This is a genomic window from Pseudomonas sp. AM4(2022) (genome assembly GCF_036346515.1).
Taxonomy (GTDB): domain Bacteria; phylum Pseudomonadota; class Gammaproteobacteria; order Pseudomonadales; family Pseudomonadaceae; genus Aquipseudomonas; species Aquipseudomonas paracarnis.
The window spans coordinates 112,310-310,881 of record NZ_JAOTNW010000006.1 but is presented as its reverse complement, the minus strand read 5'-3'; the positions used below and the strand labels follow the sequence as shown (position 1 = coordinate 310,881).

Below are 198,572 nucleotides of genomic sequence, written 5' to 3'. Positions count from 1 at the left end.
AACGATATTGCCGCCTTCACCCACGGTAGTCGTGGCGGTCAGAACCACATCGACTTTGTCGATGGTGTCGTTAATCGTAGTGGTTGCGCCATTGCCCGCAACTTCCAGTTTTTCGAAGTTGCCGCCAGAAACGTCAGTGATCTTGACGGTTTGGGTGCTCTTATCGATAAACACGTCATCGGTAGGCGCAGGCACGGTTACAGTGCCAACAGTGTCCCCAGCCTTGATGGTGATCGACGAGCCGTTATCCAACTTCAAGGTAACGTCAGTACCGGCCTTGTTGCTCAAAGTTGCGGTGTAGGTGATCTGGCCACCTTCGTTCACTGCGCTTGGTGCAGTCAGCGTGACAGTCGTAGTGTTATCGGTACCCGGTGTGTCAGTTACAGTTGTAGTGACTTTATCGGTCCCTGGAACCAAATTCTCGAAGTGCTCGCCGCCAGTCACACCTTGGATGGCGGTAGTGACGGTCTGGTCGCCTTTGTACACATCATCCGGTGCAAGAACCGACACGCTAGCGCTGGATTCGTTAACACCGATAGTGATGGTTTTGCCGTTATCCAATGTCACGGTGAGCGGGTTGGTGATGTTAGTCACCGGCGCACCGTTTTTATCCACAAGGCTGGCGGTGTAGACGATGTTGCCGCCTTCGCCAACGGTAGTAGTCGCCGTCAGGACCACATCAACCTTATCGATGGTGTCGTTGATGGTGGTGGTCGCACCGTTGCCTGCAACTTCCAACTTCTCGAAGTTGCCGCCAGTGGTTTCAGTGATCTTGACGGTCTGGGTGCTCTTATCGATGAACACGTCATCAGTAGGCGCAGGGACGGTCACGGTGCCTACGGTGTCGCCAGCTTTGATCGTGATCGAAGAGCCGTTATCCAACTTCAGGGTGACGTCAGTACCGGCCTTGTTGCTCAAGGTCGCGGTGTAGGTGATCTGGCCACCTTCGTTTGCTTCGGACGGAGCCGTTAGTGTAACGGTAGTAGTGTTATCGGTGCCCGGAGTGTCCGTCACAGTCGTGGTGACTTTATCGGTGCCAGGCACCAGGTTCTCAAAGTGCTCGCCACCGGTCACACCCTTGATAGCGGTGGTGACGGTCTGGTCGCCCTTGTAGACGTCATCCGGCGCTACCGTGGTAACGGTGCCACTCGACTGATTCACACCGATGGTGATGGTCTGACCGTTATCCAGCGTAACGGTGAGCGGGTTGGTGATGTTAGTCACCGGTGTACCGTTTTTATCCACAAGGCTGGCGGTGTAAACGATATTGCCGCCTTCACCCACGGTAGTCGTGGCGGTCAGGACCACATCGACCTTATCGATGGTGTCGTTGAACGTGGTAGTCGCACCGTTGCCCGCAACTTCCAGTTTTTCGAAGTTGCCACCTGTGGTTTCGGTGATCTGAACGGTCTGCGTGCTCTTGTCGATGAACACGTCATCAGTCGGTGCAGGCACGGTCACGGTGCCGACAGTGTCGCCAGCCTTGATGGTGATGCTTGAGCCGTTATCCAACTTCAACGTGACGTCAGTACCGGCCTTATTGCTCAAGGTCGCGGTATAGGTGATCTGGCCACCTTCATTTGCTTCAGAGGGGGCGGTCAGTGTCACAGTGGTGGTGTTATCGGTGCCCGGAGTGTCCGTTACAGTTGTAGTGACTTTATCGGTACCTGGAACCAGATTTTCAAAGTGCTCGCCACCGGTCACGCCGCTGATAGCAGTAGTGACGGTCTGGTCGCCTTTGTAGACATCATCCGGGGCGACGTTGGTAACGGTGCCACTCGACTGATTCACACCAATGGTGATGGTTTGACCGTTATCCAGCGTAACGGTGAGCGGGTTGGTGATGTTAGTCACCGGCGCACCATTTTTATCCACAAGGCTGGCGGTGTAAACGATAGTGCCGCCTTCGCCGACGGTGGTGGTGGCAGTCAGAACCACATCGACCTTATCGATAGTGTCGTTGATGGTGGTGGTCGCACCGTTGCCTGCAATTTCCAGCTTCTCGAAGTTGCCGCCAGTAGTCTCGGTGATCTTGACTGTCTGGGTGCTCTTGTCGATAAACACGTCATCAGTCGGCGCAGGCACGGTCACGGTGCCGACGGTGTCGCCTGCCTTGATCGTGATCGAAGAACCGTTATCCAGCTTCAACGTAACGTCGGTACCCGCCTTGTTGGAAAGCGTAGCGGTGTACGTAATTTGCCCGCCCTCATTCGCCTCGGTCGGCGCAGTCAACGTCACGGTGGTGGTGTCGATCGAATCGGTGATCGTGGTGACTGCCGGTGTGGTACTCGGCACCAGGCTTTCAAAATTGCCGCCAGTCGCGCTGGTAATGGTGGTGCTGACCGTGCTGCCGTTGACATAGACATCGTTGGGCGCCGTGTCTACGACCACGCTGCCGACGGACTCGCCGGCCTTGATAGTGATCACCGAGCCATTGCTCAAGGTGACGTTCACCGGGGTTTGTGCCGGGTTGGTCAGCGTGGCGGTGTAGGTGATCTGACCGCCTTCGGTCACGGTCGAACCTGCGGTCAGGGTGACCGTGGTGGCATCGATCGAATCAGTAATGGTGGTGACTGCCGGCGTGGTGCTCGGTACCAGGTTTTCGAAGTTGCCGCCGGTTGCACCGGTGATGGTGGTGCTGACGGTCGAACCGTTGTTGTAAACGTCGTTGGCCGGAGTATCGACCACAACGGTGCCTGTCGACTCGCCCGCCTTGATGGTGATCACCGAGCCATTGCTCAAGGTGACGTTCACCGGGGTTTGTGCCGGATTGGTGAGGGTGGCGGTGTAGGTGATCTGGCCGCCTTCGGTCACGTTGCCGTTGGCTGTGAGGGTAACGGTGGTGGTGTCGACCGAATCGGTAATGGTGGTGACCGCCGGCGTGGTGCTCGGTACCAGGTTTTCAAAGTTGCCGCCGGTTGCACCGGTGATGGTGGTGCTGACGGTCGAACCGTTGTTGTAAACGTCGTTGGCCGGAGTATCGACCACAACGGTGCCGGTCGACTCACCCGCCTTGATGGTGATCACCGAGCCATTGCTCAAGGTGACATTCACCGGGGTCTGCGCCGGGTTGGTCAGGGTGGCGGTGTAAGTGATCTGACCGCCTTCGGTCACGCTGCCGTTGGCTGTCAGGGTAACGGTGGTGGTGTCGACCGAATCGGTAATGGTGGTGACTGCCGGCGTGGTGCTCGGTACCAGGTTTTCAAAGTTGCCGCCGGTTGCACCGGTAATGGTGGTGCTGACGGTCGAACCGTTGTTATAGACGTCGTTAGCCGGAGTATCGACCACAACGGTACCTGTCGACTCGCCAGCCTTGATGGTGATCACCGAGCCATTGCTCAAGGTGACGTTCACCGGGGTTTGTGCCGGGTTGGTCAGCGTGGCGGTGTAGGTGATCTGGCCGCCTTCGGTGACGGTCGAGCCAGCGGTCAGAGTGACCGTGGTGGTGTCGATGGTATCGGTGATCTGCGTCACGGCCGGGTTAGGGTCGATGGTTAATACCAGGTTGCCGCCGCCGGTGGTACCGGTAACGCCGACGCTGATCTGGCCCGGGTCGATGTACGGGCTGTCATTAGGGGCCAGAGGTACATTCACGGTGCCGGTCAACTGGCCCGACGGGATGGTAATCACCGCGCCATTGGTCAAAGTGACGGTCAGATCGCTGGTGGAAGGCCGGGTCACGGTGGCGGTGTAGGTCAGCACGCCGCCCGCTTCGGTGATGGTTGGCGTCGCGCTCAGGGTCAAGGTCGAAGGCTGCAGCACTTGGTTGCCCGAGTCCGCCGAGCCTGGTGCTCCGCTCAGGGCGTTGAGTGCTGAAGTGCCTTGGCCGATAGGGGCGGTGGGGAAGCCGATGGTCGGGTCTACACGGCCGGCGGTCGCATCCAGCACCACAAAGCTGTGGCCACCTCCGGCGGCGCCGTTGCCGGCAGCGTTTGCGCCTGCGGCAGTGGCTTCCAGGTCGGTGGTCGGGTCGGCGCCGGCGGCGATGGCTTGTTGCAGCTCGGCCACCGATGGCGCGGCTTGCTCGCTGGCCGCTGCCAGGTCGGCGGTGGAGTCCGGCATATCGGCGCTCCACTGGGTGTCACGGCCCAGGTCCAGGATGCGACCGTCGGCCAGTTCCAGGCTCACGGCGCCCGACATACCGGTGTCAATCTGGTCGCCCGCGAATAGGCGATCACCTTCTACGAGGACGCGACGAGCACCTTCCGGAGAAATTACGAAAACTTGACCAACAATGCTTTTGACGGTGGCAACAACACTGCTCATTAAAATTTTCTCCGGCGATCCGTTTCGACAAATCCATTTCGCAGCACACTATTAGCGCTGCCAATCTGGGGGCGTAGTCTATAAATGCATTGACGTCAAATATTTGGCTTGATTTTTTAGCTATCTAGTTTGTGCCAAACTATTGACCTTATGGTCGCCATCCTAAACAATCGCCCTAGTAATGTCACATTGATATTTATGCGGCGAACCGTCCTACATGTGTGAAGCAGTTCCGCTTTTCGAACTTTCCGACGTACGGTCATTACGGTAGCCATTATCCGACGCAGCGGTGCTAATCGCTGTGATTTAAGACAAGAAGTCTTGGGGAAATTTTAAATGCGTCTGCACCTGTTCAAGGCAATACCGTTCGCTCTCGCCGCCAGTTTCGTACAAGCCCAGACACTGCCCCAAGCCATGCAACAGGCATTGGATGTACACCCGGAAATCCAGGCGGGTGTTAACAGCCGCATCGCCGCCGATTACCAATTGCGCGCCGCACAAGGTGGCTACCTGCCGCGTGTTGACCTGAACGCCGGTTACGGCCGCCAAGGAACCGACAACGCCACCACCCGCGCCAACAACCCTGGCGGCAATCACTGGGACACGCTCAATCGCGGCGAATCCAGCCTGCGTCTGCAGCAAATGATTTTTGACGGTTTCGCCACCTCCAGCGAAGTCGGGCGTCAACAAGCCAACGTTAATTCCCGCGCTTACTCTTTGCTCGGGACTTCCGAGCGCACCGCGCTCACCGTTGCCCAGGTTTACCTGGAAGTATTGACCCGTCGTGAGTTCGTACGCCTGGCCGAAGACAACCTGCGCAACCACGAGCGCATCTACGACCAGATCAAGTTGCGCACCGAGCGCGGCGTCGGCAACGGTGCCGACCAGGACCAGGCTGAAGCCCGCCTGGCCCAGGCCCGTAACAACTTGATCACCGAGCAAACCAACCTAGCCGACGCGCAGGTCAACTACCTCAGCGCCGTAGGCCAGATGCCAGACCAACTCGAGCGCCCAGCCCCGTTCATGGCCATGCTGCCGGCAGACCTGAATGAAGCCCGCCGCCAGATGCTCGATAACAGCCCGATCCTGCGCTCGGCCGAGTCGGATATCTCCGCCGCCGAGAAGCAGTACGAAGCCGCCAAGTCCACCTTCTACCCACGCTTTGACGCTGAACTGGGCACCAACGCTGACAACAACGTCTCCGGTGACCCCAACCACAGCAATGGCTGGGAAGCCATGGTGCGCATGCGCTTCAACCTGTTCGCCGGTGGCAGCAACAAGGCCGACCTGCAGTCGAAGTCCTACCAGGCCAACCAGGCGCTGGACATTCGCAACAACGCCTTGCGCCAACTCAATGAAGAGCTAGGCTTGGCTTGGAACGCCCTGAACAACGCCAACGCGCAATTGCCGGTTGCCCAGCAGTACGTGGATCACAGCACCCGCGTACGTACGTCCTACCAGCAACAGTTCAGCCTTGGTCAACGTACCCTGTTGGATTTGCTCGACAGCGAAAATGAATTGTTCACCGCTTCCCGCCGCCTGGAAGAAATCAAGAACATTCAGTTATTTACTCAGTACCGAATCAAGGCGACCATGGGCGAATTGCTCAAGAGCCAGGGAGTGGTTGCACCAATGGCCTCCGTCGTGCAGAACGACGTGAAACCTAAAGTCCAACTGCCTGGGATGAATTGAGCCACCCCAATAGCCCCATCTGTTAGTCGAGAGTGCCGCGCGTGGAACCTGAAGTCAGTCGAGTTCATCTCAGTCATGATCCACGCGCACTGCACGACGACCCGTTACTCGACGGGTTGTTGGCGCTCTGCGCCCTGCATCAAAAACCGGCCAGTGCGGCCATGCTCACCACCGGCCTGCCGTTGCCTTCGCAACGGTTGAGTGCCGAGTTGCTATCGCGTGCCGCTGCGCGTGCCGGGTTGCAAGGCCGGCTGCTGCAACGCAAGCTGGAACAGATCCCGACCATTGCACTGCCGGCGCTGCTGTTGCTCAAGGACGGTCGCAGTACCGTGCTGGTGGGCTGGGAGGGCGAAGATCAAGCGCGGATCCTGCTCAGCGAAAGCGACGGCGGTGAAGTGCTGATCAAGCGCGAAGCACTGGCCGACGACTACATCGGCAAAGTCTTCTTTGCACAGCCGCAGCACAAGTTCGACGTCAACCACGGCAGCCTGATTCCGCGGGCGCGCTCGTGGTTCCGTGACACCCTCATGCGTTCACGCTGGCTCTACACCGATGCCATCGCCGCCAGCTTCCTGATCAACATCATCGCCATGGCCGCGCCGCTGTTCGTGATGAACGTGTACGACCGCGTCGTGCCGAACCAGGCCACCGCCACGCTGTGGGTGTTGGCCGTGGGGATCTGTGGTGCCTACCTGTTCGACCTGATCCTCAAGAGCCTGCGCAGCCTGTGCCTGGACCTGGCCGGTAAAAAAACCGACCTGATCATCTCGGCCACGCTGTTCGAGCGCATCGTCGGCATGTCCATGAAATACCGCCCGGCGCGGGTCGGCAGCTTCGCGCAGAACATCCACGAGTTTCAAAGCCTGCGCGACTTCCTCGCGTCGCTGACCCTCACCAGCCTGATCGACCTGCCGTTTACGCTGCTGATCTTCCTGGTCATCGCCATCCTCGGCGGGCATCTGGTGTGGATCCCGGTGCTGGCGTTCCCGCTCGCCCTGGGCATCGGCTACGCCTTGCAGAAGCCCCTGGTCGCGACCATGGAGCGCACCATGGCGCTGGCCGCCGAGCGCCAGTCGAGCTTGATCGAAACCCTCGCCGGGCTCGATGCGGTCAAGGTCAACAATGCCGAGAGCGAGCGTCAGTACGGCTGGGAACAGACCATCGGCACCCTGAGTCGGCTTGAGCTGCGGGTGAAGTTGCTGTCGGGCCTGTCGATGAACATGACCCTGCTGATCCAGCAACTGGCTGGTGTAATCATGATCGTGTTCGGCGTGTACCAGATCATCGACGGCAACCTCAGCATGGGCGGCCTGATTGCCTGCTACATGCTCAGTGGCCGCGCCTTGAGCCCGCTGGCCTCGCTGTCGGGCCTGCTGACGCGCTATCAGCAAGCCAAGGTCACCATGACCTCGGTGGACCAGATGATGGAGCTGCCCCAGGAGCGCAACTTCGAAGAGCGCCCCATGAGCCGTCGCACCCTGCAAGGCGCCATCGAGTGCCGGGGCCTGAACTTCACCTACCCGAACCAGCAGAACCTGGCGCTGAAAAACATCAACCTGGTGATCAAGCCAGGGGAAAAAATCGGCATCATCGGCCGCAGCGGCTCGGGCAAAAGCTCCCTGGCCAAGCTGATCGTAGGCCTTTATCAGCCCGACTCCGGCTCCTTGCTGGTGGACGGCGTGGATGTGCGCCAGATCGACGTGAGCGAGCTGCGCCATAACATCGGCTATGTCGCCCAAGACATTCAATTGCTGGCCGGCACCCTGCGTGACAACCTGGTCAGCGGTGCGCGCTACGTCGAGGATGAAATGGTGTTGCAAGCCGCCGAACTCGCCGGCGTGCACGAATTTGCCCGTCTGCATCCCCAAGGCTACGAACTGCAAGTCGGCGAGCGTGGGCAGAACCTGTCCGGCGGCCAGCGCCAGAACGTTGCCCTGGCCCGTGCGCTGCTGCTCAACCCGCCCATGCTGCTGCTGGACGAACCCACCAGCGCCATGGACAACACCGGTGAAGAACGCTTGAAGCAACGCCTGCAAGCCGTGGTGCAAAACAAGACGGTTGTGCTGGTCACGCACCGAGCCTCACTGCTCTCCCTGGTCGACCGCCTGCTGGTGGTCGACCGTGGGCAGATTCTCGCGGACGGCCCCAAAGCCGTGGTCATGGAAGCGTTGAAGAAGGGGCAGATCAGTGTTGCTTAACTCCATCAAGAGTGCAGTCGGCCGTTACTTCAAAGGTTCCGACTCGCTGCAGGGCCAGCCGCTGCCCGAGGTCAACAAGGCGCTGATCGAAGATGCGCCACGGGTGATTCGTCTGACCATCTGGGCGATCATCGCGTTCTTTGTATTTCTTGTGGTGTGGGCCGGTTTTTCCCAGATCGACGAAGTGACCCGTGGCGACGGTAAGGCGATTCCGTCGTCCAAATTGCAGAAAATCCAGAACCTGGAAGGCGGTATCGTCGCCGAGTTGTACGTCAAGGAAGGCCAGATCGTAGAGGCCGGCGCGCCGTTGATTCGCCTCGACGACACGCGGTTTGTCTCCAACGCCGGGGAAACCGAAGCCCTGCGCCTGGCCATGCAACTGCGCGTCGAGCGTTTGAGCGCGCAGGTGGATGACCGCCCGCTGAACATCCCTGACGACGTGCTAAAGGCCGCGCCGAGCCAGGCCGCCAACGAGCGCTCCTTGTATGAAAGCCGCCGCCAGCAGTTGAAAGACGAAGTCGGCGGTTTGCAGGAGCAACTGGTACAGCGCCAACAGGAACTGCGCGAGTTCACCTCCAAGCAGGGCCAATACCGCAGCCAGTTGTCCCTGCAACGCCAGGAAATCAACATGTCCGAGCCGCTGGTGGCCCAGGGCGCGGTGTCGCCGGTAGAAGTGCTGCGCCTCAAGCGCGCCGAAATGGAAACCCGCGGGCAGTTGGACGCCACCACCCTGGCGATCCCGCGTGCTGAATCGGCGATCAAGGAAGTGCAACGCAAGATCGATGAAACCCGCGGCAAATTCCGCAGCGAAGCCCTGACCCAACTCAACGAAGCCCGTACTGAACTGAACAAGGCCGAGTCCACCGGCCGCGCGCTGGAAGACCGGGTCAGCCGCACCCTGGTTACCTCGCCAGTGCGCGGGATCGTCAAGCAGTTGCTGGTCAACACCGTTGGCGGCGTGATCCAGCCGGGCAGCGACATGGTCGAAATCGTGCCGCTGGACGACACCCTGCTGGTAGAAGCCAAGATCCGCCCGCAAGACATCGCCTTCCTGCACCCAGGGCAGGAAGCGGTGGTCAAGTTCACCGCTTACGACTACACCATCTACGGCGGCCTGAAGGCCAAGCTCGAACGCATCGGTGCCGACACCATCACTGATGAAGACAAGAAGACCACCTACTACATGATCACTCTGCGCACCGACCGCAGCCACTTGGGCACCGATGAGAAGCCGCTGCTGATCATCCCCGGCATGGTTGCTTCGGTGGATATCATCACCGGCAAGAAAAGCATCCTCAGCTACCTGCTCAAGCCGATCATCAAAGCGCGGGCCGAGGCGTTGCACGAGCGTTGATTTTTATCGCTGGTACTGACGCCTTCGCGAGCAAGCCCGCTCCCACCTTGGAATGCATTCCAAATGTGGGAGCGGGCTTGCTCGCGAAAGGGCCATCAACGTCACCGCGTATAAAATGCCTACCTCAAAACGCCATATCAATATGCTCTAACGGTATTTAAAGTCCTGTTGTTATACCTATAAATTCACTCCCCTGTCCGCCGGGAATGAATCCAATGTCTGCCACCACCGCCCCCCAAACCTTCGACATCCGCCCCTTCCCCGGCAGTGTCGGCGCCGAGATCATAGGCCTGGACTTATCCCGCCCAGTCAACGACCACGACTTCACCCGCATCCACCGCGCACACCTGGACCACCACGTCATCGTGTTCCGCGACCAACGCATCACCCCCGAACAACAGATCGCCTTCAGCCGCCGTTTCGGTGTGTTGCAGATCCATGTGCTCAAGCAGTTCCTGTTGGCCAACCACCCCGAAATCCTGATCGTCTCTAACATCATCGAGAACGGCCAATCCATCGGCCTGGGGGATGCGGGCAAGTTCTGGCATTCGGACCTGTCATACAAAGAACTGCCCAGCCTGGGTTCGATGCTGCATGCCCAGGAACTGCCCTCTGAAGGCGGCGATACCCTGTTCGCCGATATGCACAAAGCCTGGGAGCAGCTGCCAGGCCACCTGCGCAACGCCGTCGAAGGGCGCAGTGCCGCGCATTCCTACACGGCGCGCTACAGCGAAACCAAATTCGAAGGCAACTGGCGCCCAACCCTCACCCCGGAACAGCTCGCCCAGGTTGCCGAAGTGGTGCATCCGGTGGTGCGCACCCACCCGGAAAACGGCCGTAAGGCGCTGTTTGTCAGCGAGGGCTTCACCACCCGTATCGTCGGCCTGCCCGATGACGAAAGCCGCGACCTGCTGGCCCAGCTGTACGCCCACAGCGTGCTGCCGGAAAACATCTACCGCCACCAGTGGCAGCCCCACGACCTGGTGTTCTGGGACAACCGCTCGCTGATCCACCTGGCCGCTGGTTGCCCAAGCCACCTGCGGCGCAAATTGTTCCGTACCACTATTCAGGGGGATGCGCCTTTCTAACCCGATAAAGCCTGCTAGGATTGCGCCCAGTTCACTCCCAACGGACCACGAGTGCTTGGCATGCAACTACCGGACATGAACCTGCTGGTCGCCCTCGACGCGTTGCTCGACGAGGGCAGTGTGGTGGGCGCGGCGCGGCGGATGAACCTCAGCCCGGCCGCCATGAGCCGCACCCTCACGCGTATTCGTGAAGCGGTCGGTGACCCGATCCTGGTACGTGCCGGCCGTGGCCTGGTGCCGACGCCCAAGGCGCTTGAGCTGCAAGGCCAGGTGCGCAATGTGGTGGAGCAGGCTGCGTTGTTGTTCCGTTCGGCGGACCAAGTCGATTTGAGCACGTTGCGCCGTCGTTTCAGTGTACGCGCCAATGACTTTTTCATCGGCGTGTATGGCGGGCGACTGTTCGACACCATGGAGCGCGTGGCGCCGCTGTGCGAGCTGCGTTTCGTACCCGAGGGCGACACCGACGATGAAGCCCTGCGCGAAGGGCGGTTGGACTTGCGGGTGAGCAACACCATGCCGGCCAGCCCGGAAGTGAAGGTGCAGAACCTGTTCTCCACCACTTTTGTCGGCCTGGCACGGCAAGACCACCCGTTGTTCGACGAAGAAATCACGGCGGCACGCTTTGCCAGCTATTCCCACATCAGCATCTCGCGCCGCGGCATCGCCCGTGGGCCCATCGATACTGCGCTGAACGAGCAGGGCCTGGAGCGCCGCGTGGCGATGATCGCGCCCGGCTTCCACGGCGCCATGTTCATGTTGCCGGAATCCGACCTGATCATGCCGGTGCCCAAGGAAGCGCTCCTGAGCGCCAAGCGTCTGAACTTGCCATTGCGTGCATTCCCATTGCCGATCTCGTTGCCGACGCTGGTATTGGCCCAATCCTGGCACCCGCGCTTCGACAAAGACCCCGCGCACAAATGGCTGCGTGAAACCATGCGCGAGAGCTGTCATGCCACGTGGCTTGAAGCCCAGCCGGTATAAAGCCAACGCAATTAATGTGGGAGCTGGCTTGCCTGCGAAGGCGGCGTGTCAGTCACTGAATCTGTTACTGAGCTGGCGCTATCGCAGGCAAGCCAGCTCCCACAGGGTTCAGTGTTGATGTTCAAAGTTGCGTCTGACGCACTTATAACCTGCCAACAAGTAACTTTTTGTCATGAGAGTGCCCGATTAAACTGCTCAGGTATTTCTCATTCCGAGTTACCTGTTCATGACGTCCCTCGCTGCCCCCGTCCTCCAGGCCGCAGCCAAACCTACGGCCCTGAGCCCACCCGTATTCGGCCCACGCATCATCATCGGCTTGCTCGGCGTGTTGCTGGCGGTGCTGGTTTCCGGTCTCAACGAGATGGTCACCAAGGTTGCTCTCGCCGATATCCGTGGTGCGCTATACATCGGCTTTGATGAAGGCACCTGGCTGGTCGCCGCCTACACCGCCACTTCCGTGGCGGCCATGGCGTTTGCGCCGTGGTGTTCGGTGACGTTTTCCCTGCGTCGTTTCACGCTGTGCGCCATCGGCTTGTTCACCGTGCTGGGCATCCTCTGCCCGTTCGCGCCGAACTACGAAAGCCTGTTGCTGCTGCGTACCGTGCAAGGCCTGGCCGGTGGCGCGCTGCCGCCGATGCTGATGACCGTAGCGCTGCGTTTTTTGCCGGCCAACGTCAAGCTGTATGGCCTGGCCGGCTACGCCCTGACCGCCACCTTCGGCCCAAGCCTGGGCACCCCGCTGGCGGCGTTGTGGACCGAATACGTCGGTTGGCAGTGGGCGTTCTGGCAAATCGTCGGGCCCTGCCTGCTGGCGATGGGCGCCGTGGCCTATGGCATACCGCAGGACCCGCTGCGCCTGGAGCGTTTCAAACAGTTCAACTGGCGCGGCCTGCTGCTGGGCTTCCCGGCGATTTGCATGCTGGTGATCGGCTTGTTGCAGGGCAATCGCCTGGACTGGTTCGAATCGGGCCTGATTACCTTCCTGCTGTGTGGCGGCACAGTGTTGCTGGTGCTGTTCATGCTCAACGAATGGTCGCAGCCACTGCCTTTCTTCAACTTGCAGATGCTCGGTCTGCGCAACCTGGCCTTCGCCCTGATCGTGCTGGCCGGCGTGCTGATGGTGCTGACCTCGGTGATCATCATTCCGTCGAGTTTCCTCGCCCAGGTCCAGGGCTACCGGCCGCTGCAAACCGCGCCAGTGATGTTGTTGATGGCGCTGCCGCAGCTGATTGCGCTGCCGTTGGTGGCGGCGCTGTGTAACTTGCGCTGGGTCGATTGCCGCTGGGTGCTGGGCATTGGCCTGAGCATGTTGGTGCTGTGCTGCATCGGCAGTTCACACCTGACTTCGGCGTGGATTCGTGACGACTTTTATGGCTGGTACCTGCTGCAGATTTTCGGCCAGCCGATGGCCGTGTTGCCGCTGCTGATGCTGTCCACCGGCAGTATTCAACCCATCGAAGGGCCGTTTGCCTCGGCCTGGTTCAACACCGTCAAGGGCCTGGCCGCTGTGATCGCCACTGCGGTGCTGGATACATTGACCACCCAGCGCGGGCATTTTCATTCAACCATGTTGGTGGACCGCCTGGGCAATTCGCCCCTTGCCGACGCTGACGCGCCGGGCCTCGCCCACCGCGTGCACGAGCAGACCGTGGTGCTGACCTCTTCGGATCTTTACGTCGTCATGGCCGGTGTCGCGGTGGCGTTGATCCTGCTGATTTTCTGGATGCCCACGCGGATCTATCCGCCTCGCGCTCCGGCCTGACCACAAGGACTTTCCATGAAACGCAAAGACAAAATTGCCGTCTCCGTTATTGCTGTATTTGCCGTCGGCGTGCTGGTTTACCTGGTCGCCCCGGGCGTACTGGGCAGCAAGCACCAGAGCACCAACGACGCCTTCGTCGCGGCTGATTTCACCCTGGTCGCCCCCCGCGTTGCCGGTTTCATCAAGGAAGTGCTGGTGGAAGACAACCAGCGTGTCAAAGCCGGGCAACTGCTGGCGTTGATCGACGACCGCGATTTTCGCGCCGCCGCCCAGGCCGCCGATGCCGACACCCTGGTCGCCCAGGCCCAGCTGAAAAACGCCAGTGCGACCCTGGAGCGTCAAAGCTCGGTGATCGCCCAGGCCCAGGCCACCGTCGCAGCAGATCGCGCCGAAGTCGCCTTCGCCGAACATGAACTGAACCGCTACAACCACCTCGCCGGCGTCGGTGCCGGCACCGTGCAGAACGCCCAGCAAGCCAAGACTCGCATCGACCAGGCTACCGCGCGCCTGGCCAAATCCACCGCCGTGCTGGCCGCCGAACGCAAGCAGGTGGAGATCCTCACCGCCCAGCGTGACGCCGCCGAAGGTGGACTCAAGCGCGCCCAGGCCGCGCTGGAAATGGCCAGTTATCAGCTGTCTTACACGCGCATTGTCGCACCGGTGGACGGCATGGTCGGTGAACGTGCGGTGCGGGTCGGCGCCTATGTGACACCGGGCAGTAAAATCCTTGCGGTCGTGCCGCTGTCTGAAGCCTATGTGGTGGCCAATTTCCAAGAGACGCAACTGTCGCATATGCACGCGGGGCAAGCGGTGCAAGTCAGCGTCGACAGCCTTGACGGAGAACTGCTCAAAGGCCATCTGGAAAGCCTGGCGCCAGCCACGGGGGTGACCTTTGCCTCGGTCAAGCCCGACAACGCCACCGGCAATTTCACCAAGGTGGTGCAGCGTATTCCGGTGAAGATCGTGCTTGAGCCGAACCAGCCACTGACCGAGCGCCTGCGTGTTGGCATGTCGGTGGAAGCCAGCGTCGATACCCGGCCCGTCGCGCAACAACGTGAGGTGGCCCAGCAATGAGACACCTCGCCTGGCTCACCTTGAGCCTGATCAGTCTGAGTGCCTGCACCGTCGGCCCGGATTTCCAGAGGCCCCAGGGCCCGCAGATCAATCAGTGGAGCGAACCCCAGGGTCGCCAGGCCGCCAGCCGCGCCGTCAGCGACCCTTTGCAGGAGCGCTGGTGGGACGTGTTCCACGATGCGCAGCTCTCAGCCCTAACGCGTCGCGCCCTCAACGATAACCTTGACCTGAAACTAGCCAGCAGTCGCCTGCAACAAAGCCGCGCGATCCGCCAGGTGAGCACGGCCGAGCGCTACCCCAACATCGATGCCGGCGGTGCCTACCAACGCAAGCGCAACAGCGGCAAAGGCTTGAACGATCCTTCCGGCGAGAACGGCCGCTCGGCCTTCAACCAATGGGACATGGGCTTTTCGGCATCCTGGGAGCTGGACTTCTGGGGCCGGGTAAAGCGCGAGACCGAGGCCGCCGACGCCACGCTGGAAGTTGCCGAAAATGACCGTCGCGCCGTGTTGTTGTCGGTGCTGGCCGAGACTGCCCAGGACTATATCCAACTGCGCGGTGTCCAAAACACCCGCGCTGTCACCGAGCAAAACCTCGACGTTGCTCGCCACAGCCTCAAACTCTCGCAATTGAGGTTGGCCGACGGCGTGGCCACCGACCTGGATGTGGCCGAAGCCGCCGCTCAGGTCGCGGCAATTGAAGCGCGCCTGCCGGATCTGCAGCAGCGTCAGGACCAGTTGATCAACGCCCTGAGCCTGCTGATGGGCGAGCCACCCCAGGCGCTGTACGCGCAGCTGTCCAAAGACGCCCCTGTGCCGCAAACCCAGCGCCAGGTCGCGATCGGCCTACCCTCGGAACTCGCCGAACGCCGCCCCGACATCCGCCAGGCCGAAGCGCGCCTGCACGCCGCCACTGCCAGCATCGGCGTGGCCAAGGGCGACTTTTACCCGCGCATCACTCTGTCTGGCAGCCTGGGTTCCCAAGCCATGCAGCTCTCGGATTTCGGTTCCTGGGGTTCCCGCGCCTTTGCCTTCGGCCCGCAGTTGAGCCTGCCGCTGTTCAACGGCGGACGGCTGCAAGGGATGGTGGATTTACGGGAGGCCCAGCAACAGGAGGCGGCGCTGGCCTATCAGCAAACCGTGCTGCGTGCTTGGCATGAAATCGACGACCAGCTGACCCGCTACAACGCCAGCCAACTGCGCCGTGACAGCCTGGCTGAAGCCGTGCGCCAGAACCAGATCGCCCTCACCACCGCACAGCACCAGTATGTCGAAGGCGTGGCGGATTTCGTCAACGTACTCACCGTGCAGAGCGCGTTGCTGGCGACCCAGGAACAGTGGGTGGAGAGTTCCACCGGCGTGTCATTGGCCATGGTCGGGCTGTACAAAGCGCTGGGAGGAGGGTGGGAGTCGGTGTACCCGTTGCAGACCGCTGGGCGCTGAGCGACAAAGAGTTTTTGTCAGTCGCCAAATAAGATGTAATGATAATTGCTCTCAATAACACTTCTGAGCTTTTCATGGGCATCGCGACTGACGGCCAGCAACAGCTTCACATCCTGTACCGCGACCATCACGGCTGGCTGCAAGGCTGGTTACGAAAGCGTCTAGGCGACCGCGAACACGCCGCCGACGTAGCGCAGGACACCTTCCTGCGCCTGCTGGTTTCCGGTCGTTTCCCGGGCGACAAGGAAAGCCGCAGCTATTTGGCGCAGATCGCCCGCAACCTGGTGATCGACCAATGGCGCCGCCTGCGTATCGAGCGCGCTTACCTGGAAAGCATCGCGCACCTGCCCGAACCCGAGTCGCCGTCCCTGGAAACCCGTGCGCTCATTCTCGAAACCCTGATGCAGATCGACGCCATGCTCGACCGCATGCCCGACAAGGTGCGCCGTGCGTTTCTGCTGTCGCAGTTCGAAGGCTTGAGCTATGCGCAAATCGCCGAGCACCTGGGCGTCACCGTCAGCTCGGTGCAGAAGTACATGACCCGCGCCATCGTCGCCTGTTACCAGGTGGTCTACGAAGAATGACACACGACGCGCCCATCGCGCCGGCGATTGTCGAGCAAGCCAGTGAGTGGTTGATGCTGCAATGGGGCGGCGAACTGCAAGGGGAACAACGCCAGGCATTTGCCCAATGGCAGGCGGCCGACCCGGAACACCGCCGCGCCTGGCAGCGCTTGCAGCAACTGCAATATACCCTCGGCGGCGTACCCGCCGACAGCGCTCGCGCAGTATTGCGCGACTCTGCGGATACCCAGCGCCGTGCCGCGCTCAAACTGCTCGGCCTGCTGATGGTGGCCGGCGGCAGCGGCTACCTGGTGCAACGCAGCGAACCCTGGCAAGCGGCCTTCGCAGAACTGCGTACCGCCACGGGCGAAATTCGCCATATGACCTTGAGCGACGGCACGCAACTGGACCTCAACAGTGACAGTGCCGTAGACCTGCGCTTCAGTGCCTCCGAGCGGCGTATTCGGCTGATCCGTGGCGAAGTCCTGTTGACCAGCGGCCACGATGCCTCGCGCCCGTTGATCGTCGAAACGCCTGCCGGTGACGTGCAGGCGTTGGGCACACGTTTCGCGGTACGTGAACTGCCCGACGGCAGCCGTGTGGATTTGTACGAAGGTCGCCTGCGGGTCACGCCGTTGCAGGGCGCGTCTGTGCATATGCAGGCGGGGGACAGCCTGTGGTTCAACGCGCGCCAAAGCACCGCGTTGCCGACGGTGAGCACCAATGCCAGCAGTTGGACCGAGCATCGTCTGGTTGCCGAGCGCCAGCCGCTGGGTGAGTTCGTGGCGCAGCTGAGTCGCTACCGCCCGGGCCTGTTGCGCTGTGATCAAGCGGTGTCGAAGCTGCTGTTGACGGGCGTGTTCCCGCTGAACGATACCGATGCGATCCTGGCGGCCTTGGAGCGTTCATTGCCCGTGCAAGTGCAGGCGGTGACCCGTTACTGGGTAACGATCAAGGCGCGGGTCTGAAAATACTTTGTACAGGGCTTGTCGGTTTCTGCGACCCGTTCGGGATACCTCTTGAAAGCCAATCAAGAAGCGTTCTCACGGGGAGTCCTGCCATGTCGCACCACCCAATCCAACCTTTGGCCCGCGCGCTGCGTCGTGGCCTGTTTGCCGGCCTGCTGGCAACAGCTCCTGTACTGCCGAGCATGGTTCAAGCCGAAGAAAGCAGCGAAGCGCTGCGCAGCTATGACATCCCGGCGGGCAACCTCGACCAGGCGTTGAACCGTTTCGCCAGTGCCTCGGGCATCCTGCTGTCGGTTGACGCTACGCTCACCGAAGGCAAGCGTAGCGCCGGCTTGAAAGGGCGTTACGGCGTAGGTTCGGGGTTGCAGCGCTTGCTGGCGGGCAGCGATTTGGCGGCTGTGCAGTCCCAGGGCGGTTGGTCGTTGCAGGCCACTTCCGGCGACGGGGCATTGCAGTTGGGCGCGACCCAGATCAGCGGCCGGCAGGAGCAGGAAAGCGCCTGGGGCCCGGTGGACGGCATCGTCGCCAAGCGCAGCGCTTCGGGCAGTAAGACCGACTCGGCGCTGGTGGAAATCCCCCAGACCATCAACGTGATCACCGCCGCCGAGATCAAGGCACGTGGCGCCCAGAGTGTCACCCAGGCGTTGCTCTATACCCCCGGCATGAGCGCTGGTGGTTTTGCCGACCGAGTCAAATTGTTCGATGAGCCGACTTCACGCGGCTTCTCGCCCACGCCGCTGTACCTGGACGGCCTGCACCTGCCTTATGGTGGCGGCAGCACGGGCGGCGCGTTGCAGATCGAGCCGTATTCCCTGGAGCGCATCGAGGTGCTCAAGGGCCCGGCTTCAGTGCTTTACGGCCAGAACCAGCCGGGCGGTATCGTCAATATGGTCAGCAAGCGCCCCAGCGAAACGCCGATACACCAAGTGGTGCTGGAAGCCGGCACCTACGAACACAAAAGCGCCGCCATCGACCTGAGCGGCCCGCTGGATGAGGAGGGGCAGTTCCTCTACCGCCTGACCGGCCTGGCGAATGACGCGCAAGACGAAATCAATTACGTCGAAAACAAGCGCCAGTTCATCGCCCCCAGTTTCACCTGGCGTCCCAACGACGACACCAGCCTGACCCTGTTCGCCCAGTACCAGAAAGACAAAGGCGTGCCCGAAGCCCAAGGCCTGCCGGCGTCCGGCACGCTGTGGGACAACCCCAACGGCAAGATCAAGCGCGATGTGTTTATCGGCGAGCCGGGCGTCAACCAGTACAACCGCGAGCAATACGTGCTGGGCTACGAAGTTTCCCATCGCCTCAACGACATCTGGACGCTCAAGCAAAACGCCCGTTACGCCGAGGTCGACGACCGCTATACCGCGCCCTTGCACGGCTACCGCTTCGTCGCCAACCCAAACACCGGGGTGCAGGACCAACGCTATCTGCAGCGCTTCGGCGTGGACTGGTCGCAGACCAATAAAGTGTTCGGCGTGGACAGCATCGCCCAGGCTGAATTCGACACGGGCGCGTTGTCCCATACCTTCATCGCTGGCCTGGACTACTACCATTCCAACTCGCAGTTTCATGGCCTGTATGACCGCAATCCGCCGATCATCGACCTGTTCAAACCGGTGTACGGCCAGCGCTTGAACTTCGGTCAACCCTACCGCTGGGACCGCACCATTACCCAGACCGGTCTGTATCTGCAGGACCAGATCAAGCTGGATAAATGGGTGCTGGTACTCGGTGGCCGCTACGACTGGGCGAATGTGGTGAACAAGGAGCCAATACAGGACACCCGCTTTGCCAGCAAAGACCAAGCATTCACCGGCCGTGCGGGCCTGGTGTACCTGTTCGATAACGGCGTGTCGCCCTTCGTCAGCTATTCGGAATCCTTCCTGCCGCTGGCCGGCACCGATGCGAACCGAAAACCGTTTGAGCCGTCCACCGGCAAACAATACGAAGTCGGCGTGAAGTACCAGCCACCTGGCCAAAAGAGTTTTATCCAAGCCTCTGTTTACCAACTGGACCAGGACAATGTGCTGACCACCAACCCGGTAGACACCACCTTCAGTACCCAAAGTGGTGCGATGCGCTCGCGGGGTGTTGAACTGGAAGCCAAGGCCGTCTTGAGTGACGCCTGGGAAGTGGTTGCCTCAGCCGCACGCAATGACATCAAGTACACCAAGGACAACGACGGCCGCCAAGGTCGCCACCCGGCCGGCATTTCCCCACTCACCGCCTCGATGTGGGTCAACTACACCGTGTTGGGTGACACGCCGCTGGCCGGCCTGGGTGCGGGCCTCGGCGTGCGTTATGCCCGTCAAAGCCTGGGTGACTACTACGAAGGCGCCTTTAACGTGCCGTCCTACAGCGTCTACGATGCGAGCCTGAGTTACGACCTGGGTGCCTCGCCACTCAAGCTCAAGGGCGTGAAACTGGCGATGAACGTGCAGAACCTCACCAACAAGACCTACGTCTCGCAGTGCACCAGTGATTTGGATTGCTACTACGGGGAAGGACGCACGGTGGTATCGAGCCTGACGTACGATTGGTAACTAAGCGTTTACGTGACATTTGCCGCGGCGCGCACCCGTCAAGGGGGCGCTCTGTTGCCGCCCTACACGAGGTCGACTGCAAACCGGGTACACACATTGGAAAGCATGCGCACATCGGCACCGCTACAGCCTGCCGCTTCGAAAAAGCCGGAGGCTTCTCGCACGACGGCATACATATCCGTGACGATGGCCCTTGCTTCCTCCGCCCCCAACCCAAAACGTTCAGGCGTACTCAGCAAATTGCTGACAGACGATACCCTGCCTTCATTCCCGATGATCAACGCCTGCAAGCCTAGTTGCGTGGGGTGGGGCAGCACGTCAAATACTGGCGCAAGGGAATAGCCCGAGGCGCTGGTCAGCAGCAGTCCGGTTTGTTTCAGGTGGTCGTCGCTATTGCCGATCAGCACATTGAAGGCCATACGCTTGTAAAGCTCACGCATGTCAAAGGTGGCATCGTCGCAGACCTTCTTCAACACATCGGCGATTCTGGAATAGGAAACGGCACCGTCAGCCGCATCAACCCGCATTCTCGGCTTCTCAGTGCTTACCAAAGAGTTGCAGCTGACATAGTGCTCGCGACCAGCGCCTTCATGTCGGTCAAAACGCTCGACCATCAAAACCGGTTTGCCGGCGACCTCTACCAACTTGTGCCCGGCTGCGGGTAGACCTGCCGCATCCGCCATTTGAAGGCTGGCAAATTCAGCACGTGGTTGATCGAAAACATCGTCGCTACGGCCGAATTTAGCAATCCATTCCTTGCCTTCATGAGTCACGGTGACCTTCGGCCTGGCGCCGCCCATGGAGCTTCCAAACTCGAATAGCCGTGCGATTTCCACGGGCAGGTGGACGTCACCCTTCTCGACTCGATCAAGGCCCACCATGATTTTCTCAAGGTCTTCAAATTGCGGGGGTTGGTGCAGAGTCGGCAACAGGTTTCTTGACGCACTGAACAGCAGGCAGCCCACTCCCGCACCCCGCGAAGCAAGGAGCCATTCAACTTCGTTTTGTGGATGCTGTTTGTGGGTCGCCAGTAGAACACGCCGACCCCAATTGTCGGGCGTTGCGTCGTCGAGCACACCAAACATGCGTGTCGAGGAATACTGGTTAGGGGTCAGTGGCAGGCTAAGCGGGTCAATCGCAAATGCGTCGGGCCGCGCGAGCCAGCTGTTAGCGTAGCGAAAAACGAATCCATTCCCATGCATGGCCACTTCGCCCACTGGGACCGGGTCACCGACGCAGTGAGCTGAAAAGACAAAGGCATTACCAATCGGCTTCCAGGACATCGGATTCTCCTTCAGTGCGAATTCGCTCAGGCTCACGGGCAAGGCTCATGGTAATCCCAACCTGGTCAAGTTCTGGTGACGCAATGCTCGCCATACCTTCTTCCAGGTCCATCGCGCTAAGCACATTCATCAGCACGCCGAGGGATACGCCGGCCTCGCCCTGTCTCAGCCGCTGATACGTCTGCCGTGTAATGCCCGCCCGGTTGCATATGGTCGAGATTTTCAACCGGCGACGAATGCGGGCTATTTCGATACCGTTCCCGATACCTCTCATCAGTTCAGCGCTTCTCTCTGAGATATACCCTTTGTGGGGGTATGGCTTGCCTGTTTCATGCATGATATATCACCCCTTAAAGCAGTAAGGGCAACTTATATCATCCAAGTCGCTAAGACCACACGCAAGAAAACCGGTTTGATAGACGGTTTTTTCCATGTTTGGAAGATTCAAGGGTTCTGCAAAAACACCACATACCCCCGAAACCACTCATTCCCTTGCAAATACCCTGGCGCCTCCCACTCGCCGCCTTGAATCAAACCGATCTTGAACGGAACTCCCATTCGGTTCATCCGTGGCAGGTACGCCGCGTAATCCGGGATGCTGTGCCGTCCTTGATACGTCTGCACCACCACTTCGTCCACCACGCCTTTGAGCTGGGCGATGGCGGCCGGGTCGGCGTTGCTGCTCCAGTCCATCAGGCCGGTGATGCTTAACCGCAGGTCGGCAGGCAGGCGTCGGCGCAGGTCGCGCAGGAAGTCGGCGTATTCGTGCAGGTACTGGGTGCGGGCGTCAAAGTCGATCTGGATGCCGATCACAGGGTTACCCGCGTCGCGCCAGCGTTGCACCTGGCCGAGCAGTTGGGTGTAGACCTGTTCCGGCCAGTGCAAGGTGTGGGCGCGGTAGACCACCCAGATTTCGCCGTGGCTAATGCGTGGCACGCTGATGCCTTGGGCGATCAATTGCACGCCGCGCTGGGGCGCGCGACGGGTGGAGTTGATCTGGCCTTGCAGGATGTACAGGGTTTTTGCCTGCTTGATCACTGGCTGCGGCGTGACACCACTCCACAGCCAGAAAGCGTCATAGTCGCGGGCGTCGACGGCGCCGAAAGCCGGGCTTGCCAGCAACAACAAGCCCAGCCACAGCGACTTCACCAGTAGTACTGCAGCGATTTGCCCCACTGGGTATCGGCAAAACCGGTTTTGAGTTGGCGGAACCAGGCTTTGCGCACCGCTGGCGCAACATCTTCGCCGCCGCAGCTGTTGTAGCCGGCCGGCGCGTAGCAGTTGATGGCGCGGAACAACGCGTAGGCCTTGTCGGTTTTCGGCGCCTTGGCGTTGGCGATCACCTGTTTGTAGCCGTCCAGGCGCGAGAAGGTTTCACCCTTGAAGTCCGAGTCGGTACTGCCCAGGCTGCCGGCGGCGCGCGGTTGTTCCAACGGCATGCCGTCCAGGCCGTTGCGCAGGATGAATTCACCGAAGCAGTTCAGCGCGTGCGGGTTTTTGGCCTCGTTCTGCAAGGTCGTCGCGGTTTGCGCGATGCTTGGGCAGGCGTAGCCGGATTCGGCCTTGTCGCCGTTCCATTGGAACAGCTTCAAGGTTTGGCCGCTGGTATAGGTGTAGCCCAGGCTGGTGCCGAGTTTGTCGTCAGAGAGCGAGGCCTGCTTGAGGTCATCGGCGAAGGTGGCGTACTGGCCGAGCAGCAGGTCTTTGTAGAGGAGCACGAATTGCGCGCTCTGACGCTCGATCGGGTCGCTGGCGTTGGCGATCTGCTGGCGCAGTAGGTCGGGGCCGGCGACGTTGCGCAGCAGGATGTAGCGCACTTGCTTGGCGCTGATCGGCGAGTCGGCAGCGAACACCTTGGCCAATTGGCCGCTGCGCTCGTAGTTCATGGCCAGGGCCAGCTCCAGTTGGTCGCGTTGCAGCGGTTGCTTGGCCAGCGGTAGCAGTTGCAGCCACAGGGCTTCGGCGGCCTTCCAGTCCTGCTTGGCCTCCAGGGCGAGGGCGCGCAGGGTCTGTTGGCTGAAGGCGAAGTAATCCAGGCTCGATGGCACATCCGCCGGCAGGTGCTTCAAGGCCGCGTCGGGTTGGTGTTCGACGTACAGGGCATAGCTCGCTTGCAGGAAGTCAAACAGCGCCGGCTCAGTGACGAAGGTGCTCTTTTGCTTATCCAGGTCTTCGCGGCTCAACAGCGGCGGGGTGTGAGCGCGCATCGCCATCAGGTCGCTGACCACTTGCAGCATCGGGCTGTTCGCCGCTTGGTTGCCGACCATCAACAACTTGAGGTCAGCCTCTTCCACCAGTTCGTCCACGCTCACATTGCGCTGGGCGTCGGTGGCCTCGGTGAATTGCCAGGTGAAGTCTTCGGCAAGCTTGGCGTCGTCGTTCGCCAGCCAATGCACGCGGCGCAGCAGGCCACGGGCGGATGCAACGTAATCGCCCTGTGGATAATGTTTCAGGTAACTGAGAAAACCTTCTTCGGCATCGCTCAAGGCCGACTTATCCACATGCTCGCGTTGCGGCATGCCGTATTCGTCGAATGCTTCGGCCTGGGCCTGATTCAGCGACGTACGCGCAGTCATGTACAGTGCCGTTTCCTTCAGCCATGGCACATCGCTGGTGGCAGCAGCGGCGAACCCGCGCTCGGCATAATCGAAGCGCCCGCTATAGAAATCGCCGGCGGCCTGCAAATAGGTGCGGAACAACTGGGCGTTGGCCGACGGGGTCAGCTGCGCGTCCACTACCTGACGGCTCCAATCACAGGTGGTCAGCAACTGCAGGCGTGCTTTTACCAACACATCGCGCTCGGCGGGCGGCATCTGGGCCTTGATCACCTGGCTGATAAACGCCGTGGCGCTGTCATCGTCATTGCTGCGGCAGCGGCTGCCTTCGCCATTCAGGAAGGCTTCGCCTGCGGTCTTGTACTCCTCGCGCTTGATGCCCAGGGGCTGGAGCAGCGTGTCGAGTTCGGCTGTGCGTGAATCGTCAGCCTTGTTGTCAGGCTCCTCATTCGTGGCCGGAACCGGCACCAGGCGGTACACCGGAAACGGCACCGGGCCGAACCCTTGCGCCAAATCGTCTTCGCCTAAGGCATTGGGGGCCAGGGGCGCGGCTTTTTTGTCGGCCAGCAACAGGCGCAGGTTCACCCGGCTGTCGTTACCAGGGCTGAGAAACGGCTGGTTGCTGCACGGTTCGTAGCTGTCACGCGATACCCGCCAGTCGGGGTAGCACGAGTCGTCAGAACTGGCCTGGGCCGGTAGGGAAAAACCGGCCAACAGGGCCAGGGCCAGAGGTGACAGCAAACCGATGCGCATAACGTTTCCTTGATCCTGAGTCCTTGGAGAAGGGGCAATAATAGCCTGATCCGACGAGTGCTTCGCTGAAGGCCTACACAAATTGCTGATTTGTCCGATTCCAGCGGCGAGGCCAGGGCTTTTGGCCTAGAGTGGCGGTGTTTGCGCATAGGCAAGCAGGGTCATGCCGGGAGAATTTGAGGTGCGTCGGTCTGTGGTAGAGCAAAACGAAAAAGTTGGAGCATTACCGACCTTCCATCGCTTGACCTGGGAAGGTGCCGGCTGGCTCAGCCGTCTGTGGTGGGTACCGATCCTGGCGCTGGCCATGGCCCTGCGGTTTTACCACCTCACCTCGGCGGCGATCTGGGGCGACGAAGGCTCAAGCCTGTTACTCAGCGAATACGCCCTGGCCGACCTGTGGTTTCACGCGGCCCATGATGTGCACCCGCCGCTGTATTTCTTGCTGCTGCGCGGTTGGATCGAGGTGTTCGGCGATAGCATCGGCTCGATTCGCAGCCTGAGTGCAATCCCCGGTGTGGCCGTAGTGGGCCTGGGCATCTGGCTGACACGGCAACTGTCCACCCGACGCGCGGCCGTGCTGGCGGGCATCCTGCTGGCGCTGTTGCCGACGGCGGTGCGCTACAGCCAGGAAGTGCGCATGTATTCGCTGCTGGGCGTGTGGTTAATGGGCGCCACGCTGGCGCTGGTGTACTGGGTGAGGCAGCCTGAACGCGCGCGTTATTTGGCTGTGTATGTGCTGTTGATGAGCGCCGGGTTCTATACCCACTACTTCACCGCGCTGTGCGTGCTGGTGCATTGGGCGTATCTGGGATTGCAGGCGCCAGCTCAACGCTTGATTACGCGACCTGCCTGGTGGGCCGCCAACATAGCGATAGTGTTGTTGTATTTGCCCTGGCTGCCCAACCTGCTGGACCTGGTGCAGCACGTCGAACAGCTCAAAGTCGGCGGCGACATTGGTTGGGAAGAGCCGGTCAATCTGCTGTCGCTGCCGTCGATGGTCTGGCAGTTCCTGTTGCAGGATGACGGTCTTGGCCTGTGGTCGCCGCTGTTCTGGCTGTTCCCCCTGCTGCTGGCCGTGGTGGTTGTTCTGGAGGCCTGGCGCAACCGCGCGGCGCGCCTGCCGGCACTGTTTTGCCTGCTGCCGCTGCTGCTGGTCTATGGCGTGTCCTTTATCTCGCCAGTGTTTATCGAGCGCTACCTCACGGTGTATGCGTTAGGCCTGCCGATAGTCCTGGCACTTGCCATCGACCGTTTGCCGTCCCGTTTGTCCTGGCTGGGCGTGGCGTTGTTCGCACTGTTTGTTGGCGTAGAACTGTTGGGGTTAAAGAACAACTTCGAGGTAGATGAGCACGACCAATTCAACGTGCCGGTGGAGTTCGTCAATCGCAATTACCAGGAAGACGACCGCATCGTCCTCAGCGACATGATGTGGTACCTCAGCTACGTGTACTACGACGAAACTGACGCCCAGTTGCAGCTCCACACCCCGCCCAAACCCGACGGCACGTCGACCCGGCCAAATGCCTACGGCTTCGGCACCCTGGTAGATCAGGATGGCGGGCGCATCTATCTGGATTCTTTATCGGCATTACCGGCCAATACCCGGCGCGTATGGCTGATCAGCAGCAATGAAGCACCGGACGACTTCGCCCCGCTCCCCGAAGGTTGGCGCGAGCTCAGTCGCCAGGACGGCGGTGGCGCACGGGCGCGTCTGTTCGTGCTGTGCAAGGTGCCGGCGCCGCAACCTGAGGGTTGCCGCTAGACTCGATTAACCCTTCTCTATCAGGAGCTCATCATGGAATCGCCAGTGCATAGCTTGCCGTCGTTGTTCAAACAGCTTGGGTTGGAAGATGACCCGGTCAGCATTGATCAGTTTGTGGCCGCTCATTCGCCGCTCAAGCCGGAGTTGAAATTGGCGGAGGCGTTCTTCTGGACAGATAGCCAGAAGGCGTTTTTGCGTGAGGAAACTCTGGAGGATGCGGATTGGGCGGAGGTGGTGGATGAGTTGAACCTGATGTTGCGGGGTGGGCGAGGGGTGCAAAAAACTTAGCCGTTACGCTAAAACTTGAAAAAATCTGGGCTTTAATCGCTTCAGTGAGGTTTTTCTGAGGTTACGCGATGTGTTTGGTCGGTTATGCCCATCTCCATCAGTCCCTTGGGCTGAAAAATAGCCCGGGCATCCGACGCTGATCCAAATGTGGGAGGGGGCTTGCTCCCGATGAGGGCGTGTCAGTAAATGCATCTGTGGCTGGCCCATCGCAATCGGGAGCAAGCCCCCTCCCACATTCGTTCTGCAGTGTTGCTGCTGAATCGCTCCACCCATCGATAAATTGTTTCAAAACTTGACGGTTCTTCCTCCCTCCACCATATTAATAGTTAGCAAACTAACTGTATGCGAACTATCCAGTGTCTCAATCCCTCGAACAACTTCAGATGAACCTGAGCAGCAGCATGGTGGTGGGCGCCCGTAACTGGCGCAAGATCTGCCAGACCACGCTGGTCAGCTATGGCATCTCCGAAGCCTGCGCCGTGCCGTTGTTGATGATTGGCCGCCTGGGTGACGGTGTGCACCAGGTCAAAGTAGCCCAGGCCTCCGGCATGGAGAGCCCGTCACTGGTGCGCCTGCTCGATCGGCTGTGCGGCGACGGCTACGTATGCCGCACCGAAGACATCCACGACCGCCGCGCCAAGGCCCTGAGCCTCACCGAGCGCGGCCGTGAGCTGGTGCAGGCGGTAGAAGCCCAACTGGTTCGCCTGCGCAAGGAAGTCCTTGTGGATATCGCGCCCACCGACCTGGAAGCCGCACTGCGCGTGCTGCGCGCCTTCGAAGCGGCCGAGGCTGTGGCGCCTTGAACGGATTTTTTACCGGCTTCCCGCCCGCCCGCGACTGGTTCTACGGGGTCCGCACGTTCGCCGCGTCGATGATTGCGCTGTACATCGCCATGCTGATGCAAATGCCGCGTCCGTACTGGGCGATGGCTACCGTGTATATCGTCTCCAGCCCGTTTGTCGGGCCCACCAGTTCCAAGGCTTTGTACCGCGCCATTGGCACCTTTATGGGGGCAGCGGCGGCGGTGCTGTTTGTGCCGATGTTCGTGCAGTCGCCTTACCTGTTGGTGGTGGTGATCGCGTTATGGACGGGCACCTTGCTGTTCCTCTCCATGCACCTGCGCACGGCCAATAATTACGCCCTGATGCTGGCCGGCTATACCTTGCCGCTTATCGCCCTGCCAGTGGTGGATAACCCCCTGGCGGTGTGGGACGTGGCCGAAGCGCGTACCGAAGAAATCTTCCTTGGCATCGCGGTCGCAGCGGTGGTGGGCGCAATGTTCTGGCCACGGCGCCTGATGCCGGTGTTCGATGGCTCGGTGGCCAAGTGGTTCAGCGATGCTCAGGTCTATAGCCAACGCTTCCTCACCCGCCAGATTGACCCTGAAGCGGTCAGCAACCTGCGCGGCGGCATGGTTGCCACCTTCAACACCCTTGAGTTGATGATCGGCCAGTTGCCCCACGAAGGCGCGCGGCCGCAAACGGTGCGCAACACCAAAGAACTGCGCGGGCGCATGATTCATCTGCTGCCGGTAATCGACGCGCTGGATGACGCGGTGTACGCCATCGAGCATCGCGCACCGGAGTTTCTCGACCGGCTCAAACCGTTGCTGGAGGAAGCCAACGCCTGGCTGCAAAGCACCACTGAACAAGCGCCCCTGGAACGCTGGCGTGTGCTGCGTGACCAGATCGACGCCGCCCAACCCCAGGGCGAAGCGCTGGATGACCGCCACACGTTGCTGTTCTCCAACGCCCTGTACCGCCTCGGCGAATGGGTCGACTTGTGGCAAGACTGTCGCAGCCTGCAAGCCGCCATCCAGTGCGAGAGCCAGGACACCTGGCGCGCCGTCTACCGCCACTGGCGCCTGGGCCGGCTCACGCCATTTCTCGACCGTGGGCTGATGTTCTACTCGGCGTTCTCCACCGTGACCGCGATCATCGTCGCCTCAGTGCTGTGGATCCTGCTGGGCTGGACCGATGGCGGCAGCGCCGTGATCCTGGCCGCCGTCGCCTGCAGCTTCTTCGCTTCGATGGATGACCCGGCGCCGCAGATCTACCGGTTCTTTTTCTGGACCGCCATGTCGGTGCTGTTTGCCAGCCTGTATCTGTTCCTGGTGCTGCCCAACCTGCATGACTTCCCGATGCTGGTGCTGGCCTTCGCCGTGCCGTTTATTTGCATCGGCACCCTTACGGTTCAGCCACGCTTCTATCTGGGTATGTTGCTGACGTTGGTCAATACGTCGTCCTTCATCAGTATCCAGGGCGCCTATGACGCGGACTTTCTCAACTTCGCCAACGTCAACCTGGCCGGGCCCGTGGGGCTGCTGTTCGCGTTTGTGTGGACCTTGATCGCCCGCCCCTTCGGCGCTGAATTGGCGGCCAAGCGCCTCACCCGTTTCAGCTGGCGCGACATCGTCAGCCTCACCGAGCCTGCCACCCTGGCCGAGCACCGGCACATGGCTGCACAAATGCTCGACCGCCTGATGCAACACCTGCCGCGCCTGGCGCTCACCGGGCAGGACACTGGCATCGCTCTGCGCGACCTGCGCGTGGCGCTGAACCTGCTCGACTTGCTGGCCTACTCGCCACGCATCCTCGGTGTGCCACGGGTATTGCTCAACCAGGTGGTGGAGGGCGTGGGCGGTTACTTCAAGGCCTGCCTGAAGGCGGGTGAACGCTTGCCCGCGCCCAGCGGTCTGCTGATGACCCTGGACCGCACGCGCCGCGCCCTCAACGGCCAGGGCCTGCAAGACGAAGACGACACCCGCCTGCACCTGCTGCACGCCTTGGCCGGCCTGCGCCTGGCGCTGTTGCCTGGTGTGGAATTCATTGGCGGCACGGAAATGGAAGCGCCGCTACCCGATGGAGCGCCTTTATGATCGGTGATCTGGATATCAGCGGGGTGTTCCTGCCCACGCTGCTGGTGCTGATGGGCATTACCTATGTGTTGTTTCTGGTGGTGCACGGGCTGTTGACGCGCATGCACTTCTATCGCCTGGTCTGGCACCGGGCATTGTTCAATGTGGGGCTGTACGCGCTGTTGCTGGGCGCGGTGGACTCACTCAGTCGATATTTGATGACATGAAAAAACCTTTTTTGACTATCGGCCGTGTCGTCCTGACGTTGTTGATCGTGAGTTTCGCGGTCGTCGTTGTGTGGCGCATGGTCATGTACTACATGTTTGCGCCCTGGACCCGTGACGGCCACATCCGTGCCGACATCGTGCAGATCGCCCCGGACGTGTCCGGGCTGATCCAACGCGTGGACGTGCGCGACAACCAGTTGGTGACCAAGGGCCAGGTGCTCTTCGCCGTCGACCAGGACCGCTTCAAGTTGGCCCTGCGCCAAGCCCAGGCCGCCGTGGCCGACCGCCAGGAAACCCTGGCCCAGGCCCAGCGCGAGTACAAGCGTAACCGTGGCCTTGGCAACCTGGTGCCCAGCGAGCAACTGGAAGAGAGCCAGTCCCGCGTCGCCCGCGCCCAATCGGCCCTGGCCGAAGCGCAAGTGACGGTCGACTCCGCCCAACTCAACCTCGACCGCTCGGTGATTCGCAGCCCCGTGGACGGTTACGTCAACGACCGTGCGCCGCGTACCCAGGAGTTCGTCACCGCCGGGCGCCCGGTGCTGTCGGTGGTGGACAGCAATTCCTTCCACATCGACGGCTACTTCGAAGAGACCAAGCTCGACGGCATCCACGTCGGCATGGGCGTGGACATCCGTGTGATCGGCGACAACGCGCGCCTGCATGGCCACGTGCAGAGCATCGTCGCCGGTATCGAAGACCGCGACCGCAGCAGCGGCTCCAACCTGTTGCCCAACGTCAACCCGGCGTTCAGCTGGGTGCGCCTGGCCCAGCGGATCCCCGTGCGCATTGCCTTTGACGATGTGCCGGCGGACTTTCGCATGATCGCCGGGCGCACGGCGACGGTGTCGATCATCGACGACAAGGTCAAAGACGGGGACAAACCATGAAGCGGCTTCTGGCAACCGCTTCCCTGGGGTTGTTGCTGTCGGCCTGCCAAGTGGTGGGGCCCGATTACAAACTGCCGGAACAGGCCGCAGTCAACCGTGGCGACCTGCAAGGGCCGATCATGGGCGAGGGCAGCAATGTGGTCTCGGCGCCGGTGCCGGCCGATTGGTGGAAGCTGTACAAAGACGCGCGCCTGGACCAGCTGGTGCAACAGGCCATGGCCTCCAACACTGACCTGCGCGTGGCCGCCGCCAACTTGCAGCGTTCGCGTTACCAGGTGCAGCAAGCCGAATCCGCTGGCGGCTGGAGTGCCGGCGTCAAGGCCGAGGCCCAGCGTTTGCAAGAATCTGGCGAGGCCTTCTTGCTGCCGGACAAAGTCCCGGTGGGCAATATCGGTAGCGTCGGGATTACCACGTCCTATCAATTCGACCTGTTCGGCACCTTGCAGCGTGGCATCGAAAGCGCCCAGGCCAGCGCCGATGCCACTCAGGCCGCGGCGGATATCGCCCGCATTACTCTGGTGGCCGATGTGGTGCGTTCCTATACCCAGGTATGCGCGGCCAACGAAGAACTGGCGATTGCCAACGAGTCCCTCGACCTGCAAGCCCAGAGCACCAAACTGACCCAGCGCCTGCGAGATGCCGGGCGCGGCGATGAGACCCAGGTGACTCGCTCGCAAACCCAATACAAATCCCTGCGCGCCGACATACCGCGCTATGAAGCCTCGCGTCAGGCGGCGCTGTTCCGGCTGTCGATGTTGCTGGCCAAACCTGTCGACCAACTGCCAGCCGGCACGGGCACCTGCGCCGAGCTGCCGCATATCGCTCAACTGCTGCCGGTAGGCGACGGCGCCACGCTGCTCAAACGCCGGCCTGATGTGCGCCAGGCTGAGCGCCAGTTGGCTGCCGCGACCGCACGTATCGGCGTGGCCACCGGCGCGCTGTACCCGGATATCAGCATCGGCGCCACGATCGGCACCGTCGGCTTGCTGGAAAACCTCGGCACGCCTGCCACCAACCGCTGGGGCTTTGGCCCGATGATCAGCTGGACGGTACCGACCAACGGTGCCCGCGCCCGCGTGCATGAAGCTGAAGCCGCGACCCAGGGCGCCCTGGCCCACTTCGACGGCGTGGTACTCAACGCCATCCGCGAAACCCAGACCGGCCTGGCGCAATACACCGCGGTGTTGCAGCGCCGCGACGCCCTGGCCGAAGCCGAACAGTCGGCGAAAGAGGCGGCAGGCCAGACCCACCGCTTCTTCCAGGCCGGCCGCGAGTCGTTCCTGGCCGACCTGCAAGCCACGCGCACCTACACCGATATGCGCGCGCAATTGGCGGCGGCCAACACCCAGGTTGCCATGAGCCAGATCGATCTGTTCCTGGCCCTGGGCGGCGGCTGGGAAAGCGGACGAACGCAAGGGGTAAAACCCGGCAAACCGTGAGGTGATTGCTATGCTTTGTCAGGTGAGGCGCCGTGACGTCTCACCCGACAAAGCTCGCGTTTGCTCATGGGGATTCCAATAATGAAAAACCCTTATGCTCCCGCTTTCTGGTGCGTGCTCTTCGCACTGGTATTGTTATCGGCCGCGTATTTCTACGGTGTCATGCTCGCCCATCAACTCGACAAGGCCATGGTGTTCCTGGACAGCGCCTGCCTGGTGATCGGCACCTTGTCCATCGGCGTGGTGGCCTGGGCGTCGTATCAAAACCAGCGGGTGAAGAAAAAGCTCCTCGAGCAAGGCAAGACCCGCGTGGCGATCTGGGACACCAAGGTTGCCCTGCGCCGCGTCGAAACCGTATTCGACCGTTATTTCTGGGGCAGCTACTGGCAGCCGGGGCGCACGTTCCAGGAGGTCATGGGCGACCTCACCGGCACGCCGCTGGAAAAAAGCCTCGAAGTCCTGAAAAAACAGTGCGTACTGCTGGATCGACAGGTCGCAGACGGTAGGCACTGGCTGGATAACGCGCGGGAATTGTCCGATGTCGCCACGCAAATGGCCCGCGAGCGCTACCAGCTGGACTTTTGCGACCCCAAGGCCGACACCCCCGGCAATGCCGTGATACACCGCGAGTTCGAGGTGTTGGTGTACACCTGGACCGCACGCTTGAGGAGTTTTGATCACCAGTTGGATGAAGTCGAACAGGAGTACTCCTGAACTCCTGCTGAACTGATCCCTCTGAAAGGCTGGGCCGTTTACGCCCGCCAGTGCTAATCTTCCCCAGCCTTTGGCCACACGGGCCACGACTGTAGGGGCGAGCTTGCTCGCGAAAGACGCCAACGATAACGCGTGCATTTTGGATAAACGCGGTGCCTATGCGTTCTTCGCGAGCAAGCTCGCTGCTACAGGAACCCCTTCGGGGTTCAAGGAAGACAGCCCACTTCTCACAGGATTTGATCAGGTCACTTCATGAATAAGCCAGCCGTTGTTTTCTTGGGTTTTGTTGTCGCCGTCGGCGCCGTCAGTGCGGGCGGTGCCTGGTACACCGGTAAACAACTGGAGCCGGTCCTGCAAACCGCTATCCAGAGTGCCAATAAAGAACTGCAGACCTCCATGGCCGGCGTCGATGGCAGCGTGACCCTGGAGCTGGTGTCCCTGGACCGTGGCGTGTTCAGCAGCACCGCGCACTATCGCCTCAAAGGCCAAGGCAGCGTGTTCGGCGAAGACAACCCGAACCCCGAATTGCTGTTCGTCGACCATATCGAACACGGCCCGCTGCCGTTCTCGCGCCTGGTGACGCTCAAGTGGCTGCCGGTCATGGCCACCAGTCACTACGAACTGGAAAAGAACCCCACCACCGAAAAATGGTTCGCCGCCAGCAAAGACGTGTCGCCGCTCAAAGGCGTGGCGAATATCGGCTATAGCCGCTCGGTCAGTGGCAACGTCGAATTGCTGCCCCTGGAATTCAAGGACGCCACCTCCTCGGTGAGCTTCTCCGGCGCCAACCTGAACTTCGACAGCAGCGCCGAAGGCCAGAAGGTCAAGGCCGAAGGCTTTATGAACAGCCTCAAAGTTGCCGCAGTGGACGCCGAAGGCGCACCGTTCGAAGCGGAACTGGCCGGCCTGACCGTGGCCAGCAACCTGGAAAAAACCACCTTCGGTTTCTACACCGGCCAGAACACCGTGGAGCTGACCGACACCAAGGTCACCTTCGGCCCGCAGAAAGCCGTGCTGACCCTCAAGGGTTTCGAGCAGAAAGACTCCAGCGAAACCAAGGACAACAACCTGGCTGGCCGCGTCGACTACAAGATCGACGAGATCGGCTATCAGGGCAAAGCGGTAGGCTCGGCCGCCATGGCCGTGAGCATGAAGAACGTCGACATCCCGGCGATGCTGGTGCTGACCAAGCTCTACCAGGACAAGATGCAACCGGTGCAAGCCGCCGCCGCTGCCGGTCAACCGGTGCCGGAGCTGCAAATGACCGAAGCCGAGCAAGCCCTGGCCGAAGCCAACGTCAACCAGGTGCTGGCCGCCAAGCCGCAACTGGCCGTGGAAAACCTGTCGCTCAAAACCACCCGTGGCGAAAGCAAGTTCAACCTGGTGGTGGACCTGGCCAAGCCGACGTCCATGGAGCTGCCGCCGGTTGAACTGGGCAAGCAGATGATTGCGCTGCTGGATGCCAACCTGACCCTGTCCAAGCCGATGATCAGCGACGTGGCAGCCCTGCAAGCCCAGGTGGGCGGCGTGACCGACCCGCAAGCCATCGAACAGCAATCGCAGATGGCGGCCGAGATGGTCAGCAGCATGGCGGTCGGCACTCAACTGGCGACCCTGGTGGGCACCGACGTGGTTTCCAAACTGCACTACGCCAACAACGAAGTGACCTTCAACGGCCAGAAGATGACCGTCGAGCAGTTCCTCAGCTTTGTGATGTCCAAAGCCGGTGCGGTCAGCGGCGCCCAATAAGCGTTGTAAATGCGGTAAAAAAATGTGGGAGCTGGTTTGTGTGGGAGCTGGCTTGCCTGCGATAGCATCGCCCCGGTCTGGCTCAACGACCGCGGTGCCTGCATCGCGGGCAAGCCCGGCTCCCACACAAACCCGGCTCCCACATTTGTTTTTTGTGAGGGCAAAAAAACGCGATCGTACAATTCTGAACAATTGTTCGAAATTGTGCTTCCCCCTACTTCCCTAAGAGATAGTTCCTCCAGGAAAGCTAGGTCGGGTCCCGAGACGCCGACACCCTGATGCGTTTCGCTCAGGACCATCTATCGTTAGGGCTTTCCGTGTGTAAGGAAGCTCACGATATGCTGCGAAACCTCCCCTACAGTGCTTCAGGCCGGTTGCGTCTGCTTATCGGGGCCGCCCTGTGCAGCCAATTGCTGGCCCCTGGCCTTGCGTTTGCCGATCCCGCCTACGATGCCCTGATCATCCAGGCCCGCAACGGTCACTTCACACCGGCTCTGACCCAACTGCGCCAACTGTCTGCCGAACGCCAAACCCCAGGCCAGGTCAGTGACCACCTGGTGATTGCCGGTTGGGCCGGGCAAGACGACGAAGTGCTCAAGGTGTACGAAGCACAAGGCAAGCACCGCAACCTCACCACCCAGGCACTTGCCACGGTGGCGCGCACCTATCGCGATCAAAAACAATGGGCTCAGGCCGAAGCGGTCTATCGCCAGGCGCTTTTGCGTGAGCCGAATAATATCAACCTGCAATTAGGCCATGCCCTCACCCAGGCCGATGGCGGCAAAGCCAACGAGGCGGTGCAACGCTTGCGCACGATGGTGGCGGCGCAACCCAATGACCCGGACCGCCGCATGGCCCTGGGTTATGCGCTGACACGCGCCGGCTTGAATTACGACGCCTTGTTCGAGTTCGACCAAGCCTTTATCCGTGCCGGCGACAAGCCGGAAGTGGCCCGTGAATACATCGTCGCCCTGCAAAAGGCTCGCCTGCCGGAAGCCGCCCTGCGCTTGTCGGCCAGGCGCCCGGGCCTGGTGGATGCAGTCACCCAGCGCCGCCTCGAAGGCGACCTTGCCGCCGAGCGTGTGCGCATGGCCGAGTTCGCTACGCGTACCGAAAAAGAACGCTACGTCATCGCCGATCGCGCCCTGCAGGATTACGACAAGCTGATCAGCCGTTGGGCCCCGGACGCCACTGCTCACGACGACGTCGTGCGCTGGCGTATCGACCGGCTTGGGGCACTCAAGGCCCGGGCACGCACTGCTGAGGTGATTCGCGAATACGAAGTGCTCACCGCCCAAGGCGTGCAGTTGCCGACCTACGCCGTGCGCTGGGTCGCCGCATCCTACCTCGACCAGCGCCTGCCGGAAAAAGCCGCGCCGCTGTATCGCCAGGCGCTGACTGCAGCGGATGCCGACGTCGGTGATCATGTCAAGGACAGCACCGCCCTGTTCTACGCCTTGTTGGAAAACGATCAGGTGGATGAGGCGCGTGCGGTCGCCACGCAGCTGGCCAGCACCGAGAAACCTCGGGTTGAACTCAAGGGTTTGCCTATCGGCAACCCTAACGACGAATGGATGGACGCCCAGCAATTGGCGGCCCAGGCCGGTACCTATGGCGCCGACCTGAATGCCAGCGAACAAGCCCTGGAAAACCTGGGGAGCAAAGCCCCCGGCAGCATCGGTGTACGTTTGGCACAGGCAGAAATGTACCGTGCCCGTGAATGGCCGAGACGCGCTGAAGACTCGCTCAAGGAGACCGAAAACCAGAGCCCCCGTGACATTGGGGTGGAAATGTCCCAAGGCTTCACCGCGTTGGACCTGCAGGAATGGCGGCAACTGGACCTGCTTACCGATGACGTCGTTGCCCGCGCCCCGGACAACCGCCAGGTACAGCGCCTCAAACGCTTGCGCGACGTCCACGACATGGCCGAAGTGCGGGTGGAAGCCTACACCGGTAAAAGCTTCGGTGGCGGCAACAACCAAGAGGCCGGCGCGGTGTCGGGAAGTCGTGACTGGGGCATAGAAAGCGTGATCTACACCCCGCCCATCGACGAGGACTGGCGCCTGTTCGCCGGTGTCGGTTATGGCACTGCCGATTTCGCCGAAGGCACCGGCCATCACCGCTGGCAGCGTGTGGGCGTGGAGCGGCGCACCCGCGATATGACCATCGAAGCCGAAGTGTCCAACCACTCCTATGGCGATGGCGCCAAACAAGGCGCGAGCGTGTCGATCGCCCGCGACATCAACGACCACTGGCAGTACGGCGGCAGCCTTGGCTACCTGCTCAACACCACACCGTTGCGGGCGTTGAATGAAGGTGTCACGGCCAACGGCGGCAGTGGTTTTATCCGCTGGCGCGCCAACGAAAGCCGCGAGTGGAAACTGGCCGTCAGCCCGTCCCATTTCAGCGATGGCAACGACCGCGTCGAAGCCTTGCTCACCGGCCGCGAAGGCATCTACAGCTCGCCCAAAGTGCAAGTAGAGCTGGGCCTGGAAGTTGGAGCCAGCCGCAACAGCAAGGAAGACACGATCTACTTCAACCCCAAGTCCGACTTCAGCGTGTTGCCCACCGTCAACGTCAACCATGTGCTTTATCACCGCTACGAAACCCAGTGGAGTCAGCAGTTCCAGCTCGGTGCGGGTACCTATAGCCAAAAGGATTACTCCACCGGCGGCGTCGGCTTGATCGGGTACGGCCAACGCTTTCGCTGGAATGACGTGCTGGAAGCCGGCGCCAACCTGAGCCTGGTCAGCCGACCTTACGACGGCGAGCGCGAACGCGATTTGCGCCTGCTCCTGGACCTCACTTACCGTTTCTAGAAGAGCCTGACCATGACCCTCCTCAGCCGTTTTTTTCTGGTCCTGGGTGTAATGCTGGCCGCCGCATGCGCCCAGCAACCCGCGCCATTCGTTCCACCTGCCGAGCGGCCGACACTGGCCAGCGAAGCGCCGTGGCCGAAGAACCATTTCCTCGGCATTGCCTACCACGACGTCTCGGACAACGACCCTGACCAGGCCGTGGTGGCGGTGCGTACCGAGCGCTTGATCGAGCAATTGGCCTGGCTGCGCGAGAACGGTTACCAGGCGGTCAGCGTGGATCAAGTCCTTGCTGCGCGCCGGGGCGGGCCGACACTGCCGCCCAAGGCCGTGATGCTCAGCTTCGATGACGGCTATTCCAGCTTCTACACCCGCGTGATGCCGATCCTGCGGGCCTACAATTGGCCGGCCGTGCTGGCGCCGGTGGGCAGTTGGATCGACACGCCGCTGAACCAGCCGGTGGACTTCGCCGGTACGCCACGGGCACGGGGCGACTTCCTGACCTGGCAGCAGATTCGTGAAGTGTCCCGATCGGGCCTGGTGGAAATCGCCGCCCATACCGACGCCAATCACAAAGGCATACTCGCCAATCCCCAAGGCAACCTCGAACCAGCGGCCACCACGCGCCGCTATGATCCGGCGACCGGTCGCTATGAAACCGAGGCGCAGTTCCAGGCGCGGATGCGTACTGACGTAGCAGCCATCTCCAATAAAATTCGTACCGTCACTGGCAAGGCTCCACGGGTGTGGGTATGGCCGTATGGCGCGGCCGATGGCACCACCCTGGCCGTGGTGGGTGAACACGGCTATGAGATGGCGCTTACGCTGGACGACGGGTTGGATGATTCCAACAAGTTGATGAACAGCCCGCGCTTTTTGGTGGCCTCCGACCCGGATGGTGAACACTTCGCCAGCAGCATGGTTTCGGTTCAGGCCAAGGCACCGTTGCGCGTCTTGCATGTGGACCTGGATCACGTTTATGACCCCGACCCGGTCCAACAAGCGCACAACCTCGATGTGCTGGTGCAGCGCGTGGTGGACATGGGCGCCGTCACGGTGTTCCTGCAAGCCTACGCCGACCCCAAGGGTGATGGCCTGGTGCATTCGGTGTACTTCCCCAACCGCCACCTGCCGATGCGCGCCGACCTGTTCAACCGCGTTTCCTGGCAGTTGCATACCCGTGCCCACGCCAGCGTGTTTGCGTGGATGCCGGTGCTCAGTTTTGCCCTCGACGCCAAGCTGCCACGCGTGACCCGCTGGGACCCGCAGACCGGCAAGGTTGCTACCGATCCGGATCAATACAAGCGCCTGTCGCCCTTTGATCCGAAAGTGCGGCAGCTCATCGGCGAGATCTACGAAGACCTGGCGCGTACCAGCAACAGTGCTATCGACGGCGTGCTGTATCACGACGATGCGCTGCTGAGCGACTTTGAAGACGCCAGCCCCGCCGCACTCAAGGCCTATGCTGCCCAGGGCTTGCCGGACAATATCGCTGCGCTGCGTGCCGACCCTGCAGTGATGCAGCGTTGGACTCGCTTCAAGAGCCGCTACCTGATCGATTTCACCAACGAGTTGACCGGCAAGGTCCGCGCTATTCGCGGCCCGCAGATACTCACTGCTCGCAATATCTTCGCCGAGCCGATGCTCAATCCCGGCAGCGAAGCCTGGTTCGCGCAGAACCTCGATGACTTCCTTAAGACCTACGACTGGACGGCGCCCATGGCCATGCCGCTGATGGAAGGTGAGTCGTTGAAAAACTCCAATGCCTGGCTGGAAAAACTGGTGGCCACGGTCAAGGCACGCCCCGGCGCATTGGAAAAAACCGTCTTCGAATTGCAAGCCAAAGACTGGCGCACCCCAGCCGCGCCGGATATCAGCGCTGAACAACTGGCGCAATGGATGGGTGTACTCAAACGCCAGGGCGTTACCAGTTTCGGCTACTACCCGGACAACTTCCTGGAAAACTCCCCGGACTTGAAGACCATACGTCCGGCCCTTTCCAACCAGTGGAACCCTTGATCATGTTCGACAGAATCCTGGCTATATTCGTGTTGGCACTGGTACTGGGCTTGCCCCTGGGCCTGATCTTTCTGGTGACCGGGCAGTTCCTGATGGACTTCGTGTTCTTCTACCCGTTGTTCATGTCGGCGCTGTGGATCGCCGGTGGCCTGTATTTCTGGCTGCACTGGGAACGCCACTGGCCGTGGGAAGAAGACACGCCGGCGCCGACTCTGGCCGGCGAGCCGCTGATCTCGATCATCATCCCTTGCTACAACGAGGGCGATAACGTCGCCGACACCATTGATGCGGCCCTCGGCCAGTTGTACCCGAACATCGAAGTGATCGCGGTCAACGACGGCTCCAGCGACAACACCGCTGCGGTACTCGATGCCCTGGCACTGCAACACCCACGCCTGCGCGTGCTGCACCTGGCGCAGAACCAAGGCAAAGCCGTGGCCCTGCGCATGGGCGCGGTGGCCGCCCGCAGCGAATACCTGGTGTGCATCGACGGCGATGCTTTGCTCGACAAAAACGCGGCCGCCTACATGGTCGCGCCGATGCTCGACAACCCACGCTTGGGCGCCGTCACCGGTAACCCACGCATTCGTACCCGCTCGACCCTGATCGGCCGGGTGCAGGTGGGCGAGTTCTCCTCGATCATCGGTTTGATCAAGCGTACCCAGCGGGTGTTCGGCCGGATCTTCACGGTCTCCGGTGTGGTGGTGGCGTTTCGCAAGAAAGCCCTGGACCGCATCGACTACTGGAGCACCGACATGATCACCGAGGACATCGATGTCAGTTGGAAGCTGCAACTGGATCATTGGTCGATCTTCTACGAGCCGCGCGCCCTGTGCTGGATCCTCATGCCCGAGACCGTCGGCGGCCTGTGGAAACAGCGCCTGCGCTGGGCCCAGGGCGGCGCCGAAGTGCTGTTCAAGAATATTCGCGGCATCTGGCAATGGCGTCATCGCTACCTGTGGCCGCTGTTGTTCGAATACTGCCTGTCCACCGGTTGGGCCTTCACCTTCTTGCTGTCGGTGATCTTCTGGGCCGTGGGTAAATTCGTCACGCTGCCGGCGGCGATTACCGTGGACTCGTTGGTGCCACCCGCGTTTACCGGCCTGGTGCTGGCGATGGTGTGCCTGCTGCAGTTTGCGGTCAGCATCCTGATCGACCGGCGCTACGAAAAAGACCTGTGGAAAACCCTGTTCTGGACCGTGTGGTACCCGATGGTGTTCTGGCTGGTGAGCCTGTTCACCACCCTGGTCAGCTTTCCCAAGGTGTTGTTCAACCAGCATCAAAAACGCGCACGCTGGGTCAGCCCGGACCGTGGTATCAAACCTGCCCAAGAGGAGGCGTGAGCATGAAACTGGTCAGAACTCGCCAAAACACACTGATGTGGATCGTCGATGTGCTGCTGACCCTGCTGGCCTGGGGGGGGTTGATTTGGCTGCTGGCGCGAGGCATCAGCGCCATGCTTGAAACCCACGGGGGCCCACGCATTGAGGCGCCTATCTTTGCTGCGCTCAACACCTTGCAGGTTTACCTGTGGATTGCGCTGTTCAATGCGCTGATCCTGATCAGCTGGGCGCGCTATCAGCAGCATCGCGGGCGCAAATTCGCCCAGCGCCGTGCCGAGGCCAATGCGCTGAGCGACCAGCACCTGAGTGAAAGTTTCAACTTGGGTGATGGAGACCTCGAGCAACTGCGCCGCCCCGGCGTGCTGGTGATTCACAACGATGAAGAGGGCGGCGTCGAAGAAGTGAAATCCCACGTCTCCCGCGACGTCGAACGCCCCGGCTTGACCCTGGTACCCGACAAAGACAAGGGCATTGGCTAGAGTTAAGCGAATGCAATGCTCAAAGCAATGAAGATCCAATGTGGGAGCTGGCTTGCCTGCGAAAGCGGTAGTGCAGTAAGAGTTGCAGTGACTGACACACCGCCTTCGCGGGCAAGCCCGCTCTCACAGGTAGTATTTCCACCCATAGCCTGCAGTGGTTCACTCCTCTTGTTGGAATTCCGATAAATGGGATCCAATTCACAAAACTCCCGCGAACTTTTCCCCTTTCCTCGGTACTAACCTAACTCGACGAAACTTGATGGCTAAATAATGGCAATCAAAAACCCTTCGTCGAATTGCCATCAAAATCGCTGCCACTTGTCGGAATAATCACTTCCGGTGAATAGGCTTAGCCCTTTTGATGAAAATTTATCTTTATTAATCAATAGCTTGAAAACTATTTCAGCGAACGGCCCAACGTCGCCCGTTTCTAGGCGAGCTGGAAGTTCGATGTTAGTTTCGCGGCCCTTGATTTTCGATGGATCGAACATGTCTTCGTTATTGCCACGGACTCGGTTTCTTCTCTGCACGTTCCTGCTCACCTGCCTGAGCCTGAACAGTGCATCCGCCGCCCCCACGCCTGGCGATCAGGACTTGATCCGTGACCGGCAGAATCGCCTGCTCGAAGAGCAGCAGCGGCGCCTCCAGGAGCTTCAGGATTTGCCCGGCAAAGCGGACAAGCCCCAAGCCCCGGCAACCCCTGCCGACACCCGTTGCTTCCCGATCAAAACCATCGAACTCAAGGGCGCCGACAGCCTGCCGGTGCCCGACCGCGAGCGCTTGCTCAAGCCCTACATTGGCCAGTGCCTGGGCGTGTCCCAGCTTAACGACCTGCTCAAAACCATCACCGACTACTACCTCGGCAAAGGCCGGGTTACCAGCCGTGCCTACCTGCCGCAGCAAGACCTCTCCACCGGCCATCTGCAAGTGCTGGTGGTGGAAGGCAAGCTCGAAGCCCTGCGCAGCGCCGATGGCAGCACAGTGACCGACCGTGAGCTGGCCATGGCCTTTCCCGGCAAAGTCGGCGAAGCGCTGAACCTGCGTGAAATCGAGCAACTGGTGGACCAGCTCAACCGCCTGCCGTCCAAACAAGCGCAGATGGAGCTCACCCCCGGCAAGCAAATCGGCGGCAGCGACGTGGTGGTCAAGAACACTGCGCAAAAGCCCTGGCGCGCCAGCCTGTCGCGCAATAACGACGGGCAGAAAAGCACCGGTGAGCAGCAATGGGGCGCTGGCCTTGAGTGGGACAGCCCGCTGGGCCTGGGCGACCAACTGATGCTGCGCGGCGGCCACGATGCCATCAGCGACCACCAGAAAACCTCGAAAAACACCATGCTCTACTACAACGTGCCCTGGGGCTGGTGGAACTTCAGCTACACCTACAGCGAGAGCGACTACCGCACCTACGGCATCGCCGACGGCTTCAAATACAAGCAGGACGGCGACAACCAGAACCACCAACTGCGCGCCGAGCGGGTGATCCACCGTGATGACGTCAGCAAGACCTCGGTCAACGTCGGCCTGGCGCACCTGCGCACCAACAACTACATCCTCGACGTGCGCACCGCGCCCAGCAGCAACCGCCTCAGTGAACTGCAACTGGGCGTCAACCACGGGCGGCGCATCGGCAGTGCCTTCGTCAACCTGGACCTGGGCATGCAAAGCGGCATCGGCCTGCTCGACGCCCAGGCCCAAGACGAGCGTGACCCAGCAGGCCGTCGCCAGCCGAACTCGCGCTACCGCAAATACACCGCCACCGTCAGCTACCTGCAACCGTTCAGCCTGTGGGGCGAGTCGTTCAGCTTCAGCAGTTTGGCCACCGGGCAACGCAGTGAAGACCCGCTGTTTTCGCCGCAGCGCATGAGCCTTGGCGGCTCGGCCTCGGTGCGCGGTTTCAAGGACCAATTGCTGACCGGCGACAGCGGCGGCTACTGGCGCAACGAAGTGCGCTGGGCGCGCCCGGTGACCCTCGACTGGATGCGCCCGGCCTTCTTCGAATACGGCGCCAGCGTCGGTTACGACCAGGGCGTGATCCGCAACGACCGCTACAACGACAACGTTCATGGCCGGGTGTCCAGCAACTCCCTGGAGCTGTTCGCCCGTGGCAAACACGTCAGCACCAGCGTGACCTTTGCTCATTCGTTAGAAAGACCCGGTGTAGTCACCGAGCGCGAAGCGCCGATCTACTTCCGCATGGATTTCTTCCTGTAATTCAACGCCCCGCTGCATGAGAGCCTGACAATGGATGTTCGCCAATTCGCCTTCCTGGCCCGCCAACCTTCTGCCGCCCTGAAGCGCCGGGACGCGTTCTTCGGCCTGCCCAAGCGCGGGCTGGCGTTGATCCTCGCCAACGCATTGTTCTGGCAGCCGCTGCTGGCCCAGGCCGAGGGCATTGTGGTCAGTGCGCCGGGCACCACCGTAGGCGCGGCGGGCAATGGCGTGCCGGTGGTGAACATCGCCACCCCCAATGGCGCGGGCTTGTCCCATAACCAGTTCAAGGACTACAACGTCGGGCCCAACGGCGTGATCCTCAACAATGGCAACGGCGCCATGGTCAACACCCAACTGGGCGGGATCATTGTCGGCAACCCCAACCTCAAGGGCGGCGCGGCGAACGTCATCCTCAACGAAGTCAACGGCGGCAGCCCCAGCCAGTTGCGCGGCTATACCGAAGTGGCGGGGCAGTCGGCCAAGGTCATCGTGGCCAACCCGTACGGTGTGACGTGCAGCGGTTGCGGCTTTATCAACACCCCCAACGTCACCCTCACCACCGGCAAACCCGTACTCGACGCAAGCGGCCAGTTGCAGCGCTATGAAGTGGATGGCGGCGCCGTGACCATCGACGGCGAAGGCTTGAACGCCAGCAACGTCGAACGCTTCGACATCATCACCCGCTCCGCCAAGATCAACGCACAAATCAACGCCCGCGAACTCAACGTGATCGCCGGGCGCAACGACGTCGACGCGCAAAGCCTGAAAACCACCGCCCGTGCCGACGACGGCAGCGCCAAGCCCGAGCTGGCGATCGACTCCTCGGCCCTGGGCGGCATGTATGCCGGCGCGATCAAACTGGTGGGCACTGAAGCCGGTGTGGGCGTGAAGCTCGACGGCACCCTGGCCGCCAGTGGCGGCGATATTCAGCTCGACGCCAACGGGCGTCTGAGCATGGCGCAGGCGGCGGCCACCGGTAACGTCAAAGTCACCGCGCAAAACGTCGACCTCACCGACAAGGTCTACGCCAACGGCAATGTGCAGGTCACCAGCGCCCAAGCCTTAGTCAACCGTAAGAGCATCGCCGCCGGCCAGCGCATCGATATCAACGCGGCCAGCGTAAATAACCCCGGCATCATCGAAGCCGGCGTCGCCGCCGATAACAGCCGCAACACCACGGGCGATCTGGTGGTGAACGCGCAAACCGTCACCACCAGCGGCAACCTGCTGGCCAGCCGCGCACTGGCGATCACCGCCGCGCAAGCGCTGACCAACCAGGGCGCGATCATCCAGGCCAAGACCGTCGAGGTCAGCAGCGCCAAACTCACCAACCAGGGCGTCACTGCGCGCCTGTTCGGTGAGCAGAGCCTGGCGATCAACTCGCCGGCCATCGTCAACCTTGGCGGCCTGATCCGCTTCGGCGAAGGCCAGGCCGCCACGCTCAACAGCGCGTCCCTGGACAACCGCCAGGGCCGTATCGAAATGGCCGGTGGCAGCCTGGTGCTCACCAGTGCCGACCTGAACAACAGCGGCGGGCAAGTCATCGCCAACGACCTGACCGTCAACGCCGGCAGCCTGAACAACCAGAACGGCGTGTTGGTGGCCAAAACCGCGACCGTCACTGCCAGCAACCTCGACAACAGCCTCAAGGGCTTGATCCAGGCCGACGGTGGCGCGCTCAACCTCGCCGTTTCCAACACCTTCAACAACAACCAGGGTTTCGCCCAGGCTAGCACCGATCTGAACGTCACTGCCGGCACCCTCAGCAGCAACGCAGGCGGCGTACTGAGCGCCGACACCGGCAAGCTCACCCTCACCGCCGCGCAACAGCTCAACAACGCCCAGGGCCGCTTGCAGGCCGGGCAGGGCGATATCGAACTGCACGCCGCCCACCTGGATAACCAGAGCGGCACAATCGTCGGCAAGCAACTGCTGCTCGACGTGGCTGGCGGCGATATCGACAACCGCGCCGGGCGCGTGTTGGGCGACCACCTCGACGTACGCGCTTCCGGCCTCGACAACCGCAACGCCGGCCTGCTGGCCGGTGGTGCCCAGGGTGTAAGCCTGCTGCTCAAAGGCCCGGGCCAGTTGCTCAACGCCCAAGGCCGCATTCAGAGCGAGGGCCTGCTGCAACTGCAAGGCGAGCGCTTCGACAACAGCGCTGGCATCCTGCTGGGCCAGACCGTCGACGTCACCGCGCAGACCTTCAACAACAGCAACAAAGGCGCGCTGGTCAGCGATGGCGGTGACGTGGTGCTCAAGGTCAGCGACCTGCTCACCAACGTCGGCGGCCAGATCGACGCGGGCGAACGCAGCGTGCTGGTCAAGCAACTCACCACCCTCAACAACGACGGCGGCACCCTGCGCGGCAAGCGCCTGGACATCGCCGCCCAGCACCTGAACAACGACAACGGCCAACTGCTGGCCGGCGCCGAAGGCCTGAGCTACAGCGGCCAGGATGTGAGCAACCGCAAGGGCCTGATCCTCAGCGGCGGCGCGCTCACCGAGTTGAATGCCATCCGCCTGGATAACCAGGGCGGCACCGTGCAGGGCGACAGCCTGAGCGTCACCGCGAACAGCGTCGACAACGCCAGCGGCGGCCTGATGGCAAGCCTGGTCGGCAACCTGCAGCTCACTGTCGAAGCCCTGGCCAACCGTGGCGGCAAGCTGTTCGGCAAAGAACAAGTGACCGTCAGCGGCGCCACCCTCGACAACAGCGCGGGCCAGATCAGCGGCAATCAGATCAACCTGACCTCACGCGACACCCTCAGCAACCAGGGCGGTTTGGTCGAAGCCAACCAGGGCCTGACCCTCACCGGCGGCAACCTCGATAACAGCGCCAACGGCCAACTGCGCGCCCTGGGCGGCGCCAGCAGCCGCGTCAACCTCAGCGGTGCGTTGAACAACCAGAACGGCACCCTCGAATTCGGCAGCCAGGCCTTCAACCTTGACGCCGCCAGCCTCAACAACCAGAACGGCATGCTGCAACACGCCGGCACCGGCCTGTTCCACCTCAACACCGCCAGCCTCTCCGGCAGCCAGGGCAATATTCAGGGCATGGGCAGCGCCGACTGGGCCTTCGGCAAGGTCGATGGCCTGGGCCGCGTGCAACTCAACGACGTGCTCACCTACAAGAGCGACCAAGGGCTGGCCCTCAAGGCCGGCGACCGCTTGGCCAGCGCCAAGGGCTTGATCCTCAACGTGGCCAGCCTGGACAACGGCGGCGAACTGCTCAGCGACGGTGACATCAGCATCACCACCGGCGATATCACCAACAGCGGCCGCGTCTCGGCCCTGCAAACACTCACCGTCGCCGCCAACAACCTCAGCCAGAACGGCGGCCGCCTGGCGGCCACCAATACGCGCCTGACCCTGGGCGGCACCCTGGACAACCTCGGGTTCCTCACGGCCCGTCAGCAGCTGGATATCGCCGCCGCGCAAATCAACAACCGCGGCACCCTCGGTGCCCAGGGCGCAGTGAACCTCACGGCGATCAACGGCATCACCAATGCCGCCGACACGCTGCTGTTCAGCGGCGGTGACATGACCCTGCGCAGCAATGGCTTCAGCAACAGCTATGGCGATGTCTACAGCAAAGGCAACCTGAGCTTCGCCGCCCGCGATGGCGGGCGTGCCGTGCTGTTCAGCAACCGCTCCGGCACCGTGGAAAGCGAAGGCTCCATCGCTATCAATGCAGGCTTTATCGAAAACGCCAAAGACGAATTCGAACTCGGGCAAACGCTGACCACCGGCAGCTTGAGTTGGATCTGTGGCCAGCACTGCGGCGAAAGCGACAACTGGGAACGTGGCGAGATCACCATCTACGAGACGTACCTTGAGGCGGCGACCAAGGACTCGGTAGCGGCACGCCTGGTGGCGGGCAAAAACATGCTGCTGCAAGGCGACACTGTGCAGAACCGCTACAGCCTGATGGCCGCCAATGGCGACCTGAGCATCACTGCCGGTGACCTGCTCAACCAGGGCGCCGCCACGCGCACGGGCCAGCGCAAGCTTGTCATCGGCACGCCAGGTCACGTCTCCGACGATTTGTTTGAACGCATGCAATATGTCGACGTGCCCGCGTTCAATGCGGCCACGGCGGCTGGGAATTTCGACAAGGCGCGCTTCGAAGAACTCAAAAGCCGCTCACCCAATAGCCTGCCGTTCGCCTACGCAAGTGACGTCACCACCTGGACCAACAACAGCGGCCCCGGCTACGACGCCACCCTGCAAGCTGGCGGCACGGTCAACCTCAACGTCGCCCGCACCCTGCAAAACGGCACGCTGCACAACAACACCCTGGCGCAGTTGACCGGCACCCTCGGCGACGACCAGACCGGCATCCCCGTCGGCGGCATCAACATCAACTTGAGCAAACACGCCAACGACCCGAGCGCCCAGGCGCCCGGCAGCGTGCTGCCCGTCGTGGGCGTGGCCCCCGGTGGCGGCTTCGTGCCCGTGGACTACACCGGCACCGCGTTCGCGCCGGTCGACCCCACCAGTTCGCCGACCTTCCAACTGCCCAAGGGCGAGTACGGCCTGTTCGTCAAAAACGCCGACCCCACCAGCCACTACCTGATCGAGACCAACCCCGAATTCACCTCGGCGTCGGGCTTCTTCAGCTCCGACTACATGCTCGGCAAACTCGGTTTCAATTCCGACAATGCCTGGCGCCGCCTCGGTGACGGCCAGTACGAAACCCGCCTGATCCGCGACGCCGTCCTCGCGCAAACCGGCCAACGCTTCCTCGCCGGCGGCCTGTACAGCGACGCCGACCAGTTCCGCTACCTGATGGACAACGGCCTTGCCAGCAAAGACGCGCTGCGCCTGAGCCTGGGCGTGGCCCTCACCGAACAGCAAGTCGGCGCCCTGACCCACGACATCGTGTGGATGGAAAACCGCGTCATCGAAGGCCAGACCGTGCTCGTACCGGTGCTGTACTTGGCCCAGGCCGACTCGCGCAACGTGCGCGGCAACAGCCTCATCCAGGGCCGCGACCTCAACCTGGTCACCGGCGGCGACCTGATCAACGTCGGCACCCTGCGCGCCAGCAACAACCTCTCCGCCATCAGCAGCGGCAGTATCTACACCGGCGGCCTGGTCGAAGCCGGCAACAACCTCAACCTGCTGGCCCAAGACAGCATCCGCAACGCCATGGCCGGTGAAATTCGCGGCAAGCAAGTCAGCCTCACGGCGCTCAAAGGCGACATCACCAACGAAACCACCGCCATCCAGGTGCGTGACGGCGCCGGCATGCGCACCCTCACCGACACCAGCGCCGGCACCATCGTCGCCCGCGAAAACCTCGCCATCGACGCCGGCCGCGACCTCACCAATCGAGGCGCACTGGTAGCGGGCAACGACGCCAACCTCACCGCTGGCCGCGACCTCAACCTCATCGCTGCCAGCGACACCAGCGTCAAACACGAGACCCGCGACGGCGGCGAGAAATCCAGCATCACCACCGACGTCAAAAACCTCGCCGCCAGCGTCACGGCGGGCGGCAACCTCAACATGCAGGCCGGGCAAGACGTCAACATCATCGGCAGCACCGCCACCGCCGGCAAAGACCTCACCATCGCCGCCGGCCGCGACCTCAACGTCACCTCGGTCAGCGACATGCACAACGTCGAGGGCAAGGAAAAGGATGGCAAAAAACGCATCAAGACCTCGGACGACCAGACCAGTCAAGTGGCGAGCGTACTGACGGCGGGTGGGGATTTTGTCAGCCAGGCTGGGCGTGACACCACGATCGTGGCGAGCAGGATCAGCGCGGGGAATGAGGCTTATCTGTATAGCGGGGATAAGTTGAACCTGCTGGCGGCGCAGAACAGCACTTACAGCCTTTACGACATGAAGGAGAAGGGTGGCTGGGGCGCGAAGAAGACCAAGCGTGATGAGGTGACCCACGTCACGAATGTGGGGACTGAGATCAAGACTGGTGGTGATCTGGTACTCAAAAGTGGAGGCGACCAGACCTATCAACTTGCCAAGCTTCAGAGCGGCCGGGACATCACTTTGGATAGCGGTGGCGCGATTACCTTTGAGGCGGTCAAGGATCTACATCAAGAAAGCCATGAAAAAAGCAAGAACAGCCTGGTTTGGACCAGCGCCAAAGGCAAAGGAAATACTGACGAAACGTTGCGCCAGAGCCAGCTGATTGCGCAGGGACAAGTGGTTATTAAAGCCGTAGATGGCTTGAAGATTGACGTCACGCATGTTGATCAGCAAACGGTTAGTCAGGCCATTGATGCGATGGTGAAGGCAGATCCGCAGTTGGCTTGGCTGAAAGAGGCTGAGAAACGTGGGGACGTGGACTGGCGCAGGGTTCAGGAGGTTCACGATAGCTTTAAATACGATAACTCTGGCTTAGGTGGCGGCGCATCTTTAGTCATTGCAATTATTGTCACCTACTTTACGTGGGGCGCCGGTGCGGGTCTTGTCGGCGCAGCCTCCACTAGCGCAACGGGCATTGCCGCAAGCTCAGTAGTGTCCGCAGCTGCCGTAAATGCCACGACAAGCACCATCAATAATCGTGGCAATCTTGGCGCAGTGGCTAAAGATGTCACCTCCAGCGATAGCCTGAAAGGCTATGCGGTTGCCGGCATTAGCGGCGGCTTTATGCCTAGCAGCCTCGGTGCTCAGCTTGCCGTTCGATCAGCCCTGAACACGCTCACTAACGGTGGGAAGTTCAAGGATAACGTTGTGCAAGCCGCGATCAGCATGGCTGCAGACGGCCTAAGTGGCGCGATTTTCGACCGAGTGGGTGATTCACTATTGGGCAGTGGCCTTCCTAAGAAAATCGCTGTACATGCGATTGTGGGTGGGTTGATTGGCGAGGCCGCGGGGGGCGACTTCCGAACTGCGGCCTTAGCCGCCGGAGCTAACGAAGCGTTGATCAGCCTGGTCGGTGAAAAAATCTTTCCGGGTGAGGCGCACGAACGAGTTCTGGCAATGACCTCCCAGTTAGTCGGGATGACGGTTGCCGCAGCAGCAGGTGGAGATGCAAAGGCTCAGGAAAAAGCGGCATGGGTGGCTCAGCAAGCTACGGTCTATAACAATCTGAATCACGTTGAGGCTGAGAATCTACTTAAAGAAATTAAGGACTGCCGCGCAACCAAGACCTGCGGTGAAGCCAAAATAAAAGAAATATTGAATAAATATGAAGATATTTCTGCGGACAACTCCAGCCCCATCAAGGACTGCCCGACGCGAAAATGTGTCGACGATATCCTGAATAGTTCGGTTCGAATGGACAGTCCTGTTGCACAGGAACTGCTTAGCCTGCTGCGACAGACGACGTATGACACGCCTGGATTGCTTCAAGGGAACCCTAGTGACGTGGTTTCACAATCGCCTAACCCAAGTGGATGGGGCGATATGTTTGCTGCGGATAAGCAGGTGGCTTTTGCTAAGAATCTTCAAGAAGGCTGGTTGACCCCAGAAGAATCGGCTGATGTTGAACGCTGGAATGACTCTACAAGGTGGGTCGATCGTGCTGTAGGCCGGAAGCTGGAGGCCAAGGAAAAAGCATACATATTGACTGAGCTCGGGACCGCCGCTGCAATGGTCTTACTCGCTGGTCGTGCGGCCAGTGGTGCCTCAAGCAAAGGTGGAAGTACGACGCCTGCCGAAATTAGTCCTACGTATCGCGAGCTTCAGGGTATAAATAAAGGCTTCCAAGCTCACCACACGCTCCCTCAGTATCTAGGAAAGATGTTGGGGTACTCAAAAAATGACATGATGGATCACCCCGCAACATTGATCACTCAATACTCGCATACTGGTAAGCTGAACCCGGATGCCATGCATAAAGCTATAAGTAAATATCTGCCTCCAATGGTAGGGGGTAAAGCCGCTAGCTATACTCCAGATCAGATCAGTACTGGGTTGCAAAAAGCGTATGGAGATATTGGACGTCCTGAGCTTTTTAAATCGGTACAGCATTTAATCAAATAAGGAGGGTGAGTTATGTCGGACAAACAAGTATATGAGCTAACGATTGATGATCTTGATAGTTCTAGCGTTTGGTTCTTTCCTATGGACGACACTGTCGAGGATGAATTAACTGTACGCCCCCTCGCCGAACAGGAAACGTGCTCAGACTTTCAGGTTGTCGTTAGAGCTGATTTTTTTGGTGAAAGTGGCGCTGTGTATCGCGGTTATTTGTATTGGGACTCCAATGCCGCAATTGAATACTTAAAGCCTGTTGTATTGTCTGATAAGGGAGACGCTGTAAGTTTTTGGAGCGGCATAGTCACTCCAGCGTGGGATAGTTCGGAGTTTGCCGGTTCGATTAGATCCGAGCTGCCTATTTCTTATACCTCAGAACCGGTTTTCGGTCTTCCTTCCATTTGCGGAAAGCTGGAGGGACTTTATTATCTTTCTGATGATCAGGTGTGCTGCGTTAAATGACGCGAGAAAAGGGGGGTGATTTATTTAAATTTACGCTGGGAGCTATTAAATAAATCTGTCCCCTTTATTCGCATATGGATCAAGACCGATTCCACGAGGAACTCTCATATTCTGATTGGACATCCAAGTGTTCAGATTTTAGTATTTTTAATACCAGATGCTGAGAGATATTGGATGAAGAGCGGTGATCTCTGGAAGTTCCGCTATATCTAGTCGTGGTGTTGAGACGATTTATTCGTGAATCTGACGCAAAAATAGCCTTTCGTCGTGCTATAACTAAGGTGGGCATTAAGATTTGATGGGCGAAGTTGCGTTTGCTTAGGGGGTAAGTCTTTTGGGTTTAGTTTTAAGTTTGCCTAGCTTTCAAGAGTGTTATATATGAGAAAAATTTTCGTGATTTTTTGCACTTTATTTCTGCTGGGTGGTTGCGTAACACAAGACCTGAGCATTGAAAACCGCCATAAAATCACGACGGTCACTATTTTGCCTGCCCCGTTTTCGGAGCAGCAGTTCAAATACACGAGTATGGATCAAGCCTGGGGTGCCGGCTTAGGTGCCGGTGCCGGAGCGGCTGTGGGAATGGCATCGGACTCTTCCAAAGTCGCTACCAGTGCTATGGCTGGCGTGGGGGTGGTAGCGGGCGCGAAAGTAGCTGATGGTGGAGTTTTAAGTCCACGGCAGGCAATTTTGTTGAATTTGCAGCGCAACAAAATAGATCCAGGGAAGTTGTTTAAGCAGCAGCTGGAAGCGCGGATCAGTGCTGAGCATTTATTCAAAGTTGTACCGGAGGGCGGCCGGGCCGATGCGCATATAGAATTCGTCGTGTCCGAATGGGGCTTTGCCTTGAAAAACTACAGTGCAGAGCTTTATCCCACAGTGGGCATTGTAGCGACCATGAAGCTCGGCGACGCAGTAGTTTGGAGGAATTTCGAAACTGTAACAGCGTTCAGTGAGGGAAATGTCCAGGCGTATACACCTCAGGAGTACGCAACAAACCCTGAAGCTCTCCGTAGCGCTTTGCAGAATGCTTTCGAGTTAGTGATAGCTAAACTAATAGCTGATTTGAAACAATAGGTGCTATAAGGCGTATGGAAAAAAGGGTGCGAGAAAAGGGTACAGATTTATTTGAATAATAGAAAAGTAGAAAAGGGGGCAGATTTATTTTAATTAAAGTTTAAAGGCGCATTAAATAAATCTGTCCCCTTTTGTTCTCTATGTTGCTCCGCCGATTTCAATGGATGGGAAGGTCATCGTTGAGGGTAATCATCGCTACATTGCTGCTAAAATCTTAGGCCGGACTCCGGATGTGAATCCTGGAACATTACCGCCGAATAAAGCTGGCTTAACTAAGCCAATGTCTGAGGTGAAGGTGGATCCGGTGGATTGGGGAAATAAATGATTAATATTAATTTTGAGACGGGCGAGATATTAGCTTTACCTTTGGATAGTTTTGTCGGTGCAAGTTTGAAAGGGTTGCAGTTGCATCGCGCTATATTTGATGAGCTTAATATTGGAAGTGCCGACTTTTCTGGTTCGAATCTGAGAAATGCCTCATTTATTAACGCGTTTATAGATCGAGCTATATTTGATCGAGCAGCTCTGATGAATTCAATTTTTATGAATTCAGTTATGAGTAATACTTCTTTCGCAGGCGCAATGGCAGCATTTGCTGATTTTGCGGGTGCAAATCTTTCATGTGCAAGTTTTGAGGGTGCTGATATTGGTGGTGCGAGCTTTATTAGATCAAATTTATGTGGCGCTGATCTTTGTGCAAATAGAATCGAAGAGGCGGTTTTTTTGGGCGCTACGTATAATGATGCTACTGTCTGGCCAAGTGGGTTTCGACCAGAAAGTTATGGTGCGATTAAAGTGCTTAAATGAGAGTAGAAAAGGGGGGTTATTTATGTTAGAGTTGAAAAGCATATTAAATAAATCTGTCCCCTTTTGTTGTGCTTTCTACAATTTGGTGGTTGACCCGGGTAGGGTCGGATCAAGTCATATATTTAGACTTAAAAAATATTTGGGTGCGGTCATAGTAAGTGAAGAAGTGAAACGGCGACTTATGGCAGCTGGTGTTGTCGGCGTGCTGTTTGATTCTGTTAATGGTGATAAAGAAACCGTTGCCTAGTTAGTCAGGTAGTTGGGAGGAGGGCGGCGAATTTATTTAATTCGTGGTGGTAATACAAAGGCTATTGAGTAAGTCTGCCCCCTTTTGTTGTGTTTAATTACATGGGGGCGATTTGTGTCGTATAAACAAGTATATGAGCTAACGATTGATGATCTTGATAGCTATAGCATTTGGTTTTTTCCGATAGACGACACCGTGGAGGACGAATTAACTGTACGCCCCCTCGCCGAACAGGAAACGTGCTCAGATTTTCAGATTATCGTTAGAGCTGATTTTTTTGGTGAAAGTGGCGCCGTGTATCGCGGTTATTTGTATTGGGACTCCAATGCCGCAATTGAATACGTAAAGCCTGTTGTATTGTCTGATAAGGGAGACGCCGTAAATTTTTGGAGCGGTATAGTAACTCCCGCGTGGGAAAGTTCGGAGTTCGCCGGTTTGATTAGATCCGAGCTGCCTATTTCTTATGCCTCAGAACCGATTTTTGGCCTTCCTTCCATTTGCGGAACACTGGAGGGGCTTTATTATCTTTCTGATGATCAAGTTTGCTGCGTGAAATGACGAAAAAAGTGGACCGGTTTATTTGGTTGGATTGCTCACGCACAAAGCAGGCGACACAAAGGCCGCCCGATTTTCACTCAGGACGGATCGGCATTCAGCCTGCGACTGATGACATCCAGCAAATCACACCCGTCGCGCAGCGGAATGGCCAGCAAGTGGGCGAAGTCTGAAAGCACTACGGCATCGCTGCTGAGTTGTTCGCGGAAGGCCAGATTCTCCAGCAGTTGGGTGACGGCCCGAATGCGGTGCACGGCGGCGTCGTGAAGGACGTCGAGAGGTGCCTGGGTGTCGATGATCAGGGCTGGGATGGTGCAGTCGTGGCCAGTTAGAGGCATATATCGATTCATAGTTAACACTCTGTTTTGATGGTCGAGGCCACCACTCAATCGTCGCCAAACGAATGGGTGGCAGCTGTACGCAGGTTGGCGAACCGGCAACAGAGTAAACCGGCAGACCCGGAGGTCTCCCGCGCACAGCCGCCATAACGAGCACAGCTTTGCGGGTGCAAAAACACCTGCATGAAGCGGATTGCTTTTGCACTCTGTTGTCAGGTCGCCAAACCTGATCGCCGTATGGGCGACGGCCGGACTATAAGCCCCTCACCCAAAACCGCGCAAGGCATCACAGCAATGGCACAATGCTTCGGGCCATGCCATAAAAATGAGACCCCGCCATCATCGGCACTCTCAAAACCGCTCTACCGTTACCCACAAGGAAGAAATACATGATCAAGTTGTTCTGCAAAGCCGCTGTCGTTCTGTCCCTGGCCACGCTGTTTGGCTGTTCCTCGACGCCGTCGGTGGAGAAGATGCAGGCTGACGTGGCGAACTATTCGCTGCCCAAGGCCGCCGTGGCCGATAAAGGTTTGGTGTACGTCGTGCGCCCTAGCAATGTCGGGATGATGGTGCGGTTCAACGTGTTCCTGGATGACAAGGAAGCCGACTCGGAGATGGGTTACAACCGTGGTAACCAGTACATCTATTTTTTCGTGACGCCGGGCAAACACGTGATCAGCTCCAAGGCTGAAAACTGGGCGGATATGCCGATTGATGTAAAGGCGGGCGAGGTGGTTTACCTCAAGCAGGAGGTCGAAATGGGCTTCGCCGTGGCGCGTAACAGCCTCAAAGCGCTGAGCGAAGTCGAAGGCCGTTATCTGGTCAAGGATGCGTCCTTGGGCACCATTGCCAAAGAAAGCAAATGAGTTGAGCCAGTGTGTCGGCAGGGTCCAGGCCCTGCCGACTTCTCGTATTCACTGCAAGCATTAAAGGATTGATGTGAAAAACCTCCTTTTCATTCTCCTCACCACCCTCATCCTCGGCGGTTGCGTCAGCCACCCCCTCACTCCCGAAAACCGCGCGCAGATCAAGACCGTTAAAGTCCTGCCGGTGAAGTGGGAAAAGAACATGGTGTACTTCGGCCGTGAACAGGCCTGGGGCGCGGCCCTGGGGGCCGGGGTTGGTGCCGGTGTTGGCATGGCCAGCGGGGCGTCTAAATTGGGTACTGCGGCGTTGAGTGGCGCCGGGTTTGCCGGCGGCATGAAGCTTGGGCAGTTGGCCGAGATGCCGACGCCGGTGGCTATTCTGACGGTGATGGAGGCGGAAAAACTCGATGTAGGTGTGTTGCTCAAGCAGGGCTTTGTCGATGAGTTGGGCAAGACTTCGACGCTCAAGGTGGTCGGCGATGATGAGCCCGCCGATGCGCAGATCCAGCTGACCGTGTCCGAGTGGGGTTTTCGCCTGACCCAGGGTTTCAGCAGTGTGATTTACCCCACCCTTAACGTGATGGCGCAGATGGATCGCGGCGATGAAATGGTCTGGCGCACCTTTGAAGCGGTTACGCCGTTCAATGGCCAGAACGTCTACGGCTATACCCCGTTGACCTACCGCACTGACCCTGAAGCCTTGCGGCGGGCGTTGACAGGGATTACGCAGATTTCTGCGCAGTATCTGGTGAAGGAGCTCAAGTAGGTCTGTGCGAAGGCTGGCGGCTGTTGGTGGGCGGGCTTGGACTAATACCAGTCAGGGTTAAACGCAGTTCCCCTGTGGGAGCGGGCTTGCCCGCGAAGGCGGTGTGTCAGTCGCTGCATCTGTTGCTGCACTACCGCTTTCGCAGGCAAGCCAGCTCCCACATTGGATCTTCGTTGCTTTGAGTATTGCGGTCGGCAGTCATACGGCCGAAACAACTTGAGAACCGCTCTCAACCCCGTAAAATGCCGCAGCCGTTGCATCACCGTCTTTCAGGGAAGAACTCAGGCCAGCGCGCTTTAAGGCTGCCTTTCTCCTTGGAAAACCCGGCAACGCTGATTTCCTCACCCAAGGAGCACCCTGTGAAGACACTGTCCAAAATCCTGCTGTCGGGCCTCACCGCCGCGGCGCTGTTGACCGTGGCCGGTTGCGCCACCGAGAGCAACCGCGCGATGCCGGTGGAGCAAGTCGCCAGCGCCCACGTGGCCTATTCCGGCGTGCGTGTGCCGATTGCCGTGGGCAAGTTCGACAACCGCTCCAGCTACATGCGCGGCATCTTCTCCGATGGCGTCGACCGTCTCGGCGGCCAGGCCAAGACCATCCTCATCACCCACTTGCAGCAGACCAACCGCTTCAGCGTGCTGGACCGCGACAACATGGGCGAAATCTCCCAGGAAGCCAAAATCAAAGGCACCGTGCAGAAGCTCAAGGGCGCTGACTACGTAGTGACTGGCGATGTGACCGAGTTCGGCCGCAAAGAGACCGGCGACCGCCAGCTGTTCGGCATCCTCGGCCGTGGCAAGACCCAAGTGGCCTACGCCAAAGTTGCGTTGAATATCGTCAACATCAATACCTCCGAAGTGGTGTATTCCACCCAGGGCGCCGGTGAGTACGCGCTGTCCAACCGTGAAGTGATCGGCTTCGGCGGCACCGCCAGCTATGACTCCACCCTCAATGGCAAGGTGCTGGACCTGGCCATGCGCGAAGCGATCAACCGCTTGGTCGACGGCATCAACGCCGGCGCCTGGAACCCGCGTAACTGATCAGCCACACCACAAGGAGCAGTACACGGATGAGCAAGGCAGTGAAGTTAGCGCTGACGCTGGCAGCAATCGCGGCGGTCACCGGGTGCCAGACGGCGCCCCAGCCCCTGTATCAATGGGAGAGCTACCAGCCGCAGGTTTACGAGTACTTCAAGGGCGAGCCCAAGGAAGCGCAGGTGGAAGCACTGGAGCGCGACCTGCAGAAGATCAACGCCAGTGGCCGCAAGGCGCCGCCGGGTTACCACGCGCACCTTGGCATGCTGTACATGAACATGGGCAAGGATGACCAGATGGTGCAGGAGTTTCGCACCGAGAAGGCCCTGTTCCCTGAGTCTGCTGCGTACATGGACTTTCTGTTGAAAAACGCCAAAGCCGGAGTCGCCACCAAATGAGCCTGTTAAAACTCACCGGCGCCTTGCTGGCCCTGGCGTTGCTCGGCGGTTGCGCCGCGCCCAAGACGGTAGATTATTCGGCGTACAAACAGGCGCGGCCCAAGTCGATCCTGGTACTGCCGCCGATCAATGAATCGCCGGAAGTGCAGGCGTCATACAGCCTGGTGTCGCAAGTCACCTACCCGCTGGCCGAAGCCGGCTACTACGTGTTGCCGATTGCCCTGGTGGACGAGACCTTCCGCCAGAACGGCCTGACCACCGCCAACGATATCCAGGCCGTACAGCCGGCCAAGCTGCATGACATATTTGGTGCGGACGCGGCGCTGTACATCACCATCAGCGAGTACGGCACTCAGTACATGCTGATCTCCAGCGACACCTCGGTGACGGCCTCGGCCAAACTGGTGGACCTGCGCACCGGCACCACCCTGTGGACCGGTTCGGCGCGGGCGTCGAGCGAGGAGGGCAATAACAACGGTGGCGGCCTGGTGGGCATGTTGATCACGGCGGCGGTCAAGCAGGTGATCAATAGCTCTACCGATGCGGCGCACCCGATTGCCGGTATCACCAGTGCGCGGTTGCTGTCGGCAGGGCAACGCACCGGCATCTTGTACGGCCCGCGTAACCCGAAATACGGCACGGACTAAGAGAACACCGCCATACAAATGTGGGAGCTGGCTTGCCTGCGATAGCGGTGGGCCAGTGCTGGAAAGGCTGGCTGACACACCGCTATCGCAGGCAAGCCAGCTCCCACATTGATCGGGGTGAATTTCGAGGGTTTAACCCGAACCCAACCTACCTCGCGTCTGACCTTGTGAACGGCTCATTCATTCACGAGGTTCAGCCCCATGTCCCGCCCTCTGCTTTACCTGCGTCCCGCTGCCCAAGGCTTCACCGTTACCCTGCTGGTAGCGCTGGCCGGGTGTGGGCTGTCTTCCTCACCCGAGGTGGCCAAACCTGCACAACCCACCGCCGAGTTGTACAGCGCGCCAGTTGAGGGCGCGATGGCCAAACGCATGGCCATGCCGGCACCGATGGCGGTGCGTGAAATGGCGATGATGAATGACCGCAGCGAACCCCGCGAGCAATACGCCAACCTGCCCGACAACCCGGTGCACCGCGTCGCCGAAACCCCGGTCTCCACCTTCAGCGTGGATGTCGACACGGGCAGCTACGCCAACGTACGGCGCTTCCTCAACCAAGGCCGCCTGCCGCCCGAAGGCGCGGTGCGGTTGGAGGAAATGGTCAACTACTTCCCCTACAATTACGCACTGCCCACCGATGGCTCACCTTTTGGCGTCACCACCGAAGTCGCCGCCACGCCGTGGAACCCGCGCACAAAACTGCTGCGCATTGGCATCAAGGCTTCCGATAAAACCGTGGCAGAACTGGCACCCGCCAACCTGGTGTTCCTGGTGGACGTGTCCGGCTCCATGGACCGCCGAGAAGGCTTGCCGCTGGTCAAGAGCACGCTGAAGTTACTGGTGGATCAACTGCGTGATCAGGACCGTGTGTCACTGGTGGTCTACGCCGGTGAATCCCGCGTGGTGCTCAAACCCACCTCCGGGCATGACAAAGCCAAGATCCGCAACGCCATCGACCAACTCACCGCCGGCGGTTCCACCGCAGGCGCGTCCGGCATCGAACTGGCCTACCAGATGGCCCGCGAAGGGTTTATCGACCAAGGCATCAACCGCATCCTGCTGGCCACCGACGGCGACTTCAACGTGGGCATCAGCGACTTCGACAGCCTCAAGCAAATGGCTGCGGACCAGCGCAAAAGCGGCGTATCGCTGACCACCCTCGGCTTTGGCGTGGACAACTACAACGAACACCTGATGGAACAACTGGCCGACGCGGGCGACGGTAACTACGCCTACATCGACAACCTGCGCGAAGCGCGCAAAGTGCTGGTGGAGCAACTCAGTTCGACCCTGGCGGTGGTGGCGCGGGATGTGAAACTGCAGGTGGAATTCAACCCGGCGCAGGTCAGCGAATACCGCCTGCTGGGTTATGAAAACCGCGCCCTGAAGCGTGAGGATTTCAACAACGACAAGGTCGATGCCGGTGAGATCGGCGCAGGGCACACGGTGACCGCGCTGTATGAAATCGTGCCCAAGGGCGAGAAGGGCTGGTTGGAGCCTCTGCGTTACGCCGCCGCGCCTGCGACCGAAGGCCAATCCGATGAGCTGGCGATGCTACGGGTGCGCTACAAGCCCGCTGCGGCCGGTAACAGCCAGTTGATCGAACGCCCCATCGCCAACCAGGCTACCCCGGCCAGCGACGACCTACGCTTCGCGTCTGCCGTGGCCGCCTTCGCCCAACAGCTCAAGGGCGATGGCCGCTACACTGGCACCATGAGTTTGCAAGACACCGCCAAATTGGCACGCTCGGCCCGCGGCGATGACCCCTTCGGGCTGCGCAACGAATTCGTGCAACTGGTGGAGCTGGCCCAAAGCCTCAAACCCTGATCTCGCTCACAACCGAGATCAAATGTGGGAGAGGGCTTGCTGCTAAAGCTTTTTGTAGGAGCGAGCTTGCTCGCGAAAAACTCACAGGCACCGCGTTTATCCAGGAAGCACGCGTTATCGTTGACGTTCTTCGCGAGCAAGCTCGCTCCTACAGTAACCCTGCTTCGGCTGACCAAAAGGAGTTCGCCCACCCCATGGCCGTTCCAGATGACTCACCCAGCGACGAATCGCTGCTGGCCCGCTATCGAACCGGTGACACTGCCGCCTTCGAAGCCTTGTACACGCGCCACCGCCAGGGCCTGTACCGCTTCCTCGTGTCCCTGTGCAACAAAGCCGAACTGGCCGAAGAAATCTACCAGGACACCTGGCTCAGCCTGATCCGCAGCAGCACCCAGCCACAAGGCCGGGCGAGTTTTCGTACCTGGTTGTTCCAGATCGCCCGCAACCGCCTGATCGACCATTGGCGCAAGCACGGCATCCACAACCCCCTGCATGACAGCTACGATGAACAGCTGCACGCCCAGGTCGACGACAGTGACGGCCCCGAGCAGCAACTGACCCTCAGCCGCGACCAGGCGCGCCTCGACGCGGCCCTGCAAGCGTTGCCCGAAGACCAGCGCGAAGTGTTTCTGCTGCGCCTGCACGGCGACCTCGAAGTGCCGCAAATCGCCACCCTCACCGGCGCCCCGCTGGAAACCGTAAAAAGCCGCTTGCGCTACGCCCTGCAAAAATTGCGGCGCCTGCTGGCCGAGGAGGTACCCGTATGAACGACTCCAAACATGCTCCGGACACCGACGACGGGCTGATCCAGCACTTTCGTCAACACAGCAGCGGCGAGCCACCGGCGTCACTGGACGCGTTCATTTTGGCCACTGCCCACCGCGAGGCACCAAAACCTTCGCCCAACCTGTGGCAGCGCTGGTTGCGCGCGTGCCAGCAACCGCGTTGGCAAATGGCTTTCGCCAGCGTTGCCGGTGTGGCGTTGTTGGTGGGTGTGGTCACGCGCACCAGCGAGTTCGAGCATGCGCCGAACACGCGCCTGGCTGCCCCGGCTGCGTTTTCTGCGCCCGCACCTGCGCCTATGAGCGCGCCGCCACGCGTCGAATCGTTCAGTGCCGAAATGAGCAGCGATGCCTTGCCCCAAGCCAACATGGCCAAGCGCGCAGTGCCGGAACCGCTCGAGCAGGGTTTGCAGGACGTATTGCGCCTGCGCAAGGCAGGCGATGACGCGGCGGCGGCGGCAAAACTCGCCGAGTTGCAAAAACGCTTTCCTGCACAGAACCTCGAGGAACGGCTCAAGGCATTGCAGCCTCACTGACCCCATGGCGATGGTATCCAGCGATACCATCGCCGAACGCTTGAAATGCGTCATAAGCATATGAATTTATATTCAGTTGCTCGGGGAGTAATTGCTGCTAGTTTAATAGGCGAAAGACGTCATTGTTCCTGCTGGCCAACAGAGCGGGTCATGTTTCATTGGATGAAAAGTTGCATGCGGACTTCAAGGATTAAAGTCTTCTCAGCATTCGCTACATGGCCACTGGGAAATAGCTCTACCTGTTGGAAGTCCATTCAATTGGATTGATAAACGGTACCTGACATGACGGCTACGCTGAATTACTCATTGGCACAGGCAGTGCCTGAACTGCAACAACCCCTGGATATATTCGAGCTTAAAGAGTCCAACGTCCGCTCTTATTGCCGGGACTTTACCGACACGTTCCACACCGCTGAGGGTTCGACGCTGACCAGTGAGCAAGGTCAGCTGTTCATTGACTTTTTCAGCGGTGCCGGTGCCTTGAACTACGGGCATAACAACCCGGTTCTAAAGGCCGCGCTGCTCGACTACATTGCGCAAAATGGCATCACCCACGGCCTGGATTTCAAGACGACCGCCAAGAAAGCCTTCCTCACCGCGTTTGAAGAGCAGGTGCTGGCCCCACGCAACCTGCGTTACAAAGTGCAGTTCCCCGGCCCCACCGGCACCAATGCGGTAGAGGCGGCGATCAAGCTGGCGCGCAAGTACACCGGGCGCCAGAACATCGTAGCGTTTACCAATGCCTTCCATGGCATGTCCCTGGGCAGCCTGGCCCTGACCAGCAACCCGCGTAAGCGAGCCGGCGCCGGCGTGACCCTGGGCAATGTCACGTTCATGCCCTATGACGGCTACTTCGGCGACAGCGTGGACACTTCGCTGTACCTGGACAGGATGTTGCGCAGCGGCAGTGGCATCGACAAACCGGCGGCCATCGTGCTGGAAACCGTGCAGGGCGAGGGCGGTGTGAACAGTGCCTCGGCCGCCTGGGTACACGCCGTGCAGCGCATCGCCCAGGCCCATGACATCCTGCTGATCATCGATGATATCCAGGCCGGCTGCGGGCGTACGGGCGACTTCTTCAGTTTTGAAGCCCTGGGCGTCACGCCGGACATCGTGACGTTGTCCAAGTCGATCAGCGGCTACGGCTTGCCCATGTCGCTGGTCTTGCTAGCACCCCATCTGGATGTGTGGGAGCCGGGGGAGCACAACGGCACGTTTCGCGGCAACAACCTGGCGTTCGTCACCGGCAAGGCAGTGATAGACCACTATTGGAGCGACGCGGGTTTCACTCAGGCGCTCAAGGCCAAGGCGGGCGTGCTGCATGATGCGCTGCAGAGGCTATCCGCAAGTTTCGCCGCCAAAGCGCCCAACCGCCTGAAAGGGCGCGGGTTCTTCAAAGGCATCGAGTTCGAGGACGCGAGCCTGGCGCAGAAAGTTGCTGCGCGCGCCTATGCACATGGGCTGATCATTGAAACCTCCGGCATCGATAACCAGGTGCTGAAATTTCTTCCGGCCCTGACCATCACTGCGGCGCAGATCAACCAAGGCGTGCAGATTCTCGAGCAAGCGTTTGCCGAGGTGATCACATCATGAGCGATGCCATTATCACCCGGCACGCGTCCCTCGATGACGCCGCTGCCATTGCACCCTTGCTGGATAAATACCGCGAGTTCTACGGTGAAGCTTCCGACCTGGCCCGCTCTTTGGCATTTATTCAACAACGCTTCTTTTTAGGCGAGTCAATTATTATCGTCGCGCAAGTAAACAATGAAGTTATTGGGTTTACGCAACTCTTCCCGAGCTTTTCAAGCGTCACGCTAGAACGCCTGTGGATACTCAATGACTTATATGTTGAAGCCTCAAAGCGAAAAGCGGGAGTTGGCCTGGCGTTATTGAATGCCGCCAAGGCATTCGCACAAACAACCGGCGCCAAACAGTTATTCATTGAAGGCGCAGACGACAACCCCAAGGCACGCAATTTATACACGCGCTTTGGGTTTATCGAAAACACGGCATATCACTACTACCATCTTCCATTGAAGCCAATCCAGGGATAGGAGCTTTTCCATGTCAGACACTGTTTTCGATATCGTGGGTATTGGTTTTGGCCCCTCCAACCTGGCGTTGGCTATTGGCCTTGAAGAGTCCGCTTCTGCGCTGACCTATCGCTTCCTGGACGCCAAGCAAACGCCGGACTGGCAGGATGAAATGTTGCTCAGCGGTTCGGATATCCAGAACAACCCTTTGCGCGACCTGGTCACCCCGCGAAACCCGCGCAGCCACTATGGGTTCGTCAATTACCTGAAAGAAACCGGTCGCCTGTTCGACTACCTCAACCTGCCGCTGACGTATCCGCTGCGGCGTGAATATGCCGAGTACATCAAATGGGTCGCCGGGCATTTTCTGGGCAGTGTCGAATCCTCTGCGTTCGCGCAGCGGGTCGAGCCGGTGCTATTCAAAGGCGAGCAGGTGTGGAAGGTCACCTATAACGACCAGCGCGTCATTTACGGGCGCAGCCTGGTGCTCGGCACCGGACGCACGGCGAATATCCCGGCGGTGTTCGAAGGCCTGACTGGCCCTCAGGTGTTCCACCTCAATCACTACCTGGAGCGCCTCAATAAGCTGCCTCCCAGCGTGCAGCGCATCGGTGTGGTGGGCTCCAGCCAGAGCGCCGTGGAGATTGTGCTCGACCTGACCGCCAAGTTCCCAGACAAAGACATCTACTCGCTGCACCGCAGCTTCAGCTTCCGGCTCAAGGACACCAGCCCATTCAGCGACAAGGTGTATTTCCCGGAATTTATCGACTACTACTTCAACCTCCCGCCCGAGGCCAAGGCGCGGGTGGACAAGCAACTGCGCGGCACCAATTACAGCTCGGCCGATGAAGATGTGATCAACGCCCTCTACGTACGCATCCATGAGGAAAAGCTGCAGGGCAAACAGCGCATCCACATTCTTAACAACATCGCCATTGAGCAGGCGCAGATCAATGCATCGGGGCAGGTGGAGCTAGCGCTCAAGGAGGTCAACCAACTGACCCACTCGACCCTGGCGCTGGACGCACTGGTGCTCGCCACCGGCTTCAAGGACATTGCCGCCAAGGAAAATGGCGAACTGTATCCGCCACTGCTGGCGCCTTATCACGCACGGTTTCGAGCGGACGCCCACGGCGCGCTGGTGGTCAACCGCGATTACAGCCTGACGGCGCTGGAGGACTTGCCCGCGGTGTTTCTCAACGGCTTATGCGAAAGCTCCCACGGCCTGGGAGACGCCGGTTCATTCAGCCTGATTTCTCTGCGGGTCGAACACATCCTGGCGTCCCTGGAAGAAAAACTCGCACAGGCCGAAGCCCCGCTGCACGCATTGGCCTGACCCACCCTCGGTAGCAGCCTGCGCCGGCTGCTGCCTCCTACAAGGAGTTCCCATGTTTACAGCAGCATTGATCTACATCCTGGCGGTGATAAGCCCGGGGCCCAACTTCATCATCGTCAGCCGCTTTGCTTCGCTGGGGTCGGTCTCGACCGGTATCGGTGCGACCCTGGGCATCTGCACGGTCGGCGTATTTTTCTCAACCCTCTCATTGCTCGGCCTGGCGGCGTTGCTGCATCAATACCCGGCGTTTTCCAAAGTCGCCACCTTATGCGGCTCGGCGTACCTGCTGTACATCGCCTACAGCATCATCAAAAGCGTACTGGCCAAAAACACCGGCACCGCCGATACCACCGCCCCGGGCGCGACCAGCTTCGCCAAGGCCTATCGTGTGGGCGTCATCACCAACATCAGCAACATGAAAACCATCGCCTTCATGATCAGTATCTACGCCGGCTTTCTTTCATCGCCGCGCACGGATATCGAAAAAGTCCTGGTGGTGCTGCTGTGCTCGACGCTCGAAGTCATCTGGTACTCCGTAGTGGCCCTGCTCTTCGGCCAGGGCCCGATCAAAGCGCTGTTCCTCAAATACACCCGGCAGATCGACGTAGGGCTGGCCGTATTCCTCGTGGCGTTTTCACTGAACAACGCCATCCCTGTGCTGATCGCCAGTCGATGAGGCTTCGCCATGGAATGGAACGCGTTGCTCAAGGATGTGGGAGGGCGCTTCAAGCATCGCAGTTGGTTGTTGATTGACCTGGCGCCGGAGGCGTTGGTGCTGAGCGATTTGTCGGGGGAGTTGGTGAGGGATTATCTGGGGGTGACGTTGATTCTGGACTGTCATCTTGAGGGGGTTTTTCGGGTGATTGATGGGTTTGGGCCGGGTATCAGCTATGCGGCGTCGTTGCAGGCCGCTCGACGCAGGACTTACTCCGTGCCGGCAGGGGTGGCTTTTCAAGATTTCAAATGGGCGTGCTGAAGGCCCAAACAAAAAGCCCCAGGCCTGTCGACCTGGGGCTTTTTTATAACTCGCCGTGGGCCTTGTACCAGGCCACCGTGTCCGTGAGGGTCTGCTCCAACACACGAAAACTCAGCCCCAGTTCCTCTTCACTTTTGCGGTGGTCAAAGCGGGTACGGTGCTCCTCGCGTATCAACAGCCGCAACGTCGCCATGCTCAGCAAGATAGGCTTGCCGGTCAGGTAGGCGTAGGCCTCTTGCACCGCTGCCAACAGGTACAGCGCGGGCAGCGGCAGTTGGCGCGAGGGTACCTTGACCCCGGCAATACGCCCCAGCACCGGCATCAGCTGGCGCATGGTCAAGTTGCGGCCGGCCGCGAGATAACGCTCGCCCCGTCGCCCGCTCTGGGCGGCAGCAATGTGCGCCCAAGCCACATCGCGAGCATCGACCAGCGAAAAGGTGCCAGGAATCAGCCCCGGCAACTTGCCGTTGATAACGTCCCTGACCAACTGCCCCGAAGACGTCGGCCCACGGTCACCCGGCCCCCACATCCAACCGGGCAAGACCATGCAGGCGTGCATCTGCGGATGGCTTTCAAGAAACCTCAACACCTCACGCTCAGCCAGGATCTTGCTGCGATAGTAGTCGTCCGCATCGGCTTCGGCCCGCAGGCACGTCTCGTCGATCGGCGTACCGGGGGCACCGTCGAGCACGGCAATCGACGAGGTATGCACAAACCGTCGCACACCGGCGTCATACGCCTGTTGCAGCAGGGCCCGCGTACCGGCGACGTTGATCTTTTCCAGTTCCTCCCAATGGCTGCCGCCCTTGTAGTTATCCCGAAAAAACGCCGCGCAGTGAAACACCGTATCGCAGCCTTGCAACGCCGCCGCGAAGGCATCCACATCAGCCATGTCCCCCACCACCTGCTCCACACCCGGCACATCGCCGAACTGCTGCGCGCCCTTGGCCGCCGAGCGGACCAGCGCCTTCACCGCATAACCCCGTGCGACCAGCTCCCGTACCAGGTTATTGCCCAGCAAGCCGGTGGCACCGGTCACAAAGGTGCTGCGCAAGCGATTGGGGTTCGTGTTCATACAGGCCATTCCATTTGTTGAGAAGGCCAGTAGATATACCGCTGAGCCCGCGCCGTAAAAACAGCGCCTGCGGCATAATGGCTTTGCACATCTGCACACCAGGGAAGCGCGGAAATATGGCATTGCAGGCAAATTGGGATGATCTTCGACTGCTGCTGGCAGTCTCACGGCGCGGCAGCTTTTTACAGGCAGGCCAGTTACTCGGTATCGCGGCCTCTACCGTCTCCCGCCGCCTCACCCAACTGGAAATCGCCCTGGGCGAGCCGCTGGTGGAACGCGGCGTGGAAGGCTGCCGGCTCACCTCCCGGGGCCAAGCCCTGGTGGACGTCGCCCTGGCAGCCGAATCCGGCCTGCGACGCCAGGTCCCCGTCGACGGCACGCCTGCAACCCTCAGCGGCACCGTGTTGGTGAGTGCCGGCGAAGGGTTTTCAGCTAGCGTACTTGAGGCCGCCAGCCGCTTCACCTCGCAGCACCCAGGCTGCTCCGTAGAACTCCAGGTCACCACCGACTTCCACAAAATCGTACGAGGCGTGGCCGACATTGCCATACGCACCGCACACCTGGGCGAGCCCTCCCTGATCTACCGAGGGCTCGGCAAACTCGCTTACGGCGTGTTCGCAACCGCCGAATACCTGCAACGGTTTCCTGCGCTAACGCCAGCCACTGCCGCCAGTATTGCCTTGCTGCCACCGCTGGATCTGCTGCCGCAAATGCGCGCCGCGAAAGCTGCGGGGCTGGATTATGCGCCGATCAGGGTGAGTTCGTTTGCGGTGCAGCTTGAATCGGTGAAGCGGGGGATGGGGGTGGCGGTGCTGCCGCGTATTTTGGCGACGGGGTTGAGTGAGCTTTTTCAGGAGATAGAACTGCCGGCGATGGAGGTTTATTTGGTTACGCGGCCGCAGGCGTTGAAGCAGGTGCATATTCAAAGGTTTTTTGGGGTGTTGGAGGGGGTGTTGCGCGATGAAATCGGTAGCCTGGATACGTGGCGCTCCAGGAATTCATCGGGGGGAAGACAGGCGTGACCCATCCCACTGCCTGACTTCAGTGCCTGTGTTGCCTTTATCAAGCTACCCGTTGTCAGTCAGTCCGTTATTTGAGGTACGAGGTAATACGCGTACACGTCTTGCTGGTGACTTTCGGCAGCCGATGTGCCGCTGCAGGCCGTGCCGCTTGGATAATGCAGTGTTCCTTATGACCATCTCCGTAAACCATCACTGCCGAGGTGGTAGAGGTACCATCTTCGTTCAAATACGTTGTGACATTTTCACTGCTCTCTGGGCGTTTATCAGGGCCGCCATAGGGATCAGGGGTCACAGGGGACTCGGCCGCATAGGTAGCCTGGGCGAGCAATAGAAATGTGAATGTGCAGATGAATTTCACAGTAAGTCCTTCGAAAGGGTTGGCGGTTTAGTAAATACGATTTGGGGCTGCTATGCAGCTTAGACCGCGAAACCTCTTAGGAAATTTTCCCCACTTTTTCGGCTTGCCGCTTAGATACCTCATACGAACTCGGCCCGCAAAGGGCGGCTCACGGGAGCTTCTACTTCATAAGTGGAGGAAATAAGGGGACAGATTAATTTTCACGACAAAAAAGAAGACGGAAATCCCGCACAGCTCAAACCAAAGCCTGGGCGAGTAACTCCCAACACCAACCTCTACAACCCCAACGCAACTCAACACCTTCCCTCGCCACCGCCCAACCCCAAAAAACAAAAAAAGCTCCAGATCTCCCGACCTGAGGCTTTTTCATTTCATATCTGGTGCCCCGGCGTCGTTTGAACTGGACGGTAAGATGCCCGGTTTATAAGGGTTTTTGTGGTGGTGTCTCGGTTAGGCATACACATGGGCATACACGCCCCCCGGTGCTGGGTGTGCATCTGGCTTGGAATACGTCTGTATGCCCAGGTCTAGCACTGGTAACGGTCCTTGATCATCCTATCGAAATAAGTACCTTTCGAGCCGGCACCCATTAGGCCCTGATGGATGTCAGGTGGGACGCGGCAGTAGTCGTAAGTACGCCCTTGCTTGAACGTGATTTTCATCCTGCCTGTAGCTGGGTCATAGCCGACAGCTGTGATCGCCGTCGAGTTGACACGAACCATATCCATAGCGCTTTCCCTGCCCCTGATTGATGACGTTCTCTGTTCTGATACTAGTCGGTGTTTCGTTCGGCGGTGCCATTGCGTCCGTGCGAAAGGTGGGCGGGGCCGAAAAGCGGCTGGGGACCCTGAGGTTTTTCTTCCAGCACGGGGCATGAAACCCGCGGGATCGAGTTAGTGGGAGGCATTGGGAGTTACTGAAATTTCAATCGTTGAAATTGAAAGGATCTTGAAGAAAAAGGGCCATCGTTACAGCTTCGGTAAAGGTGGCTGTATCTGTTGCTGATAGTGAACACCTGCATAGCGTCAACCACGGTAATGGGTGTCAACCACGTCAACCTGTCAACCAACTTGAAAAATCCAGCCGCTAACACGAACGCGCGGGTTCTTTGCCCCGTGTCTTCCCGAAATGCCCAGGGTCCCCAGCGAGGTTCCGATTCATAGTGCAAGTGCACTGGTGAACAGCAGTTCACCCGGTTCACCTGTTCACTAAGCTGGGCACCTTTCCGCTGACAAGATCACGCGGGTTTCCTTCCCCGTGGCAAACCAACATGCGCAGGGACCCCCGCTATCTAACCAAAGTCATAAGCATTATCGATCTCCCTTCGCTGGAGGAGCAATACTAATGGGGCTGGGGGGATACCCTAGTAAAACTGTGTTACGGGTGTTACGCGTGTTACGAATTGACATAAGCATATGATTTTAAATGATTTATATGGCGTTACACGGATGTGCTTCGTTTGCCGATAGACGTGTTACATGGCAAATGGGTGTTACATCAATAACAGCTCTGCGAGGAGCGGTTTATGATAATTAAGGCGACTGTCATCGGACCAGAGCCCTTCGCTTAGAAGGGCCGCTACCGGCCCAGGCTGTGTAAAAACGCTTCGTCAACATTGAAGTTTGCGCGTCTATGCGAAATCTGAAAATTATCAGTTGCTCAACTGATCTGGATTTTGCGTAGAAACGCGATTTTCAGTCCAACACTGGGTTCCAGTCGAACTGAAAAACGTTTTCACACAGCCTCGGCCAAAAGCTGCCTTTCACATTAGCGCTGAATTGGTGTGTATGGTCGCGATCTCATAATCGTTGTCGTCCAAGGAAACCAATGAACCACTATACTTAACCGATTAAATCTCGAGGCTCTGTGGCGTTCTGCTGACGACTACCTAGCAAGGCCTCGGAAGGACCAAGAGGACGTTTATGAGTGGAGTGAAATCCAAATGGAAGAAATCTGCCGTGGCCTCAGAACAGGTCGCCCATGAACGTCACGACTTTCTCCTGTCGACCGTGCAACGCTTGCGGGATCGCGCGGGCAATGTCTGTTCGTTCCCTGAATGCCATGTGCATACACACGGTTCAGCGGTCACGGGTGATAAGGCTGTGGGAGTCGGGGTGGCCTGTCATATCAAGGCGGCTGCGCCAGGTGGGCCTCGCTACCATCACGAGCAGACCAAGGATGAGCGTCGTCACATCGACAATGGCATCTGGATGTGTCAGACGCATTCAAAGCTGGTCGACGCTGACGACTCGGCTTACAGCGTCGCAACTTTGCTCGAATGGAAGCAAAAGGCGGAGGCGCGATCCAATCGTCTCATTAACCAGAAGAGCTTCACTAAAGATGAGGTCAAAGCTGCTGTTGAAGAGGGCACTGTGTCGGTTTTGCAGCGTTGGGTGAACAAGTCCAACGACCCTTTCGATACTCCCTTAGCTGAGGTAATGCAGGGGTATGAGGCTGGATTAGAAGCGCTCGACCCGCGATTCAAAGTACAGGTCGACAAGGTAGGTGGTTACTTCAACCATATCATCAATGCTGCGCAGGATACGGTCAGCCTGCAGCTCATCCTCCAGGATCTGGATCAACTGGAGGGCTTCTTGGAGGCCGAAAGAGCGTTGTTTGAAGAAGGGCGGGAGTTACAGATTCCCGGAGCGCATTTTAAGTTTGAAGGCTCCAAGCTGTTCGATGCGATCCATCAACGGACTCATCGATCAGGCCAGGGCGTGCTTACGATGGGCGCGCCGAAGCGAGCGCTGATCGCCAATCTTTACGTCCGTAGCCCTCGAGGGCATGAGCGCGCAATCGATACGTTCACGTGCTACTACACCTCGGGTAGCGTGCGAACGGTTTTCACCGGGACGGCGTTGGGCGGCTTCTTTGCTGTCAATGCCTCATGCACCCATGATGGGCGGGATACCAAGTTCGATCTAACCTTCAACTTAGACGCTTGGCGTGGCAAGAACATCCTCGATTTGCCAGGTTTTGCCAGGCTGGCTAGGGCTACACAAAATCTTGGAAAGGGGCGTCTCGTAGTTGAGATTGAGGTCGGAAACAACGTCGCTTCCTTTGACACCAAATCCAGCCCACTCAATGAGGAATATCACGCTCAGTTGCGTTGGTTGATCGAGTATCTGGATTTTGCGCGCAAGGTGGCAGAGCACTGCAGTGAGCATCTCATCTTGAAGGCTATGGACTTTGACAGCGAGGTCTATACGGCGCTTCGAAAGTACGCCAGGTTGCTCAGTGGGCCGGTGGCAACTACCCGGAAACCCGGGTGGTTGTGCGGTGGTGCTTTCACCTATTACGATGGATGTGAACTTTCAAGTTTCAAGTTGACTGGTGTACCTCCTGTGATCAAGTTCGCTCAGAAGGACGCTATGACCTTTGAATTGTTCGGTCAGGCGATTACGGCCCCACGAATCGAGACGATTTGTACCGACGTAGAGTTCTCCTTGTTCAGTGATCTGGATGCCCGCGAAAAGCCTAAGATAGAGCTTTATACGACTGAAAAATCAACCATTACGACACAACTGCAGGCGGAGGATTCTTGGATAGTTCACACAGACCTAAGCGTGCTTGGTGAACCGCTTCCACCTAGCAATTGAGTGGAGCGAACCCGTTCTTCCGAATCCATACTCGTAGAAACATGCGAGCGGCCGCTTCTGGCCCAGGCTGTGTAAAAACGCTTAGTCAAAATTGAAGTTTGCGCGTCTATGCGAAATCTGAAAATTATCAGTTGCTCAACTGATCTGGATTTTACGTAGAAACGCGACTTTCAGTCCAACACTGGGCTCCAGTCGAACTGAAAAACGTTTTTACACAGCCTCGGCCGATTTCTGCCTGTAAGAAAAGGCAGTAGTCGACCCATAATAGCAGTCACTGCTCGTGGCTCTAGGAGGCAGGTACTTGGAGATCGGCAAAAAGGGGACAGATTTATTTTCAAGCCGTCGTGAAGCCGCGTAAGGAGGGAAACATCTCAGATGCTGGTGCGTCACAAGCGCTTTCCGAGCGAGGTCTCATCAGCGCGGTTTGAGGTGTTGCATAAGCACTAAATCACCACCCACAAAAAAGCCCCAGATTTCTCAACCTGAGGCTCTTCCATTCCAAATCTGGTGCACCCGGCGGGATTCGAACCCACGACCCCTGCCTTCGGAGGGCAGTACTCTATCCAGCTGAGCTACGGATGCTTGTGCGGGCGACATCATACCCATGTCGACCTGATGCGTCCATTCCGGCATTTCCCCCGCCCCCTGTCGTCCATTTCCGACAAAAAATGGCTAATCGCCACCCTCATTCACAACTCCCCGCGCCGCACGTCCCTTTGTTTGCTTTGCTCTTGTGGCTTTAACCCGCTTCCACGCCGCAATTCCTCAGGTGAACGCATGCATTCCAAAGGAACCGTGATGCTCGATCTCCCGCTCAGACAAACCCTGCTGGCTCGCTCCGATTTGTTTCGAGGTATGCCGGAGCATCTCTTGCGCTACGTGGCCACTCATATGGTGGAGCGCACGCTGGATGATCGTGAGCTGTTGTATTTCAAGGACGACACCCTCGAATTCATTGCGCTGGTGGTGGAGGGGCGGATTTATTCGGTGGTGCATGGGCCCGATGGTCGAGAGCAGATCATCGGCAGTACCGGGGCCGGGCAGGTGGTGGGGGAGACGGCGTTGATCAAGGATCATGGGCGCGAGTCTTCCACCTTTGCCAGCGGGCCCACGCGGTTGTTGCAGTTGGGTAGCCGGCATTTTGCTGTGTTGTTTGAGGAACCGGTGTTTCTGCGGCGTTTGTTGATGCTGATGATGCTGCGTTTGCTGCACGTCATCGAGTTGTTGGAGTTGGTGTGCCTGCATCGGCTGGAGTCGCGGTTGGCGCGGTTTTTGTTGGCCAACCTGGGCGAGATCGACCTGGCGTTGGCCTTGCCCAGTGTGTCGTTGCCCGCCAGCCAAGGGGTGTTGGCGTCGATGCTGAATACCAGCCGCCCCAAGCTTAATGTGCAGCTGCAAGTGTGGCGCCGCAGTGGCGTGATCAGCGGCAATCTGGAGCGCATGGTGATCAACGATCTTGAGCATTTGCGGCGCAAGGCGTTTGCCTTGAATTAGTTGCCGCAGTGTTCCCCAGGTAACAGCGTACCCCCGTCGAGCCCTCGCAGACTGGCCCTTCATCAAGGATGCACAGGAGTGCTGGCGATGGGGATGACTGTTCAGTTCAAGGATCAATGGGCCGCCGATGACCGTTTGTTCGAAGCGAGTTGGCGCGCCGTGCACGGCGAGCTCAGGCGCCGGGCGCTGCGACGGGCCAAGGGCAATCTGGATCAGGGCCAGGAGTGGTTGGCGGCCACGGCGATCAAGGCCCTGTTGTTTTTTCGGCGTTCGCCGGAGCGCATTCGTGACCCTGAGGGGTTTCTGTTTCTGGTGCTCGATCATGTGTTTCTCGACAGCGTGCGGCGCAGCAAGCGCGAGGGGCGGCTGTTCGATGATTCGGTGGACCTTGAGCACGATCACCTGGCCGCGCTCGCCGCGCCCTGCGCTTCGGTGCTGGAGCGGGTGGAATGTTATGAGCGCCTGGAGCAGATCGAGGCGCACGTCGCACGGTTACCGCTGTTGCAGCAGCGCTTGTTCGAGATGCGTTTTGTCGACGACCTGCCTTACCCGCAAATCGCCGCCGAGCTGCACGTGAAGCTGCCGCTGGTGCGCAAGCGTGTGCAACTGCTGCGCAGTGCCTTGCGCTGAAGGTGATTCACACATGTTGGCGTGGGGCGTTCTAGTGGTATGAGCGCAGCACGCCGCCGCTATCCACACCCAAACCTGGGTGAATGCCATCAAGGAGAGATGTATGACAGAGGTCAACAGCCAGATCACCGACGCGGTCACTCAAACCAACGTCAAGGTGGTGGCCGAGGCGCCGGCCCAGGCCATCGCGTCGCTGTACCAGGTGGCCAGCAGCGCGGCGGGCCTGTCGTTGCAGAACGCGGTCAACAGCCAGCAGGCGATGAATCAGATTTCCAACGCGGTGATCTCCAAGGCCGTGGCGCTGATCATGCAGATTGGCGAGAAGGGCTGAGCCCTCGGGAGATCGATTATGTCGTGGTTCAGCAGAAAGAAACCCGCCGCCTCCCAAGCAACGCCCGCCGCCGATCCACCTGCGCCGGCGCCCGCTGCACCGGCCTCGCGCTCGATCATGGCGCGCATGAACGAGCACCTGCTCAACCAGGTGAGCGCGCCGTCATCCGACAGCACTGCGGCGCTCAATAGCCAGATTGTGCAGGCGGTGCAGTTCACCAACGCGCAGAACTTTGCCTATGCGCCGGCGCAGATCGCGGTGCCGGCCGACATGATGATCAGCCAGGCGGCCGGGTTGGTGGCGCAGGCGGCGGCGGGGTACTTCGACGGGGTCAGCAAGATCGCCCTCGCGGCCCAGGCCGTGCTGCTCCAGCAAATGACCGAGAACATCGTCAAGGACAACCTGCCGGCCGCTGCCGAAGACGCCTTGGGCGCCTTGGCCACCGACCTGCTGGTGGGTGCCGCTGCCGCTGTGGCCGCCGCTGCCGGGGCGATGGAAGCCGAAGCCGCGAGCGTTGCCATCGACAAGATCGACCAGAGCATCGCCAAGTACGCGAGCACCCTGGCCAACCGGGCCGCGCCAGCGGCCTGAACCGAGCACAGCGTTCCAGCGTTCTGCTGGAGCGGTGCAACAGCAACTTGAAAGCAACTTTTCTTGAGTGAGGAGCGACATCATGCAGCCTGGAGATATTATTTTTTCTGTCAAACAAGATGATGACAGCGCAACGCGGGCGTTTATCAAAGCCGGTCAACTGGTCAAGGCCAAGGTGTTCTCGCAGGACACGACGTACCTGAATGTGGTTCACCCAGCGATTGCGGTGAGCGACACGATGGTGATCGAAAGTGTCGGCAGCGGCCTGGCCCTGACCGACCTGAGCCTGGAAAAACCGCCGCGCTCGGCGATGGTGTTTTCCTGCGTGGATACCGAGTTGGGCGAGGCGGCGACGGTGGCTGCCAAGCAGTTCTATTTCGACAAGATCGGCGGTGATATCCGGGGCCGTTACAGCGTGTGGAACGCGATGATCTCAGCCTTTCGGCGCTGGACTTCCGATACCAGCCTGGTGACGCGGATCAACGAGTCCATCGACATTGGCAGCGGGTCCTTTTGTTCGCAGTTCGCGGCCAACTGCTATGAAGTCGGCAACCTCTACAACGAGGCCAACCTGCTGCCGCCTCCGCCTGCCATTTTCCCCAACCAGCCCAGCGCCATAACGCCTGCGGAGTTGGCGACCTTCTGTGATTCCTCGCCGCACTTTTACTTTGCCGGTTTCTGGCAGGACAACGTTGAGGTGCGGCTTTAGCGGGCGTGTCGCCGCCAAGGCAGCCCCTAAGGAGGTCGATATGCAACCCTCGGTCCTGTCCACCGATGACCGCCAACGGCTCGAAGCGATGCTGCGCAACCCGCAGATTTTCGCCGGAACGCCCCAGGCCATCGTCGACGAAACCCTCAAGCGCGCCACCCAAGTGCTTGAGCAATCGAAGGCCAACGAACAAGCGCTCAAGACCGCTGCCCAGCAACGTGAAGCGGCCCTGCGCCAGGTGCTGGACGGCGCAGCGCCCGACCAAGATGCGCAACGCAAGGAAGTGCAGGCACTGATCCAAGGGTTGATCACCCAGATTGAAGCGGCGCTAGGCCCCACTGCAAAACCTTGACCCCGCGTTTCACAGCGCCTGTTTCGCAACGTTCATTGATGAACACGGAATGCACCGTGTACTAAATAAGGAAATTGATCATGCCATTAGTCAACGAGCAAATTACCGACGCGGTCACCCAGACCAACGTCAAAGTGGTGGCCGAATCGCCAGCGATGGCGATGAGCACTATTTATCAATCCATGGCGCAGGCCACGGCGATTCTGTTCCAGAACGCCGTGTCGGCCCAACAGCAGCAAAACACCCTGGCTCAGGCTGCCACCAACCAGGGCGTGATGCAGATCTACAGCGTCGATACCACCGCAGGTGCGGCGGCCACCGAGAAAGTCGCCCAAGGCGGCGTGTCGGATAACCTCACCAGCCTGTTGACCGTGCTCAAGTCGTTCCAGCCTTAAGCACTGAGCAATAACGGATGTTGTTCTTTCTCAACCCAGGAGTTTCAACCATGAGTACAGTCAGCCCGCAAATCACCGATGCCGTTACCCAGACCAACGTCAAGGTGGTTGCCGAATCACCCGCGATGGCCATGAGCACCATCTACCAATCCATGGGCCAGGCCACGGCGATCCTGTTCCAGAACTCGGTCTCGGCCCAGCAGCAACAAAACACCCTGGCTCAGGCGGCCACCAACCAGGGCGTGATGCAGATCTACAGTGTCGACACCACCGCTGGCGCCGCCGCCACCGAAAAAGTCGCCCAGGGCGGCGTGGCCGACAACTTGACCAGCCTGTTGGCCGTGCTCAAGTCGTTCCAACCTTAAGCTGCAAGGTCCCCAACAGCCCCGGCGCTCACAAGGCTCCGGGGCTGTTGTCGTGTGTGCGTTTGATCCGAAAGATGAACCAGATGCGCCATAATCGTTCTTTTTTTCGAACAGACTATTGCCCTGTACCCCCATTGATCCTAGGATTCGTTTGAGATTTCAAACGCTCTGTCTCCCGCGCGCTTTTCACCTATGCTGGCGTGCTGGACTGATTTCCCTGACGGCAGCCCCTGGCTGATGCCGTGTGGGAGCGAGCTTGCTCGCGAAAATCGTTAACGATGACGTCGCGTTTCTGGTTTTACGCGGCGCCTTTGAATTTTTCGCGAGCAAGCTCGCTCCTACAACGACATTGCCCACAAGGCGCCTTTCAACAACTCTAATTCGCTCCGCGTGCGCGCGGTGCTGTTAAGGAAAGCCGACATGCAGCTCAAAGATACCCAGTTGTTCCGCCAGCAAGCCTTCATTGATGGCGCTTGGGTCGATGCGGACAATGGTCAAACCATCAAGGTCAACAACCCGGCCACGGGCGAGATTCTCGGCACCGTGCCGAAGATGGGCGCCGCGGAAACCCGCCGCGCCATCGAAGCCGCCGACAAGGCCCTGCCGGCCTGGCGCGCACTCACTGCCAAGGAGCGCGCCAACAAGCTGCGCCGCTGGTTTGAGCTGCTGATCGAAAACCAGGACGACCTCGGCCGCCTGATGACCCTCGAACAAGGCAAGCCACTGGCCGAAGCCAAGGGTGAAATCGTCTACGCCGCCTCCTTTATCGAGTGGTTCGCTGAAGAAGCCAAGCGCATCTACGGTGACGTGATTCCCGGCCACCAGCCCGACAAGCGCCTGATCGTGATCAAGCAGCCTATCGGCGTGACCGCAGCCATCACCCCGTGGAACTTCCCTGCGGCGATGATCACCCGCAAAGCCGGCCCGGCCCTGGCCGCCGGTTGCACCATGGTGATCAAGCCGGCCTCGCAAACCCCGTTTTCGGCCCTGGCCCTGGTTGAGTTGGCGCACCGCGCCGGTATCCCCAAAGGCGTGCTCAGTGTGGTCACCGGCAGTGCTGGCGACATCGGCGGCGAGCTGACCAGCAACCCCATCGTGCGTAAATTGTCCTTCACCGGCTCGACCGAAATCGGTCGCCAGCTGATGGCCGAATGCGCCAAGGACATCAAGAAAGTCTCCCTGGAGTTGGGCGGTAACGCACCGTTCATCGTGTTCGACGACGCCGACCTGGATAAGGCCGTCGAAGGCGCGATCATCTCCAAGTACCGCAACAACGGCCAGACCTGCGTCTGCGCCAACCGCCTGTACATTCAGGATTCGGTGTATGACGCGTTCGCTGAAAAGCTCAAGGTGGCGGTGACCAAATTGAAGATCGGCAACGGCTTGGAAGACGGCACCACCACCGGCCCGCTGATCGACGAAAAAGCCGTGGCCAAGGTGCAGGAACATATCGCTGATGCCCTGAGCAAAGGCGCCAAGCTGTTGGCCGGTGGCAAGGTGATGGAAGGCAACTTCTTCGAACCGACCATCCTGGTCGACGTGCCGAAAAACGCCGCCGTGGCCAAGGAAGAAACCTTCGGCCCGCTGGCGCCGCTGTTCCGCTTCAAAGACGAAGCCGAAGTGATCGCCATGTCCAACGACACCGAGTTCGGCCTGGCCTCCTACTTCTACGCCCGCGACCTGGGCCGTGTGTTCCGTGTGGCCGAGGCCCTGGAATACGGTATGGTCGGCGTCAACACCGGGTTGATCTCCAACGAAGTGGCGCCGTTTGGCGGCATCAAGGCCTCGGGCCTGGGCCGTGAAGGCTCCAAGTACGGGATCGAGGACTACCTGGAAATCAAATACCTCTGCCTGGGTATCTAAGGCACGGGCTTGCAGTAAACGCAGAGGGCACGAGAGCGCTGCCCCTTTGCGTGTTTCACATGGTTATTCGCAGTGGCCGGGAAAGCTGTGGCAGTCGATCATCGCATGCTGCCGTAGTTGCCTCCCCGCCACCTATCCTTGAGCCACGCCGCCCGATGAGCGGCGAATGAGGACTTTATGAGCAAGACCAACGCATCCCTGATGAAACGCCGCGAAGCCGCTGTCCCGCGCGGTGTTGGCCAGATTCACCCGATCTTCGCCGACTCCGCGAAGAACGCCACCGTGACCGACGTTGAAGGTCGCGAGTTCATCGACTTCGCCGGCGGTATCGCTGTGCTGAACACCGGCCACGTGCACCCGAAAATCATCGCGGCCGTGACCGCGCAACTCAACAAGCTGACCCACACCTGCTTCCAGGTATTGGCCTACGAGCCCTACGTAGAAGTGTGCGAAAAAGTCGCCGCCAAGGTGCCAGGTGATTTCGCCAAGAAAACCCTGCTGGTCACCACCGGTTCCGAAGCGGTAGAAAACGCCGTGAAAATCGCCCGCGCCGCCACGGGCCGTGCCGGCGTGATCGCCTTCACCGGTGCTTACCACGGCCGCACCATGATGACCCTGGGCCTCACCGGTAAGGTCGTGCCTTACTCGGCCGGCATGGGCCTGATGCCGGGCGGCGTGTTCCGTGCGCTGTACCCCAACGACCTGCACGGTGTGAGCGTCGACGACTCCATCGCCAGCATCGAGCGCATTTTCAAGAACGATGCCGAGCCGCGTGATATTGCCGCCATCATCATCGAGCCGGTGCAGGGCGAGGGCGGTTTCTACGTCGCGCCGAAAGCCTTCATGAAGCGCCTGCGCGAACTGTGCGACAAGCACGGTATCCTGCTGATCGCCGACGAAGTGCAAACCGGTGCTGGCCGTACCGGTACCTTCTTTGCCATGGAGCAGATGGGCGTTGCCGCCGACCTGACCACCTTCGCCAAATCCATCGCGGGCGGCTTCCCGCTGGCCGGTGTGTGCGGCAAGGCCGAGTACATGGACGCCATCGCCCCAGGCGGCCTGGGCGGTACCTATGCCGGTAGCCCGATCGCCTGCGCCGCGGCCCTGGCCGTGATGGAAGTGTTCGAAGAAGAGCACCTGCTGGACCGCTGCAAGGCCGTGGGCGAGCGCCTGGTGACCGGCCTCAAGGCCATCCAGGCCAAGTACCCGGTGATCGGCGAAGTGCGTGCCCTGGGCGCGATGATCGCGGTCGAGCTGTTCGAAGACGGCGACACCCACAAGCCAAACGCTGCCGCCGTTGCCTCCGTGGTAGCCAAGGCGCGTGACAAGGGCCTGATCCTGTTGTCCTGCGGTACCTACGGCAACGTATTGCGCGTACTGGTGCCCCTGACCTCGCCGGACGAGCAGTTGGACAAGGGCCTGGCGATTATCGAAGAGTGCTTCTCCGAACTCTGACCAACCTTAGTCACTGTGGCGAGGGAGCTTGCTCCCGCTGGGGCGCGAAGCGGCCCCGCTCTTTGATTTGGGACTGCTGCGCAGTCCAGCGGGAGCAAGCTCCCTCGCCACAGGTTACAGCCCGTACAAAAAAACCGCTTCGGCGGTTTTTTTGTGTCTGCGTCATTGTACGCACGCGCCTGCATTGTCTAAGGTGCAAGCATTGCCGATGGAGCGTGCTGGATGACTGCTGTTGATTTACCCGCTGTACCCCGAGTGTTAATTGCCGAAGCAGACCCTTGGTCGCGGGACCTGCTCAAGCAAGTGCTGTTGAATGTGCGCTGTGACGCACGGCTGGATGTGTGCGCCGATGGGCAGCACGCCGCCACGCTGTTGGGCGAAAAAACCTATGACCTGATCCTGGCGGATTGGGAGCTGCCGGGCGTGGATGGCCTGAGCCTGCTGCGCAGCGTGCGCCAGAAGCGCCGTTCGCTGCCATTTATCTTGCTGAGCAGTCGCAACGACAGCGCCAGCGTGCGCGAAGCCTTGCCCCTGGCGCCCACCGCCTACCTGACTCGCCCGCTGAACATGGAAAGCCTGACCCAGCGCTTGCAAGACCTGCTGCTCAACGAAGGCGAAAGCGTGTACTGCGAAATCCCACCGCTGGCGCCGGGCATGACGTTGCCAGCCTTCCTTGAGCGGCGCCGCGAGGTCTGCGATGGCGCGCCCTTGCGCGTGGACGTGAAAGCCGCCGTGCAACGCAGCCTCGGCCCCGAAGGCCTGGACCTCAAGCAGTTGGAAGACCAGGTACACAGCGACCCGCAAATCACCGCCGTACTGATCGCCGCCGCCAACAGCGCCGGCTACCACGGCACACCGGTGCAGACCCTGCCAGAGGCCCTGCACAAGTTGGTGCCCGGCCAGAGCATGAACCTCATCCTGGGCCTGGCGCTCAAGCACAACGTGGTGTTGGGCGACCCTGGGCTGGTGGCCTACGCCGAGCGGCACTGGCAACTGTCCCAAGACAGCGCCGACTACGCCCGCCGCCTGGCGCGCATGCTGGAGCTCGATCACCAGCGCTGCTACAGCGCGTGCATCCTGCATCGCTTGGGCGACCTGGCCTTGTTGCGCTGCCTGGAGGACTGGCGCCAGGGCGGCGGCGCACTGGATGACGAAGCCATAGGCGAATCCCTCGACGCCTTTGGCGCTGCCTACGGTTCGGCGTTGCGCACGCGTTGGCGCTTGCCGCTGGAGTTGCGGCAGTTGATCGCAGGGATTTATTCACTTGAAGGCGGGGTGTATTCGCGCGAAGCCCTGGTGGTGAACCTCGCAGTGCAAATGGCGCGGCTGACTGAGCACGAAGGGCTGGAAGAACTTGCGGGCAGCAAGACCGCGCGGCTGCTCAAGGTCGGCTTGCCGGAACTGACCCGAGTGCGCAAAACCTGAAACACACACCGAACGCATGTAGGAGCGAGCTTGCTCGCGAAAAACGTCAACGATGACGCGGGCTTCCTGGATAAACGCGGCGCCTGTGAGTTTTTCGCGAGCAAGCTCGCTCCTACCAAAAGGCATAAATGCCAAGCGGTGTTAACCGGCGATAACGCGGTTCTTGCCTTGGCGTTTTGCCTCGTACATCGCCGCATCCGCTCGCGCAAACAAGCTGTCGAGGGTGGAGTCGTCTTCGCGCAGGCCGGCCAGGCCCTGGCTGACAGTCACATTGAATTCATGCCCCTCGTAGCTGAACACCAACGCCTGGATTTCCTTGCCCAACCGTTCGGCAACCTGCAGGGCCATCTCCGGTGGGCAACCCGGCAGCACAGCAGCAAATTCTTCGCCGCCAACGCGTCCGAACAGGTCGCCACGGCGCAATACCCCGCGACCGCTCTCAGCGATGCGCCGCAGCACCTGATCGCCCTCCAGGTGGCCGTAGGTGTCGTTGACGTCCTTGAAGTCATCGATGTCCAGCAACAGGAACGCCAGCGGGGTGCCCTGCACGCAGGCGTTGTCGAAGGCCTGGTTGGCGAGTTCGAAGAAGTGTCGGCGGTTGCTGCTTTGGGTCAGTACGTCGGTGGTGGCGAGGCGATGCAGTTCCAGCTCAAGTTGCTTCTTTTCGGTGATGTCTTCGGCGATGCCCACCACGATCAGCGCTTCACCGGGCACCACCTGCTGGTTGATGTAGCACTTGTCGCTCAACCAGCGGATCTGCCCGTCAGCGGTGATGATGCGGTACTCGCGGTCCTCCACGGCGCCCTGTTCCAGCACGCGGGCCAGGCTGTGTTCGGCGTAGTCGAGGTCTTCGGGGTGAACGCTGTTGCGCCATTCCCGGTGGTCGGCCAGCAGCAGGCCGGCAGAGCGGCCAAACAGGCGCTCGTAGGCCGGGCTCACATACAGCACGTGGCGTGTTTCCCAATCGATGGCCCAGAGCACGGCGTTCACGCTGACCAGCAGGGAACTGAGCAGTTGCTCACGCTCACTCAGCCGCTCGACTTCACCTTGAGCATGCATAAGCGCCAACAGGGTCGCCGCCGCGGCCGGGCGCGGCGGCTCTGCGGTGGGCACATCGGGCAGGCTGGGCTTTTCGTGAACCATCGGTACAACTCTCTCTGGGCGCGCCGCAGGGTACAAAAGCGGTCACTACAAGGGGTCACCATGATGGCGAAGTGTTCTTTGAGAGAGGGGAATTGCAGTGAAGTTCCGTGAACGGCGTGGATTGACGGTGCCCGGAAAATGACGCCAAAAAGCCAGTGTGTGGGAGGGCGAACCCTCCCAACGCACCCTCACACCGCTGTAGGACGCAACGAGTAAGTCTTCAACTGGTGGGCAAAATCGCGCAGGGATTGGATGCCACTGGCCTCGGCTTCATGCACCCATTCCTTGATCGCGGCCAGCATGTCGTGGCCGTTGGAACTGGTCTTGAGCCAGATCTGCTGCAGCGCCAGGCGCTTTTCGTAGATCACGGTCAGGGCATGGCTGTGTTCCAGCATGCTCTGGATGCGCAGGTGATGGCGGTCTTCCAGCAAGCTGGTTTCCCGCGACAGCAGGCGCTTGGCGCGGTGGAACTGGTGGCGCACCGAATGATCGACCTTCTCCAGCTCCTGCTTGACCAGTGGGCCAATCACCAACTTGCGGTATTGGGCCATGATCTGGAAGCGGTTGTTGAGGATCGCCATGGCGGTGTCCATGTCCAGGCTACCCTTGCCTTCGACGCGGTGGGCGATGGGCGCTACACGCTGCACCTTGGCCAGGCGCAGGAAGCTGAACACTTTGATCCAGGCCCAACCGAGGTCGAATTCCCACTTCTTCACCGACAGCTTGGCCGAGTTAGGGTAGGTGTGGTGGTTGTTGTGCAGCTCTTCGCCGCCGACGATGATGCCCCACGGCACCAGGTTGGTGGCGGCGTCACGGCATTCGAAGTTGCGATAGCCCACGGCATGCCCCAGGCCGTTGATCACGCCGGCGGCCCAGAACGGGATCCACATCATCTGGATCGCCCAGATGGTGATACCGATGGTGCCGAACAGCAGCAGGTCGATCACGCCCATAAGCGCCACGCCCAGCAGCGGGTAGCGCGTGTAGAGATTGCGCTCGATCCAGTCATCCGGGCAGTTCTTGCCGTAGATGCGCAGAGTCTCGGGGTTTTCCGCCTCGGCGCGGTACAGCTCGGCACCTTTGCGTAGCACGGTGGACAAGCCCTTGATCACCGGGCTGTGCGGGTCATCGATGGTTTCGCACTTGGCGTGGTGCTTGCGGTGGATGGCGGTCCATTCGCGGGTGTTCTGCGCCGTGGTCAGCCACAGCCAGAAGCGGAAGAAATGTTTAAGGCCGGCATTGAGCTCGAGCGAGCGATGGGCCGAATAACGGTGCAGATAGACAGTGACCCCAATAATGGTCACGTGGGTCATCAACAGCGTGACTGCCACCAGTTGCCAGGCGGACAGATCAAGAAAACCGTTGTACCACATAGGCTGTATGGCCCTCAGATAAAGAAAAAAACAGCACCCGCATTATCACTTCCTTTGCAGATAAAACCAGTCACCGTTTCAGATAAGACTTACAAAGTGTTTCCTCCTCTATAATCCTGATCCTTTGTAGGGCGATTCTGGTTATTTAGTAAGGATTACTAAGCATATGCTGTTTTCATACCGAGGTGCCCTACGTGCGGGGTTGGTGTACCTGCTGGTTTCTATCGTTTGGCTCCAGCTCAGCAATTACCTATTAATCAACTTTATCGATGAACCCATGGAGCTGGGGCACTGGCTGCAGGCGCGTGGGTACGTGGGGGTCAGCCTCAGCGCGTTGCTCATTTACTGGATAGGCCGGCGTTTTGCCCGCGCCCACGCGTTGCAACAACCCTTGAAAGAAAATCGCGAGCGCCTGCGCCAGGCCGCTGCGGTGTTCGATTGCACCCGCGAAGGGGTGCTGGTCACCGATACTCAGGGGCTGATCGTGCACGTCAACCGCGCGTTCATGGAGATCACCGGCTACCAGCGCCACGACGTGATGGGCCAGCGGCCAAGCCTGTTCAAGTCCGGGCGCCACTCGGCGCATTTCTACCAGCAAATGTTCCAGGCCCTGGAAAGCACCGGCGAATGGAGCGGCGAAATCTGGAACCGACGTAAAAGCGGCGAGGTTTACCCCCAGTGGCAAACCATCCGCGTGATTCACGACGACCAGGGCAAGGTCAGCCACTACGTCGCGGTGTTCTCGGACATCAGCGCCATGAAGAACTCTGAGCACGAATTGGCGCACCTGGCCCATCACGACCCGCTCACCGACCTGCCCAACCGCCTCTTGTTTACCGATCGCGCCGAGCAGGCCCTGGCCTCTGCGCAGGTGCATAAGCGTGGCTGCGCCCTGCTGTTGATGGACCTGGACCATTTCAAGATCATCAACGACAGCCTGGGCCATAACGTCGGCGATCAATTGCTCAAGCTGGTGGCCGAACGCCTGAGCGGCCTGTTTGGGCCGGGGGTGACCTTAGCGCGCCTGGGGGGCGACGAATTTGCCGTGCTGGCAGAAAGCTGCCCGCAGGTGGTGCAAGCGGCGGCCTTGGCGCAGCGCATGCTCAACGCCATGAAGGATCCGTTCATTTTTGACGGCAACCAGCTGTTTATCAGCGCCAGTATCGGTATCAGCCTGTTCCCCAGTGACGCCCTGAGCGCCGAACAATTGCTGCGCAACGCCGATTCCGCGTTGTTCAAGGCCAAGAGCGCCGGGCGCGAAGGCTACGCGTTGTATACCGAAGAGCTGACCGCCCACGCCCAGCACCGGGTGGAAATCGCTGGCGAGCTGCGCCGCGCCCTCGACCAACATGAGCTGCGCGTCTATTACCAGCCGGTGCACGACCTGCACGACAGCCGTTTGGTCGGCGTTGAAGCACTGGTGCGCTGGCAGCACCCGGAACGCGGCCTGGTACCCCCGGGCGAATTCATCCCCATCGCCGAGCGCACCGGGCTGATTGCCGACATCGATGCATGGGTGATGGACCAGGCCTGCCGCCAGATGTGCCAATGGCTGGCCGACGGCGCGCCGCTGAGCTTTATCGCAATCAATGTCTCCAGCCGCCTGTTTGCCCGGCGCGAGCTGTATGAGCAAGTGGCCCAAGTGCTGCACGCCACTGGGCTGGATCCGGCCTTCCTGGAGCTGGAAGTCACCGAGAGCGCAGTGATGGACGACCCGGAGGTCGCGTTGGAGCAACTGCACCGCCTGCGCGAACTGGGCCTGCGCCTGGCGATCGACGACTTTGGCACCGGCTATTCCTCGTTGCTGCGCCTCAAACGCCTGCCGGTGCAGAAGCTCAAGATCGACCAGGGCTTTGTGGCGGGCTTGCCGTGGGACGAAGACGACGCGGCGATTGTGCGCGTGGTGATCGCCCTGGCCAAAAGCATGGGCATGCAGGTGCATGCCGAAGGGATCGAGCAGGTGGAACAGGCGCGGTTCCTGCTGGATCAGGAATGCGACATGGGCCAGGGGTATTGGTTTGGACGGCCGATGCCGGCTGATGAAATCGACTGGACCCGAGCACCTCTGATCCGCCAGGACTGACGCGGTCAATGTGGGAGTCGGGCTTGCCCGCGAAGGCGGTGTGTCAGTTACTGCATCTGTAACTGCACCACCGCTTTCGCAGGCAAGCCAGCTCCCACAGGGTTCTGCGGCGCCTGGGCAGGAAAGTTTTTTCTGTGAAAACCCTTGCAACCCCATGCCCGGTCAGAAAATTCTTTCTGGTTATATAAACATTCTTAAATAGTATTTTTAAGAATATCCGCGCTTATCTACTATCGCTCTCACGCCGCAAGCAGTGCCGCCACTGCCAGGCACTTCTCATTTCAGGAGCGAGACCATGAGCGCATCTCTACGTAGCGTTGACGGCCAGGACGAAGCAGCCATTTTGCGTGAAATCCAGAGCGCCCTGCGCGACCTGCGGTTTGGCGCGGTGGAAATCACCGTACACAACGCCCAAGTGGTACAGATCGAACGCAAGGAAAAATTCCGTCTGCAGAACCCCGGTAACAAACCGAGCTGAGCAAGAACGGCGATAGACCCGCAATTACAAGAAAAGCCAACACTCAAGAATTTCAGGAGCTTCTATGTCGTCGATTCGCCGTTATGCCTTGGCCGCATTGGCCAGTGCCGTGTTTGCCGGTTCCGCCGTTGCCAAGGACTACGAGTTGCTCAACGTCTCGTACGACCCCACCCGTGAGCTGTACCAGGACTACAACGCTGAATTCACCAGCTTCTGGAAACAGTCCCACCCCGGCGACAACGTCAAGATCCAGCAGTCCCACGGTGGCTCGGGCAAACAAGGCCGGGCGGTGATCGATGGCCTGCGCGCCGACGTCGTCACCCTGGCCCTGGCCGGTGACATCGACGAAATCGCCAAGCTGGGCAAAACCCTGCCGGAGAACTGGCAGACCCGCCTGCCGGACGCCAGCACGCCGTACACTTCCACCATTGTGTTCCTGGTGCGCAAGGGCAACCCCAAGGGCATCAAGGACTGGGGCGACCTGATCAAGAAAGACGTGTCGGTGATCACGCCCAACCCGAAAACCTCCGGCGGTGCACGCTGGAACTTCCTCGCCGCCTGGGCCTACGGCCTCAAGGCCGGCGGCAGCGAAGCCAAGGCCCAGGAATACGTCAAAGAGCTGTTCAAGCACGTCCCGATACTGGACACCGGCGCGCGCGGTTCTACCATTACCTTCGTCAACAACGGCCAGGGTGATGTGCTGCTGGCATGGGAAAACGAGGCGTTCCTCGCCTTGAAGGAAGACGGCGGCGCCGACAAGTTCGACATCGTCGTGCCGTCCCTGTCGATCCTGGCGGAACCGCCTGTGGCCGTGGTCGACAAGAACGCCGAGAAAAAGGGCAACACCGAGATCGCCACGGCGTACCTCAACCACCTGTACAGCCCGGCGGGCCAGGAGATTGCGGCGAAGAACTTCTACCGTCCACGGGATGAAAAAGTCGCCGCCAAATACGCCCAGCAGTTCCCGAAACTGGACCTGGTGACTATCGACAAAGACTTCGGCGGCTGGAAAACTGCCCAACCGAAATTCTTCAATGACGGTGGCGTGTTCGACCAGATCTACACGGCGCAATAAGCCAAAGTACCTGTAGGAGCGAGCTTGCTCGCGAAGATCTTCAACGATAACGCGTACAGGCTGAATGAGCGCGGTGCCTTTGAGTTCTTCGCGAGCAAGCTCGCTCCTACAGTAGTGTTTACCCTTTAACCAAGGACTCTTATGTCGCGTCGTATCTCCCCCGTCATACCCGGCTTCGGGCTGACGCTGGGCTACACCGTGGTGTACCTCAGCCTGATCGTACTCATCCCCCTGGCGGCGATGTTTGTACACGCCGCTCAACTCACCTGGGATCAGTTCTGGAACATCATTTCCGCACCTCGCGTACTGGCGGCCTTGAAGCTGAGCTTCAGCACCGCGCTGTACGCCGCACTCATCAACGGCGTGATCGGCACGCTGCTGGCCTGGGTGCTGGTGCGCTACACCTTCCCCGGGCGCAAGGTCATCGACGCGATGATCGACCTGCCGTTCGCCCTGCCCACCGCCGTCGCCGGTATCGCGCTGACGGCGCTGTACGCGCCCAACGGCCTGGTTGGCCAGTTTGCCGCCGACCTGGGTTTCAAGATCGCCTACACCCCCCTGGGTATCACCCTGGCGCTGACGTTCGTTACGTTGCCCTTCGTGGTGCGCACGGTGCAGCCGGTACTGGCCGATATCCCCCGGGAAATCGAAGAGGCCGCCGCCTGCCTCGGTGCCAAGCCGTTGCAAGTGTTCCGCTACATCCTCGTGCCGGCATTGTTGCCCGCCTGGCTGACCGGTTTCGCCCTGGCGTTTGCCCGAGGCGTGGGTGAGTACGGTTCGGTGATCTTCATTGCCGGCAACATGCCGATGAAAACCGAAATCCTGCCATTGCTGATCATGGTCAAGCTCGACCAATACGACTACCGCGGCGCCACCTCCATTGGTGTGCTGATGCTGGTGGTGTCCTTTGTCTTGCTGCTGCTGATCAACCTGTTGCAGCGGCGCATCGAACGTCCATAAGGAGGCGCGGAACATGTCCCAATCGTCTATTTCCGCCGCGTCCTCGGCCAACGCCGCCCGCCGTGGCAGCGCGACCTCGCGACGTATCCTGATCGGCCTTGGCTGGCTGGTATTCGTGCTGTTCCTGCTGCTGCCGTTGCTGGTGGTGGTGTCCCAGGGCTTAAAGAACGGCCTCGGCACCTTCTTCACCGCAATCCTTGAACCAGACGCGCTGTCGGCGCTGAAACTCACGGTGATCGCCGTGCTGATTTCGGTGCCGCTCAACCTGGTGTTCGGCGTCAGCGCCGCCTGGTGCGTGAGCAAGTACTCGTTCCGTGGCAAGAGCATCCTGGTCACGCTGATCGACCTGCCGTTCTCGGTCTCGCCGGTGATCGCCGGCCTGGTGTACGTGTTGATGTTCGGCGCCCAGGGCTTCTTCGGGCCGTGGCTGCAAGAGCATGACATCCAGATCGTGTTCGCCCTGCCGGGCATCGTGCTGGCGACCATCTTCGTCACCGTGCCGTTCGTGGCCCGTGAGTTGATCCCGCTGATGCAGGAGCAGGGCACCCAGGAAGAAGAAGCCGCGCGCCTGCTGGGCGCCAATGGCTGGCAGATGTTCTGGCACGTCACCGTGCCGAACATCAAGTGGGGCCTGATCTACGGCGTGGTGCTGTGTACGGCACGGGCCATGGGTGAGTTCGGCGCGGTGTCGGTGGTGTCAGGTCACATTCGCGGCGTCACCAACACGCTGCCGCTGCATGTCGAGATTCTTTACAACGAATACAACCACGTTGCCGCGTTTGCGGTGGCCAGCCTGTTGCTGATCCTGGCGCTCTTCATCCTGCTGCTCAAGCAGTGGAGCGAGAACCGAATCAACCGCCTGCGCAACAGCGCGGGTGAGGAATAAGTCATGTCGATCGAAGTCCGTAATGTCAGCAAAAACTTCAACGCCTTCAAGGCCCTGGACAGCATCAACCTGGATATCCAGAGTGGCGAGCTGGTGGCGTTGCTGGGCCCGTCCGGCTGCGGCAAGACCACGCTGCTGCGCATCATTGCCGGCCTGGAAACCCCGGATGCTGGCAGCATCGTGTTCCATGGCGAAGACGTCTCCGGCCACGATGTGCGTGATCGCAACGTGGGCTTTGTGTTCCAGCACTACGCGTTGTTCCGTCACATGACCGTGTTCGACAACGTCGCTTTCGGCCTGCGCATGAAGCCGAAAAACCAGCGCCCCACCGAAAGCCAGATCGCGAGCAAGGTTCATGAGCTGCTGAACATGGTGCAGCTTGATTGGTTGTCCGACCGTTACCCGGAACAACTCTCCGGTGGCCAGCGCCAGCGTATCGCCCTGGCCCGCGCCCTGGCGGTGGAGCCCAAGGTGTTGCTGCTCGACGAACCCTTCGGCGCCCTCGACGCCAAGGTGCGTAAAGAACTGCGCCGCTGGCTGGCGCGCCTGCACGAAGACATTAACCTGACCTCGGTATTCGTGACCCACGACCAGGAAGAGGCCATGGAAGTTGCCGACCGTATCGTGGTGATGAACAAGGGCGTGATCGAGCAGATCGGTTCACCGGGCGACGTCTACGAAAACCCGGCCAGCGATTTTGTTTATCACTTCCTGGGTGACTCCAACCGCTTGCATTTGGGTGAAGACCAGCACGTGCTGTTCCGCCCTCACGAAGTGTCGTTGTCACGCCATGAACTGGAAGATCACCATGCGGCGCAAGTGCGGGATATTCGGCCGTTGGGCGCGACCACGCGGGTTACGCTCAAGGTTGAGGGCCAAAGTGAACTGATCGAGGCTGAAGTGGTGAAAGACCATGACAGCCTCACCGGCCTGGCGCGGGGCGAGACCCTGTTCTTCAAACCCAAAACCTAAGCCCAACACAAAACTCCTGTGGGAGCTGGCTTGCCTGCGAAAGCGGTAGTGCAGTAACAGATGCAGTGATTGACACACCGCATTCGCGAGCAAGCCCGCTCCCACATTTAGACCTCGCTTGGCTTAAGGTCGCGGCGAGTCATGGGCCCCGAACGCTCTTCAATCTGCCGCTTGAGGTCCTGCCGCAACCCCAGCAAAAACGCCAACTCCGCCACCACAAACAACGGCCCCACGATCAGCCCCGACACATCGTCCACAAACGCAGGCTTCCTGCCTTCGTAGTAATGCCCGACGAACTGAATCACCCAGCCCACCACAAACATCCCCACGCCGCTGCTCAGCCACACCGCCGTGCTTTGCGTCGCCAGCACATGCCCGGCCCACACCGACAAGCCCATCAGCACCGTCATCAGCACCCCCAGGGCCAGTTCCAGGCGCAGATAAAAACACGCCGAAAACAACGCCAGCAGCACCGCAGGTGATAGCCACAGCCCGCCCACTGACCATTCGGGGCGCGACAGCAGCACGGCCACCGCCACTACAATCAACGGAATACCGATGAAGTGGCTGGCGATGTTGCGTGGGTCGCGGTGGTACGCGGCGTATTGACTGAGGTGGTCGACGAGGCTTTTCATTGTTGTTCCTCCTGTAGGATGTTTGATCATGCCCTGTCAGTCGGTGCCTAACTGTCAACTGGGCGACAATCTTCGGAGTTCGCATGGACACAGCGACATGGCACGCGCAACTGGCTCGCGGTCATTGGTTCAGCCATTTGCCGCCTGACTTGCAGCGTAGCTTGCTGGAGGCGGCGCGGTTGCGTGTGCTGACCGCGGGGCAGTACCTGTTCAAGCGCGGTGACCCGCCGTGCGGCGTGTATGCGGTGCTGGAAGGCACGGTGCGCATCAGTGCGGTCAGTGCCCAAGGCAAGGAAGCGGTGTTGAGCCTGGTGGAAACGCCCTACTGGTTCGGCGAGATCTGCCTGTTCGACAATCTGCCGCGCACCCACGATGCCCTGGCCACCGGCCCATGCAGGCTGTTGCAGGTACCGCAGGCGGCGATGCTCGGCATTCTCGAACAGCATCCGCTGTTCTGGCGGGAGATGGCGCTGTTGATGAGCCATAAACTGCGGCTGTCGTTGATCAATATCGAACAGATAAGCCTGATGCCCGCCTCAAAGCGGCTGGCCCATCGGCTGTTGATGATCGCCCAAGGCTACGGCGAAGTGGAGCAGGCGCGCCGCGTGCTGCAACTGCCCCAGGAAGACCTGGCGGCGATGCTGGGCCTGTCGCGCCAGACTATCAACAGTCTGCTCAAAGCGCTGGAGCAACAGGGCATTATCGGCTTGAGTTACGGCGCCATCGAGATACGCGACCTCAATGGGCTGCGGCTGGCCGCGGGCCTATGAACCGCGATAGGTGGAGAAGCCGTAAGGGCTGAGCAGCAGCGGGATGTGGTAGTGCTGGTCGGCTTGCTTGACCTGGAAAATCACCGGCACCTCGGGGAAGAACGTCTCGCGGTTAGCCTTCTTGTAGTAATCGCCGGTCTTGAACACCACGCGGTACTCGCCCGGCTGCATGCTGCGGTTGGCCGGGAACAGCTCGGCGATGCGGCCTTGCTGGTTGGTCACACCTTCAGACAGCGACTGCCATTTATCGCCCACGTGCTGTTCCAGGGTCACGTTGACACCGGCGCTTGGCAGGCCGTTTTCCAGGTTGAGTACGTGCACGCTCAGCGGGTTGCCGTCGGCCAGGGCCAGGTTGCACAGGCCACTCAGGCTCAGTGCGGCGAGGGTCATGCTCAAGGTTTTCATCGCGAAGTCCTTTTAAGGGAAGTGGAATCAAGGGGTGATTTTCAAGCCCAGTTGCTCGGCGGCCTGCACGGTGCAGGCTTCATCCTGCGCGGCGCCACCGGCACCGGCGATGCCTAGCGCACCGACCAGTTCGGCGTCGGCAAACAGCGGCACGCCACCGCCGAGCAACAGCAGCTCGGGCAAGCTGTTGAGGTTGGCGGCCTCGGGGTTATTGCGCGCCCGTTCGGCAAACAGCCGGGTCGGGGTTTTTGTCGACAGCGCCGTGTACGCCTTGCGTTGGCTGGCGAGGCTGTTGTGCGGGCCGACACCATCAGCGCGCAGGCCCAGCAACAGGTTGCCACCGCGGTCGAGTATGGTCAGCGCTGCGGTGCAATGGGCCAGGCTGGCGTCGGCCAGTTGGCGAGCGGTGTGCAAATCCAGCTCGGCGTGGCGTGGCAATTGCGGCGTCGCCTGGGCGGCGGTGGCCACGGCGAGGCTCAGGAACAAGGCAGTGCGGTACATAGTGAGGGCTCCAGAAAGCAGGCCGTCACGGTAACCAGCGGACGCGGACAAAAGCCGCACAATTGGATGACAGGTTTGTAATCAAACTCAGGGAATTTTGGTGGTTGTACTGGCCTCATCGCAGGCAAGCCCCACATGATGTGAACCCATTCCCCTGTGGGAGCTGGCTTGCCTGCGATGAGGCCCTTCCTACTGCAACCCGTCGCGAAACTGCCCCGGCGTCATCCCCGTCCAGCGCTTGAACGCACGATTGAAACTGCTGGTATCGGCAAACCCCAGCAAATGGCTGATCTCGGCCAATGAGCACTGCGGGTCGCGCAGGTGCAATAACGCCAGGTTTTGCCGGCATTCATTGAGCAGGGCGTCAAACCGGCACCCTTCATCGGCCAGATGCCGCTGCAAGCTGCGCAGGCTCAAGTGCAGCGCTTGGGCGATGCGTTCGGCGCTTGGCTCGCCGTCCGGCAATTGCGCCTCGATGGCGGCGCGCACCTTGCGCTCCCAGGTCAGCGGTTGCAGTTGGGCGAGGGTGCGCTTGAGCACGGTTTCGTTGTGTTCGGCCAGCTCCGGGTTGGCGTCGTCCAGGTGGCTGTCGAAGTCGCTGGCGGCGAATTCCAGGCGGTCTTCGTCGGCGGCAAACCATACCGGCGCGCGAAATACCCTGTGCCACGGCTTGGGGTCGGCGGGCTCCTGGCGCCGCAGGTAAACGGCCAACGGCGCATAGTCGCGCCCGAGGCGGTTGCGGCAGGTGCGTACGTAGATCGCCGCAAACGCATCGATCGCTTCCGGCGCGGGCGCAGGGCTGCCTGGGGGTTGGAGCAGGCGAAAACGGTAGACGTCGTCGTGGCGGCTCAGCTCCAGGTCCAGGGCATCACTGACCACCTGGTGATAGCGCACGATGCGCTCGAACACCTCGCGCAAGCTGCCGCTGGCCACCAATGCGTAACCTAGCGCATGAAAGGTGGTGGGGCTGACAAACCGCGACACCCGCAACCCAATCGCCGGGTCGCCACTGGCCTGTACCGCCAGCGCCCATAAGCGCGTGGTGGCCGACAACCGGTAGCGGGCATTGGGGTCGTCCATCTGCTGCGGGTCGAGCCCGGCCTCGGCGCACAGCGCGGCGCTGTCGAGGCCCAAGGCGTCGAGCTGCTTGCGCAGGGCACGGGTCCAGCTGGCGAGGGAAGTGGGTTCGGTCATGGCAATTGGCGCTTGTGGTCAACAGATTGGCGTGCGCGGCTAGCGTCCTGCGCTAGGGTTAGGTGCAGGATTCAGGCATCACTTCACAAGAGAATGGAAGCATGGACGGTACTTCTGCAAGCCCCCAGCCGTTGAACGCACAACAGCGTTCGGCACATATCCGCGAGGTCGTGATGGCCGAAGGCGTGCGCTTGCGCCAGCGGCACCCCTGGTTGTTGCATCAGGACGCACTGGGCGCAGGCATCCTGGCCTTTGCCCTGCTGGGCATGTTCGGCTCGGCAGCGCTCTATATCAGCGGTCATATGGCCTGGTGGGTGTGTCTGCTGCTCAATGCCTTCTTCGCCTCGCTCACCCACGAGCTGGAACACGACCTGATCCACAGCATGTACTTTCGCAAACAGCGCGTGCCCCACAACCTGATGATGGGCCTGGTATGGCTGGCACGGCCAAGCACCATCAACCCATGGATACGCCGGCATTTGCACCTCAACCATCACAAGGTCTCGGGCACCGAGGCCGACATGGAAGAGCGCGCGATCACCAATGGCGAACCCTGGGGCATCGCGCGGTTGCTGATGGTGGGGGACAACATGATGTCGGCCTTGATCCGCCTGTTGCGCGCCAAGACCTGGCCGCACAGGTTCAGCATCCTCAAGCGCGTGCTGCTGGTGTACGCACCGCTGGCCTTGCTGCATTGGGGCGCGTGGTACGTCTTCCTGGGCTTTCATGCCGCCAATGGGATTGCCAGTTTGATGGGCGCGCCCATTCAGTGGTCAGCCGGTACCTTGCAGGTGATGCAGGTGATCGATATCGCTGCGGTGGTGATCATCGGCCCGAATGTGTTGCGCACCTTCTGCCTGCACTTTGTCAGCTCCAACATGCACTACTACGGCGATGTGGAGCTGGGCAATGTGATCCAGCAAACCCAAGTGCTGAACCCTTGGTGGCTGTGGCCGTTGCAGGCGTTCTGCTTCAACTTCGGCAGCACCCATGGCATCCATCACTTTGTGGTGAAAGAGCCGTTCTACATCCGCCAGATGACCACCAAGGTGGCGCATAAGGTGATGGCCGAGATGGGGGTGCGCTTCAATGATTTTGGCACCTTTGCCCGCGCCAACCGCTTCGAGCGACTCGAGCAGGCACACAGCGATTTAGCTCACCTCAGCAGGCAATAAACGCCAGGGGCAAATCGCGAATCTGTTCGCGCACGGGCGGTTGGTAGTGGTCATCGCTGATCAGTTCGTGCAGCAGTTCTTCGCGCAGTTGGTGGAATTCAAAACTGCTGCGCTGGCGCGGATGGGGCAGGGCGATGTCGACTATTTGCTTGATGCGCCCGGGCCTGGGCTCCATCACCACCACGCGGTCGGCGAGGAAAATCGCCTCTTCCACGTCATGGGTGACCAGCACCGTGGTGATCCTGGCGCGGGCGCGAATTGCCAACAGTTCATCCTGCATCTGCTGGCGGGTCAGCGCGTCGAGGGCGCCGAAGGGCTCGTCCAGCAACAGGATGCGCGGGCTGGCCACCAGGCCGCGGGCAATCGCCACCCGTTGCGCCATGCCGCCGGAGAGTTGGTGGGGGTAGGCGCGGGTGAAGTCGGTGAGGCCCACCAGCTCGATAAAATCACCGATGCGCCGCGTGCGCTCGGCCTCGCTCAGCGGCTCGTTGACCAGGCCCAGGCCGATGTTTTGCGCCACGGTCAGCCATGGGAACAGCCGGTGTTCCTGGAACACAATGCCGCGTTCGCCGCCGATCCCGCTGACGGCGTTGCCATCCACCCGGATCTCGCCGCGATACTGCGTATCGAGCCCCACCAACAGGCGCAGCAGGGTGGACTTGCCGCAACCGCTGGCGCCGACAATCGCGACAAATTCCCCTTCGGCCACCTCCAGGTTGAATTCGCGGATGGCTTCCAGTTCGAAGCCATCGACGTCGAAGGACTTGCCCACGTGGTTGAAGCTGACAATCGATGCGTTCATGCGTGTCTCCAGCGAGTGGCGCGGGTTTCGAGGCGTTGGCCGAGCAGGTTGAGGGTGGCGCCGGTGAGGCCGACCAGCAGCATGCCGCTCATGATCAGGTCCATGCGCAGCAGCTGTTGGGCACCGATCATCAGGCTGCCGATGCCGCCATTGGAGGGCATGAAATATTCGGCGCCGAGGGTGCCCATCCACGCGTAGATCAGGCTCAGGCGCAGGCCGGCGAAAATCCCCGACGCAGCGCCCGGCAGCACCAGGCGGCGCAGGCGTTGCCAGAGGTTCAGGCGCAGCACCTGCGCGGCTTCGCGCAGCTGGGGCGACAGGTTGAGCACGCTGCGCTGGGTGGCGATAAACAACGGGAAGAAGGCGGCGAGGGCGATAAACACCCACTTGGCCAGTTCACCCAGGCCGAACCAGGCGGTCAACAGCGGCACCCAGGCGAAAATCGCAATCTGACGCAGCGCGGACAAGGTTGGGCCGAGCAGTCGTTCACTGCGCCGCGACAACCCCAGCCATAAGCCCATGGCAAACCCCAGGCTGCCGCCGAGCAGCAAGCCGCCCAGGGCCCGGCCCAGGCTTTTGCCCAGGGCGGTAGTCAGGCTGCCATCCAGCCCGCCGGCCAGGGTGGTTTGCAGCACGGTCCAGGGGCTGACCAGAATGTTCGGGTCTACCCAGCCCTGTTGCGTCGCTGCCTGCCACAGCGCCAACAACAGCAAGGGTAACAACCAGGGCTGCAGGCGTTGCCAGCCTTCATAGTGTGGCCCGCGGCGGATCTGCGCAGTGGCGGGGTGAGGCCAGTGCACCCACTTGCGATCCAGCCAGCCGATGCCGCGGTCCATCACCACACCCAGCACGCCAATGACCACGATGCACACGAAGACGATATCGAGCATGAACAACTGGCGCGCCCACACCATCAGGTAGCCGATGCCTTCGCTGGAGGCCAGCAACTCCACGGCCAGCAGGGAGGTCCAGCCGGCGGCCAGGGCCAGACGCACGCCGGCCATGAACGCAGGCAGTGCGGCGGGCAGGACCAGGCGGCGGATCAGCAAGTGGCCAGGCAGGCGCAGTACACGGGCGGCTTCGCGCAGGTTGGGCTGGGCGTCGCGAACGCCCACCAGGGTATGCAGGGTCACGGGCACCACGATGGCCTTGACCAGCACCACCAGTTTGAGGGTTTCGCCAATGCCGAAAAACACCATGAACAGAGGAATCCAGGCCAGGGTCGGCACTTGCGCCAGCGCGCTGAAGGTCGGGAATACCAAGCGCTCGGCGCGCGCACTGAAGCCCAGGAACGCACCCAGTATCGCGCCGGCACTGATACCGGCCAGCAGGCCCCAGAACAGGCGCTGCAAGCTGATCGCCAGATGGCTCCATAACTCGCCGCCGGCCAGTTCCACCGCACTGCTCCACACCAGGGCGGGGGTGGGCAGAATCTGCTCGCTCATCCAATGATTGCGGCTGGCCAGCCACCATAAGGCAAACAGCGTGAGCGGCAGCAGCCACGGCAATAAACGCTCGCCCAGCTGCGGCCAGCGCGACGCGAAGCCTTTGGACGGGGCCGCCAGCGGCAGGCTCAGAAGTGAAATCCGGGCCATGGAGGACCTCCGAATGCGTTATGTGATTTCGATCTTATAAAAGTGTGATCAAGATGATTGCGTGATAAGAAAAGTCATTTAAAGCCTCACGCCCTCACGCATCCAATGCATTCGAAGAATATTTTCGATGCTGTTTGTGCATACCCCGCTGGAGCCTGCGTGTTTTCTTGCATAGTTCTAAAAGCTATTAAATTGTAAATTTATAGTATTTAAAGTTTTGTTCAGTCTGTGCCTACTTTTTGCTCCCCAGGCGACCGTCGCCCACCAGGAGCTGCGCTTATGAAACTGCCCTTTAAACGTCTGATCAGCCTGTTCGCCGGCACCGCCCTGGCCGGGTTGGTGCATGCTGCCGACCTCAAGGAAATCCGCATCGCAGTGCCCGACCTCAGTGCCGGCAGCCAGCACAGCGGCGGTGGCATCACCGACGTGTTGCGTGAACAGCAGATCTTTGAAAAAGCCTTTGCCGACCAAGGCATCCAGATCCAGTGGAATTACTTCAAGGGCGCCGGCCCGGTGATCAATGAAGCGTTCGCCAACGGCCAGGTGGACCTGGCCTATCTGGGCGACCTGGCAGCGATCATCGGCCGCTCCAATGGCCTGGATACGCGGCTGCTCAGCGCCTCTGCACGAGGAGTGAAACACTACCTCGGCGTGGTACCGGGCTCCGGCATCAAGACCTTGCAAGACCTCAAGGGCAAGCGCGTGGCGGTGTTCCGAGGCACGGCCAGCCAGCTGTCGTTCGACAGCGCATTGGCCAGCCAGGGCTTGAGCGAGAAGGACCTGAAGGTGATCAACCTGGATTTCAACGCGGCCGCTGCCGCCCTGGCCGCCAAGCAGATTGACGCCACCTGGGGCGGTTCCACCCTGACGGCGTTGCAGGCCAAAGGTTTGGCAGAGATACCGCTGACCACCAAGGACCTGGGCGATGCCGGCAGCATCCAGGCCGTGCTGGTGGGCAGCGCCAAATTCGTCGATGAACACCCAGACGCCGTGGCCACGTTGCTCAAGGCTCAGCAGCAAGCGGTGCAGTGGTTGACCGATGACAACAACAAACAGGCGTACATCGCGCTGGTGTCAGGGCTGGCCAGTTACCCGCCGGTGATCCTCACCAATGATTTGAAAGACCAGAAACTCAGCGAAGTTTTCCCCTCCACACTGGACCCGGTGTTCCTTGGCAAATTGCAGGATGCGGTGGACTTGGCGTCCAGGGAAAAGTTGATTCGCAAGTCGTTTCAGGTGAGTGATTGGGTGGCGCCTGGGTTGGTGGCGGCTGGGCTCTGAGCTTGTCGGTGCCTGGGCTATCGCTATCGCAGGCAAGCCAGCTCCCACACTTGAATGTGTACACCGCTCAAATGTGGGAGCTGGCTTGCCTGCGATGAGGCCCTTCAAACCGCCACACTTACCTGCTGGCTATCCACCTCCACCAACGTCTCGATCATCGCCTTCGCCGCCGGCGACAACCGCGACCCCGTGCGGCTGACAATGCCGCAGCGTGCACTCAGGGTGTCCATGTGCTGCGGCAAGTTGCGCCAGTGCAGCAGCACCAGCGCCCCCCTGGCAATGTCCTCGGCAAAGGCTTCTTCAGTGCCGACGCCGATGGCATTGGTTTGCAGCACGATGCTCACCAGTGCCGGGAAGTGCTCGGTCTGGATACTCGGGGAAAAATCCATACGCCCACTCAGGTTCGCCAGCAGTTTGCGAATGCCCTGGGAGATCAGCGGCGCCGCCAGCGGGTAGTCGAACATATCGTTGGTGGACAGGCTGTCCTTGGCCAGCAAGGGGTGGCCGGGGCGGCAGAAAAACACCCCGCGTTTGGGCGTGAGTGCGCGGGTCTGGAAGTTCGGGTCGGCCTCGAACTGGCGGATGTCGGCGATAAAGAATTCGATCTCTTCACGGCTCAAGCGGCGGCTAAGGGTTTCCCAGTTATCCACCTGAAACGTGGTGCGGATTTTCGGGTGGGCGCTGATAAACCGCGCCACCGCATCCGGCACCAGTTTCACGGCTGGCGCCGGGCCACAGCCGAAGCGCAGGTCGCCAGCGTCGAGCTTGGTCATGCGCGTCACTTCACTGCTCAGCAGCGCTGCGCCATGCACCAGGCTCAGGGCGTGCTGCAACACCACCTGGCCTTCCGGCGTGGGGCGCAAGTCCTTGTGGCCACGGTCTACCAACACGCAACCGAACTCCTGTTCCAGCCCCTGGATGCTGCGGCTGAACGCTGGTTGGGTGATGCCCATGGCGTCCGCGGCACGCACGAAACTGCGGTGTTCGTTGAGGGCGATGAAGTAGCGCAGTTGGCGAAGATCCATATGCTTTCCCGGCATTTTAAAAATAGGTCGAAGGCATTTGCGACCGAGCAAGCTGAGGTTTTAAATGCAAGCTCTTATTCCGTCAACGAAGCATTCATTCATTTGCTAGACCTAAATTGCATATGGATAGAGCGTTGCTGGAAGCGTCCCCCACCATTTCGCAGGCACATGAGGGTCATCACAATGAGCAACGCCGCATTAGCCGTTCAACCCGTCGCCCAACCACTCGATATTCACCCGGTAGCCGGGCGGATCGGCGCCGAAATCCGTGGCATCAAACTGTCCGGTGAGCTGGATGCCGCCACCGTCGAGGCCATCCAGCAGGCGCTGGTGCAATACAAGGTGATCTTCTTCCGCGAACAAACCCATCTCGACGACCAGAGCCAGGAAGCCTTTGCTCACCTGCTCGGCGAGCCGATTGCCCACCCGACGGTGCCGGTGCGGGATGGCACGCGGTTCCTGATGGAGTTGGATGGCACCCGTGGCCAGCGCGCCAATTCCTGGCACACCGACGTGACTTTCGTCGATGCCTACCCTAAGGCTTCGATCCTGCGTTCGGTGCTGGCGCCGGCTTCCGGCGGGGACACCGTATGGGCCAACACAGCCGCGGCCTACAACGACCTCAGCGTGGAGCTGCGCGCACTGGCTGACCACCTGTGGGCGGTGCACAGCAACGAATACGACTATGCCGCCCGCAAGCCGGATGTGGCGGTGGAGAAGCTGGAGGAATACCGCAAAGTGTTCACTTCCACGGTGTACGAAACCGAACACCCGGTGGTGCGCGTGCATCCGGTCAGCGGTGAGAAAACCCTGCTGTTGGGGCACTTCGTCAAACGCCTGAAAGGCTACTCACAGGCAGAGTCGGCGCAGTTGTTCAACCTGCTGCAAGGCCACGTCACCCGCCTGGAAAACACCGTGCGCTGGCGCTGGAACACCGGTGACGTGGCGATCTGGGATAACCGCGCCACCCAGCATTACGCGGTGGACGACTACGGCACCCAGGAGCGCATCGTGCGCCGGGTTACGCTCAAGGGGGATGTGCCGGTGGGGGTGCAGGGGCAATCAAGCAAAACCACTAAAGGTCTTTAAGCCGGGTGAGGATTAAAAATGTGGGAGCGGGCTTGCTCGCGAATGCATTGGGTCAGTTGATGAATACTTCGACTGATACCGCGCATTCGCGAGCAAGCCCGCTCCCACATTTGGATTCATGGTGTTTACCAGACTCCGATCTTCACCACTTTCTCTGCCTCTGGCTCACCATAACGAAACCACTGCCCGCGTACTTCAACCTCCGTGTGGCTGATGGTGGTGCGCCGCTTCAAACCGCGTAGCCAGTCGAACAGATAACCCAGGTGCGTCTCGCGCACCTCGGCATAGGCAGGATCGCTGCCCAGGTCGTGCAGTTCTTGCGGGTCGTTTTCCAGGTCGAACAGTTGCGGGCGAAAGCCGTCGTACGCCAGGTACTTCCAGCGCTCGCTGCGCACCATGGTCATGCGGCAACGGTCGATGGGTTGCTCCAGGCGCTCGCGAGCGGGGGCCTGGAAGGCGTAGTCATATTCGGCAATGGCATAGCGGCGCCAGGTGGGTTGTGCGCCCTGCAGCAATGGAATCAATGAGCGGCCTTCCAGGCGATGGTCGGCGGCGGGCAAGCCCAAGGCGTCGAGGAAGGTGGGCAGGGCGTCGATGGTTTCCACCAGGCGCTCGTCTACGGTGCCGCGGCTGATATCGGCGCTGGCACGCGGGTCGCGCACGATCAGCGGTACACCCACCGCAGGCTCCAGCAAGAATTCTTTTTCACCGAGGAAATGATCGCCGAGGAAGTCACCGTGGTCGCTGGTGAACACGATCAGCGTGTCGTCCCAGCGGCCAGTGCTTTGCAGAAAATCGAACAGCCGCCCGAGTTGATCGTCGATCTGTTTGATCAGGCCCATGTAGGTCGGAATCACCGTGAGGCGCACCTCGTCACGGGAAAAATTCTGGCTCTCCTGGTGTTGGCGAAATGCCTGGTACACCGGGTGATCGCTGGTGTGCTCAGGTTGAATCGGCGCCTGCACATGCTCGGTACCGTACAGGGCGTGATAAGGCGCCGGCGCGATGTAGGGCCAGTGCGGCTTGATATACGACAGGTGCAGGCACCAAGGCTGTTCGGCCTGCTCGCGGATAAAGTCGATGGCGCGGTCAGTGGTGTAGACGGTCTCCGAATGCTCCTCGGCCACCCGTGCAGGCTTGCCAGCGTTGCGCATGTGCCAGCCGCTGAGCACTTCGCCATGTTCACCTTCGGCGGCGTTGGCCCATTCATGCCAAGGGTTGCGGCCGCTGTAGCCGTGTTCACGCAAGTACTGGGTGTAGGGCGCGGACTCGCGCTTATCGTCAAACAGCGGGCTGTCGGGGTAGATGCCGTCGTGACGCAGATACGCGTCGAAACCGACCTCATTGAGCGGCTCGGCCTGGGCACTGTCGGGGTCTATCTGCAGGCGCTGCAAGGCCTCAAGGTTTGGCGTGGCGTGGGTCTTGCCCACCAGGGCGGTGCGGATGCCGTAGGGGCGCAGGTAGTCGCCGATCGTCAGCTCTTCGAGCGGCAGCGGCACCGCATTCCAGGCCACCTGATGGCTGCTGACATAGCGCCCGGTGTAGGCCGACATACGCGACGGGCCGCAGATGGTGCCCTGTGTATAGGCCCGACTGAAACGCACGCCAGCGGCGGCCAGGCGGTCGATATTCGGCGTGTGCAGATGGGCATGGCCGTAGCAGGACAGGTAGTCGCGGCGCAGTTGGTCGCACATGATGTAGAGCACGTTGCGCACGGGTTTGGGGTCAGACATAGGAATTTACCGAACGGAGGACAGGTGGGTTTTTTCGCCGTTCGAGGGGCGCTCTGGCAAGTGCATTTGGGGACTGGGTTCGATGCATTGAGTGCATGGGTGTGGCTGCTGACGTCATCGCAGGCAAGCCAGCTCCCACAGTTGAAATGCATTTCCCTGTGGGAGCTGGCTTGCCTGCGATGACGGCCTGACAGCAGATACATATCTACCTGGCACCCCGCGATCAAATGGTGGGAGCAGGCTTACCCGGCGAAGGACCTGATGTGAGCAGCCAGCTCTGCCAGCGCTTTATCATCTGCCCTGGCAGCGTCATGGGAGGAGACATAGCCTTCATAACGCTCAAAATATTTGTCCTGGGTCGAGCTGATTTTTTGAAGGCGCTATCTTCCCCGGTCCCGTGCATCGGGAATAATTTGGCAGGCCTGCGTTCACCGCTGACTCAGACCGCAATATTTTCCAACGCATAAGCATCCTCGTCCCTCTCATCTATCTCCTTGATCTGCTCAATCATCGCCTGCGCCAGCGGCGACAACCGATACCCTGCGCGGCTGACGATTCCGTAGCGGGTGTAGCGCTCCTCCAGGTTTTCGTCCAATCCCTCAATCTGCAAACACACCAGTTCGCCGCGAGCCATGTGCAGCACGTCGCTGTTGGCGCTGACGATGCCGATGGCGTCCGAGCGCAGCACCACGCCCATCAGGCTGTAACCGTTTTCGCATTCCACATTGGGCTGGTAATCCGGCCGGCCGCTGAGGTCGACGATGACTTTGCGCAGGTTCGGCGGGCGGATGGTCACTGCCAGCGGGTAGCTCATCAGTTCGGCGGCGCTGACGCTGTTGCGCGCGGCCAGGGGGTGCCCGGCGCGGCAGCAGAAGTGCCAACGGCGCGGGCGCAGGCGGTGGGTGTGGTAGTCGGGGTTGGCTTCGAAGTGGCGGGTGTCGGCGACGAAGAATTCGAACTCTTCGCTGAGCAGGCGCTTGCTAAGGCTTTGCCAGTCGTCCACCTGGAACTGCACACGGGCCTTGGGGTAGCGCCCGATAAAACTGCCGATGGCACGTGGGATTAACCCAGCTGCCGGCGCGGGGCCGCAACCGAAACGCAGTTCACCGGCTTCCAGGCCGTTGAACTGGCTGATTTCGTTGGCCAGTTGTTGTGCGCCACTGACCAGGCGCCGTGCATGTTCGAGCAGCACCTGGCCTTGCTTGGTGGGCGCCAGGTCTTTGCGGCCACGGTCCACCAGTTGGCAGCCGGCACTGTGTTCCAGGGCCTGGATGCTGCGGCTGAACGCCGACTGCGACAGGTTCACTGCCGTTGCTGCCGCGACGAAACTGCGCTGTTCGGCAAGGGCGATGAAGTGGCGAAGCTGGCGCAGGTCGATATGCATTTTTCACATCAAAAATATCCGGGAAATGCATTGGCTATGCATTACGTCGACTCCTTATAAAGGCTATCTCTTATGCAGTAAATGTTCGTAAAAACATAAATAAATAACCTTTTGGAATATAAGGCGACGAGTATTCCGGGGTTTTGGAGCCGCTTATGAGTCTGTTCAAATCCTTGCCCCTGGCTATGTTGGTGGCCGGCAGCACCAGTTGGTCGCCGGCCCAGGCCGCTGAAACCCCCGCGCCTGCCGGCAAGGGCGAAAGCGCCAGTGGCCAACTGGAAACTGTCACGGTCACTGCCCGGCGGCGTACCGAAAGTGCCCAGGCCGTGCCGACGCCCATGAGCGTGGTCGGCGGCCAGGCCCTGGAAACCCAGCGGGTGTATCGCATCCAGGATTTGCAGCAATTGGTGCCCAGCGTCAACGTCGCCTATATGCATGCGCGCCAGTCCAGCGTGTCGATCCGCGGCCTGGGCAACAACCCGGCCAGCGATGGCCTGGAAGGCAGCGTGGGGCTGTATATCGACAACGTCTACCTCGGGCGCCCGGGCATGGCGGTGTTCGACCTGATGGACATTGAGCAGCTTGAGGTTTTGCGCGGCCCCCAGGGCACGTTGTTCGGCAAGAACACCACCGCTGGCGTGATCAATATCAGCACCCGCGCGCCGAGTTTTACCCCGGAGCGCAGCATCGAAACCTCCCTGGGCGAGGACGGTTATTTTCAGACCAAGGGCACGATTTCCGGCCCTCTGACCGATGACCTGGCGGGGCGTTTCTCGGCCTATCGCACGCGTAGCGACGGCGACATCAAAAATGAACACGACGGCCATGATCTGAACGGCGGTTCACGCCAGGGCTTTCGCGGGCAACTGCTGTACAAGCCCAGCGAGGCCTTCAACCTGCGTTGGATCGGCGACTACAACGAAGAAGACTCCAGCGCCGGCACCCGCGTGCTGTACAGCACCGGGCCGACCATCAATGGCACCAACCTGTATCAATCCCGGGCCAACGCGGCGGGCGCAACCTTGGTGGACGGCACCCATCGCAAGGTCAACCTGGACAACGACCAGCACGTCACGGTGTTCCAGGGCGGTACGTCGCTGGAAGCCAATTGGACGCTGCCCAGCGACTTCACCCTGACCTCGGTGAGTGCTTACCGCTGGTGGAATTTCACCCCGCGCAACGATGACGGCCTCAACGTACCGGCGTCGTATAACGCCGGGGTTTCGGTGGAAGATAAGCAGTGGTCTCAGGAATTCCGACTGGCGTCGCCCAGCGGTGGTTTCTTCGATTACGTGCTCGGCGCCTACTACTTCGGCTCCGACCTGGATAACAAATCCTTTGCCTACTACGGGCCCAAGGCCGATATCTGGAACGGCACGCCTGCCGGTGCGCTGAGCAACGTGAGCAGTGTGGGCAACGGGCATATCCGCACCGACAGCTTCGCGCTGTTCGCCCAAGGCACCTGGCACCTGACCGAGCGCCTGGATTTCACTGCCGGTGTGCGCGGCACCTACGAAGAGAAAAGCGCCTGGGTCACGCGCAATGCGCCAGTCGGTGGCGCGGCGGTCAGCGGGGCCGCCGCCACGGCGCGGCGTGGGCGTACCGGGGCCTATGACTCGGGTAACCTGTCGCAATACAGCGCGACGCCGTCGGGGCTGCTCAACCTCAGTTATCACTTCACTGAAAACCTGCTGGGCTACGCGACGCTGTCCCATGGCGAGAAGTCCGGCGGTGTGAACTTGGCGGTGGGTTCTGCGCCGACAGCCGGAGCCGACTCGTTGCTGATCGGCACCGAGCGTGCCAACAACGCCGAGCTGGGCTTCAAGAGCACGTTGTGGGACCGCCGCCTGCAGCTCAATGCCAACCTGTTCTGGACTCAGGTCAACGGCTACCAGACCAACGCCTACGACCAGGACAACCGCGTGCAGTACCTGACCAACGCCGGCTCGGTGCGCTCGCGGGGCGTGGAAGTGGAAAGCACCCTCGTGCCGATCAAGGGCCTGACCCTGAACATCAACGGCTCCTTCAATGACGTGACGTACCTGTCTTACAAGGATGCGCCATGCCCGCCGGAAACCAGCCTACGTCCCGGTGCGCCGGCGTCCTGCGACTTGAGCGGTCATCAGGTGGTGGGTGCGTCCAAGTGGATCGCCAACGCCAACGGCGAGTACAAGTGGAACCTGGCGAACGGCTTCGAACCCTACGTCACCGCCAGCTACGCGTTCCGTTCCAAGGCGGTGGGCACGGTGGAAGATTCCGACTACGGGCAGATCCCGGCGTATGCGGTGGTCAACCTGTCTACCGGTTTGCGCGGCGACTATGACCAAGGGCAGTGGGATGTGTCGCTGTGGCTGAAAAACGCCTTCGACAAAACCTACTACACCACCCTGTGGACCGGTGGTAATGGCGGTTACGAGGGCCTGCTGGGCACGCCACGCACCCTAGGCGTGACTGGGCGCTACGACTTCTAGGTCGGTGCGATAGGTGGCCGGGCTGAACACCCGCGTCACCAGCAGCATCGCCACCACCGTCACCGTCAGCACCACCCAGGCGCTGACGAAATTGCCGGTAAGCTCGCGCAGCCAACCGGTCAGCCACGGCGAAATCGCATTGATCAAAAAGCCCACGCCTTGCACGAACGCCGCCAGTTGCCCTGCTTGGCGTGGGTCGCGATGGTGGTCGAGGGTCAGCAGCAGGCTCAGGGCAAAGCACGCCCCTAACCCGAAGCCGCACAAGGCCACCCACAGGTGGGGATATTCCTGCGGCGCAACGATCAGGCCCAGATAACCGATGGTTTGCGCCAGCAGGCTGATGCTGAGCAATGGGCGGCGGTCGATACCGCGTTGCGCCAGCACCGGCATCAGCAGGGCGGCCGTCACCTGAAAAATCGTCATGAACGCCAGCAACGACCCGCTGGGCAGCACGCCCCAACCCAGTTGCTGATAGTAGGCCGGCAGCCACGCGACCATGCTCATGTAGCCGCAATTGACCAGGCCGAAATACAGCGCCAGTAGCCAGGCGCGGCGGTTGCGTAACCCTTTGAACGCAGGCGCCTGCTGTGGATTGCGTGCGGCGCCCAGCGGCAGCCAGGCCCACAGCAGCAACGCACCCAGCGCCGGCAAGAGCCACACCCCCAGGCCTGCCTGCCATTGCTGGAAGTGCGTGGCCACCACCGGGCTGAGCAGCGCCGCCAACCCGCCGCCGGCCATCAGTGACGCCGAATACACCCCCATCGCCACGGGCACACGGTGATGGAATTCGCGCTTGATCATCGCCGGCACCAGCGCCTGGATCAGGGCCACGCCCGCGCCGCCGAGCAGCGCGGTCACCAGCAGTGCCGAAGCCTGGCCCATCAGCCAGCGCGCCAGGCACGCCAGCAGAATCATCAACAAGCCCAGGGCGATGCCGCGACGCTCGCCCAGGCGCGCCTCCACGCGCACGCCGACCAGTGCCACCAACCCCATGCAGATCACCGGCAGGCTGGTGAGCAGGGCGCTGCTCTGAAAGCTCAGGCCGGTGGCCTGGCGAATCTCGCCGAGCAGCGGGCTGATGGAACTGAGGATGGGGCGCAGGTTCAGGCCGAGCACCACCAGCAGGCCCCAGCCGGCGAGGGATTTATTCAGGGTCATGCAGGGTTTTCCACAGGTGATACAGCGCAGTCATTGCGGCGTCGGGAAGGTGCTGGATGGGCAGGCGTTGCGCGCCGATAGGCAGGCCGACCTGTTGGCTGATGGCTGCGGTCGACAGGCCGTACGGCTCGGCCATTTCGTTGCTGGCGGCAAACACTACGCGTTCTACACCGCACAGGTACATGGCGCTCAAGCACATCGGGCAAGGCTGTCCGCTGGCATAGATCACGCACCCTTCCAGGCGCGCACCCAGTTGTCGGCTCGCTGCGCGGATCGCCAGCAGCTCGGCGTGGGCGGTGGGGTCCTGGGTCAGGTGGATCTCATTCACGGCTTCCACCAGCACCTCATTGTTGCGCGTCAGCACCGCGCCGAAGGGGCGGCCACCTTGGGCGACGTTGGCGCGGGCCAAGGCAATAGCGCGTTGCAGGTGTGGTTGATCGTTGGTCATACAAGGCCCCCGGATGCGATGAAAGGTGAAGTATGGTCAGCCAGCAAGGTATTCTGAAATTAAATATAAACATGCCAATCAGTGGCAAACACAATGGTGATGACGTTGTTCGATCCCGTGTTGTTGCGCAGCTTTGTCGCCGTGGTGGACTGCGGCAATTTCACCCGCGCCGCCGAGCGCCTGCATTTGACCCAGTCCACTGTCAGCCAGCAGATCCGCCGGCTTGAAGATGCAGTGGCTTGTCAGTTACTGGACCGCGACCAGCGCCGCGTGGTGGCCACCGCCGAGGGTGAGCGCCTGCTCGCGTATGCGCGCCGCATCCTCGCGCTGCACGAAGAAGCCGCCGATGTGCTGATCAACCAGCAAAGCGACGGCGTGTTGCGCCTCGGCGTGCCGGAGGACTTTGCCGCCGAGCGCCTGATGCCGCTGCTTTCGGCGTTTGTCGTGGCTTATCCACGGGTGCGACTGGAAGTCACCAGCGGGCTGGGCCCTGAATTGCAGCGCCAGTACCGGGGCGGTGAGTTCGACGTGTTGCTGGTCAAGCAGATGGGTGACAGCGACGACTGTGTGGCGTCGTGGCCGGAGCCCTTGTATTGGGTCGACAGCCTGAGCACCCCGGCGCTGGGCCGCGATCCGCTGCCGCTGGTGGCTTTCCCCGTGGGCGGCCTGTATCGCAACGACATGCTGCACCATCTGGAACGGGCCGGTTGGCGTTGGCGCATCGGCTATTCCAGTGCCAGCCTGGCCAGCGTGTGTTCGGCGGTGGCGGCAGGCTTGGGCATCAGTTTATTGCCGGAACGGGTGTTGCAACCGGGCCATCGCATACTCGGCCCAGAGAGTGGCTTGCCACCTGTTCATGGCGTGCGATTGGCCCTGTATGGCCGCAGTGGTTTGGGCGCCGCGGGCCAGAGTTTGCTGGGTGAATTGCTGGCTTTGTGCAGTGGAAACCCGCACTGAGCCATACCTTTGCTGAATATTTTGTATGCCTTTAGGGCATTGAAAAACGACGGCTTGAAGCCAGGCCACGTACCCCGTGGCTTTGGCGTTAACGGCTGTTTTATATATGCAATTTTGTTCTATATATAACTTTAAAGATTACTTTAAGAGATAAATGTCTGGCCCCGATGATTCAGCCCTCGACGGGCCTTCACGCAGGCCCCGTCGGTTTTTCAAAACCGCAGGGAGTGAATCAATGGGCAATGTCCAGACCGCCGCCAGTGCACCCGAGGCGCAGTGGCGCCAGGCACCGAGTGGTGAGTTGGTCGACCTTGGCCGGCCGCATCGCGCGCCGTTGGGGCAATTGCGCCTGCAGAAGACCCCGAAGCGTTTTTCCAGCCGCCGCGAAGGGTTTTTGCTCGGGTTGCTGGTGTTGGCGCTGCACGGCGCAGTGATCTATTGGGTGAGCCAGAAACCCACGCCGGTGCTGCCGATTGTGCCGCCGGAAATTCCACCGATGACCATCGAATTTTCCCAGCCGGCGCCGCCGGTGGTTGAACCGCCACCACCTGTACCACCACCACCGCCGCCACCTGTGGTCGAGCCACCGCCGCCGGTGGTGGATGAGTTGGCGGCCAAGCCGGCGCCGCCCAAACCTGTTGTGAAACCCAAGCCCAAGCCCGTGCCTAAACCTGAGCCCAAGCCGGCCCCCAAGGCCGTCGAGCAGCCACCTGCACCACCGACGCCAGCGCCACCTGCACCGCCCGCACCTGCGGCGCCAGCGCCGGTGACGCCTGCTTCGGCCAACGCCGCGTACCTGAAAAACCCGGCGCCGGAATACCCGTCACTGGCTCAGCGTCGCGGTTGGGAAGGCACGGTGTTGCTGCGCGTGCAGGTGCTGGCCAGCGGTAAACCGGGTGAGATCCAGGTGCAAAAAAGCAGCGGTCGCCAGCAGTTGGATGACGCGGCATTGGCAGCGGTGAAGCGCTGGAGTTTCGTGCCTGCCAAGCAGGGCGATGTGGCCCAGAACGGCTGGGTGAGCGTGCCCATCGATTTCAAGATTCATTAATTATTCAGCGGCGCAGAGGGAAAACATCATGGCATTGGCATCTCCACTTGAATCCATCGAAAGCGCGGTGATCTGGCTGTTGGTGGCCTTTTCGGTCGCCACCTGGGGCCTGGCCTTGCTCAAGGGCGTGCAGTTCGGTCGCCTCAAGGCCCAGGATCGCAAGTTTCACAAACAGTTCTGGGCGGCATCGAGCCTCGACTCGGCCGCCGAACTCGCCGACACCCAGCCTGGCGCCGCCGCCCGTGTAGCCCAAGCTGGCTATGCCGCGATCCAGGTGGGCGATACCACCCATGCTGCGGATTTGAGCCAGGCGATCAATCACCAGGACCGCCTCGAACGCGCCCTGCGCCAGCAAATCGTGCGCGAGCGCCGCTCCCTGGAGACCGGCCTGGCCGTAGTCGCCAGTATCGGCAGCACCTCGCCGTTTATCGGCCTGTTTGGCACCGTGTGGGGCATCATGGAAGCGCTGAAGGGGATCAGCGCCGCCGGGTCCGCCAGCCTGGAAACCGTGGCCGGGCCGATTGGTGCGGCGCTGGTTGCGACCGGCGTGGGGATCGCCGTCGCGGTGCCTGCGGTGCTGGTCTACAACTATTTCCTGCGCCGCCTGAAGCTGACGGCGGCAGACCTGGATGACTTTGCCCACGACTTCTACAGCCTGGCGCAGAAGAACTCATTCCGCGTGCTGTTGCATCCGACACTGACCAAAGCCAGCGTCGCCAGCCCGCAAAAAGTGAAGGAGGCGTCCTGACATGGCCTTCTCCACGCAAGACAGTGATGAGGTGCTGAGCGAGATCAACGTCACGCCGCTGGTGGACGTGATGCTGGTGCTGCTGGTGGTGTTTATCGTTACCGCGCCGCTGTTGACCAACTCCATCCCGATCAACCTGCCCAAGACCCAGGCCGTAGCGCCGGTCGAGCAGAAAGACCCGCTGGTGGTGAGCATCGACGGCGCAGGCAAAGTGTTTATCAACAAGGACGCCATCCAGCCGGACCTGCTGGAATTCAACCTGCAGGCGGCCAAGGCCAAGGACCCCGATGTACGGGTGCAACTGCAGGCCGATGACGGTGTGAATTATGGCGAAGTGGCGCGCGCCATGGCGTCGATCGAGCGCGCGGGGATTACCAAGTTGTCGGTGATCACCGCACGGTAGTTTCAAAAAATCTCGACAGTTTTTGGGCCGCTTTCCTTGGCAGGGTGCGGCCTTTTTTTATTTAAGGGTCAGGTATTTATGGATGTTGCACAGGAAAAGAATTTACATGTTTTTGAGTGTTTCCAAGCGTGCAATTCTGGACGACATGATTATGCTGGGCAGTGCATGGAGCAATTTAATTAATGGAGAAATTACATGCCTATACGGTTTCCTGTTCAGCTGGTAAACACGTTTGTAAATCCGCAGGTGTCAACTGATAAGCCTGTAGAAAATTCCCCTGTGGTGGTCTCTCCACCCTCCGGTTCACCACGTCTCAAACATCCTTCAGCCTGTAAGCCGCCAAGTTTGGTTGACTACCAGAGAAAATACGGTGCATCAAAAGGGGGGGAGTCTGCCGGCGTCTCCAGGGGGACGAACAACGGAAGTTCGACATTGAAGAAAAACGCTAATATAGAGTCTTATATTGGTAAACATTCTGGCGATTTTATAACCCCCGAAAAAGAAATTTCAACAATCTTGTCCGCAGCGATAAAGCAGCGCTGGGGATTGGATCTTGATCCCGATAAAACGTTTTTGGTTACATTTAAAGATAATGGGGAAGACGAAAAAGACGTCGTCGAAAAAATAACACTGACACAGGCGGCGCTGAAGAACAGGCAAGATGTAACGATTGAGGATAATGAGGGTTGGTTTCGAAAAATTGCCAAATATTTTTCTCCGGTAGTGTATGTTTACAATAAAATTGACGGCTGGGTCGAAGAGGCAAACAGTCGGCAAGGTATTTACCGGGAACCGAGTGCTCAGGGGGCTGCGCCTTATACTTCGGATACTCACGTATCCATACCCGTTGATGATTTTAAAACATTAGTCTGGGATACAGACCGGACTAAACTGTATAAAAATACCCTTGATAGCTTTTGGGACAAGCACAGCGGCTCATATACATCATTGAGTAAAATCTCTTTTGTTAAAGCGATCAATCTACAACGCTTGGAAGGCTCGCTTAAGCCTGCCGAGGCAGCACTCGCCCAGCGTGCGTTGGGGCCTGTTGCGCAAAAGGAATGGTCCGAGCTGACCGCCCAGGATTTTACAACGCCTGCGGTCAAGGACCCGGATCTGGATGTCGGTATGCTGAGCATCAATGGCTTTCAGTCCACCGACTTGATGTGTGTGACCGACCGCAAAACCCAGCTCACATTGCTTTACATCCCTGGCAATTCCTCGCCGATCCATCGCTTCGACAATCCGGAACAAATGAAAACGTGGCTGGCCGAGCAAGCCAGGGATCCTGTAAAGCGTGAATCACTGTTGACGCATTTCTCCCTCAAGGACCAGGCCAGAAGGTCGTTTTCAGATGGTGTGCGTCAAACCTTGGAAGGGATGGCCAATTGGTCCGAAGCGCAGGCGTCAGGGAACGCGTTTCTTTCGGGGCTCAATGGCTGGGTGCCGGATCGTTTTATCACCGTTGAGCCATTAAGTGGCGATCCTTTTGAAGCGGTCAAGGTTCGGCAAAAAGAGCGTTCTTACTCGGATGCCGACAATGCCATTGTCAGCGATGGCGACTACACCAAGAACAAGATACTGCAGGGTGTGGAGGAGGCCACAAAGGTCGCAATGTTCATGACACCACTGGCGCTGGTCATGCCGGAAGTAGCCATAGGGCTGGATATTTTCTTCCTGGCTGCCGGGGTCACCCAGGCAGGCATCGGTATTGATGATGCCGTCAAAGGCAAAGCGACGGGGGCTGACCGTATCGTTTTTGGCGTATTGAACGCCGTGCCGCCATTAGCCACTCATGCGGGGGCGCCGCTTGCGAAGGTGCTGACAGAGCGGGTCTCCGGGGAGGGCATTGTTGCAGGGGGTGATATTGCAGCCCAGGCGCCCACTCAAGTCACCGAACAAGGGCGGCCAAACTTCAACCCGCCACGACGTGTCAATGGCCAGATAGGATATCCGATGAGCCCTGTTGCGCCTCCGAAGATCCTAGAGGAGTTCACGATTCCAATGGACGATATCCATCAAATGTTCTCGCAAGACTACATGGTTTTTGTAGGTCAGTACGGTACAAAAGTTACGTATGACGTAGAGGCACGCCTCTGGCGTGGGCTCAACGAGAACGGGCAAGTGAATGACATTTTTTATTGGCGTAAGGGGCAAGGAAAGTGGCTGAGTGGTACTAAAGCCGAGGCGACTGCCGGGAGTAAAAGTGCACCGGTTTCGACTATTAATAAAACACTGAAAGTACCGCCACTGCCGTCGCTGCCTTCCGCCGCTACAGAAGTGCCAAAAGTCATCCACTATTTTTGGGCAGGCAATGAGATGCCAGAGCATTTGCTCGAAAATATTATTGAGAACTCCAGGAAAAGCCCGGGGTATAAGTCTATCGTTCACGTGGATGCCAATAACGCTGGGGCCTTTCAGAAGATAAAATCCGCTCTGGATCACCGAGTGGGTGGGCTTGAAGTTCACGATTTGAAAGAAGAGGAGGCTTTTCGAGAACTCAATGCCGGCAAGTATGGGGAGATGTATCAGTATTTTCGCTCAGGACAAGGGCAGAATTTATCGGCCTCATCTGACGTCATGCGCGTTGCGCTGATAAAAAAATACGGTGGTATTTATCTCGATACTGACGATGTTCTGACTAAGGGGGTAGGCGATGTCACGCTGAAAGCCACCCCAAATGATATTCTGATGAATTCGCCCGTTACTTACGCTGCCACGGACTTCAATGGGTTCAATACAAGTAATTTTGCGAGCCATCCCGACAATCCTTTGCTCGATACCCTTATGGAAGAATCTTATCAGCGATACAAGGCTAATGAATCCTGGTTGCAGGCAAATCGTCCGTTCCTGCCTGAGGAAGCGACAACCGCAGAGCAACAGGCTTATAAAGAGTATGAAACAAAGATTTTTGAAATAACCGGTCCGAGAATGTTTGGGGATGTGCTCGAACGAGAGAATTACGGTTTCTTTCCGATTGTCGATGAAATAAACGAGCTCTTGAATGCTCGTGTTCTTCTTCCCGAAAATTATGCAAAAAAATACACTGAGTTGAGAGATTATTATATGCCGATGAATCATAAGTTTGGGGTTTCTATCGGGGCGGAGCACTCCATGCAGCATTCTCGTTAATCCGGGTATAGGCTTGACGGCATGAGCAATAGTGAGCGCTGGACGCTTAAACGTGACCACTGATTGCTCATCTGGAAAGTAATCCAGCTTCGCCAAAGAGAAGGGCATCGTCTCGCTCTGACACTTGGGTGTCGGGGCGAGCGATGGCGTTTCCTGAGGTGTGGGCGGGGAGATATGGCTAAATTCTATTTTGTTATTAATAAATTCTTTTTTATTCCTTATTCTGTTTGAAGGTCATCCCTATACTGAGCTGCAACGCTAAACGTTGCAGGAGGGCACACCCATGCACAGCGAGTCGATTCGTTATCTGATCGTGCCGGGCTGGCAAGGATCGCCAGAAGATCATTGGCAAACCCATTGGCAGAACAGCCTGCCCAATAGCGCACGGGTGGAACAGGCCGATTGGCTGACGCCGCGTCGCGAGGACTGGGTTGCCGCACTGGCCGAGGCCATCGCTGCCGACAGCACGCCGGTCATCCTGATCGCTCATAGCCTGGGTTGCATCACCGTGGCCCACTGGGCCGCCACTGCCCCCGTGCACTTCTTGCGGCAGGTACGCGGCGCGTTGCTCGTGGCACCGGCGGATGTCGAGCGCCCTGCGTGTGCCCCTGCTCTGCGCAATTTCGCCCCTATTCCAACTGACCTGCTGCCATTTCCCAGCCAGGTGGTCAGCTCCGATAACGACAGTGCCGTGAGCGCCCCCAGGGCTCTGGAACTGGCGCGTCAGTGGGGCGCCGAAGCCGGCATCTTGTCGGGCGCCGGGCATATCAATGTGAAGTCCGGCCACCGGCGCTGGGAGCAAGGGTTTGCTTACCTCTATCGCTTGCAACATCGCCTCGAGCACCACGCTCGGCGCAGCGCCTAATATTTTTCAACGCCCCGTCCCTGTGCGGATTGGGGCGGGAGCCTGCCATGAGTCTGCATGAAACCTTTGGCCAGCCGCTGCTGACCTTTCCCGATGCTGAAAAAAGCCCGTTGAGCATCCGCGCCAAGGCGCTGGTGTTCGTCGACCCACGCTCACGCCAACTGCGTGAAGAGTTGGAAAGCCTTGCGCCGCGTGCCTTACCCGTACTGATTCGCGGAGAAACCGGCAGCGGTAAAGAATTGCTGGCGCGGCACATTCACCGTGGCAGCGACCGTACTGGCCTGTTTGTCTCGGTCAACTGTGGCGCTATCAGCCCCACCTATGCGGATGCCGAGTTGTTCGGCTATGCCGCCGGTAGCCACAGCGGCGCGGCGAGCAGCCGGGCGGGTTGGTTCGGCTCGGCCAATGGCGGCACCTTGTACCTGGATGAGATTGGCGACTTGCCGCTGCCGATCCAGGTGAAATTGCTCGCGGCCCTGGAAAACCACGAAGTCACCCGCGTCGGCGCTCATCAGCCCAGCCCGGTGGATGTGCGCCTGGTGGCCGCCACCAGCATCGACCTGGCCCAGGCCGTGGCCGTCGGCAAGTTTCACGAGCGTCTGTTCCATTATTTGAGTGAGGGCCGGTTGGACCTGCCGGCGTTGCGCGAGCGGGTGGGAGATATCTTGTCCCTGGCCGAATATTTCCTGGGCATCTACAGCCAGCGCCTGGACCTGCCGGTGCCGCTGATCAGCGACGCCGCCCAGCAAGTGCTGGAACACCACACCTGGCCGGGCAATACGCGAGAATTGGAAAACGTCATTCACTTTGCCTTGCTGGTGAGCAGTGGCGATGAAATCTTGCCCGAGCATTTGAACTTGCCGGTGGCGGGTTCGCCGCTGGAGCAAGTGCGACGAATTTTTGCCAGCGCCAGTCCAGCCGAGTGGGAGTCGTTGCGTAAATTCCTGTATGAGCAAAATGGAATATCAAAGTGAATAAAAGATATTGTTCGGGAATAAAAAATCTAGGTATTGTCCCTCCCACGCCGCGATAGCACTTCGCTGGCACCTCACATAAAAACGGTCGTTAGAAGGACATTGCATGAAAAAGGTTCTGTTGTTTACCGCTCTGGCGGCTGCTCTGACTGCCGGCTTCGCCCAGGCCAACGAGAAACTGGTGGTGGCCGCTACGCCGATCCCGCACGCCGAAATCCTCGAGCTGATCAAGCCGACCCTGGCCAAGGAAGGCGTGGACCTGCAGATCAAAGTCTTTACCGACTACGTACAGCCCAACGTGCAAGTCGCTGAGAAACGCCTGGACGCCAACTATTTCCAGACCCTGCCGTACCTGGAAAACTTCAACAAGGGCAAGGGCACCAACCTGGTTACAGTGGTCGGTGTGCACGTTGAACCCATCGGCGGTTACTCGAAAAAGATCAAAAATATCTCTGAGCTCAAAGATGGCGCCACTGTAGCTATCCCGAACGAAGGCTCCAACAGTGGCCGCGCCCTGTTGCTGCTGCAGAAGAATGGTTTGATCACACTGAAGGACCCGAAAAACGCCTTGTCCACCCCGAAAGACATCGCCAGCAACCCGAAGAACCTGAAGTTCAAAGAACTGGAATCGGCCCTGTTGCCGCGCGTACTTGATCAGGTTGACCTGGACGTGATCAACACCAACTACGCCCTGGAAGCTGGCCTGAACCCGGCCAAGGACGCGTTGATCATCGAAGATGCCAAGTCGCCGTACGTGAACTTCCTGGTGGCACGCCCGGACAACAAGGACAGCGATGCTATCCAGAAGCTGGCCAAGGCCCTGACCAGCCCGGAAGTCAAAGCTTTCATCGAGAAGAAGTACAACGGCGCGGTGGTGCCAGCGTTCTGATGTAAGCCAAAACCCCCTTCAAGGTTTCAACGCCGACGGCTACTACAGCGTCGGCGTTTTTTTATCTGAAATACCTTCAAAACTGTGGGAGCTGGCTTGCCTGCGATAGCGGTGGGTCAGTGTCACATCTGTACCTGACGGACCGCTATCGCAGGCAAGCCAGCTCCCACAGAGGTAAGTTTTTTGGTGATATGGATATGCTATCTAGGTATTTAAAATTTGATTTTTATACCTTTAAAGTTCGCGCTAGCTGACGTTATCCACGTCGGCACGGACTGCGCTCGCGGCATTACCCATGCGGCGATATGGACTGCACATGACCTTCGATTTCGCTTTTATCCTCAGCACCCTGCCGGCGTTTCTCAAGGCCGTGGGTGTGACGCTGCAAGTCGGCCTGATCGCCATTGCCACGTCCTTGCTGGTGGCGCTGATCAACGCTGCGCTGCTAGTGTTTCGCATGCCTTACCTGTCGCGCCTGGTGGCGCTCTATGTGGAGCTGGCGCGTAACACGCCGTTGTTGATCCAACTGTTCTTCGTCTACTTCGCGCTGCCGGCCCTGGGTTTGAATATTTCCGGGTTCTGGGCGGCGATCATCACCATGACCTTTCTGGGCGGCGCCTACCTCACCGAAGTACTGCGCGCCGGTGTGGAAGCGGTGCCGCTGGCGCAAATCGAGTCGGGCAAGTCCATTGGCCTGTCCGATTGGCAGCTGCTGCGCCACGTGATCCTGCCCCAGGCCGGCATCCTCAGCCTGCCGGCGCTGTTCGCCAATTTCATTTTCCTGCTCAAGGAAACCACCGTGGTGTCGGCGGTGGCGGTGCCGGAAATTCTCTACACCACCAAGAGCTACATCGCTCTCTACTACAAAACCTACGAAATGCTCGCTGTGCTGACGCTGATTTGCGTGCTGTTGTTCCTGCCGTTGTCGCTGTTGCTCAGCCGCCTGGAAAGGAGGCTCCAGCATGGCCAGTTCGGGTCTTGAGTTGTTGTGGGTGTCGTTGCCGCAATTGGGCAAGGGCGCTGCGCAAACCCTGTCGATTTCGTTTTTGAGCATCGCCTTCAGTACGGTTGGTGGCGTGCTCTACGGCGTGCTGCGCACCTTGAATAACAGGGCGATCAACGGCGTGCTGCGGGTCTACCTGGAACTGTTTCGCGCCATTCCGGTGCTGGTGTGGTTGTACCTGCTGTTTTTTGGCGTGCCGATCTTCTTCGGCCTGAGCATCCCGAGTTTCTGGTGCGCGGTGCTGGTGCTGTCGTTGTGGGGCGCCAGCGAGGTGGGCGAAGTGGTGCGTGGCGCGTTGCATTCGCTGCCCCGTGGCCAGCGCGAAGCGGGGCTGTCGATTGGCCTGTCCGGCCCACAGTTGTACGGCTATGTACTGCTGCCCCAGGCCCTCAAGCGCATGACGCCGCCGACCATCAACGTGTACACGCGCATCATCAAGACCAGCTCCCTGGCGGTGCTGATTGGTGTGGTGGATGTGATCAAGGTCGGCCAGCAAATCATCGAGCGCACCTATGAGTCTGTATTGATCTACGGTGCGCTGTTCCTGTTTTTCTTCTTTATCTGCTACCCGTTGTCAGCCGCCTCCAAGGTGCTGGAACGGCGCTGGGCCCAAGCATGAGCGCATTGATCGAGTTCCAGGGTTTCAACAAATTCTTCGGCGAGGCGCAGGTGCTCAAGGGCATCGACCTGAGCGTGCAACGCGGCGAAGTGGTGGTGATCCTCGGCCCCAGCGGCTGTGGCAAAAGCACCTTGCTGCGCTGCCTAAATGGGCTGGAGGTTGCTCACAGCGGACACTTGCGCTTTGCAGGCATTGAGCTGCTGGATAAAACCACCGACTGGCGCCAGGTACGCCAGGACATTGGCATGGTGTTCCAGAGCTACCACCTGTTCCCGCACATGAGCGTGCTCGACAACATCCTGCTCGGCCCGCTCAAAGTGCAAAAACGTGACCCCCGCGAGGCTCGTGAGCAGGCGCAAAAACTGCTGGAACGCGTGGGCCTGGCCGACAAGCGCGACGCCTTCCCACGCCAGCTTTCCGGTGGACAGCAACAACGCATCGCCATCGTCCGCTCGTTGTGCATGAACCCTCAGGTCATGCTGTTTGACGAAGTCACCGCGGCCCTCGACCCGGAGATGGTCAAGGAAGTGCTGGAAGTGATCCAGGACCTGGCCCGCGATGGCATGACTCTGCTGATCGTTACTCACGAAATGGCCTTCGCCCGCGCCGTCGCTGACCGCGTGGTGTTCATGGAGGCCGGTCGCATCCTCGAACACAACACCCCCGAGGCATTCTTTACGAACCCGCAGACCGCACGCGCGCAGCAGTTCCTGGAGAAGTTCTCCTTTGTTTCAACACTGCCCAAAAAGATCAAGGAACTGGAGCTGATATGAAAAAGTTACTGCTGCCACTGTTTGCCGTCGCCTTGCTGGCCGGCTGCGATAAAAAGGCCGAAGAGCCGGTAAAACCCGCCGCTGTGAGCTACATCGACAAAATCAAAGCGCGGGACAAGCTGATTGTGGGCGTGTTTACCGACAAGCCGCCATTCGGTTTTGTGGATGAAGCCGGTCGTTATGTCGGCTTCGATACCGACATTGGCCGTCAATTCGCCAAGGACCTGTTGGGCGACGAAAACAAGGTGGAATTTGTCGCCGTGGAACCTGCCAGCCGTATCCCCTTCCTGCAAAGCGACAAGGTCGACCTGATTCTCGCCAACATGACCGTGACGCCTGAACGCAAGGAAGCGGTGGACTTCACCAACCCCAACCTGAAAGTCGCGGTCCAGGCCCTGGTGCCGAATGACAGTGCGGTGAAAAGCCTGGACGACCTGGCAACCCGTACCACCATCGTCACGACCGGCACCACCGCCGATATCTGGCTGACCAAGAACCACCCGGACTGGAAGCTGCTCAAGTTCGAGAAGAACTCCGAGTCGCTGCAAGCATTATCGGCTGGCCGTGGGGATGCCTACGCGCAAGACAACCTGGTGCTGTTCAGCTGGGCCAAGCAGAACCCAGGCTACCGCGTGCTGGAAGAGAAACTGGGGGATGAAGCACCGATTGCTCCGGCGGTGAAGAAGGGCAATACCGAGCTGCGCGACTGGGTGAATGCCGAGCTGGCGAAGTTGGGTGAGGAGAAGTTCCTGCTCAAGCTCTATGACCAATATGTGCGTAAAGAGCTGAGCGATGACACTAAGCCTGAGAGTGTGATTGTTGAAGGCGGTAAGTGGCAGGGCTGAAATAGCTATCGCAGGCAAGCCAGCTCCCACCTTTGAATGTATTCACAAATCAAAATGTGGGAGGGGGCTTGCCCCCGATGAGGCCAGTGCAGTCACCGCCTACTCCGGCCAATGCCAGGCCGGCGCATCCAGCATCCCTTGTCCCACAATCCGCGTTTCCCCCATCACCTTCTCCAACACAATCGAGTTACACCCCTCATCCTGCTGCAACGCCGCAATCAAGCGGCTGGCGTGGCTCACCACCCACACCTGGCACTGCTTCGACGCCTGGATAATCAAGCGCGCCAGCGCCGGCAACAGGTCGGGGTGCAGGCTGGTCTCCGGCTCGTTCAGCACCATCATGGTCGGTGGCCGGGGGGTCAGCAGCGCGGCAATCAACAGCAAGTAGCGCAGGGTGCCGTCTGACAGTTCCGCCGCCGACAATGGGCGCAGCAAGCCTTCCTGATAGAACTCGATGGCAAAGCGGCCGCCCTGCAAGGGTTCGATATGCAACCGTGCGCCGGGGAAGGCATCGCTGACCGCGTGCTGCAAGGCCTCGGTATCGCCCACTTCGCGAATCGTCTGTAATGCGGCCGCCAAGTCCCGACCGTCGTGATGCAGCACCGGCGTGCGCGTGCCTAATTGCGGTTGGCGCACCGGCGCATCCACATCGCTGCGAAAATGATCATAAAAGCGCCAGCCACGGATGCTTTCGCGCAGCAGCAATACTTCCGGCGAACCGCGCAGGCTGCCTACCTGATCGAACAGGCTGTGATAGTTGGGCGTGTGCTGGGCCAGTACATCCCAGGCACGCCCATCACGGGCGCGTACCATCGGCCCCGAGCGCTGAACCAGCAGGCTGGCCGGACGGTAGAGGGGACCGGCCCAGATACATTCCTTTTTAATCTCCGGGTCCAGTTTGAACTCGCTGCCGGGAACCGGTATGGGCATGCCCAGGGAGATGGCGTAGCTGAAGTCCTCCCCGGCAAAGCCCAGGCGCAAGCGTTTGACACCCTGGGCGACCACGGCCTCCACCGGTACTTCGCCATTGCGCATGCGCCGGCTGATGTTTTCCGGCCCGGCCCAGAAGGTCGAATCCAGCCCGCCTTCGCGGGCCAGCGCATTGATCACCCCGCCCTGGGCGGTCTCGGCCAGCAGGCGCAGGGCGCGATACAGGTTGGACTTGCCGCTGCCATTGGGCCCGGTCACCAGGTTCAGTCGGTCCAGGGGCACCACCAATTTGTTGATCGAGCGGTAATTGGCCACCGCGAGGGTTTTAAGCATATGTATTTAGTCAGCGTGGGAACCATTGGAGTATGGGATCCTCCATGCAGATAAGGAACCCTGATCTAAGCTCACAGTCGCATACACACTTGAACGTCGGCATCACGCAAAAGGAGCCTGCATGGGCGGTCGCACCTCGACATTTATTTTCAGCCTTGGCCTCCTGGCGCTGCTCAGTGGCTGTGGCCAAGACAAGGCCGAGCCCAAGCAGCATTCACGGGTGTTCGTGCAAACCGTGCAGTCGGCGGATTTTGCCGCGGCGGTGACGCTGACCGGTGATATACAGGCGCGGGTGCAAACCGATCTGTCCTTTCGCGTGGGCGGCAAGATCATCCAGCGCATGGTCGACGTGGGCGACCGAGTAACGGCCAAGCAAGTCCTGGCCAAGCTCGACCCCAAGGACCTGCAAACCAATGTCGATTCCGCCCAGGCTCAGGTTGTGGCCGAACAGGCGCGGGTCAAGCAGACCGCCGCCGCCTTCGTGCGCCAGGAAAAACTCTTGCCCAAAGGCTATACCAGCCGCAGCGAATACGACGCCGCCCAGGCCGCGCTGCGCAGCAGTCAAAGTGCCCTGGCCGCTGCTCAGGCGCAGTTGGCCAATGCCCGTGAACAATTGGGCTACACCGCGTTGATTGCCGATGCACCGGGGATCATCACGGCGCGCCAGGCCGAAGTTGGCCAAGTGGTACAAGCCACCGTCCCGATCTTCAGCCTGGCCCGCGATGGCGAGCGTGACGCCGTGTTCAATGTGTATGAGTCCTTGCTGGTGGAGCCGCCGCCCGATGCGCCGATTACCGTCAGCCTGCTGGACAACCCGAGCATCAAGGCCGTGGGCAAAGTCCGCGAAGTCACGCCCGCCGTGGCCGCGAATACCGGCACCGTGCAAGTGAAGATCGCCCTGCAAAGCCTGCCCAAGGGTATGGACCTGGGTTCGGTGGTGAGTGCCACCGCCAATGGCCCGGCCAAGGCGAGCATCGAGCTGCCTTGGTCGGCCCTGACCAAAGACCTCAACGAGCCGGCCGTGTGGCTGGTGGACGGCGAAGGCAAGGCGCAGTTGCACAAGGTCACCGTGGCGCGCTACCTCACCGGCAAAGTAATCATCGGCGAGGGCCTCAAAGGCGGTGAAAAAGTCGTGATAGCCGGTGGGCAATTGCTGCACCCCGGCATGGTCGTCGAAATTGCCCAACCCGGAGCGCAGCCATGAAGCAACTGACGCTCATTGTCGCCGCCATCCTGTTGCTGATGGCCTGCTCCAAGGAAGAGGCGCCGCCCGAACCCATACGCCCGGTGCTGTCCATGCAAGTGAAGGCCGAAGACCAGGAAAACCTCGGTCGTTTTGCCGGCACCATCCAGGCCCGCTACGAAAGCAACCTGGGTTTCCGTGTGCCTGGCCGCATCGCCCGTCGCGCCGTGGATGTCGGCGCCGAAGTCGAGAAGGGCGCCTTGCTCGCCGTGCTTGACCCCACCGACCAGCAGAACCAATTGCGCGCCGCCCAGGGCGACCTGGCGCGCGTACAGGCGCAGTTCATCAACGCCCAGGCCAACGCTCGGCGGCAACAGGAACTGTTTAACCGTGGCGTCGGCGCCCAGGCCCAGCTGGATGTGGCACAGACCGACTTGAAAACCACCCAGGCGACCCTCGACCAGGCCCGTGCTTCGGTCAACCAGGCCAAGGACCAACTCAACTACGCCGAACTGCGCACCGACCATGCCGGCATCGTCACCGCCTGGAATGCCGAGGCCGGCCAAGTGGTCAGCGCTGGCCAGCAGGTGGTGACCCTGGCCCGTCCGGACATCAAGGAAGCGGTGATCGACCTGCCCGCCGGCCTGGCTGAACGCTTGCCTGCCGATGTGGTGTTCCTGGTCGCCGGGCAACTGGACCCCAGCGTGCACACCACCGCGGTGGTGCGTGAGATCGAGCCTCAGGCCCAAAGCGCCACGCGCACCCGTCGCGCACGCCTGAGCCTGGCCGAAACCCCGCCCGCGTTCCGCCTGGGCACGGCAATCAGCGTGACCTTGAGCACTGCCATCGTCCCGCGCATCGAGCTGCCCCTGAGCGCCTTGCAGGAAGTCGACGGCAAGACCCGTATCTGGCTGCTCGACACCCAGAGCCAGACCGTGCAACCCCGCGAGGTCACGGTTATCAGCCGTGATGCTCACAGCGCCTTGCTCAATGGCAGCGTCAAACCCGGCGAGCGCATTGTCACTGCCGGCGTGAACAGCCTGAAACCCGGGCAAAAAGTCAAAATCGACGAGGACAGCCCGCGATGAAAGGGAGCTTCAACTTATCCGACTGGGCCCTCAAGCATCAGTCCTTCGTCTGGTACCTGATGTTCGTCGCGCTGCTGATGGGCGTGTTCTCGTACATGAACCTGGGCCGTGAAGAGGACCCGTCGTTCACCATCAAAACCATGGTGATCCAGACCCGCTGGCCGGGCGCGACCCAGGAAGAAACCCTCAAGCAGGTCACCGATCGCATCGAGAAAAAACTCGAGGAACTCGACTCCCTCGACTACGTGAAAAGCTACACCCGGCCGGGCGAGTCCACGGTGTTCGTGTTCCTCAAGGACACCACCAGTGCCAAGGCCATCCCGGAAATCTGGTACCAGGTTCGCAAGAAGATCGATGACATTCGCGGGACCTTTCCCCAGGGCTTGCAGGGGCCATCGTTCAACGATGAGTTCGGTGACGTGTTCGGCTCGGTGTACGCCTTTACCGGCGATGGCCTGTCGATGCGCCAGCTGCGTGACTACGTGGAGCAGGTGCGCGCCGAAATCCGTTCGGTGCCGGGGCTGGGCAAGGTCGAGATGATCGGCCAGCAAGACGAAGTGATTTACCTGAATTTCTCCACGCGCAAACTCGCGGCCCTTGGGATTGATCAGCGCCAGGTCGTGCAAAGCCTGCAATCGCAAAACGCCGTGACCCCCGCCGGGGTGATCGAGGCAGGGCCGGAACGCATTTCCGTGCGCACCTCCGGGCAGTTCGCCTCGGAGAAGGACCTGGCCAACGTCAACCTGCGCCTCAATGACCGTTTCTACCGGCTGGCGGATATTGCTGACATCAGCCGTGGCTATGTGGACCCGGCGCGGCCGATGTTCCGCTTCAACGGCAAACCGGCGATTGGCTTGGCCATCGCCATGCAGAAGGGCGGCAATATCCAGTCGTTCGGCAAGGCCCTGCACGGGCGTATGGACGAGCTGACCGCCGACCTGCCGGTGGGCGTCGGCGTGCACAAGGTGTCCGACCAGGCCGAAGTGGTGGAAGAAGCCGTCGGCGGCTTCACCAGCGCATTGTTCGAGGCGGTGATCATCGTGCTGGTGGTGAGCTTTATCAGCCTCGGCATGCGCGCCGGGTTGGTGGTGGCGTGCTCGATTCCGTTGGTGCTGGCGCTGGTATTCGTGTTCATGGAATACAGCGGCATCACCATGCAGCGCGTGTCGTTGGGCGCGTTGATCATCGCCCTCGGCCTGCTGGTGGATGACGCGATGATCACCGTGGAGATGATGATCACGCGCCTGGAAAAAGGCGAGACCAAGGAACAGGCGGCGACTTACGCCTATACCTCCACGGCTTTCCCGATGCTCACTGGCACGCTGGTGACCGTGGCCGGCTTCGTGCCGATTGGCCTCAACGCCAGTTCGGCGGGCGAGTACACCTTTACCTTGTTCGCGGTGATTGCCGTGGCGATGCTGGTGTCGTGGGTGGTGGCGGTGCTGTTTGCGCCAGTGATCGGCGTGCATATCCTCAGCGCCAATGTGAAACCGCACAATGCCGAACCAGGGCGCATTGGCCGGGCCTTCAATGGCGGCATGCTGTGGGCCATGCGCAACCGCTGGTGGGCGATTGGCATCACCGTGGCGCTGTTCGTGGCCTCAGTGTTTTCCATGCAGTTTGTGCAGAACCAGTTCTTCCCGTCGTCGGACCGCCCGGAAATCCTCGTCGACCTGAACCTGCCGCAAAACGCCTCGATCAACGAGACGCGCAAGGCCGTTGACCGCCTCGAAGCGATCATCAAGGACGACCCGGACATCGCCCGTTGGAGCACCTACATCGGCCAGGGCGCGATTCGTTTCTACCTGCCGCTGGACCAGCAGTTGGAAAACCCCTACTACGCGCAGCTGGTGATTGTGAGCAAGGGCCTGGAAGAGCGTGGCGCCCTGATCGCCCGCCTGCAACAACGCTTGCGCGATGATTTTGTGGGTATCGGCAGCTACGTGCAGCCGCTGGAAATGGGCCCGCCGGTAGGGCGGCCGATCCAGTACCGCGTGTCCGGCAAAGACATCGACCAGGTGCGCAAACACGCCATCGAACTGGCGACCTTGCTCGACCAGAACACCCACCTGGGCGAGATCATCTACGACTGGAACGAGCCCGGCAAAGTCCTGCGGGTGGACATCGCCCAGGACAAGGCGCGGCAATTGGGGCTGTCGTCAGAAGACGTGGCGCAGTTGATGAACAGCGTAGTCAGCGGCGCTGCGGTGACCCAGGTGCACGACGATATCTACCTGATCAACGTGGTCGGCCGCGCCGAAGATGCCGAGCGGGGCACCCCGGAGACCTTGCAGAACCTGCAGATCGTCACGCCCAACGGCACCTCGATTCCACTGCTGGCGTTCGCCACCGTGCGTTACGAGCTGGAGCAGCCGCTGGTGTGGCGCCGCGATCGCAAGCCGACCATCACCATCAAGGCCGCCGTGCGCGATGAGATGCAGCCGACTGACCTGGTCAAGCAGTTGGCGCCGACCATCGAGAAATTCAGCGAAGGCTTGCCGGTGGGCTACAAAGTCGCCACCGGCGGTACCGTGGAAGAAAGTGGCAAGGCTCAGGGGCCTATCGCCAAGGTGGTGCCGTTGATGCTGTTCCTGATGGCTACCTTCCTGATGATCCAGTTGCACAGCGTGCAGAAGATGTTCCTGGTGGCCAGCGTCGCGCCACTGGGGCTGATCGGCGTGGTGCTGGCGTTGATCCCCACGGGCACGCCCATGGGCTTTGTGGCGATCCTGGGGATCCTGGCGCTGATCGGTATCATCATCCGCAACTCGGTAATTCTGGTCACACAGATCCACGAGTACGAAGAGGCCGGCTACACGCCGTGGGATGCGGTGGTGGAAGCCACCGAGCACCGGCGCCGGCCGATTCTGCTTACTGCTGCCGCGGCGAGCCTGGGCATGATCCCCATTGCACGGGAAGTGTTCTGGGGGCCGATGGCCTACGCGATGATTGGCGGGATCATCATTGCGACGTTGCTGACGTTGCTGTTTCTGCCGGCGCTGTATGTGGCCTGGTACAAAATCCGCGAGCCGAAACAGGACCATCAGCCACAACGCGATTAAAACTGTGGGAGGGGCTGCCAGTTAAGCGCAGCCCCCTTTTGTAGGAGCGAGCTCGCTCGCGAAAAACGTCAACGATAAAGCGTGTTTCCTGAGTGAACGCGGCGCCTGTGAGTTTTTCGCGAGCAAGCTCGCTCCTACAAAAAAGCCTTAACTGACTGGCATTAGGGTTTGCCCCTCCCACATGTGGATCTTCATTCGGGTTGAGGCTGTGTGAAACTTCTGAAAAATCCCAACGTCGCCCTGGCTGACCATTGCATGTTGTACCCTCTGGTCCTCATTCCAAACCCAGGTCGGTCCTCATGCAGTGCCTGCGTTTCACCTTGCTGTGCGCGTTGCTTCTTGCGCCGCCCACCTTCGCCGCCACCGTACTGGAAAACGCCTTATGGCGCGTCGAACTAGACCCCGCCACCCTGGCGCTGCGCGTGACACCCGCAGGCCAGGCTTCGGTGCAGGCATCCAGCGGTGTTGCCACGCATGCCGTCAGCCAATTGCAAAACACGTCTGACCAAGCCACTTGGCAATGGGACAACGGCGCCTATAGCCTGACCGCCCGCCTGCAACAGCGCGACCTGGCCCTGACCATCAACGCCCGCGAGCCCGGTGAGCTGGCCCTGCTGCGCCAGCCTGCCGAGGCCATGGGGCGAGGGTTGATCTGGCCCTTGGCCGAGGGGCATTACGTGCCTGCCGGCAATGCCCTCTGGAAGGCGTTTCTGCTGGAGCGGGGCGAGTTCAATACCACCCAGGACCTGAGCCTGCCGCTGTGGGGCGTGGATCACGCTGGCTTCACCTTGAACTGGCTGTTGACCAACCCCTACAACAACCGCCTGCAATGGCAAGTCGACGGCAACGGCCTGGCCCTCTCCGCTTCCCATGAATTCACCCCGCTGGCGTCCGACGCTCCGATGACGCTGCGCCTGTCCCTGGGCGATGCCGACCCGTTGGCTGGCGCCAAGCGCTACCGCCAGTGGCTGGTGGAGCAGGGCCGCTATGAGCCGTTGGCGGACAAGCTGCGGCAAACACCTGAAGCCCAGAAGCTGTTGGGCGCCAGCCATGTGTACCTCTGGGACAACGGCCTGCTGGCTTTGGGCGATGTGCGTGATTGGCCAACATTGATCAAACGGCTGCGCAGTCATGAACTCAAGACGCTGATGGACAAAGAGAGCGCACAGCTGCTGGCACAGCCCACCCCATTGAATCGCTATGAACAAAACGTGCTGCTGCGCGGCCTCAACGCGGCGATCAACACCAAGGCCCGGCAGGCCTGGCAAGTCGAAGATCCAGACATGACCCGCCTTGCCGCCCGCTACGGCGAGCTGCGCAGTGAACTGGCCGTGGACTTTGCAGGGGCCCTGAGTGACAGCCCGCAAACCTGGGGCAGTAGCGCCATTCAAACCCTGCGCGACACCGGGCTGCAGCGTCTGTTGCTGACCTTGGGTGAAGGTTGGGAGGGTGGCCTCTGGCATCCCGAAGCGATTCGCGCGGGGGTGGAAGCCGGTTTTCTGATGGCGCCTTACGACTCCTATGAAACGGCCCTGTCCGCCACGGAAAACCCCGATTGGACCACTGCCCACCTGGGCGCCAAGGCCTATCGCGACTGCGCGATCGTGTTGAAAGACGGCAAGCTGAAAACCGGTTTCCAGAAGTCCGGCCACTACACCGACCCGCGGTGTGTGCGGCCGCTGCTGGAGGCGCGGGTGAGGGCAGTACAAGCCAAGGCTGGCTTCAATGCCTGGTTTCTCGATGCCTACGCCACCAGCATGCTGTTCGACAGCTACCGCAGCAACGCCAGCATGACCCAGGCACAAAACGCCGAAGGCAATATCGACGCCTCTCGCTGGATCAACGCCGTGCCTAAGCTGGTCACAGGCTCCGAAGACGGCAACGCGATCACCGCCCAAGGCATCCTGTTTGCCCACGGCATGCAGACCCCGGTGATCGGTTGGGGTGACCGCGAGATGACCCAGGACCCGCAGTCGCCATACTTTGTAGGCAACTGGTACCCAACTGAGCAACCTGCCGTGTTCTTCAAATCAGTGCCGTTGAAGGAGCCGTTTCGCACCGTGTATTTCGAGCCGACGATGCGCCTGCCGTTATACCAGGCAGTGTTCCATGGCTCGGTAATCACCACCCATCATTGGCTGTTCGACAGCCTCAAGCTGAGCAATGTGCAGGTCGAGAACGAGTTGACCCAACTGCTCTATAACGTGCCGCCGCTGTATCACCTCAGTGCGGCGACGCTCAAGGCGCGGCTGCCGATTATTCAGCGCCAGGACCGCTTTTTCCGGCCGTTGCACCAACGCTTGGCGACCCAGGAAATGACTGGTTTTCGTTGGCTGACGGTGGACAAACAGCTGCAGCAAACCACCTTCGCCGATGGGACACGGCTGGTGTCGAATTTCTCGGCGGTGGAAAAACAGGGGTATGCCGGGCGCAGTGTGACGGTGCTGGTGGAGGGGGAGGAGCCGGTGGTGTATCAGGTGAAATAACGCTGCCCGTTACGGCGCCATCGCGGGCAAGCCCGGCTCCCACAGGGGAATGCATTCCAACGGTGGGAGCTGGCTTGCCTGCGATGAGGCAGGTACAGGCGATGCAGCACTAAATCTTACGCCACACACTCGCCAACCAAGGCTGCTGTTCCCGTGGCAATCCGGCCGGACGGTAGTAGTGTTCCAGCTCTTCAAACCCGGCCGCAATCAGCAAGGCCTGCCACGCCTGCAGATCGTGATAAGAGCCATACCTTGGCCCATTCCAGCCCTCCTGGTTGTTACCCCGAGGGTTGGAGCTGAACAGCACGCCCCCAGGCTTCAACGCGCCGTGCAGCTCTTTGAGCACTCGGGGCAACTCCTGCTTGGGAATATGAAACAGCACCGCATTGGCAAACACTCCATCGAAGCGTTCGGCGGGCAGGTCCAGCTTGAGAAAGTCCTGCTGCAACACCTCACAGCCACTGTCTTCGCGGGCCATCTGCGCAAACCGCTCGGAGCCATCCAGGCCCACGGCGATATGCCCCATGCGCGTAAACGTCTGCAAATCCCGTCCTGGCCCACAGCCGAAATCCAGCACGGTGAACGGCGGCGTGCCCTGGATATGCCGCAGCATCGCGTCGATGTTCTGGCTCACATCGTGATCGCGGGTGCCTTCACGGAAGTCTTCGGCCACCTTGTTGTAATGGCCCAGGGTGGTGGAGGTGATCTGGTTGAGGTCGTCGGGAGCAAGTTTCATGGCATGGCGCACGGCTGCGGCTGAGGTAGCGGGACTATACCCCGGCCCACTCTTGAGTTGAAAACCGTGTATCCGCTGTAGGGCACTTCACGGCAGTCGCAGTGCGCGCGTCCGACAGACCTCCACGAGAAATTGTGGGTAAGATTCGGCCCTCATTTGCAGAGGGTTATACATCCATGGAAGAGGAAAAACGTCCCACCGTTGGCAACGACACCTCGCCGAACAAGGTCGACCAATACGCCACGAGATTGAGCAATGGGCTGTTCTGGCTCAATGAACGTGCCTGGCCGCTGACGGTGGGGGTTCTCTCGGTGGCAGGCCTGTACCTGTACCAGTACATCCAAGTGGAAAAGGTGCCGCTGAGTATCCTGTCGGCATCGGCGTTCACCGCATTGCCGGCCATGTTCGCCATGTTGGTATTTGTGATCGGCATGATGGGCGCATCGATCCTGGTGCCCACGTTCATCTTGTTCACGCGCCTGAACGGCACGGGTGTGCGCCTGAGTGATCAACTCAATCTCAGCCCGCAGTCGCCGCAAGAGACGGCCCAGCACAGGAGGTTACTGGGACATTGGGCGGCCAGCCTGTTGGTGATGTTTGTGTTCTGGATGTCCGCCGTATACCTGTCCGTGAACGCCGAAAGTGGGCTTTTGCTGACGCTCAGTTGGATCGTGGCGATCATGGCGGCGGTAGTGGCCTATGTCGGCATCATCCTTCGTGCGCGCCCCGCCCATGTTGCCCTGCGTGAGTTGTCCGGCGAGTTCTGGCTGGCCAGTGCTGGCGCCGGGGTGGTTCAAATGGTGGTCATTCTGATGGTGACGGTGCCGGTCTCCCGCGCCTTTAGTGAGTACTCCGACAGCGCCGTGTTCTTTGCGCCGTTCATGGCCGCCGAAATGGCCGTGCTGTTCCTGATCCAGGGAAGCGCCGCCTGCCTGGTGGTGCGTATGCGCGTCCAGAAAAACCCGGTGGCGTTCGCCTCATTGGTAGCCTTTGCGCTCATCGTTTTACTCGGGCTGATCCCGGCGAGTGGGGCCAAGTTGGGCGGCCTGCCGCTGCAAGGCTCCGCCTCGGGAGGGCGCGTATGTACGTTGATGACCTGGGCGGCAGAGGCCAAGGTTGCCGGCGCGCTGGTAGACGCCGACAACCCCAAGCGCAGCGTAAAACTGCGGGTGATGGCCGACTCGGATGGCAGCTATATCGTGCGGCCCTGGCAGGCCAAGGAAAAAACCATCACCTTCGTGCCCCGTGCCAGCGTTGCCCAACTGGATGAGTGCCCGTGACGTCAGCGCTTGTTCAGTACCCGCGCCAATCGGTCCCCGCTCAGCTGGATTACCGCCACCAGCACCACCAGCAGCACAATCACCGTGAGCATGATCTGCGTATCGAAGCGCTGGTAGCCATAGCGGTAGGCAATATCGCCCAGGCCACCGGCGCCGATCGCCCCGGCCATGGCCGATGAATTGATCATGGTCACCAGGGTGATGGTGAAGCCGCCGACGATGCCGGGCAACGCCTCTGGCAACAGCACATGCCAGATGATGTGCCAGCGGCGGCAACCCATGGCCTGCGCGGCTTCGATCAGGCCATGGTCGACCTCGCGCAGGCTCACTTCAGCGATGCGTGCAAAGAACGGCGTGGCGGCGATGGTCAGCGGTACCACTGCCGCCCAGACGCCATAGGTGGTGCCGACGATCAGGCGCGTGAACGGGATCAGCGCCACCATCAGGATCAGGAACGGTATGGAGCGGAACAGATTCACGAACGCTCCCAGCACGCGGTTAAGGGCCGGTGCCTGGTAGATGCCGCCCTTGTCACTGGTGACCAGGAAGACCGCCAGCGGAATGCCCACCAGCAGCGCGATCAGCGATGACACCCCCACCATCAACAAAGTGTCAATGGCGCCCTGCACTAAACGATCAAACCACATAGCCCAGCACCTCCACCTGTTGTGCCCAGTTGGCCGCGCGTTTGCGCAATTCTTCGGCGTTGTGCAGCGATCCATTCACCGCCAGCAGCAATTGCCCCAAGGCATGCCCCTGGATGCGTTCCACGCCCCCTTGCAGTAAACGCACACGGCCGCCGAGGGCACTGAACAGCGCCGCGAGATCTGGCTCCAGGGTGTCGCTGCCGGTGAACTGCAGGCGCAGCACCAGTGCGGCGTCGGCCGAGGCTGGCGTGGGTTGCAGGCGGCTTTGCAACTCTGGCGGCAAGCCGTGTTGCAGCGGTGCGAGCAGGGTCTTGCTGACCTCATGTTGTGGGTTGCCAAACACCTGCCACACCGGGCCTTGCTCGACGATACGCCCGTGTTCCAGCACCACCACGCGGTCGCAGATGTCGCGAATCACCGCCATCTCATGGGTGATCAGCACGATGGTCAGGCCCAGGCGCTGGTTGATCTCGCGCAGCAGGCCGAGGATCGACTGGGTGGTTTCCGGGTCGAGGGCCGAAGTGGCTTCGTCGCACAGCAGAATCTCGGGGTCGTGCACCAGCGCGCGGGCGATGCCGACGCGCTGTTTCTGCCCGCCAGACAGCTGCGCCGGGTACGCCTTGTGTTTGTCTTGCAGGCCTACCAGCTCCAGCAGTTCATGCACCTTTCGCGCGCGTTGTGCCTGGGGCACACCGGCGACCTTGAGCGGCAACTCGACGTTCTGCCACACGGTCTTGGCCGACATCAGGTTGAAGTGCTGGAAGATCATGCCGATGCGTCGCCGCAACGCCACCAAGTGGTCTTCATCGAAGCTGCCGATGTCCACCTGGTCGATCAGCACCCGTCCGTTGCTGGGTTGTTCCAGGCGATTGATGGTGCGGATCAGCGATGACTTGCCGGCGCCGCTGCGGCCGATGATGCCGAACACTTCGCCACGCTGGATCGCCAGGTCAATGCCTTGCAGTGCATGCACCGTGCCGTCATAGGTTTTGCCCAGATTGATGAAGCGCACATGGGCGCGGTTCAAGTCCGGGTGCAGTTCAGTCTGTTCGGCGTGGCTGGGCGCAGGGTCCAGGTCGCGCAATCGGGCGTTGGCGGCACTCATGGTTTAGCTTCCCAGCCGACCTGGTAGAGCTTGCCGAGGGACTTGTCCAAAGCCGCACGCACCACCGGCGAGTGCTGGTAGATATCGACGAACTTGATCACCCGTGGGTCAGTTTTGCTCTTGGGCTGGATCACGAACTGAATCACGTATTCCGGGTGGTCGAGGCCGTCGAACAACAGCGCCGACTCGGCATCGAAGGTCTTGGACAGGCGGATATACGCCGGGTAGCCCTGCACCAGATCGGCGTCGTCATAGGCGCGTACCAGTTGCACCGCTTCCACTTGCAGGATCTTGATGTTTTTCGGGTTGGCGATGATGTCTTCTTCGGTGGCCTTGTAGCCCACGCCCGACTTGAGGGTGATCAGCCCGGCCTTGGCCAGCAGTTGCAGGCCGCGACCGCTGTTGATCGGATCGTTGGCAATCGCCACGCTGGCGCCTGCGGGCAGCTCGTTAAAGCTTTTGTATTTTTTCGAATACAGCCCGACGTTATTGATGATGCCCGGCGCGTACGGCACCAGGTCAAACCCGGCGGCGGCCTTGGCGTTTTCCAGGAAGGGGATGTGCTGGAAGTAGTTCACGTCGATATCGCCGGCGGCGAGGCTGACGTTGGGCGCGATCCAGTCGGTGAACTCCACCAGTTCGACCTTCAGGCCCTGCTTGCCGGCCTCTTCTACGGCGGCTTCCAGCGGAATGGCGAAGGCAGCGGTGGTGCCGATTTTCAACGGGGCGTCGGCGGCGAATACCGCCGAGCTGAATAAGCCGAAGGCCAGGGCCAGTGCTTTGACTGGGTGGTTTAAGAACGTCTTTTTCATAGTGGTTTTCCAGTCATAAGGTCTTAGGTAGCGAGATCGTTCCCACGCTCCGCGTGGTAATGCAGCCAGGGACGCTCCGCGTCCCATAAGCGAACGCAGAGCGTCCAAGAGGCATTCCCACGCGGAGCGTGGGAACGATCAAAACAGGGCGTGGTGGCGGTAGGTAGAGCCGGTGTGTTGTTTGGGTAAGCGGGCCGTGTCGTGGAAGACTTTTTCCCGCAGCGTTCCCGGCGCATATTCCGTCTTGTACGAGCCCCGTCGTTGTAACTCCGGTATCACCAGCTCAATGAAATCCACATAGCTCTCCGGCGTCACAATGCGCGTCAGGTTGAAACCATCCAGCCCGGTTTCGCTGATCCAGGATTCCAGCTCATCGGCCACCTGTTCAGGCGAGCCCACCAGGGTGATATAGCGCCCGCCCAGGGCATGCTGGTCGAGCAACTTGCGCCGGGTCCAGTCGTTGTTCTGCAGGTTCTGGGTGGCCGACTGGATCGCGTTGCTCTTGACGTACTGGATCGGCTCGTCCAATGAGTACTGGGCAAAATCAATTCCGGTCGAGGCCGAGAAGTGCGCCACGCCGGCTTCCGCGCTGGCGTAGCTGAGGTACTCGGCGTGCTTCTTCCAGGCCAGCGCCTCAGTGGCGCCCACTATGACGTTAAGACCCATGAACACCTTGATGTCGTCCGGGTTGCGCCCAGCCTCCACTGCGCTGGCGCGCACCTTGTCCACCTGGCGCTTGGTCGCAGCTTTGTTTTGCCCGCTGATAAACACGCACTCGGCATGTTGCCCTGCGAACAGCAAGCCACGCTCGGAACTGCCGGCCTGGAACAGCACCGGCGTGCGCTGGGGCGAGGGCTCGCACAGGTGATAACCCTCCACCTGATAGAACTCGCCGTGGTGCTCTACCTTGTGCACCTTGCCCGGTTGCGCGTACACCCGCGCTTGGCGATCGTTGCGCACCGCGTCGTCTTCCCAACTGCCTTCCCAGAGCTTGTACAACACCTGAAGGTATTCATCGGCCTGGTCGTAGCGCCGGTCATGCTCGACCTGTTCGGTGAGGCCCATGGCCTTGGCGGCGCTGTCGAGGTAGCCGGTGACAATGTTCCAACCCACCCGGCCACGGCTCAGGTGATCCAGCGTCGACATGCGCCGGGCGAACAGGTACGGCGGTTCGTAGGTGAGGTTGGCGGTGAGGCCGAAGCCAAGGTGTTTTGTAACGGCTGCCATGGCCGACACCAGCAGCAGCGGGTCGTTGACCGGTAACTGGATCGACTCCTTGAGCGGCACGTCGACGGAGCCCTGGTATACGTCATACACGCCGACGATATCGGCGATAAACAAACCGTCGAACAACCCGCGCTCCAGGATCTGCGCCAGTTCAGTCCAGTATTCGACGCTGTTGTATTGGGTGGACGTGTCCCGTGGGTGAGTCCACATACCGTGGTTGATATGCCCGATGCAGTTCATGTTGAAGGCATTGAGCAGGATCTTTTTTTTGCTCATCAGATGGTCCCCCGCAGCGGCGGATTTTCATCGTTGAGGTAGTAGTTGCCGACCGCATGGTATTTCCAGCGCACCGGGTCGTGCAGGGTGTGCACCCGGGCGTTGCGCCAGTGGCGGTCCAGGCCATGCTCGGCCAAGGTCGCCTGGCTGCCGGCCAGTTCGAACAGGGTGCTGCCGGCCGCCAGGGAGATCTCGGTGCTCAAGGCGCGTACTTCGGCGACGGCGATGGAGGCTGCGGCGACTGTCTGGGCATTGCTGTCGGCCTGGGCGCGGTCGAGGAATTCACCCGAGCGCTCCAGCAACGCCTCGGCGGCGTGCAAGCGAATGCTCAGGTGGCCGAAGCTCTTGAGTGTCAGCGGGTCTTCGGTGGCCTTGTCGTTGCCGGCGTCGATCCACGGGCGGGTCTTGGTGCGCACAAAATGCAAGGCGTCCTCAAAGGCTGCGCGGGCGATGCCGGTGTCGATGGCTGCGTGGAGGATCTGCGCCAGCGGGCCGACGGTGGTGGGGCGTTCGAAGGCGCTCTGGAACGGCACCACGTCTTGCGCCGCGACCCACACGTTGTCGAACACTACCGAGCCGCTGCCGGTGGTGCGCTGGCCGAAGCCGCTCCAGTCGTCGATCACCGTCAGGCCCGCGCTGTCACGCGGTACGAAGGCCAGTTGCTGCACGCCATTTGCATCCACCACCGAGGTGGGGATGCGCTGGGCATAGATCGCGCCGGTGGCGTAGAACTTGCGCCCGTTAATGCGAAAACCGTCGCCGTCGCGGGTGAGGCTGGTGATACGGTCGTGTGCGGTCTTGGTGCCCAGCTCGGCCAAGGCGTTGCCGAAGCGTTGGCCGGCCAGTACTTCGGCGTACAGGCGTTGCTGCTGTTCGGGGCTGGCGTTCACCCGCAGTACTTCGAGGGCATAGAAATGGTTTTGCGGAATCTGGCCCAACGAGCCATCGGCTTGGGCGATCAGTGCGATGACCTTGGCCAGGGTGACGTTGGACACGCCCGCGCCGCCGTAGGCCTTGGGCACGCTGATACCCCACAGCCCAGAGCGGGAAAACACGTCCAGCTCGGGCAGCGGCAGGCGGCGTTCGCGGTCGCGTTGGGCGCTGTCGCGGCGCAAGTCTTCAGCAAGGTCGCTGGCGACAATAAGCGCTTGTTCGTCGCTGGTGATGACCGCGACGGGGTGAGAAAGGGTCATGAGTTTCTCCAGAAGCTCGTGGAAAAAGTGTTCTGGTTGGTTAAATCCAGGAATGACGAGCCGGTAAGGTGCCGTTGAGTCGATAGGCGCCGATGGCGTGATATTTCCAGCGCACCGGGTCGTGCAGGGTGTGCACCCGGGCGTTGCGCCAGTGACGGTCAAGGTTGAATTCGGCCAGGGTGGCGCGGCTGCCCGCCAGTTCGAAGAGCTTCTCGGTGACCTGCAATGCCACTTCGGTGGTCAGCACCTTGGCCTCGGCCACGGCAATCGAGGCGTGGGCGGCGGACTGTGCGGTGATCGGTGCGGCGCTGATTTTATCCAGCACCTGGCCGGCCTTGCGCAGCAGGGCTTCGGCGGCGTGCAGTTCGATCTTCAGCTTGCCGATATCGGCGATCACATACAGGTCGTCGCTGGCTCGCTCGACCTTGGCGTCGATCCACGGGCGTGAACGCTCCCGCACGAAGGCAATGGCGTCGTCGAGGGCGCCACGGGCGATGCCGGCGTCGATGGCGGCCTGGATCAGTTGTGACACGGCACCCTGGATATTCGGGCTTTCGCCCAGGCGCCAGTTGTCGATGACCAGGTCCGGGTCCACCGCTACGCGATCAAGCAGCACGGTGCCGCTGGCGGTGGTGCGTTGGCCAAAGCCGGACCAGTCATCAACGATGCGCAGCCCTTCGCTGCCGCGACGCACAAAGGCCATGACCTGCTTGCCGTCATCGTTCAGGGCCTTGATTGCCACCCAGTGGGCGAACAGGGCGCCTGTGGAGTAGAACTTCTGCCCGCTGAGCACGTAACCGTCACCTTCGGCCGTGAGGCGCGCCTTGAGCTCCAGGGTATTTTTGGTGCCGCGTTCCGGGCCGCCGTTGCCGATGCGCCAGCCATCGAGCACGCTCTGGAACAGCTGCTTTTTCTGACGCTCGGTGGCGGTGCCCTGCAATACGTGCAAGATGCCGAAATGGTTTTGCGGGATCTGCCCGAGTGCCGGGTCGGCCGCGCTGATAATCGCGAAGACTTCGGCCAGGGTCACAAACGACACCTGGGGGCCGCCGTATTCACGGGGAATGGAAATACTGCCCAAGCCGCTGCGGGTGAACTGTTCGAGCTGCGCCCAGGGCAGTTTGCGTTGCTGGTCGCGCTGGGCAGCCTGCGCGCGCGCAGCCTGGGCCAGCTCGTGGGCGGCGCTCAGCGCCTGGGCGTCGTTGCGCAGCACTGTGGCGGGCAACAGCAGGGGAGCTACGTCCAGATCACTCTGGGGGGATGTTAGAGCCAAGTTAGACATCAGCGCCGCTCCTTGGCTGCACGCAATGCCCTGGCGTTGCGCACCGGGGTAATTCTGACCATACCGACCTCGCATTCAATGAAATAAACAGAAAAATCAGGAATGTCCGGTGGTCCGGTGCATATACCCTAAGCGTGTTAATTATTTAAATAAACTAACTTTTAGGAATATGCATAGAAGGCTGTCACCCCGGTTCACAGGGTGAACCAAAGCGACGCGGTTGATAGCCCGGCGCGGGCGAGGCTGGGCGGGGCGGTGTGCAGGCGGCGATGCGCAGCGTGCGGGCGGGCGCCCAGCGGGAGTTGTTACCCACACGATCGAGAATGCAGTAGGTGACCTCCAATCGGCAGTCGTCGCCGGCTTCGACAATCACGTGGGGCGGCACCCATACCTGCACCGTCAGGCCGACGCTTTGGGCCCGGATGCGGGGCAGGTCCAGGCGTACATCGCCCCAGCGCAAGGTAATGGCATCGCCCGTGCTCATGTTCAGGTAGGGCTCGATGGTCAGCGGAATGCCGCGCCTTACCTGGCTGCTGTTGACGCCATGGCGGCGGATCGTCTCGGGCAGGTTCACGGGCGCCAGGTTCTGGTTTTCATCGCCGCCTTCAGGGTTCAGGCGCGGCGAAGGCTGACCGCCGGGGTAGCTGGTCTTGACCCGCACCAAAGTCTCCGCCGAGCGCATCGGGCCATGGCCGATTTGCAAGACTTGGTAATGGACGCGTGCCGGTCCGTCCTGCACAAAGCTCTGCGGTACGCACAGGTGGGTGCATGTGCCGATCTTGCACGCCGTCACCTTGCGCGAGGCGGCGAAACAGTTATTCCAGAACAGTTCGATCAGGTCGCCTTCTTCCATGCTCGGGTAAGGCGAAATGTCGACCTGCAAGTGGGCGGAGGCCAGGGCGCTGATGCCGTTTCCAATAGCCTGGGGCAGCTTTGGGGCACGGAGCGTGGCCGGGGTTTGAGTGTGTGTCATAAGTAATCTCCTTGTTGCAGCCAGCAGTAATCGTTCCGAACCTTCGGCGCATAGGCACAGGGCGATTCGAAAGGAACGATTCAGTCAGTAGCCGGGATGGGATCCAATCCTCAAGGCGCTAGATAAGAGGGTTGGCCGGGGAGCGTCAATGGAGGCAAAAGGCTAAACGGCGGGTTTGAGGATATTCAGAAGGGTCTGACGGGGAGGGGGATTTTAAGGGGGGGTACGGCGGGGGATTTTATGCGCTGAAATGGTAACCCGTTGTAGGAGCGAGCTTGCTCGCGAAGAACGTTAACCATAACGCGGTGAATCAGATCGACCGAGTTGCCTGGGCGTTTTTCGCGAGTAAGCTCGCTCCTACAGAGGGTGGGTCAGTGGGCGAGGAATTTGCTCAGGAACTGCTTGGTACGTTCTTCCCTTGGGTTGGCAAACAGCGCCTTGGCTTCGCCCTGTTCGACGATCACGCCCTTGTCGAAAAAGATCACCCGGTTGGCCACATCACGGGCAAAGCTCATCTCGTGGGTGACGATAACCATGGTGCGGTTTTCTTCGGCCAGGCTGCGAATGGTCGCCAGGACTTCGCCCACCAGTTCCGGGTCGAGGGCCGAGGTGGGTTCGTCGAACAGGATCACCTCCGGCTCCATGGCCAATGCGCGGGCAATCGCCACACGCTGTTGCTGGCCGCCGGACAGCCGCCTTGGGTAAGACGCTTCCTTGCCCGCCAGGCCGACCCTGGCCAACAGCTTGCGCCCCAGTTCGGCCGCCGCTTCCCGTGGCATCTTCTTGACCACGATGGGGCCTTCGATGACGTTTTCCAGCGCGGTGCGGTGGGGGAACAGGTTGAAGTTCTGGAACACAAAGCCCACATGCTGGCGCAGGCGTCGCACCAGGCCCTGTTGCTGATTGAGCGGCCTGCTGCTGTCGATCTCGATGTCGCCCACTTTGATACGGCCGCTGGTGGGCTCTTCGAGGAAGTTCAGGCAGCGCAGGAAGGTGGTCTTGCCCGAACCGCTGGGGCCGATGATGGCGACCACTTCGCCTTCCTTGACCTCCAGGTCGATGCCGTTGAGCACCACCTGACCATTGAATTGTTTGGTCAGTTTTTCAACCACGATCATGCTCAAGACTCCAGGTCATGCCGGTTGACCCGGTCTTCCAGACGATTTTGCAGATGCGCCAGGATACTCGCCAGGATCCAGTAGATCAGGGCCGCGGACAGATACATGGTGAAAATTTCGAAGGTACGTGCCGACACCAGTTGGGCCTGGCGGAACAGCTCGGGCACCTGGATGGTGGCGGCCAGCGCCGTGTCCTTGACCAGTGAAATAAAGCTGTTGCCCAAGGGCGGCAATGCCGTGCGCATCGCCTGGGGCAGGATGGCCCGGCGCAACGTCTGCGCACGGGTCATACCGATACTGGCAGCGGCTTCCCACTGGCCACGCTCAATGGAGGCGATGGCGGCCCGCAGGATTTCACACGCATAAGCGGCCATGTTCAGCGAAAAGCCGATCATGGCGGCCGGGATCGGGTCCAGCTCGATGCCCACTTGCGGCAAACCGTAGTAGATCAAGAACAGCTGCACCAGCAACGGCGTGCCGCGAAAAAACGATACGTAGACCCGGGCGGTCCAGCTCAAGAGCTTGAAGCGCGAGAGGCGCATCAAGGCCAGGCCGAAGCCCAGCAACAGGCCGAAAAACATCCCGCCCAGGCTGAGGATTACCGTGTAGTACGCGCCCTTGAGCAGAAAGGGCGCGGAGTCCAGCGCGAGTTGGAAACCTGCTTCCATTATTGCGTGACGTCAGCGTTGAAGTACTTCTCGGACAGCTTCTTCAAGGTGCCGTCGGCGCGCAGTTTGTCCAGAGCCTTGTTCACCGCGTCGAGCAATTCAGGCTCGCCTTTGCGCAGGGCGATACCGGATTCCTGACGGGAGAAGGCGTCGCCGGCAGCGGCGGTGTCGGGGGCTTTCTTGGCGTATTCCAGGGCGGCGAGGCGGTCGATCAGGATGGCGTCGATACGGCCGATGCGCAGGTCCTGGAACTTGGTCGGGTCGTCGTTGTAGGTTTTGATAATAGCTTTAGGCTGGTTGTCCTTGAGCCATTGTTCGTAGTTGGTGCCCAGGCCCACACCCACTTTCTTGCCGGCCAGGTCGTCGGCTTTCTTGATCGAGTCGACGTTCTTTTTCAGCACCAGCGCCTGGATGCCGGACACGGTGTAAGGCTTGGAGAAATCGTACTTTTTCTTGCGCTCTTCGGAGATGGTCACTTGGTTGACCACGGCGTCCAGGCGCTTGGATTCAAGCGCGGCGAGGATGCCGTCCCAAGGGGTGGCTTGCAGCTTGACCTTGACGCCCAGCTCCTTGGCCAAAGCCTCGGACAGTTCCACTTCGAAACCGCTGAGCTTGCCGCTTTCATCGACGAAGCTGAACGGTGGGTAGGTGCCTTCCAGGCCGATCTTGATCTCGCCGGCCTTCTTGATGGTGTTCAACTGCTCGCCGGCAACGGCCTGGCCCAGCCAGCCAGCGCCGAGCGCCAGGCCCAAAGTGCCAACCAACAGCGTGCGACGAAATGCAGAAATAGTCATGGAGAGCCCCTGTGTTTTTATGGTGAGCGAAGCAGGTAACACGGTAGTCGTATCCTGCCCTAAAGCGCGAAGCGCGTCTTCGCCTTCGGCGCGATGATAAGGTGGGTTTTTAAGTCTTGAAAATAATAAAAATACAATTTCATATTCTTTTTAGAGATATATGCGCCTTGTGTGGGAACTGGCTTGACTGCGATTGCGGTGTGTCAGTGCCAAGTTTTTGGCCGACCCAACGCAATCGCAGGCAAGCCAGCTCCCACATCGACCGTATTCAGTCAGTTGAATACTGAGTCATAGGCAAACAACGCTGGCGCTCCACCGGTATGCAGGAAAATGATCGGCCCCTCTTCAAAGCGCTGGCGCCCGATGCCGTCGAGCAAACCGGCCATGGCCTTGCCGGTATACACCGGGTCCAGCAACAGACCTTCCTGGCTGGCCAAAAGTTTGATCGCCGAGAGGGTGCCAGCGTTTGGCTCGCCATAACGCGGTCCGAAATACTCGTCCCACAGGGTGACCTTGAAGACTTGCGGAATAGCCACGCCGAGCAACTCGGCAGTGCGTTCGGCCAGGCCCTGCACCTTGGGCAATTGCGCTTGCTCGGTACGCGACACCGTGATGCCGATCACCGGTAACTGCGGCAGTGCCTCGCTCAAGGCCAGAGCCAGGCCGCTGTGGGTACCGGCACTGCCGGAGGCGAGCACCACGGCGGCGAATTCAATGCCGCTGTCTTCAATTTGCGCGGCCAACTCCAGCCCGGCGCGCACGTAGCCCAGGGCGCCGAGTGCATTGGAACCGCCGATAGGCACCAGGTACGGCTTCTTGCCGTTACTGCGCAGGCGGTCGGCGAGGGCGTTGAGTTGGTCGTCGGCGTTGTCGAGGTTTTCCACCAACTCCACTTTGGCGTCGAACAACTCCAGCAGCAGGCGATTGCCGTTGCCCAGGTAGTTGGGGTCTTCGGTGCAGGTGGGATTTTCCAGCAGGGCAACACAGCCCAGGCCGAGCTTGGCGGCGAGCGCGGCGGTCTGGCGCACATGGTTGGACTGGATCGCGCCGGCGGTGACCAGCGTGTCGGCGCCCTGGGCGATGGCATCGGCGGCCAGGTATTCAAGCTTGCGCAGCTTATTGCCACCCATGGCCAGCGGCGTGGTGTCATCGCGTTTGACGTAGATGTCTCTGCCCAGCCAAGCCGACAGCCGCTCAAGTTTTTCCAGGGCAGTGGCACTGCCCAGGAGTTCCAGACGGTTAAAACGGTCGAGCTGTTGTTTGATCATGGTTACGCACGGTGGCTGAGTGATGGGGGGACTATAGGCAGGCACTTTTCATCGGGCAACCGTCAATCGCTTATGACGAAAGGTTCTTAGGCTCACACCATTGGTTCTTAAGAGCTGCCTGGGTGCATACCGTAAAGTGATGGCCATTTCGTCAGGAGTGAATACCGTGAGTGAGCGTTCCAGTCATTGGCAATTGCAGACCATCGTCAGCCAGCTGCGCGGCGCCCGCGACCAGTGGCGAACGCGCAACGGGCGCTTGAGCGGCGAGCATGGTGGCCGCGAGTTGCCATCCCGCGAGGCGGTGGCACAGATTCTTGAGGCGTTGTGCGGTGCCCTGTTTCCGATGCGCCTGGGCCCGGCGGACCTGCGCGAAGAAAGCGAAGACTTCTATGTGGGCCATACCCTCGACGTCGCGCTCAACGCCTTGCTCGCCCAGGCGCGCCTGGAATTGCGCTATGCCGCGCGCCAGAGCGGTGAGGACGACAGTGAAGTCAATGCCCATGCCATTCGCCTGATCCAGGATTTCGCCCTGGCGTTGCCATCCCTGCGCAGCTTGCTGGACACCGACGTGCTGGCTGCCTACCACGGCGACCCGGCCGCACGCAGTGTGGATGAGGTGCTGTTGTGCTACCCGGGCATCCTGGCGGTGATCCACCATCGCCTGGCCCACCACCTGTACCGTGCCGGCCTGCCGCTGCTGGCGCGCATCAGTGCGGAAATCGCCCACTCGGCCACCGGCATTGATATCCACCCCGGCGCGCAGATCGGCCCGAGCTTCTTTATCGACCACGGCACGGGCGTAGTGATTGGCGAGACCGCGATCATCGGCGAGCGGGTGCGCATCTACCAGGCGGTGACACTGGGCGCCAAACGCTTTCCTGCGGATGAGGATGGGCAATTGCAGAAAGGCCACCCGCGTCACCCTATTGTTGAAGATGATGTGGTGATTTATGCCGGGGCGACGATCCTGGGGCGGATCACCATTGGCCAAGGCTCGACCATTGGCGGCAATGTGTGGCTGACCCGCAGCGTGCCGGCCGGGGCGAATATCACCCAGGCGAACTTGCAGCATGATGATGGGGCGCAGAAGTAATACCTGAGTAGACACCCATCAGTGTGGGAGCTGGCTTGCCTGCGATAGCGGTGTATCAGTCAAAGGAAGGGCGGCTGACCCACCGCTATCGCAGGCAAGCCAGCTCCCACATTTAGAATGTATTTCAACGTGGGGTCGCTGAACGATTTGCCTCCTTCATCCGTCATACCAATCCCTGAGCTAGTGTAGGAAACACCTACCACTCAGCCCCGAGATTAGTCCCAGACCGCCTATTCATGTTTAACTTGAACGTTCGTTCAAGTTAAACCGGTGGTTCGCTGCCCGCTCACAACAGGAGGCTTACCTTTGCTGAGTCCGTTTTTTACAGCCATATCCCGCAACCTTGAGGTGCATCGTTCATGAGTGCATCGTCCACCCCTTCCAGCGGCATGGTGCGCATGAATGCGCCCGTTTTCTACTTTGCCGCCACCGTCATCCTGCTGTTTGGCATCACGGTCATCGCTATCCCGCAACAGGCCGGTGCCTGGCTGCTGGCGGCGCAAAACTGGGCGGCCAACACGGTCGGCTGGTACTACATGCTGGCGATGACGCTGTATCTGGTCTTCGTGGTGGTCACCGCGCTATCGGGCTACGGCAAGATAAAACTCGGTGCCGACCACGACGAGCCCGAATTCAGTTACCTGTCCTGGGCCGGCATGTTGTTCGCCGCCGGGATCAGCATCACGCTGTTTTTCTTCTGTGTCTCGGAGCCGCTGACCCATCTGGTGCAACCGCCCCAAGGCGAAGCAATGAACGCCGATGCGGCGCGCCAGGCCATGCAGGTGCTGTTCCTGCACTGGGGCCTGCATGGCTGGGGCGTGTTCGCGTTTGTCGGCATGGCCCTGGCGTATTTCGCCTACCGGCATAACCTGCCGCTGGCGTTGCGCTCGGCGCTGTACCCGCTGATCGGCAAGCGCATCAATGGCCCTATCGGTTACGCCGTGGATGGCTTTGGCATCATTGCCACCGTGTTCGGCCTGGGTGCCGACATGGGCTTTGGCGTACTGCACCTCAACTCTGGCCTGGACTACCTGTTTGGCATTGCCCATACCCAGTGGATCCAAGTGGGCCTGATTACGTTGATGATGGGCGCGGCAATCATCGTGGCCGTGGCCGGCGTCGACAAGGGCGTGCGGGTGATGTCCGACATCAACATGCTGCTGGCCTGTGCGTTGCTGCTGTTTGTGTTGTTCGCCGGGCCTACCCAGCACCTGCTCAACACCTTGATCCAGAACATCGGCGATTATTTGGGCGCGCTGCCCACCAAGAGTTTTGATGTGTACGCCTACAACGAGCCGAGCGACTGGCTGGGCGGCTGGACAGTGTTCTACTGGGCCTGGTGGATCGCATGGTCGCCGTTCGTAGGTCTGTTTATTGCGCGTATTTCCCGTGGCCGCACCATCCGCGAATTCGTGTTTGGCGTGCTGCTGATTCCGCTGGGCTTCACCCTGGCGTGGATGTCGATTTTCGGTAACAGCGCCATTGACCAGGTGCTCAACCATGGCATGGCTGCACTGGGCCAGTCGGCGATCGATGACCCATCGATGAGCCTCTACCTGCTGCTGGAAACCTACCCGTGGAGCAAGACGGTGATCGCGGTCACGGTGTTCATCAGCTTTGTGTTCTTCGTGACCTCGGCGGACTCCGGCACTGTGGTGCTCTCCACCCTCTCGTCCAAAGGCGGCAATGCTGACGAAGACGGGCCGAAGTGGCTGCGTGTGTTCTGGGGTGCGATGACCGCCCTGGTCACCAGTGCGTTGCTGTTCGCCGGCAGTATCGACTCGCTCAAGTCTGCGGTGGTACTGACCTCGCTGCCGTTTTCGCTGATCCTGCTGTTGATGATGTGGGGGTTGCACAAGGCGTTCTACCTGGAGTCGCAAAAGCAGATCGCGCAGTTGCATTCCCTGGCGCCGATCTCCGCTTCGCGCAAAGGCCGAGGCGGCTGGCGCCAGCGCTTGAGCCAGGCGGTGCATTTCCCATCCCGCGATGAGGTGTACCGCTTCCTCGAGTCGACGGTGCGCCCGGCGATCGAAGAAGTGACGGCGGTGTTTGTCGAAAAGGGCCTGAATGTGGTCACTCAGCCGGACCCGTCCAACGACAGCGTCAGCCTGGAAATCGGTCATGGCGAGGAGCATCCGTTCATCTACCAAGTGCAGATGCGCGGCTATTTCACACCGTCGTTTGCCCGCGGTGGCATGGGTTCGAAAGAGATCAACAACCGCCGTTACTATCGTGCGGAGGTGCACTTGAGTGAGGGCAGCCAGGATTATGACCTGGTGGGCTATACCAAGGAGCAGATCATCAACGACATCCTCGACCAGTACGAGCGCCATCTGCAGTTCCTGCATTTGGTGCGCTGATAGCGTTCCTCTAAAGTAGGTCTTTGCTGTAAAAGGTAGAGGCAGACTTAAGCGATTCAGCTGCTTATAAGGCCCGGGAATATACCTATTCCCGGGCCTTATTTGCCCTAGATCAAGAGAGGATTCGATGACGTACATTGCTGCCGAAAACCGCTATGAATCTATTCCTTATCGCCGCGTAGGCCGCAGTGGATTGGTGCTGCCGGCACTGTCCCTGGGGTTGTGGCACAACTTTGGCGACAGCACCCCGATCGACACCCAGCGCGCCTTGCTGCGCACGGCGTTCGACCTGGGCATCAACCACTTCGACCTGGCCAACAACTACGGCCCGCCCTACGGCAGCGCCGAGATCAATTTCGGTCGGTTGCTGCGCGAAGACTTCAAGCACTATCGCGACGAATTGATCATCTCCAGCAAAGCCGGGTGGGACATGTGGCCCGGCCCTTACGGCCAGGGTGGCGGTTCGCGTAAATACGTATTGGCGAGTCTGGACCAGAGCCTGCAACGCCTTGGCGTCGATTATGTGGATATCTTCTACTCCCACCGCTTCGACCCCGACACGCCCCTGGAAGAGACCGCCAGCGCCCTGGCCACCGCCGTGCAACAAGGCAAGGCGTTGTACATCGGTATCTCGTCTTACTCCGGGGTAAAAACCCGCGAAATCGCAGCCTTGCTCAACGAGTGGAAAGTGCCGTTGTTGATCCACCAGCCGGCCTACAACCTGCTCAACCGTTGGGTGGAAAAGGACCTGCTGGACACCACTGAAGAACTTGGCGCTGGGGTGATCGCCTTCACGCCGCTGGCCCAGGGTTTGCTCACCGACAAGTACCTCAACGGCGTACCGGCCGATGCGCGGGTCAATCGTCCGGGTGGCGGCTCGTTGCAGGCCCAGCACCTGTCCGAAGCCAACATCGCCCATGTACGCGGCCTGAATGAAATCGCCAAGCGCCGTGGCCAGAGCCTGGCCCAGTTGGCGCTGGCGTGGACATTACGTGATCCACGGGTAACCAGTGCGCTGATCGGCGCAAGCCGGCCGGAGCAGATTATCGAAAACGTCGGGGCGTTGAAGAACTTGAGCTTCAGTGCAGAAGAACTGGCGGAGATTGATCGGTTTGCGCAGGAAGGTGGGATCAACTTGTGGGAAAAGCCTTCCACAGCCGAATAACCTGCCGCCCAGCGATCAAAATGTGGGAGCGGGCTTGCTCGCGAATGCGGAGTGTCAGTCAGTAAATAGGTGACTGAGTCACCGCATTCGCGAGCAAGCCCGCTCCCACATTTTAATTTTCATTGATGGATATATCGTGCTTGGCGTTAGAACGGCACATCCCCAAGAATCGTCGCCCGGTGCATCACCCGCCGCTGTGGCCGGTAGTCATCCACGGCGTAATGCTGGGTGACGCGGTTATCCCAGAACGCCACATCATTCTCCTGCCAGCGCCAGCGAATGGTGAATTCCGGGCGGGTGGCGTGGGTGAACAGCAGCTTGAGAATGGCCTCGCTTTCGGCCGGTTCCAGTTCATTGATTCGAGTGGTGAAGCCGTCGCTGACGAACAGCGATTTACGCCCACTCACCGGGTGCGTGCGCACGACCGGGTGCGATAGCGGCGGGTTTTTCTTGCGGGTTGCTTCCCAGCGCACAAGGTCTTCGGCGGTGTTGCCAAAGCGCTCCAGCGGGAACGACTTGGTGAAATCGTGCGTGGCGGTGAGGCCATCGAGCAAGCGCTTTAACGGCTCGGACAACGCCTCATACGCCGCAATCCCGCTGGCCCACAAGGTATCACCGCCGAAGGCTGGCAGCAGCTTGGCGCTGAGCACAGCGCCCAGGGCCGGCGTGGGCAGGAAGGTCACGTCGGTATGCCACACCGCGTTATCACGCACATCCGTGACGGCGGTGTCGAGGATCAGCACCTCGGGCTGTTCCGGCACGTTGGGGTAGATCGGGTGGATGTGCAGGTCGCCAAAGTTTGCCGCGAACCGTGCCTGTTGCGCAGGGGTGATCGGCTGGTCACGGAAGAACAGCACCGAATAGTCGAGCAACGCCTGTTCAATGGCGTCGCGCTGTTCAGGGTTCAGCGGCTGTGTGACGTCGACGCCACTGATCTGGGCGCCCAGGGCGGTGCTTAATGGGGTAACGGTCAGGCTGCTCATTGTGGGTTCTTCACTCAGTGTGCCTGGCCATGCCAGGGCACTAATTTACGCTGCAGGGCGCGCAGGCCCATTTCCATGGCGAAGGCGATCAGGGCGATCACCAGGATGCCCAGCACCACCACATCGGTGACCAGAAATTGCGCCGCCGACTGCACCATGAAGCCCAGGCCGCTGGTGGCGGCAATCAACTCGGCGGCGACCAGGGTCGACCAGCCCACACCCAGGCCGATACGCACTCCGGTGAGGATGTCGGGCAGGGCGCTGGGCAGGATCACATGGCGAATCAGTTGTGCGCGGGTGGCGCCCAGCGACTGCGCAGCCCGCAGCTTGGCCGGGTCGACGGTGCGCACCCCGGTTGCGGTCGCGATGGCGATCGGGGCGAAAATCGCCAGGTAAATCAGCAGCACCTTGGACAGCTCGCCAATGCCGCACCAGATCACGATCAGCGGCAGGTAGGCCAGCGGCGGAATTGGCCGGTAGAACTCGATCAACGGATCGAAAATGCCTCGGGCAATGCGGTTGGCTCCGATGGCAATCCCCACCGGCACGGCGGTCAGCACCGCAAAGCCCAGGCCCAGGCCGATGCGGCTCAGGCTTGCGCCCAGGTGCTGCCACAAGGTGGAATCCATGTAGCCGGTGGTCGCCAGCAGCCAGCCTTTTTGCAACACGGCGGACGGTGGCGGCAGGAACAGAGGTTCGATCAAACCGGTGGCGGTCACTGCCCACCAGAGGGCGAGCAGAGCGACCAGGGTCAGCACGCTGATCCAGCGCGTGCTCAGGCTGCGACGTACCGGAATAACGGCAGGTGCCACCGGCTTGCTGGTCGTGGCGGGAAGTTCGTAGCTGCTCATGCGTACACCTGCCGTTGGGAGAACACTTTGCCCAGCACATGTTCACGGGTTTCGATAAAGCGCGGGTCGGACTTGATTGCGCGGGCTGATTCACCGGCGGCATAACGTTGGCCGAAATCCAGTTGCAGGCGTTCGACGATCTGGCCCGGGTTGGGCGCGAGCAGGATCAAGTCCGTAGCCAGGAACACCGCTTCTTCAATGTCATGGGTAATCAAGAACACCGGCTTGGCCGTGCGCCGCCACACTTGCAGCAGCAACTCCTGCATTTGTTCGCGGGTAAAGGCATCCAGCGCGCCGAAGGGTTCGTCCATCAGCAATACGCGAGGGTCGGCCGCCAAGGCGCGGGCCAGGCCGACGCGCTGTTTCTGGCCGCCCGAGAGCTGCCAGATGCGCCGGCTGTCGAAACCGGCCAGGTCCACCAGCGCGAGCATTTCGCGGGCGCGCACTTCGCGCTGCGCCTTGGGCACGCCGGCCAGTTCCAGGCCAAAGGCGACGTTGGCCAGCACGTCCTGCCAGGGCAGCAGGGCGTCGTCCTGAAACACCACGCCGCGCTCGGCGCTGGGGCCTTTGACCGGCACGCCATCGAGGGTGATACGCCCGGCAGACGGTTCGACGAAGCCGGCAATCAGGTTCAACAACGACGTCTTGCCACTGCCGGACGGGCCCAGGGCAACCAGCAGCTGCTGGGGCCCAAGCTCCAGTGAAATATCGGACAGTACCGGTTCCGGGGCGCCTGGGTACTGTGCGCTGATGCGCTCCAGTTGTAGCAAGGCCATCGCAGTGAACTCCTGGGTCAGTTGGTAATGAACTTGGCGCTGACGTAAGGGGCGTAGTCGGGTAGCACGGCATCGACCTTGCCCTGTTCCTTGAGGAACGCAGCGGTGTCGGTGACGGCCTTGGTGGTCGGCGCGCCCAGCAGGGTGACCTGGTCGGCGGCCAACGGGTAGACGTTGCCTTGCAGCAGCAAGGGGATATCGCTGGCCTTGGCGCCGGAGAGTTTCACCAGTTTGTCGACGTTGCCGGTATCGGCAAGCCAGGCTTGTGGGTCTTTGCGGTAGGCGGCGTAGGCATCCAGAGTGACTTTGGCGAAGGCGGTGACGATCTCTGGGTGCTTCTCGGCAAAATCCTTGCGCACGATCCAGGCATCGAACGTCGGCGCGCCGAACTTGGCCAGCTCCCCGGAGGTGATCAGCACCTTGCCGGTTTCTTTGGCCACGCCCAGGGCCGGGTCCCATACGTAGGTGGCGTCGATATCACCGCGCTTCCAGGCGGCGATGATGGCCGGTGGGGCGAGGTTGAGGATGGTGACTTTGGCCGGGTCGATATCCCAGTGTTTCAGCGCGGCGAGCAGGCTGTAGTGGCCGGTGGAAACAAAGGGCACGGCGATCTTTTTGCCGATCAGGTCCTGCGGGCTGTTGATCCCCGACCCGTTACGCGCCACCAAGGCTTCGGCGCCGCCGATCTGAGTAGCGACGAGAAAGGTTTGCACAGGGACTTTGCGGGTTATTGCGGCAGTCAGTGGGCTGGAACCGAGGTAGCCAATCTGCACGTCGCCGGACGCGATGGCAGCGATGATATCGGCGCCATTGTCGAATTTACGCCAGTCGATCTTGGCGTTAGTGGCTTTTTCATAGGCGCCGTCGGCTTGGGCGACTTTGGCCGGGTCCACGGTGGTCTGGTAAGCAATGGTCAGATCCGCCGCCTGGGCAAACAGGCTGGCACCGGCCAAGGACAATGCGGCCAACAGGCGCAGAGGGGTCAGCAGTTTCAAGGGGAAGCTCCTCAATCAGGCGGCCGAGAGTCGGCGTGAGAGGAGACTAAATGATCTAAGAATTAGAAAATAAATAACTTTTTCGAATTAGCTTAAAACTGTAGGAGCGAGCTTGCTCGCGAAAAACGTTAACGGTGACGCGTCCAGTCTGGATGAACGCGGTGTCCGTGGGTTCTTCGCGAGCAAGCTCGCTCCTACAGGGTGCTACTTAGTTGCTGATGGCGAGGATGCTTGCCTGGTACGAGCCGACAAACACATCGAAATCGCCCACCTCGTTCTGCTCAAGCTCCGCCTGCTGCGCCAGCGAGGCACGGGCCAGTTCTTCAAAGTGCGCTTGTTCCTCAGGCGCCAAAGGCTCCTTGCGGAAGTATTCGGCATGTACTTCGCTTTGATGCAGAGAGAACTGCGCAAAGCTTTCCTTGCGCTCAGCCATGGCTGCCAACACCTGAGCCGACGGCGTCAGGGATGGGTCCTTGACCTTGGCCAACTGGGCGTCCAGTGCCTCGCTGTGCTCGGTGATGCCGTGGCTCTGATCGAGCAGGGCGGCCAGCGGGGCAATCTTCTCCAGCAACTCGGCTGCCCACTCCTTCATGTCCACCGGCTGGCCGTCACGCTGCAATTGCAGGCCCGGACGGCGGCCTTCCTTGACCACGCTGAGGAAGTTGGAGCTGGCGTTGCCGCACTCGTTGTTGGCGAACAGTGGGCTGTCGTTCAGCGCGCAGTACAGCAGGAACGCGTCGAGGAACCGCGACTCTGGCAGGTCGATACCCATCGGCAAGAACGGGTTGATGTCCAGGCAGCGCACTTCGATGTACTGAATACCACGGGCCATCAACGCCTGGATCGGCCGCTCGCCAGTGTAGGTCACGCGCTTGGGACGGATGTTGGAGTAGTACTCGTTTTCGATCTGCAGGATGTTGGTGTTCAGCTGCACCCACTCGCCATCCTTGTGCGTGCCGACTTCAACGTACGGCGCGTAGGGCGTTGCCACCGCTTCGCGCAGGCTATCGGTGTAGCTGGCCAAGTCGTTGTAGCACGGCGTCAGGCCGGCCTGGGCATTGCTCTGGTAACCCAGGTCGCTCATGCGCAGGCTGGTGGCGTAAGGCAGGTACAGGGTGTCGGCATCGAGGACTTCAAGCTGATGCGAGCGCCCGCGCAGGAAGCCGGCGTCCAGGGCTGGCGAGGCGCCGAACAGGTACATCAACAGCCAGCTGTAGCGACGGAAATTACGGATCAGCGCGATGTAGGCCGTGGACTGATAGTCGCGGTCGGTGCCGACAAATCCTTCTGTTTCCTTGAGCAACGGCCACAACGCTTCCGGCAGGGAAAAGTTGTAGTGGATGCCCGCGATGCACTGCATGGTCTTGCCGTAACGCAGGGCCAGGCCCTTGCGGTACACGTACTTGAGCTGGCCGATATTGGAGGTGCCGTAGTAGGCAATCGGAATATCTTCCTCGGCCGGCAACGGGCACGGCATCGAGGGGCTCCACAGGTATTCGCTGCCCAGCTTGGTGTAGGCAAAGCGATGGATCTTGTCCAGGCTACTCAAGGTATCGGCCGGGTTGGGCAGGGCTGGGGTGATGAACTCCAGCAGCGATTCCGAGTAGTCGGTGGTGATCTGCTCATTGGTCAGCGCGGCGCCCAAGGCTTCGGGGTGCGGCGTTTGCGCCAGGCGACCTTCGTTGGTGACGCGCAGGCATTCGCGCTCGATGCCGTGCAAGCATTGCTCTAGCAGGGAGAGGTGTTCGCGCTTGCCGAGCAGGGCCAGGCGGCGGTTGAGAAGTTCGCTCAAGTTGGATTCCTTCACGCGTCAGTCGCCCCAATATGGGGGTGGGCAGGACGGTCTACAAGGGTGAAGTTGAAACTGGCGTGATCGCCTGGTTTTGAGTCGATTTGACCCGTTCTGAATTTGCCGACTTCACTCCATGAATTGGGCTACAGCGCAGCGAGAAAATTCCGACGCTGTTATCGCAGCGCCGAAATTAACTCAAATCGGGGGTGGGGAGCTATAGGACAGCGAACGTGCCCTGTGCTTTTGCGACAAGTCTTTCGCCCTGGTACACGTCTGCCTCGACCACCAGGGTGCGGCGACCGGTGTGGATCACCCGGCTGGTGCACAGCACCTCACCGTCTTCCACAGCGCGGATATAGTTGATCTTGCATTCGATGGTGGCGCTCTGCTGGTCGAAACCATGGGCGCTGGAACAGGCCAGGCCCATGGTTATATCCACCAGGCTGAAAATCGCCCCGCCATGGAGCTTGCCCGCGCGGTTGCGCAGGTGCGGCTCCAGGGTCAGGGCCACCTCGGCAACGCCCTCTTCCAGGCGTTGCAGGCGGCAGCCGATCAGTTCGCTGAATGCGCTCTGGGTCAAGCCGGCCGGAATCTCCATCAACGCTTCTTCAGCTGTTTAGCGTTGGCAAACAGCGACGCCATGGCGTTGTTGCTTGGCGCGGCGGTGGCGGTTTCCTTGCGCGGCGCGTTGTTCTGCGACTGGCGCGGTGCCGAACCTGGGCGAGCACCACGGGCACCGTCGATTTTCTCGCCGGGGGTGTCGCTCATGCGCATCGACAGGCCGACGCGTTTGCGCGGGATGTCGACTTCCATGACCTTGACCTTGACCACGTCACCGGCTTTCACCGCCTCACGTGGGTCCTTGATGAACTTCTCCGAAAGTGCGGAGATGTGCACCAAACCGTCCTGATGCACGCCGATGTCGACGAACGCGCCGAAGTTGGTCACGTTGGTCACCACGCCTTCGAGGATCATGCCCGGTTGCAGGTCCTTGAGGTCTTCGACGCCGTCCTGGAACTCGGCGGTCTTGAACTCCGGGCGCGGGTCGCGACCCGGTTTCTCCAGCTCTTGCAGGATATCGGTGATGGTCGGCACACCGAAGGTTTCGTCGGTGTACTTCTTCGGGTCCAGGCGCTTGAGGAAAGCGGCATCACCGATCAACGAACGGATATCGCGGTCGGTCTCGGCGGCAATGCGTTGCACCAATGGGTAGGCTTCCGGGTGAACCGCAGACGCGTCCAGCGGGTTGTCGCCGTTCATTACGCGTAGGAAACCAGCAGCCTGTTCAAAGGTTTTTTCACCCAGGCGTGCGACCTTCTTCAGCGCGGCGCGGGTTTTGAACGCGCCGTTTTCGTCGCGGTGGCTGACGATGTTCTGCGCCAGGGTGGCGTTGAGGCCGGAGATTCGCGCCAGCAGCGCTACTGAGGCGGTGTTCACGTCTACGCCCACGGCGTTTACGCAGTCTTCCACCACTGCATCCAGGCCGCGTGCCAGTTTCAGCTGCGACACGTCGTGCTGGTACTGGCCGACGCCGATGGATTTAGGGTCGATCTTCACCAGTTCGGCCAGCGGGTCTTGCAGGCGGCGGGCGATGGACACCGCGCCACGGATCGACACGTCGAGGTCCGGGAATTCCTTGGAAGCCAGCTCCGACGCCGAGTACACCGAAGCGCCTGCCTCGGAGACCATGACCTTGGTCATCTTCATGGCTGGGTATTTTTTAATCAGCTCGGCGGCCAGCTTGTCGGTTTCGCGGCTGGCGGTGCCGTTGCCGATGGCGATCAGGTCCACCGCGTGCTTGGCGCACAGGGCGGCCAGGATCGCCAGGGTCTGGTCCCACTTGTTGTGAGGAACGTGCGGGTACACGGTGGCGTGGTCCAGCAGCTTGCCGGTGGCATCGACCACCGCGACCTTGCAACCGGTGCGCAGGCCCGGGTCGAGGCCCAGGGTGGCACGCGGGCCGGCCGGTGCGGCCAACAGCAGGTCGTGCAGGTTGTGGGCGAACACGTTGATCGCCTCGGTTTCGGCGCCGTCGCGCAACTCGCCCAGCAGGTCGGTTTCCAGGTGGGTGTAGAGCTTGACCTTCCAGGTCCAGCGCACGACTTCACCGAGCCATTTGTCTGCGGGGCGATTCTGATTCTGGATGCCGAATTGTTGACCGATCATGCCTTCGCACGGGTGCATGGTGCCTGGCAGTTCGTCACCGACTTTCAGTGCGGAGCTGAGAATGCCTTCGTTGCGGCCGCGGAAAATCGCCAGGGCGCGGTGGGACGGCATGCTTTTGAGCGGCTCGTCGTGTTCGAAGTAGTCGCGGAACTTGGCGCCTTCCTCCTCTTTGCCGGCGATGACGCGGGCGCTGAGGATGGCTTCTTGCTTGAGGTAGGTACGCAGTTTTTCCAGGAGGCTGGCGTTTTCGGCGAAGCGCTCCATCAGGATGTACTTGGCGCCTTCGAGGGCGGCCTTGACGTCGGCGACGCCTTTTTCCGCGTCGATGAAGCGCACGGCTTCGCTTTCCGGGGTCAGCGATGGGTCGTTGAACAGGCCATCGGCCAAATCACCCAGGCCGGCCTCCAGGGCGATCTGGCCCTTTGTACGACGTTTCTGTTTGTATGGCAGGTAAAGGTCTTCGAGGCGGGTCTTGGTGTCGGCGAGCTTGATGTCGCGTTCCAGTTGAGGGGTCAACTTGCCCTGTTCCTCGATGCTGGCGAGGATGCTGATACGCCGTTCGTCGAGTTCTCGCAGGTAGCGCAGGCGCTCTTCCAGGTGCCGCAATTGGGTGTCGTCGAGGCTGCCGGTCACTTCTTTTCGGTAACGGGCGATGAAAGGCACCGTGGAGCCTTCATCCAGTAGAGCGACGGCCGCTTCGACCTGTTGTGGGCGTACGCCGAGTTCCTCGGCGATGCGGCTGTTGATGCTGTCCATAAAACCACCTGAAATTCTTAAAATCAGCACGCAGGCCCGTAGAAAAAGGCCGGCGAGGCTGGTTGAGCGGCCCGACTGGCGCCGCTGCCTGGGTCAAGAGGCTGGCTATTGACCCTCGAAATCGAAAAATTCACGACAAGCGGGTAAAAAAAGCCCGGCAGTAAACGGTAACGATCTGACGTTGCCCTGCACGCAGGCGCCGCATTATAACCAGCGTTCTGCCCTTCGGGGGTACTGCGCCGCAGGTTGCAGGGCGCGGGTTCGCTGGCAGTAGATGAAAAATCTGCTAACAATGCACACGGTGCGTATAACGGCAGCTACGCCATAATGCGCGCCGAGATAAGAGGAGCATCCAATGAGCAGCACCGCACAAACTGCTGAAGGCGAAAAAATTCTCATCGTTGATGACGATCCGGGGCTGAGCAGCCTGCTGGAGCGTTTTTTCAACTCCAAGGGCTATCGGGCCCGGGCGGTGCCGAACACCGAGCAGATGGATCGCCTGTTAGGGCGTGAAGTCTTCAACCTGGTCGTACTCGACCTGATGCTGCCCGGCGAAGACGGCCTTACTGCCTGTAAACGCCTGCGCGGTGCTAACAACCAGATCCCGATCATCATGCTCACCGCCAAGGGCGATGAACTGAGCCGTATCAAGGGCCTGGAACTGGGTGCTGATGACTATCTGGCCAAGCCTTTCAACCCCGATGAGCTGATGGCGCGGGTCAAGGCCGTATTGCGTCGCCAGGCACCGGCGGTACCGGGCGCACCGGGCAGCGAAGACGAAAGCGTCACCTTTGGCGACTACGAACTGTCGCTGGCCACCCGTGAGCTCAAGCGCGGTGAAGAAGTGCACATGCTCACCACCGGTGAATTCGCAGTGCTCAAGGCCTTGGTGATGAACGCTCGCCAGCCGCTGACCCGTGACAAGCTGATGAACCTGGCCCGTGGCCGGGAATGGGACGCACTGGAGCGCTCCATCGACGTGCAGATTTCCCGACTGCGCCGGATGATCGAGCCGGACCCTTCCAAGCCGCGGTATATCCAGACGGTATGGGGTGTGGGTTATGTGTTCGTGCCGGATGGCACCGCAACCAAGTGACCGATGATTTGCAGGGGCGGGTATCCTGGCGTTTGACCCCATGAGGGTCGACGGGATGCCCGGCGTCTGCAATTCTGCGAGCACCGCTCGTTCCTGCAAGGTGTGCAGCTTTCATCTATGAAAACCCCGCTGTGGTTCCCGCAAAGTTTCTTCTCCCGCACCCTCTGGCTGGTGCTTATTGTCGTTCTGTTTTCCAAGGCGCTCACGCTGGTTTATCTGTTGATGAACGAAGACGTGCTGGTGGATCGGCAGTACAGCCATGGCGTCGCCCTGACGTTGCGTGGTTATTGGGCGGTAGACCCTGAGAACCGCGAAAAAGTAGCCAAGGCATCGACCCTGACTCGAGTTGACGGCGCCGGTGTGCCTGAAGGCGAGCAACATTGGCCCTACAGCGAGATTTACCAGCGCCAGATGCAGGCAGAATTGGGCGCCGACACCGAGGTGCGGCTGCGTATGCATGTTTCGCCTGCGCTGTGGGTGCGAGCGCCAAGCCTGGGGGATGCGTGGATCAAGGTTCCGCTTTATCCGCACCCTCTGCGTGGGCAAAAAATCTGGAACGTGTTGGGTTGGTTCCTGGCCATTGGCTTGCTCTCAACGGCGTCGGCGTGGATCTTTGTCCGCCAGCTCAACCAGCCCCTCAAGCGCCTGGTGTTTGCCGCTCGTCAACTGGGCCAGGGGCGCAGTGTGCGTCTGCCGGTCAGCGACACGCCCAGTGAGATGACCGAGGTGTACGGCGCATTCAACCAGATGGCAGAAGACGTTGAACAGGCCGGGCGCGAGCGCGAGTTGATGCTGGCGGGGGTGTCCCATGACTTACGCACGCCGCTGACGCGTTTGCGTTTGTCCCTGGAATTGATGGGTGACCATACCGACCTCACCGATGACATGGTGCGCGACATCGAAGACATGGACGCCATCCTGGACCAGTTCCTGGCGTTCATCCGCGACGGGCGGGATGAGGTGGTCGAGGAGGTCGACCTCACGGAACTCGTGCGTGAGGTGGTTGCGCCCTATAACCAGAACGGTGAGCAGGTGCGCACGCGCCTGGAGCCGATCCAGCCGTTCGCATTACGCCGGGTGTCGATGAAGCGCCTGCTGAACAACTTGATTGGCAACGCCTTGCACCATGCTGGTTCCGATGTGGAAGTGGCGGCGTACGTTTCTGGCGACAGTGCAGCACCTTACGTGGTGCTAAGCGTGATGGACCGTGGCACAGGAATCGACCCGGCTGAGCTGGAAGGTATCTTCAACCCCTTCACCCGTGGCGACCGCGCCCGAGGAGGCAAGGGCACCGGGTTGGGGTTGGCGATTGTGCGGCGGATTGCGTCGATGCATGGCGGCAATGTTGAGTTGCGCAACCGGGAAGGCGGCGGGTTGGAAGCACGGGTGCGGCTGCCGTTGGGGTTGATGCTGCCTAGAGACGCGGTCTAACAAGCAATCTGAACGCAAATGTGGGAGTTGGCTTGTTTGCGATAGCGGTAGTTCAGTCAACAACGATGTTGAATGTACCGGCGTCATCGCAGGCAAGCCAGCTCCCACAGTGGTTTGCGGCGTGTGGCAGATGTGGGTATTCAGCCCTTTCCCTTGGTCCGAGTCATATTCGGCCCGCCATTCTTCTCCAGATGCTGAATGATGATCCCCGCCACATCCTTACCCGTGGTGGTCTCGATTCCTTCCAGGCCCGGCGATGAGTTCACTTCCATCACCAGCGGGCCATGGTTGGAGCGCAGGATGTCCACACCCGCCACGCTCAGCCCCATCACCTTGGCTGCCCGTAACGCGGTCATGCGTTCTTCCGGGGTGATCTTGATCAGGCTGGCGCTGCCACCACGGTGCAGGTTGGAACGGAACTCACCGGGCTTGGCCTGGCGCTTCATGGCCGCAATCACCTTGTCGCCCACCACGAAGCAGCGAATGTCCGCACCGCCAGCTTCCTTGATGTACTCCTGCACCATGATGTTCTGCTTGAGGCCCATGAACGCCTCAATCACCGACTCCGCCGCCGTCGCTGTTTCACACAGCACCACGCCGATGCCCTGGGTGCCTTCCAGCACCTTGATCACCAGCGGTGCGCCATTGACCATCTCGATCAGGTCGGGAATGTCATCCGGGGAGTGGGCAAAACCGGTGACCGGCAGGCCGATGCCCCGGCGCGACAGTAGTTGCAGGGAGCGCAGCTTGTCCCGCGAGCGTGCAATGGCCACGGATTCATTCAGCGGAAACACCCCCATCATTTCAAACTGGCGCAATACCGCGCAGCCATAGAACGTCACCGAAGCGCCGATACGCGGGATCACCGCATCAAAGCCTTCCAGGGGCTTGCCCCGGTAGTGGATCTGCGGCTTGTGGCTGGCAATGTTCATGTAGGCACGCAACGTGTCGATCACCACCATTTCATGGCCACGTTCAGTGCCGGCCTCGACCAGGCGGCGGGTGGAATACAGACGCGGGTTTCGCGACAGCACAGCAATCTTCATGCAGCACCTGGGGCAGAAATAGTGGAGACCGGGAACACCGGCTTGTCTTGAACGTACTTGAGGCCCGGATTGACCACCAACTGGCCGTCAATCAGCGCCTTGGAGCCCAGCAGCAGGCGGTAACGCATGGCTTTGCGGCAGGCGAGGGTGAACTCCACCCGCCACACCCGATCACCCAGGGCCAGGGTGGTGCTGATCACGTAGCGCACCTGTGCATGGCCGTTGGAGCTCTTGATGGTTTTCATCGTCACCAGGGGTGCCTCGCAGCGCCGGTGACGCAGTTGCACCACGCTGCCCAGGTGCGCGGTAAAACGCACCCACTTTTCACCGTCGCGCTCAAAGGGCTCGATATCGGTGGCGTGCAGGCTTGAGGTGCTGGCGCCGGTGTCGATCTTCGCGCGCAGGCCCGCTACTCCCAAGTCGGGAAGCGCCACCCATTCACGCAGACCCACAACGGTCAAATGGTCAAATGTCTTCAATGTGGTTAACCGGTCAATTCGCCCAGGCTTGAGGAGATACCTCAGCCAACGCTTTGAATGCAGGCTTGGCGAACCAGAAACCCTGCATCAGAAATATTCCGCAGTCGGATAGGAAGTCGCGCTCGCCGGCACTTTCGATGCCTTCGGCGATGACAGTAACTCCCAACTGCTCACAGATTGTGACAATCCCCCGGACGATCACCTGACGGACACGATCCTGGTCGACATCGCGAATCAGCGCCATGTCGAGCTTGATCAAGTCAGGTTGGAAATCGGCCAGCAGATTCAGCCCCGAATAGCCCGCGCCGAAATCGTCGATGGCGGTCTTGAAGCCGAATTCGCGGTATTCACGCAGAATATTCGTCAAATGGCGATAGTTATCTACGTGCTCGCTTTCCAGGGTCTCGAAAATCAGCCGGTCCAGCGGGAAATTGTGCGCCCGGGCGGCCTCCAGAGTACTGCGGATACACAGTTCCGGGCGATATACGGCATTGGGCATGAAGTTGATGGAAAGGTGAGTCTGCATGCCCAGGGCAGCGGCACCGGCGATGGCTTTCGTCCGGCAGCGCTGGTCGAAGCGGTAGCGATTGGTTTCGTTGACCTGAGCCAGCACCGACAGCGCGCCTTCTCCCTGGGTGCCGCGCACCAAGGCTTCGTGGGCGAATATCGAATGGTCACGCAGGTCTACGATAGGCTGGTAGGCGAACGCAAAATCGAACCCCAGCGGCTCGCTTTGCTGGCAACCCACGCACCGCTGGTTGGGCGAGGTGAGTGAAAGGGGAAAGTCGGTCACAGCTTATCCTCGCGAAAACAGGGTGCTACCTGGCGTATCTTAGGTGAGCCTTGGGGTTTATGCGTCGAAGGGTTTCAACGGTAAAGTTGCGACATTTTTCAGAGCGAGGAATTCAAGTGGCTCAAAAGCAGGAAGAGGAAGAGAAGGTTCGGCTGGACAAGTGGTTGTGGGCAGCGCGTTTCTATAAGACCCGCGCTCTGGCCAAGGCCGCTATCGAGAGCGGCAAGGTGCATCATCGCGGCGAGCGCTGCAAGCCGGGCAAAGAGCCACGTATCGGTGATGAGTTTCAGATTCGTACAGGGTTTGATGAAAAGACCGTCGTGGTGCAGGCGCTTTCCATCGTCCGCCGCGGCGCGCCTGAAGCGCAGGCACTGTATGCCGAGACCGAAGCCAGCATCGCCAAGCGCGAAAACGCAGCAGCCATGCGCAAGGCGGGGGCTTCAGGCCTGACCACTGACGGCAAGCCGAGCAAGAAGCAGCGCCGCGATCTGTTCAAATTTCGCGGCAGCGGCAATGACGATTGATTGCACGAGTCGCTCATGCAAACTCGATCAAATGTGGGAGCGGGCTTGCCCGCTCCCACTTTTAGCCCTGGGGGGTTACGGAGTTGTGCGCATGACACTCAACCGCCCAATAACGGGCAACTTGCTCAGTAGCCCGAAAAGCGGCGCCGTCATCCGCAACAAAGCGCCCGACACCTTCGCCGCAAACGGCGTGTAATATCCCCAGCCCAACGCCAACAGCGCCAGCAGTACGCCACCGATGTAGTCGTCCTGTCCCCAATGTGCGCCCGCGACCAGCCGCGGCATCATGAACAGCAGCGCCAGGCCCCAGATCACCAGCACCTGGCCGATGCGCTTGGCAAATACGGTCATGAACATCCCCCAGATCAACAGCACCGAAGCGTGGTCGCCGGGGAAGCTCTGGCTCGAACGGTCCTTCAATTCCCAGGTTTTCTCCAGCCCTGGGAAAAAGTCGCTCATTTGAATCGCGCCGCTGATGACCATCGACGGGCTACTGTGCTGCCAGCCCATGTGCGCTGCGAGTTTGGAGAACAGCATGCGGATGAACAGCAACAGCAGCAGAATACCGAGGAAGCCAAAAAATGCCTGGCGCACCTGTATGGCCTTGAACACCCAGTCGCCGCGAATCAGCAGCGCCAACAAAATCACGCCGACCACTGCATCAAACGGCCGCAGGCTGGCCACGGCCCATACATGCAACCAGGTCGAGTTCGTGGCCAATGGGCCATTGAGCAGATGAAACAGCCACTCGTCGAAAATCACACAGAGCATCTGGCCCGTGGGCCACAGCCAAAAACACAGCAGCCCGATAGCGAGTAGATTGCAAAGAGCCCATCGCCGGAGGTTCCAGTTGGCTTGGAACAAACCCGGATTGTTCATAAACTGTCCCTCATCGCTCTATTCAGCTCCTTGAATTCAGGAGAAGTCGCACCAAGATGGTGCTAAAGCGTTTAATTTTATAAACCTTGTAATCATTTTGTCATCACTTCAGATACCCAGACCTATGACTGATCTACCGGATACCGACTTCACCCAACGCTTCATCTTCGACGAGAACGACGCCCGCGGCGAACTCGTTTCCCTGGAGCGCAGCTATGCCGAAGTCCTTGCCAAGCACGCTTATCCGGAGCCGGTCGCGCAACTGCTCGGTGAGTTGATGGCGGCGGCTGCGCTGTTGGTAGGTACGATGAAATTCGACGGTTTGCTTATCCTGCAGGCGCGTTCCGAAGGCCCGGTGCCGATGCTGATGATCGAGTGTTCCAGCGAGCGAGAAATCCGAGGCCAGGCCCGTTACGACGCCGAGCGGATCGCGCCTGACGCTACCCTGGCCGACCTGATGGCCGACGGTGTACTAGCAATCACTGTCGACCCCACGGAAGGCCAGCGCTACCAGGGCATCGTCGACCTCGACGGCGAGACCCTGTCGGACTGCTTCACCAACTATTTCGTGATGTCCCAGCAAGTCGGCACCAAGTTTTGGCTCAATGCCGACGGCAAGCGCGCCCGCGGCCTGCTGTTGCAGCAACTGCCGGCCGACCGCATCAAGGACGACGATGAGCGCACCGACAGCTGGCGCAAGCTGACCGCTCTGGCCGGTACGCTGACCGCTGAAGAATTGCTGGGCCTGGACAACGAAACCATCCTGCATCGTCTGTACCACGAAGAGGCCGTGCGCCTGTTTGACGAACAGGGCCTGCGCTTCAATTGCAGCTGCTCGCGCGAGCGTTCCGCGAATGCCTTGGTCAGCCTGGGCCTGGAAGATGCGCAAAACCTGGTGGTAGAGCATGGCGGCCATATCGAGATCGACTGCCAGTTCTGCAACCAGCGCTACCTCTTCGATGCGGCTGATGTAGCGCAGTTGTTCGCTGGCGCAGGCATCGACACCCCTTCCGACACCCGCCACTAAAACGTTTAAGCACAGGTAAATCACCTGACAAACGCCGGATTAGAGGTGTTCTGACGGGAGGGCCCTACTCTTTTTGGGCTTTTCTGGCATAATCCGGCCCACTTTTTTCGCGGTAGTAGTGCGCAACTTTCTACTACAAAACGTTTGGAGCACTCGGCCATAGGCCGACGGGGAACCTCATGACGCAAGCCAATAACGCCGTATACACCGATCTGAGTGTTGACGATCTGGTCAAAGAAGCCCTGCAGCGCGGTGAAGGCGTGCTTGCCGATACTGGCGCGCTGGTCGTAGAAACCGGTCACCGCACCGGTCGTTCGCCGGTTGACCGTTTCATCGTTGAAGAGCCGTCCACCCAGGACGCCATTGCCTGGGGCCCGATCAACCGCAAGTTCCCGGCCGACAAGTTCGATGCCCTGTGGGCTCGCGTCGAGGCCTTCAACAACGCGCAAGAGCATTTCGTTTCCCATGTTCACGTAGGGGCTGCAGAAGACCACTACCTGGCCGTGAAAATGACCACCCAGACTGCCTGGCAGAACCTGTTCGGTCGTTGCCTGTTCATCAACCCGGCCCAGTACAACCCGGCCGGTCGTGAAGAGTGGCAAGTGCTCAACGTTGCCAACTTCGAGTGCGTGCCAGAGCGTGACGGCACCAACTCCGACGGTTGCGTGATCCTCAACTTCGCACAGAAAAAAGTCCTGATCGCCGGCATGCGTTACGCCGGTGAAATGAAAAAAGCCATGTTCTCGGTGCAGAACTTCCTGTTGCCGGCTGCCGACGTGCTGCCGATGCACTGCGCCGCCAACATCGGCGAAGCAGGCGACGTGACCCTGTTCTTCGGCCTGTCCGGCACTGGCAAGACCACCCTGTCCGCCGACGAAAGCCGTTACCTGATCGGTGACGACGAGCACGGCTGGGGCGAAGGCGTGGTGTTCAACATCGAAGGCGGTTGCTATGCCAAGTGCATCGACCTGTCCGAGAAGAACGAGCCGGTTATCTGGAAAGCCATCAAGCATGGCGCGGTGCTGGAAAACGTCGTGATCGACGAGGCCAAGCACGCCGACTACGCCGACGTCAGCCTGACCCAGAACAGCCGTGCCGCCTACCCGCTGGAGCACGTTGCCAAGCGTTCCGAGAAGAACCTGGGCGGCGAGCCAAACGCGGTGATCTTCCTGACCTGCGACCTGACTGGCGTGCTGCCGCCTGTGTCGATCCTCAGCGAAGAACAAGCGGCCTACCACTTCCTGTCCGGCTACACTGCTTTGGTGGGCTCGACCGAAATGGGTTCGGGCAGCGGCATCAAGTCGACCTTCTCCACCTGCTTCGGCGCGCCGTTCTTCCCACGCCCGGCTGGCGAATACGCAGAGCTTCTGATCAAGCGTATCCGTGGTTTCGGCTCCAAGGTCTACCTGGTCAACACCGGCTGGACCGGGGGCGGTTACGGCGTTGGTAAACGCTTCAACATTCCGACCACTCGCGGCGTGATTGCAGCGATCCAGAGCGGCGCGTTGATCGGTGCGCAAACCGAACACCTGGACACCATCAACCTCGACGTGCCATTGGCCGTACCGGGCGTTGAGACCGGCCTGTTGAACCCACGCAACACCTGGGCTGACAAGGCTGCCTACGACGAAGCCGCGAAAGCGCTGGCTGGCCTGTTCATCGAAAACTTCAAGAAGTTTGAAGTCAGCGATGCGATCAAGGCGGCGGGTCCTAAGTTGTAAGATTCGCCGGTTGTAAAAAAGCCGCCTCTTAGGCGGCTTTTTTATGTGCGAACGATTAGTCGGCGATGTGCAGTACCACTGCACCGATCAGCACCAGCACAACGCCTGCCACCTGCACCGCTGACAATCGTTCCTTGAAAAATACAAACCCCAGGATCGCCGCAATCCCTCCAGAGAGCGTACTGATCACCGTCACCACCGACACCGAGCCGGCCATCGCGCCCCACGAAAATGCCGAGAACCCGCCGAGGTTCATCAAGCTCGCACCGGTCAATGTCGCGCAGTTTTTCAGCGGCGGGATCTTCAAGCCATCCTTGATCTTCAGCACCATCACCACCAGCACGCACAAGCCCACCAGGTAGCCCAGCCACAACATGGTGATTGGCCCCAGCGCCGGCAGTGTGTAGCGACCTTGCAGCCAGAAACTGGTGCCGTACAAGGTTGCGGCGAACATGGCGTAGGCAATGGACAGGCGCGGGCTGTTGTGGGGCGTGCCGTTGTCCTTGTGGATGCTGGACAGCACAACGCCGATCACGCACAGGGCAATGCAGCCCAGTTGTATCAGGCTGATATGTTCACCGCTGGCCCAGGACAGCAAGGTGGTCACGACCCCATAGGAGGTCACCAATGGCGCGACGATGGCCGCTTTGCCCAAGGCAAAGGCTTTGGACAGCGCAAGGGCGCCGGACACGGTCAGTAGGGCAGCGACGATACCCAAAAGCCAGACGCTTAAAGGCGCATCGAGGGATTTGAAAAGGAAGGCCGGGAAAATGACCAGCAGGAGGGTCATGATCAAAAAGCCGAGGGTTTGGCCGAAATACACCGCGCGTTTAACGCCAACGGCTCGGGCGTTGAGGCCCACCAGAAAGTCGGTGCCGCCCCAGAGCAGAGCGGCCAGCAGACCCATCGTGACGTCCATGAACGATCCTTGTTATTTATGCGGCTCGCCAGATTAGCGCAGATCCAATGTGGGAGCGGGCTTGCCCTAATACTGTAGGAGCGAGCTTGCTCGCGAAAAACGTCAACGATAACGCGTGCTTGCTGAATGAACGCGGCGCCTGTGAGTTTTTCGCGAGCAAGCTCGCTCCTACAAAAAATCCTTCATTGGAATCAGCTCAGGTTTTCCAGCGTTTGCGTGTCCCAGCAGTGGGTCTTGATCGCCAGGTAGAGCATGCCGATGGTCAGCGGGATCTTGTCACCACGGCCCTTGGCGCGACGCTTCAGGAACACGTCGAACACCGGCGGCTGGAAGTAACGATAAGCGTCGTAGTCACCCAGGTCGACCACGAAATCCTGTTCCAGCGCCTCCATGAATTGCTTGGCCTCAGCGCCATCGCAACCGAGGTCGAAGTTAAGTGAGGTGTGCAGGCCAATGGTCTTGTGTTTTGGCAAGCCGATTTCTTCATGCAGCAGTTGCAGAAGTTGCTGCATGACAGGGTCTTCGGGGAAGTTGGGAGACAGGTTCATGGTGGGGCCAATCATCAAAGGGTGAGTGTTGTTTACTCTGCAATAGATATTCGGGGTGCTCAGCAACCCGATGCCTGTCACAAAGGCGACTATCGGCAGACTTTCAAGCTGTGCCCCTATGATCCATGACGTGGCATACAACAGAAGGATTGGACCGGTTATCAATAGGCAGAGCCCGAGCCATTTTCTGAGTAGGGGCAACCTTATTGTTCTATCAATTACAGCAGCCAGTATTAAGAAGAGCAGCAAATTGATCCACTGAATGTATTCATTCATCGCACCAGCCACCCTGGCAATTCCGGTTTGCCAGTACCGAGGCGAATCATCGTGAAGGTGATGCCGTAGTGGCTGATGTGTTGAGTCCTTTCGATGTTCACAAAATTATGCCGAGAGAGTTAGGAGAGGGGGCTAGTTTCCTCCAGTCAAAGGGCGTTTCTGTAGAGGTGCGAGACACTGTTTGGAGCAGTTTGGGAAACGGACGACGCGCCGTTTTTTGGTTTCTTACAATGCCTTCCTGCATTGACGACTTTATAACGATTCTGCTGGCAGAACCGAGTAAATGTGGGAGCCGGGCTTGCCCTATTGCTTTGTGTAGGAGCGAGCTCGCTCGCGAAAAATTCACAGGTACCGCGTTTATGCAGGAAGCACGCGTTACCGTTGACGTTTTTCGCGAGCAAGCTCGCTCCTACAGGCATTAGGGCTTGCCCGTGATGGCGTTGTGTCAGGTTTGGAAATAAATATAGCCTGATAGCCGCCATCGCAGGCAAGCCAGCTCCCACAGGTTTAGCTGTATATCGGATTGCTGTGTGGTGGCTGATCGGTCGTTGGTTGCAGTTGTACGTGTTGCGTAGCTTCCAGCAAATCACAGCCGTCCTGAACGAGCAGGTACAACGCATTGATGATGTGGGAATGGCGACCTGATCGGATAAAAAGCACATCACATTTGCTATAAAAAAATCCGCCAAAGCTCTGAAATCAGCGTATGTTTCACCGCAAAATCTTGTAGGGCGATTCCGCCCACTACTTAAAGGGAGTTAAGCATGGGTTTGCTTCGTGTCGCCTCGGCAATGTCTTTGTGTGCGGTGGCGTTTTCTGCCCAGGCAGAGCAGTTGCCGATTGAAGTGCTGAGCGCGGTGGTTAAGGATCAGAAAATCGCCGATGCCGAAGTGTTGCTGCAACGTAATGGCGCGCAGAACGTGGTGGGCCGTACCAACGCACAAGGCCAGGTCACGCTGACCAGCGAGGCGGCTGATGATGCCAGCAACCTGCTGATCATCAAGAAGCCTGGCTATTCCAACCTGGTGGTGAAGTGCCCGTGCAAAGGCATGACCTATGCCGTCAGCCCGGTGATGGAAAATCTCGACGGCCTGCGTGTGGTGTTGACCTGGGGCAAGGCTCCGCGCGACCTCGACTCCCATATGATCTTCCCCGGCAATAACATCTTCTTCAACAATAAAAAGGGCACCGACGCCGAACTGGACGTGGATGACACCGACAGCTATGGCCCGGAAACCATCACCCTGCAGAAAAAGCATTACGGCGAAAGCTACGTCTATGCCGTGCATGACTATTCCAACAGTGGCTCTCCCAACTCTAGCGAGTTATCCAACAGTGAGGCCAAGGTGTTTGTGTACATGGGGCAATCCCTGGTGCGCACCTACTATGTGCCGCAGAACCGAACCGGCAACCTGTGGACCGTGTTCCGCATGACCGGCAGTGGCGACTTCCAGGACATCAACACCTTCACCGGCGTGAGAGTCGGCGCCGAAGATGTGCTCAACGAGGTCAGGCCGTTGCTGGATGACAGCGTGGCCGTCACCGCCGTGACGGTGAGCTCGTCGGTACAGGCCGATGCGAAAAAGCTGAACCTCAAGGGCGAAGCGGCCTACCAGGCCGGTAACCTGGTCCAGGCCATCGACTTCTTCCGTCAAGCCATCGAGCTGGATAACAGCTTCGGCAAGGCTTACGGCAACCTGGGCCTGGCGTATCAGAAAGCTGGCAATACCGCGGAGTCGATCTGGGCCAACCGCAAGGCTATCGCCCTGGCCACCGGTACCAATGCCGCGACCGTGCGTGCCGGTGCTTACTACAACATTGCACGCATCTACGAAGCGGCCGGGCAGTTCCCGGATGCGTTGCGTCACTACCAGTTGGCCAAGGAGCAAAAGGCCAACCCGGTGTATGACACGGCGATTGAGCGGGTGCAGAACCGCTGATTCAGCTGTAGCTCGGTTGTGAAATGTGGGAGAGGGCTTGCCAGCTCCCACATTTGTATCTGCTGCTTCCTGTTACGTTCTCAGAAAAGTCCCACTTCGGCCCTGAGCCATCCCTCCCTCTGTGTATCATCCTGTCTCTTTTTTCCTCGCGACCTTTCTCGATTCGCTGAGATTCCCGGGCTATGTTTTTGAGCCAACTCAGCGGTCATGGAGTGACAGCCTTATGCACGACACCCTCCAGCAGGTCTTTGGTTATCCACACTTTCGCCTGGGCCAGGAAGAGACGGTCAGCGCCGTTCTGGCTGGGCGTTCTGCCGCCGCCATTTTTCCCACGGGGTCGGGCAAATCCTTGTGCTACCAGCTGTCGGCGGTGTTGCTGCCGCACCTGACGCTGGTGGTGTCGCCTTTGCTGGCGTTGATGCAGGACCAGTTGGGTTTCCTGCAGCGCCATGGCATTTCGGCGGGCAGTATCGATTCGGCCCAGAGCCGTGATGAGGCCAATGAGGTAATGGCCCGTGCGCGATCGGGCGAGCTCAAGATCCTGATGATTTCCGTGGAGCGTTTGAAGAACGAGCGTTTCCGTAACTTCCTGAACAGCGTGCAGATCTCGTTGCTGGTGGTGGACGAGGCGCACTGTATTTCCGAATGGGGCCACAACTTCCGTCCGGATTATTTGAAGCTGCCGGACTACCAGCGCCAGTTCAACATTCCGCAGGCGCTGTTGCTGACGGCCACGGCCACGCCCAAGGTGATCGCCGACATGCAGGCCAAGTTCGCCATTGCTGCCGAAGATGTAGTGACCACAGGCTTCTATCGCCCCAACCTCAACCTGCTGGTGGAACCGGTCAGCGGCCACGACAAACGCCGCAGGCTGGTGGAGTGGATGAAAGCGCGGGCCAACCAGCCGAGTATCGTCTACGTCACCTTGCAGAAAACCGCCGAGCAGATTGCCGAGCATCTGAACCGCCACGGCATTCAGGCCGAGGCTTATCACGCGGGGCTGCCCCACGAAAAACGCGAGGGTATCCAGCAGCGTTTCATGGGCGGGCGCTCCAATTGCATTGTCGCAACTATCGCGTTTGGCATGGGCATAGACAAGAGTGACATCCGCAATGTCGTGCACTTCGACCTGCCCAAGTCCATCGAGAACTACAGCCAGGAAATCGGCCGCGCAGGGCGTGACGGGCAGCCGTCGGATTGCCTGGTGTTGGCCAACCGCGACAGCCTCAATGTGCTGGAAAACTTTGTGTACGGTGATACGCCGGAGCAGGAAGGCATTCGTCGTGTACTTGAGGAGTTGCAGGCCGCGCGTAGCGAAGGCCAGTGGGAGTTTCTACTCAGGTCGCTGTCGGACCACAGCAATATTCGCGAGCTGCCGCTCAAGACGCTCTTGGTGCAGTTGGAGCTCAAGGGCGTGATCGCGCCGCGCTATGCGTTTTATGCGGAATACCGTTTTAAATACCTGATCGAACCTGAAACCTTGCTGGCGCGTTTTTCCGGCGAACGGCAGCAGTTTGTCGCGGCGATCATCCAGGTGTGCAAGCGTGCTAAAACCTGGGCGACGGTGGATTTCGATGGGCTTTATCAACAGCACAACGCCGAACGTAGCCGGGTAGTGAAGGCGCTGGATTATTTTCAGGAGCAGGGCCTTATAGAGCTGGAAAGCAAGCAGATGACTGAGGTCTACAGTTTGCTCGACACCGATTTCGACCCGCAGGCGTTAAGCGCCGAGTTATACACAGGCTTCAAGCAGCATGAGGTGACGGAGGTCGCGCGGATTCACGCCATGCTCGACCTGTTCGCCACCGACCACTGCCTGGGGCAACGCCTGGCGCACTACTTTGGTGATGATAATGCGCCCCAGCGTTGCGGGCATTGTTCGGTATGCCACGGTCAGGTCGCCCATCTGCCGGCGCCGCCGAGCCTGCCGCCGCTTGTGGATAAAAACTTCATGGGGCTGTGCGGTGATTTTATCCACAGGCATCATGAGTACACGGGGCACTTGCCGAGTGCGGAGCGTTTGACGCGTTTCCTTGGCGGTATCAGCGTACCGTTGTTTACCAAGTTGAAGGCGCGGGGCATTCCGGGTTTTGCTGCGCTGGAAGACTACCCCTACGCCGAGGTGCGCGACTGGGCCCACGCTCAATTGGATCAACTTTGACGAGACTTGCCGATGCCTGACTCAACGCCTGTGCGCGACGACTACCGCCACTTCCAACCGATTACCACGCGTTGGCACGACAACGATGCCTACGGCCATGTGAATAACGTCACCTACTACAGCTTCTTCGACACAGCCGTTAATACCTACCTGATCGAACAGGGCGGGCTGGATATTCATGACGGTGAGGTGGTGGGGTTTGTGGTGAGTTCGGCCTGCGATTACTTTGCCTCGATTGCTTTTCCCGAGCGCATTGAGGTCGGCTTGCGGGTGGGCAAGCTGGGCAATAGCTCGGTGCAGTATGAGCTGGCGGTATTCAAGGCGGGCGAGCAGGAGGCGTGTGCGGCGGGGCGCTTTGTCCATGTGTTTGTGGACCGAGCGTCGAACCAGCCAGTGCCGATTCCGGCGATGTTGCGCGAAGCGATGCAGCGCTTGGTGGTTTGAGGCACCTAGAAGCAACCCGGACCAAATGTGGGAGCCGGGCTTGCCCGCGATGGCGCAGTATCAGGCAGTACGTCTAAACCTGATTCACTGCTCTCGCGGGCAAGCCCGGCTCCCACATCGGATGTGTTCGTCAGAGCGCGTGTTTATCAGTCGCGATAACGATGCTTGTTCTTGCGATGCCCATAGGCATGGCCGCGGCCTGGGTGGCCATCGCGGTAGTAGCGACGATCGTCACGGTCGCGATCGCGGTAATGGCGGTTGTCGCGATCACTTTCGTTACCCATGTAGTTGCCTAGCGCGCCGCCCGCGCCACCGCCGGCCGCGGAGCCGATCAGTGCGCCGGTGCTGCCGCCAACGCTGCGCCCTACGACGTTACCGCCGGCTGCGCCCAGTGCGCCACCGATGGCGGCTTCGCCACGGCTACGTTTGTCGGCGCCGACCGCGCTACCACCTGCGCCGCCCAGGGCCGCGCCAATGGTCGAACCGGTATTGCCGCCCAACTGCTGGCCGACAACGGAACCTAGAACCCCACCCAATGCGCCGCCTACACCGGCTTCGGTGGTGCCGCCTGCCATGGCTGCGCCACTGACCAGGCCAAGGGACAACAAGAGAATCGAGGAGAACTTCATTCAGGGAAACCTCAAGGGATGACGGCGCGATCCTGAGGTTGTATCGAGGCGCTGACAATCGAAATCCGACCGGCGGCAGAGGTTGTATACAATTTGCTAAGTTACTGTTTTGTATGGGGAACTTAAGTCATTTTTACGGGTCTTTAGTTACTTCGGAAGGGCCGCTTTTATTCAAAAGCGGCCTTTTTTGTGCCTGCCGAATGTGCGGTGCTTGTGCTGGCCTCTTCGCGGGCAAGCCCGCTCCCACACTTGGAATGCATTTCAAATGTGGGAGCGGGCTTGCCCGCGAAAGCGGTAGTTCAAGCAACACACATCTCGGATCGAGTCAGGCCGAGCGCGCCATGATCAACCCACTGTCACTTGCCGCTTCCAAACGAATCGCAACAAACTTAGACGTCGGCGTATGGCTACCGTCGCCAGTGCTTTCCAATGGCACCAACGGGTTCACTTCCGGGTAGTAGGCCGCCGCCTGCCCCGCCGGAATATCAAATGCCAGCAGCGTAAAGCCCTTCACGCGGCGCTCACGACCGTCTTCCCACAGCGACACGATGTCTGCCTTCTGCCCCGGCTTGAAGCCCAGGCGGATGATGTCGGCTTCGTTGACGAACAGCACGTCACGCTGGCCTTTGACCCCGCGATAACGGTCGTCCAGGCCATAAATAGTGGTGTTGTACTGATCGTGGGAGCGCATCGACTGCATGATCAGGTCCGGCACTCGGCCCGTGGCGTGGGTGCGCTCGTGGATCAGGTCTTTGGGCAAGATGTTCGGGCGGAAGTTGGCGCGACCGGACGGAGTGTTCCAGCGGCGTGCGCCGGCGGAGTTGCCCAGATAGAAGCCACCTGGATGTTTGATCTTCTCGTTGAAGTCCTTGAAGCCTGGGATGGTGTCGGCGATCAGGTCGCGGATGCGCCCATAGTCGGCCACCAGCCAGTTCCAATCCACGGGCTTGCTGCCCAGGGTGGCGGCAGCAATGCCCGCCAGGATCGCCGGCTCGGACTTCATCCGTTTCGACAGCGGTTGCAGTTGGCCGTTGGAACCGTGAACCATGCTGAACGAGTCTTCCACCGTCACCGCTTGCGGGCCGTCGGCCTGGATGTCGATGTCGGTGCGGCCCAGGCACGGCAGGATCAACGCATCTTTACCGTGCATCAGGTGGCTGCGGTTGAGCTTGGTGCTGATCTGCACGGTCAGGTCGCAGTTTCGCAGCGCTTCAAAGGTGCGCGTGCTGTCTGGCGTGGCTTGGGCAAAGTTGCCGCCCAGGCCGATAAAGACTTTGGAACGGCCTTCAAGCATGGCGTGAATCGCTTCCACCACGTTATGGCCATTGTCGCGCGGCACCTGGAACTGGAAACGACGCTCCAGCGCGTCCAGAAACGCTACCGGTGGGCGTTCGTTGATGCCCATGGTGCGGTCGCCCTGCACGTTACTGTGGCCGCGCACTGGGCACAGCCCGGCACCTGGGCGGCCGATATTGCCGCGCAGCAACATGAGGTTGGCGATTTCCTGGATGGTCGGCACCGAGTGGCGGTGCTGGGTTATCCCCATCGCCCAGCACATGATCACATTCTTGCCTTTGGCGTACATGCGCGCCGCTTGCTCGATCTCCACCAGGGTCAGGCCGGACTGCTCGACGATTTCCTCCCAGGAGGTGTCGTCGATCTGGCCCAGGTATTCCAGGACGTTGGCGGTGTGTTCGTTGAGGAAGTCATGGTCGAACACTGCTTCCTTGCCTTCGGCCAAGGCTTGGCGTTCCCACAGCAGCAGGAATTTAGCCATGCCACGCAAGATCGCCATATCGCCACCCAGCGCCGGGCGGAAGTAGGCGGTGTTGGTCGGCTTGTCGCCGTTGGTGAGCATTTCCAGCGGATGTTGGGGGTGCTGAAAGCGCTCCAGGCCGCGCTCTTTCAGCGGGTTGATACACACCACCTGGGCGCCGCGCTTCACCGCTTCGCGCAGAGGCTCGAGCATGCGTGGGTGGTTGGTGCCGGGGTTCTGGCCCCAGACGAAAATGGCATCGGCATGTTCGAAGTCATCAAAGGTCACGGTGCCTTTGCCCACGCCCACGCTCTGCGCCAAGGCTACGCCGCTGGCTTCGTGGCACATGTTCGAGCAGTCCGGGAAGTTGTTGGTGCCATAGGCGCGTACAAACAGCTGGTACAGGTAGGCGGCTTCGTTGCTGGCGCGGCCCGAGGTGTAGAACTCGGCCATGTTCGGGCTGGGCAGTGCGTTGAGGTGCTTGCCGACCAAGTCGAAGGCGGCTTCCCAACTGATGGGCGTGTAGCGATCGGTCTCGGCGTCATAGCGCATCGGCTCGGTCAGGCGGCCCTGGTATTCCAGCCAATAGTCGCTTTGCTCCAGCAACGCTGTGACGCTGTGCTTGGCGAAGAATGCCGCATCGACGCGGCGCTTGGTGGCCTCCCAGTTGACCGCCTTGGCGCCGTTTTCGCAGAACTTGACCATGCCGCTTTCCGGCGAGTCGCCCCAGGCGCAGCCCGGGCAGTCGAAGCCGCCGTTCTGATTGGTCTTGAGCATCATGCGCAGGTTTTTGAGGGCGTTGTCGCTGGTCAGCCAGGCTTGCGCCACACTGATCAGGGCGCCCCAGCCACCGGCTGGGCCTTTGTAGGGCTTGTAGCGTGGGGTTGGGGTCTGGTCGGCTTGGTGGTGAAGGCTCATGGCTGGTGCTCCATCGCAGGGCTATAGACCCGTGGCGCGCTTTTTTGCGGCAGGTGGATGAGGTTGAGGTTGTGCCGGCGCGCCCATTGCAAGGCCAGGCCGGTGGGCGACGACAGGCTGACCAGGGTCTGGATGCCCGCGCGCAAGACTTTCTGAATCAATTCCAGGCTGCAGCGGCTGGTAACAATCGCCAGGCCGCCGTCGGTCGGAATCTTTTGGCGGATCAACGCGCCAATCAACTTATCCAGGGCGTTATGCCGGCCGATGTCTTCGCGACCCATCAGCAATTCACCCTGGCTGTTCATAAATACCGCCGCATGCACGGCGCCGCTGTGCTGGCCCAGGGGTTGGAATGCGCTGATGCGCTGGCGCAGGCCATCTAGCCATTGTGCGGGCGGCAAGGGCGCGCCAGGCAGCACCTGGAGGTCGGGCAACGCTTGCTCTACTGCTTCCACGCCACACAGGCCACAGCCGCTGGTGCCCGCCAATTGGCGACGTTGCTGCTTGAGGTTCCAGAACGCACGGCTGGAAACCTGTACCTGAGCGTACTGGGCTGCGCCCGATCCGCTGATTTTCAGGTCATAAATGTCGTTAACGTCGGTGATAATGCCGCTGCCGAGGCTGAAACCTACAATGAAGTCTTCTAGGTCCGTAGGCGTCACCAGCATCACCGCCTGGCTGATATCGTTATAGGCAATCGCCAACGCCACTTCTTCGGCCAGCGCAGTGCTGGCGACTTCCGTGTGTTCAAGATTGCAATAGTGATAGCTCTGGCTAGCGACGGGCGCGGCCGATTCAAGAGCGGGCGCCGCGCAGTGAGGGCGCTTGGCGTTCATGGGGCAGTACCACCGGCGGATTGATCAGTGTTTAGACTAGGCGCGACAAAGGGTCACGTCTAATCGCCAGTATTGATCTATTGATAGAGGGCGTCGATCAAGGTTCACCGGCGTTTGCGTCGGGCTTATTCCAGGCAGCGGTGAGTTGGATACTTTTGAGTCTTTAGCCAGTCTGGAACCCAAGTCGGCAGGACTGGTCTAGTCTTGGGCATCTGGAAATTAAATCCCAAGGAGAGCGCACCATGAGTATTTTTAGCTTTATCAAAGAAGCCGGCGAAAAGATTGTTGACCTGTTGACGCCGGGTAATGCGAACGCGAGTGAGCAGTTGAAGGAGCATGTGAGCAAGGTGGGCCTGGGTAATCCAAACGTGCAGACCACGGTGGATGGCGACAAGGTCACGGTGACCGGTGAAGTGGCCACGCAGGAAGAGAAAGAGAAGATCCTGTTGGCGCTGGGTAACATTGCCGGCGTGGCAAGTGTGGATGACCAGATCACAGTATCCGGTCCAGTGGTTGTGGCTTCGCGCTTTGTTGTTGTGAAAAGCGGCGACACCCTGAGCGCAATCTCTAAGACGGTTTATGGCGACGCGAATAAGTACAACAAGATCTTCGAGGCTAACAAGCCACTGTTGTCGCACCCGGACAAGATCTACCCAGGTCAGACACTGCGCATCCCTGAGTAATACGCAGGATAAAATGAGGAAGCTCGCCCTTTTGTAGGAGCGAGCTTGCTCGCGAAAAACTCACAGGCACCGCGTTTATCCAGGAAGAACGCGTTATCGTTGACGTTTTTCGCGAGCAAGCTCGCTCCTACAGGTTGGTATCAGGGCTTGCCCCCTCCCACATTCGCTCAAAGTCCGGCAATGAGTTCTCGATAATCTCCCACTGCTAAAAATTCTGCGGTGTTCTTTGGTCCTTTCTTGCTATCAGGCTCCTTCACTGCCAGCAAATGACCGACCCCGAAATCCCGGGCACTGCGCAAGATCGGCAAAGTGTCATCTATAAAGAGGCTACGGGCCGGGTCAAAGTGGATATCCGCTTGCAAGGCTTGCCAGAATTGCGGGTTTTCCTTGGGAAATCCGTAGTCGTGAGAGCTGATCAATCGCTCGAAATACGGCGCCAGTTCAATGCGCTCCAACTTCAATGACAGTGAATCACGATGAGCGTTGGTGATCATGATCACGCGCTTGCCGGCCTGTTTGATCGCCGCCAGGAATGTATCGGCATCCGGACGCAGGGCAATCAGGTGGGCGGTCTCCAGCTTGAGTTCGCGCACCGGGATCTTGAGCTCGGCGCTCCAGAAATCCAGGCAATACCATTGCAACTGTCCGGCGTTACGCTCAAACAGCGGTTGCAACTCCATCTCGGCCATGGCCTGGCTCACACCGTGAAGTTCGGCGTAGCGCTGGGGCAGGTGCTCCATCCAGAAGTGGTTGTCGTAATGCAGGTCGAGCAGGGTGCCGTCCATGTCCAGCAGGACGGTGTCGATGGCGTGCCAGGGCAAAGAGGGCATGGTGGGGTCTCATGTAAGTAAAGATATCCGACACAGACAATCGGACAAGCCACGGTATAGTAACCCGATCACGCCAAGGAGCCGTTTATGCGCCAGAAACCCACTGTCCTCGCCCGCGAAATAGTCGCCAGTAGCCGTTTGTTCCGCGTGGAGGAAGTGCAACTGCGCTTTTCCAATGGCGTTGAGCGCACCTACGAGCGTCTTGTCGGGCGCGGCACAGGCTATGGGGCCGTGATGATTGTGGCGATGATCGATGAAGATCATGCATTGCTGGTGGAAGAGTACTGCGGCGGCACTGACGAGTATGAATTGTCGTTGCCCAAAGGCTTGATCGAGCCCGGCGAAGACGTGCTGGCGGCGGCAGACCGCGAACTCAAGGAAGAGGCCGGCTATGGCGCACGGCAGTTGGAGCACATCACCGAGCTGTCATTGTCGCCTGGTTATATGAGCCAGAAAATCCAGGTGGTGTTGGCGACCGATCTCTATGAAGAGCGCCTTGAAGGTGATGAGCCCGAACCGATGCGGGTAGACCGGGTCAACCTGCGCGAGCTGTCGGCGTTGGCGCAAAACGAGCAATTCAGCGAAGGTCGCGCCCTGGCGGCGCTGTATCTGGTGAGAGACCTGTTGACCCAGCGTGGAGCGTTCACCGCATGAGCGAACTGTTTTTAGGCCACCCGTTTATCGCCCCGGTCATTGAACTGGCGCGCCAGGCGGGTGAAGCCATCCTGCCGTACTGGCGTGCCGATGTAGCCGTGACCGCCAAGGCGGACGATTCACCCGTGACGGCTGCCGACTTGGCTGCCCACCATCTGATTCTCGCAGGCCTCACCGCGCTGGACCCAAGCATCCCAGTGTTGTCTGAAGAGGACGCCGATATCGATCAGAGTGTGCGTGCCGGCTGGCAGCGCTGGTGGTTGGTGGACCCCCTGGATGGCACCAAGGAATTCATTTCCGGCAGTGAAGAATTCACCGTCAATATTGCATTGATCGAACAGGGCCGTGTGGTGTTCGGCGTGGTGTCGATACCGACCACTGGCCGTTGCTACTTCGGCGGCGCGGGCCTGGGGGCTTGGCGGTCGGATGTCAATGCAGCGCCCAAGCAGATTCAAGTGCGCCAGACCAGGGCTGCGGGCGAAGCCTTTACCGTGGTGGCCAGCCGTCGTCACACCAGCCCTGAGCAGGAGCGTCTGTTGGATGGTTTGAGCGAGGGCTTGGGTGAGTTGAAACTGGCGAATATCGGCAGCTCGTTGAAGTTTTGCTTATTAGCCGAGGGCAGTGCCGATTGTTATCCGCGCCTGGCGCCGACCTCGCAGTGGGATACCGCAGCGGCCCAGGGTGTATTGGAAGGGGCGGGGGGCGAAGTGTTGGAGTTGAATGGCAAGCCGTTCAGCTACCCGGCGCGGGAGTCGTTGCTGAACCCGTTCTTTCTGGCGTTGCCGGCCAAGGCGGCGTGGCGTGAGCGGCTGTTGACCCTGGCCAGATCTTAAGATCACTGCAGAGCAAAATGTGGGAGCGGGCTTGCCCGCGATGGCGGAGTGTCAGTCATACAGGTATTGGCTGAGCCACCGCTATCGCAGGCAAGCCAGCTCCCACATTTGTTTTATGTAATGGCTGCTAGCGGTGCAGGACGTATTGGCCGGTAAAGACAACGGCATGCTCTTCACTGCCTTCATTCACAATCCACGTCTCCAGCGCCAACCGCGCCCGCCCGTAGCGCTGATAGGTCGCCACAAAGCGCTTCCAAATCTTTTCATCCGGCGCCGCGCAAATGGCTGTCGCGTCCTGGGTCACCGGCAGCGGGTAGCTGATCTGCCCTTCCTGAATCACGATGTGCCCGTCCTCAATCCCGGCTTCACGCAGCTTCAGGTGTAGCCAACCCCAACCCGCCAGCACGGCGCCGCAGTAGAGGCTGCCGCCGAACATGGTGCTCTTGTGGTTGATATTGGCTTGCAACGGCAGGTGCAGTTGCAGTTGGTCGTGTTGCCAGTCGAGCACCCTGAGGCCCATTTCCCGGGTGAGTGGGATGTCATGGTGAAGGATGGATTCCAGGTAACGGCTATCGCGGCTCATGGCGGCCTCTTCGTAGGTGGACGATGTCATTCGTCATCGGCGCTCTGGTTGGCACTGTCGGCGAAGTTCAGGCCGTGTTTGCGCAGTTTGTCGTGCAAGGTTTTGCGCGGCACGCCCAACGCTTCGGCGAGGCTGCGTACGGAGCTGTGGGGGCGGGTCAGTTCGGCAGCGATCAGGCTTTTTTCGAACTGTTCGACTTGCTCGCTCAGGCCGCCGGGCGTGGAGGTCAGCACGCCGGCGGCGGGATGATCCTGGGCGTTATCCAGGGCCAACTCCAGGCCGAGGGCGAAACGCTCCGCGGCGTTTTGCAGTTCCCGCACATTGCCCGGCCAGCTGTGGCGCAGCAACAGCGCGCGCTGGCCCGGTTGCAGTTCGTGCAAGGTCAGGCCGTGGCGGCTGCTGGCCTCGTCGGCGAAGTGCTGGAACAGCATCAGCGCATCCTCACCCCGCTCACGCAGGGGCGGAATGCGCAACGGCGCCACATTGAGGCGGTAATACAAGTCGGCACGGAAACGGCCCTGGTCGGCGGCCTGGCGCAGATCTTCCTTGGTGGCGGCGATAATGCGTATATCCAGCGGGATCAGCTGATTGCCACCCAGGCGTTCGACTACTCGCTCCTGTAAAAGGCGCAACAACTTGACCTGTACATCCAGGCTCATGCTTTCAATTTCATCCAGAAACAGCGTGCCGCCATTGGCAAACTCGAACTTGCCGATGCGGCGCTTTTGCGCGCCGGTAAACGCGCCGGGTTCATGGCCGAACAGTTCGCTTTCCACCACCGATTCCGCCAGTGCCCCGGCGTTGATCGCCACAAACGGGCCGCTGCGTCGGCTTGAGAGGTCGTGCAGGGCGCGGGCGACGACCTCCTTACCCGCCCCGGTTTCGCCGAGGATCAGCACATCGGCCTTGGTCGCGGCCAGCGCACCGATTTGCTCGCGCAGGCGCAACATCTGTGGCGAGTGCCCTACCAGGCGCGTGCTCAGTTGCTGGCGGTCGCTGAGGGCCAGGCGCAGGCTGCGGTTGTCCAGCACCAGCCGGCGTAGGGCCAGGGCACGGCGCACGCTGTCGAGCAGCGCGTCGCTGGCGAAGGGTTTTTCCAGGAAGTCATAGGCGCCGGCACGCATGGCCTGCACCGCCAGCGGTACATCGCCGTGGCCGGTGATCAGCAGCACCGGCAGATCGGGGTCCTGTCCGTGCAGTTCGGCCAACAATTCCAGGCCGTCCATGCCGGGCATGCGGATGTCGCTGACCACCACGCCCGGCCAGTCGCGGGACAGGCGTGCAGTGAGCCCGTTGGCTTCGCCCAGGGGCAGGACTTTCAGGCCGGCCAGGTCCAAGGTCTGGCACAGGGCCTGACGCAGGTGTGGATCGTCGTCGATCAATACCACCTGAATCGAGTTGTCGATACTCATACACTGCGGTCCTCGGACGGTTGCAGACTGACGCCCGGCGAGCCGGCACGTAATTTCAAGGTTAACAGCGCGCCGCCTTCCTTGTGGTTGGCGAACAACAGTTCGCCGCCAAAGGCGCGCATCAGCGTGTCGCAGATCGCCAGGCCCAGGCCCAGGCCCTGGGTGCGCGTCTTGGTGGTGTAGAACGGCTCGCTGGCGCGGCCCAGGGCTTCCATGCAAAAGCCCGGGCCGTTGTCGCGAATGTACAGGTTGACGCCCTGCGGCGTGGTTTCGGCACTCAGCCAGAGTCTGCGTGGCGGGCCTTTTTCGGTGAGGGCGTCCAGGGCATTGGCCAGCAAGTTACCCAGTACTTGGCGCAGGCGGGTTTCACCGGCCTGCACCCACAGCGTCGCCTCTGGCAGGTCGCGGATCAACTCCACTTCCATCGAACGCCGGCGCTTGGCCAGCAATGCCAGGGCGTCGTCCAGCGCCGGTTGCAAAGCCACGCTCTCCGGCGCATGCCGGTCGCGACGGGCGAATGCGCGCAGGTGGGCGATGATCGAAGCCATGCGCCCGGTCAATTCGCTGATCAGCTTGAGGTTGCCGCGGGCGTCGTTGGTGCGCTCATGATTGAGCAGGATCTCGGCGTTTTCGGCATAGCTGCGAATCGCCGCCAGTGGCTGATTCAATTCATGGCTGATACTCGCCGACATGGTGCCCAGCGCCGAGAGCTTACCGGCCTGGACCAAATCGTCCTGGGCGCGCACCAGTTCTTGCTGGGCATGCTCGCGCTCCAGCACTTCCTGTTTAAGGCGCCGGTTAAGGCCCTCCAGGTCGCTGGTACGCTCGGCCACGCGCATTTCCAACTCGCGGCGGGCCTTGGCTTCGAAGGCGATGCGCTCCAGATAGTGCCGGCGGCGCTGCATCAGTAACCCCAGCAACAGCATCAGCACCAATAAGGTGGCGCCGCCCACGGCGACGACCGTGCGCACCGGACGGTTGATCAGCGAGCGCGGCGCGAGGATTTCCACGTTCCAGCCGGTCTCTGCGATGGCTGTGGATTGGCGCAGCCAGGCGCTGCTGCTGAGGCTCAGTGGCTGCGGGTCACGGGTAGGGTAGGGCTGGATGGCAATGATGGCCTGGCGTTCTTCGGCGGTCAGTGGCCGAGTGGCGCGGAATCGCCATTGCGGGCGCGAAGTGAGGATCACCACGCCGTTGTGGTCGGTGACCAGCAATTGTTCCGGGGTATTGCCCCACAGGCTTTCGGTGTGGTCCAGGTCGACCTTCACCACCAGCACGCCGATGACGGTATCGCCGTCACGCACCGCGGCGGCGAAGAAGTAGCCGCGCTTGGCCGAGGTGGTGCCCAGGCCGAAGAACCGGCCGAGGCGCCCGGCCATGGCTTCGCTGAAATACGGACGGAAGGAAAAGTTGCGCCCGACAAAGCTGTCTTGTTTGTCCCAGTTGGACGCGGCGAGGGTCTTGCCGGTGGTGTCCATCAGGTACATCACTTCCACCCCTGCCTGGGCGGCGACATCCTTGAGCAACTGGTTGGCGCTGACCAGGTGAGTGCTGACGTGGGGAGCGTCCAATGCAGTACGCAGGGCCGGCAAGTCACCGAGGATCTGCGGCAGTATTTCGTAGCGGTGCAGGGTGCCCAGCAAGTTGGCGACGTAGAGGTCGAGGGTCTGGCGGTTTTGGCCGGCGAGTTCGCTGCGGTAATAGCGCTCGGCCAAATGCTCCAGCGGCCACAACAGCGGTGCCAGGCACAGAGCCAGCAGGGCTAGGCTGCGCCAGCGGGGTCTTCGCGCAAGGGGTGGGGTCATGGAAGTCGCGCCTGTGGGTACAGGCGCATTATGCCTAGTGCTGCTGTGCAAGACACTCGTGCAATGCGTCTTGCCACTGTGGCTGGCTGACATGCCATTGCTGTCGCAGGCGCGTGCAGTCCAGGCGCGAGTTCAGCGGGCGCTTGGCGGGGGTCGGGTAGGCGCTGGAAGGAATCGGTTCCAGCTCGGCGCAGGCCTTGCCTTCGGCGCGCAGTTGCTCGCCAATCGCCTCGGCAAAACCGAACCACGAGGTTTCACCCTGGGCAGTGAGGTGGTAAACACCCCATTCCCCAGCCTTACCGGCCTGCCATTGCTCGATCAGCACACGCGTGCTGTTGGCGATAGTCCCGGCCCAGGTCGGCGCACCGATCTGGTCGGCAACGATGCGCATCTGCGCTTTTTCCTGCAGCAGGCGCTGCATGGTCAGCAGGAAATTTTTGCCATGGCTCGAGTACACCCAGCTGGTACGCAAGATCAGGTACTCGCCACCTACCGCCGCAATCGCCTGCTCACCCGCCAGCTTGCTCTGGCCGTAGACACCCAATGGGTTGGGCGTGTCGCTTTCGGCGTACGGGGCAGGTTTGCTGCCGTCGAACACGTAGTCGGTCGAGTAGTGAATCAGCGGGATACCCAGCGCCTTGGCTTCTTCGGCGAGGATGCCGGGGGCGATGGCGTTGATCGCGAACGCAGCGTCCGGTTCGCTCTCGGCCAGATCGACGGCGGTGTGGGCCGCAGCGTTGATGATCAGGCCAGGGCGATGGATGCGCACTTGTTGGCGGATAAGGTCTGCGTTTGCCAGGTCAAGTTGCTTGCTGCCCAGGACGATAAGTTCGCCCAGGCCCTGGAGCCGTTGTTGCAGCTCCTGGGAGACTTGGCCGTGTTGGCCGATGATGAGGATTTTTAGAGCGCCTGTCACGGGAACAGGTCCGCGTCTTTCAGGTTTTTACCGTTTTGATCCTTAGCAGACAAGGTGGGTGGACCCGCCAACTGCCAATCAATATCCAGTTCAGGATCGTTCCAGCGAATGCACCGCTCCGCAGATGGCGCGTAGTAATCCGTGGTCTTGTAGAGGAATTCAGCGTATTCGCTGAGTACTACAAAACCGTGGGCGAAGCCCGGTGGAATCCACAACTGGCGGTTATTTTCGGCCGATAGGCGCACGCTGGCCCATTTGCCGAAATGTGGTGAACTGCGGCGGATATCCACCGCAACGTCCAGTACCTCTCCGGCGGTCACACGCACCAATTTCCCTTGGGCGTGTTCGACCTGATAGTGAAGGCCTCTCAGCACGCCCTTTTGCGAGCGCGAGTGGTTGTCCTGCACAAACTGCAGTTGCAGACCGCTGGCCTGAGCAAAATCCCGGGCGTTGAAACTTTCATAGAAAAAGCCACGTTCATCGCCAAAAACCTTGGGCTCGATGATCAATACACCGGGCAGTTCAGTGGCGTTCACATTCATTTAGGATTCCCAGCGAGAGAGTACAAGTACTGACCATAGCCGGTCTTGCCAAAGTACTTGGCCCGTTCCAGCAGATAGTCACGATCGATCCAGCCGTTTTCGTAGGCGATCTCTTCCAGGCAGGCCACTTTCAAGCCCTGGCGGTGCTCGATGGTCTGAACGTAGGTCGAGGCTTCCAGCAGGCTGTCATGGGTGCCGGTGTCGAGCCAGGCGAAACCACGGCCGAAGCGTTCAACGTGCAGATCGCCGCGCTGGAGGTAGGCATTGTTGACGTCGGTGATCTCCAGTTCGCCGCGTGGCGAAGGCTTAACCGCCTTGGCGATCTTGATCACGTCGTTGTCGTAGAAGTACAGGCCGGTCACCGCGTAGTGGGACTTAGGCTTAGCCGGTTTTTCTTCGATGGACAGGGCGCGGCCTTCACTATCGAAGTCAATCACACCGAAACGCTCAGGGTCTTTGACCCAGTAACCGAACACGGTAGCGCCTGAGGGGCGTTCGGCCGCAGTGCGCAGTTGATCGCCGAAATGCTGGCCGTGGAAGATGTTATCTCCCAGGATCAAGCACACAGGGTCATTACCAATGAACTCTTCGCCGATGATAAACGCCTGGGCCAAGCCATCCGGCGAAGGCTGCTCCGCGTAGGTGAAGCGCACGCCGAACTGGCTGCCATCGCCCAGCAGGTTCTGGTACTGCGGCAAGTCCACTGGCGTGGAGATCACCAGGATGTCCTTGATCCCCGCCAGCATCAGTACCGAGATCGGGTAGTAGATCATCGGCTTGTCATACACCGGCAACAACTGTTTGGACACGCCCAGGGTAATAGGGTGCAAACGCGTGCCGGAACCGCCGGCCAATACAATTCCCTTCATCATGCGATCAAATCCTTCACGTCAGTATTGCCCAGTCGTTCACCTTGATAACTGCCGTCCTGGACCCTGCGGCACCATTCCAGGTTATCGAGGTACCACTGCACGGTTTTGCGCAGGCCGGTCTCGAAGGTTTCTTCCGGGACCCAGCCCAGTTCGCGTTCGATTTTACTGGCGTCGATGGCGTAGCGTTGGTCGTGGCCTGGGCGATCCTTGACGAAGGTGATCAGGTCAGTGAATTTTTCCACGCCCGCCGGGCGTTGGGGGGCCAATTCTTCCAACAGGGCGCAGATGCCACGTACGACGTCGATGTTCTTCTGTTCGTTGTGGCCACCGATATTGTAGGTCTCGCCCACAACCCCAGTGGTCACCACTTTGAGCAGTGCACGGGCGTGGTCCTCGACGAACAGCCAGTCACGCACCTGCAGACCATCGCCATACACCGGCAGTGGCTTGCCCGCCAGGGCATTGAGAATCACCAGCGGGATCAATTTTTCGGGGAAGTGGAACGGCCCGTAATTGTTCGAGCAGTTGGTCAACAGCACCGGCAGTCCATAGGTGCGCTGCCAGGCGCGTACCAGGTGGTCGGACGCCGCCTTGCTCGCGGAATAAGGCGAGCTCGGTGCGTAAGGCGTGGTCTCGGTGAAGAGGTCGTCCACGCCGTGCAGGTCGCCATACACCTCATCAGTGGAGATGTGGTGGAAACGGAACGCGCTTTTTGCCGGCTCTGCCAGCTTCTGCCAATAGGCTCGCGTGGCTTCCAGCAGGCTGTAGGTGCCAACGATGTTGGTTTGGATAAAATCCGACGGACCGTCAATGGAGCGGTCGACATGGGACTCGGCCGCCAAATGCATGATCGCATCGGGTTCGAAGCGTGCGAGCACGGCGCTGACGGTGGCCTGGTCGATGATATCGGCCTGGACAAACTCATAGCGGCTGTTGGACGCGATGCTGGTCAGCGACTCAAGGTTGCCGGCGTAAGTCAGCTTGTCCAGGTTGAGCACTTCATGCTCAGTGTGTTGAATCAAGTGCCGGATCAGGGCCGAGCCAATAAATCCGGCACCGCCGGTGATGAGAATGCGCATGTCGAGGGCCTTTTCCTTAGACGGACACTGGGCGAAAGTAGCATAGCTTGAGTTGTGAATCGGGCCGGCGCAAGCACCGTGAGCAGAAGGGGTTGATTAACGCCACATAACAATGGCGATATAGACGTCTGAAAAAACAAAGGTCGTCACAATGTCGTTAGCCACGTTGACCCACCGTGCCAGCTTGCCTTGCCCACAAGTAACCCCCGAGCAGGCAGCACACCTGCTCGAGCGACATTATGGAATGACGGGCAAATTACGCTCATTGGGCAGTCAACAAGACCTCAACTACAGAATTGACAGCACGCGGGGCCGCTTTGTTCTGAAAATCTGCCGAGGTGACTACGCCGCGGTTGAACTCCAGGCCCAGCACGCGGCCCTCACCAGCCTGGGCACGCACCCCGGCTTGTGCGTGCCCAAGGTCATCCAGGCCGTGGAGGGCGAGGAGCTGCTGACGGTCAACGTCGATGGCCAAACCCTGCACCTGCGGCTATTGGACTACATCGACGGCCAACCCCTGACGCATTTGCCCCACCTGAGCCGCACCGTGATCGGAGGCTTTGGTGAGCTGTGCGGGCAGATGAGCCTCGCGCTGGCAGATTTCGATCACCCTGGCCTGGAGCGCACCCTGCAATGGGACCCGCGCCACGCGCAGGCATTGATCACCCACCTGCTGGCAACCTTGCCCGACCTGCCGCAGCGTGCTGCTTTGGAGCAGGTGGCCAGGCAGGTCGATGCGCATGTCCAGCCGTTGGCGGCACACCTGCCGTGGCAAGCGGTGCACATGGACATCACCGATGACAATGTGGTGTGGCAGCGTGATGACCAGCGGCACTGGCGTATTCAAGGCGTGATCGATTTTGGCGATCTGGTGCGTACCTGGAGGATTGCCGACCTGTCGGTGACCTGCGCGGCGCTGTTGCACCATGCCGACGGTGATCCGTTTGCCCTCTTGCCGGCGATCCAGGCCTGCCACGCGGTCACGCCGTTGCAGCGCGAAGAGTTGGAGGTGTTGTGGCCGTTGATCGTCGCTCGCGCGGCGGTGTTGGTGCTCAGCAGTGAGCAGCAGCAATGCCTGGACCCGGATAATGCTTATCTCAAGAAAAACGCCGAACACGAGTGGGAAATCTTCCATATCGCCACGTCGGTGTCCTTTGAACTCATGCAAGCGGCGATTCTGCGCAGCGTCGGCAAAACATTACCGCCCGTCGCCAACCAAGACTTCGCGCCTTTATTGCCAGGCTTGGTGGGCCGCGAGTTTGCGCTGATCGACCTGGGCGTACTCAGCCCGCATTTCGAGGCTGGCAATTGGGAGACCCCTGGCATAGATCGGCGCTTGCTGGATCAAGCGGCGACGGTGCATGGGCTGGCGGCCAGTCGTTATGGGCAATACCGCTTGTCGCGCACCCGCCCCGACAGTGCGCTAGAGCCCGAGACCTTCCCCCTGCATGTCGAACTGCACCTGCCTCACGGCACGGTTCTGGAGGCGCCCTTTGCGGGAACGCTGCGCGAAGGTGCCGACGGCTTGCTGTGCTTGCACGACAGTGAGCTGAGCCTGCGCCTGTGGGGTGTTCGAACATCACTCAAGCCCGGCGCATCGCTGGTCAAAGGGCAGGTGCTGGGCGAGGTTCAGGCACCGTTGACTGTGCAGTTATGCCGCGCCGACCTTGAGCCGCCGCTGTTCTGCACACCTTCCCGGGCGTTGGCGTGGCAGGCGTTGTGCCCATCACCCTCGGCGCTGTTGGGCCTGGCCTGTGATGCTGAGCCGGAACTGGACTCAGAGGCCCTGCTGGCCCGGCGGGATGCCAGCTTCGCCCGCTCCCAGAAACACTACTACGCCGACCCGCCGCGTATCGAGCGCGGCTGGCGCAACCACCTGATTGATATGCAGGGCCGATCCTACCTCGACATGCTCAACAACGTGGCCGTGCTGGGCCATGGCCACCCGCGCATGGCTGAGGTGGCGGCGCGGCAGTGGTCGTTGCTTAACACCAACTCGCGGTTTCACTATGCGGCGATTGCCGAGTTCTCCGAGCGCCTGCTGGCGTTGGCGCCGGAGGGCATGGACCGGGTGTTCCTGGTCAACAGTGGCACCGAAGCCAATGACCTGGCGATTCGCCTGGCCTGGGCCTACAGCGGCGGGCGCGACATGCTCAGCGTGCTGGAGGCTTATCACGGTTGGTCGGTGGCGGCGGATGCCGTGTCCACCTCGATTGCTGATAACCCCCAGGCCTTGAACAGCCGCCCGGATTGGGTACACCCGGTGACCGCGCCCAATACCTACCGCGGTGAATTCCGCGGGCCGGACAGCGCGCCGGACTATGTACGAAGCGTGGAGCATAACCTGGCGAAAATCGTCGCGAGCCAGCGTCAATTGGCCGGGTTTATCTGTGAACCGGTGTACGGCAATGCTGGCGGCATCTCCCTGCCAGCGGGTTACCTGCAACAGGTGTATGGCTTGGTGCGTGCCCAGGGTGGCGTGTGCATCGCCGATGAAGTGCAGGTGGGTTACGGCCGCATGGGGCATTTCTTCTGGGGGTTTGAACAGCAGGGTGTGGTGCCTGACATCATTACCATGGCCAAAGGCATGGGCAACGGCCAGCCGTTGGGCGCAGTGATTACCCGCCGAGAGATTGCCGAGGCACTGGAGGCCGAGGGTTACTTCTTCTCTTCCTCGGGAGGCAGCCCGGTCAGCTGTCGGATCGGCATGGCAGTGCTGGACGTGATGGAAGAGGAAAAACTGTGGGAAAACGCCCAAGTGGTAGGCGGGCATTTCAAGGCACGACTGGAGGAATTGATCGATCGCCATCCACTCGTCGGTGCCGTGCACGGTTCGGGCTTCTATCTGGGCCTTGAACTGGTGCGTGATCGCCATACCCTGGAACCTGCGACTGCAGAAACCGGCTTGTTATGTGACCGGCTGCGGGAGCTGGGGATTTTCATGCAGCCTACCGGTGATTATCTGAATATCCTCAAAATCAAGCCGCCGATGGTGACGTCCAGACGCAGCGTGGACTTCTTTGTGGACATGCTGTCGAAAGTGCTGGATGAGCAACTGTGATTTATCGATTGTTATCGGCTATTTTTTGCAGACCCGAGCACCTATCATGTTTTTAGTCTGTTAAAGCCGATTTTTATCCATTATAAAGTTGCCCTTCACCCCATTCGGAGCCCTGATCGCCATGACCACCTTGCACAGCACACCTCGCGCCGATGGCTTTCACATGCCTGCCGAATGGGCGCCTCAGACCCAAACCTGGATGATCTGGCCCGAGCGTCCAGACAACTGGCGCCTGGGCGGCAAGCCTGCGCAGGCGGCCCATGTGGCGGTGGCCAAGGCCATCGCACGTTTTGAGCCGGTGACCGTCGCGGTTTCCGCCAGCCAGTATGAAAACGCCCGCGCCCGCCTGGACGTGCCCAACATCCGCCTGGTGGAAATGTCCAACGACGACGCCTGGGTTCGCGACACCGGCCCGACTTTCGTGATCAACGACAGTGGTGAAGTCCGGGGTGTGAACTGGGACTTCAACGCCTGGGGTGGTTTTGACGGCGGCCTGTATGCACCGTGGAACCGCGATTCCCAAGTGGGAGGCAAGATCCTCGAGATGGAGCGCGCACCGCGTTACCGCACTGAAGGCTTCGTGCTTGAAGGTGGTTCGATTCATGTCGACGGCGAAGGCACCCTGATCACCACCGAAGAATGCCTGTTGAACCGCAACCGCAACCCGCACCTTGATCGTGCGGCTATTGAGGCCGTGCTCAGCGATAACCTGGCTGTGGATAAGATCATCTGGTTGCCGGATGGCCTGTTCAACGACGAAACCGACGGCCATGTGGATAACTTCTGCTGCTACGTGCGCCCGGGCGAAGTGCTATTGGCCTGGACCGATGACCCGCAAGACCCGAACTACCCACGCTGCCACGCAGCCTTGGACGTGCTGCAAAGCAGCACTGATGCTCAGGGCCGCTCGTTCATTGTGCATAAAATGCCGATCCCGGGTCCGCTGTATGCCACTGAGGAGGAATGCGCCGGGGTAGACCTTGTTGACGGTAGCCAGGAGCGTAATCCGACCGTGCGGTTGGCCGGGTCCTACGTCAACTTTCTGATCGTCAACGGCGGCATCATCGCGCCGAGCTTCGATGACCCGTTGGACGACCAGGCCAAGCAAATCCTGCAGAACCTCTTCCCACAGCATGAAGTGGTGATGGTGCCGGGCCGCGAACTGTTACTGGGTGGGGGCAATATCCATTGCCTGACCCAACAGCAGCCAGCCCCGCAACGAAAGTGAGTGCAGTTGTAACAGCGCCTTGATGGCGTACGAGCACTGCGCCTTTGCAGTGTTCACCGCAAGCCCGCGACCCAGCCCAGTCGCGGGCTTTTTCATGCCTGTATCCCGGTGAACACGGCACATTGGCATAGCTCTTGTATCGCTGTAGTTACAGTGGCCCAAGGGGGATGACCGCGCAGTTCTGTCACAAACCTTGAGTAAGTTAGCCGCTCACGCAGCAGGAGAGAGCGCTGAAATGAATGCCGATGTCCACCTGATGAACACGCGTACGTTCCACCCTTTGCGGGTCGACGGTGACGCGATCCATGCGCTGGCGCTTTGGTTAAAGGCAAACGGCTCGCGACAGGTCAGGCAAGTGCCTGATTTGCGCAGTGTGATGAGTGAGCGCTACCCGTTGGGGTTGTTCACGGAGGACGAAGTGCAGGCGTTGTGCGAGTTGATGAGCAACTAAAGAACACCTAAAACCAACTGTGGGAGCTGGCTTGCCTGCGATAGCGGCCTATCAGCCGACAGAGAGGGCGCTGGCCCACCGCAATCGCAGGCAAGCCAGCGCCTACACAAGCTTTGTTTCACATGAGGAGTGTCAGAAGCTGTAGGTTCCGGTGACCACCAGGCTTCGCGGCTCGCCCGGTTGAATCTGCGCCGCACTGGGCGCCGAGGCGTAGTAGTTTTTATCGGCGATATTGTTCAGTGCCGCCCGCACGTCCCATTCTTTTTGACGGAACCCGGCTAGCGCGTCCCAGCGGCCATAACCCGGCAACACCACGGTGTTGAGGTTGTCGGCATAACGATCACCCACCAGGGTCAAACCGGTTTCCGCGTACCAGCCCATCTCCGGCTTCCAGGTGATGAACAGGCTGGCATTGCGCTTGGCCACATCGCTGATCCGTTTGCCCTCAAAGCCGTTGTTGTCCTTCTCGACCTTGGCGTCCTGCAGGCCTACGCCGCCGCGCACATACCAGTTGTCGACGATCTTGCCGGTGGCGGTCAGCTCCACGCCGCGTGAGCGTTGCTCGCCGGTGAGCAGGGTAATGGTGCGGTCCAGCGGGTCGCTGGTGCGGCGGTTGTAGAGTTCCAGTTCGTACACGGCCAGGGTGGTGCTCAGGCGTTCGTCGAACCAATCGCTTTTCACCCCGATTTCCTTTTGCTTGGTCAGCTCCGGGCTCAGGTCGTTGACGTTGCCGGTGGCGTTCGGTGTGATGCCGATCAGGCCGCCGCCTGCTGGTGAGAAGGTCTTGCTCCACGAGGCATAGAACGAGTGGTGCTCCATGGGCGTCCACACCAGGCCGACGCGTGGGCTGGTGCTGTGGCTTTTCACGTTCTGTTGGATGTCGAGCAGCTTGTTGGTGGTGTCCACTTCGAAACGGTCGTAGCGCAGCCCGCCCAGCAGTTGCCATTGGTCATTCAGGCGCAGTTGGTCCTGTATGTAGAGGGCGCGGCTTTCGACTTCGGTGTGGTTGTTACTCGACAGTCGCATGCTCCCGGTGTGGCTCAGGCGGCGATTGGGTTGGTTGAGGTCCAGGCTCGGCACCGTCTTGCCATCCCGAGCGGAGTACAGCTTCGGATCGCGGCGCTGGCTGCCCAGCTCAATACCGGTGAGCAGGCGGTGTTCCAGGCCGAAGGTGTCGAAACCGCCTTCCAGCTCCAGGTTGTTGAACACGTTGCGGGTGTTCAAGTCCTGCTGCCAGTGCTGGCGGGTGACGGTGTTGATTTTCGGGTCATAGCCGGTCTGGTAGGTATTGTCGAAATCGCTGTCGAGCTTGAACACGCCGAGGGTGTGGCGCAGCTGCCAGTCGGCGTTGAGCTCGTAGGCGAGTTTGGAACGCAGGGACTGGGACTTATCGTCGATGTAATCGCCGTGATCAAAGTAGGTGGTGCTGCGGCTCACATCCGCCGGGCGCCCGTTGACGCCAGGAATGCCACGGTCCGGGGTGCGGTTGTAGCGGCTGTATTCGTATTGCACCAACCAGTTCAGCTCCGGGGTGAGCTGCCAACTCATCGACGGCGCGAACAACTGGCGGTTGCCGCTGACGCCATCGCGAAAGCTGTTGTTATCCTGGTTGCCCATGTTCAGGCGCAGGCTGATGTTATCGGTGGGGTCGGTACTCAGGTCGGCATATAGGCTGCGCAAATCGTTGCTGCCGCCTTGGGCTTCGATGCTGGACTTTTGCCCTGGGGTTGGCATTTTGCTTACCCGGTTGACTATCCCACCCTGGCCGCCTCGCCCGTAAAGCACGGCGGCCGGGCCCTTGAGCACTTCGATACGCTCGATGTTGTGCAGGTCGCGCACGTACTGGCTGTCGTCGCGAATGCCGTCCAGATAGAAGTCATTGCTGGCGTCGAAACCGCGTATGCGCAGGCTGTCGAAGCGTGTGTCGGCGCCGCTGCTGACGTTGGGGATACCGCTCAAGGCCTGGCCCAGGTCGTTGGTGCCATAGGAGCGCAGGCTTTCGGTTTTGACTGAGTCGATCGCCTGGGGCACATAGCGAACAGCCGTCGCGGTACGTGTGGCGGTGCTGGTCTCCTTGACCCGTGGGTCGTCTTCGTCTGCTTCCACACTGATCGAGGTTTCGGGCAGGACCGTGGCCGCACCGGCAAAACCGGCAGACAGCAGAACAGAGAGCCCAAGAGAGAGGGGCGTCAGGCGAGGGGCAGGCATGGGAGTGTATCCAAATGATGTGGCAGGAAAATTGTGCGCGAATGGTAATGCTTTGCATTTGCGCGCGTTATCTATTCCCTAATACGCATCGTGTCGGATTTGTTACTTAATGTGTTTTTAAAGGGATTCAAGGCGCTTTTCAGACTTTCATCGCCGCGCTTCACCTCGCCGCTTAGACGAATATCGCCTAAATACAGACGATTCACGAAATTGACACATAGTTCAACGCCCGCATAGGATTGCGCCCAACGCCTGTGGCTAACCACCATGACTAATCCAATAAAAAAGGCCCGCGGCAGTTCAGTCGTCCGCGGGCCTTCTTTTTGCTGGCAAGGTCGACACCAGAAAAGCAACAGGAGCCTGGTGTCACAGCGCGTACTCAACCCGTAATAAGGAATATAAGAATATGTTGAAGCAACGGATGAGTCTGATCGCTCTGGGGATTTTGAGCGCATCGACAGCAATGGCAAACGACCAGGAGCAATCCAAGGGGTTTGTTGAAGACAGCCACCTGAACATCGCAGCACGTAACGCCTACATCAGCCGTGACAAAAAAAATGGCGAGAAGGACAAAGCCGAATGGGGCCAAGGCTTCATCGGCAAGTTCGAGTCCGGCTTCACCCAAGGCACCGTCGGTGTGGGTGTGGATGTGATTGGTCAATACGCTATCCGCCTGGACGGTGGTAAAGGTCGCGCTGGCGCCGGCGGCATCGACTTCTTCAAGCAGGGCAACGGCACTGTTGATGACAACGGCCAGCGAAACCCAGGCTCGGCACCACACGACCTGGCCAAAGGCGGCGCTGCCGTGAAGTTCCGCGTTTCCAACACCGTACTCAAGTACGGTGACCAGTTCCCGGCTGTACCTGTGCTGCAGTACGACAACTCCCGCCTGTTGTCGGAAACCTACACCGGTACGTCGATCGTCTCCAAAGAGATCGCCGGTCTGCAACTGGACGCGGGTCACTTCACCAAAGAAGCGCGCAAGAGCATGGAAGGCACCGACAGCGGCCGCCTGAAAAGCATCGACTACATTGGTGGTAGCTACAAATTCACCGAAAGCCTGTCGGCTGCCCTGTACGCCTCCGACATGCAGGACGTGCTGAAGAAGCAGTACGTCAACGTCAACTACGTGCTGGCCCTGCCAGAGAAGCAGTCGCTGACGTTTGACTTCAACGGCTACAAAACCAAGCTCGACCGCAGCTTCGCCCTGGAAAACCAAGGTGATGCGGACGCTCGCGACAACAAGATCTGGAGCCTGGGCGCTACCTGGGCCGTTGGCGCGCACAGCTTCACCCTCGCTCACCAGCGCAGCACCGGTGACACCGGCTACCTGTACGGCGGCTACCGCAACGCTGGCGGCATCGGCGACGGCGGCAATACCATCTTGCTGGCCAACTCCTACTGGTCCGACTTCAACGGCAAGGACGAGCGCTCCTGGCAAGCAGGTTACGGCATTGACTTCGCCACCTTCGGCGTACCGGGCCTGACCTACAACATCGCCTATGTGCGTGGTACCAACATCGACGACGGCAGCGGCCGTGGCGATGGCACCGAGCGTGAAATCTGGAACCAGTTCAAGTACGTGGTACAGAGCGGCCCAGCCAAGGACCTGAGCCTGCGTGCTCGCGCCTCGTGGTTGCGCGTTTCCGACAACGCCAGCAAATACAACACTGGCGGTAACGAAATCCGTCTGTTCGCCGACTACCCGATCAACGTTTTCTAATTGATCGAGTGTCGAGCCTGATGCCAGGCAATAAAAAACCCCGACTGGTTCGGGGTTTTTTTATGCCTGGAGGTTGCCACCTAGGCCTTGACTGGCGCGAGCTTCTTGCAGTTTTCCTTGCGTGTCGGGTACTGCTCGCACTTGCGCAACACCGTTTGCACCTGCTGCGCATTCTGCAGTTGCTGGTTGGCCAACAGCTTCTCGGTAATAAACAGTTCTTCCGAGCCCAGGTTGCGTTCCGCCTTGTCAATCATCGCCAACGCCGATTGCCCGTCACCGCGTTTGAGGTGGTAGCTGATCATCAAGTCATAGGTGGAGGGCCCGGCCAGGGACCAGTCCTTGATCGCCTGCAACTCTTTCACCGCTTCGCTGTTTTTGCCCTGGGCCAGGCGCACGGTATAGGCGGTGCGCCGAATGCTCGGCTGGTCTTTTACCGGCGAGGCCAGGGCCCTGCGGATGAAAGCGTCAGCCTGTGGCACCTTGTTTTTCTCTAGGGCATCAATCGCGAAGTACGCGTCTTTATAGCCCTGCAAAGCCTTCGCCACCTGGGGCGTGCTCTTCATTTTTGCCCAGCTTTGCGGGTTGACCCGGGCGCGGCGTTCCTGGCGATACTCGCGTTGCAAGTACTGGCGCAGTTCGGCGTCGCGGTCCATGGCCGACATGTGTGAGCGGTTGAAGTACTGGCTGGTTGCGGTGATACCGGTGGTCAAGCCGTCCTTGACCAACACGTCCAGTTCTTTGGTGAACTGGTTGAGATTGAACTGCTGCAGCGAATCCTGCATGGCATTCTTGCGCGCCGTGAGGAAGCCCGTGAGCAAGGGTTTCTGCTTGCCCTGGAAGTCGTTGAGGCGCTCCAGGCTATGGGTGGCGGCTCGCGGCGCGTAACCGGCGCGGATCATCAAGTCGGTGCCCAGCAAGTCGGCCTGGTCTTCCTGGCTGCGGCCCCAGGCGGTGCTCCAAACCTGGTCGGAAAAGGTATTGGCCAGTGCGGTATACAGCACGGTATTACCGATGGTCTTCTGGGTGCCGGCCGGGTCCTTGCTGAACAACTTCATGGTTCCGCTGCTGCGGTCCACGCCGGTGTCGGCCGCCATGGTTGCCAAGGCAACGGTGGAGGCCACCGTCGTGAACATCTCTTTTTGCTGTTGGAAAGCGGCCATGCGGTCATGGTGATGCAGCAATACGTGGCTCATTTCATGGCCCAGCATCGCGGCGATTTCATCTTCACTGGCGACGTTGTCCAGCATGCCCAGCGGCACGAACAGGTTGCCGTAAGGGTCTGCCGACGGCCCGAACCCATAGCTGTCGGTGATCTTCACCTGCAGCGGCGGTAACTCCCCCGGCCAGCCCTTGGACAGGCGCGTGACAATGCCCTGCAAGTAGCCTTGCAGCATGGGGATATCCACCAGGTTCTGCTGGCGCGCTTCAGCGGCCGGTACCGCACGCCCGTCGTAGCTCAAACGCTGCTGGCTCTGGCGCTGCGGGTCGAGCTTGTAATACTGGCGTACGTCGCTGTTATCCACGTAATGGCCCTGAACCCGGGACTGGGTCGAGGGGCCCACCAGGTTCAGGAACGCTTGGTCTGCACCTTTCAAGGTGGCGCAACCACTGAGCACCGAACTGGCCAACAGGCCGGCTGCTACTAGATATCCCTTCACCGCAACGCTCCTTTTATTGATTGCAGCCGGCACCAAAACCGATGGTGGAGTTGTTGCGGCTATCCTTGGCCTGGCTTTTGGTCAGGCCCTGGCAGGGCAGGTCCACGACGTTCAGCGGCGGCTCGATGCGTAGGTCCATGGTGTCCAACCAGACCTTCTGGCCTGCCAGTTCTACCTGCACCAGGTCCAGTGCCTGGTTGTACTGCAACACCGGCAGGGGCTGGGTGGGCGCGTCCTTTTTCGCCAGCTCACGTTGTTGCTTGCCCTGCTCGTCCAGCACTGTCACCGGGTCGGCGAGGAACGCCTTGATACTGTGGGTTTCTGCCCATGCGCCCTGGGTGAAGAGGGCGGCGAGCAAGACGATGAGGCTTCTGTTCATCCTTGGTTTCCTTGAGTCAGATAGCAGAGCGGTGCACTCAGCGATTGCGGTCGAAGAAGGCTTCGATCCGCTCGCTGAACAGCACCAACGACAGCAACACAATGCCCAGCACGTTGACCGGGGTGATGTCATTGAGGCTCAGCAACACACTGACCCCCGCCAACATCGACATCACCAACAGCCACGACGGGCACGGTGAGGTAAAAAACCAGATTTCCTGGCGCCGCCACCGGCTCCAGGTGCGATGGCCCGCCAGGCGACGCGCGTGCAGCGCCTTGAGCACGGCGATCAACGCCAGCAGCCCGAGCTCCAGCAGGTCCAGCCAATTGAAGGGCAAGCGGGGGAAGTTGGCCGGTTCATGGTCGTAGTCCATGCCCGCATTGATCAGGTTATCCAGGGCCATGGCGTGCAAATACACGCCGGGGAGTTGGCCATGTACCGGCGACTCCACCAGATCCCCGGTGGAGGCAATATTGGCGCCCACCAGCACCAGGCGGTCGCGCAGTAACTCGGCGATCAGTGCCTGGTCGCCGGGGTCGCTGACCTCCAGGTCACTGGCCGACAACGTCAGCGTATAAGGGCACCGTGCCTGGGCCGAGTCATCGAGTTTCCAGAACACCGCCTGGAAAAACTGTGCCACCCCGTCCAGCAAAAAATGCCGTGCCGGCGCGCAGTGGCGGATATCGGCGATACGTGCCTGCTCGGGCGCCAGCTTCAGCCCCCATTGCACGGCGATGGGCTGGCGCTGCGCAGCGGCTTGCACATCCACCGGGGGTGTTTTGCAGTGCTGCGTGCCGCAGAACACCCGGTACAGCGACATGGCAGGAGTTTCCATCAGCCCTGCCTGCGTGCGCATCGCCAGTGGGTATTTGTCATCCACCCCTTCCCACACTACCAGGGCTGGCTGGCTCACCTGCATAAACGGCGCCAGCGTATTCGCCTGGCCCGCCTCTGCTCGCGTCAACCCTGTATTGGCCAGCCACAGCGGGATGCCTTGGCGTTGATAACGCTCAAACACATTCGCCAGCAACTGACTGCCCCGCGTCGGGTCGCCCAACGAGTGGTCGTGGCTATAAAGAAAATCCACAAACACCGCCTGGGGCTTGTACGCCAGCAAGCGCTTGAACAACTTGCTCTGTTCACCATAAGGCATGGGCCACGAACTGTCGTTGCGCATCAGGTAGGCATCATCAATCAACACCACCGCCACACGCTGCTGCCCAAGGCTCGGGTAGTGACTGGCGAACATACGATTGAGCCACTGCGCCGACGCCTTGTCGCTGGAACTGGCCAGGCCGAAAGGATCAAGAATCGCCAGCAACACGATGATGACCGCCAGCCAATAGCGGCGGTATTTGAACAGCGGGGGTTTGGACAACATCCATGTCTCGATAAAAGCGCAAGCGAGGCGGGGTTTTTAACGGAGTGGGGAGGGGGTGTCAATTGGAAAAGTGGCTAAGTGCCATATCGCTATAGGCGCATAGATCGTCATTCGCAAAAAAGCCCTGGCCTATCCAGGCCGTGGCTTTCCTCTGTGGGAGCCGGGCTTGCCCGCGATGACGTCAGCCCGCGCACCATACGACATCTTTATTGCTCAACATTCCCAGGTGACTCCAGAACCTTCACCACATCATCAATCACCGCCTTGCTCATCTCCTGCAAATAATGCGACGCCCAGGCTTAACGGTCCGTGTCTCTTGCCATCGCCGCATCTTCTGCGAGCAGCTTGGCGAGATGGAGCAGGTCGGAAACGTGATGCAAAGCTTCATGCAGGGAAACACCGCCGTTGACGCGGAACAGAGGTTGGTCGGAGTGAAAGGAGAAAGGGGTGACGCCGAGGGTGGTTAACGCAGATGGATTTGGAGCGGTCATTGGTAGAACTCCCGTATCGAGTGAGAGCTACCACGTTCGTCGTTTGAACGAATGCGTGGCGCTAAGGCGCCTGCATCAAGTCGGGTTCTCAGGCCCGGTCGCAAAATTGCAGCGACGGGGACGAGATTAGCGTGGTGGGGCGTGGGGACCTGGCTTGCTGTCAACCACAGCGCTTCAGCCGATCTTTCCCAAACCTGTCTGATCACTCAACCCCGCAGTTTCAGCTCCCTCACCCGTTTGATCACAAACTGTTCAAACAGAGGGTGCTCAGTCACCACATCGTACATTTCATATTTTGTGAATGCCCGGATAACGGCTCCGCAGATTTCTGCCTCGTCGAGCGCTTTGTTTTTGCCGTAAGCAGCAGCAAGAATGCCGTTCATGTTTTGCAAATAACCCTGCATGCCAGTGTCATTCAGGATTTGGTTGAAGACTTCCCGCCACGGCCTT

166 protein-coding genes, 1 tRNA gene and 2 pseudogenes (1 of these 169 cut by a window edge) are annotated in these 198,572 nt (G+C 60.2%); 103 read left to right on the top strand and 66 right to left on the bottom strand.

Translation table 11 applies throughout. From position 1 onward, the window contains the following. Positions 1-4,266 (bottom strand): retention module-containing protein (locus tag ODQ19_RS11155; RefSeq protein ID WP_330210051.1); only part of this gene is annotated, 4,266 nt, incomplete at its 3' end. Between the two features lie 336 nt (positions 4,267-4,602). On the opposite strand from ODQ19_RS11155, the gene ODQ19_RS11150 reads away from it, so the two are divergent. From ODQ19_RS11150 to ODQ19_RS11100, 11 genes are all read left to right on the top strand, one after another. Further along, the gene (locus ODQ19_RS11150; protein ID WP_330210050.1) at positions 4,603-5,958 is read left to right on the top strand and encodes a TolC family outer membrane protein; all 1,356 of its coding nucleotides are present in this window, start codon (positions 4,603-4,605) and stop codon (positions 5,956-5,958) included. Between the two features lie 41 nt (positions 5,959-5,999). Continuing rightward, complete coding sequence (locus ODQ19_RS11145; RefSeq protein ID WP_019819525.1) at positions 6,000-8,156, top strand: type I secretion system permease/ATPase; 2,157 nt, start codon at positions 6,000-6,002, stop codon at positions 8,154-8,156. After that, positions 8,146-9,510 (top strand): HlyD family type I secretion periplasmic adaptor subunit, encoded by a 1,365-nt coding sequence (locus tag ODQ19_RS11140; RefSeq protein WP_330210049.1) that lies wholly within the window; start codon positions 8,146-8,148, stop codon positions 9,508-9,510. The genes ODQ19_RS11145 and ODQ19_RS11140 overlap by 11 nt, the downstream gene beginning before the upstream one ends. A gap of 215 nt (positions 9,511-9,725) precedes the next feature. Continuing rightward, positions 9,726-10,598, top strand: a complete 873-nt coding sequence (locus ODQ19_RS11135; protein ID WP_330210048.1) for a TauD/TfdA dioxygenase family protein — start codon at positions 9,726-9,728, stop codon at positions 10,596-10,598. 60 nt (positions 10,599-10,658) lie between these two features. Beyond that, entirely contained in the window at positions 10,659-11,579 is a 921-nt protein-coding gene (locus ODQ19_RS11130) for a LysR family transcriptional regulator (RefSeq protein ID WP_330210047.1), read from the top strand. 226 nt (positions 11,580-11,805) lie between these two features. Then, entirely contained in the window at positions 11,806-13,341 is a 1,536-nt protein-coding gene (locus tag ODQ19_RS11125) for an MFS transporter (protein ID WP_116666397.1), read from the top strand. Positions 13,342-13,356: 15 nt separating this feature from the next. Then, positions 13,357-14,415: an HlyD family secretion protein gene (locus ODQ19_RS11120; protein WP_116666396.1), complete on the top strand. Its 1,059-nt coding sequence runs from the start codon at positions 13,357-13,359 to the stop codon at positions 14,413-14,415. Further along, positions 14,412-15,857, top strand: coding sequence for an efflux transporter outer membrane subunit (locus tag ODQ19_RS11115; RefSeq protein ID WP_330210046.1), 1,446 nt, complete (start codon positions 14,412-14,414; stop codon positions 15,855-15,857). The genes ODQ19_RS11120 and ODQ19_RS11115 overlap by 4 nt, the downstream gene beginning before the upstream one ends. Positions 15,858-15,931: 74 nt before the next feature. Then, positions 15,932-16,441, top strand: a complete 510-nt coding sequence (locus tag ODQ19_RS11110) for a sigma-70 family RNA polymerase sigma factor (RefSeq protein WP_330210045.1) — start codon at positions 15,932-15,934, stop codon at positions 16,439-16,441. Continuing rightward, a complete protein-coding gene (locus tag ODQ19_RS11105; RefSeq protein WP_330210044.1) occupies positions 16,438-17,388 on the top strand; it encodes a FecR domain-containing protein in 951 nt (316 codons plus the stop codon). Before ODQ19_RS11110 ends, ODQ19_RS11105 begins: the two co-directional genes overlap by 4 nt. 92 nt (positions 17,389-17,480) lie before the next feature. After that, a complete protein-coding gene (locus ODQ19_RS11100) occupies positions 17,481-19,934 on the top strand; it encodes a TonB-dependent siderophore receptor (RefSeq protein ID WP_330210043.1) in 2,454 nt (817 codons plus the stop codon). 62 nt (positions 19,935-19,996) lie between these two features. Here the strand turns inward: ODQ19_RS11100 and ODQ19_RS11095 are convergent, their stop codons facing one another. The 4 genes from ODQ19_RS11095 to ODQ19_RS11080 form a co-directional block, all read right to left on the bottom strand. Beyond that, complete coding sequence (locus ODQ19_RS11095) at positions 19,997-21,217, bottom strand: type II toxin-antitoxin system HipA family toxin (RefSeq protein WP_330210042.1); 1,221 nt, start codon at positions 21,215-21,217, stop codon at positions 19,997-19,999. Next, on the bottom strand, positions 21,195-21,554 hold the full coding sequence (locus ODQ19_RS11090; RefSeq protein WP_330210041.1) for a helix-turn-helix domain-containing protein: 360 nt from the start codon (positions 21,552-21,554) through the stop codon (positions 21,195-21,197). The genes ODQ19_RS11095 and ODQ19_RS11090 overlap by 23 nt, the downstream gene beginning before the upstream one ends. A 107-nt stretch (positions 21,555-21,661) precedes the next feature. Next, positions 21,662-22,366, bottom strand: a complete 705-nt coding sequence (locus tag ODQ19_RS11085) for a DUF3142 domain-containing protein (RefSeq protein WP_330210040.1) — start codon at positions 22,364-22,366, stop codon at positions 21,662-21,664. Continuing rightward, entirely contained in the window at positions 22,363-24,525 is a 2,163-nt protein-coding gene (locus ODQ19_RS11080; protein WP_330210039.1) for an outer membrane assembly lipoprotein YfiO, read from the bottom strand. Before ODQ19_RS11080 ends, ODQ19_RS11085 begins: the two co-directional genes overlap by 4 nt. Before the next feature lie 181 nt (positions 24,526-24,706). On the opposite strand from ODQ19_RS11080, the gene ODQ19_RS11075 reads away from it, so the two are divergent. The 20 genes from ODQ19_RS11075 (at position 24,707) to ODQ19_RS10975 (ending at position 54,417) form a co-directional block, all read left to right on the top strand. Beyond that, the gene (locus ODQ19_RS11075) at positions 24,707-26,287 is read left to right on the top strand and encodes a glycosyltransferase family 39 protein (RefSeq protein WP_330210055.1); all 1,581 of its coding nucleotides are present in this window, start codon (positions 24,707-24,709) and stop codon (positions 26,285-26,287) included. 33 nt (positions 26,288-26,320) lie between these two features. Then, positions 26,321-26,575: a DUF2789 domain-containing protein gene (locus ODQ19_RS11070; RefSeq protein ID WP_330210038.1), complete on the top strand. Its 255-nt coding sequence runs from the start codon at positions 26,321-26,323 to the stop codon at positions 26,573-26,575. 383 nt (positions 26,576-26,958) lie between these two features. Beyond that, on the top strand, positions 26,959-27,378 hold the full coding sequence (locus ODQ19_RS11065) for a MarR family winged helix-turn-helix transcriptional regulator (RefSeq protein ID WP_005783580.1): 420 nt from the start codon (positions 26,959-26,961) through the stop codon (positions 27,376-27,378). Continuing rightward, complete coding sequence (locus ODQ19_RS11060; RefSeq protein WP_330210037.1) at positions 27,375-29,453, top strand: FUSC family protein; 2,079 nt, start codon at positions 27,375-27,377, stop codon at positions 29,451-29,453. The genes ODQ19_RS11065 and ODQ19_RS11060 overlap by 4 nt, the downstream gene beginning before the upstream one ends. Next, positions 29,450-29,659, top strand: coding sequence for a DUF1656 domain-containing protein (locus ODQ19_RS11055; RefSeq protein WP_003187469.1), 210 nt, complete (start codon positions 29,450-29,452; stop codon positions 29,657-29,659). Before ODQ19_RS11060 ends, ODQ19_RS11055 begins: the two co-directional genes overlap by 4 nt. Further along, entirely contained in the window at positions 29,656-30,546 is an 891-nt protein-coding gene (locus ODQ19_RS11050; protein ID WP_032878498.1) for an efflux RND transporter periplasmic adaptor subunit, read from the top strand. Before ODQ19_RS11055 ends, ODQ19_RS11050 begins: the two co-directional genes overlap by 4 nt. Next, positions 30,543-31,985: an efflux transporter outer membrane subunit gene (locus ODQ19_RS11045; RefSeq protein ID WP_330210036.1), complete on the top strand. Its 1,443-nt coding sequence runs from the start codon at positions 30,543-30,545 to the stop codon at positions 31,983-31,985. Before ODQ19_RS11050 ends, ODQ19_RS11045 begins: the two co-directional genes overlap by 4 nt. 81 nt (positions 31,986-32,066) lie before the next feature. Further along, the gene (locus ODQ19_RS11040; protein WP_330210035.1) at positions 32,067-32,699 is read left to right on the top strand and encodes an NADH:ubiquinone oxidoreductase subunit N; all 633 of its coding nucleotides are present in this window, start codon (positions 32,067-32,069) and stop codon (positions 32,697-32,699) included. A gap of 252 nt (positions 32,700-32,951) precedes the next feature. Then, on the top strand, positions 32,952-34,448 hold the full coding sequence (locus ODQ19_RS11035) for a YdgA family protein (RefSeq protein ID WP_330210034.1): 1,497 nt from the start codon (positions 32,952-32,954) through the stop codon (positions 34,446-34,448). 338 nt (positions 34,449-34,786) lie between these two features. Beyond that, on the top strand, positions 34,787-37,267 hold the full coding sequence (gene pgaA / locus ODQ19_RS11030) for a poly-beta-1,6 N-acetyl-D-glucosamine export porin PgaA (RefSeq protein ID WP_330210033.1): 2,481 nt from the start codon (positions 34,787-34,789) through the stop codon (positions 37,265-37,267). Between the two features lie 12 nt (positions 37,268-37,279). Beyond that, the gene (pgaB, locus tag ODQ19_RS11025) at positions 37,280-39,283 is read left to right on the top strand and encodes a poly-beta-1,6-N-acetyl-D-glucosamine N-deacetylase PgaB (protein ID WP_330210032.1); all 2,004 of its coding nucleotides are present in this window, start codon (positions 37,280-37,282) and stop codon (positions 39,281-39,283) included. A 2-nt stretch (positions 39,284-39,285) separates the two neighbouring features. Continuing rightward, positions 39,286-40,626, top strand: a complete 1,341-nt coding sequence (pgaC, locus tag ODQ19_RS11020; protein WP_116666381.1) for a poly-beta-1,6-N-acetyl-D-glucosamine synthase — start codon at positions 39,286-39,288, stop codon at positions 40,624-40,626. Positions 40,627-40,628: 2 nt separating this feature from the next. Continuing rightward, positions 40,629-41,105, top strand: coding sequence for a poly-beta-1,6-N-acetyl-D-glucosamine biosynthesis protein PgaD (gene pgaD, locus ODQ19_RS11015; RefSeq protein WP_116666380.1), 477 nt, complete (start codon positions 40,629-40,631; stop codon positions 41,103-41,105). A 489-nt stretch (positions 41,106-41,594) separates the two neighbouring features. Then, complete coding sequence (locus ODQ19_RS11010; protein ID WP_330210031.1) at positions 41,595-43,316, top strand: ShlB/FhaC/HecB family hemolysin secretion/activation protein; 1,722 nt, start codon at positions 41,595-41,597, stop codon at positions 43,314-43,316. A gap of 30 nt (positions 43,317-43,346) precedes the next feature. Next, positions 43,347-51,275 carry a two-partner secretion domain-containing protein gene (locus ODQ19_RS11005; RefSeq protein WP_330210030.1) on the top strand — a complete coding sequence of 2,643 codons (7,929 nt, stop codon included), beginning with the start codon at positions 43,347-43,349 and terminating at the stop codon, positions 51,273-51,275. 12 nt (positions 51,276-51,287) lie between these two features. Continuing rightward, positions 51,288-51,731, top strand: coding sequence for a hypothetical protein (locus tag ODQ19_RS11000; RefSeq protein WP_330210029.1), 444 nt, complete (start codon positions 51,288-51,290; stop codon positions 51,729-51,731). A gap of 378 nt (positions 51,732-52,109) precedes the next feature. Continuing rightward, positions 52,110-52,805 carry a hypothetical protein gene (locus ODQ19_RS10990; protein ID WP_330210028.1) on the top strand — a complete coding sequence of 232 codons (696 nt, stop codon included), beginning with the start codon at positions 52,110-52,112 and terminating at the stop codon, positions 52,803-52,805. A 321-nt stretch (positions 52,806-53,126) separates the two neighbouring features. Next, complete coding sequence (locus ODQ19_RS10985; protein WP_330210027.1) at positions 53,127-53,612, top strand: pentapeptide repeat-containing protein; 486 nt, start codon at positions 53,127-53,129, stop codon at positions 53,610-53,612. Positions 53,613-53,634: 22 nt separating this feature from the next. Continuing rightward, on the top strand, positions 53,635-53,859 hold the full coding sequence (locus ODQ19_RS10980; RefSeq protein WP_330210026.1) for an imm11 family protein: 225 nt from the start codon (positions 53,635-53,637) through the stop codon (positions 53,857-53,859). A gap of 114 nt (positions 53,860-53,973) precedes the next feature. Beyond that, entirely contained in the window at positions 53,974-54,417 is a 444-nt protein-coding gene (locus ODQ19_RS10975; RefSeq protein WP_330210025.1) for a hypothetical protein, read from the top strand. 77 nt (positions 54,418-54,494) lie between these two features. Here ODQ19_RS10975 and ODQ19_RS10970 read toward each other — a convergent pair whose 3' ends face one another. Beyond that, positions 54,495-54,752, bottom strand: coding sequence for a hypothetical protein (locus ODQ19_RS10970; RefSeq protein WP_057725484.1), 258 nt, complete (start codon positions 54,750-54,752; stop codon positions 54,495-54,497). Between the two features lie 473 nt (positions 54,753-55,225). Here ODQ19_RS10970 and ODQ19_RS10965 point away from each other — a divergent pair, with 473 nt between their 5' ends. The 13 genes from ODQ19_RS10965 (at position 55,226) to ODQ19_RS10905 (ending at position 65,953) form a co-directional block, all read left to right on the top strand. Next, entirely contained in the window at positions 55,226-55,618 is a 393-nt protein-coding gene (locus tag ODQ19_RS10965; protein ID WP_171905465.1) for a DUF2846 domain-containing protein, read from the top strand. Positions 55,619-55,691: 73 nt separating this feature from the next. Continuing rightward, a complete protein-coding gene (locus tag ODQ19_RS10960) occupies positions 55,692-56,384 on the top strand; it encodes a hypothetical protein (protein WP_330210024.1) in 693 nt (230 codons plus the stop codon). Between the two features lie 359 nt (positions 56,385-56,743). Next, positions 56,744-57,424, top strand: coding sequence for a CsgG/HfaB family protein (locus ODQ19_RS10955; protein WP_005783620.1), 681 nt, complete (start codon positions 56,744-56,746; stop codon positions 57,422-57,424). 29 nt (positions 57,425-57,453) lie between these two features. Then, on the top strand, positions 57,454-57,816 hold the full coding sequence (locus ODQ19_RS10950) for a DUF4810 domain-containing protein (RefSeq protein WP_073524455.1): 363 nt from the start codon (positions 57,454-57,456) through the stop codon (positions 57,814-57,816). Continuing rightward, positions 57,813-58,463: a DUF799 domain-containing protein gene (locus ODQ19_RS10945; protein WP_005783625.1), complete on the top strand. Its 651-nt coding sequence runs from the start codon at positions 57,813-57,815 to the stop codon at positions 58,461-58,463. Before ODQ19_RS10950 ends, ODQ19_RS10945 begins: the two co-directional genes overlap by 4 nt. A 201-nt stretch (positions 58,464-58,664) precedes the next feature. Beyond that, positions 58,665-60,287 carry a vWA domain-containing protein gene (locus ODQ19_RS10940; protein ID WP_330210023.1) on the top strand — a complete coding sequence of 541 codons (1,623 nt, stop codon included), beginning with the start codon at positions 58,665-58,667 and terminating at the stop codon, positions 60,285-60,287. 194 nt (positions 60,288-60,481) lie between these two features. Next, positions 60,482-61,054: an RNA polymerase sigma factor gene (locus tag ODQ19_RS10935; protein WP_330210022.1), complete on the top strand. Its 573-nt coding sequence runs from the start codon at positions 60,482-60,484 to the stop codon at positions 61,052-61,054. Continuing rightward, on the top strand, positions 61,051-61,605 hold the full coding sequence (locus ODQ19_RS10930) for a hypothetical protein (RefSeq protein ID WP_116666369.1): 555 nt from the start codon (positions 61,051-61,053) through the stop codon (positions 61,603-61,605). The genes ODQ19_RS10935 and ODQ19_RS10930 overlap by 4 nt, the downstream gene beginning before the upstream one ends. A 339-nt stretch (positions 61,606-61,944) precedes the next feature. Then, entirely contained in the window at positions 61,945-63,198 is a 1,254-nt protein-coding gene (ectB, locus tag ODQ19_RS10925; protein ID WP_330210054.1) for a diaminobutyrate--2-oxoglutarate transaminase, read from the top strand. Continuing rightward, positions 63,195-63,662, top strand: a complete 468-nt coding sequence (locus ODQ19_RS10920) for a GNAT family N-acetyltransferase (protein WP_116666367.1) — start codon at positions 63,195-63,197, stop codon at positions 63,660-63,662. The genes ectB and ODQ19_RS10920 overlap by 4 nt, the downstream gene beginning before the upstream one ends. A gap of 10 nt (positions 63,663-63,672) precedes the next feature. Continuing rightward, the gene (locus ODQ19_RS10915; protein ID WP_330210021.1) at positions 63,673-64,977 is read left to right on the top strand and encodes a SidA/IucD/PvdA family monooxygenase; all 1,305 of its coding nucleotides are present in this window, start codon (positions 63,673-63,675) and stop codon (positions 64,975-64,977) included. 52 nt (positions 64,978-65,029) lie between these two features. Then, positions 65,030-65,653: a LysE family translocator gene (locus ODQ19_RS10910; RefSeq protein WP_116666365.1), complete on the top strand. Its 624-nt coding sequence runs from the start codon at positions 65,030-65,032 to the stop codon at positions 65,651-65,653. Between the two features lie 9 nt (positions 65,654-65,662). Further along, on the top strand, positions 65,663-65,953 hold the full coding sequence (locus ODQ19_RS10905; RefSeq protein WP_116666364.1) for a hypothetical protein: 291 nt from the start codon (positions 65,663-65,665) through the stop codon (positions 65,951-65,953). A 43-nt stretch (positions 65,954-65,996) separates the two neighbouring features. On the opposite strand, the gene ODQ19_RS10900 is transcribed toward ODQ19_RS10905, so the two are convergent. After that, the gene (locus ODQ19_RS10900) at positions 65,997-67,028 is read right to left on the bottom strand and encodes an SDR family oxidoreductase (RefSeq protein ID WP_330210020.1); all 1,032 of its coding nucleotides are present in this window, start codon (positions 67,026-67,028) and stop codon (positions 65,997-65,999) included. Positions 67,029-67,144: 116 nt separating this feature from the next. On the opposite strand from ODQ19_RS10900, the gene ODQ19_RS10895 reads away from it, so the two are divergent. Continuing rightward, positions 67,145-68,050, top strand: coding sequence for a LysR family transcriptional regulator (locus tag ODQ19_RS10895; protein ID WP_330210019.1), 906 nt, complete (start codon positions 67,145-67,147; stop codon positions 68,048-68,050). Between the two features lie 885 nt (positions 68,051-68,935). Here the strand turns inward: ODQ19_RS10895 and ODQ19_RS10890 are convergent. Then, positions 68,936-69,130, bottom strand: coding sequence for a KTSC domain-containing protein (locus ODQ19_RS10890; RefSeq protein WP_277933774.1), 195 nt, complete (start codon positions 69,128-69,130; stop codon positions 68,936-68,938). A gap of 1,200 nt (positions 69,131-70,330) precedes the next feature. Between ODQ19_RS10890 and ODQ19_RS10885 the strand changes: the two genes are divergently transcribed. Then, the gene (locus tag ODQ19_RS10885) at positions 70,331-72,010 is read left to right on the top strand and encodes a hypothetical protein (RefSeq protein ID WP_330210018.1); all 1,680 of its coding nucleotides are present in this window, start codon (positions 70,331-70,333) and stop codon (positions 72,008-72,010) included. A 505-nt stretch (positions 72,011-72,515) separates the two neighbouring features. Here the strand turns inward: ODQ19_RS10885 and ODQ19_RS10880 are convergent. Further along, positions 72,516-72,592, bottom strand: a tRNA-Arg gene (locus ODQ19_RS10880). A 216-nt stretch (positions 72,593-72,808) separates the two neighbouring features. Between ODQ19_RS10880 and ODQ19_RS10875 the strand changes: the two genes are divergently transcribed. The 11 genes from ODQ19_RS10875 (at position 72,809) to ODQ19_RS10825 (ending at position 81,620) form a co-directional block, all read left to right on the top strand. Further along, positions 72,809-73,504 (top strand): Crp/Fnr family transcriptional regulator, encoded by a 696-nt coding sequence (locus tag ODQ19_RS10875; RefSeq protein WP_330210017.1) that lies wholly within the window; start codon positions 72,809-72,811, stop codon positions 73,502-73,504. A gap of 87 nt (positions 73,505-73,591) precedes the next feature. After that, positions 73,592-74,134 carry an RNA polymerase sigma factor gene (locus ODQ19_RS10870; protein WP_175563004.1) on the top strand — a complete coding sequence of 181 codons (543 nt, stop codon included), beginning with the start codon at positions 73,592-73,594 and terminating at the stop codon, positions 74,132-74,134. A 103-nt stretch (positions 74,135-74,237) separates the two neighbouring features. Beyond that, positions 74,238-74,465 carry a RebB family R body protein gene (locus ODQ19_RS10865; RefSeq protein WP_003187543.1) on the top strand — a complete coding sequence of 76 codons (228 nt, stop codon included), beginning with the start codon at positions 74,238-74,240 and terminating at the stop codon, positions 74,463-74,465. An 18-nt stretch (positions 74,466-74,483) separates the two neighbouring features. Continuing rightward, positions 74,484-75,056, top strand: a complete 573-nt coding sequence (locus ODQ19_RS10860) for a hypothetical protein (protein ID WP_330210016.1) — start codon at positions 74,484-74,486, stop codon at positions 75,054-75,056. An 82-nt stretch (positions 75,057-75,138) separates the two neighbouring features. Beyond that, positions 75,139-75,765, top strand: coding sequence for a hypothetical protein (locus ODQ19_RS10855; RefSeq protein WP_003187547.1), 627 nt, complete (start codon positions 75,139-75,141; stop codon positions 75,763-75,765). Positions 75,766-75,805: 40 nt separating this feature from the next. Further along, the gene (locus ODQ19_RS10850; RefSeq protein WP_116666357.1) at positions 75,806-76,117 is read left to right on the top strand and encodes a hypothetical protein; all 312 of its coding nucleotides are present in this window, start codon (positions 75,806-75,808) and stop codon (positions 76,115-76,117) included. Between the two features lie 80 nt (positions 76,118-76,197). Continuing rightward, on the top strand, positions 76,198-76,512 hold the full coding sequence (locus ODQ19_RS10845) for a RebB family R body protein (protein WP_003187550.1): 315 nt from the start codon (positions 76,198-76,200) through the stop codon (positions 76,510-76,512). A gap of 50 nt (positions 76,513-76,562) precedes the next feature. Beyond that, on the top strand, positions 76,563-76,877 hold the full coding sequence (locus tag ODQ19_RS10840) for a RebB family R body protein (protein WP_003187551.1): 315 nt from the start codon (positions 76,563-76,565) through the stop codon (positions 76,875-76,877). Positions 76,878-77,297: 420 nt separating this feature from the next. Next, positions 77,298-78,740, top strand: a complete 1,443-nt coding sequence (gene gabD / locus ODQ19_RS10835; RefSeq protein ID WP_003187552.1) for an NADP-dependent succinate-semialdehyde dehydrogenase — start codon at positions 77,298-77,300, stop codon at positions 78,738-78,740. A gap of 177 nt (positions 78,741-78,917) precedes the next feature. Further along, the gene (gabT, locus tag ODQ19_RS10830) at positions 78,918-80,195 is read left to right on the top strand and encodes a 4-aminobutyrate--2-oxoglutarate transaminase (protein WP_116666356.1); all 1,278 of its coding nucleotides are present in this window, start codon (positions 78,918-78,920) and stop codon (positions 80,193-80,195) included. A gap of 222 nt (positions 80,196-80,417) precedes the next feature. Then, a complete protein-coding gene (locus tag ODQ19_RS10825; RefSeq protein WP_116666355.1) occupies positions 80,418-81,620 on the top strand; it encodes an HDOD domain-containing protein in 1,203 nt (400 codons plus the stop codon). 141 nt (positions 81,621-81,761) lie between these two features. On the opposite strand, the gene ODQ19_RS10820 is transcribed toward ODQ19_RS10825, so the two are convergent. Together ODQ19_RS10820 and desA are read right to left on the bottom strand one after the other, a co-directional pair. After that, positions 81,762-82,763, bottom strand: coding sequence for a GGDEF domain-containing protein (locus ODQ19_RS10820; protein WP_330210015.1), 1,002 nt, complete (start codon positions 82,761-82,763; stop codon positions 81,762-81,764). A 188-nt stretch (positions 82,764-82,951) separates the two neighbouring features. After that, the gene (gene desA / locus ODQ19_RS10815) at positions 82,952-84,136 is read right to left on the bottom strand and encodes a delta-9 fatty acid desaturase DesA (RefSeq protein ID WP_116666353.1); all 1,185 of its coding nucleotides are present in this window, start codon (positions 84,134-84,136) and stop codon (positions 82,952-82,954) included. A gap of 166 nt (positions 84,137-84,302) precedes the next feature. Between desA and dibA the strand changes: the two genes are divergently transcribed. From dibA to ODQ19_RS10785, 6 genes are all read left to right on the top strand, one after another. Beyond that, positions 84,303-86,219 carry a phosphodiesterase DibA gene (gene dibA / locus ODQ19_RS10810; RefSeq protein ID WP_330210014.1) on the top strand — a complete coding sequence of 639 codons (1,917 nt, stop codon included), beginning with the start codon at positions 84,303-84,305 and terminating at the stop codon, positions 86,217-86,219. 295 nt (positions 86,220-86,514) lie between these two features. Beyond that, entirely contained in the window at positions 86,515-86,697 is a 183-nt protein-coding gene (gene oscA, locus ODQ19_RS10805) for a sulfur starvation response protein OscA (RefSeq protein ID WP_003170956.1), read from the top strand. A 64-nt stretch (positions 86,698-86,761) separates the two neighbouring features. Beyond that, positions 86,762-87,772, top strand: a complete 1,011-nt coding sequence (locus ODQ19_RS10800; RefSeq protein WP_003187562.1) for a sulfate ABC transporter substrate-binding protein — start codon at positions 86,762-86,764, stop codon at positions 87,770-87,772. A 141-nt stretch (positions 87,773-87,913) separates the two neighbouring features. Next, positions 87,914-88,732: a sulfate ABC transporter permease subunit CysT gene (cysT, locus tag ODQ19_RS10795; protein WP_003187564.1), complete on the top strand. Its 819-nt coding sequence runs from the start codon at positions 87,914-87,916 to the stop codon at positions 88,730-88,732. Positions 88,733-88,745: 13 nt separating this feature from the next. Continuing rightward, positions 88,746-89,618: a sulfate ABC transporter permease subunit CysW gene (gene cysW, locus ODQ19_RS10790; RefSeq protein WP_014716421.1), complete on the top strand. Its 873-nt coding sequence runs from the start codon at positions 88,746-88,748 to the stop codon at positions 89,616-89,618. A gap of 3 nt (positions 89,619-89,621) precedes the next feature. Continuing rightward, entirely contained in the window at positions 89,622-90,590 is a 969-nt protein-coding gene (locus ODQ19_RS10785) for a sulfate/molybdate ABC transporter ATP-binding protein (protein WP_330210013.1), read from the top strand. A 107-nt stretch (positions 90,591-90,697) separates the two neighbouring features. Here the strand turns inward: ODQ19_RS10785 and ODQ19_RS10780 are convergent, their stop codons facing one another. Beyond that, positions 90,698-91,225: an Mpo1 family 2-hydroxy fatty acid dioxygenase gene (locus ODQ19_RS10780; RefSeq protein WP_330210012.1), complete on the bottom strand. Its 528-nt coding sequence runs from the start codon at positions 91,223-91,225 to the stop codon at positions 90,698-90,700. An 83-nt stretch (positions 91,226-91,308) separates the two neighbouring features. Between ODQ19_RS10780 and ODQ19_RS10775 the strand changes: the two genes are divergently transcribed. Continuing rightward, positions 91,309-91,995 (top strand): Crp/Fnr family transcriptional regulator, encoded by a 687-nt coding sequence (locus ODQ19_RS10775; protein WP_330210011.1) that lies wholly within the window; start codon positions 91,309-91,311, stop codon positions 91,993-91,995. On the opposite strand, the gene uraH is transcribed toward ODQ19_RS10775, so the two are convergent. From uraH to ODQ19_RS10760, 3 genes are all read right to left on the bottom strand, one after another. Next, positions 91,990-92,400 carry a hydroxyisourate hydrolase gene (gene uraH / locus ODQ19_RS10770; protein WP_014716425.1) on the bottom strand — a complete coding sequence of 137 codons (411 nt, stop codon included), beginning with the start codon at positions 92,398-92,400 and terminating at the stop codon, positions 91,990-91,992. The two genes, ODQ19_RS10775 and uraH, sit on opposite strands and share 6 nt — an antisense overlap. A gap of 27 nt (positions 92,401-92,427) precedes the next feature. Beyond that, positions 92,428-92,901, bottom strand: a complete 474-nt coding sequence (locus ODQ19_RS10765) for a GlcG/HbpS family heme-binding protein (RefSeq protein ID WP_330210010.1) — start codon at positions 92,899-92,901, stop codon at positions 92,428-92,430. A gap of 189 nt (positions 92,902-93,090) precedes the next feature. Continuing rightward, positions 93,091-94,095 carry an AraC family transcriptional regulator gene (locus ODQ19_RS10760; RefSeq protein WP_330210009.1) on the bottom strand — a complete coding sequence of 335 codons (1,005 nt, stop codon included), beginning with the start codon at positions 94,093-94,095 and terminating at the stop codon, positions 93,091-93,093. 101 nt (positions 94,096-94,196) lie between these two features. On the opposite strand from ODQ19_RS10760, the gene ODQ19_RS10755 reads away from it, so the two are divergent. After that, the gene (locus ODQ19_RS10755) at positions 94,197-95,270 is read left to right on the top strand and encodes a fatty acid desaturase (RefSeq protein ID WP_330210008.1); all 1,074 of its coding nucleotides are present in this window, start codon (positions 94,197-94,199) and stop codon (positions 95,268-95,270) included. Here ODQ19_RS10755 and ODQ19_RS10750 read toward each other — a convergent pair. Together ODQ19_RS10750 and ODQ19_RS10745 are read right to left on the bottom strand one after the other, a co-directional pair. After that, positions 95,257-96,072, bottom strand: a complete 816-nt coding sequence (locus tag ODQ19_RS10750; RefSeq protein ID WP_330210007.1) for an ABC transporter ATP-binding protein — start codon at positions 96,070-96,072, stop codon at positions 95,257-95,259. The two genes, ODQ19_RS10755 and ODQ19_RS10750, sit on opposite strands and share 14 nt — an antisense overlap. Next, the gene (locus tag ODQ19_RS10745; protein WP_330210006.1) at positions 96,069-97,667 is read right to left on the bottom strand and encodes an ABC transporter permease; all 1,599 of its coding nucleotides are present in this window, start codon (positions 97,665-97,667) and stop codon (positions 96,069-96,071) included. The genes ODQ19_RS10750 and ODQ19_RS10745 overlap by 4 nt, the downstream gene beginning before the upstream one ends. A 279-nt stretch (positions 97,668-97,946) precedes the next feature. Between ODQ19_RS10745 and ODQ19_RS10740 the strand changes: the two genes are divergently transcribed. Next, a complete protein-coding gene (locus ODQ19_RS10740; RefSeq protein ID WP_330210005.1) occupies positions 97,947-98,948 on the top strand; it encodes an ABC transporter substrate-binding protein in 1,002 nt (333 codons plus the stop codon). 104 nt (positions 98,949-99,052) lie between these two features. On the opposite strand, the gene ODQ19_RS10735 is transcribed toward ODQ19_RS10740, so the two are convergent. Next, positions 99,053-99,973, bottom strand: a complete 921-nt coding sequence (locus tag ODQ19_RS10735; RefSeq protein WP_116666344.1) for a LysR family transcriptional regulator — start codon at positions 99,971-99,973, stop codon at positions 99,053-99,055. Positions 99,974-100,156: 183 nt separating this feature from the next. Here ODQ19_RS10735 and ODQ19_RS10730 point away from each other — a divergent pair, with 183 nt between their 5' ends. Then, positions 100,157-101,062 (top strand): TauD/TfdA dioxygenase family protein, encoded by a 906-nt coding sequence (locus ODQ19_RS10730; protein WP_116666343.1) that lies wholly within the window; start codon positions 100,157-100,159, stop codon positions 101,060-101,062. A gap of 125 nt (positions 101,063-101,187) precedes the next feature. Here ODQ19_RS10730 and ODQ19_RS10725 read toward each other — a convergent pair whose 3' ends face one another. From ODQ19_RS10725 to ODQ19_RS10715, 3 genes and pseudogenes are all read right to left on the bottom strand, one after another. Further along, positions 101,188-102,795, bottom strand: coding sequence for an alkaline phosphatase family protein (locus ODQ19_RS10725; protein ID WP_116666342.1), 1,608 nt, complete (start codon positions 102,793-102,795; stop codon positions 101,188-101,190). Positions 102,796-103,037: 242 nt separating this feature from the next. Next, positions 103,038-103,213, bottom strand: a pseudogene (locus ODQ19_RS10720) (diadenosine tetraphosphate hydrolase); the annotation flags it as partial. Positions 103,214-103,234: 21 nt separating this feature from the next. Then, positions 103,235-104,179, bottom strand: a complete 945-nt coding sequence (locus ODQ19_RS10715; protein ID WP_330210004.1) for a LysR family transcriptional regulator — start codon at positions 104,177-104,179, stop codon at positions 103,235-103,237. Between the two features lie 185 nt (positions 104,180-104,364). On the opposite strand from ODQ19_RS10715, the gene ODQ19_RS10710 reads away from it, so the two are divergent. Then, positions 104,365-106,650 carry a TonB-dependent receptor gene (locus tag ODQ19_RS10710; RefSeq protein ID WP_442962736.1) on the top strand — a complete coding sequence of 762 codons (2,286 nt, stop codon included), beginning with the start codon at positions 104,365-104,367 and terminating at the stop codon, positions 106,648-106,650. Here the strand turns inward: ODQ19_RS10710 and ODQ19_RS10705 are convergent. Next, positions 106,621-107,808, bottom strand: coding sequence for a CynX/NimT family MFS transporter (locus ODQ19_RS10705; RefSeq protein WP_330210002.1), 1,188 nt, complete (start codon positions 107,806-107,808; stop codon positions 106,621-106,623). The two genes, ODQ19_RS10710 and ODQ19_RS10705, sit on opposite strands and share 30 nt — an antisense overlap. Next, positions 107,795-108,256: a nucleoside deaminase gene (locus ODQ19_RS10700; RefSeq protein WP_330210001.1), complete on the bottom strand. Its 462-nt coding sequence runs from the start codon at positions 108,254-108,256 to the stop codon at positions 107,795-107,797. The genes ODQ19_RS10705 and ODQ19_RS10700 overlap by 14 nt, the downstream gene beginning before the upstream one ends. 105 nt (positions 108,257-108,361) lie before the next feature. On the opposite strand from ODQ19_RS10700, the gene ODQ19_RS10695 reads away from it, so the two are divergent. The 12 genes from ODQ19_RS10695 to ODQ19_RS10640 all read left to right on the top strand — a co-directional run bounded on the left by ODQ19_RS10695 (position 108,362) and on the right by ODQ19_RS10640 (position 120,512). Next, entirely contained in the window at positions 108,362-109,213 is an 852-nt protein-coding gene (locus tag ODQ19_RS10695; protein ID WP_005783745.1) for a LysR family transcriptional regulator, read from the top strand. Between the two features lie 235 nt (positions 109,214-109,448). Continuing rightward, positions 109,449-110,261 carry an energy transducer TonB gene (locus tag ODQ19_RS10690; protein ID WP_330210000.1) on the top strand — a complete coding sequence of 271 codons (813 nt, stop codon included), beginning with the start codon at positions 109,449-109,451 and terminating at the stop codon, positions 110,259-110,261. A gap of 25 nt (positions 110,262-110,286) precedes the next feature. Continuing rightward, entirely contained in the window at positions 110,287-111,009 is a 723-nt protein-coding gene (locus tag ODQ19_RS10685) for a MotA/TolQ/ExbB proton channel family protein (protein WP_087149709.1), read from the top strand. Between the two features lies 1 nt (position 111,010). Continuing rightward, entirely contained in the window at positions 111,011-111,412 is a 402-nt protein-coding gene (locus ODQ19_RS10680) for an ExbD/TolR family protein (protein ID WP_003187607.1), read from the top strand. A 195-nt stretch (positions 111,413-111,607) separates the two neighbouring features. Next, on the top strand, positions 111,608-114,544 hold the full coding sequence (locus ODQ19_RS10675; RefSeq protein WP_330209999.1) for a glycosyltransferase family 32 protein: 2,937 nt from the start codon (positions 111,608-111,610) through the stop codon (positions 114,542-114,544). Between the two features lie 283 nt (positions 114,545-114,827). Continuing rightward, on the top strand, positions 114,828-115,409 hold the full coding sequence (locus ODQ19_RS10670; RefSeq protein ID WP_034125468.1) for an alpha/beta hydrolase: 582 nt from the start codon (positions 114,828-114,830) through the stop codon (positions 115,407-115,409). A 47-nt stretch (positions 115,410-115,456) separates the two neighbouring features. Continuing rightward, a complete protein-coding gene (locus ODQ19_RS10665) occupies positions 115,457-116,383 on the top strand; it encodes a sigma 54-interacting transcriptional regulator (RefSeq protein WP_330209998.1) in 927 nt (308 codons plus the stop codon). Between the two features lie 106 nt (positions 116,384-116,489). After that, a complete protein-coding gene (locus ODQ19_RS10660; RefSeq protein ID WP_330209997.1) occupies positions 116,490-117,272 on the top strand; it encodes a MetQ/NlpA family ABC transporter substrate-binding protein in 783 nt (260 codons plus the stop codon). A 316-nt stretch (positions 117,273-117,588) separates the two neighbouring features. Then, a complete protein-coding gene (locus ODQ19_RS10655; RefSeq protein ID WP_330209996.1) occupies positions 117,589-118,254 on the top strand; it encodes an amino acid ABC transporter permease in 666 nt (221 codons plus the stop codon). Continuing rightward, positions 118,235-118,894 (top strand): amino acid ABC transporter permease, encoded by a 660-nt coding sequence (locus ODQ19_RS10650; protein ID WP_116666332.1) that lies wholly within the window; start codon positions 118,235-118,237, stop codon positions 118,892-118,894. The genes ODQ19_RS10655 and ODQ19_RS10650 overlap by 20 nt, the downstream gene beginning before the upstream one ends. After that, positions 118,891-119,667, top strand: coding sequence for an amino acid ABC transporter ATP-binding protein (locus ODQ19_RS10645; protein WP_116666331.1), 777 nt, complete (start codon positions 118,891-118,893; stop codon positions 119,665-119,667). The genes ODQ19_RS10650 and ODQ19_RS10645 overlap by 4 nt, the downstream gene beginning before the upstream one ends. Next, positions 119,664-120,512 (top strand): transporter substrate-binding domain-containing protein, encoded by an 849-nt coding sequence (locus ODQ19_RS10640; RefSeq protein WP_003187618.1) that lies wholly within the window; start codon positions 119,664-119,666, stop codon positions 120,510-120,512. Before ODQ19_RS10645 ends, ODQ19_RS10640 begins: the two co-directional genes overlap by 4 nt. Before the next feature lie 99 nt (positions 120,513-120,611). Here ODQ19_RS10640 and ODQ19_RS10635 read toward each other — a convergent pair whose 3' ends face one another. Then, positions 120,612-121,775 (bottom strand): AAA family ATPase, encoded by a 1,164-nt coding sequence (locus ODQ19_RS10635; RefSeq protein WP_330209995.1) that lies wholly within the window; start codon positions 121,773-121,775, stop codon positions 120,612-120,614. Between the two features lie 121 nt (positions 121,776-121,896). On the opposite strand from ODQ19_RS10635, the gene ODQ19_RS10630 reads away from it, so the two are divergent. From ODQ19_RS10630 to ODQ19_RS10615, 4 genes are all read left to right on the top strand, one after another. Continuing rightward, positions 121,897-122,979 (top strand): efflux RND transporter periplasmic adaptor subunit, encoded by a 1,083-nt coding sequence (locus tag ODQ19_RS10630; RefSeq protein ID WP_330209994.1) that lies wholly within the window; start codon positions 121,897-121,899, stop codon positions 122,977-122,979. Continuing rightward, positions 122,976-124,046, top strand: coding sequence for an efflux RND transporter periplasmic adaptor subunit (locus ODQ19_RS10625; RefSeq protein WP_330209993.1), 1,071 nt, complete (start codon positions 122,976-122,978; stop codon positions 124,044-124,046). Before ODQ19_RS10630 ends, ODQ19_RS10625 begins: the two co-directional genes overlap by 4 nt. Next, the gene (locus tag ODQ19_RS10620; RefSeq protein WP_034134620.1) at positions 124,043-127,108 is read left to right on the top strand and encodes an efflux RND transporter permease subunit; all 3,066 of its coding nucleotides are present in this window, start codon (positions 124,043-124,045) and stop codon (positions 127,106-127,108) included. Before ODQ19_RS10625 ends, ODQ19_RS10620 begins: the two co-directional genes overlap by 4 nt. Before the next feature lie 299 nt (positions 127,109-127,407). Then, entirely contained in the window at positions 127,408-129,594 is a 2,187-nt protein-coding gene (locus ODQ19_RS10615; protein ID WP_330209992.1) for a glycoside hydrolase, read from the top strand. Positions 129,595-129,703: 109 nt separating this feature from the next. On the opposite strand, the gene ODQ19_RS10610 is transcribed toward ODQ19_RS10615, so the two are convergent. After that, complete coding sequence (locus tag ODQ19_RS10610) at positions 129,704-130,330, bottom strand: class I SAM-dependent methyltransferase (RefSeq protein ID WP_330209991.1); 627 nt, start codon at positions 130,328-130,330, stop codon at positions 129,704-129,706. Positions 130,331-130,506: 176 nt separating this feature from the next. On the opposite strand from ODQ19_RS10610, the gene ODQ19_RS10605 reads away from it, so the two are divergent. Beyond that, positions 130,507-131,610 carry a hypothetical protein gene (locus ODQ19_RS10605; protein ID WP_330209990.1) on the top strand — a complete coding sequence of 368 codons (1,104 nt, stop codon included), beginning with the start codon at positions 130,507-130,509 and terminating at the stop codon, positions 131,608-131,610. Between the two features lie 2 nt (positions 131,611-131,612). Here the strand turns inward: ODQ19_RS10605 and ODQ19_RS10600 are convergent, their stop codons facing one another. The 11 genes from ODQ19_RS10600 to ODQ19_RS10550 all read right to left on the bottom strand — a co-directional run bounded on the left by ODQ19_RS10600 (position 131,613) and on the right by ODQ19_RS10550 (position 142,973). Then, the gene (locus tag ODQ19_RS10600; protein ID WP_003187635.1) at positions 131,613-132,257 is read right to left on the bottom strand and encodes a methionine ABC transporter permease; all 645 of its coding nucleotides are present in this window, start codon (positions 132,255-132,257) and stop codon (positions 131,613-131,615) included. Then, positions 132,247-133,362 carry a methionine ABC transporter ATP-binding protein gene (locus tag ODQ19_RS10595; protein ID WP_116666321.1) on the bottom strand — a complete coding sequence of 372 codons (1,116 nt, stop codon included), beginning with the start codon at positions 133,360-133,362 and terminating at the stop codon, positions 132,247-132,249. Before ODQ19_RS10595 ends, ODQ19_RS10600 begins: the two co-directional genes overlap by 11 nt. Continuing rightward, positions 133,359-134,174 (bottom strand): MetQ/NlpA family ABC transporter substrate-binding protein, encoded by an 816-nt coding sequence (locus tag ODQ19_RS10590; RefSeq protein ID WP_330209989.1) that lies wholly within the window; start codon positions 134,172-134,174, stop codon positions 133,359-133,361. The genes ODQ19_RS10595 and ODQ19_RS10590 overlap by 4 nt, the downstream gene beginning before the upstream one ends. 138 nt (positions 134,175-134,312) lie before the next feature. Further along, positions 134,313-135,677 carry an LLM class flavin-dependent oxidoreductase gene (locus ODQ19_RS10585; protein ID WP_330209988.1) on the bottom strand — a complete coding sequence of 455 codons (1,365 nt, stop codon included), beginning with the start codon at positions 135,675-135,677 and terminating at the stop codon, positions 134,313-134,315. Continuing rightward, a complete protein-coding gene (locus tag ODQ19_RS10580; protein WP_116666318.1) occupies positions 135,677-136,870 on the bottom strand; it encodes an SfnB family sulfur acquisition oxidoreductase in 1,194 nt (397 codons plus the stop codon). The genes ODQ19_RS10585 and ODQ19_RS10580 overlap by 1 nt, the downstream gene beginning before the upstream one ends. Positions 136,871-136,910: 40 nt before the next feature. Beyond that, on the bottom strand, positions 136,911-138,152 hold the full coding sequence (locus ODQ19_RS10575; RefSeq protein ID WP_330209987.1) for an SfnB family sulfur acquisition oxidoreductase: 1,242 nt from the start codon (positions 138,150-138,152) through the stop codon (positions 136,911-136,913). Positions 138,153-138,336: 184 nt separating this feature from the next. Next, the gene (locus ODQ19_RS10570; protein ID WP_330209986.1) at positions 138,337-139,125 is read right to left on the bottom strand and encodes a hypothetical protein; all 789 of its coding nucleotides are present in this window, start codon (positions 139,123-139,125) and stop codon (positions 138,337-138,339) included. A gap of 371 nt (positions 139,126-139,496) precedes the next feature. Continuing rightward, entirely contained in the window at positions 139,497-140,243 is a 747-nt protein-coding gene (gene tcyN / locus ODQ19_RS10565) for an L-cystine ABC transporter ATP-binding protein TcyN (RefSeq protein ID WP_014716461.1), read from the bottom strand. 2 nt (positions 140,244-140,245) lie between these two features. Continuing rightward, positions 140,246-140,911: a cystine ABC transporter permease gene (tcyL, locus tag ODQ19_RS10560; RefSeq protein WP_003187646.1), complete on the bottom strand. Its 666-nt coding sequence runs from the start codon at positions 140,909-140,911 to the stop codon at positions 140,246-140,248. After that, the gene (tcyJ, locus tag ODQ19_RS10555; RefSeq protein ID WP_116668573.1) at positions 140,911-141,705 is read right to left on the bottom strand and encodes a cystine ABC transporter substrate-binding protein; all 795 of its coding nucleotides are present in this window, start codon (positions 141,703-141,705) and stop codon (positions 140,911-140,913) included. Before tcyJ ends, tcyL begins: the two co-directional genes overlap by 1 nt. A gap of 272 nt (positions 141,706-141,977) precedes the next feature. Then, positions 141,978-142,973 carry a D-cysteine desulfhydrase gene (locus ODQ19_RS10550; RefSeq protein WP_330209985.1) on the bottom strand — a complete coding sequence of 332 codons (996 nt, stop codon included), beginning with the start codon at positions 142,971-142,973 and terminating at the stop codon, positions 141,978-141,980. 166 nt (positions 142,974-143,139) lie between these two features. Between ODQ19_RS10550 and epsC the strand changes: the two genes are divergently transcribed. The 3 genes from epsC (at position 143,140) to mgrA (ending at position 147,591) form a co-directional block, all read left to right on the top strand. Further along, complete coding sequence (gene epsC / locus ODQ19_RS10545) at positions 143,140-144,066, top strand: serine O-acetyltransferase EpsC (RefSeq protein WP_014716464.1); 927 nt, start codon at positions 143,140-143,142, stop codon at positions 144,064-144,066. Positions 144,067-144,464: 398 nt separating this feature from the next. Beyond that, positions 144,465-146,426, top strand: a complete 1,962-nt coding sequence (gene betT, locus ODQ19_RS10540; protein WP_165861680.1) for a choline transporter BetT — start codon at positions 144,465-144,467, stop codon at positions 146,424-146,426. A 127-nt stretch (positions 146,427-146,553) separates the two neighbouring features. Next, a complete protein-coding gene (gene mgrA / locus ODQ19_RS10535) occupies positions 146,554-147,591 on the top strand; it encodes an L-glyceraldehyde 3-phosphate reductase (RefSeq protein WP_034125489.1) in 1,038 nt (345 codons plus the stop codon). Between the two features lie 146 nt (positions 147,592-147,737). Here the strand turns inward: mgrA and tauD are convergent, their stop codons facing one another. The 7 genes from tauD to ODQ19_RS10500 form a co-directional block, all read right to left on the bottom strand. Further along, entirely contained in the window at positions 147,738-148,574 is an 837-nt protein-coding gene (tauD, locus tag ODQ19_RS10530) for a taurine dioxygenase (RefSeq protein ID WP_116668576.1), read from the bottom strand. Between the two features lie 14 nt (positions 148,575-148,588). Beyond that, entirely contained in the window at positions 148,589-149,425 is an 837-nt protein-coding gene (gene tauC, locus ODQ19_RS10525; protein WP_116668577.1) for a taurine ABC transporter permease TauC, read from the bottom strand. After that, positions 149,422-150,201, bottom strand: coding sequence for a taurine ABC transporter ATP-binding subunit (gene tauB, locus ODQ19_RS10520; protein ID WP_014716468.1), 780 nt, complete (start codon positions 150,199-150,201; stop codon positions 149,422-149,424). Before tauB ends, tauC begins: the two co-directional genes overlap by 4 nt. A gap of 17 nt (positions 150,202-150,218) precedes the next feature. Beyond that, complete coding sequence (gene tauA, locus ODQ19_RS10515; protein ID WP_116668578.1) at positions 150,219-151,196, bottom strand: taurine ABC transporter substrate-binding protein; 978 nt, start codon at positions 151,194-151,196, stop codon at positions 150,219-150,221. A 208-nt stretch (positions 151,197-151,404) separates the two neighbouring features. After that, the gene (gene gshA / locus ODQ19_RS10510; RefSeq protein WP_330209984.1) at positions 151,405-152,988 is read right to left on the bottom strand and encodes a glutamate--cysteine ligase; all 1,584 of its coding nucleotides are present in this window, start codon (positions 152,986-152,988) and stop codon (positions 151,405-151,407) included. A 214-nt stretch (positions 152,989-153,202) separates the two neighbouring features. Then, the gene (locus ODQ19_RS10505; protein ID WP_057709541.1) at positions 153,203-153,586 is read right to left on the bottom strand and encodes a PaaI family thioesterase; all 384 of its coding nucleotides are present in this window, start codon (positions 153,584-153,586) and stop codon (positions 153,203-153,205) included. Then, positions 153,586-155,910, bottom strand: coding sequence for a Tex family protein (locus ODQ19_RS10500; RefSeq protein WP_330209983.1), 2,325 nt, complete (start codon positions 155,908-155,910; stop codon positions 153,586-153,588). Before ODQ19_RS10500 ends, ODQ19_RS10505 begins: the two co-directional genes overlap by 1 nt. A gap of 355 nt (positions 155,911-156,265) precedes the next feature. Between ODQ19_RS10500 and ompR the strand changes: the two genes are divergently transcribed. Both ompR and ODQ19_RS10490 read left to right on the top strand, forming a co-directional pair. Further along, positions 156,266-157,006, top strand: coding sequence for an osmolarity response regulator transcription factor OmpR (gene ompR, locus ODQ19_RS10495; protein ID WP_003187669.1), 741 nt, complete (start codon positions 156,266-156,268; stop codon positions 157,004-157,006). A 117-nt stretch (positions 157,007-157,123) separates the two neighbouring features. Beyond that, positions 157,124-158,437: an ATP-binding protein gene (locus ODQ19_RS10490; RefSeq protein ID WP_014716473.1), complete on the top strand. Its 1,314-nt coding sequence runs from the start codon at positions 157,124-157,126 to the stop codon at positions 158,435-158,437. 140 nt (positions 158,438-158,577) lie between these two features. On the opposite strand, the gene rimK is transcribed toward ODQ19_RS10490, so the two are convergent. The 3 genes from rimK to rimA are packed head-to-tail and all read right to left on the bottom strand — an operon-like array spanning position 158,578 to position 160,755. Further along, complete coding sequence (rimK, locus tag ODQ19_RS10485; RefSeq protein WP_003187674.1) at positions 158,578-159,483, bottom strand: 30S ribosomal protein S6--L-glutamate ligase; 906 nt, start codon at positions 159,481-159,483, stop codon at positions 158,578-158,580. Then, positions 159,480-159,962 carry a retropepsin-like aspartic endopeptidase RimB gene (rimB, locus tag ODQ19_RS10480; protein ID WP_003187676.1) on the bottom strand — a complete coding sequence of 161 codons (483 nt, stop codon included), beginning with the start codon at positions 159,960-159,962 and terminating at the stop codon, positions 159,480-159,482. The genes rimK and rimB overlap by 4 nt, the downstream gene beginning before the upstream one ends. 13 nt (positions 159,963-159,975) lie before the next feature. Further along, a complete protein-coding gene (rimA, locus tag ODQ19_RS10475) occupies positions 159,976-160,755 on the bottom strand; it encodes a S6 modification regulatory phosphodiesterase RimA (RefSeq protein WP_186606394.1) in 780 nt (259 codons plus the stop codon). A 116-nt stretch (positions 160,756-160,871) separates the two neighbouring features. Between rimA and ODQ19_RS10470 the strand changes: the two genes are divergently transcribed. After that, positions 160,872-161,279: an RNA-binding S4 domain-containing protein gene (locus ODQ19_RS10470; protein ID WP_330209982.1), complete on the top strand. Its 408-nt coding sequence runs from the start codon at positions 160,872-160,874 to the stop codon at positions 161,277-161,279. Positions 161,280-161,354: 75 nt separating this feature from the next. On the opposite strand, the gene ODQ19_RS10465 is transcribed toward ODQ19_RS10470, so the two are convergent. After that, positions 161,355-162,158 carry a phosphatase PAP2 family protein gene (locus ODQ19_RS10465; RefSeq protein WP_330209981.1) on the bottom strand — a complete coding sequence of 268 codons (804 nt, stop codon included), beginning with the start codon at positions 162,156-162,158 and terminating at the stop codon, positions 161,355-161,357. A gap of 124 nt (positions 162,159-162,282) precedes the next feature. On the opposite strand from ODQ19_RS10465, the gene hslO reads away from it, so the two are divergent. Both hslO and ODQ19_RS10455 read left to right on the top strand, forming a co-directional pair. After that, positions 162,283-163,185 (top strand): Hsp33 family molecular chaperone HslO, encoded by a 903-nt coding sequence (gene hslO / locus ODQ19_RS10460; protein ID WP_330209980.1) that lies wholly within the window; start codon positions 162,283-162,285, stop codon positions 163,183-163,185. Positions 163,186-163,364: 179 nt separating this feature from the next. Further along, the gene (locus tag ODQ19_RS10455) at positions 163,365-164,906 is read left to right on the top strand and encodes a phosphoenolpyruvate carboxykinase (protein WP_005783824.1); all 1,542 of its coding nucleotides are present in this window, start codon (positions 163,365-163,367) and stop codon (positions 164,904-164,906) included. 55 nt (positions 164,907-164,961) lie between these two features. Here ODQ19_RS10455 and ODQ19_RS10450 read toward each other — a convergent pair whose 3' ends face one another. Both ODQ19_RS10450 and ODQ19_RS10445 read right to left on the bottom strand, forming a co-directional pair. Continuing rightward, the gene (locus ODQ19_RS10450) at positions 164,962-165,825 is read right to left on the bottom strand and encodes a DMT family transporter (protein WP_330209979.1); all 864 of its coding nucleotides are present in this window, start codon (positions 165,823-165,825) and stop codon (positions 164,962-164,964) included. A 191-nt stretch (positions 165,826-166,016) separates the two neighbouring features. Then, entirely contained in the window at positions 166,017-166,373 is a 357-nt protein-coding gene (locus tag ODQ19_RS10445) for a DUF1493 family protein (RefSeq protein ID WP_330209978.1), read from the bottom strand. A gap of 1,040 nt (positions 166,374-167,413) precedes the next feature. Here ODQ19_RS10445 and ODQ19_RS10440 point away from each other — a divergent pair. The 3 genes from ODQ19_RS10440 (at position 167,414) to ODQ19_RS10430 (ending at position 171,194) form a co-directional block, all read left to right on the top strand. After that, a complete protein-coding gene (locus ODQ19_RS10440; RefSeq protein WP_330209977.1) occupies positions 167,414-168,589 on the top strand; it encodes a tetratricopeptide repeat protein in 1,176 nt (391 codons plus the stop codon). Positions 168,590-168,812: 223 nt separating this feature from the next. Next, on the top strand, positions 168,813-170,750 hold the full coding sequence (locus ODQ19_RS10435; RefSeq protein WP_330209976.1) for a RecQ family ATP-dependent DNA helicase: 1,938 nt from the start codon (positions 168,813-168,815) through the stop codon (positions 170,748-170,750). Between the two features lie 12 nt (positions 170,751-170,762). Next, positions 170,763-171,194 carry an acyl-CoA thioesterase gene (locus ODQ19_RS10430; RefSeq protein ID WP_116668589.1) on the top strand — a complete coding sequence of 144 codons (432 nt, stop codon included), beginning with the start codon at positions 170,763-170,765 and terminating at the stop codon, positions 171,192-171,194. A 146-nt stretch (positions 171,195-171,340) separates the two neighbouring features. Here the strand turns inward: ODQ19_RS10430 and ODQ19_RS10425 are convergent, their stop codons facing one another. The 3 genes from ODQ19_RS10425 to fdhD all read right to left on the bottom strand — a co-directional run bounded on the left by ODQ19_RS10425 (position 171,341) and on the right by fdhD (position 175,333). Next, the gene (locus ODQ19_RS10425; protein ID WP_014716482.1) at positions 171,341-171,823 is read right to left on the bottom strand and encodes a glycine zipper domain-containing protein; all 483 of its coding nucleotides are present in this window, start codon (positions 171,821-171,823) and stop codon (positions 171,341-171,343) included. A gap of 325 nt (positions 171,824-172,148) precedes the next feature. Further along, positions 172,149-174,497 (bottom strand): FdhF/YdeP family oxidoreductase, encoded by a 2,349-nt coding sequence (locus ODQ19_RS10420; protein WP_330209975.1) that lies wholly within the window; start codon positions 174,495-174,497, stop codon positions 172,149-172,151. After that, on the bottom strand, positions 174,494-175,333 hold the full coding sequence (fdhD, locus tag ODQ19_RS10415) for a formate dehydrogenase accessory sulfurtransferase FdhD (RefSeq protein WP_330209974.1): 840 nt from the start codon (positions 175,331-175,333) through the stop codon (positions 174,494-174,496). The genes ODQ19_RS10420 and fdhD overlap by 4 nt, the downstream gene beginning before the upstream one ends. A 242-nt stretch (positions 175,334-175,575) precedes the next feature. On the opposite strand from fdhD, the gene lysM reads away from it, so the two are divergent. Continuing rightward, positions 175,576-176,016 (top strand): peptidoglycan-binding protein LysM, encoded by a 441-nt coding sequence (gene lysM / locus ODQ19_RS10410; protein WP_032894105.1) that lies wholly within the window; start codon positions 175,576-175,578, stop codon positions 176,014-176,016. A gap of 167 nt (positions 176,017-176,183) precedes the next feature. Here the strand turns inward: lysM and yrfG are convergent, their stop codons facing one another. Further along, positions 176,184-176,846: a GMP/IMP nucleotidase gene (gene yrfG, locus ODQ19_RS10405; protein ID WP_330209973.1), complete on the bottom strand. Its 663-nt coding sequence runs from the start codon at positions 176,844-176,846 to the stop codon at positions 176,184-176,186. 87 nt (positions 176,847-176,933) lie between these two features. Here yrfG and nudE point away from each other — a divergent pair, with 87 nt between their 5' ends. Next, on the top strand, positions 176,934-177,500 hold the full coding sequence (nudE, locus tag ODQ19_RS10400; protein WP_116668594.1) for an ADP compounds hydrolase NudE: 567 nt from the start codon (positions 176,934-176,936) through the stop codon (positions 177,498-177,500). Beyond that, positions 177,497-178,333 carry a 3'(2'),5'-bisphosphate nucleotidase CysQ gene (gene cysQ / locus ODQ19_RS10395; RefSeq protein WP_330209972.1) on the top strand — a complete coding sequence of 279 codons (837 nt, stop codon included), beginning with the start codon at positions 177,497-177,499 and terminating at the stop codon, positions 178,331-178,333. The genes nudE and cysQ overlap by 4 nt, the downstream gene beginning before the upstream one ends. A gap of 127 nt (positions 178,334-178,460) precedes the next feature. On the opposite strand, the gene ODQ19_RS10390 is transcribed toward cysQ, so the two are convergent. Genes ODQ19_RS10390 through rfbB form a run of 7 tightly spaced genes read right to left on the bottom strand, consistent with a single transcriptional unit; the run spans position 178,461 to position 185,542 of the window. Further along, positions 178,461-178,916, bottom strand: a complete 456-nt coding sequence (locus ODQ19_RS10390) for a thioesterase domain-containing protein (RefSeq protein WP_169856573.1) — start codon at positions 178,914-178,916, stop codon at positions 178,461-178,463. Between the two features lie 26 nt (positions 178,917-178,942). Continuing rightward, the gene (locus ODQ19_RS10385) at positions 178,943-180,328 is read right to left on the bottom strand and encodes a sigma-54-dependent transcriptional regulator (protein ID WP_330209971.1); all 1,386 of its coding nucleotides are present in this window, start codon (positions 180,326-180,328) and stop codon (positions 178,943-178,945) included. Continuing rightward, entirely contained in the window at positions 180,325-182,133 is a 1,809-nt protein-coding gene (locus ODQ19_RS10380; protein WP_330209970.1) for a sensor histidine kinase, read from the bottom strand. Before ODQ19_RS10380 ends, ODQ19_RS10385 begins: the two co-directional genes overlap by 4 nt. A 34-nt stretch (positions 182,134-182,167) precedes the next feature. Further along, positions 182,168-183,049, bottom strand: coding sequence for a dTDP-4-dehydrorhamnose reductase (rfbD, locus tag ODQ19_RS10375; RefSeq protein WP_330209969.1), 882 nt, complete (start codon positions 183,047-183,049; stop codon positions 182,168-182,170). Continuing rightward, positions 183,046-183,591: a dTDP-4-dehydrorhamnose 3,5-epimerase gene (rfbC, locus tag ODQ19_RS10370; protein WP_330209968.1), complete on the bottom strand. Its 546-nt coding sequence runs from the start codon at positions 183,589-183,591 to the stop codon at positions 183,046-183,048. The genes rfbD and rfbC overlap by 4 nt, the downstream gene beginning before the upstream one ends. Beyond that, positions 183,588-184,463, bottom strand: coding sequence for a glucose-1-phosphate thymidylyltransferase RfbA (gene rfbA, locus ODQ19_RS10365; RefSeq protein WP_330209967.1), 876 nt, complete (start codon positions 184,461-184,463; stop codon positions 183,588-183,590). Before rfbA ends, rfbC begins: the two co-directional genes overlap by 4 nt. Beyond that, entirely contained in the window at positions 184,460-185,542 is a 1,083-nt protein-coding gene (gene rfbB, locus ODQ19_RS10360; protein WP_116668601.1) for a dTDP-glucose 4,6-dehydratase, read from the bottom strand. The genes rfbA and rfbB overlap by 4 nt, the downstream gene beginning before the upstream one ends. A 151-nt stretch (positions 185,543-185,693) precedes the next feature. On the opposite strand from rfbB, the gene ODQ19_RS10355 reads away from it, so the two are divergent. The 3 genes from ODQ19_RS10355 to ODQ19_RS10345 all read left to right on the top strand — a co-directional run bounded on the left by ODQ19_RS10355 (position 185,694) and on the right by ODQ19_RS10345 (position 190,282). After that, positions 185,694-188,603 (top strand): aminotransferase, encoded by a 2,910-nt coding sequence (locus ODQ19_RS10355; RefSeq protein ID WP_330209966.1) that lies wholly within the window; start codon positions 185,694-185,696, stop codon positions 188,601-188,603. A gap of 121 nt (positions 188,604-188,724) precedes the next feature. Further along, complete coding sequence (gene aguA / locus ODQ19_RS10350) at positions 188,725-189,831, top strand: agmatine deiminase (protein ID WP_330209965.1); 1,107 nt, start codon at positions 188,725-188,727, stop codon at positions 189,829-189,831. 235 nt (positions 189,832-190,066) lie between these two features. Next, positions 190,067-190,282: a hypothetical protein gene (locus tag ODQ19_RS10345; protein ID WP_116668604.1), complete on the top strand. Its 216-nt coding sequence runs from the start codon at positions 190,067-190,069 to the stop codon at positions 190,280-190,282. Between the two features lie 132 nt (positions 190,283-190,414). On the opposite strand, the gene ODQ19_RS10340 is transcribed toward ODQ19_RS10345, so the two are convergent. Next, a complete protein-coding gene (locus ODQ19_RS10340) occupies positions 190,415-192,490 on the bottom strand; it encodes a TonB-dependent receptor (protein WP_330209964.1) in 2,076 nt (691 codons plus the stop codon). A 406-nt stretch (positions 192,491-192,896) separates the two neighbouring features. Between ODQ19_RS10340 and ODQ19_RS10335 the strand changes: the two genes are divergently transcribed. Beyond that, positions 192,897-194,213, top strand: coding sequence for an OprD family porin (locus tag ODQ19_RS10335; RefSeq protein ID WP_116668606.1), 1,317 nt, complete (start codon positions 192,897-192,899; stop codon positions 194,211-194,213). Positions 194,214-194,293: 80 nt separating this feature from the next. Here ODQ19_RS10335 and ODQ19_RS10330 read toward each other — a convergent pair whose 3' ends face one another. From ODQ19_RS10330 to ODQ19_RS10310, 5 genes and pseudogenes are all read right to left on the bottom strand, one after another. Continuing rightward, complete coding sequence (locus ODQ19_RS10330; RefSeq protein WP_330209963.1) at positions 194,294-195,871, bottom strand: M48 family metallopeptidase; 1,578 nt, start codon at positions 195,869-195,871, stop codon at positions 194,294-194,296. Between the two features lie 13 nt (positions 195,872-195,884). Next, positions 195,885-196,250 carry a hypothetical protein gene (locus ODQ19_RS10325; protein ID WP_014716500.1) on the bottom strand — a complete coding sequence of 122 codons (366 nt, stop codon included), beginning with the start codon at positions 196,248-196,250 and terminating at the stop codon, positions 195,885-195,887. Positions 196,251-196,287: 37 nt separating this feature from the next. Continuing rightward, positions 196,288-197,631 carry a CHASE2 domain-containing protein gene (locus ODQ19_RS10320; protein ID WP_330209962.1) on the bottom strand — a complete coding sequence of 448 codons (1,344 nt, stop codon included), beginning with the start codon at positions 197,629-197,631 and terminating at the stop codon, positions 196,288-196,290. A gap of 206 nt (positions 197,632-197,837) precedes the next feature. Then, positions 197,838-198,122, bottom strand: a pseudogene (locus tag ODQ19_RS10315) (DUF3077 domain-containing protein). A gap of 206 nt (positions 198,123-198,328) precedes the next feature. Beyond that, a protein-coding gene (locus ODQ19_RS10310) for an ImmA/IrrE family metallo-endopeptidase (RefSeq protein ID WP_330209961.1) crosses the window boundary here: on the bottom strand, positions 198,329-198,572 show its 3' end. The gene runs 665 nt beyond the window's last position; the window shows 244 of its 909 coding nt (coding positions 666-909); the start codon falls outside the window, past its right edge; the stop codon is at positions 198,329-198,331.

Coding starts and splice junctions, on each gene's coding strand:
- ODQ19_RS11150 (WP_330210050.1), top strand. CDS start 4,603: ATGCGTCTGCACCTGTTCAAGGCAATACCGTTCGCTCTCGCCGCCAGT.
- ODQ19_RS11135 (WP_330210048.1), top strand. CDS start 9,726: ATGTCTGCCACCACCGCCCCCCAAACCTTCGACATCCGCCCCTTCCCC.
- ODQ19_RS11130 (WP_330210047.1), top strand. CDS start 10,659: ATGCAACTACCGGACATGAACCTGCTGGTCGCCCTCGACGCGTTGCTC.
- ODQ19_RS11125 (WP_116666397.1), top strand. CDS start 11,806: ATGACGTCCCTCGCTGCCCCCGTCCTCCAGGCCGCAGCCAAACCTACG.
- ODQ19_RS11120 (WP_116666396.1), top strand. CDS start 13,357: ATGAAACGCAAAGACAAAATTGCCGTCTCCGTTATTGCTGTATTTGCC.
- ODQ19_RS11115 (WP_330210046.1), top strand. CDS start 14,412: ATGAGACACCTCGCCTGGCTCACCTTGAGCCTGATCAGTCTGAGTGCC.
- ODQ19_RS11110 (WP_330210045.1), top strand. CDS start 15,932: ATGGGCATCGCGACTGACGGCCAGCAACAGCTTCACATCCTGTACCGC.
- ODQ19_RS11105 (WP_330210044.1), top strand. CDS start 16,438: ATGACACACGACGCGCCCATCGCGCCGGCGATTGTCGAGCAAGCCAGT.
- ODQ19_RS11100 (WP_330210043.1), top strand. CDS start 17,481: ATGTCGCACCACCCAATCCAACCTTTGGCCCGCGCGCTGCGTCGTGGC.
- ODQ19_RS11095 (WP_330210042.1), bottom strand. CDS start 21,217: ATGTCCTGGAAGCCGATTGGTAATGCCTTTGTCTTTTCAGCTCACTGC.
- ODQ19_RS11090 (WP_330210041.1), bottom strand. CDS start 21,554: ATGCATGAAACAGGCAAGCCATACCCCCACAAAGGGTATATCTCAGAG.
- ODQ19_RS11080 (WP_330210039.1), bottom strand. CDS start 24,525: ATGCGCATCGGTTTGCTGTCACCTCTGGCCCTGGCCCTGTTGGCCGGT.
- ODQ19_RS11070 (WP_330210038.1), top strand. CDS start 26,321: ATGGAATCGCCAGTGCATAGCTTGCCGTCGTTGTTCAAACAGCTTGGG.
- ODQ19_RS11065 (WP_005783580.1), top strand. CDS start 26,959: ATGAACCTGAGCAGCAGCATGGTGGTGGGCGCCCGTAACTGGCGCAAG.
- ODQ19_RS11055 (WP_003187469.1), top strand. CDS start 29,450: ATGATCGGTGATCTGGATATCAGCGGGGTGTTCCTGCCCACGCTGCTG.
- ODQ19_RS11050 (WP_032878498.1), top strand. CDS start 29,656: ATGAAAAAACCTTTTTTGACTATCGGCCGTGTCGTCCTGACGTTGTTG.
- ODQ19_RS11045 (WP_330210036.1), top strand. CDS start 30,543: ATGAAGCGGCTTCTGGCAACCGCTTCCCTGGGGTTGTTGCTGTCGGCC.
- ODQ19_RS11040 (WP_330210035.1), top strand. CDS start 32,067: ATGAAAAACCCTTATGCTCCCGCTTTCTGGTGCGTGCTCTTCGCACTG.
- ODQ19_RS11035 (WP_330210034.1), top strand. CDS start 32,952: ATGAATAAGCCAGCCGTTGTTTTCTTGGGTTTTGTTGTCGCCGTCGGC.
- pgaA (WP_330210033.1), top strand. CDS start 34,787: ATGCTGCGAAACCTCCCCTACAGTGCTTCAGGCCGGTTGCGTCTGCTT.
- pgaB (WP_330210032.1), top strand. CDS start 37,280: ATGACCCTCCTCAGCCGTTTTTTTCTGGTCCTGGGTGTAATGCTGGCC.
- pgaC (WP_116666381.1), top strand. CDS start 39,286: ATGTTCGACAGAATCCTGGCTATATTCGTGTTGGCACTGGTACTGGGC.
- pgaD (WP_116666380.1), top strand. CDS start 40,629: ATGAAACTGGTCAGAACTCGCCAAAACACACTGATGTGGATCGTCGAT.
- ODQ19_RS11010 (WP_330210031.1), top strand. CDS start 41,595: ATGTCTTCGTTATTGCCACGGACTCGGTTTCTTCTCTGCACGTTCCTG.
- ODQ19_RS11005 (WP_330210030.1), top strand. CDS start 43,347: ATGGATGTTCGCCAATTCGCCTTCCTGGCCCGCCAACCTTCTGCCGCC.
- ODQ19_RS11000 (WP_330210029.1), top strand. CDS start 51,288: ATGTCGGACAAACAAGTATATGAGCTAACGATTGATGATCTTGATAGT.
- ODQ19_RS10990 (WP_330210028.1), top strand. CDS start 52,110: ATGAGAAAAATTTTCGTGATTTTTTGCACTTTATTTCTGCTGGGTGGT.
- ODQ19_RS10985 (WP_330210027.1), top strand. CDS start 53,127: ATGATTAATATTAATTTTGAGACGGGCGAGATATTAGCTTTACCTTTG.
- ODQ19_RS10980 (WP_330210026.1), top strand. CDS start 53,635: ATGTTAGAGTTGAAAAGCATATTAAATAAATCTGTCCCCTTTTGTTGT.
- ODQ19_RS10970 (WP_057725484.1), bottom strand. CDS start 54,752: ATGCCTCTAACTGGCCACGACTGCACCATCCCAGCCCTGATCATCGAC.
- ODQ19_RS10965 (WP_171905465.1), top strand. CDS start 55,226: ATGCAGGCTGACGTGGCGAACTATTCGCTGCCCAAGGCCGCCGTGGCC.
- ODQ19_RS10950 (WP_073524455.1), top strand. CDS start 57,454: ATGAGCAAGGCAGTGAAGTTAGCGCTGACGCTGGCAGCAATCGCGGCG.
- ODQ19_RS10945 (WP_005783625.1), top strand. CDS start 57,813: ATGAGCCTGTTAAAACTCACCGGCGCCTTGCTGGCCCTGGCGTTGCTC.
- ODQ19_RS10940 (WP_330210023.1), top strand. CDS start 58,665: ATGTCCCGCCCTCTGCTTTACCTGCGTCCCGCTGCCCAAGGCTTCACC.
- ODQ19_RS10935 (WP_330210022.1), top strand. CDS start 60,482: ATGGCCGTTCCAGATGACTCACCCAGCGACGAATCGCTGCTGGCCCGC.
- ODQ19_RS10930 (WP_116666369.1), top strand. CDS start 61,051: ATGAACGACTCCAAACATGCTCCGGACACCGACGACGGGCTGATCCAG.
- ODQ19_RS10920 (WP_116666367.1), top strand. CDS start 63,195: ATGAGCGATGCCATTATCACCCGGCACGCGTCCCTCGATGACGCCGCT.
- ODQ19_RS10915 (WP_330210021.1), top strand. CDS start 63,673: ATGTCAGACACTGTTTTCGATATCGTGGGTATTGGTTTTGGCCCCTCC.
- ODQ19_RS10910 (WP_116666365.1), top strand. CDS start 65,030: ATGTTTACAGCAGCATTGATCTACATCCTGGCGGTGATAAGCCCGGGG.
- ODQ19_RS10905 (WP_116666364.1), top strand. CDS start 65,663: ATGGAATGGAACGCGTTGCTCAAGGATGTGGGAGGGCGCTTCAAGCAT.
- ODQ19_RS10900 (WP_330210020.1), bottom strand. CDS start 67,028: ATGAACACGAACCCCAATCGCTTGCGCAGCACCTTTGTGACCGGTGCC.
- ODQ19_RS10895 (WP_330210019.1), top strand. CDS start 67,145: ATGGCATTGCAGGCAAATTGGGATGATCTTCGACTGCTGCTGGCAGTC.
- ODQ19_RS10890 (WP_277933774.1), bottom strand. CDS start 69,130: ATGGTTCGTGTCAACTCGACGGCGATCACAGCTGTCGGCTATGACCCA.
- ODQ19_RS10885 (WP_330210018.1), top strand. CDS start 70,331: ATGAGTGGAGTGAAATCCAAATGGAAGAAATCTGCCGTGGCCTCAGAA.
- ODQ19_RS10875 (WP_330210017.1), top strand. CDS start 72,809: ATGCTCGATCTCCCGCTCAGACAAACCCTGCTGGCTCGCTCCGATTTG.
- ODQ19_RS10870 (WP_175563004.1), top strand. CDS start 73,592: ATGGGGATGACTGTTCAGTTCAAGGATCAATGGGCCGCCGATGACCGT.
- ODQ19_RS10865 (WP_003187543.1), top strand. CDS start 74,238: ATGACAGAGGTCAACAGCCAGATCACCGACGCGGTCACTCAAACCAAC.
- ODQ19_RS10860 (WP_330210016.1), top strand. CDS start 74,484: ATGTCGTGGTTCAGCAGAAAGAAACCCGCCGCCTCCCAAGCAACGCCC.
- ODQ19_RS10855 (WP_003187547.1), top strand. CDS start 75,139: ATGCAGCCTGGAGATATTATTTTTTCTGTCAAACAAGATGATGACAGC.
- ODQ19_RS10850 (WP_116666357.1), top strand. CDS start 75,806: ATGCAACCCTCGGTCCTGTCCACCGATGACCGCCAACGGCTCGAAGCG.
- ODQ19_RS10845 (WP_003187550.1), top strand. CDS start 76,198: ATGCCATTAGTCAACGAGCAAATTACCGACGCGGTCACCCAGACCAAC.
- ODQ19_RS10840 (WP_003187551.1), top strand. CDS start 76,563: ATGAGTACAGTCAGCCCGCAAATCACCGATGCCGTTACCCAGACCAAC.
- gabD (WP_003187552.1), top strand. CDS start 77,298: ATGCAGCTCAAAGATACCCAGTTGTTCCGCCAGCAAGCCTTCATTGAT.
- gabT (WP_116666356.1), top strand. CDS start 78,918: ATGAGCAAGACCAACGCATCCCTGATGAAACGCCGCGAAGCCGCTGTC.
- ODQ19_RS10825 (WP_116666355.1), top strand. CDS start 80,418: ATGACTGCTGTTGATTTACCCGCTGTACCCCGAGTGTTAATTGCCGAA.
- ODQ19_RS10820 (WP_330210015.1), bottom strand. CDS start 82,763: ATGGTTCACGAAAAGCCCAGCCTGCCCGATGTGCCCACCGCAGAGCCG.
- desA (WP_116666353.1), bottom strand. CDS start 84,136: ATGTGGTACAACGGTTTTCTTGATCTGTCCGCCTGGCAACTGGTGGCA.
- dibA (WP_330210014.1), top strand. CDS start 84,303: ATGCTGTTTTCATACCGAGGTGCCCTACGTGCGGGGTTGGTGTACCTG.
- oscA (WP_003170956.1), top strand. CDS start 86,515: ATGAGCGCATCTCTACGTAGCGTTGACGGCCAGGACGAAGCAGCCATT.
- ODQ19_RS10800 (WP_003187562.1), top strand. CDS start 86,762: ATGTCGTCGATTCGCCGTTATGCCTTGGCCGCATTGGCCAGTGCCGTG.
- cysT (WP_003187564.1), top strand. CDS start 87,914: ATGTCGCGTCGTATCTCCCCCGTCATACCCGGCTTCGGGCTGACGCTG.
- cysW (WP_014716421.1), top strand. CDS start 88,746: ATGTCCCAATCGTCTATTTCCGCCGCGTCCTCGGCCAACGCCGCCCGC.
- ODQ19_RS10785 (WP_330210013.1), top strand. CDS start 89,622: ATGTCGATCGAAGTCCGTAATGTCAGCAAAAACTTCAACGCCTTCAAG.
- ODQ19_RS10780 (WP_330210012.1), bottom strand. CDS start 91,225: ATGAAAAGCCTCGTCGACCACCTCAGTCAATACGCCGCGTACCACCGC.
- ODQ19_RS10775 (WP_330210011.1), top strand. CDS start 91,309: ATGGACACAGCGACATGGCACGCGCAACTGGCTCGCGGTCATTGGTTC.
- uraH (WP_014716425.1), bottom strand. CDS start 92,400: ATGAAAACCTTGAGCATGACCCTCGCCGCACTGAGCCTGAGTGGCCTG.
- ODQ19_RS10765 (WP_330210010.1), bottom strand. CDS start 92,901: ATGTACCGCACTGCCTTGTTCCTGAGCCTCGCCGTGGCCACCGCCGCC.
- ODQ19_RS10760 (WP_330210009.1), bottom strand. CDS start 94,095: ATGACCGAACCCACTTCCCTCGCCAGCTGGACCCGTGCCCTGCGCAAG.
- ODQ19_RS10755 (WP_330210008.1), top strand. CDS start 94,197: ATGGACGGTACTTCTGCAAGCCCCCAGCCGTTGAACGCACAACAGCGT.
- ODQ19_RS10750 (WP_330210007.1), bottom strand. CDS start 96,072: ATGAACGCATCGATTGTCAGCTTCAACCACGTGGGCAAGTCCTTCGAC.
- ODQ19_RS10745 (WP_330210006.1), bottom strand. CDS start 97,667: ATGGCCCGGATTTCACTTCTGAGCCTGCCGCTGGCGGCCCCGTCCAAA.
- ODQ19_RS10740 (WP_330210005.1), top strand. CDS start 97,947: ATGAAACTGCCCTTTAAACGTCTGATCAGCCTGTTCGCCGGCACCGCC.
- ODQ19_RS10735 (WP_116666344.1), bottom strand. CDS start 99,973: ATGGATCTTCGCCAACTGCGCTACTTCATCGCCCTCAACGAACACCGC.
- ODQ19_RS10730 (WP_116666343.1), top strand. CDS start 100,157: ATGAGCAACGCCGCATTAGCCGTTCAACCCGTCGCCCAACCACTCGAT.
- ODQ19_RS10725 (WP_116666342.1), bottom strand. CDS start 102,795: ATGTCTGACCCCAAACCCGTGCGCAACGTGCTCTACATCATGTGCGAC.
- ODQ19_RS10715 (WP_330210004.1), bottom strand. CDS start 104,179: ATGCATATCGACCTGCGCCAGCTTCGCCACTTCATCGCCCTTGCCGAA.
- ODQ19_RS10710 (WP_442962736.1), top strand. CDS start 104,365: ATGTTGGTGGCCGGCAGCACCAGTTGGTCGCCGGCCCAGGCCGCTGAA.
- ODQ19_RS10705 (WP_330210002.1), bottom strand. CDS start 107,808: ATGACCCTGAATAAATCCCTCGCCGGCTGGGGCCTGCTGGTGGTGCTC.
- ODQ19_RS10700 (WP_330210001.1), bottom strand. CDS start 108,256: ATGACCAACGATCAACCACACCTGCAACGCGCTATTGCCTTGGCCCGC.
- ODQ19_RS10690 (WP_330210000.1), top strand. CDS start 109,449: ATGGGCAATGTCCAGACCGCCGCCAGTGCACCCGAGGCGCAGTGGCGC.
- ODQ19_RS10680 (WP_003187607.1), top strand. CDS start 111,011: ATGGCCTTCTCCACGCAAGACAGTGATGAGGTGCTGAGCGAGATCAAC.
- ODQ19_RS10675 (WP_330209999.1), top strand. CDS start 111,608: ATGCCTATACGGTTTCCTGTTCAGCTGGTAAACACGTTTGTAAATCCG.
- ODQ19_RS10670 (WP_034125468.1), top strand. CDS start 114,828: ATGCACAGCGAGTCGATTCGTTATCTGATCGTGCCGGGCTGGCAAGGA.
- ODQ19_RS10665 (WP_330209998.1), top strand. CDS start 115,457: ATGAGTCTGCATGAAACCTTTGGCCAGCCGCTGCTGACCTTTCCCGAT.
- ODQ19_RS10660 (WP_330209997.1), top strand. CDS start 116,490: ATGAAAAAGGTTCTGTTGTTTACCGCTCTGGCGGCTGCTCTGACTGCC.
- ODQ19_RS10655 (WP_330209996.1), top strand. CDS start 117,589: ATGACCTTCGATTTCGCTTTTATCCTCAGCACCCTGCCGGCGTTTCTC.
- ODQ19_RS10650 (WP_116666332.1), top strand. CDS start 118,235: ATGGCCAGTTCGGGTCTTGAGTTGTTGTGGGTGTCGTTGCCGCAATTG.
- ODQ19_RS10645 (WP_116666331.1), top strand. CDS start 118,891: ATGAGCGCATTGATCGAGTTCCAGGGTTTCAACAAATTCTTCGGCGAG.
- ODQ19_RS10640 (WP_003187618.1), top strand. CDS start 119,664: ATGAAAAAGTTACTGCTGCCACTGTTTGCCGTCGCCTTGCTGGCCGGC.
- ODQ19_RS10635 (WP_330209995.1), bottom strand. CDS start 121,775: ATGCTTAAAACCCTCGCGGTGGCCAATTACCGCTCGATCAACAAATTG.
- ODQ19_RS10630 (WP_330209994.1), top strand. CDS start 121,897: ATGGGCGGTCGCACCTCGACATTTATTTTCAGCCTTGGCCTCCTGGCG.
- ODQ19_RS10625 (WP_330209993.1), top strand. CDS start 122,976: ATGAAGCAACTGACGCTCATTGTCGCCGCCATCCTGTTGCTGATGGCC.
- ODQ19_RS10620 (WP_034134620.1), top strand. CDS start 124,043: ATGAAAGGGAGCTTCAACTTATCCGACTGGGCCCTCAAGCATCAGTCC.
- ODQ19_RS10615 (WP_330209992.1), top strand. CDS start 127,408: ATGCAGTGCCTGCGTTTCACCTTGCTGTGCGCGTTGCTTCTTGCGCCG.
- ODQ19_RS10610 (WP_330209991.1), bottom strand. CDS start 130,330: ATGAAACTTGCTCCCGACGACCTCAACCAGATCACCTCCACCACCCTG.
- ODQ19_RS10605 (WP_330209990.1), top strand. CDS start 130,507: ATGGAAGAGGAAAAACGTCCCACCGTTGGCAACGACACCTCGCCGAAC.
- ODQ19_RS10600 (WP_003187635.1), bottom strand. CDS start 132,257: ATGTGGTTTGATCGTTTAGTGCAGGGCGCCATTGACACTTTGTTGATG.
- ODQ19_RS10595 (WP_116666321.1), bottom strand. CDS start 133,362: ATGAGTGCCGCCAACGCCCGATTGCGCGACCTGGACCCTGCGCCCAGC.
- ODQ19_RS10590 (WP_330209989.1), bottom strand. CDS start 134,174: ATGAAAAAGACGTTCTTAAACCACCCAGTCAAAGCACTGGCCCTGGCC.
- ODQ19_RS10585 (WP_330209988.1), bottom strand. CDS start 135,677: ATGAGCAAAAAAAAGATCCTGCTCAATGCCTTCAACATGAACTGCATC.
- ODQ19_RS10580 (WP_116666318.1), bottom strand. CDS start 136,870: ATGACCCTTTCTCACCCCGTCGCGGTCATCACCAGCGACGAACAAGCG.
- ODQ19_RS10575 (WP_330209987.1), bottom strand. CDS start 138,152: ATGTCTAACTTGGCTCTAACATCCCCCCAGAGTGATCTGGACGTAGCT.
- ODQ19_RS10570 (WP_330209986.1), bottom strand. CDS start 139,125: ATGACACACACTCAAACCCCGGCCACGCTCCGTGCCCCAAAGCTGCCC.
- tcyN (WP_014716461.1), bottom strand. CDS start 140,243: ATGATCGTGGTTGAAAAACTGACCAAACAATTCAATGGTCAGGTGGTG.
- tcyL (WP_003187646.1), bottom strand. CDS start 140,911: ATGGAAGCAGGTTTCCAACTCGCGCTGGACTCCGCGCCCTTTCTGCTC.
- tcyJ (WP_116668573.1), bottom strand. CDS start 141,705: ATGACTATTTCTGCATTTCGTCGCACGCTGTTGGTTGGCACTTTGGGC.
- ODQ19_RS10550 (WP_330209985.1), bottom strand. CDS start 142,973: ATGATCAAACAACAGCTCGACCGTTTTAACCGTCTGGAACTCCTGGGC.
- betT (WP_165861680.1), top strand. CDS start 144,465: ATGAATGCGCCCGTTTTCTACTTTGCCGCCACCGTCATCCTGCTGTTT.
- mgrA (WP_034125489.1), top strand. CDS start 146,554: ATGACGTACATTGCTGCCGAAAACCGCTATGAATCTATTCCTTATCGC.
- tauD (WP_116668576.1), bottom strand. CDS start 148,574: ATGAGCAGCCTGACCGTTACCCCATTAAGCACCGCCCTGGGCGCCCAG.
- tauC (WP_116668577.1), bottom strand. CDS start 149,425: ATGAGCAGCTACGAACTTCCCGCCACGACCAGCAAGCCGGTGGCACCT.
- tauB (WP_014716468.1), bottom strand. CDS start 150,201: ATGGCCTTGCTACAACTGGAGCGCATCAGCGCACAGTACCCAGGCGCC.
- ODQ19_RS10505 (WP_057709541.1), bottom strand. CDS start 153,586: ATGGAGATTCCGGCCGGCTTGACCCAGAGCGCATTCAGCGAACTGATC.
- ODQ19_RS10500 (WP_330209983.1), bottom strand. CDS start 155,910: ATGGACAGCATCAACAGCCGCATCGCCGAGGAACTCGGCGTACGCCCA.
- ompR (WP_003187669.1), top strand. CDS start 156,266: ATGAGCAGCACCGCACAAACTGCTGAAGGCGAAAAAATTCTCATCGTT.
- ODQ19_RS10490 (WP_014716473.1), top strand. CDS start 157,124: ATGAAAACCCCGCTGTGGTTCCCGCAAAGTTTCTTCTCCCGCACCCTC.
- rimK (WP_003187674.1), bottom strand. CDS start 159,483: ATGAAGATTGCTGTGCTGTCGCGAAACCCGCGTCTGTATTCCACCCGC.
- ODQ19_RS10465 (WP_330209981.1), bottom strand. CDS start 162,158: ATGAACAATCCGGGTTTGTTCCAAGCCAACTGGAACCTCCGGCGATGG.
- hslO (WP_330209980.1), top strand. CDS start 162,283: ATGACTGATCTACCGGATACCGACTTCACCCAACGCTTCATCTTCGAC.
- ODQ19_RS10455 (WP_005783824.1), top strand. CDS start 163,365: ATGACGCAAGCCAATAACGCCGTATACACCGATCTGAGTGTTGACGAT.
- ODQ19_RS10450 (WP_330209979.1), bottom strand. CDS start 165,825: ATGGACGTCACGATGGGTCTGCTGGCCGCTCTGCTCTGGGGCGGCACC.
- ODQ19_RS10445 (WP_330209978.1), bottom strand. CDS start 166,373: ATGAACCTGTCTCCCAACTTCCCCGAAGACCCTGTCATGCAGCAACTT.
- ODQ19_RS10440 (WP_330209977.1), top strand. CDS start 167,414: ATGGGTTTGCTTCGTGTCGCCTCGGCAATGTCTTTGTGTGCGGTGGCG.
- ODQ19_RS10435 (WP_330209976.1), top strand. CDS start 168,813: ATGCACGACACCCTCCAGCAGGTCTTTGGTTATCCACACTTTCGCCTG.
- ODQ19_RS10430 (WP_116668589.1), top strand. CDS start 170,763: ATGCCTGACTCAACGCCTGTGCGCGACGACTACCGCCACTTCCAACCG.
- ODQ19_RS10425 (WP_014716482.1), bottom strand. CDS start 171,823: ATGAAGTTCTCCTCGATTCTCTTGTTGTCCCTTGGCCTGGTCAGTGGC.
- ODQ19_RS10420 (WP_330209975.1), bottom strand. CDS start 174,497: ATGAGCCTTCACCACCAAGCCGACCAGACCCCAACCCCACGCTACAAG.
- fdhD (WP_330209974.1), bottom strand. CDS start 175,333: ATGAACGCCAAGCGCCCTCACTGCGCGGCGCCCGCTCTTGAATCGGCC.
- lysM (WP_032894105.1), top strand. CDS start 175,576: ATGAGTATTTTTAGCTTTATCAAAGAAGCCGGCGAAAAGATTGTTGAC.
- yrfG (WP_330209973.1), bottom strand. CDS start 176,846: ATGCCCTCTTTGCCCTGGCACGCCATCGACACCGTCCTGCTGGACATG.
- nudE (WP_116668594.1), top strand. CDS start 176,934: ATGCGCCAGAAACCCACTGTCCTCGCCCGCGAAATAGTCGCCAGTAGC.
- cysQ (WP_330209972.1), top strand. CDS start 177,497: ATGAGCGAACTGTTTTTAGGCCACCCGTTTATCGCCCCGGTCATTGAA.
- ODQ19_RS10390 (WP_169856573.1), bottom strand. CDS start 178,916: ATGAGCCGCGATAGCCGTTACCTGGAATCCATCCTTCACCATGACATC.
- ODQ19_RS10385 (WP_330209971.1), bottom strand. CDS start 180,328: ATGAGTATCGACAACTCGATTCAGGTGGTATTGATCGACGACGATCCA.
- ODQ19_RS10380 (WP_330209970.1), bottom strand. CDS start 182,133: ATGACCCCACCCCTTGCGCGAAGACCCCGCTGGCGCAGCCTAGCCCTG.
- rfbC (WP_330209968.1), bottom strand. CDS start 183,591: ATGAATGTGAACGCCACTGAACTGCCCGGTGTATTGATCATCGAGCCC.
- rfbA (WP_330209967.1), bottom strand. CDS start 184,463: ATGATGAAGGGAATTGTATTGGCCGGCGGTTCCGGCACGCGTTTGCAC.
- rfbB (WP_116668601.1), bottom strand. CDS start 185,542: ATGCGCATTCTCATCACCGGCGGTGCCGGATTTATTGGCTCGGCCCTG.
- ODQ19_RS10355 (WP_330209966.1), top strand. CDS start 185,694: ATGTCGTTAGCCACGTTGACCCACCGTGCCAGCTTGCCTTGCCCACAA.
- aguA (WP_330209965.1), top strand. CDS start 188,725: ATGACCACCTTGCACAGCACACCTCGCGCCGATGGCTTTCACATGCCT.
- ODQ19_RS10345 (WP_116668604.1), top strand. CDS start 190,067: ATGAATGCCGATGTCCACCTGATGAACACGCGTACGTTCCACCCTTTG.
- ODQ19_RS10340 (WP_330209964.1), bottom strand. CDS start 192,490: ATGCCTGCCCCTCGCCTGACGCCCCTCTCTCTTGGGCTCTCTGTTCTG.
- ODQ19_RS10335 (WP_116668606.1), top strand. CDS start 192,897: ATGTTGAAGCAACGGATGAGTCTGATCGCTCTGGGGATTTTGAGCGCA.
- ODQ19_RS10325 (WP_014716500.1), bottom strand. CDS start 196,250: ATGAACAGAAGCCTCATCGTCTTGCTCGCCGCCCTCTTCACCCAGGGC.
- ODQ19_RS10320 (WP_330209962.1), bottom strand. CDS start 197,631: ATGTTGTCCAAACCCCCGCTGTTCAAATACCGCCGCTATTGGCTGGCG.